Source organism: Neobacillus mesonae, assembly GCF_023715155.1.
GTDB classification, from domain to species: Bacteria; Bacillota; Bacilli; order Bacillales; family Cytobacillaceae; genus Neobacillus; species Neobacillus mesonae_A.
On the sequence record NZ_JAMBNQ010000002.1, the window covers coordinates 1 to 230,686 of the forward strand.

General features: G+C 41.4%; 222 protein-coding genes, 4 pseudogenes and 1 riboswitch (1 of these 227 cut by a window edge). Of the genes and pseudogenes, 159 read left to right on the top strand and 67 right to left on the bottom strand.

The annotated features are described in order from the left end of the window. Positions 1–551 precede the first annotated feature (551 nt). From M3183_RS02850 to M3183_RS02865, 4 genes are all read right to left on the bottom strand, one after another. On the bottom strand, positions 552–1,472 hold the full coding sequence (locus M3183_RS02850) for a Gfo/Idh/MocA family protein (RefSeq protein WP_251466288.1): 921 nt from the start codon (positions 1,470–1,472) through the stop codon (positions 552–554). A gap of 151 nt (positions 1,473–1,623) precedes the next feature. After that, the gene (locus M3183_RS02855; protein WP_251466290.1) at positions 1,624–2,346 is read right to left on the bottom strand and encodes a GntR family transcriptional regulator; all 723 of its coding nucleotides are present in this window, start codon (positions 2,344–2,346) and stop codon (positions 1,624–1,626) included. A gap of 408 nt (positions 2,347–2,754) precedes the next feature. Beyond that, on the bottom strand, positions 2,755–2,961 hold the full coding sequence (locus M3183_RS02860) for a sugar phosphate isomerase family (RefSeq protein WP_251466292.1): 207 nt from the start codon (positions 2,959–2,961) through the stop codon (positions 2,755–2,757). A gap of 57 nt (positions 2,962–3,018) precedes the next feature. Next, entirely contained in the window at positions 3,019–3,204 is a 186-nt protein-coding gene (locus M3183_RS02865; protein WP_251466293.1) for a hypothetical protein, read from the bottom strand. A gap of 99 nt (positions 3,205–3,303) precedes the next feature. Here M3183_RS02865 and M3183_RS02870 point away from each other — a divergent pair, with 99 nt between their 5' ends. The 7 genes and pseudogenes from M3183_RS02870 (at position 3,304) to M3183_RS02900 (ending at position 9,205) form a co-directional block, all read left to right on the top strand. Further along, entirely contained in the window at positions 3,304–3,675 is a 372-nt protein-coding gene (locus M3183_RS02870) for a DUF956 family protein (RefSeq protein ID WP_251466295.1), read from the top strand. Positions 3,676–3,754: 79 nt separating this feature from the next. Next, a pseudogene (locus M3183_RS02875) lies at positions 3,755–3,884 on the top strand (PRD domain-containing protein); the annotation flags it as partial. 244 nt (positions 3,885–4,128) lie between these two features. Then, a complete protein-coding gene (locus M3183_RS02880; protein ID WP_251466297.1) occupies positions 4,129–5,100 on the top strand; it encodes a mannose/fructose/sorbose PTS transporter subunit IIA in 972 nt (323 codons plus the stop codon). Between the two features lie 42 nt (positions 5,101–5,142). Further along, complete coding sequence (locus M3183_RS02885) at positions 5,143–5,946, top strand: PTS mannose/fructose/sorbose transporter subunit IIC (RefSeq protein WP_311315346.1); 804 nt, start codon at positions 5,143–5,145, stop codon at positions 5,944–5,946. Between the two features lie 19 nt (positions 5,947–5,965). Next, on the top strand, positions 5,966–6,877 hold the full coding sequence (locus M3183_RS02890) for a PTS system mannose/fructose/sorbose family transporter subunit IID (protein WP_251466301.1): 912 nt from the start codon (positions 5,966–5,968) through the stop codon (positions 6,875–6,877). 245 nt (positions 6,878–7,122) lie between these two features. Next, positions 7,123–8,067 carry a mannose-6-phosphate isomerase, class I gene (manA, locus tag M3183_RS02895; RefSeq protein WP_251466303.1) on the top strand — a complete coding sequence of 315 codons (945 nt, stop codon included), beginning with the start codon at positions 7,123–7,125 and terminating at the stop codon, positions 8,065–8,067. Positions 8,068–8,188: 121 nt separating this feature from the next. After that, positions 8,189–9,205, top strand: coding sequence for an oxidoreductase (locus tag M3183_RS02900; protein ID WP_251466304.1), 1,017 nt, complete (start codon positions 8,189–8,191; stop codon positions 9,203–9,205). 236 nt (positions 9,206–9,441) lie between these two features. On the opposite strand, the gene M3183_RS02905 is transcribed toward M3183_RS02900, so the two are convergent. Beyond that, the gene (locus tag M3183_RS02905) at positions 9,442–10,299 is read right to left on the bottom strand and encodes a dimethylarginine dimethylaminohydrolase family protein (RefSeq protein ID WP_251466306.1); all 858 of its coding nucleotides are present in this window, start codon (positions 10,297–10,299) and stop codon (positions 9,442–9,444) included. A gap of 1,028 nt (positions 10,300–11,327) precedes the next feature. After that, positions 11,328–11,741: pseudogene (locus M3183_RS02910) on the bottom strand (PTS sugar transporter subunit IIA); the annotation flags it as partial. A gap of 349 nt (positions 11,742–12,090) precedes the next feature. Between M3183_RS02910 and M3183_RS02915 the strand changes: the two are divergent. The 6 genes from M3183_RS02915 (at position 12,091) to M3183_RS02940 (ending at position 20,218) form a co-directional block, all read left to right on the top strand. Further along, positions 12,091–13,080: a LacI family DNA-binding transcriptional regulator gene (locus tag M3183_RS02915; protein WP_251466308.1), complete on the top strand. Its 990-nt coding sequence runs from the start codon at positions 12,091–12,093 to the stop codon at positions 13,078–13,080. Between the two features lie 307 nt (positions 13,081–13,387). After that, entirely contained in the window at positions 13,388–14,791 is a 1,404-nt protein-coding gene (locus M3183_RS02920) for a sucrose-specific PTS transporter subunit IIBC (protein ID WP_251466310.1), read from the top strand. Between the two features lie 71 nt (positions 14,792–14,862). Further along, entirely contained in the window at positions 14,863–16,308 is a 1,446-nt protein-coding gene (locus M3183_RS02925) for a glycoside hydrolase family 32 protein (protein WP_251466312.1), read from the top strand. Positions 16,309–16,344: 36 nt separating this feature from the next. Continuing rightward, positions 16,345–17,295: an aminoimidazole riboside kinase gene (locus M3183_RS02930; protein WP_251466314.1), complete on the top strand. Its 951-nt coding sequence runs from the start codon at positions 16,345–16,347 to the stop codon at positions 17,293–17,295. Between the two features lie 359 nt (positions 17,296–17,654). After that, positions 17,655–18,896: a TerD family protein gene (locus M3183_RS02935; protein WP_251466316.1), complete on the top strand. Its 1,242-nt coding sequence runs from the start codon at positions 17,655–17,657 to the stop codon at positions 18,894–18,896. Positions 18,897–19,402: 506 nt separating this feature from the next. After that, positions 19,403–20,218: an alpha/beta fold hydrolase gene (locus M3183_RS02940; protein ID WP_251466318.1), complete on the top strand. Its 816-nt coding sequence runs from the start codon at positions 19,403–19,405 to the stop codon at positions 20,216–20,218. A 321-nt stretch (positions 20,219–20,539) separates the two neighbouring features. Here M3183_RS02940 and M3183_RS02945 read toward each other — a convergent pair whose 3' ends face one another. Then, complete coding sequence (locus M3183_RS02945) at positions 20,540–22,039, bottom strand: aldehyde dehydrogenase family protein (RefSeq protein WP_251466320.1); 1,500 nt, start codon at positions 22,037–22,039, stop codon at positions 20,540–20,542. 172 nt (positions 22,040–22,211) lie between these two features. On the opposite strand from M3183_RS02945, the gene M3183_RS02950 reads away from it, so the two are divergent. Then, complete coding sequence (locus M3183_RS02950; RefSeq protein ID WP_251466322.1) at positions 22,212–22,907, top strand: response regulator transcription factor; 696 nt, start codon at positions 22,212–22,214, stop codon at positions 22,905–22,907. 416 nt (positions 22,908–23,323) lie between these two features. Next, entirely contained in the window at positions 23,324–23,875 is a 552-nt protein-coding gene (locus tag M3183_RS02955) for a hypothetical protein (protein WP_251466324.1), read from the top strand. A gap of 298 nt (positions 23,876–24,173) precedes the next feature. On the opposite strand, the gene M3183_RS02960 is transcribed toward M3183_RS02955, so the two are convergent. Then, the gene (locus M3183_RS02960) at positions 24,174–24,626 is read right to left on the bottom strand and encodes a staygreen family protein (protein ID WP_251466326.1); all 453 of its coding nucleotides are present in this window, start codon (positions 24,624–24,626) and stop codon (positions 24,174–24,176) included. Positions 24,627–24,972: 346 nt separating this feature from the next. On the opposite strand from M3183_RS02960, the gene M3183_RS02965 reads away from it, so the two are divergent. Next, positions 24,973–25,194, top strand: a complete 222-nt coding sequence (locus M3183_RS02965; protein ID WP_251466328.1) for a hypothetical protein — start codon at positions 24,973–24,975, stop codon at positions 25,192–25,194. Between the two features lie 106 nt (positions 25,195–25,300). Here M3183_RS02965 and M3183_RS02970 read toward each other — a convergent pair whose 3' ends face one another. The 7 genes from M3183_RS02970 to panD all read right to left on the bottom strand — a co-directional run bounded on the left by M3183_RS02970 (position 25,301) and on the right by panD (position 31,607). After that, positions 25,301–26,647, bottom strand: a complete 1,347-nt coding sequence (locus M3183_RS02970; RefSeq protein WP_251466330.1) for a GntP family permease — start codon at positions 26,645–26,647, stop codon at positions 25,301–25,303. A gap of 12 nt (positions 26,648–26,659) precedes the next feature. After that, entirely contained in the window at positions 26,660–28,201 is a 1,542-nt protein-coding gene (gene gntK / locus M3183_RS02975; protein ID WP_251466332.1) for a gluconokinase, read from the bottom strand. Then, positions 28,194–28,925, bottom strand: coding sequence for a GntR family transcriptional regulator (locus tag M3183_RS02980; RefSeq protein ID WP_251466334.1), 732 nt, complete (start codon positions 28,923–28,925; stop codon positions 28,194–28,196). The genes gntK and M3183_RS02980 overlap by 8 nt, the downstream gene beginning before the upstream one ends. A gap of 238 nt (positions 28,926–29,163) precedes the next feature. Next, on the bottom strand, positions 29,164–29,856 hold the full coding sequence (locus M3183_RS02985; RefSeq protein ID WP_251466336.1) for an LrgB family protein: 693 nt from the start codon (positions 29,854–29,856) through the stop codon (positions 29,164–29,166). Continuing rightward, positions 29,826–30,230 carry a CidA/LrgA family protein gene (locus M3183_RS02990; protein WP_251466338.1) on the bottom strand — a complete coding sequence of 135 codons (405 nt, stop codon included), beginning with the start codon at positions 30,228–30,230 and terminating at the stop codon, positions 29,826–29,828. The genes M3183_RS02985 and M3183_RS02990 overlap by 31 nt, the downstream gene beginning before the upstream one ends. Before the next feature lie 89 nt (positions 30,231–30,319). Next, positions 30,320–30,994, bottom strand: a complete 675-nt coding sequence (locus M3183_RS02995; RefSeq protein WP_251466340.1) for a GntR family transcriptional regulator — start codon at positions 30,992–30,994, stop codon at positions 30,320–30,322. 208 nt (positions 30,995–31,202) lie between these two features. Then, entirely contained in the window at positions 31,203–31,607 is a 405-nt protein-coding gene (panD, locus tag M3183_RS03000) for an aspartate 1-decarboxylase (RefSeq protein ID WP_251466342.1), read from the bottom strand. A gap of 182 nt (positions 31,608–31,789) precedes the next feature. On the opposite strand from panD, the gene M3183_RS03005 reads away from it, so the two are divergent. The 3 genes from M3183_RS03005 to M3183_RS03015 all read left to right on the top strand — a co-directional run bounded on the left by M3183_RS03005 (position 31,790) and on the right by M3183_RS03015 (position 34,240). Beyond that, entirely contained in the window at positions 31,790–32,992 is a 1,203-nt protein-coding gene (locus M3183_RS03005; RefSeq protein WP_251466344.1) for a threonine synthase, read from the top strand. 333 nt (positions 32,993–33,325) lie between these two features. Then, positions 33,326–33,844: an acyl-CoA thioesterase gene (locus tag M3183_RS03010; RefSeq protein ID WP_251466346.1), complete on the top strand. Its 519-nt coding sequence runs from the start codon at positions 33,326–33,328 to the stop codon at positions 33,842–33,844. A gap of 24 nt (positions 33,845–33,868) precedes the next feature. Then, a complete protein-coding gene (locus M3183_RS03015) occupies positions 33,869–34,240 on the top strand; it encodes a hypothetical protein (protein ID WP_251466349.1) in 372 nt (123 codons plus the stop codon). Positions 34,241–34,366: 126 nt separating this feature from the next. Here M3183_RS03015 and M3183_RS03020 read toward each other — a convergent pair whose 3' ends face one another. Then, positions 34,367–35,209 (bottom strand): aldo/keto reductase, encoded by an 843-nt coding sequence (locus tag M3183_RS03020; protein ID WP_251466351.1) that lies wholly within the window; start codon positions 35,207–35,209, stop codon positions 34,367–34,369. A gap of 213 nt (positions 35,210–35,422) precedes the next feature. On the opposite strand from M3183_RS03020, the gene M3183_RS03025 reads away from it, so the two are divergent. Next, positions 35,423–36,592 (top strand): cadherin-like beta sandwich domain-containing protein, encoded by a 1,170-nt coding sequence (locus M3183_RS03025; RefSeq protein ID WP_251466353.1) that lies wholly within the window; start codon positions 35,423–35,425, stop codon positions 36,590–36,592. An 88-nt stretch (positions 36,593–36,680) separates the two neighbouring features. Here M3183_RS03025 and M3183_RS03030 read toward each other — a convergent pair whose 3' ends face one another. Beyond that, complete coding sequence (locus M3183_RS03030; RefSeq protein ID WP_251466355.1) at positions 36,681–37,175, bottom strand: hemerythrin domain-containing protein; 495 nt, start codon at positions 37,173–37,175, stop codon at positions 36,681–36,683. A gap of 202 nt (positions 37,176–37,377) precedes the next feature. Continuing rightward, positions 37,378–37,533 (bottom strand): hypothetical protein, encoded by a 156-nt coding sequence (locus M3183_RS03035; RefSeq protein ID WP_251466357.1) that lies wholly within the window; start codon positions 37,531–37,533, stop codon positions 37,378–37,380. 244 nt (positions 37,534–37,777) lie between these two features. Here M3183_RS03035 and M3183_RS03040 point away from each other — a divergent pair, with 244 nt between their 5' ends. From M3183_RS03040 to M3183_RS03055, 4 genes are all read left to right on the top strand, one after another. After that, positions 37,778–38,665, top strand: coding sequence for a LysR family transcriptional regulator (locus M3183_RS03040; RefSeq protein WP_251466359.1), 888 nt, complete (start codon positions 37,778–37,780; stop codon positions 38,663–38,665). A 768-nt stretch (positions 38,666–39,433) separates the two neighbouring features. Further along, positions 39,434–40,891 (top strand): aldehyde dehydrogenase family protein, encoded by a 1,458-nt coding sequence (locus tag M3183_RS03045; protein WP_251466361.1) that lies wholly within the window; start codon positions 39,434–39,436, stop codon positions 40,889–40,891. Positions 40,892–41,182: 291 nt separating this feature from the next. Beyond that, on the top strand, positions 41,183–42,799 hold the full coding sequence (locus M3183_RS03050) for a lactate permease LctP family transporter (protein WP_251466363.1): 1,617 nt from the start codon (positions 41,183–41,185) through the stop codon (positions 42,797–42,799). A 28-nt stretch (positions 42,800–42,827) separates the two neighbouring features. After that, positions 42,828–43,784, top strand: a complete 957-nt coding sequence (locus M3183_RS03055) for an L-lactate dehydrogenase (RefSeq protein WP_251466365.1) — start codon at positions 42,828–42,830, stop codon at positions 43,782–43,784. A 76-nt stretch (positions 43,785–43,860) separates the two neighbouring features. Here M3183_RS03055 and M3183_RS03060 read toward each other — a convergent pair whose 3' ends face one another. Together M3183_RS03060 and yedE are read right to left on the bottom strand one after the other, a co-directional pair. After that, positions 43,861–44,040 carry a sulfurtransferase TusA family protein gene (locus M3183_RS03060; RefSeq protein WP_311315347.1) on the bottom strand — a complete coding sequence of 60 codons (180 nt, stop codon included), beginning with the start codon at positions 44,038–44,040 and terminating at the stop codon, positions 43,861–43,863. A gap of 69 nt (positions 44,041–44,109) precedes the next feature. Next, the gene (yedE, locus tag M3183_RS03065; RefSeq protein WP_285878578.1) at positions 44,110–45,408 is read right to left on the bottom strand and encodes a selenium metabolism membrane protein YedE/FdhT; all 1,299 of its coding nucleotides are present in this window, start codon (positions 45,406–45,408) and stop codon (positions 44,110–44,112) included. Positions 45,409–45,745: 337 nt separating this feature from the next. Between yedE and M3183_RS03070 the strand changes: the two genes are divergently transcribed. Both M3183_RS03070 and M3183_RS03075 read left to right on the top strand, forming a co-directional pair. Beyond that, positions 45,746–46,420, top strand: a complete 675-nt coding sequence (locus tag M3183_RS03070; RefSeq protein ID WP_251466371.1) for a uracil-DNA glycosylase — start codon at positions 45,746–45,748, stop codon at positions 46,418–46,420. 211 nt (positions 46,421–46,631) lie between these two features. Next, on the top strand, positions 46,632–47,360 hold the full coding sequence (locus tag M3183_RS03075; protein ID WP_251466373.1) for an SGNH/GDSL hydrolase family protein: 729 nt from the start codon (positions 46,632–46,634) through the stop codon (positions 47,358–47,360). 88 nt (positions 47,361–47,448) lie between these two features. Here M3183_RS03075 and M3183_RS03080 read toward each other — a convergent pair whose 3' ends face one another. The 5 genes from M3183_RS03080 to M3183_RS03100 all read right to left on the bottom strand — a co-directional run bounded on the left by M3183_RS03080 (position 47,449) and on the right by M3183_RS03100 (position 51,542). Then, the gene (locus M3183_RS03080; RefSeq protein WP_251466375.1) at positions 47,449–47,853 is read right to left on the bottom strand and encodes a cytochrome c oxidase subunit II; all 405 of its coding nucleotides are present in this window, start codon (positions 47,851–47,853) and stop codon (positions 47,449–47,451) included. Positions 47,854–48,042: 189 nt separating this feature from the next. Next, positions 48,043–48,504 (bottom strand): CoxG family protein, encoded by a 462-nt coding sequence (locus M3183_RS03085; protein ID WP_251466377.1) that lies wholly within the window; start codon positions 48,502–48,504, stop codon positions 48,043–48,045. Positions 48,505–48,965: 461 nt separating this feature from the next. Beyond that, positions 48,966–50,495: an alkyl hydroperoxide reductase subunit F gene (ahpF, locus tag M3183_RS03090; RefSeq protein ID WP_251466379.1), complete on the bottom strand. Its 1,530-nt coding sequence runs from the start codon at positions 50,493–50,495 to the stop codon at positions 48,966–48,968. Positions 50,496–50,507: 12 nt separating this feature from the next. Continuing rightward, positions 50,508–51,071, bottom strand: coding sequence for an alkyl hydroperoxide reductase subunit C (gene ahpC / locus M3183_RS03095; protein ID WP_251466381.1), 564 nt, complete (start codon positions 51,069–51,071; stop codon positions 50,508–50,510). 303 nt (positions 51,072–51,374) lie between these two features. Next, positions 51,375–51,542, bottom strand: coding sequence for a hypothetical protein (locus M3183_RS03100; protein ID WP_251466383.1), 168 nt, complete (start codon positions 51,540–51,542; stop codon positions 51,375–51,377). Positions 51,543–51,775: 233 nt separating this feature from the next. Between M3183_RS03100 and M3183_RS03105 the strand changes: the two genes are divergently transcribed. Both M3183_RS03105 and M3183_RS03110 read left to right on the top strand, forming a co-directional pair. Further along, a complete protein-coding gene (locus M3183_RS03105; RefSeq protein WP_251466385.1) occupies positions 51,776–52,498 on the top strand; it encodes a CBS domain-containing protein in 723 nt (240 codons plus the stop codon). Positions 52,499–52,739: 241 nt separating this feature from the next. After that, on the top strand, positions 52,740–54,221 hold the full coding sequence (locus tag M3183_RS03110; RefSeq protein WP_251466387.1) for a multicopper oxidase family protein: 1,482 nt from the start codon (positions 52,740–52,742) through the stop codon (positions 54,219–54,221). A gap of 142 nt (positions 54,222–54,363) precedes the next feature. Here the strand turns inward: M3183_RS03110 and M3183_RS03115 are convergent, their stop codons facing one another. Continuing rightward, positions 54,364–54,903 carry a transcription repressor NadR gene (locus M3183_RS03115; RefSeq protein WP_251466389.1) on the bottom strand — a complete coding sequence of 180 codons (540 nt, stop codon included), beginning with the start codon at positions 54,901–54,903 and terminating at the stop codon, positions 54,364–54,366. Positions 54,904–55,075: 172 nt separating this feature from the next. Here M3183_RS03115 and nadB point away from each other — a divergent pair, with 172 nt between their 5' ends. The 4 genes from nadB (at position 55,076) to M3183_RS03135 (ending at position 58,726) form a co-directional block, all read left to right on the top strand. Beyond that, complete coding sequence (nadB, locus tag M3183_RS03120; RefSeq protein ID WP_251466390.1) at positions 55,076–56,653, top strand: L-aspartate oxidase; 1,578 nt, start codon at positions 55,076–55,078, stop codon at positions 56,651–56,653. Further along, complete coding sequence (nadC, locus tag M3183_RS03125) at positions 56,622–57,458, top strand: carboxylating nicotinate-nucleotide diphosphorylase (RefSeq protein ID WP_251466391.1); 837 nt, start codon at positions 56,622–56,624, stop codon at positions 57,456–57,458. Before nadB ends, nadC begins: the two co-directional genes overlap by 32 nt. Before the next feature lie 100 nt (positions 57,459–57,558). Then, entirely contained in the window at positions 57,559–58,518 is a 960-nt protein-coding gene (nadA, locus tag M3183_RS03130) for a quinolinate synthase NadA (protein ID WP_251466392.1), read from the top strand. Positions 58,519–58,537: 19 nt separating this feature from the next. Further along, complete coding sequence (locus M3183_RS03135; RefSeq protein WP_311315343.1) at positions 58,538–58,726, top strand: hypothetical protein; 189 nt, start codon at positions 58,538–58,540, stop codon at positions 58,724–58,726. A 160-nt stretch (positions 58,727–58,886) separates the two neighbouring features. On the opposite strand, the gene nspC is transcribed toward M3183_RS03135, so the two are convergent. Then, complete coding sequence (nspC, locus tag M3183_RS03140; RefSeq protein WP_251466393.1) at positions 58,887–60,014, bottom strand: carboxynorspermidine decarboxylase; 1,128 nt, start codon at positions 60,012–60,014, stop codon at positions 58,887–58,889. Position 60,015: 1 nt separating this feature from the next. Continuing rightward, positions 60,016–61,254 carry a saccharopine dehydrogenase family protein gene (locus M3183_RS03145; RefSeq protein ID WP_251466394.1) on the bottom strand — a complete coding sequence of 413 codons (1,239 nt, stop codon included), beginning with the start codon at positions 61,252–61,254 and terminating at the stop codon, positions 60,016–60,018. A 670-nt stretch (positions 61,255–61,924) separates the two neighbouring features. Here M3183_RS03145 and M3183_RS03150 point away from each other — a divergent pair. Further along, complete coding sequence (locus M3183_RS03150; protein WP_251466395.1) at positions 61,925–62,977, top strand: glycosyltransferase; 1,053 nt, start codon at positions 61,925–61,927, stop codon at positions 62,975–62,977. Positions 62,978–63,011: 34 nt separating this feature from the next. On the opposite strand, the gene M3183_RS03155 is transcribed toward M3183_RS03150, so the two are convergent. From M3183_RS03155 to M3183_RS03165, 3 genes are all read right to left on the bottom strand, one after another. Beyond that, entirely contained in the window at positions 63,012–64,331 is a 1,320-nt protein-coding gene (locus tag M3183_RS03155; RefSeq protein WP_251466396.1) for a short-chain fatty acid transporter, read from the bottom strand. A 164-nt stretch (positions 64,332–64,495) separates the two neighbouring features. Continuing rightward, positions 64,496–65,227, bottom strand: coding sequence for a LysM peptidoglycan-binding domain-containing protein (locus M3183_RS03160; RefSeq protein WP_251466397.1), 732 nt, complete (start codon positions 65,225–65,227; stop codon positions 64,496–64,498). 350 nt (positions 65,228–65,577) lie between these two features. After that, on the bottom strand, positions 65,578–66,300 hold the full coding sequence (locus M3183_RS03165; RefSeq protein ID WP_251466398.1) for a LysM peptidoglycan-binding and 3D domain-containing protein: 723 nt from the start codon (positions 66,298–66,300) through the stop codon (positions 65,578–65,580). A gap of 228 nt (positions 66,301–66,528) precedes the next feature. After that, positions 66,529–66,610, top strand: a riboswitch (ZMP/ZTP riboswitch). 85 nt (positions 66,611–66,695) lie between these two features. On the opposite strand from M3183_RS03165, the gene M3183_RS03170 reads away from it, so the two are divergent. The 5 genes from M3183_RS03170 to M3183_RS03190 all read left to right on the top strand — a co-directional run bounded on the left by M3183_RS03170 (position 66,696) and on the right by M3183_RS03190 (position 74,407). Next, a complete protein-coding gene (locus M3183_RS03170; RefSeq protein WP_251466400.1) occupies positions 66,696–67,898 on the top strand; it encodes a phosphoglycerate dehydrogenase in 1,203 nt (400 codons plus the stop codon). Between the two features lie 218 nt (positions 67,899–68,116). Continuing rightward, complete coding sequence (locus tag M3183_RS03175; protein ID WP_251466402.1) at positions 68,117–69,340, top strand: L,D-transpeptidase family protein; 1,224 nt, start codon at positions 68,117–68,119, stop codon at positions 69,338–69,340. Positions 69,341–69,555: 215 nt separating this feature from the next. Beyond that, a complete protein-coding gene (locus M3183_RS03180; protein WP_251466404.1) occupies positions 69,556–71,082 on the top strand; it encodes a L,D-transpeptidase family protein in 1,527 nt (508 codons plus the stop codon). Positions 71,083–72,641: 1,559 nt separating this feature from the next. Then, positions 72,642–73,808 (top strand): ParM/StbA family protein, encoded by a 1,167-nt coding sequence (locus tag M3183_RS03185; protein ID WP_251466406.1) that lies wholly within the window; start codon positions 72,642–72,644, stop codon positions 73,806–73,808. 14 nt (positions 73,809–73,822) lie between these two features. After that, positions 73,823–74,407 carry a hypothetical protein gene (locus M3183_RS03190; RefSeq protein WP_251466408.1) on the top strand — a complete coding sequence of 195 codons (585 nt, stop codon included), beginning with the start codon at positions 73,823–73,825 and terminating at the stop codon, positions 74,405–74,407. A gap of 42 nt (positions 74,408–74,449) precedes the next feature. Here M3183_RS03190 and M3183_RS03195 read toward each other — a convergent pair whose 3' ends face one another. Together M3183_RS03195 and gdhA are read right to left on the bottom strand one after the other, a co-directional pair. Beyond that, positions 74,450–74,575 carry a DUF4023 domain-containing protein gene (locus M3183_RS03195; protein WP_251466410.1) on the bottom strand — a complete coding sequence of 42 codons (126 nt, stop codon included), beginning with the start codon at positions 74,573–74,575 and terminating at the stop codon, positions 74,450–74,452. A 180-nt stretch (positions 74,576–74,755) separates the two neighbouring features. Beyond that, on the bottom strand, positions 74,756–76,138 hold the full coding sequence (gene gdhA / locus M3183_RS03200) for an NADP-specific glutamate dehydrogenase (RefSeq protein WP_251466412.1): 1,383 nt from the start codon (positions 76,136–76,138) through the stop codon (positions 74,756–74,758). A gap of 183 nt (positions 76,139–76,321) precedes the next feature. On the opposite strand from gdhA, the gene M3183_RS03205 reads away from it, so the two are divergent. The 3 genes from M3183_RS03205 to M3183_RS03215 all read left to right on the top strand — a co-directional run bounded on the left by M3183_RS03205 (position 76,322) and on the right by M3183_RS03215 (position 79,866). Continuing rightward, the gene (locus M3183_RS03205) at positions 76,322–77,227 is read left to right on the top strand and encodes a LysR substrate-binding domain-containing protein (protein WP_251466414.1); all 906 of its coding nucleotides are present in this window, start codon (positions 76,322–76,324) and stop codon (positions 77,225–77,227) included. A gap of 112 nt (positions 77,228–77,339) precedes the next feature. Further along, positions 77,340–78,920, top strand: coding sequence for an FMN-binding glutamate synthase family protein (locus M3183_RS03210; protein WP_251466416.1), 1,581 nt, complete (start codon positions 77,340–77,342; stop codon positions 78,918–78,920). 28 nt (positions 78,921–78,948) lie between these two features. Beyond that, entirely contained in the window at positions 78,949–79,866 is a 918-nt protein-coding gene (locus M3183_RS03215) for an aminoglycoside phosphotransferase family protein (RefSeq protein WP_251466418.1), read from the top strand. Between the two features lie 27 nt (positions 79,867–79,893). Here the strand turns inward: M3183_RS03215 and pepT are convergent, their stop codons facing one another. Beyond that, the gene (pepT, locus tag M3183_RS03220) at positions 79,894–81,126 is read right to left on the bottom strand and encodes a peptidase T (RefSeq protein ID WP_251466420.1); all 1,233 of its coding nucleotides are present in this window, start codon (positions 81,124–81,126) and stop codon (positions 79,894–79,896) included. Positions 81,127–81,792: 666 nt separating this feature from the next. Then, positions 81,793–82,806 carry a nuclease-related domain-containing protein gene (locus M3183_RS03225; protein ID WP_251466422.1) on the bottom strand — a complete coding sequence of 338 codons (1,014 nt, stop codon included), beginning with the start codon at positions 82,804–82,806 and terminating at the stop codon, positions 81,793–81,795. A 150-nt stretch (positions 82,807–82,956) separates the two neighbouring features. On the opposite strand from M3183_RS03225, the gene M3183_RS03230 reads away from it, so the two are divergent. Genes M3183_RS03230 through M3183_RS03245 form a run of 4 tightly spaced genes read left to right on the top strand, consistent with a single transcriptional unit; the run spans position 82,957 to position 86,086 of the window. Then, positions 82,957–83,580 carry a TetR/AcrR family transcriptional regulator gene (locus M3183_RS03230; protein WP_251466424.1) on the top strand — a complete coding sequence of 208 codons (624 nt, stop codon included), beginning with the start codon at positions 82,957–82,959 and terminating at the stop codon, positions 83,578–83,580. 15 nt (positions 83,581–83,595) lie between these two features. Beyond that, positions 83,596–84,501, top strand: a complete 906-nt coding sequence (locus tag M3183_RS03235) for an ABC transporter ATP-binding protein (protein ID WP_251466426.1) — start codon at positions 83,596–83,598, stop codon at positions 84,499–84,501. Next, on the top strand, positions 84,482–85,276 hold the full coding sequence (locus M3183_RS03240; RefSeq protein WP_251466429.1) for an ABC transporter permease subunit: 795 nt from the start codon (positions 84,482–84,484) through the stop codon (positions 85,274–85,276). Before M3183_RS03235 ends, M3183_RS03240 begins: the two co-directional genes overlap by 20 nt. Before the next feature lie 12 nt (positions 85,277–85,288). Then, positions 85,289–86,086: an ABC transporter permease subunit gene (locus tag M3183_RS03245; RefSeq protein WP_251466430.1), complete on the top strand. Its 798-nt coding sequence runs from the start codon at positions 85,289–85,291 to the stop codon at positions 86,084–86,086. 96 nt (positions 86,087–86,182) lie between these two features. On the opposite strand, the gene M3183_RS03250 is transcribed toward M3183_RS03245, so the two are convergent. From M3183_RS03250 to M3183_RS03260, 3 genes are all read right to left on the bottom strand, one after another. Beyond that, positions 86,183–87,109 (bottom strand): ArsA family ATPase, encoded by a 927-nt coding sequence (locus M3183_RS03250; protein WP_251466432.1) that lies wholly within the window; start codon positions 87,107–87,109, stop codon positions 86,183–86,185. 13 nt (positions 87,110–87,122) lie between these two features. Continuing rightward, the gene (locus M3183_RS03255; RefSeq protein WP_251466434.1) at positions 87,123–87,389 is read right to left on the bottom strand and encodes a cory-CC-star protein; all 267 of its coding nucleotides are present in this window, start codon (positions 87,387–87,389) and stop codon (positions 87,123–87,125) included. Positions 87,390–87,481: 92 nt separating this feature from the next. Then, positions 87,482–89,227: a carbon starvation CstA family protein gene (locus M3183_RS03260; protein WP_251466436.1), complete on the bottom strand. Its 1,746-nt coding sequence runs from the start codon at positions 89,225–89,227 to the stop codon at positions 87,482–87,484. A 200-nt stretch (positions 89,228–89,427) separates the two neighbouring features. On the opposite strand from M3183_RS03260, the gene M3183_RS03265 reads away from it, so the two are divergent. The 11 genes from M3183_RS03265 to M3183_RS03315 all read left to right on the top strand — a co-directional run bounded on the left by M3183_RS03265 (position 89,428) and on the right by M3183_RS03315 (position 102,305). Beyond that, a complete protein-coding gene (locus M3183_RS03265; RefSeq protein WP_251466440.1) occupies positions 89,428–89,772 on the top strand; it encodes an ASCH domain-containing protein in 345 nt (114 codons plus the stop codon). A 380-nt stretch (positions 89,773–90,152) separates the two neighbouring features. Then, positions 90,153–91,910, top strand: coding sequence for an ABC transporter ATP-binding protein (locus tag M3183_RS03270; protein ID WP_251466443.1), 1,758 nt, complete (start codon positions 90,153–90,155; stop codon positions 91,908–91,910). Then, positions 91,882–93,732, top strand: coding sequence for an ABC transporter ATP-binding protein (locus M3183_RS03275; RefSeq protein WP_251466445.1), 1,851 nt, complete (start codon positions 91,882–91,884; stop codon positions 93,730–93,732). Before M3183_RS03270 ends, M3183_RS03275 begins: the two co-directional genes overlap by 29 nt. A 150-nt stretch (positions 93,733–93,882) precedes the next feature. Next, entirely contained in the window at positions 93,883–95,130 is a 1,248-nt protein-coding gene (locus M3183_RS03280) for an MFS transporter (RefSeq protein ID WP_251466447.1), read from the top strand. 315 nt (positions 95,131–95,445) lie between these two features. Further along, the gene (locus M3183_RS03285) at positions 95,446–96,630 is read left to right on the top strand and encodes an ABC transporter substrate-binding protein (RefSeq protein ID WP_251466449.1); all 1,185 of its coding nucleotides are present in this window, start codon (positions 95,446–95,448) and stop codon (positions 96,628–96,630) included. A gap of 118 nt (positions 96,631–96,748) precedes the next feature. Next, complete coding sequence (locus tag M3183_RS03290) at positions 96,749–97,630, top strand: branched-chain amino acid ABC transporter permease (RefSeq protein WP_251466451.1); 882 nt, start codon at positions 96,749–96,751, stop codon at positions 97,628–97,630. Positions 97,631–97,645: 15 nt separating this feature from the next. Further along, on the top strand, positions 97,646–98,620 hold the full coding sequence (locus M3183_RS03295; RefSeq protein ID WP_251466453.1) for a branched-chain amino acid ABC transporter permease: 975 nt from the start codon (positions 97,646–97,648) through the stop codon (positions 98,618–98,620). Beyond that, entirely contained in the window at positions 98,595–99,374 is a 780-nt protein-coding gene (locus M3183_RS03300) for an ABC transporter ATP-binding protein (protein ID WP_251466455.1), read from the top strand. Before M3183_RS03295 ends, M3183_RS03300 begins: the two co-directional genes overlap by 26 nt. After that, the gene (locus M3183_RS03305; protein ID WP_251466457.1) at positions 99,374–100,081 is read left to right on the top strand and encodes an ABC transporter ATP-binding protein; all 708 of its coding nucleotides are present in this window, start codon (positions 99,374–99,376) and stop codon (positions 100,079–100,081) included. Before M3183_RS03300 ends, M3183_RS03305 begins: the two co-directional genes overlap by 1 nt. Positions 100,082–100,578: 497 nt before the next feature. Then, positions 100,579–101,055, top strand: coding sequence for a Cys-tRNA(Pro) deacylase (ybaK, locus tag M3183_RS03310; protein WP_251466459.1), 477 nt, complete (start codon positions 100,579–100,581; stop codon positions 101,053–101,055). Between the two features lie 155 nt (positions 101,056–101,210). Then, complete coding sequence (locus M3183_RS03315; protein WP_251466461.1) at positions 101,211–102,305, top strand: PRK06851 family protein; 1,095 nt, start codon at positions 101,211–101,213, stop codon at positions 102,303–102,305. Between the two features lie 48 nt (positions 102,306–102,353). Here M3183_RS03315 and M3183_RS03320 read toward each other — a convergent pair whose 3' ends face one another. Then, complete coding sequence (locus M3183_RS03320; RefSeq protein WP_251466462.1) at positions 102,354–102,509, bottom strand: hypothetical protein; 156 nt, start codon at positions 102,507–102,509, stop codon at positions 102,354–102,356. Positions 102,510–102,701: 192 nt separating this feature from the next. Here M3183_RS03320 and M3183_RS03325 point away from each other — a divergent pair, with 192 nt between their 5' ends. From M3183_RS03325 to M3183_RS03335, 3 genes are all read left to right on the top strand, one after another. Continuing rightward, positions 102,702–103,364: a DNA alkylation repair protein gene (locus M3183_RS03325; RefSeq protein ID WP_251466464.1), complete on the top strand. Its 663-nt coding sequence runs from the start codon at positions 102,702–102,704 to the stop codon at positions 103,362–103,364. Positions 103,365–103,440: 76 nt separating this feature from the next. After that, positions 103,441–104,298: a Cof-type HAD-IIB family hydrolase gene (locus M3183_RS03330; protein ID WP_251466466.1), complete on the top strand. Its 858-nt coding sequence runs from the start codon at positions 103,441–103,443 to the stop codon at positions 104,296–104,298. An 841-nt stretch (positions 104,299–105,139) separates the two neighbouring features. Continuing rightward, positions 105,140–106,213 (top strand): PQQ-dependent sugar dehydrogenase, encoded by a 1,074-nt coding sequence (locus tag M3183_RS03335; protein ID WP_251466468.1) that lies wholly within the window; start codon positions 105,140–105,142, stop codon positions 106,211–106,213. Between the two features lie 241 nt (positions 106,214–106,454). On the opposite strand, the gene M3183_RS03340 is transcribed toward M3183_RS03335, so the two are convergent. The 7 genes from M3183_RS03340 to M3183_RS03370 all read right to left on the bottom strand — a co-directional run bounded on the left by M3183_RS03340 (position 106,455) and on the right by M3183_RS03370 (position 113,359). After that, positions 106,455–107,354, bottom strand: a complete 900-nt coding sequence (locus M3183_RS03340) for a FixH family protein (RefSeq protein ID WP_251466470.1) — start codon at positions 107,352–107,354, stop codon at positions 106,455–106,457. Beyond that, positions 107,351–108,028 carry an ABC transporter ATP-binding protein gene (locus tag M3183_RS03345; protein ID WP_251466472.1) on the bottom strand — a complete coding sequence of 226 codons (678 nt, stop codon included), beginning with the start codon at positions 108,026–108,028 and terminating at the stop codon, positions 107,351–107,353. The genes M3183_RS03340 and M3183_RS03345 overlap by 4 nt, the downstream gene beginning before the upstream one ends. Then, positions 108,025–108,822: an ABC transporter permease gene (locus M3183_RS03350; RefSeq protein WP_251466474.1), complete on the bottom strand. Its 798-nt coding sequence runs from the start codon at positions 108,820–108,822 to the stop codon at positions 108,025–108,027. Before M3183_RS03350 ends, M3183_RS03345 begins: the two co-directional genes overlap by 4 nt. Then, on the bottom strand, positions 108,786–110,129 hold the full coding sequence (gene nosD, locus M3183_RS03355) for a nitrous oxide reductase family maturation protein NosD (protein ID WP_251466476.1): 1,344 nt from the start codon (positions 110,127–110,129) through the stop codon (positions 108,786–108,788). The genes M3183_RS03350 and nosD overlap by 37 nt, the downstream gene beginning before the upstream one ends. After that, the gene (locus M3183_RS03360) at positions 110,126–110,695 is read right to left on the bottom strand and encodes a hypothetical protein (RefSeq protein WP_251466478.1); all 570 of its coding nucleotides are present in this window, start codon (positions 110,693–110,695) and stop codon (positions 110,126–110,128) included. The genes nosD and M3183_RS03360 overlap by 4 nt, the downstream gene beginning before the upstream one ends. A gap of 78 nt (positions 110,696–110,773) precedes the next feature. Then, positions 110,774–112,642, bottom strand: a complete 1,869-nt coding sequence (gene nosZ, locus M3183_RS03365; RefSeq protein ID WP_251466481.1) for a Sec-dependent nitrous-oxide reductase — start codon at positions 112,640–112,642, stop codon at positions 110,774–110,776. Positions 112,643–112,909: 267 nt separating this feature from the next. Further along, positions 112,910–113,359, bottom strand: a complete 450-nt coding sequence (locus M3183_RS03370; RefSeq protein WP_251466483.1) for a cytochrome C — start codon at positions 113,357–113,359, stop codon at positions 112,910–112,912. 291 nt (positions 113,360–113,650) lie between these two features. On the opposite strand from M3183_RS03370, the gene M3183_RS03375 reads away from it, so the two are divergent. Then, the gene (locus M3183_RS03375) at positions 113,651–114,394 is read left to right on the top strand and encodes a Crp/Fnr family transcriptional regulator (protein WP_251466485.1); all 744 of its coding nucleotides are present in this window, start codon (positions 113,651–113,653) and stop codon (positions 114,392–114,394) included. A 53-nt stretch (positions 114,395–114,447) separates the two neighbouring features. Here the strand turns inward: M3183_RS03375 and bshB2 are convergent, their stop codons facing one another. Continuing rightward, complete coding sequence (gene bshB2, locus M3183_RS03380; protein ID WP_251466486.1) at positions 114,448–115,116, bottom strand: bacillithiol biosynthesis deacetylase BshB2; 669 nt, start codon at positions 115,114–115,116, stop codon at positions 114,448–114,450. A 19-nt stretch (positions 115,117–115,135) separates the two neighbouring features. Next, positions 115,136–115,483, bottom strand: coding sequence for a YojF family protein (locus M3183_RS03385; RefSeq protein WP_251466489.1), 348 nt, complete (start codon positions 115,481–115,483; stop codon positions 115,136–115,138). A gap of 217 nt (positions 115,484–115,700) precedes the next feature. Here M3183_RS03385 and M3183_RS03390 point away from each other — a divergent pair, with 217 nt between their 5' ends. From M3183_RS03390 to M3183_RS03400, 3 genes and pseudogenes are all read left to right on the top strand, one after another. Beyond that, positions 115,701–117,191: a spore germination protein gene (locus tag M3183_RS03390; protein WP_251466491.1), complete on the top strand. Its 1,491-nt coding sequence runs from the start codon at positions 115,701–115,703 to the stop codon at positions 117,189–117,191. Positions 117,192–117,264: 73 nt separating this feature from the next. Beyond that, positions 117,265–118,299 (top strand): annotated as a pseudogene (locus tag M3183_RS03395) (GerAB/ArcD/ProY family transporter); the annotation flags it as partial. Next, a complete protein-coding gene (locus tag M3183_RS03400) occupies positions 118,296–119,372 on the top strand; it encodes a Ger(x)C family spore germination protein (RefSeq protein WP_251466496.1) in 1,077 nt (358 codons plus the stop codon). The pseudogene M3183_RS03395 and the gene M3183_RS03400, both read left to right, overlap by 4 nt. A 148-nt stretch (positions 119,373–119,520) precedes the next feature. On the opposite strand, the gene pdxK is transcribed toward M3183_RS03400, so the two are convergent. After that, on the bottom strand, positions 119,521–120,330 hold the full coding sequence (gene pdxK, locus M3183_RS03405) for a pyridoxine/pyridoxal/pyridoxamine kinase (protein WP_251466501.1): 810 nt from the start codon (positions 120,328–120,330) through the stop codon (positions 119,521–119,523). Positions 120,331–120,527: 197 nt separating this feature from the next. Between pdxK and mobA the strand changes: the two genes are divergently transcribed. The 7 genes from mobA (at position 120,528) to M3183_RS03440 (ending at position 124,391) form a co-directional block, all read left to right on the top strand. After that, complete coding sequence (mobA, locus tag M3183_RS03410; RefSeq protein ID WP_251466503.1) at positions 120,528–121,139, top strand: molybdenum cofactor guanylyltransferase; 612 nt, start codon at positions 120,528–120,530, stop codon at positions 121,137–121,139. Positions 121,140–121,166: 27 nt separating this feature from the next. Next, on the top strand, positions 121,167–121,634 hold the full coding sequence (locus tag M3183_RS03415; protein ID WP_251466504.1) for a molybdenum cofactor biosynthesis protein MoaE: 468 nt from the start codon (positions 121,167–121,169) through the stop codon (positions 121,632–121,634). Continuing rightward, positions 121,627–121,860, top strand: a complete 234-nt coding sequence (gene moaD / locus M3183_RS03420) for a molybdopterin converting factor subunit 1 (protein ID WP_251466506.1) — start codon at positions 121,627–121,629, stop codon at positions 121,858–121,860. Before M3183_RS03415 ends, moaD begins: the two co-directional genes overlap by 8 nt. Before the next feature lie 187 nt (positions 121,861–122,047). Further along, positions 122,048–122,194, top strand: coding sequence for a hypothetical protein (locus M3183_RS03425; RefSeq protein ID WP_251466508.1), 147 nt, complete (start codon positions 122,048–122,050; stop codon positions 122,192–122,194). 273 nt (positions 122,195–122,467) lie between these two features. Continuing rightward, positions 122,468–123,487, top strand: coding sequence for a thiazole biosynthesis adenylyltransferase ThiF (locus M3183_RS03430; protein WP_251466510.1), 1,020 nt, complete (start codon positions 122,468–122,470; stop codon positions 123,485–123,487). Between the two features lie 198 nt (positions 123,488–123,685). Then, a complete protein-coding gene (locus M3183_RS03435) occupies positions 123,686–123,961 on the top strand; it encodes a YwdI family protein (protein WP_251466513.1) in 276 nt (91 codons plus the stop codon). Positions 123,962–124,019: 58 nt separating this feature from the next. Then, entirely contained in the window at positions 124,020–124,391 is a 372-nt protein-coding gene (locus M3183_RS03440; protein ID WP_251466516.1) for a DUF423 domain-containing protein, read from the top strand. 281 nt (positions 124,392–124,672) lie between these two features. Here M3183_RS03440 and gerQ read toward each other — a convergent pair whose 3' ends face one another. Next, a complete protein-coding gene (gene gerQ, locus M3183_RS03445; protein WP_396953693.1) occupies positions 124,673–125,137 on the bottom strand; it encodes a spore coat protein GerQ in 465 nt (154 codons plus the stop codon). A 254-nt stretch (positions 125,138–125,391) separates the two neighbouring features. Then, positions 125,392–126,138 (bottom strand): hydrogen peroxide-dependent heme synthase, encoded by a 747-nt coding sequence (hemQ, locus tag M3183_RS03450; RefSeq protein WP_251466892.1) that lies wholly within the window; start codon positions 126,136–126,138, stop codon positions 125,392–125,394. A 260-nt stretch (positions 126,139–126,398) separates the two neighbouring features. Here hemQ and pta point away from each other — a divergent pair, with 260 nt between their 5' ends. The 4 genes from pta (at position 126,399) to lipL (ending at position 129,527) form a co-directional block, all read left to right on the top strand. Further along, entirely contained in the window at positions 126,399–127,370 is a 972-nt protein-coding gene (gene pta / locus M3183_RS03455) for a phosphate acetyltransferase (protein WP_251466518.1), read from the top strand. A gap of 898 nt (positions 127,371–128,268) precedes the next feature. Then, positions 128,269–128,409, top strand: a complete 141-nt coding sequence (locus tag M3183_RS03460; RefSeq protein WP_251466521.1) for a hypothetical protein — start codon at positions 128,269–128,271, stop codon at positions 128,407–128,409. Positions 128,410–128,424: 15 nt separating this feature from the next. Then, positions 128,425–128,616, top strand: a complete 192-nt coding sequence (locus tag M3183_RS03465) for a hypothetical protein (RefSeq protein WP_251466523.1) — start codon at positions 128,425–128,427, stop codon at positions 128,614–128,616. A gap of 62 nt (positions 128,617–128,678) precedes the next feature. Beyond that, complete coding sequence (lipL, locus tag M3183_RS03470) at positions 128,679–129,527, top strand: octanoyl-[GcvH]:protein N-octanoyltransferase (protein WP_251466526.1); 849 nt, start codon at positions 128,679–128,681, stop codon at positions 129,525–129,527. A gap of 87 nt (positions 129,528–129,614) precedes the next feature. Here lipL and M3183_RS03475 read toward each other — a convergent pair whose 3' ends face one another. Then, entirely contained in the window at positions 129,615–130,376 is a 762-nt protein-coding gene (locus M3183_RS03475) for an RsfA family transcriptional regulator (RefSeq protein ID WP_251466527.1), read from the bottom strand. 365 nt (positions 130,377–130,741) lie between these two features. Here M3183_RS03475 and M3183_RS03480 point away from each other — a divergent pair, with 365 nt between their 5' ends. The 4 genes from M3183_RS03480 to M3183_RS03495 all read left to right on the top strand — a co-directional run bounded on the left by M3183_RS03480 (position 130,742) and on the right by M3183_RS03495 (position 133,718). Next, positions 130,742–130,963: a YuzB family protein gene (locus M3183_RS03480; RefSeq protein WP_251466529.1), complete on the top strand. Its 222-nt coding sequence runs from the start codon at positions 130,742–130,744 to the stop codon at positions 130,961–130,963. A gap of 398 nt (positions 130,964–131,361) precedes the next feature. Continuing rightward, positions 131,362–132,657, top strand: coding sequence for an HD domain-containing protein (locus tag M3183_RS03485; RefSeq protein ID WP_251466532.1), 1,296 nt, complete (start codon positions 131,362–131,364; stop codon positions 132,655–132,657). Between the two features lie 218 nt (positions 132,658–132,875). After that, positions 132,876–133,379 carry a YwgA family protein gene (locus M3183_RS03490; protein ID WP_251466533.1) on the top strand — a complete coding sequence of 168 codons (504 nt, stop codon included), beginning with the start codon at positions 132,876–132,878 and terminating at the stop codon, positions 133,377–133,379. Positions 133,380–133,487: 108 nt separating this feature from the next. Next, on the top strand, positions 133,488–133,718 hold the full coding sequence (locus M3183_RS03495; protein ID WP_251466534.1) for a hypothetical protein: 231 nt from the start codon (positions 133,488–133,490) through the stop codon (positions 133,716–133,718). A gap of 337 nt (positions 133,719–134,055) precedes the next feature. On the opposite strand, the gene M3183_RS03500 is transcribed toward M3183_RS03495, so the two are convergent. Beyond that, positions 134,056–134,241: a 2-hydroxymuconate tautomerase gene (locus M3183_RS03500; RefSeq protein ID WP_251466536.1), complete on the bottom strand. Its 186-nt coding sequence runs from the start codon at positions 134,239–134,241 to the stop codon at positions 134,056–134,058. Positions 134,242–134,414: 173 nt separating this feature from the next. Here M3183_RS03500 and M3183_RS03505 point away from each other — a divergent pair, with 173 nt between their 5' ends. Both M3183_RS03505 and M3183_RS03510 read left to right on the top strand, forming a co-directional pair. Next, the gene (locus M3183_RS03505; protein WP_251466538.1) at positions 134,415–135,068 is read left to right on the top strand and encodes a site-2 protease family protein; all 654 of its coding nucleotides are present in this window, start codon (positions 134,415–134,417) and stop codon (positions 135,066–135,068) included. Between the two features lie 18 nt (positions 135,069–135,086). After that, on the top strand, positions 135,087–135,596 hold the full coding sequence (locus M3183_RS03510; protein ID WP_251466541.1) for a YwhD family protein: 510 nt from the start codon (positions 135,087–135,089) through the stop codon (positions 135,594–135,596). A gap of 266 nt (positions 135,597–135,862) precedes the next feature. Here the strand turns inward: M3183_RS03510 and M3183_RS03515 are convergent, their stop codons facing one another. Beyond that, complete coding sequence (locus M3183_RS03515; RefSeq protein ID WP_251466544.1) at positions 135,863–137,929, bottom strand: transglycosylase domain-containing protein; 2,067 nt, start codon at positions 137,927–137,929, stop codon at positions 135,863–135,865. A 242-nt stretch (positions 137,930–138,171) separates the two neighbouring features. Here M3183_RS03515 and speE point away from each other — a divergent pair, with 242 nt between their 5' ends. The 4 genes from speE to M3183_RS03535 all read left to right on the top strand — a co-directional run bounded on the left by speE (position 138,172) and on the right by M3183_RS03535 (position 141,133). Continuing rightward, the gene (speE, locus tag M3183_RS03520) at positions 138,172–139,002 is read left to right on the top strand and encodes a spermidine synthase (protein ID WP_251466546.1); all 831 of its coding nucleotides are present in this window, start codon (positions 138,172–138,174) and stop codon (positions 139,000–139,002) included. A gap of 422 nt (positions 139,003–139,424) precedes the next feature. After that, complete coding sequence (gene speB / locus M3183_RS03525) at positions 139,425–140,297, top strand: agmatinase (protein ID WP_251466549.1); 873 nt, start codon at positions 139,425–139,427, stop codon at positions 140,295–140,297. A gap of 160 nt (positions 140,298–140,457) precedes the next feature. Further along, the gene (locus M3183_RS03530) at positions 140,458–140,898 is read left to right on the top strand and encodes a YwiB family protein (RefSeq protein ID WP_251466551.1); all 441 of its coding nucleotides are present in this window, start codon (positions 140,458–140,460) and stop codon (positions 140,896–140,898) included. A gap of 55 nt (positions 140,899–140,953) precedes the next feature. Beyond that, the gene (locus M3183_RS03535) at positions 140,954–141,133 is read left to right on the top strand and encodes an H-type small acid-soluble spore protein (protein WP_251466553.1); all 180 of its coding nucleotides are present in this window, start codon (positions 140,954–140,956) and stop codon (positions 141,131–141,133) included. A gap of 48 nt (positions 141,134–141,181) precedes the next feature. Here the strand turns inward: M3183_RS03535 and cls are convergent, their stop codons facing one another. Beyond that, entirely contained in the window at positions 141,182–142,444 is a 1,263-nt protein-coding gene (gene cls, locus M3183_RS03540) for a cardiolipin synthase (RefSeq protein WP_251466556.1), read from the bottom strand. 314 nt (positions 142,445–142,758) lie between these two features. Between cls and M3183_RS03545 the strand changes: the two genes are divergently transcribed. From M3183_RS03545 to M3183_RS03600, 12 genes are all read left to right on the top strand, one after another. Beyond that, positions 142,759–144,873, top strand: coding sequence for a (Fe-S)-binding protein (locus M3183_RS03545; protein WP_251466558.1), 2,115 nt, complete (start codon positions 142,759–142,761; stop codon positions 144,871–144,873). A gap of 544 nt (positions 144,874–145,417) precedes the next feature. Further along, complete coding sequence (locus M3183_RS03550; RefSeq protein WP_251466560.1) at positions 145,418–146,605, top strand: acetyl-CoA C-acetyltransferase; 1,188 nt, start codon at positions 145,418–145,420, stop codon at positions 146,603–146,605. 198 nt (positions 146,606–146,803) lie between these two features. Then, positions 146,804–147,655, top strand: coding sequence for a 3-hydroxybutyryl-CoA dehydrogenase (locus tag M3183_RS03555; RefSeq protein ID WP_251466562.1), 852 nt, complete (start codon positions 146,804–146,806; stop codon positions 147,653–147,655). A gap of 53 nt (positions 147,656–147,708) precedes the next feature. Then, complete coding sequence (locus M3183_RS03560; RefSeq protein ID WP_251466565.1) at positions 147,709–147,870, top strand: hypothetical protein; 162 nt, start codon at positions 147,709–147,711, stop codon at positions 147,868–147,870. A gap of 14 nt (positions 147,871–147,884) precedes the next feature. Beyond that, a complete protein-coding gene (locus M3183_RS03565; protein WP_251466567.1) occupies positions 147,885–149,015 on the top strand; it encodes an acyl-CoA dehydrogenase in 1,131 nt (376 codons plus the stop codon). A gap of 248 nt (positions 149,016–149,263) precedes the next feature. After that, entirely contained in the window at positions 149,264–150,403 is a 1,140-nt protein-coding gene (locus M3183_RS03570; protein WP_251466570.1) for an acyl-CoA dehydrogenase, read from the top strand. Positions 150,404–150,472: 69 nt separating this feature from the next. Further along, positions 150,473–151,123 carry a TetR/AcrR family transcriptional regulator gene (locus M3183_RS03575; protein WP_251466573.1) on the top strand — a complete coding sequence of 217 codons (651 nt, stop codon included), beginning with the start codon at positions 150,473–150,475 and terminating at the stop codon, positions 151,121–151,123. After that, positions 151,116–154,367 (top strand): fused isobutyryl-CoA mutase/GTPase IcmF, encoded by a 3,252-nt coding sequence (gene icmF, locus M3183_RS03580; RefSeq protein ID WP_251466575.1) that lies wholly within the window; start codon positions 151,116–151,118, stop codon positions 154,365–154,367. The genes M3183_RS03575 and icmF overlap by 8 nt, the downstream gene beginning before the upstream one ends. A 103-nt stretch (positions 154,368–154,470) precedes the next feature. Beyond that, on the top strand, positions 154,471–154,647 hold the full coding sequence (locus M3183_RS03585) for a hypothetical protein (RefSeq protein WP_251466578.1): 177 nt from the start codon (positions 154,471–154,473) through the stop codon (positions 154,645–154,647). 118 nt (positions 154,648–154,765) lie between these two features. Further along, on the top strand, positions 154,766–155,338 hold the full coding sequence (gene rpoE / locus M3183_RS03590; RefSeq protein WP_251466579.1) for a DNA-directed RNA polymerase subunit delta: 573 nt from the start codon (positions 154,766–154,768) through the stop codon (positions 155,336–155,338). 247 nt (positions 155,339–155,585) lie between these two features. Continuing rightward, a complete protein-coding gene (locus tag M3183_RS03595) occupies positions 155,586–156,161 on the top strand; it encodes an ABC transporter permease (RefSeq protein WP_251466581.1) in 576 nt (191 codons plus the stop codon). A 298-nt stretch (positions 156,162–156,459) separates the two neighbouring features. Next, entirely contained in the window at positions 156,460–158,058 is a 1,599-nt protein-coding gene (locus M3183_RS03600; RefSeq protein ID WP_251466582.1) for a CTP synthase, read from the top strand. A 798-nt stretch (positions 158,059–158,856) separates the two neighbouring features. On the opposite strand, the gene M3183_RS03605 is transcribed toward M3183_RS03600, so the two are convergent. Continuing rightward, positions 158,857–159,390, bottom strand: coding sequence for a DUF2529 domain-containing protein (locus tag M3183_RS03605; protein WP_251466583.1), 534 nt, complete (start codon positions 159,388–159,390; stop codon positions 158,857–158,859). A 249-nt stretch (positions 159,391–159,639) separates the two neighbouring features. On the opposite strand from M3183_RS03605, the gene M3183_RS03610 reads away from it, so the two are divergent. From M3183_RS03610 to prmC, 11 genes are all read left to right on the top strand, one after another. Beyond that, the gene (locus M3183_RS03610; protein WP_251466584.1) at positions 159,640–160,011 is read left to right on the top strand and encodes a response regulator; all 372 of its coding nucleotides are present in this window, start codon (positions 159,640–159,642) and stop codon (positions 160,009–160,011) included. Between the two features lie 212 nt (positions 160,012–160,223). Beyond that, positions 160,224–161,081 carry a class II fructose-bisphosphate aldolase gene (locus M3183_RS03615; protein WP_251466585.1) on the top strand — a complete coding sequence of 286 codons (858 nt, stop codon included), beginning with the start codon at positions 160,224–160,226 and terminating at the stop codon, positions 161,079–161,081. 94 nt (positions 161,082–161,175) lie between these two features. Continuing rightward, positions 161,176–161,826 (top strand): fructose-6-phosphate aldolase, encoded by a 651-nt coding sequence (fsa, locus tag M3183_RS03620; RefSeq protein ID WP_251466587.1) that lies wholly within the window; start codon positions 161,176–161,178, stop codon positions 161,824–161,826. Between the two features lie 227 nt (positions 161,827–162,053). Then, positions 162,054–163,340: a UDP-N-acetylglucosamine 1-carboxyvinyltransferase gene (locus M3183_RS03625; protein WP_251466589.1), complete on the top strand. Its 1,287-nt coding sequence runs from the start codon at positions 162,054–162,056 to the stop codon at positions 163,338–163,340. A 103-nt stretch (positions 163,341–163,443) separates the two neighbouring features. Continuing rightward, positions 163,444–164,406 (top strand): class II fructose-bisphosphatase, encoded by a 963-nt coding sequence (gene glpX / locus M3183_RS03630; RefSeq protein ID WP_251466592.1) that lies wholly within the window; start codon positions 163,444–163,446, stop codon positions 164,404–164,406. Positions 164,407–164,973: 567 nt separating this feature from the next. Beyond that, positions 164,974–166,239 carry a transcription termination factor Rho gene (gene rho / locus M3183_RS03635; RefSeq protein ID WP_251466593.1) on the top strand — a complete coding sequence of 422 codons (1,266 nt, stop codon included), beginning with the start codon at positions 164,974–164,976 and terminating at the stop codon, positions 166,237–166,239. Positions 166,240–166,407: 168 nt separating this feature from the next. After that, the gene (gene rpmE / locus M3183_RS03640; protein ID WP_251466594.1) at positions 166,408–166,614 is read left to right on the top strand and encodes a 50S ribosomal protein L31; all 207 of its coding nucleotides are present in this window, start codon (positions 166,408–166,410) and stop codon (positions 166,612–166,614) included. Between the two features lie 227 nt (positions 166,615–166,841). Next, positions 166,842–167,450, top strand: coding sequence for a thymidine kinase (locus tag M3183_RS03645; protein WP_251466595.1), 609 nt, complete (start codon positions 166,842–166,844; stop codon positions 167,448–167,450). Between the two features lie 524 nt (positions 167,451–167,974). Further along, positions 167,975–168,484 carry a hypothetical protein gene (locus tag M3183_RS03650; protein ID WP_251466596.1) on the top strand — a complete coding sequence of 170 codons (510 nt, stop codon included), beginning with the start codon at positions 167,975–167,977 and terminating at the stop codon, positions 168,482–168,484. Between the two features lie 333 nt (positions 168,485–168,817). Then, positions 168,818–169,891 carry a peptide chain release factor 1 gene (gene prfA, locus M3183_RS03655; protein ID WP_251466597.1) on the top strand — a complete coding sequence of 358 codons (1,074 nt, stop codon included), beginning with the start codon at positions 168,818–168,820 and terminating at the stop codon, positions 169,889–169,891. Continuing rightward, a complete protein-coding gene (gene prmC, locus M3183_RS03660; RefSeq protein ID WP_251466598.1) occupies positions 169,884–170,777 on the top strand; it encodes a peptide chain release factor N(5)-glutamine methyltransferase in 894 nt (297 codons plus the stop codon). The genes prfA and prmC overlap by 8 nt, the downstream gene beginning before the upstream one ends. Before the next feature lie 11 nt (positions 170,778–170,788). Here prmC and M3183_RS03665 read toward each other — a convergent pair whose 3' ends face one another. Then, complete coding sequence (locus M3183_RS03665) at positions 170,789–171,259, bottom strand: CBO0543 family protein (protein WP_251466599.1); 471 nt, start codon at positions 171,257–171,259, stop codon at positions 170,789–170,791. Positions 171,260–171,412: 153 nt separating this feature from the next. Between M3183_RS03665 and spoIIR the strand changes: the two genes are divergently transcribed. Then, complete coding sequence (spoIIR, locus tag M3183_RS03670; RefSeq protein ID WP_251466601.1) at positions 171,413–172,471, top strand: stage II sporulation protein R; 1,059 nt, start codon at positions 171,413–171,415, stop codon at positions 172,469–172,471. A 225-nt stretch (positions 172,472–172,696) separates the two neighbouring features. On the opposite strand, the gene M3183_RS03675 is transcribed toward spoIIR, so the two are convergent. The 3 genes from M3183_RS03675 to M3183_RS03685 all read right to left on the bottom strand — a co-directional run bounded on the left by M3183_RS03675 (position 172,697) and on the right by M3183_RS03685 (position 175,903). Then, positions 172,697–173,167, bottom strand: a complete 471-nt coding sequence (locus M3183_RS03675) for a DUF4179 domain-containing protein (RefSeq protein WP_251466603.1) — start codon at positions 173,165–173,167, stop codon at positions 172,697–172,699. A gap of 145 nt (positions 173,168–173,312) precedes the next feature. Beyond that, positions 173,313–175,241, bottom strand: a complete 1,929-nt coding sequence (locus M3183_RS03680) for an outer membrane protein assembly factor BamB family protein (RefSeq protein ID WP_251466605.1) — start codon at positions 175,239–175,241, stop codon at positions 173,313–173,315. A 221-nt stretch (positions 175,242–175,462) separates the two neighbouring features. Further along, positions 175,463–175,903, bottom strand: coding sequence for a hypothetical protein (locus M3183_RS03685; RefSeq protein ID WP_251466607.1), 441 nt, complete (start codon positions 175,901–175,903; stop codon positions 175,463–175,465). A 312-nt stretch (positions 175,904–176,215) separates the two neighbouring features. Between M3183_RS03685 and M3183_RS03690 the strand changes: the two genes are divergently transcribed. The 6 genes from M3183_RS03690 (at position 176,216) to pqqE (ending at position 181,964) form a co-directional block, all read left to right on the top strand. Continuing rightward, the gene (locus tag M3183_RS03690; protein WP_251466610.1) at positions 176,216–178,192 is read left to right on the top strand and encodes an outer membrane protein assembly factor BamB family protein; all 1,977 of its coding nucleotides are present in this window, start codon (positions 176,216–176,218) and stop codon (positions 178,190–178,192) included. 392 nt (positions 178,193–178,584) lie between these two features. Further along, positions 178,585–178,836, top strand: coding sequence for a hypothetical protein (locus M3183_RS03695; RefSeq protein ID WP_251466612.1), 252 nt, complete (start codon positions 178,585–178,587; stop codon positions 178,834–178,836). Continuing rightward, a complete protein-coding gene (gene pqqB / locus M3183_RS03700; protein WP_251466895.1) occupies positions 178,824–179,741 on the top strand; it encodes a pyrroloquinoline quinone biosynthesis protein PqqB in 918 nt (305 codons plus the stop codon). The genes M3183_RS03695 and pqqB overlap by 13 nt, the downstream gene beginning before the upstream one ends. Further along, entirely contained in the window at positions 179,741–180,472 is a 732-nt protein-coding gene (pqqC, locus tag M3183_RS03705; RefSeq protein WP_251466614.1) for a pyrroloquinoline-quinone synthase PqqC, read from the top strand. The genes pqqB and pqqC overlap by 1 nt, the downstream gene beginning before the upstream one ends. 33 nt (positions 180,473–180,505) lie before the next feature. Continuing rightward, entirely contained in the window at positions 180,506–180,850 is a 345-nt protein-coding gene (gene pqqD, locus M3183_RS03710) for a pyrroloquinoline quinone biosynthesis peptide chaperone PqqD (RefSeq protein WP_251466617.1), read from the top strand. Further along, entirely contained in the window at positions 180,822–181,964 is a 1,143-nt protein-coding gene (pqqE, locus tag M3183_RS03715; RefSeq protein ID WP_251466620.1) for a pyrroloquinoline quinone biosynthesis protein PqqE, read from the top strand. The genes pqqD and pqqE overlap by 29 nt, the downstream gene beginning before the upstream one ends. An 87-nt stretch (positions 181,965–182,051) precedes the next feature. On the opposite strand, the gene M3183_RS03720 is transcribed toward pqqE, so the two are convergent. Continuing rightward, complete coding sequence (locus tag M3183_RS03720; protein WP_251466623.1) at positions 182,052–182,468, bottom strand: YkvA family protein; 417 nt, start codon at positions 182,466–182,468, stop codon at positions 182,052–182,054. Positions 182,469–182,707: 239 nt separating this feature from the next. On the opposite strand from M3183_RS03720, the gene M3183_RS03725 reads away from it, so the two are divergent. The 35 genes from M3183_RS03725 to M3183_RS03895 all read left to right on the top strand — a co-directional run bounded on the left by M3183_RS03725 (position 182,708) and on the right by M3183_RS03895 (position 215,919). Beyond that, positions 182,708–183,949 carry an MFS transporter gene (locus M3183_RS03725; protein WP_251466626.1) on the top strand — a complete coding sequence of 414 codons (1,242 nt, stop codon included), beginning with the start codon at positions 182,708–182,710 and terminating at the stop codon, positions 183,947–183,949. A gap of 151 nt (positions 183,950–184,100) precedes the next feature. Continuing rightward, positions 184,101–184,547: a GNAT family N-acetyltransferase gene (locus M3183_RS03730; protein WP_251466628.1), complete on the top strand. Its 447-nt coding sequence runs from the start codon at positions 184,101–184,103 to the stop codon at positions 184,545–184,547. Between the two features lie 187 nt (positions 184,548–184,734). Beyond that, positions 184,735–185,784 (top strand): L-threonylcarbamoyladenylate synthase, encoded by a 1,050-nt coding sequence (locus M3183_RS03735; RefSeq protein ID WP_251466630.1) that lies wholly within the window; start codon positions 184,735–184,737, stop codon positions 185,782–185,784. 141 nt (positions 185,785–185,925) lie between these two features. Then, positions 185,926–186,483: a manganese efflux pump MntP gene (locus M3183_RS03740; RefSeq protein ID WP_251466632.1), complete on the top strand. Its 558-nt coding sequence runs from the start codon at positions 185,926–185,928 to the stop codon at positions 186,481–186,483. A 62-nt stretch (positions 186,484–186,545) separates the two neighbouring features. After that, complete coding sequence (locus tag M3183_RS03745; protein ID WP_251466634.1) at positions 186,546–186,986, top strand: low molecular weight protein arginine phosphatase; 441 nt, start codon at positions 186,546–186,548, stop codon at positions 186,984–186,986. A 115-nt stretch (positions 186,987–187,101) separates the two neighbouring features. Then, positions 187,102–187,548, top strand: a complete 447-nt coding sequence (gene rpiB / locus M3183_RS03750; protein WP_251466636.1) for a ribose 5-phosphate isomerase B — start codon at positions 187,102–187,104, stop codon at positions 187,546–187,548. Between the two features lie 173 nt (positions 187,549–187,721). Then, positions 187,722–187,931 (top strand): hypothetical protein, encoded by a 210-nt coding sequence (locus tag M3183_RS03755; RefSeq protein WP_251466638.1) that lies wholly within the window; start codon positions 187,722–187,724, stop codon positions 187,929–187,931. A gap of 32 nt (positions 187,932–187,963) precedes the next feature. Next, positions 187,964–188,422: a hypothetical protein gene (locus tag M3183_RS03760; RefSeq protein WP_251466640.1), complete on the top strand. Its 459-nt coding sequence runs from the start codon at positions 187,964–187,966 to the stop codon at positions 188,420–188,422. 344 nt (positions 188,423–188,766) lie between these two features. Further along, positions 188,767–189,330, top strand: a complete 564-nt coding sequence (locus tag M3183_RS03765; RefSeq protein WP_251466898.1) for a TIGR01440 family protein — start codon at positions 188,767–188,769, stop codon at positions 189,328–189,330. A 173-nt stretch (positions 189,331–189,503) separates the two neighbouring features. Next, positions 189,504–190,745: a serine hydroxymethyltransferase gene (gene glyA, locus M3183_RS03770; protein WP_251466642.1), complete on the top strand. Its 1,242-nt coding sequence runs from the start codon at positions 189,504–189,506 to the stop codon at positions 190,743–190,745. Positions 190,746–190,880: 135 nt separating this feature from the next. Then, positions 190,881–191,510: a uracil phosphoribosyltransferase gene (upp, locus tag M3183_RS03775; RefSeq protein WP_251466644.1), complete on the top strand. Its 630-nt coding sequence runs from the start codon at positions 190,881–190,883 to the stop codon at positions 191,508–191,510. A gap of 578 nt (positions 191,511–192,088) precedes the next feature. Beyond that, entirely contained in the window at positions 192,089–194,350 is a 2,262-nt protein-coding gene (locus M3183_RS03780; protein WP_251466646.1) for a S8 family serine peptidase, read from the top strand. Between the two features lie 326 nt (positions 194,351–194,676). Beyond that, complete coding sequence (locus M3183_RS03785; protein WP_251466648.1) at positions 194,677–194,898, top strand: AtpZ/AtpI family protein; 222 nt, start codon at positions 194,677–194,679, stop codon at positions 194,896–194,898. Positions 194,899–194,900: 2 nt separating this feature from the next. Continuing rightward, on the top strand, positions 194,901–195,275 hold the full coding sequence (locus M3183_RS03790) for an ATP synthase subunit I (protein ID WP_251466650.1): 375 nt from the start codon (positions 194,901–194,903) through the stop codon (positions 195,273–195,275). A 27-nt stretch (positions 195,276–195,302) separates the two neighbouring features. Beyond that, entirely contained in the window at positions 195,303–196,016 is a 714-nt protein-coding gene (atpB, locus tag M3183_RS03795; RefSeq protein WP_251466652.1) for a F0F1 ATP synthase subunit A, read from the top strand. A gap of 82 nt (positions 196,017–196,098) precedes the next feature. Then, positions 196,099–196,311 carry a F0F1 ATP synthase subunit C gene (atpE, locus tag M3183_RS03800; RefSeq protein WP_277613938.1) on the top strand — a complete coding sequence of 71 codons (213 nt, stop codon included), beginning with the start codon at positions 196,099–196,101 and terminating at the stop codon, positions 196,309–196,311. 348 nt (positions 196,312–196,659) lie between these two features. Continuing rightward, positions 196,660–197,190: a F0F1 ATP synthase subunit B gene (locus M3183_RS03805; protein WP_251466656.1), complete on the top strand. Its 531-nt coding sequence runs from the start codon at positions 196,660–196,662 to the stop codon at positions 197,188–197,190. After that, positions 197,187–197,726 carry a F0F1 ATP synthase subunit delta gene (locus tag M3183_RS03810; protein ID WP_251466658.1) on the top strand — a complete coding sequence of 180 codons (540 nt, stop codon included), beginning with the start codon at positions 197,187–197,189 and terminating at the stop codon, positions 197,724–197,726. The genes M3183_RS03805 and M3183_RS03810 overlap by 4 nt, the downstream gene beginning before the upstream one ends. Positions 197,727–197,750: 24 nt before the next feature. Next, positions 197,751–199,262, top strand: a complete 1,512-nt coding sequence (gene atpA / locus M3183_RS03815; protein WP_251466660.1) for a F0F1 ATP synthase subunit alpha — start codon at positions 197,751–197,753, stop codon at positions 199,260–199,262. Positions 199,263–199,346: 84 nt separating this feature from the next. Further along, positions 199,347–200,207, top strand: coding sequence for an ATP synthase F1 subunit gamma (gene atpG / locus M3183_RS03820; protein WP_251466662.1), 861 nt, complete (start codon positions 199,347–199,349; stop codon positions 200,205–200,207). Between the two features lie 99 nt (positions 200,208–200,306). Further along, positions 200,307–201,728 carry a F0F1 ATP synthase subunit beta gene (gene atpD / locus M3183_RS03825; protein ID WP_251466899.1) on the top strand — a complete coding sequence of 474 codons (1,422 nt, stop codon included), beginning with the start codon at positions 200,307–200,309 and terminating at the stop codon, positions 201,726–201,728. A 21-nt stretch (positions 201,729–201,749) separates the two neighbouring features. Continuing rightward, a complete protein-coding gene (locus M3183_RS03830) occupies positions 201,750–202,157 on the top strand; it encodes a F0F1 ATP synthase subunit epsilon (RefSeq protein WP_251466664.1) in 408 nt (135 codons plus the stop codon). Between the two features lie 866 nt (positions 202,158–203,023). After that, positions 203,024–203,398 (top strand): NADH-quinone oxidoreductase subunit A, encoded by a 375-nt coding sequence (locus tag M3183_RS03835; RefSeq protein WP_251466666.1) that lies wholly within the window; start codon positions 203,024–203,026, stop codon positions 203,396–203,398. Beyond that, complete coding sequence (locus M3183_RS03840; RefSeq protein WP_251466668.1) at positions 203,389–203,901, top strand: NuoB/complex I 20 kDa subunit family protein; 513 nt, start codon at positions 203,389–203,391, stop codon at positions 203,899–203,901. Before M3183_RS03835 ends, M3183_RS03840 begins: the two co-directional genes overlap by 10 nt. Before the next feature lie 3 nt (positions 203,902–203,904). After that, positions 203,905–205,398 carry an NADH-quinone oxidoreductase subunit C gene (locus M3183_RS03845; protein ID WP_251466670.1) on the top strand — a complete coding sequence of 498 codons (1,494 nt, stop codon included), beginning with the start codon at positions 203,905–203,907 and terminating at the stop codon, positions 205,396–205,398. 3 nt (positions 205,399–205,401) lie between these two features. Further along, on the top strand, positions 205,402–206,502 hold the full coding sequence (locus M3183_RS03850; RefSeq protein WP_251466672.1) for an NADH-quinone oxidoreductase subunit D: 1,101 nt from the start codon (positions 205,402–205,404) through the stop codon (positions 206,500–206,502). After that, complete coding sequence (gene nuoH / locus M3183_RS03855) at positions 206,502–207,506, top strand: NADH-quinone oxidoreductase subunit NuoH (RefSeq protein ID WP_251466675.1); 1,005 nt, start codon at positions 206,502–206,504, stop codon at positions 207,504–207,506. Before M3183_RS03850 ends, nuoH begins: the two co-directional genes overlap by 1 nt. A 180-nt stretch (positions 207,507–207,686) precedes the next feature. Next, a complete protein-coding gene (nuoI, locus tag M3183_RS03860) occupies positions 207,687–208,112 on the top strand; it encodes an NADH-quinone oxidoreductase subunit NuoI (protein WP_251466678.1) in 426 nt (141 codons plus the stop codon). Next, entirely contained in the window at positions 208,109–208,627 is a 519-nt protein-coding gene (locus tag M3183_RS03865; RefSeq protein WP_251466680.1) for an NADH-quinone oxidoreductase subunit J, read from the top strand. Before nuoI ends, M3183_RS03865 begins: the two co-directional genes overlap by 4 nt. Further along, complete coding sequence (nuoK, locus tag M3183_RS03870) at positions 208,624–208,938, top strand: NADH-quinone oxidoreductase subunit NuoK (protein WP_251466683.1); 315 nt, start codon at positions 208,624–208,626, stop codon at positions 208,936–208,938. The genes M3183_RS03865 and nuoK overlap by 4 nt, the downstream gene beginning before the upstream one ends. A gap of 146 nt (positions 208,939–209,084) precedes the next feature. Further along, positions 209,085–210,950: an NADH-quinone oxidoreductase subunit L gene (nuoL, locus tag M3183_RS03875; RefSeq protein WP_251466685.1), complete on the top strand. Its 1,866-nt coding sequence runs from the start codon at positions 209,085–209,087 to the stop codon at positions 210,948–210,950. Beyond that, entirely contained in the window at positions 210,947–212,455 is a 1,509-nt protein-coding gene (locus M3183_RS03880; protein WP_251466687.1) for an NADH-quinone oxidoreductase subunit M, read from the top strand. The genes nuoL and M3183_RS03880 overlap by 4 nt, the downstream gene beginning before the upstream one ends. A gap of 5 nt (positions 212,456–212,460) precedes the next feature. Continuing rightward, positions 212,461–213,975, top strand: coding sequence for an NADH-quinone oxidoreductase subunit NuoN (gene nuoN, locus M3183_RS03885; protein WP_251466689.1), 1,515 nt, complete (start codon positions 212,461–212,463; stop codon positions 213,973–213,975). A 257-nt stretch (positions 213,976–214,232) separates the two neighbouring features. Continuing rightward, the gene (gene spoIIP / locus M3183_RS03890) at positions 214,233–215,381 is read left to right on the top strand and encodes a stage II sporulation protein P (RefSeq protein WP_251466691.1); all 1,149 of its coding nucleotides are present in this window, start codon (positions 214,233–214,235) and stop codon (positions 215,379–215,381) included. A 382-nt stretch (positions 215,382–215,763) separates the two neighbouring features. Then, on the top strand, positions 215,764–215,919 hold the full coding sequence (locus M3183_RS03895; RefSeq protein WP_251466693.1) for a Fur-regulated basic protein FbpA: 156 nt from the start codon (positions 215,764–215,766) through the stop codon (positions 215,917–215,919). Between the two features lie 194 nt (positions 215,920–216,113). Here M3183_RS03895 and M3183_RS03900 read toward each other — a convergent pair whose 3' ends face one another. Beyond that, a complete protein-coding gene (locus tag M3183_RS03900) occupies positions 216,114–216,881 on the bottom strand; it encodes a SurA N-terminal domain-containing protein (RefSeq protein WP_251466694.1) in 768 nt (255 codons plus the stop codon). A gap of 542 nt (positions 216,882–217,423) precedes the next feature. Between M3183_RS03900 and M3183_RS03905 the strand changes: the two genes are divergently transcribed. Continuing rightward, complete coding sequence (locus M3183_RS03905; RefSeq protein WP_251466695.1) at positions 217,424–217,984, top strand: GNAT family N-acetyltransferase; 561 nt, start codon at positions 217,424–217,426, stop codon at positions 217,982–217,984. Between the two features lie 197 nt (positions 217,985–218,181). On the opposite strand, the gene M3183_RS03910 is transcribed toward M3183_RS03905, so the two are convergent. The 3 genes from M3183_RS03910 to M3183_RS03920 all read right to left on the bottom strand — a co-directional run bounded on the left by M3183_RS03910 (position 218,182) and on the right by M3183_RS03920 (position 221,464). Then, complete coding sequence (locus tag M3183_RS03910; RefSeq protein WP_251466696.1) at positions 218,182–219,705, bottom strand: AbgT family transporter; 1,524 nt, start codon at positions 219,703–219,705, stop codon at positions 218,182–218,184. Positions 219,706–219,889: 184 nt separating this feature from the next. Then, complete coding sequence (locus tag M3183_RS03915; RefSeq protein ID WP_251466697.1) at positions 219,890–220,867, bottom strand: glutathione S-transferase family protein; 978 nt, start codon at positions 220,865–220,867, stop codon at positions 219,890–219,892. A 297-nt stretch (positions 220,868–221,164) separates the two neighbouring features. Then, positions 221,165–221,464, bottom strand: a complete 300-nt coding sequence (locus M3183_RS03920; RefSeq protein WP_251466698.1) for a hypothetical protein — start codon at positions 221,462–221,464, stop codon at positions 221,165–221,167. Between the two features lie 405 nt (positions 221,465–221,869). Here M3183_RS03920 and M3183_RS03925 point away from each other — a divergent pair, with 405 nt between their 5' ends. The 7 genes and pseudogenes from M3183_RS03925 to M3183_RS03955 all read left to right on the top strand — a co-directional run bounded on the left by M3183_RS03925 (position 221,870) and on the right by M3183_RS03955 (position 226,367). Further along, positions 221,870–222,892, top strand: coding sequence for a DUF3231 family protein (locus M3183_RS03925; protein WP_251466699.1), 1,023 nt, complete (start codon positions 221,870–221,872; stop codon positions 222,890–222,892). A gap of 303 nt (positions 222,893–223,195) precedes the next feature. Continuing rightward, complete coding sequence (locus M3183_RS03930) at positions 223,196–223,549, top strand: hypothetical protein (RefSeq protein ID WP_251466700.1); 354 nt, start codon at positions 223,196–223,198, stop codon at positions 223,547–223,549. 39 nt (positions 223,550–223,588) lie between these two features. Next, a pseudogene (locus M3183_RS03935) lies at positions 223,589–223,693 on the top strand (GNAT family N-acetyltransferase); the annotation flags it as partial. Positions 223,694–224,009: 316 nt separating this feature from the next. Then, positions 224,010–224,609 carry a TetR/AcrR family transcriptional regulator gene (locus M3183_RS03940; protein ID WP_251466701.1) on the top strand — a complete coding sequence of 200 codons (600 nt, stop codon included), beginning with the start codon at positions 224,010–224,012 and terminating at the stop codon, positions 224,607–224,609. 160 nt (positions 224,610–224,769) lie between these two features. Further along, on the top strand, positions 224,770–224,919 hold the full coding sequence (locus M3183_RS03945) for an anti-repressor SinI family protein (RefSeq protein WP_251466702.1): 150 nt from the start codon (positions 224,770–224,772) through the stop codon (positions 224,917–224,919). 386 nt (positions 224,920–225,305) lie between these two features. Next, positions 225,306–225,575, top strand: a complete 270-nt coding sequence (locus M3183_RS03950; RefSeq protein ID WP_251466703.1) for a CD3324 family protein — start codon at positions 225,306–225,308, stop codon at positions 225,573–225,575. 141 nt (positions 225,576–225,716) lie between these two features. Continuing rightward, positions 225,717–226,367, top strand: coding sequence for a FusB/FusC family EF-G-binding protein (locus tag M3183_RS03955; RefSeq protein ID WP_251466704.1), 651 nt, complete (start codon positions 225,717–225,719; stop codon positions 226,365–226,367). Between the two features lie 141 nt (positions 226,368–226,508). Here the strand turns inward: M3183_RS03955 and M3183_RS03960 are convergent, their stop codons facing one another. Both M3183_RS03960 and M3183_RS03965 read right to left on the bottom strand, forming a co-directional pair. After that, positions 226,509–227,354, bottom strand: coding sequence for an alpha/beta fold hydrolase (locus M3183_RS03960; protein WP_251466705.1), 846 nt, complete (start codon positions 227,352–227,354; stop codon positions 226,509–226,511). Positions 227,355–227,955: 601 nt separating this feature from the next. Then, positions 227,956–229,320, bottom strand: coding sequence for a sigma-54 interaction domain-containing protein (locus M3183_RS03965; RefSeq protein ID WP_251466707.1), 1,365 nt, complete (start codon positions 229,318–229,320; stop codon positions 227,956–227,958). A 240-nt stretch (positions 229,321–229,560) separates the two neighbouring features. Here M3183_RS03965 and ahlS point away from each other — a divergent pair, with 240 nt between their 5' ends. Both ahlS and M3183_RS03975 read left to right on the top strand, forming a co-directional pair. Continuing rightward, complete coding sequence (ahlS, locus tag M3183_RS03970; RefSeq protein ID WP_251466709.1) at positions 229,561–230,409, top strand: AhlS family quorum-quenching N-acyl homoserine lactonase; 849 nt, start codon at positions 229,561–229,563, stop codon at positions 230,407–230,409. Positions 230,410–230,424: 15 nt separating this feature from the next. Then, on the top strand, positions 230,425–230,686 hold the beginning of the coding sequence (locus tag M3183_RS03975) for a zinc-dependent alcohol dehydrogenase family protein (RefSeq protein WP_251466711.1). 863 nt of this gene lie beyond the right edge of the window; only the first 262 of its 1,125 coding nucleotides appear in the window; the start codon lies at positions 230,425–230,427; the stop codon falls past the right edge of the window.

A 230,686-nucleotide genomic window follows, 5' to 3' on the forward strand; every position in this document is an offset into this window, starting at 1 on the left:
TTCCTACAATAAGATGTTTGATCGAAATTCTTTCAATTAGTTGATTTTGTTTGTCTTGCATTTTAAACTTCATAATAGAGCTTCCTCCTAAGATTGATTTTGTGTTGTGTGTGTATAATCATCTTACTGAGGGGCTCTATTTTTATCAAACGGTAAAAAGAGCTATCTACAGGAATTCTTAATTTTGCAAATAACGGGAAAACTTCCGCTTATTTTTTACTTCCAAGGGGGCTATCCTGTAATCCAGCTTTTTCGCAGAGTCCGCTTATTCCTAAATTGAATAAACTACCGCTTTTCTTGGCATAACAACATAGTTTACGAAAACAGCCTTTAATAAAAAACTGCGGTTAAATTAGTGCGGGAATCATCCCATAGGTAAATGAGGTTTCTGAAGCATCGTGATCCAGTTAAATGGTAAAGGATTGTGGCTTTCATAGCGGGAATGAAAGCCACATTTCCGATTGGGGCAAAGTCCTCCCGAACCCTAAACAGGTGAATGTAATATCTTTTCAACTGTTAAGAGGGTGCAGGACATAACTTATTCTATAAAATTATTGGGCTTGTTCTATAATGGTCTGCACTAACTTTTGACTTTTTAATCCTTCTAAACCATCAACAATGGGAGCAGTATCTCCCAGTATAGAAAAAATAAAATGATTAATGGCCCCTTCAAAACCTTTTTCTTTTAAGATTGTTTCCCATGAACCGGTTTCTGTTATTTTTAATTCGCCCTTTTCTTCAACCTCAAAGGTATGGAGGTTTTTCACTCTAATAACTTTTCCCATATTAACGATTTCCAAGAGTTCTAATCCTGTACCAGCATTTCGATGAAACCCTGTGAGTACTTGCATTCCATTTTGTGCTTGAAAACTATGATGGGAATATATTAAATTGTTATTTTCATTTTGGTGGATATGCCCGCCTTTTAAGGTAATTTGACCTTCACTAATCCATCTTGCTAAATCAATGAGGTGGATATAACTGTCCAAAAGTGAATCTGCATAAAAATGATTATTAATATTATTTTTCCTGTACTTATCTATCCTGACCCAGGCCATATCATGACAGGCTTCCTTCGCTTTTACATACATTGGTGCAAATCTTCTATTAAAGCCAACCATTAACTTTCTGTTATACTTTTGACTTAAATCCACTAAAATTTCAGCTTGTCCCACTTTTTCTGTAAGAGGTTTGTCAACATAGACATCTTTCCCCCTATTCAAAAGATAATGGATAATCTCAAAGTGTGATGAAGTTGAACTATGAACAAATACTGCATCACTATGGTCACACAAGCTTTCTAAGCTTTGAAAGGGGTTGATTCTATATTGAGAACATATTATTTCCCTTTTCTTTGCATTTGGAGTAAATGCTCCAGACAGCTTCCAATCCTGTTCTTTTGTGAGAATGGGTAAATAAGCCTTTTGAGCTATATCCCCTAATCCTACCATACCAATCCTCAGTTTTTTCATGACTCATTCCTCCAAAAAATTATAGTCCACTCATAATAAGGGGGATTAAATAAACTAAGAAGTCATTTATGGGGAGATCAAACGGAGCAGCTGCATGATACTTTAAGAAAAATATAAGGGGAATGTTAATGAAAAACTTATCCCCTCAATCTCATCGTTTCATGTTAATCATAAATTTATACCGGTCGGCTCGATAAGAGGACCTAACATATTCAACAGGAGTGCCATCCTTTAAAAAAGTTTGCTGCTGAATAAGCATGATGGGGGAACCTTTTTTAATTTTTAAAAACTCCGCTTCAACTTGAGTGGCAATTGATGATTCAATTACTTGTGAAGCTTGGTCAATTTCAAGGTTCAGTTGGTCTTCGATGTATGAATAAACCGATTCTTTAACAATCTGTTCTGTCAGGCCTTTCACAAGGTTTGCCGGGATGTAATTGAATTCCAAAGCCATTGGGACGTCATCCGCTAAACGAATCCGTTTCATTTCATAGACGGGTCCATATTCCTGAATGCCGAGCTGTGCAGCAATTTGGCTGGTCGCGGGAATAATTTCAAACGAAATTAATTGGCTGCCGGGTGTAAGACCTCTGGCCTCCATATCTTCGGTAAAGCTTCTTAGCCGGTGGAGAGGCTGTTCAATTTTTCGCTCAGAAACAAATGTTCCTTTTCCTTGAATTCGATGTAAATATCCTTCATTGACAAGCTGGGTTAAAGCTTGTCTTACAGTCATTCGGCTGATATGGAATTTTTCAGCATATTCTCTTTCAGCAGGGATAGCATCACCGGGCTTTAATTCACCCTTATCAATCAAATCCTTTAAAAGCTCCTGAAGTTGATAATAAATCGGGATGGGGGAATCCTTTTTAATCATTCTCCTCTCAACGGCATCCTTTCTATTTAAAGTAAACGGCCATCCTTCACAAAACAATATTTCGCTTTTTATGAAAAGGTCCTGTTAAATATGCCTGTCCGATTGGAACGATAGGTACTTAGTGCTCTCCGCAGTTGTGCATGAGAGCCCGCTTGGCACTTTTGGCGCCTGAAGGGTCTCTCATGTCCCGTACTGCCAGTGCCTTCTTTTTTCCGTGCCAATCAACAGGCTTAAAAAAATCAACTGTATCCATTAGCAGAGCCTAAAGACGGCACAGAGAGGAAGAACCTCAATCGTGAACTTTTCACCCTGCAATAATGGCCTTATCTGCAATAATTGTAACATATGGATGGTTATTCGGCACTGATACAGGAAACCGCTCTTCTATATTTCCATTCAAAATCCTTTTCAAAGCTTCTTTTCTTTGTTCTCCGGAAATGAGTAATCTCTGCTTTTCATGATTGAAGAAATCCCCATTGTAATTGCTTTTGCTGGAGCCTCTTCCATACTGTTGAAAAATCTTGCATCCGATTTTCTTGTGGAAGTTGTTCGTTCAACAACATGTTTTTCAGATTGGAAAGATACTGCGGGCTTAATTAAATCGGATAGGTCCATTCTTGCCAATCTCAAGAGTCGGTCAATCAATTCCTTTATGTCTTTTAAATTAGATTCTCATAAACAGCACATTCCTTGTATATCGTCCAAGGTTCCACGTGAAACAAATGTGTTACTTTTTTGTATATGAATATGGTCGAATAGATTATGTTTCATATCATAACGATAACTGATTGGTTTCAGCGTGAATGTCATCAGTTTTTCTACTCCCAAGTGAATTTCACTTAAACAATCTATTATCATGTTGAAGATCATCCTGGAACTTGTCCCAATTATTTTTTGCTTAAAGTGATAAAATGCGTATAATGATTTTTATTAAAAGAATGAAATGGAGTAGATTAAATGGTCCAATCAATCAATACAAAAGTCGATTTAGTTATGGATGCAACTTCACATATGGGGATGTCAGATTATGGCAAGATTATGATTGGAGACAAAGGATTTGAATTCTTCAACAATCGTGATGCGCGTAAGTTTATTCAAATTCCTTGGGAAGAGGTTGATTACGTGATTGCTTCAGTCATGTTCAAAGGGAAATGGATTCCACGCTATGCTATCCAAACTAAGCGAAATGGTACCTATTCATTTTCTTCTAAAGAGCCGAAAAAGGTTTTGCGGGCAATTCGTGAATACGTTGATCCGAATCATTTGGTACAATCATTAAGTTTTTTTGATGTGATAAAACGCGGTTTGAAGAGTGTAATTAAAAAGTAATCGTTGTACATACAAGGCAGGTTGGACCTTGTTTTTTTTTGTTGGGACAAATTCAAAATGACTAACTGATAAATTGTTAATCACTTTTTTATTGAAAGAGGAATACCCGGTGTGCTATAATCTCTCTTGGATACTCATTAAAGTGATGCAGCAAATATTAAAAGAATCTATTTGATGCAGAAGCTGTTTATTTAGCAATTCATTTATAGCGTTTGCAAAATAAATTTAAATAGCCATCGTCATTATTTTTTACGTGTTACTGATTCGATCAGGCATGAGTGAAAAGTATTGATTAAAATGAAGACTCAGGGGGATTCTATACCCATACCTTTATTTTAATCGACTTTTTGCTCATGCCTTTTTTATTGTTTTTATTGAAATTGTAACCGCTTAGGTGAGCTGATAAATACTTTAGGAGATTAAGCTGTAACAATAATAATAGGAGGTAAAAAGATGGTAGGAATTATTATTGCTAGTCACGGTGAATTTGCCACTGGTATCTTGCAATCTGGATCGATGATCTTTGGGGAACAAGAAAATGTAAAAGCTGTTACGTTGATGCCGAGCGAAGGACCTGATGATGTAAAGGCAAAAATGAAAGAAGCAATCGCCTCTTTTGACAACCAAGACGAAGTATTATTCTTAGTCGATCTTTGGGGTGGAACTCCTTTCAACCAAGCCAACAGCTTGTTTGAAGAACATAAAGACAAATGGGCAATCGTTGCCGGCATGAACTTACCAATGTTGATTGAAGCTTTTGCATCCCGCTTCTCAATGAACACAGCGCATGAAATTGCTGCAAATATTTTGGGTACGTCTAAAGAAGGGGTTAAAGTAAGACCCGAAGAATTAGAACCAGCAGCACCATCTGCTGCTGTTGCAGCTAAACCTTCAAATGCAGGAGCCCCTGGTAAATTTGAATATGTGTTAGCACGTATTGATTCTCGCTTACTTCACGGACAAGTAGCGACTGCTTGGACAAAAACGACACAGCCTACACGTATCATCGTTGTATCTGATACAGTAGCTAAGGATGAACTCCGTAAGAAATTGATTCAACAGGCTGCTCCTCCAGGTGTAAAGGCACATGTAGTTCCCGTCCATAAAATGATTGAACTTGCAAAAGATGATCAACACTTTGGCGGCCAGCGCGCATTACTTCTTTTCGAAAACCCGCAAGATGCGCTTAGAGCAGTTGAAGGCGGCGTCCCATTGAAGACAATCAACGTTGGTTCAATGGCACACTCACCTGGTAAAGTTCAACCGAATAAGGTACTGGCCTTTAGTCAAGATGATATTGATACGTTCGCTAAGTTAAAGGAACTTGGTTTGAACTTCGATGTACGTAAAGTTCCGAATGATTCAAAAGGCAGCATGGAAGAAATTATTAAGAAGGCTCAAGAGGAGCTAAATAAACAAAAATAATCCTAATTATCAGAGAAAATGGAGGGATTAATAATTATGGATTTGAATGTGATTCAAATAATATTAGTCATTATCGTAGCATTTTTAGCTGGCATAGAAGGAATCTTGGATGAATTCCAATTCCATCAACCAATCGTGGCTTGTACGTTAATCGGCTTAGTGACAGGAAACTTAGTACCAGCACTTATCTTAGGCGGTACCCTTCAGCTAATTGCTTTAGGATGGGCAAACATCGGAGCTGCCGTAGCACCGGATGCTGCGTTAGCATCAGTTGCATCTGCCATTATATTAGTTTTAAGCGGGCAGGGTGAAGCTGGTGTAGCTTCTTCAATCGCCATTGCTGTTCCGCTTGCAGTTGCAGGTTTATTATTAACAATCATCGTCCGTACAATTGCAACAGGATTAGTACATTTAATGGATGCTGCAGCAAATGAAGGAAACATCAGAAAAGTTGAATTCTGGCAAATCGTCGCTATCTGCTTGCAGGGGCTGCGTATTGCAATCCCGGCTGCATTGATTTTAGCGATTGGTGCAGGTCCGGTTAGAGACTTACTTACAGCCATGCCATCTTGGTTGACAGACGGTTTAGCAATTGGCGGGGGAATGGTCGTAGCTGTTGGTTATGCAATGGTTATTAACATGATGGCTACAAAAGAAGTTTGGCCATTCTTCGCAATTGGTTTCGTATTAGCGACGATTTCACAAATCACACTTATCGGTCTTGGAGCTATCGGTGTGGCTCTTGCACTTATCTATTTAGCCTTATCTAAACAAGGCGGTTCAGGTCATGGAGGAGGAAATTCAAACTCTGGTGATCCGCTAGGCGATATTATTGATAATTACTAAGAAGGAGGCGGAGATAAAAATGGCTAATGAATTGAGATTATCAAAAAAGGATCGTATTTCTGTTTGGTGGCGTTCCACTTTCATTCAAGGCTCTTGGAACTATGAACGTATGCAAAATGGCGGCTGGGTTTATTCAATGATTCCCGCAATCAAAAAATTATATAAAACAAAAGAAGAGCAATCTGCTGCACTAAAACGTCACTTAGAGTTCTTTAATACTCACCCATATGTAGCTTCACCTGTTCTTGGTGTAACCTTAGCACTTGAAGAAGAACGTGCAAATGGTGCTCCGGTTGACGATACAGCTATTCAAGGGGTTAAAGTCGGAATGATGGGGCCTTTAGCAGGTATCGGGGATCCGGTTTTCTGGTTCACTGTTAGACCAATCCTTGGTGCGTTAGCGGCTTCTCTTGCTTTGACGGGTAACATCCTTGGGCCGATTCTTTTCTTCGTTTTATGGAATCTCATTCGAATGGGATTCACGTGGTATACGCAGGAATTCGGTTACAAAGCTGGTTCTAAAATTACTGACGACTTATCAGGCGGATTACTTCAAGATATTACTAAAGGTGCATCCATCCTGGGTATGTTCATCCTTGGTTCATTAGTAAACCGTTGGGTATCTGTGCAATTTACGCCAATTGTATCCTCGGTTAAACTTTCCAAAGGTGCTTATATTGACTGGGATAAACTACCGGCTGGATCTGAAGGGATTAAAACTGCGTTAGAACAACAGGCGGCTGGTCTTTCATTAAATCCTGTTAAAGTAACGACTTTACAAAATAACTTGGATAGTTTAATTCCTGGTTTAGCAGGATTAGCCATCACACTTCTTTGCATGTGGCTGCTTAAGAAGAAAGTTTCTCCAATCGTTATGATTCTTGGATTGTTCGTGGTTGGAGTGGTCTTCCACTTAATACATTTAATGTAGTAAATTGGAGGCTTTTGCCTGGTCTTTTTTCAAAAATTAAAGGTAGGCCTGTATTCAACAAATTATGCATACAAATAGAGCAGCACCTCCTGGGATGAAAAACCTATCTATGCTAGGAGGTGCTTTTTTTCATATGCCAAAACAAATGTATCAATTACATACCGAAAACAAGGAATTACCGTTGCACTGCTGCTGGCGCGGCAGGCTGCTCATAAGAGTTAGTACATTTTATTGGAGGTAAGAAAATGCAGCCATTGTTTTTACACCCAGTATTTAAAGAACGAATATGGGGTGGGACCACATTACAAACAGAATTTGGATATGATATTCCTTCCAATTATACAGGGGAATGCTGGGCCATTTCTGCTCACCCGAATGGTCCGTCTTTAATTAAAAATGGTCCATATGAGGGAATGGGTTTAGACGAATTGTGGAACAAGCATCCTGAACTATTTGGGAATCCTAAGGAAAAGGTCTTTCCGTTGTTAACCAAAATTTTAGATGCCAACCAAGATTTATCTGTTCAAGTTCACCCGGATGATACCTATGCACAGGTTCACGAAAATGGCGAACTAGGCAAGACAGAATGCTGGTATATCATAGACTGTAAAGAAGATGCCTACATCATTTTCGGTCATAACGCAAAAACAAAAGAAGAATTAAGGAAGCAAATCGAGGATGGAAAATGGGAAGAGCTGCTTCGAAAAGTAAAAATAAAACCCGGTGACTTTTTCTATGTGCCAAGCGGAACGATTCATGCCTTATGTGAAGGAACACTGGTATTGGAAACCCAGCAAAGTTCCGACAGCACTTATCGGGTGTATGATTACAACCGCAGAGATGCAGCCGGAAACTTGCGCGAGCTTCATTTAGAAAAGGCAATTGATGTAACCACTGTGCCGTATCAGGATCAATTGAGTGTCCCTTCTGTGGAAAAATGCAAAAATGTCACGATAACCACCTATGTGAATTCTGGCTTTTTTTCTGTCTATAAATGGGATGTCAATGGAAAAACTTCATTTTCATTTGATGACTGCTATTTGCTGCTAAGTGTTATTAAGGGTGAAGGACGTCTTCTTCATAATGGAGAGAAATATGATCTAAAAAAAGGGTCACATCTGATTATTCCTTTTGGCTTTGGTAGTTTTGAACTGGAAGGAAATTGTGAATTAATCGTTTCACACACTTAACTTTACAGCCATTTTTGGCTGCCAGCTGCTATTTCATCACCTTATGGAAAGCAAGAGGACCTGCTTCCTGTTTTCCAAAGCTTTACGGGTATTAACGATAAATATATTTTAGGGGGCCGCTATGCTTACTATTGGTTATATTGGAAATGGGAAAAGCACGAACAGATATCATCTGCCGTTCGTACTGCAAAGAGAGAATATAAAGGTAAAAACAATTTATCAAAGAAATCCTGCGCATGAAAGCTGGGATAGGATTGCAGGAGTCCATTATACCTCTGATTTAGATGAATTATTATATGACAAGGACATTCAACTAATTGTGGTTTGCACAAGAATTGACAGTCATTATGAGTACACAAAGTTAGTATTAGAACATAATAAAAACTGTTTGGTTGAAAAGCCTTTTATGGAAACCTCAGAACAGGCAAAAGAAATATTTTCATTGGCAAAAGAAAAGGGATTAATTGTTCAGACATATCAAAACAGGCGCTTTGATAGTGATTTTTTAACCGTTCAAAAGGTCATTAATGAAGGAAAATTAGGAGACTTGCTGGAAGTGGAAATGCATTATGACTATTACCGTCCCGAAGTACCAGAGTCTGCTCATTCTTTTAATCCTGTTGAGTCATTTTTATATGGACATGGCTGTCATACACTCGATCAGGTCATCAGCTGCTTTGGCAAGCCGGATCAAATACATTATGATGTAAGGCAATTATTAGGGCAAGGAAGAATGAATGATTATTTTGATTTGGATTTATATTATGGCAGGTTAAAGGTATCTGTAAAATCCAGTTATTTTCGACTTAAAGAAAGACCAAGCTTTGTCGTTTATGGTAAAAAGGGATGCTTTGTGAAAGAAACGAAAGATCGTCAGGAAGAACATTTAAAGTTATTTTACATGCCTGATCACAAAGATTTTGGTATAGATACAATAAAACATTATGGTGTACTGACATATATGGATGAAGAAGGTATAATCCACGAAGAAAAAGTGAAATCCGTAAAAGGTGATTATGGAAGAGTATATGATGATTTATATGAAGCTATCGTAAATGGTAAAGATAAAACCATTACAGACGAACAGACACTGCTGCAAATGGAAATATTAGAAACTGGAGTTAAAAACTTAAAGTAAATGAAAGGCTGACAGGATAAAAATTTTTAAAGATGTCGATAGCAATCCTTAAAGGGGTTGGGTTTTTTGTATAAAAGACGCTATTTAGATGTGTTACGTGGAGCCGTACCAAAGAGGTGCGGTTTTTATTTATTCTGGGTTAGAACGAATATAAATTTTGTATCCCTTACCATATAAACAACCTTACCTTGCAGGGGATTATTGGTTGTTTATATGGCCATTATGATATTTTCATTTTACGTTTCCCGTAAAATAGGAAGAGTGCAACATCGAAAGGATCCACCTGATTTAATGATTTCTGTGATATCCACTTCAATAACTTGAAAGCCTCGGGTACGGAGCTGTTTGTTTACATTCTTATTGACTGGCAAACTTAATACCCGTTTATTTCCTAAACTGAGAACGTTTGTGCCTAATTGAAATTGTTCTTCTTCCGAAACTTCAATTAAATCATAGCGGGAAGCAAAAAAATCGATGCTTTTTTTCGTTAAGGCATTTGGGTAGATAAGGGCCGTTTCAGATGAAACGACATTAAATACACAATCTAAATGCAAGTATTTTTCTTTAAATGGGATGGGAATCACATTGAATTGATTTAAAAGACATTGTAATTGTTCAGCAGCTTTCTGGTCCGTCCGATTACTCAACCCCACGTAAATGGTTTCCCGATCAATCACAACATCTCCGCCTTCAATTCGTTCCTCAGCTAAATTATAATAAGAGATTTCCTCATCTTCGAGCCATTGTTTTAAAACATTTTCTTCTCCTGCTCGAACATCTGTTGCCATCTTTGCAACAAAGATTGTTTGTCCTAAGGTAAAACCAATATCCCTGGTAAAGACCTGTTCAGGATATTTTTTATGATAAGGTAATAAAATAACTTCGATGTCATTTTCCTTTAGCGTTTTGACAAATTCACCATGCTGCTCTAACGCACGCTCAATATGGATTCCTTCATTTTTAAAATGCTCTTGCGTTTCATTAATAACTTCCCGAATTGACATATATTGAGGCTGACAAAGAATAACTCGTTTTAAACCATCGTATTCACTCATACAAAAAGTCTTATTGTTTGCCTTTGGAGTTTCTGCCATTTTGTCCTCCTATCTTCTCTCTTTAAAGTTAGGTTTTCCTAAACAGCCGTGATTATTTACAAACTAATATTAGGAAATCTAATTGCACTTGAGGATATTAAAACAAGAAGAATAGGAATAATAAAAAACGCAAGTTTAATAGTAATTAGTTCAGATAATGTGGAGAATATCTAAAACCACAACACAAATAACATAAGAATTCGTTGCATGAATAACAAGTAATTAACAATATAACTAGCACACAAAAAAGCTCTTTAATATGGAGAAGTTGTACAAGTCGTTAACGCTAAGGCAAGTTTGATAAATAGGCGGAGAAATTTCCCTTAAGTAACAAAAGACACTGAAAATAGCTAAAATAGACGGAGGGTTTCCGCCTATTGACTCGAAAAATGTGAAAATAGGTAATTTTGCTTTGGATAAGCGGAAATCCTCCCCTTATATTCCACGAAACGAGCTCTATTCTGCATATAGCGGAAAAAACTCCGCTTATTTTACCTTCGCCGGTTACCCAATTATGGATTAGACTACTTATGTTTCAAAAAAACCAAGTGAACCTCAGTAAAAAACAACCTAGCCAATTGCATAGGAATTAACAAGTAATTAGCACAGCACATTGAAAACAACTATTGTCAATATGTTTTTTAGGCTGCGATTTTGCTGGCTAATTAAAGTGGTTATAGCTCTTGGTCGTTGATATATAAGAGGAAAATAGGAGACAAAATCGTATGCGATTTTGTCTCCTATTTAACATGCTGTGTGGTATGTTTCTCCACCGAAACGGAACTACTTAGTTTAATAGGTGAGGTTTTTGTAGAAAAAGTAACAGTACCAATTCGTACATGGTCACCACCGATGTTTTGCCGAACTGTTAAAAAATTCGGTGGTGATAGGAAGTTCTTACTCTAAAAGGCTTGCTGGAGTAAAGGCAGGCAGCAGTTTATTCAATTCCTATCTTCTCCGGAAAGGCTAAAAATTGACGATAAAGAATACACATCAACACTACTATTTGTGCTGTTAGTAAAGCTTAACTATTTATTTATAATTCCTACTCCCTGTTCATTAATAGTAAGTTGTTCATTTTCACTTAGGTTAGTAAATACAACTGGCGTTATGATAGAAGGAACTTTGTTCTTAATCGTATTAAAATCTGCTTCAAGGAGCTTTTGTCCCTTTTTTACCTTTTGCCCGTCTTTTACAAAAGTGGTGAATCCTTCCCCATTCAGGCTAACTGTTTCGAGCCCAACATGGATTAAAATTTCCCTCCCAGTGTTATCCACTAAGCTGACCGCATGTTTTGTTGGAAATACGCTTATTACCTTTCCATCAACTGGTGATATTACTGTTCCATTTGCAGGTTGTATGGCAAACCCGTCACCCATCATTTTTTGGGAAAATACAGGGTCAGGAACCATTTCTATTGAGACAATTTCCCCGTCTAAAGGCATTACACTAAAAAAATTACTCTCGTCCTTATTCTTTTTAAATAAACCTTTTAGCATATAAAAAGCCCCTTTTATCTATTATTTTAATTGTGGAATCGATTCCACACTATAACAAAAAAAGTAAAGTGCAAGTAATACTTTAAAACCATTTTAATAATTTGAAATAAAAAAATCAATGGCAGTAAATTTGATTAATACACCAATTTAGGTTTTAATAATTGGAAAAAGGTATTTAAATTGGACTTTTGAACCTTATTATTTAATTGGTTTAACAATAAGAACCTTTTTCATTTTATTTAATTTGTGTAGAATAAGGGTAGTTTATTTATTTGCCCAGGAGGACCTATTTATGTCAACCATAAAAGAAATTGCTGAAAGGGCGAATGTTTCCCGGACAACTGTTTCGAGAGTATTAAATAATTCTGGTTACGTCAGTGAGGAGGTAAAAAAAAGAGTTTTAAAGGTCATTGAAGAGACAGGTTATGTCCCAAGTGAAAATGCCAAATCATTACGGACAAAAAAAACAAAAGTAATTGGCGTTATTCTTCCTAAAATAAGCACTGAAACATCAAGCCGCCTTGTTAATGGTATAGACGAAGTTTTAGCAGAAAAGGGCTATCAAATCCTTCTTACCAATACCAATCTTATACCTGAAAAGGAAATAGAATTTTTAAGGCTTTTGAAAAGCCGGCATGTTGATGGCGTTATTCTATCTGCAACGAATATCAACGAGCAATTAGTTGATGAGATTTATAGATTAAAAATTCCTTTTGTCATGGTGGGACAACGTATTTCCGGATTACCCAATGTAGTTTTTGATGATTATCAGGCTACCAGAGACATAGTGAACCTTCTAATAAAAAAGGGGCATAAAAAAATTGCCTTTATAGGGGTAGACGAAAAAGACCATGCCGTTGGGTATTTACGAAAACTTGGTTTTATAGAATCCATGAAAGAAAGCCATTTGCCGATCGAGAAAAGCTGGATCCAAAAAGGAATATTTGATATGAAATCGGGTTATAATTGCATGAAATTGATCCTGGATTCTTCACAAAATAAACCGACTGCCGTGGTAGCAGTAACGGACAGGCTTGCCATTGGTGCTATGCAGTATATTAAAGAAATCGGGTTATCAATTCCGGGGGATATCGCTATTGCAGGTATGGGAGCTTCAGAACTATCTAAGTTTATTAGCCCTCCCTTAACGACCATTGATTTTTCATTTGAAGACGCGGGACGTGAAGCTGCTTCTTTATTATTGGAGAAAATTAATGGACATGATTACCATGAAACAATCCGGACAATAAAGTATAGACTTTTAGAAAGAGACAGTATATAATGAGTGTGTAATCGATTCCATAGCGGTTACACATTATTTTTCTCATGTAGGGAATCGATTCCACATAAGCCGGCTTAATGGAAACCTTTTGTTAACAGAACTAATGTTTTTATTTTTCTGTAATATGGAATCGATTCCATAATAATGAATAAAACATCTTATGTATTTCAAACTATTAAAGCAATCATTTAATTTTTTTAGTAAAAAATGTAATCGATTCCATAAGAGCAGTTTACGACTGTCTTTGATGAAAATAATTTAGCATCTTTTCCTAAATTACTTTCCACACAAAAAAGGGGTGAAAAAAATGACGGAAAATCACAAAATAGCTGAAGAAGTGATTGATGCTGTCGGGGGAAGAGAAAATATTCAGTCAGTAGCCCATTGTGCTACAAGACTTCGAATTATGGTCATTAATAAGGAAAAAATTAATCAGGAGGAAGTAGAACAAATCAATAAGGTAAAGGGAGCTTTCTTTAATTCTGGTCAATACCAAATTATCTTTGGTACAGGCACTGTTAATAGAATTTATGAAGAAGTTGCGAACCTTGGTCTTGCTACTATGACAGCCTCCGATCAGAAGAAAGAAGCTGTCAAAAGCGGCTCCAAATTTCAACGGGCAGTGCGGACATTTGGGGATGTTTTTGTTCCAATTATTCCGGTCCTTGTGGCAACAGGTTTGTTTATGGGTCTTCGCGGTCTAGTGATGCAGGACCAAGTGTTATCCTTATTTGGGATGAAAACAAGTGATGTTTCGGAAAACTTCATATTATTTACGCAGGTTTTAACAGATACAGCCTTTATTTTTCTGCCAGCACTTGTGGCGTGGTCAACATTTCGTGTATTTGGCGGAACGCCCATTATCGGTTTGATTTTAGGGTTGATGCTTGTTTCACCTTCACTGCCAAACGCATGGTCCGTGGCCGGCGGGGATGTAACACCGCTTCACTTTTTCGGTTTTATTCCTGTAGTGGGTTATCAAGCTTCTGTGCTGCCAGCCTTTATTGCCGGTATTATGGGGGCTAAACTTGAAAGGGCGATTCGAAAACGAGTACCCGAATCCTTGGATTTAATTCTTACTCCTTTCCTGACGCTGCTTTTCATGATTATATTATCACTGTTAGTCATTGGACCGGTTTTTCACACCGTGGAAAAAGGCATTTTAACGGCAGCTACATCCGTGCTTTCCCTGCCATTCGGAATTGCCGGTATTATTCTGGGCGGCCTTAATCAGGTCATTGTCATAACTGGTGTTCATCATATCTTTAATATGCTGGAAATTCAATTGTTGGCTCAGTATCACAGCAATCCATACAATGCGATTGTTACTTGTGCTGGTGCCGCACAGGGCGGGGCGACTTTAGCAGTCGCATTAAAAACAAAATCGAAAAAATTAAAGGCGCTGTCCTTTCCGTCTGCATTATCCGCTTTCCTAGGTATTACGGAACCAGCCATTTTCGGAGTTAATTTACGTTATGGAAAACCATTTATCATGGCTCTGATTGGCGGCGCATGCGGCGGTTTCGTGGCTTCCCTGCTTAAGTTGAAAGCAACGGGGATGGCTTTAACGGTTATCCCAGGAACCCTGCTTTACTTAAACGGGCAAGTTATACAATATATCCTAGTAAATTTACTTGCCATTGCTGTTGCTTTCGTTTTAACCTGGATGTTCGGTTATTCAGATAAGATCAAGGATGAGATTGAAAAATAGTCACTGGAGGGGAAGGCAAGAACAGAGAACTTGCCTTTTCTCATGATAAAAATCATAAGGATGGTTTTGTAATGACAGAAAATGAACGACATCTTATGCAAAGGGCATACGAAGAGGTCAAAAAAAATCATGATATTGTGCAGCATGATCCATACCGCTTAGATTATCACTTGATGCCTCCAGTTGGCTTATTAAATGATCCGAATGGTTTAATTCAATATAAAGGTGTTTATCATGTATTTTATCAGTGGAATCCGTTTAATACCTCACACGGGGCAAAATTTTGGGGGCATTATACTTCTGCGGATCTGGCTCATTGGCGTGAAGAGCCTATTGCCCTGGCACCGAGTGAATGGTATGAAAAAAATGGCTGTTATTCCGGATGTGCGGTGGAATCAGAAGGAAAGCTATATTTGTTTTATACAGGGAATGTAAAACAGGAGGATGGAACACGTGACACGTATCAATGTCTGGCCGTTTCTTCTGATGGAATTCACTTTGAAAAGCATGGACCAATCCTGAATCTTCCGGAAGGATATACCGCTCATTTTCGCGATCCCAAGGTTTGGAAAGAAAATAACCGCTGGTATATGATTTTGGGGGCTCAAACAAAGGATGAAAAGGGAACAGTCGTCTTGTTTACCTCCATCGATCTTTTTCATTGGAAAGAAGCCGGCAGGATTGCTGGAGCAGGAATGAATGGTCTTGGGGATTTTGGTTATATGTGGGAATGCCCGGATCTCTTGCAATTAAACGGGAAAGATATTTTAATGGTATCACCCCAAGGGTTAGAGTCTAACGGTCATTTATATAATAACTTGTTTCAATCAGGATATTTTGTTGGTGAATTTGATTATGAAAAGAATAAGTACCAGCCTGGACCATTTGTCGAGCTTGATTGCGGGTTTGACTTCTATGCCCCGCAAACCTTTAAGGATGAAACAGGGAGGACGATACTCTATGGATGGATGGGGATGACAGATGAGAATGAGCAGTATCAGCCAACCATATCCAGAAATTGGGTCCATGCTTTAACAATACCAAGAGAGTTAGAGTATAAAAACGGGAAAATTTATCAAAGGCCAGTTATGGAGTTAGTAAAACTTCGAAAGGATAAGGGGATAGTCCATCACGTAAAAATTCATGGACAACCAGCGCAATTTGATGGAGTGGAAGGAAAAACTGTAGAGCTGGTTCTGGAAGCATTGAACGTAAATGAAGGGAATTTTCAAATCTCCTTTAGAAATGAGGCATCCTTAATCTACGACTCAAGTAAAAAGGAAATCAGTTTGCAAAGAAAAAACTTTCGAACTTGTTTGCAAGAAACAAGAACTTGTTCGATAGCTTCACTTTCGATGCTTCATATTTTTATGGATCAATCCTCGTTAGAAATTTTCATTAATGATGGTGAAGAGGTATTTACAGCACGCTATTTCCCCAATCCTAAAGATGAAACGATTACTTTTCAAGGAAATGCTTCCTTTAGTCTGACAAAGTGGGGGCTTGGGAAACTATAAGAGAATGTTATTTCATATTTTAATTTGAGGTGTAATATGAACGGTGTATTATGTTTAGGGGAAGCTCTGATTGATTTTATTCCATTAGATCCTGACAATTTAACATATCAAAAATCTCCTGGCGGTGCGCCGGCTAATGTTTCAGTTGGTATTGCAAAGCTTGGAGGAACTGCTGCTTTCCTGGGGAAGGCAGGCAATGATGTGTTAGGGCAATTTCTCCATGACACATTAAAAGGATACGGAGTCAATACCTGTTCCATGATTTTTACAGAAGAGGCGAGGACTGGTGTCACATTTGTTACCTTAGAGCCTTCTGGGGAACGGCACTTCAGCTTTTATATTAATCCAAGTGCAGACAGCTTTTTACAGAAGGAAGAAATAAATTTATCTTTATTTGAGGAATATAAAATTTTCCACTTTGGGTCAATTTCATTGATTCGAGATCCTGCAAAAAAAGCGACATTGCATGCATTAGAGATTGCAAAAGAAAAAGGACTGCTTATTTCCTATGATCCTAATCTTCGCCTGGGCTTGTGGGATTCAGAAAAAAGGGCAAAAGAAACCATCCTGGCTGCTATTCCCTATGCAGATATCTTAAAAGTTTCCGATGAGGAGCTCACCTTTTTAACAGGCTGTACGAACATAGAGGAAGGTATCGCTAAATTACCTAACAACCTTCTTACATTGGTTACTTTGGGCAGTGAAGGATGCATCTATTGTTTTAAAGGACAGGCAGGGAAGGTACCGGCACTAAAGTGTTCTGCGGTAGATACCACCGGTGCTGGAGATGCGTTTGTATCAGGAATTCTTTATTCAATTAATAAATCTCAGATACCATTAGGGGAACTTTCTGAATCTGCAATCGTGGAAATGATTCGCTTTGCTAATATTTCTGGAGGATTGGCTACAACCAAAAAAGGGGCAATGTCTGGTTTGCCGACCATGCAGGAAATACAAAAACTGTTAAAAATAAATCAGGACAATTGACCAATGAAAGGATACTCTATAAAGGAGTATTCTTTTTTTAATTGGGATGTCCAATCTATTTTAACCCTTATCAATGAAGAGACTTATTTAGATGTGTTACAGGGAACCGCCCCAAAAGTAAAGGAGGCTTTTTTGAAAAAAAGCAGCACCATTCCATTATCATTCTCCTTGGGAGGTTATGTTGATTTTTTCAAATTGGCTAAAGATATCACAATTTCTATATAATAAACATAAATAGATCTGTAAATAGAATCGACGTTTCAATAACATATTCCTGGTGTTTTTTACAAACGGAAATAAGAGGATTTTCTAGTTATTTAAAAAATGGTTATGTGATAAATGAATAGGAAGTGGTTTAAATGAATCAATTTCTTCAGATGGGAGCAAATACAGTTTTAAGTTCCCCAAAAGGTACTATTACTGTTAGCTATGAAATTTCTAATTCAATAGATATTTCCTTAACAGCTTTCCTTTTGACTGATTCAGACAAGGTACAAGGAGATAGCGGGATTATATTTTATAATCAACCAAAGAGCACTTCTGGTGCTGCTGCCCTTTTACCATCTGAGGAAGCAGGTAATACAAAAGTACATAAAATTAATTTTGACATGAGTAAAGTCCCTGAAGGTATTACTAAAATAGCTATAACTCTTACAGAGGATAATAACACGGGATTTTCAAATGTAAAGAATTTAAAGGCAGAGGTATGTACCGATCATACGATTATCCAGTTAACACCATCCAGTTTTACAAAAGAAAATGGAATCGTAGTATTAGAATTATATCTAAGAAATGGTCAGACAAAGGTAAAATCAATCTGGCGCGGATTTGATTCCGGTCTTGAAGGATTATGTAAAAATTATGGTGTTGAGGTTGAATCTGATGAGCAAAACAAGCCTTCTGAACCTAAAACGATTCAAAAACAAACACCAAAAGAACCTGATAATAAGCAAACTGTTTCTGAAAATAGTCAAAATACGTTGTCATCGATCAGCCTTGAAAAGGTAAAGGGTAAGATAAGTCTCGACAAAGGTCATAAGCCAGTGATCATTGATAAAACACCAGAAATTACGGCTACGGTATCTTGGGAGACTGGAACAGATTATGATATATATGCTTTAGTCTATACAAAGGATGGCAGGCAGGTAGATGTAGCTATGTTTGGGGCAGATGGAACACCCCCCCTCAGGAGTTACGGCAACGGAGCACTGGAACATATGGGGGATGTTGGGAGAAATAATCAATCGACTAAGAAGGAAATTATTAAATTAAGGTTAAATGATGATATTCTCGCAGTTGTTCCTGTGGTGTATTCTGCTCAGTCAAATGGAACAGGGTCATTTTACAGATACAAGGTGTCTATGAGTATAGATAATCATAATGGAACCTCCGTTACGATATTCGCCAAGAATGCAAATAATAATGATAGAATTTATTCCTGTGTGCCTGGAATACTTCATAATACGCGAGATGGAGTTATTATAAATCCATTGGAGCTTTATAGTAAACCGAAGTCAGAGCGTAGGCCTAAACTTAGAATGGGCTCTTCAAATATGGTAGAAGTTATAATGGATAAAGGACCAATAAATGATTACAAGTAGACAAGAAATATTAATATGAAAAGTGCGGAGGCTGTTGTGGAAACGGTAATTTTTTCTCAATAGCCTTTTTTTCCTGCCGTAAATAGGTTTTGAAAAAATGTTTTGTTCGAATAGATCATTTCGATTTCTAATCTTCTCATTTTGTATATGCAGGTTATAAAAGAAAAGAAGTCGTTTGTGCAGTAGAATGGCCGGAAAAATTTACAGAAATGATGGAGTTAGATTATTTAGGGTTATCCTTATTGATAATCCGATGCAATAACGTGGAAATGAAAATAGCCACGCGGGTCCTGTGTGGCCAGGAATGAGAAGGACAAAATGATTATCTTACATTAACTATTGTAGAGTTACGTTTATTTTCGGCTCAATTAGTTTTGTTGGTCTGTTTCACGTGAAACAAATAGGTCGAACGATAACCTAAAAAAGAAAATCTTCTTCCATTCATACATGTTGGAACCATAATATACACAAAATATCTCTAACACACAATGTTGGAGATGTGAAGGATGCAATTAAATCAAACGTATATCAAACTTTGCAATGTGAAAATCTATTGTGAATATGGGATAAATGAAAAGCCTCCCCTTCTTTTAATTCATGGATTTGCTTCTTCTATTTATACATTTAATCTTCTAATCCCTTTATTAAAAGAATATTTCTCCATCATCGCTATTGATTTACCTGGATTTGGAAGAAGTGAAAAATCGGCTTCCTTTGTGTATTCTTTTCAAAATTATGCCAAGATCGTTGCCGATTGTATGGACTATTTTAAATTAAAAGAGGTGAATATTGCAGGTCACTCGATGGGCGGCCAAATTGCATTATATACAGCGAAAGTTATTCCTGAAAAAATTAAGAACTTGGTGCTATTATCGAGTTCCGGCTATTTAAAAAGAGCAAATAGAGCGTTAATTTTCTGTACCTATCTCCCCTTCTTTCACTATTTCATAAGAAGAAAGGTCCAAAGTAAGGAAGTACGGGAACATTTGAAAAACGTATTTTATCAGCAATCCCTCATAACAGAAGATTATATTGAGGAATATGGAAAACCATTGCAGGAAGAGGGCTTTTATATCTCCTTGATGAGATTACTTAGATATCGTGAAGGTGATTTATCAAGTATGGAATTAAAGAATATTACGATTCCAACTTTATTACTTTGGGGAGAAGAGGATCAAGTCGTTCCAGTTCATATTGGTCATCGATTAGCCAATGACTTGCCTAATGCTAAACTCATTACATATGAAAAAACAGGCCATTTAATTACGGAAGAACGCTCGAATGAAGTTTTTAAAGAAATCTTAAACCATATATTAATATAGAAAAATCCAGTTAACTAAACTTCATCCTTACATGGGCCATCGAAATTGCTATCTCACTAATGAAGTCAACTTTTCGAGGCTCTTATGAAAAAATATACCCTCAAAAACGTCCATACCTATTTCATGTGGGCAAAAATTGGCTGACGAATTATTCCTTCTCACCGAATCATAAAATAGCTATTTTTTCAATTAGTACTCCTTTCATCCTTCATTTACCAATACTTGGGCCCTTTTAGTATTAAGAATACATTTTTCGTAAAATCGGAACCCAAAACAAGTGGAGAAAATAGCTTCTCCACTTGTTTTACTTATTCATAAAAGTTAATCTAAATCAATGACGACAGCCTTTGTTTTCGTATAGATTTCAATACCGGGATAGCCATGTTCAGCGCCAACTCCACTTTGCTTAAATCCTGCAAGCGGAACTGCTGAGTCGCTATTATAGTAAGCATTTACCCAAACGGTCCCAGCGTCAAGCGCATTGATCACTTTATGAGCTTTATTGATATCTCTTGTATGGACGCCGGAGGCTAATCCATACTCAGTTAAATTGCCGCGTTCGATAACTTCATCAACATCATCAAATGGAAGGATGCATAGAACAGGACCAAAAATCTCTTCCTTCACAGCTCGGCAGTTTTCGTTCAAGTCGGCAATAATGGTTGGTTCTAGGTAATAACCATCAGCAAGACTGCTGTCTGCCGGGGCATTGCCGCCAGCTAAAATCTTCCCGCCTTCTTGTTTTGCAATCTCAATATAGTTCGTTACACGCTCATATTGTTCTTTTGAAACAAGCGGCCCCATTTCTGAAGTTGGGTCAAACGGATCACCAACTTTTAAGTTCTTCGCCATTTCCACTAATTTATCGGTAACTTCCTTGTATACAGGTCTTTCCACATAAACGCGTGAACCAGCAGCACAGACCTGGCCTTGATTCATCGTAAAACCAAGAAATGCATTTTGAACCGCCTTTTCAATATCTGCATCTGCAAAAATGATATGCGGCGATTTTCCTCCCAATTCTAATGTCACTTTTTTCAAGGTATCGGCTGCTTTGCGCATAATTCTTTTACCAACAGAAGTTGAACCGGTGAAGGCAACTTTATCGACATCAGGGTGGCTTGTAATGGCTTCACCTGTCGTACTCCCAGGGCCGGTAACAATATTGACGACCCCATCCGGGAAGCCTGCTTCTTTAATTAGTTGGGCTAAGTATAAAGTCGTTAAGGATGTAAATTGGGATGGTTTTAAGACCGATGTATTTCCAGCTGCTAATGCCGGAGCCAATTTCCAAGCAGCGCCTAAGATAGGAAAATTCCATGAGGTAATTTGGCCGCAAACGCCAATTGGCTGTCTGATGGTGTATGCGTGTTTATTACCGCCTGACGTTAACGTCATTGTTTCCCCATTTAATTTTGTAGCCCAGCCTGCATAATAACGAAAATGATCCGCAGCCCCTAATACCCAGCCATGACGGGAGAGGCTTTCAATACTGCCAAAATCAATTGTTTCTAAGTACGTTAATTCTTCTACATGTTCTTCAATTAAATCTGCCAGCTTATGAATTAACCGCGTACGTTCTGCAGGAGAATACTTTGACCATGGACCCTTGAAAGCTGTTTTTGCTGCGGCAACAGCCTTATCCACATCTTCATCACCAGCTTCGTATACTGTTGCGATCACTTGACCGTTTGCAGGATTAATCGATTGAAATGTCTTACCTGATACGGAGGCTGTAAACTCGCCATTAATAAACATTTTTTTGGGCTCTGATAAAAATGTTTTGATTCTTTCTTGTACAGAATCTAATACTTTTTCCATTTGTTCATCTCCTTTAAATAAGAATAATAGTTGATCTAGCGTAATGGTGGGTTGTTGTGAACGTTTCCAGTTTAACAGTGGAAACCTTTTCCTATCATTATAGTAAATTTTCCTATACAATTAAAATATTCCCAATTTTCTGAGTAGCATATCCCTAAAAAGGAGTGATAGGATGACTTTTTCTCAGACTCTTAAACATCAAATTCAAAAACTAGAGGAAATTACCAGCCATGAAGAACAATTGTATACTATTCTTAAGTTGTATATGGAACTTTTTCCTGTCTTGGATTCCTATTTATTTCGCTATTCTTCTTTGGGCTATTTAGCAGAGGGAATAATTGCGATTGTTCCTAGTGGATTTATACATATTCGTGATATGAGGGATGATGTCAGGTCGCTTCCAATTATTCACTCGGCCATTCATGAAAGAAAGGCCAAGTATTCTTACGGTATTGACTTTTTCAAGCAGACAAATTGCAAATATATGGTTACTCCTAAAAACAATTCAATCGCAGTTACGCCAATATGTGTTGATTCTGTTGTCATCGGATATATTTGTACGACTGAATTTAAACAAACTGGAAATATCAATAAAGAAATGCTGTCTTATTTGACACACTTTGGAAAATTGATAGGAAAGGTATTTGTTCGGTCCGCTAAACCTCAGCCGTCACAGCTCTTAAGCAGACGAGAATTGGAAGTAATGAGAAGGATTTCTTGGGGAGAAACAACAAAGGAAATAGCGAGTGTATTGGGAATCAGTGAACTTACCATCCAACAATACGTTCAATCTGCTGTCAAAAAACTAGGAGTGCAAAATCGTGTACATGCGGCAGCTGAACTAATTAGAAAAGGAATTCTTCAATAAATAAGTTTTCTCACCCAATTCTATTCTTAAATCGAAATTCAATGCAGGTTGTAAATTTTTGTAATAAAACTGCCGGTTAAATCGTGCAGTGAACTGTACCATAAATAGTGGTATTTTTATTTTCGTGTATTTGAGACGATATGGTGATAATAGAACACATATCGTCTCTTTAAATTTTAAAAAGCAATTGTCCCAAATACCTTTTTGATTCAAATAAAGAGAGCCATACTGCTCCCTTATAGTCGTCTGCTAAATATAAATCTATGGGTGAAGGTATTTCATATAAATTTTATCAGTTACCTGCTAAATTCACCCACACAAGGGTTGTCTCTCTAGAATATATATAGGATTGACTCTATTATTTAAGCAATAAATTTTAAGAGTTGATGATGTGAATTTAAAAGGGAGATGAATTTATGGGATTAAGACCAGGTTGTGAGTTTCAAACGGAAACATTCACCAACCATGATCTGATTACAATAAATGACGGAAGTCAGGCTTCACCTTATCCATCCCCTATCGTCGTTTCAGGAATGACAGGCAATATTATTAAGGTGACAGTAAAACTTATTGATATCAGCCATAATGAAACAAATGATATTGATATTATGCTCGTTGGTCCGGATGGACAAACAAATGCTATCATCATGTCGGACGTTGGGTTCACCAATGCTATTAGTAATGTGACGCTTACTCTTGATGACCAAGCGCCAACCGCACTGCCAGATACACAGGATACACCAGTTTCTTCTGGTACATTCAAGCCCACCAATGCAGGGACTGTTTTGGATCCCTTCCCAGGGGGGGCACCTCAACCATCAGGAGGCGATATGCTGAGCAGTTTTAACTTTACAAATCCAAATGGTACATGGAATCTTTATGTCGTTGACAGCCAGGGACAAGGAGATGCAGGTATGATTGCGGGTGGATGGGAATTAACGATTGTTACAAGCACCTGTACTCCATAAGAGGAACAATACTTTGACAAGGGTTTGTCCCTTGTCAAAGGTGAAGCATACGGGAGCCGTATTATTCTTGAAATGACTTTAGTGATGTCTGTTTTCGTAAATATGGTTGTTATGACGTAACTTTTAACTTAAAATATCCTGATTCTAGTAAAAACTTATACGCTATTAGCGGATTTCGTTGTTCTATTTGCGAAATCTTATATTAACCTATATTGGTGTTCTATTAGAGACATTTTGTGGCGATCCTTAAGGGAATTCCCCAGCCTCCAATTCAAATTATTACGAATTAGGTTTTATTTTAGATGATAATTATTTGGAAAGTCCCCCAATTTTCCTGACGTGCAAACTGAGGATAAACGGATGTAAAGTGAATGATGATAGAAGCTTGATCTAAATGAGGGTATGTGTTGAAAAACAACCGGTCGCCGTATCTAATGGCCGTTAAGGCGAGAGGTAATTCACGTCTGAATATTTCATTGCGTTTGGCTGAAACTGACAGGTTAGGTGGTTCTTGATCTATAGATAAATATACACAAAAATAAAAGGAGTTTCCATGTTGTTTCCATTCAGCCAAGACTTCATCTCTCAAAGAAGTGATTTTGTCCCAGGCATAATTCCTTCCAATGTTTAAAAATAGTTCTCCAGTTAAATCAGAGTGAGTTAGTGTGTAGCGTCTTGGAATAACGGCTTTTGCAGCACCAGCACCGTCCATGTATTCCACAGATAATTTTTCTGGATAAAAAGTGCTCAAGTAATCAACTCCCATCCGTTTTTTATCAATATGCAGATGGTGATTTGTTTATGTGTAAATTTACATGCGAAATATATCATTCTTATAAAAAAAGGAAGGATTAAAAATCCCTTATCAAATTTAGATATGGAGTATTTAAGTTACCGTTAGTGTAAGTGTTTCAGCCTTAGGTCCCAGTAGTATTCCCATCCATGTTGATCAAGAAAAATTATTTTATTTAGCGGGTCAATGATAATATAAGTTTAAGAAACAGGAAGAAACCAATTGAACTTTACCTTTTAGAGGTAAAATGTTTATGAATTATAAAAGCTGACAGGGGCTGCAAGTTAGAGATGGGGGGTGAAAGGTGAATTCATGGTTTTATTACATAAAACAATATTTACGTTTTAAGTCATGGTTTTGGTTTATTTTGTTTTTAGCTTTTGAAGCTGGAGCAATATCTAAATACTTCCACCTATTTGGGTCTTTCACATCTTATAATGCTCCATTGTGGCAGGTGATCTTTAACGCAGTCTTAGGATTGGTTTGTTTAGGGATATTCTTTCAATTACAATTTCGAAAAAGCTGAAACCGCAGAATGGAATGTTTCAGGAAGTAAAAAAGCCAGCCAAGGACATTATGCGGCATACCTTGGCTGGCTTAGCTATTCTTCTAGAATAAGTAATTGGAAGTGTTTACACAAATAAGCTTAATAATAAAATTACTGCAAGACCGGCAACAGATATAATGGTTTCAAGTAAGGTCCATGTGGCAAATGTTTCTTTCATGCTTAACCCAAAATATTCTTTGAACATCCAGAAACCAGCATCGTTAACGTGAGATGCAATGACACTGCCAGCGCCTGTTGCCAGTACAACTAGAGCAAGGTTAGCGTCAGTTTGTCCTAACATTGGAATGACCAGCCCAGATGTTGTTAGTGCAGCCACTGTTGCTGAACCTAAAGAAATACGTAAGATTGCAGCAATGATCCAAGCTAACAGGATGGGTGATAATGAACTTCCTTTGAATAATTCGGCAACAAAGTCACCAACACCACCGTCAATTAAGACTTGTTTAAAGGCACCGCCGCCGCCAATAATTAAGAGCATCATTCCAATCTGTGAGATAGCGGTTGTACAAGATTCCATTACATTTTTAATTGGAATTTTTCTTGCTAATCCCATTGTATAGACGGCAACTAATAAGGAAATCAGCATAGCAGTACCAGCTTCACCAATAAAACGAATAAATGCTAGGAAACTATTATCTTCAAATCCAATCAATTTCTGAAGAAGAGTAATAATGGTAGCAATCGACATTAAAATAACAGGCAGTAAGGCAGTAAATACACTGATTCCAAATCCAGGTGTATCCTCTAACTTAAATTCTTTTTGTTTCCCTAAAGAAGCGATATCACCAGACTTTGTGAATGAATCCGGTACCAATTTTTTAGCAAGTCTTGTGAATACAGGACCAGCTAAAATAACTGTAGGAACAGCAGCAATAATGCCGTAAAGTAATACTTCACCAATGTTTGCACCAAACTCGCCCGCAATAGCCGTAGGCCCTGGATGCGGCGGCAAAAATCCATGAGTGACAGATAAAGCTGCTACCATTGGAATTCCCAGAAATAATATAGAGACCTTCAGCTGTCTCGAAATGGCAAAGACAATTGGAATTAATAATACTAATCCTACTTCAAAGAATAGTGCAACCCCAATAATAAAGGAGGCAAGCACGACAGCCCATTGAATATTTTTTTCGCCAAATTTGTTAACAAGGGTCATCGCAATTCGCTGCGCGCCCCCTGAATCTGCGATCAGCTTCCCTAACATGGCTCCAAGTCCGAAAATTAACGCCAGGTGGCCAAGTGTTCCGCCTAATCCTGTTTCAATGGTTTTAACAATGGTATCTAACGGCATTCCGAGTGCTAAAGCAACCCCAAATGATACAATGATTAATGAGATAAAAGTGTTAAGTTTAAAGCCCATTATTAAAATTAATAATGCGACAATTCCAATTGCGACAATAACTAATGGCATTGTTAGTTCCTCCTAGTAGTGTTTTGCTAAACTTCTTTGATAATCGGCAATACGTGTATAATCTTCTTCTAATGCTCTGGATAAATGAATAAAAATCGGAAGCAATTGCCTGTACTCTTTTGTTGCATCTTCTTTAGGCGTATGTTTGAAGGTGCTGCCAACCATTTCAGAAACGATCTCAAATGAGTCAATTTTGCCGGCGGCATATAAGCCTAAAATACATGCACCCAAACATGAACTTTCATAGCTTTCCGGTACGACGACGTCTGAGGCGAAAATGTCTGACATCATTTGCCTCCAAACCTCTGATCTTGCAAATCCTCCTGTTGCTTGAATGCGTGTTACAGGACCATCCATGCATTCAGTCAGGGCTAAAAATACGGTATATAAATTGAAAATAACACCTTCTAAGGCGGCTCGAATCATGTGTTCTTTTTTATGTGACATGGTTAAACCAAAGAATGATCCGCGCACGTCAGGATTCCATAATGGTGCACGTTCCCCTGCAAGGTATGGGTGAAATAATAATCCACCTGCACCTGGTTTTACACGTTCAGCAATCTTGGTTAAGACTTCGTAAGGGTCAATTCCAAGTCTTTTCGCTGTTTCTACTTCTGATGATGCGAGCTCATCCCGGATCCAGCGAAGGACCATCCCCCCATTATTTACCGGTCCGCCTATGACCCAATGGTTTTCTGTTAAGGCATAACAGAAGATTCTTCCTTTTTCGTCTGTCTGCGGTTTGTCAATAATGGTTCGAATGGCACCGCTTGTCCCAATGGTTACCGCAATTTCACCTTTTCGAATAGCGTTGACACCTAGATTTGACAGCACTCCATCACTTGCACCGATAACAAATGGGGTTTGTGGATCAATCCCTATTTGTTTTGCTAAATCTGGATTGCAATTGCTGAAAATCTTTGTTGTTGGTACAAGCTTAGATAGTTGATCAGGTATAACACCTGCAATCTTTAATGCCTCTTCGTCCCAATCTAATTTTTCAAGATTCATCATTCCCATGCAGGAAGCAAGGGAATAATCAACAACATATTGACCAAAGAATCTTTTAAAAATAAACTCTTTGATGCCGATATATTTTTTCGCTTTATCAGCTATTTCTGGACGTTCATGCACAATCCAGGCAATCTTGCTTAATGGTGACATAGGGTGAATCGGTGTTCCTGTTCGTTTATAGACCTCATGACCATTTAACTCTTGTTTGATTTTATGTGCCCATGCTTCACTGCGGTTATCCGCCCAAGTGATGACAGGGGTAAGCGGCTGATCGTTTTCATCTATAGCTATAACACTGTGCATTGCACTGCTAAAAGAAATAAACGACGGTTTTTTATCTGAATGGGCTTTCATAATATTCGAAATAACTTCCAGTACCGCTTGGAAAATCTCTTCTGGATTCTGTTCAGCCGTAGAGATATCCGGTGTGTACAGGGGGTAGCCTATATTTTCATATTGAATGACTTTCCCCTTGTCACTAAATAACACGGCTTTGGTGCTCGTGGTACCGATATCAATACCTAACATATAGCTAGTCATCTTGCTGTTCCGCTCCTTTAGATAGCATTTGCTGTGACCTCCATAAGTCCTCTACCTTTCCTTGAACATCATCAAAGTTTTCATGCAGAGACTTAATCATGAGGTTCCTATCCTTTGTTTTTATTGCATCAATATATAGTTCATGATTTTTTACAATCCGGGTAAAGTCATCATACTTTTCCTTGAACCGTACACGCATGGATAAGAGAATGAAACTTTCCATCACGGGTTTTAAATTATTCCAAATCATCAGGATGTAGGAATGATCAACAGAACGAATGATCGTTTCGTGGAACAAGACATCTTGATAGGAAAATTCATCAGCATCTTGATACTTCACGGCAACCTTCATCATTTCTACTATTTTGCTAAGTTCCATTGTTAATTCACTCGTGTCCATTTTTACAAGACGTTCAAACACAAACGTTTCTATCAGCAGACGAACATCATATATTTCTTCTATTTCCTTTTCTGTTAAACCAATTACAATAGCACCCATTTTTTCTAATCGGATGATATTTTCAGATGATAGCGTTTTTAACGCTTCACGAATGGGAGAACGGCTCACTTCAAACTCTGCAGCTAATTTATTTTCTGATAAGGTGGTATCGCTTTCAATCAAGCCGGAAATAATACGCATCCTAAGTTCATGAGCTACACGGTCTCCAGTTGAAGCTTTGGAAAGCCATTTTTGAGGATAAAGAAATTCCTTAGATTTATTCAAAAAATTCACCTTCTAAAAAATTCATGTATACCTGTATACAAGTATTATAAATGAAATTGACTATAATGCAAGCGTTTTATTAAACTGCAGTTCTTGTAAATATTTCCCGCAGTCCTAAAATTATATGAGAGAAAGGCGGTCATAAAAAAAGACTCTAGCATTGAAAGTGTGATGCCAGAGCCTTTTCTATGAAATTTAATATAGTAAAACCGTTAATTTTAAATGAGCAGAGGGTTTTTCAAATTTGAATCAGCCATACGACAATTGGGCCTAAAAAGGAGCCGATGATGGCACACAAAGTCATCGTAACAGAACTCATCGAAAAGGTCAGTTCACTGTACTCGGCAGCTTTAGAAGTTCCAATAGCATGAGATGCACTGCCTAGAGCAATCCCTCTGCCAATCGGGCTATGCACACGCAGAAATTTAAAAATAGAAGGTGCTGCTATTGACCCGAAAATCCCCGCAATCATTACACCAACAATTGTCATGGAAGCATTTCCTCCCAATTCTCCAGCTACTTCAATTGCAACAGGAGTCGTAAGGGATTTAGGAATGATAGAAAGAATTAATGTATGATTGATATCGAGTAACTTAGCCAGAAGACCGACACTGACCATTCCAGATACAGCTGCAATTAAAACCCCTCCTAATATGGGGACTAAATGATTCATTAAAAAATGACGCTGCTTATACAATGGATAAGCAAGTGCCACAACGGACGGTCCTAAAAGCGAATTAATCCATTGTCCGCCCATCATATAGCTGTTATAAGGAATATGGAACACTAAAAGGAACACGATAATAAGAGTGGTTGCAGTTAAAATGGGTATTAAAAAGGGATAAGAAAAACGTTTATATAATTTAGTCATTAAAAAATAAGCAGCCACGGTTAATAAAATCATGCTGAATGGGAAGAGAATCTGCTGCATTCCTTATCATCCCCTCCTTTTTGTCCCCTTTTCTCCAGAAACTGACCCGCTATTCCCGCTATGGCAATGGTAATAATGGTACTTAAAAGTACAGCTGCAACGAACAGCACTCCATGAATAGAAAGCAAGGAAGGATAGTTCATGATCCCAACTGTTTTCGGGATAAAAAATAGCATTAGTATGCTTAACAGAAAACCTGCCCCATTCTCTATATACTTAACTGGGATTATTTTTAAACATAAACAAATAAATAATAATAAGAGACCAATTATACTGCCTGGAATAATCAGGTGGAAATAGGTGTGAATAACAGTTCCAATAAAAGTAAAAATATATAAAATACATATTTGTAATATGATAATAAGAGCTTTCATGCTTGTGTCCCCTCTTTTTGGGGGGAAATTTCCCTTCTTCCTATTAATGATTGATATAAAAAAGACACTTAATTCAAGTTAAAAGTGAATCAATGAGTCATAGGGTTTTCTTCATTATCTATAAGATTGGCTATTATGGTTTGTGCATGATCAATATGGTTCAAGACAGCCTCTGTTGTTTGGCGTACATTCCTTGTTTTTAGCCCCTCAATCATTAATTTATGTTCGTAATAAATCTCATCTACGCTTTGTCCAGCCTTTAAAGCAGCGAATCTAAACCAATTAAACTGGTCAGTGAGGTTATGGATTAACTGATACAATCGATGATTTTGGCTTAACTCTGCCAGGAGCAGGTGAAAGGAAGAATCATAATAGACAAACTTTAAAGGATCTTCCCTAAAGTCATATAGCTGCTCGTCTGCCTTCTCAATCTTATCGATTGTTTCATGATTAAGAAGAGGAATCAGCAGTTCAATGGCCAATACTTCGTTTGCTTTTCGCAGTTGAAAAACTTCATCAACATCCTGTTTATTAATCGTTTTGACCGAAATGCCTTTTCTTGGTACAGATAGAATCCATCCTTCTAATTCCAGCTGCTGCAAAGCTAATTTTAATGGGGTGCGGCTGATCCCAAGACTTTCACTGAGTGACCGTTCATATAACATCGATCCGGGTTCAATTTGGTGTTGTATAATGGCTTTCTTAATTTCTTTATAGGCATGATCTTTAAATAGTTGGGGCTGTTCCGCTTTTAAGAAGGTCATCAATTTTCGTCCTTTATCTAATAGTTGTTATATCGTATGAGATTATCAGTACAGTGTATAAATCTATGGAAAAGAATATGGCATCTGGTATACCAGATGCCAATGGAAAAAGTATATCACTTGTTTCGCCTTTTTACAACCTCCCGATAAGGGTCTATTCACAAATGCCTTGTGGCTTTGTTAGTTATTTTGTATCTTTACTGATTGACTATAAGCTATCCCAGTTCATTTTTCCGGCATCATTGAATAGAGGGTGATCCTCATAACGTGTAATTTGATTCATGTCATCAACAAAAACCACTCTGGGAATAAGTTTTTTTACTTCATCCTCATCCAAGAGTCCCAAACTCAAAATAATCACCAGATCTCCTGGTTTAAATAAATGTGCCGGAGGGCCGTTAAGGCAAATTTTACCCGAGCCTTCAGGGGCTGGCAGGGCATAGGTTTTCCAGCGTGTCGCATTACGAAGACTGGTAACCTGCACCATTTCATATGGATAGATATTCGCCATTTTCATAAGTTGAGCATCGATTGTAATGCTTCCTACATAATTAAGGTCTGCTTCCGTTACGACGGCACGGTGAATTTTCCCTTTACACATAAGTCTTTTCATTGTGAAGTATACCCTCTGCTTTCTGTTTATGAAGTCACAAATACTGTAACAGCTTATGTCATAACAGATTTAATGGTGAGTAAGACATCTTTAAAAAGAAACCCAGTATTTATCCGCCCTTACAATCTCGACATCCTCACATAATCTGGTACAAGTAAGAGCTGGATAGGGGGAAATAATCTATGCGTTATGGATTAAGTTGTAAAAAATGCGGGAAACAGATGGCGTTTAAAATAAGAGAAACGAAATGCAGCTGCGGCGGAACATTATTAGTGGAATACGATCTGGAAGAAGCGGGCTGGACACTCACAAAGGAAAACCTAAAAGAACGTGACACTGCCATGTGGAGATACAGAGAGCTTCTTCCTATTCATAAAAAGGAGAATATCATTTCATTAGGAGAAGGATGGACCCCGTTAGTTCGGCTTCATCGTGCTGAACGAACCCTTCCGCTTCAAAAACTTTGGGTAAAAAGAGAAGAACAAAACCCGACGGGCAGCTTTAAATCACGGGGCTTTTCAGCGGCTGTATCCATCGCAAAGGAGCACAATATCCAAAAGGTAACAGTAAATTCAAATGGAAATGCCGGCTCAGCTTTAGCAGCCTATGCTGGTCATGCAGGGATGGAAGCCTTCATCTTTCTGCCTCAAGATTGCCCTGGAATCATTGTAGAAGAATGTAAACATTATGGTGCCCATACATTCTTGGTGGATGGACTCATCCATGATGCTGGGAAAATTATAGTGGATGGCGAAAAGGAACAGGGATGGTACAATGTCGGGACACTCAAGGAACCAGGAAGAGTGGAAGGAAAAAAGACAATGGGGCTGGAGTTAGCGGAACAGCTTAATTGGAAATTTCCCGATGTGATCATTTATCCGACAGGAGGAGGCTCAGGAATCATAGGAATGTGGAATGCATTTCAACAGTTAAAACAATTGGGATTCATTCATGGGGACTTTCCGCGTATGGTAAGCATACAGGAGAAGGGGTGCCAGCCGATTGTCAATGCTCTAGAAAGCAAAGAGGCTTTCAAGCCGCGGACTCATGGTGTTCGTTCAAGTCCAACAGGCATGCGCGTGCCAAGCCCGCCAGATGGTGATTTGATTGTTTCCATTCTTCGTCAGTCAGGCGGAACAGCCATTGCGGTCACAAAAGATGAGATTCAACAAGGCAAGGCTGCCCTGGGCTCATATGGTATTTCTTCATCTCCTGAGGGAGCAGCGACATGGGCAGGGCTCATTCACCTTATTGATCAGGGCTGGATACGTCCCACAGATGAAGTAGTATTATTTAACACCTCACATGCACTAAAATACCTGCCTTGGAATCAGCATCATTTACCCGTAATCAGGGATTATCAAGAATGGGTTAAATTAACGTAAGCAAAATTAAATCGCCGGCGTTAGATAGTAAGATATCGAGCGGCAGGTGGTTGAATTCACAAGCTGTGCAAATTGTACGCAGGCAACAAGTAATATCAAAATATTTATACGAAGGAATATGTTTAAAAATACAGGCAGTTGAAAGAATGTAAAGCTTTGAACTAAATCATTTCTGTCATGAATTCGATAGTATTCGAAGCGGCCCTGCTCTGGACTTTGGATAATAATGGTTTGGCAGTATTACATTTTTAAATCTGCTTTGGATATATTATAAATGCCCTTGTGATTATTTTTGTGATGAGGAAAATGCTTAATATATAAAGGTGATAATAAATGGAAGCAAATAAAGTTAGCGAAACCCGTATTGTTCATACTGATCAAGTGCTCATTAATGATTTGAACAATTATCATACATTATTTGGCGGAGTTTTAATGAAAAAGATGGATGCTTGTGCAACACTTTCTGCCCGCAGGCATACACGGGTAAAGCAATGTGTTACAGCATCAACAGACTCTGTTAATTTCATTGAGCCGATTATGGTAAGTGATTCTGTTTGTATTGAATCGTTTGTCTGCTATACCGGAAGAAAGTCCATGGAGATTTTTTGTAAAGTGATTGCTGAAGACCTTGAATCTGGACACCGTAGAATTGCAGCTACTGCATTTTTAACATTTGTTCCGCTTGATGAAAATAAGAAACCGCTGAAAGTGCCGCCGGTTATTCCGGTAACAGAGGAAGAAAAGTATTTATTTGAAATGGGAAAAGAACGTGAAAAAATCCGCAAGTTAAAGAGGGATCAAAATAAAGACCTTGTGTCCAAACTTACGATAGACAAACCCTGGAATTATTAATTTAAACGAATGGAGTTTGATTGTGTGTTAGTATCATCTGGTTACGAGGAATTAAAAGATGCACAAATGGCTATCGCTAATTTAAATGCTGAAGAACCAACGATTTATCAAAAATTTTTAAATGTCATTCATCTGACCCACCAATTGCAGTATGGGTTTCAATATATGGGTGCATTATTAATGGATGAAGACCCAAGTAAATACGTTCCCGAGTTCCAAAATGAATACGTATTGTCTATCTATCAACAGGAAATTGATAAATTAAAAACAGATAAAAGATTCCCTGAATTAAAACACCTGCTAAACTCATATAAACAAATCAGCTATGCCAATATTAGCAAGTTAGCATTAGGGGAAAAACCGAGAGAATTAGTGGGTCCGAAAATCATCCATTAAAAGCTTCCTATTGGTTAAATATTCTTATCCATGCCTCGGACAGGCATAGAAATTTTATGAGCAGCAAAGCATTTATAATAAAGTTAAAAATGGACGCCTTTTTTAGGAGCGTCCATTTTTTTAAGCCTAAAAGTCAATATGATCAGGGTCTGGTCCGACTCGATGGTTTTGATTCAGTTGATCAATTCGATTCATTTCATCCATTGTTAGTTCAAAATCAAATACGCTTGCATTTTCAACGATTCGCTGCTCTTTTGTTGATTTAGGAATCGTGATAACTTCATTTTGTAAATCCCAGCGGATTATAATCTGAGCCGTTGTTTTATTATGAGCATGTGCAATTTCTTGGAGCACTGGGTTATCTAACAATTGACCTTGCATAAGCGGAGACCAGGCTTCTAATTGAATTTCATGTTCACGGCAAAAGGCCTGAATTTCCTTTTGCGATAAGCGTGGATGGTATTCCACTTGATTCACCATTGGAATAATTTCTGCATCTTTCATTAAGTCTTCTAAATGATGAACTTTGAAATTGCTTACCCCAATTGCTCTTACCTTTCCTTGGTTATAAAGCGTTTCTAATGCACGCCACGCTTCTTTGTATTTCCCTTCTACAGGCCAGTGGATCAGATATAAATCTAAATAATCTAAACCAAGTTTCTTTAAACTCAAGTCAAAGGCAGCAATCGTTGAGTCATAACCTAAATCAGAATTCCAAACTTTTGAAGTGACAAATAAGTCTTCCCTGGAGATGCCTGTTTCTTCAAGTCCTTCACGGATTGCCTGCCCAACCCCTTCTTCATTTTTATAAATGGCTGCTGTATCAATGCTTCGATAGCCATGTTTAATAGCGAACTTTAAAGCATGTACTAATTCAGGTCCTTCTTTAACTTTAAATACTCCAATACCAAGCCAAGGCATTTTGACGCCGTTTTTTAATATAGTTGTTTCCTTTATACTCTTCACCATTTTATCTGCACCTCCGGTTAGTTCAATTAAAATAATTTTTCGGTGAACTGATTTTTTGATTGTATCACCACTTAAAACAATTACCTAAAAATGGAACAAAAGTCAACTTATCTACTTAACAGAGTCAATAAATTAAGAAAAACTTAAGCTTTAATTGGTACCGTTAATCCAAGATGCACTAATTATAAAAATCGTTGATGGGAGGATTGGCTGATGGTAAACCCAAGGAAATTAAAAATCTTACTTGCAGCCTCGATCATGGGATTAGGAACGGTCAGTTACATACCACATGCATATGCGGAAAATGCAGCAGAGGCCGAAACAGCACAGGAGTCAAACCAGCTGTTAAAATTAGAAATTCAGGGGCTGAAGCTTGACCAGTCATTCTCACCTGATGTAAAGACATACTCTGGTACAGTGGAAAATGAGATTCAAGAAATTCATTTACTTTTAGAAGGAAGCACGCCGGATTCTTCCATTACAGTTAATGGAGAAGCTGCAGGAAATGGTTCTCCCAAGATTTATTCACTAAAGACGGGGGAAAATGTTTTCATCATTACAGTTCATAACAGAACGAGTGAACCCCGTACGTATCAGCTTACCATTACCAGAAAGCAAAATGCGAATAATTCACTGAAAGACATTCAATTATCAAGCGGCGTGTTGTCCCCAGTTTTTTCTTCAGCGATTACCAGTTATCATATTAAAGGGCTAAATGCCAAAGAGAGGATCAAAGTTGTTCCAGCTGCCGCCGCAGAAACATCCACTGTAAAAGTTAATAATAAATTGGCTGCAAAAGAGGGTGCTGACGTGGATGTTCCAATCGGGGAAAGCGATATTCGCATTACTGTAACGGCAGAAAATGGAGAATCAAAAACGTATAACCTGCATGTAAAACGATTAGAGAGTAAGGATAGGGAGCTGGATATGTTAAACGCGGAATCGGCTGTTCGTCCGCAGCCGGCAGCCAGTTCATCGTCCAGTACAAATCGGAAAGCAAACCTGAAGCAAAACAATCAACATAACGTTCCAGCGGTTAAAGTGCAAGAAATGGCTGCAACAGGAAGGTCCCAGCAGACAGCCGGTTCAGAACAAAAAACAAGTAAGGCCATGCTTTCGTCTCTTACCGTTTCTACAGGCACGTGGGACAGTTCTTTTGTTAAGGATGAATTTACTTACCATATCGCAGTAGAAAAAGGAACAAAGAATGTCACCATTTCGCCTGCAGCGGCATACAGCAGTTCAACAATCAAAATAGAAGGCGGCACTACAAAGACAATTCAATTAGAAGATGATAATAAAACCATTATTTCTGTCGTAGTCAACTATGATTACGATGATCGAAAGACCTATGTTCTTGTGTTTGATAGAAAATCATCATAAGGCAGCGGGCGCTATGTGATTTTACATGGTGCCCGCTGCCTCACTATTTTGGATGTGCACTCCAGGTGACTTTCTCTTTGGATGTTCTCTATAAAATTTGAAGCAGCCGTCCAAGCTCATTCTTCTCGTCAACGGACAGTATTTGCTCTGCTAACGGAAACAGCATTTTCTCCTCCTTAGCGAAGTGTTGGATTAAGGTAGCATGGGCCTGGACAGCATATACTGTCATCGTTTCGGCATCATCTTCATCAATGGCGGGTCCCAGCTCGTCAGCCTCTGCTAAAAAATCTTTTAAATGCTGTTCCGCTTTCTCATGTTCCGCTTCCATCGTTTCAATCGTTCTGTCATTTTCTCCGAGGCGGCGGACCATCATGGGGAACAGCCCATCTTCCTCTCGTTTGGAATGTGCCTTTAGCTTTCCATTGAAGGCCGAAATTTGCTTGTATAATTTCGCAAACAGTTGAACCACACCGGGTCCTGAATTGAATTCTATCTCTTCTGTCATATCATAGAATAGGTCCATATCTGCCCGGAGTGATACATGTTCGTCTCTTAATTGCTGCAGAGGAGCACTTAATATCATCTTTGAATCCTCCCCAACTTTTATTCATTCCTCTTAAAGCATAAGGCAAAAATGGCTGTAATTTAGTGACCGTCATCACACTATTGCATGGATACCTAACAGATTAAATACAAATGCGGACCAACCGTCTGATCGGCTGGCCCGCATTTAATGAAAATCATAGAATCTATATTTTTTAATTATTGATTAGATTGAAGTGATTTTAGGCTGTCTTCTGAAAACAAGGGTCATTGAAGTAAATAACTTCGGAAAGAATTTTGCAGCCCTTCATGTCTTTAAGAGCCTCTTTTGCTTCTTGTTCTGTTTTGAATTCGAACATCGTAATAGTTGAATCTAAATAACGAGTGATAACCCACATGGAAATTTCCTCCTAAATGAAAGTTTTTTCTTTCCTAAAGACAGGGCCTCTATAATGAATGGCTAAGAAAACATGATGTTAAATCCTTAGCCTAATGAAGTCTCAATCCTGGTCATAAAAGAATGTTTTATTCTTTATTCATTGCTACAGACCAATCATAATGCAATAATGGAAATAAATAAAATGCTAAAAAATTATGGTATGATATAAGTAAATATTATATGGCAAATATTGGAGGTAAATAGTGGATTACCGTGATTGGGAAATTCTTAAGATCCTCTATAGTCAAAAAAATATAACGAAAGCAGCGAGGCTTTTGTTCATTACACAGCCTGCATTAACTAACCGTTTAAAGCATATGCAGGAGGAATTAGGCGTTCAAATTGTCACTCGTGAAAGCAGAGGCGTTCATTTTACCCCGCAGGGAGAATATCTTGTTCATTGTGCGGATGATATCCTAGCTCAATTTAATAAAATTAAAGAGCATGTACGGAATATGAGTAATGATGAAGAAAATAATGTTGCAGGAACATTGAAATTAGGTGTATCAAACTTTTTCGCTAATTACGAGCTGCCCCATATTCTGAAATTATTTAAAGGTAAATATCCTCATGTGGAATTTAAAGTGATGACGGGCTGGAGTAAAGATGTCACACAGCTTATACACAATAAAGATGTTCATATTGGCTTTGTCCGAGGAGATTACAGCGGCAGGGGACTGAAGAAACATTTATTATTTGAAGAAGCCGTTTCAATTGCCTCTCAGAAGGCAATTGATTTAGCGGACTTGCCTAATCTCCCAAGAATTGATTATAGCGGTGATTACTTATTAAAGTTATTAATTGATAATTGGTGGGCAAAAAATTATACCCAGCCTCCATTCATTAGTATTGAAGTGGATCAGGTTGATACCTGTAAGGAAATGGTTAAAAATGGACTTGGCTACGGCATCTTATCCAGCAGGGTGTTAAAGGATACGGAAGGGTTATATAAAATGGATTTGACAGATTCCAACGGAGAGCCTTTATTACGCAGAACATGGATGTATTATCATAAGGAATCGCTGGAGTGGAATGTTGCAAGGGCTTTTGTAAACTTTATAAAGACAATGGGGGTAGAGGAACACCCCTGAAAACATTTAATTTAGGGAAGGAATGCATTTTTCCTCTTGGGAAAGATGCATTCCTTCCTTTTTTACTTGATAGTAATGTTGATTTAGTGATATTTGGTTCATTATAAGGTAATTTCAACCATTCTTACTTAAACAAGGCTCTTTTCTAAAAGATTGTTGCTTTTTGCTCCCTTTTTAAGATTCGTTCAAAAAATAGAGGTAGAAATTCCCCTTATTTAGGAAATTGGTTGTTAATTAGCTGAAATAGACGGAGGAATTTCCCTTATTTGATTTTAAACTGCTAAAATCGGGTGCTTTTCATTGAATAACGGAAAAAACTCCGCTTATTTTTTACTATTTAAGCTTAAATTTGCAAATAACGGGAAAACTTCCGCTTATTTTTTACTTCCAAGTGGCTGTAATCCAGCTTTTTCGAAGAGTCGGCTTATTCCTAAATAGAATAAACCACCGCTTTTCTTGGCATAACAACATAGTTTACGAAAACAGCCTAAAACAAATAACCCATTCATAAATAACTTCTACAATGATTTCTCTCTAATAAAGTTTAAGGTGTAAAGGCGCCATCTAAGAAGTATAAAAAATGAATAAATGTTATATCAAGAAAATTAAAATAGAAACAGGTAATCAGTTTAACAGTACTAAAATGTTGCGAATTTATAAATCGAGGTTCATTATAAATGATAGTAATTGTTATTTTAGTATTATTAAAAATAGCACAGGATACTAATAGATTTTTATATTTCCAACTTTACTTTAGGAGGATTTTCTATGACTCAATATTTTTCATTAACTAAAAGTTATATGAATGGTGAATGGGTTGAAGGAGAAACTGGTCGTACGTATAATGATTTAAACCCATTTGATGATAGTGTAGCAGCTAAAATTTCTATCGCCTCTAAGGCTCAATTAGAATCTGCATTTGAAGCAGCAAATAAAGCACAAAAGGAATGGGCGAAAGATCCCGGGTTAAGAAAATCCGTCATTGAAAAAGTTATCGCCTATTTCAAAGAACACCAACAAGAAATTGTTGAGGTATTAGTTACAGAATCCGGAAGCAGTGTATTAAAAAGTAATGTAGAAGTCAGCTTTTCTATCGCAGATTTAGAAGAATCACTAAAAATGATTGATCAAGTTGGCAAATCAGCCACAGTTGACTCTGTCATCCCTGGAAAAGTAAACAAAGTTTATCGCTTGCCGCTTGGCGTCATTTCGTCTATTTCTCCGTTTAACTTCCCTTTATATCTATCCATGCGTACCATTGCTCCTGCATTAGCGTTAGGGAACGCAGTTGTTCATAAAGCCGATATTCAGACAGGTATTTCAGGCGGCTCTATTATTGCTAAAGCATTTGAAGAAGCAGGTGTTCCTGCAGGTGTGTTCAATTCGATTCTTACTGATATTTCGGAAATCGGAGATACGATGATTACAAACCCGTATTCAAAATTAATCAGCTTTACAGGTTCAACTGGTGTGGGTAAACATATTGGAGAGGCTGCAGGCGGCTTGTTGAAACGCACTGCATTAGAACTTGGCGGAAATAATCCATTCGTTGTTTTAAAAGATGCAGATGTTGACCAAGCAGTTAAAGCAGCTATTATGGGGAAATACTTACACCAAGGTCAAATTTGTATGAGCATTAACCGAATCATCGTACATGAAGATCTATATGATGAGTTCGCACGTAAGTTTGTTGAACAAGCAAAACAAATTCCATATGGAAATCCAAAGGATCCTTCCACAGTCATTGGACCGCTTATTAATCATGTCCAAATGGATAAAGCATTAAGCTATATCGGAAAAGCGAAAGAGGCCGGTAATGAATTATTACTAGAAGGTAAACGTGAAGGAAACGTTCTTACACCATACATTTTTGGTAATGTTAAAAACAATAGCAGCTTAGCACAAACGGAATTATTCTCTCCTGTTGTGTCGCTGATTAAGGCACCTTCCGATCAAGAGGCGATTGAAATGGCTAATGACACTTCCTATGGTTTAAGTTCTGCCGTGTTCACCAGTGATTTAGCCCGCGGCGAGGAAGCTGCTGTACAGATTGAAGCCGGCATGACACATGTGAACGACCAAACCGTTAACTGTTTATCAAATACCCCTTTTGGCGGTATGAAAGGCAGCGGTATAGGCCGATTTGGTAATCCATGGATTGTCGATGAATTTACACAAGCAAAATGGGTATCCGTGCAGGAAAAACCAATGGACTATCCGTTCTAAAGCATCTTGATAAATGACTTTACTATAATATAAAGCACCTCCAATTTCGCTTCTCCTTCTTTTGGAGAAGCTTTTGAAAAAGGACCAAAAACTGGTCCTTTTTTTATTGAAATAGAGGATCTACGTGCATGTTCATTGTTTGTTCAAAAGTATTGTGAAAAACTTCATAAATGCATGCTATACTATCCCTGTTAACAGAAAAGAGTAGTACTATTCTCTTGTATGTGAAATGTTTCACATAATTATTGTATTCTTTAAAACCATAAGGTCTACACCTGGGAGTTGAACAACATGAATGTATGGGAGCAAGTTTATAATCCTTTGGGTAACATATGGATGTCCGCTTTAATTGCTGCCATTCCCATCATCCTTTTTATTATAATGTTGACAGTTTTTAAATTAAAAGGCTATATGGCTGGGTTCCTCAGCATCATTACGGCAGGAATTTTTGCTGTCCTTATTTATAAGATGCCGGCTGTTTTCGTCTTGATGTCAGCTGGATATGGAGTCTTAGCTGGCATATGGCCGGCAGCCTCCATCGTATTTGCTGCTATTTTCTTATATAAAATGACCGTAAAAACAGGGAAATTTAAAGTCATTGAAAATAGTATCTCGTTTATTACGGCAGATCAGAGACTGCAGGTTCTTATTGTGGCCTTTTCATTTGGCGCCTTTTTAGAAGGAGCTGCAGGATTTGGGGCACCTGTCGCTATAACGGCAGCCATATTAGTAGGACTTGGATTTCAGCCATTACAAGCAGCCAGCCTTTGTTTGATTGCCAACATTGCCGGCGGGGCATATGGGGCAATGGGGATTCCAGTAACGGTCCCCGCACTGCTTACCGGTTTGGATGGTCTTGAGATTGGGAGATATACAGCATTGGTTCTTCCAATCATAAGTATTATCATTGCCTTTTTACTCATATTTATTGTTGACGGGGTAAGGGGGATAAAGCAGACTTTCCCTGCTATCTTGGTCAGCGGTGCTTCCTTTGGACTTACACAGGCACTTGTTTTAACTTTCTTAGGTCCAGAGCTGGCAGATATTTTTGCTGCCATTGTCAGCTTAATAGCACTAGCTTTATTTTCACAAGTATGGAAACCAAAGGAGGTCTACCGTGTAAATAAAGAAAAAACAATAGAAAGACAGGCTGCCTATTCTTTGGGAAAAATTGCTTTTGCTTGGCTGCCATTTGCCTTTCTAACGATAAGTGTTACATTGTTTAATCTATCTTTTTTCAAAAATTTATTTTCGACTGGCGGGCCTTTAGAAAAATTAGTGTTCATGTTTCCCATTTCAGGGTTAAACAATTTGGTGATTAAGCACGCACCCATTGCACCGGAACAAACACCAATGGCTGCTGTATTTAAATTAGACCTATTTTCATCTACGACAACAGCCATTGTGATTACCATTATTGTTGCTGGTATTCTTTATCACTGTAATGGAAAAATGATGCGGGATATTGCAAAAGAAACGGCTAAAGAATTAATTTCACCTGTTTTAACCATTTGCAGTGTTCTTGCGTTTGCTTATATTTGCACCTATTCTGGTATGTCATCAACACTTGGTTTGGCATTTGCTTCAACAGGTGAAGTTTTTCCTGTATTCTCACCAGTATTAGGCTGGTTAGGTGTCTTTTTAACGGGTTCTGTTGTGAATAGTGGGTCTTTATTTGCTCCACTTCAATCAGTCACTGCTTCACAAATTGGCATCGCACCTGAAACCATGGTTGCTGTCAATGTAATGGGCGGGACAATGGCAAAAATGATCTCGCCGCAATCCATTGCTGTTGCTGCCGCAGCAGTGGGACTGGCTGGTAAAGATAGTGATTTATTTAAGGTAACCATTAAATATAGTTTAGGATTACTAATTGTTATTGGACTCATTAGCTGGATCATATTTTAATTTTTTAAATGAATGGAGAGTGATCATCATGGATAACGAAAAAGTAAATCGTGTTGTATTAATTGGAACAGGTGCTGTTGGCTGCAGTTATGCCTATTCACTTATTAACCAGGGAGGAGTTACGGAGGAACTAGTGTTAATTGATGTAAATGAAGCAAGGGCTGAGGGTGAAGCCATGGACCTTAACCATGGAGTGCCGTTTGCCCCTTCACCAATGAAGGTTTGGAGCGGAACTTATCAAGATTGTGCCAGCGCTGACTTAGTAGTAATTACAGCAGGGCTGCCGCAGAAACCAGGCGAAACCCGTTTGCAATTAGTAGAAAAGAATACAAAGATCCTTAAACAAATTGTAAGAAGTATTATGGAAACAGGCTTTAATGGAATATTCTTAGTGGCGTCCAATCCAGTGGATATCTTGACCTATGTAACTTGGAAGGAATCAGGGCTGCCAAGGGAGCGTGTCATTGGTTCTGGAACCGTATTAGACTCTGCACGTTTAAGATTTGCCTTAGGGAAGTATGTTAATGTCGATCCGAGAAATGTCCATGCAGTGATTATGGGAGAGCATGGAGATACCGAATTTCCTGTTTGGAGCCATGCCATGATTGGTATCGAACATCTCGGTGCAGTATTGGAACGGAAGGGTGATGTGAAAAAGGAATGTTTAGAAGAAATTTTTGTAAATGTCCGTGATGCTGCCTACCATATCATCGAGAGAAAAGGAGCAACCTATTATGGAATAGGAATGTCTCTGGTACGAATTACAAAGGCAATTCTTAATAATGAAAACAGTATTCTGACTGTATCTGCTTATTTAAATGGTGAATATGGGCAAAATGATGTGTTTATTGGGGTGCCGGCTAAAATTAACCGTTCTGGTATTCAAGAAATCATTGAAGTTGAACTTAGTGAAAAGGAACGGGAACAATTTAATTATTCTGTTTCCGTGCTAAGAGAAACGATGAAACCTGTAATGGATATCTGAGGCTGGATTGAAAGAAAGACCCTGGAAGCTGCACTCTTCCAGGGTCTTCATTGTAAAAGTATCTTTTTAACGTCGTCTATTTCACTACTTTAATATAAAAATAAATATCCTGCCCAACCTTTTTCGGCTCTGCTAGAAGCTGATAGCCATGTTTAACGGCTTCTTCCGGAACACTTCGAAAGGATTGCGGACAGTCTGCGATAACTTGTAGAATTTCTCCGATTTTCATATTCTTTAGCGCATCCAGCGCATAAATGACAGGGTATGGTCATGGCTCACCGCGAATGTCTAAGGTGTAGTTGACATCCATTATTTGGGACATGCATTATACCTCCTTTGTAACGTGAGTAATTTGTTCCATTTTTTGATGTTGAATCCCCGTACCATAACGGAACCGTTTTTCCCACCAATTTGATAGTAATAGCAAGGCAGCAAGCATAGCCAGTGTTCCAAACAGGGCTCCCATAGGTCCCCATTGTTCCATTAAGTTCACTTTTGGCCAATTTTCCACAAGAGCATGATAGATGCCGAGGTGATCCCAGCTATAAGCAAGTACAGTAGCTCCGATGATATTACCGGCACCTACCACCCAGAATAATAATTGGCCTTCCATTGCGCGATACATCATGCCAGTCTCACAGCCGCCGGCAAGAACAATGCCAAACCCAAAAAGAAGGCCGCCTATTGCCGTGTTAGGAGCAGCTACTTTAATAAGAGCAATAGAGCCGTTTTGGATATAGAAAAATGTTACTACCACACTGATAATCATTCCAACCGCAATGGCTTTGGACATGACAGCGCGGCCGCTGACCCATAAATCACGGAATGCAGAGGTAAAACAAATCTGTCCGCGTTCAATAAGGATTCCAAATAACGCTCCGGCTATACAGGCCACTCCAAGCAGTGATTTACCTGCAGCGAAAAAGTAAACAATAATAGCAAGATATAGGCAGGCAAAAATGAGTCCTAGGATTGGCTGAATATTTCTTTTTTGCGCATGCTGGGTGACAACCGGGTTCATGGAACCTTTCGTTAAGGCCGGCTTGCCCCGCCACCATTTGGTATTCACGACCTTAACACCGAAGTAAGTACCGACAGCAGTGGTTACCATAAAGATCCAAGAGTGAAATGAAAACTGAGGCACCCCTGTAAAAAAGGCCGCCAAATTACATCCAAGGGCAAGGCGCGCACCAAAACCTGCGATAATTCCGCCAATAAAACCTTGAATTAGCCGGCGCTTTTGTTTCGGTACCCGGATTTTAAAGCTATTGCTCAGTAAAATCGTAATGAGTGCGCCAGCCAGCATTCCAATGACAATCCAGCCATCTGTCCGGCTGATAGGAGACCCCTCAAGACCCACCAGCTTAAAATAAGCCCATTGGGATACATCGACTCCAAACCATTCTAGTATGTGTCCGCCTAATCTGGTGAATTCACCGGTAACTGCCCAAACCGTACCAGTGATTCCGAAGTATAAGGCACTGACAAGTCCTGCAATCCCAACTGCCACATAGGGATTCCAATATTCCTTGAAGACTTTTTGATATAGATTCATTTTAACTCCCCCTTTGTTTTTACAAAACGGATCGGAACGGATTTTTAGAGTGTTGATGATAAGAGCCATCCCGATAGATTTGTCCAAAGATACGTAAAAACACAAAAAATGCCCAGAGTGTCCCAGGCATTTAAAAAGTTCAATTTACTTACTAATGTAACGCTTATACAACCTTATAGCAATTTGAATTATCGATAAGTTGGATTAAAATCCATCGTTATATCAAATGAATACGGGTTCATAAAGAAATAATAAATCGGAAAACGAGATAATAGTTTGTAGTTTGTAAGGCTTCTCTATTTCCATTCCGTGTGAAACAGAAAGGCGTCTCACTTCATTGATACTTAAAAGGTTCAATTTTATAATAAAAGTGGTTGATTAATATAGAATCGGGTGTGGAATGAGTATGGAAATTTTAAAAAATGACTGGGCTCCATTACTTGAGGGGGAGTTCAATAAACCGTATTATCAACATTTGAGGAAGTTTTTAGCACAGGAATATCAATCAAGAACAGTTTATCCTGATATGTATGATATATATAATGCCCTGCATTTTACTTCCTTTACTGATACGAAGGTGGTTATTATTGGCCAAGATCCTTATCATGGTCCAGGGCAGGCTCACGGATTAAGTTTTTCAGTTCAGCCGGGGGTAAGAATTCCTCCATCATTGCAAAATATCTATAAGGAACTTCAAACTGATTTGGGCTGTTTCATTCCCAATAATGGCTGCCTTGTTAAGTGGGCAAAGCAGGGAGTATTAATGCTAAATGCAGTCTTAACCGTGCGGGCAGGGACTCCGAATTCACATAAGGGACTTGGCTGGGAGCAATTTACGGATAAGGTAATCGAAACATTAAATCAAAGGGAGAAACCGGTTGTGTTTATCCTGTGGGGGAATTTCGCGCAGCAAAAGCAGCAATTCATTACCTCATCGCGGCATTTTATTATAAAGTCCCCTCACCCTAGTCCATTTTCGGCTAATAGAGGTTTCTTTGGGAGCAGGCCGTTTTCAAGGACAAATGCCATTTTGCGGGAAAATGGGATGCAGGAGATTGATTGGCAAATACCTAATCTCTAGTTGCGATGCTTATTGAAGGATAGGAAGGTATGTTTTTCTATCATTCAACTAAGATGAATTTTTAATAGAAATATAGCGTTGTTTCGGTCAATTAGTCGCTTTTTAGTAGAAAATAAATACTATTCTACTGTTCATTTCGACAACCTCCTTCTTTATACCTAAATATAATGAATGGTAGTTAAAAATATTTATTTATGAGGGAGAGAACAAGTTGAAAAGGATTATAAAACTGCTGCCGTTACTAGTAATTATCAGTTTATTCTTTGCAACATCAGGATTTGCTAAGAGTGAGAATGCTCAAAAGTCACTCGTTTCATTGGGAGACTCTATCCCATTTGGGTATGGTCTTTTTAAAAACACCAGTGCACCATCAAAAGAGGCCTTTCCGTATTTAATGGGGGAAGCGGCCGATTTGCGTGTTCGGAACCTTGCTGTACCAGGATGGAAAACATCTGACTTGGTAAATGCCTTGAAAAATGATCAAAAGTTCAGACAAGCAGTAAACAAGGCAGATTATATTACATTGAATATTGGGAGCAATGATTTGCTGAAGCCTTTAAGTGATGCTATGAATAGCGGGGTAGACCTGTCAGACCCGCAGGCATTAATGAATTTACTGGGGCCGTCTATTAAAAGTCTTCAGAATAATATTCCTATCATCATCCAAGAAATATATTCGCTAAATCCAGATGTAAAAGTAGTGGTATACAATTTATATAATCCATTTCCCAACCTGTCAGCCGGCACCCAGCTCCTTCAGGGGATCATCAATCCAAACTTGGAGCTATTACAACTGCATTTTCCGAATTTAGTCATTGCTCATGCATACGTAATTGGATTGGACCCTGTGACGAACCTTATACCAGGAGATGTTCATCCATCTATTACCGGTCAAAAACTTCTGGCTGAGATAGGTTTGAAGTCTTTAGGGTTAAATTAAATATAAGCTTTCAAGGCTGTTGTATATACTCAACAGCCTTGAATCATGCTATACATTAGAAAGATTGCTGCGGCTTTATTTATCCAGCTTAGTCTACTACCTTTAATGAAATTTTCATTCCTTCGTGATCCTCTGCGGCACCACAAACGGTAGAGCATTTTAATACATATTCTCCCGTTTTATCTGCTGTAAATTCAGCGGGTTTGTCGGTTGTCAGGTCAATTCCCAGTTCATCATTATGAATGGTATGAACGCCTTCTTTGTTTACTAAATTCAGTTTAACTTTCTCTCCTTTTTTCACAACCATCTCTTTATCTGAAGAGAAATTCCAGTTCTTCGCAGTGATCGTGAACTCTTGAGCACCTGCATTTGTATCAGTTGAAGTTTCAACAGCCTGATCCTGTTTGGCAGATGTTTGTTCATCCCCTCCGCCGCATGCGGCAAGGCCCAGTGCTAAGGCACCTGTTAATAAAAATAGTCCAATCATCCTCATGTTATGTACTCCCCTTTATATGGAATATAACTAAACAACGGTGGGGGGTTAAAGTCCACCCTGTTTAGCCAATTTAATTTTAAGGGGCTGATTCATTTATTTCCTTGATTTAAATCAATTTAATGTAAAACAAGGAGAAAGCCGTACGAATTGGATGAGTCCCCAAGCCATGCAGGGTCTATCTTCGCTTTAGACAAGAAATTGCGTTCTATTCAGCTCTTCTAATTTCGCAGCGATGGCAGTTACCATCTCTTTCGTTACTGTAGTAAGGTAAGACTTTAAAACGGTATTAATCAGCGGTCCTGCTGCACCTCCTGCAGTAAGCTCAAGAGATCCTGTTATTCTTGTTTTATTTTGATCGATTGATTCTGCAAGGAAATAACCCCTGCCAAAAAGTTTTTCATTGACCCCTTTTAAGTCAAAAGTAATCTTTGTCGGTTCAACCCACTCCTTAATGTTGACCATCAGACTGATTTTTTTCTTTATAAATCCGATGCTGCTATAAAACTCCCAGATAGACTGCCGGTTGGTAAACTTCCGGTGTTGAATATAACCAGGAATAAGCGGAGCCCAGTTATCCATATTTTTAACAAAGTCCCAAACCTGTTGGATGGGTAAATCGACTTCAACTTGATACATAGCGCTTGGCATTTATTACCCTTCTTTCTGCTGCAATAGTTTAACTGTCATACATGTATATGTTGAAAAAGCCAAATGGAGATTTGTCCTTGAGCACGGGTGAGGGATTACGATTGTTTTGAATGTGATCTGATTTTAATAGGATACGGAAAAAATGGGTGGAGAGAAGCCAGGCAGAACATTTTAATTTATGACGTGCTCTTCCCGGCTAACTTTTTTAATCCTGAAGAGGGGTGTCTGTCTTAAAAGGGAAGACCTTGACCAAAGTCAAGGTTTATTTTTAGTAAATTTAGCCAAGCCCATTTTCTAGAAATGGTTTAGATGATTTGTTTGAGGAAATGCCATACTTATAGATGTATAAAAAATACGCTAGGATAAAAAGGAAAACCGCTTTGCCAGAATGCAAAGCGGTTTTAATATGAAAATCCTATGGTAATGAGTTACCATAGGATGGGTTTTCAATTGATAGATTATTAATTTCTAATGAGATAGTCAAATGCACCTAATGATGCAGTTGCTCCGGATCCCATTGAAATGATGATCTGATTATAGGCACTGTCCGTACAATCGCCTGCAGCAAATACACCAGGGATGCTGGTTGCACCACGCTTATCAACGATAATCTCGCCGATACGGTTGCGCTCAAGTGTTCCTTCGAGCCATTCAGTATTTGGTACAAGACCAATCTGAACAAATACACCCTGTAATTCGATATGATGTTCTTCACCTGTTGCACGGTCAATGTAGGTAATACCGTCCACTTTATCAGTACCGGTAATTTCCTTAGTCTGTGCATTTTTGATGATGGTTGTATTTGGAAGACTGTTAAGGCGGTCTTGCAGCACAGAGTCAGCTTTTAGCTCAGGTGCAAATTCAATAACCGTTACATGCTTCACAATACCTGCAAGGTCAATTGCTGCTTCAATTCCGGAGTTACCGCCGCCGATGACAGCAACGTCTTTTCCTTCAAACAATGGACCATCACAGTGAGGGCAGTAGGCTACGCCTTTATTTTTTAACTCTGCCTCACCTGGGACGTTCACATTACGCCAGCGGGCACCAGTAGAAAGAATAACTGTTTTGCTCTTTAGAACAGCGCCGTTTTCCAATTCTACTTCAATAAGGTCTTTCTTTTCCAAGCGCTTAGCACGCTGGGAATTCATAATATCTACGTTATATTGTTTGACATGTTCTTCAAGGCCTGCAGCAAGCTTAGGACCCTCTGTGTATTTCACACTGATAAAGTTTTCAATACCAAGGGTATCCATAATCTGGCCGCCAAAACGTTCAGCCACAACACCTGTACGGATACCTTTACGTGCTGCATAGATTGCTGCACTGGCTCCGGCAGGGCCGCCGCCGACTACAAGCACATCAAATGGCTCCTTATCAGAGAACTCTGAAGGATCTTGTGTGCTTCCCAATTTTGCAAGAATATCTTCAAGAGACATACGGCCGCTGCCAAAGGATTCTCCGTTTAGGAAAACTGCTGGAACCGCCATGATGCCTTTTGATTCCACTTCATCTTTGAAAGACGCACCATCAATCATCGTATGAGAGATGCCGGGATTAAGGACACTCATAATATTTAGTGCCTGTACCACATCAGGACAGTTATGACAAGTTAAGCTTACATATGTTTCAAAGTGATATTCACCCTTAATGTTTTTAACTTGATCAATGACTGCCTGGTTTACCTTTGGAGCTCTTCCGCTGACCTGCAGTAATGCTAGGACAAGGGAAGTGAACTCATGTCCAAGGGGGATACCGGAAAAAATAATTCCGGTATCTTCTCCGATGCGGTTTACACTAAAGCTGGGTGTTCTCTCCAATGTTGTTTTCTCAACTTTAATTTTAGATGACATGGCTGCAAGTTCATCAACTAAAGACAGCATATCATTTGATAATTGATCACTGTCTGCACTTACTTTAAGTACGATATCGTTTTCTAATAATTGAAGATATTGTTCGAGCTGCGCTTTAATATCCGCATCTAATATCATTTAGAACACCTCTTAAATTTTTCCGACAAGGTCAAGGCTTGGCTTAAGTGTTGCAGCGCCTTCTTTCCATTTTGCAGGACAAACTTCACCTGGGTTGTTACGCACATATTGTGCTGCTTTGATTTTATCAATTAATTGACTTGCGTCACGGCCAATACCGTCTGCATTGATTTCAACAGCTTGGATCACTCCGTCTGGATCAATGATAAATGTGCCGCGGTCAGCAGCGCCTTCGCCCTCTCTTAAAACTTCAAAGTTGCTTGAAAGAACGTGTGCAGGGTCACCGATCATGCCATAAGTAACTTTGCCAATTGCATCTGAAGTTTCGTGCCATGCTTTGTGTGTGAAGTGTGAGTCTCTAGAAACAGAGAATACTTCTACACCAAGTTCTTGAAGTTTTGGATATTGATCTTGAAGATCCTCAAGTTCTGTTGGACATACGAAAGTAAAGTCTGCTGGGTAGAAGCAAACGACAGTCCAATGACCTTTGAAATCTTGTTCTGTTACTTCGATAAATTCTCCATTTTTGAAAGCTTGCGCTGTGAATGGCAGTACTTCTTTTCCAATTAAAGACATAATAAATTCCTCCTAAAAAAATTTTTAACCATAGATAGCTTGTCCTTTTTGTTGGATTTTAACTATCTATAATTATTTCTTATTTATATTAATTATTATATAGTGATTATTATTTTTGTCAACTGAAAAGCATGAAATGCAGGAATTAATTTAATTTAAAAGTCTGCTGTTATTCTTTAATCTCTTAAGGCGGTTTCCATTTCAATATTTATTTTAACGGATTTACACTATTCTGACGGTGTAATTGAGAATAACTGTAGTAAATGAAAAGACACAGGGGGTAATGACACCCCCTCAAAATATTTAGTCAACTTTAGCGTATTCCTCTATTTGTTTCTGTAAAACTACTATATAATTCATCATTGCGATTCTTACAATAGAAGGATAGTATCGATTGTTCAGTTCTTGTTCACATTCTTCTAAATCCATCTTCTTAATGGCGATTATTTTATTTAATTCTTCTATACCCATCGATACCACCTCGGCTTTAACCTGTTCTTTTCTGCATCAATCCAACTCAATCTCTTCACTCTCCCAAGCTATCTTTTATAGATTTAGGATAGACAAAACTTCCATAGTTTATACAATCGTTTCGGCTTTGAAAAACTTTTAATATAGGAAGAAACCCATCTTATTGTGGTACAAATGGACTTCTTTTTTGGGGGGCTGTGTTAAAATATACCTATAAAAAGGAGGTAGGCAGCTTGACAGTTTTAGTAGACAAAAAGCTTTCTGAACGCTTTGAAGTGGCGTTTAACCAGATTCATAGCTGGCTGCAAAAGAATGTACGGAATGCTCGATCTGATAAATTTACGGATTTGCTTAAGATTGGCTTTCCGTCTTTTTCTATTATTCGGAAGTATTATCATGATTTAAAGATGTATGGGCGGCTGAGAAATTCCATTGTTCATGATAAGGTGGAATTGGGCTTTTATATTGCGGAGCCGCATGAAAGTGTAGTGGATAAAATTGAGAAAATTGCTGCACAGCTGACCCATCCGAAAGCAGCTGTATCCATCGCAACGAAACCGGTTATTTACTTTCATGAAAATACAAAATTAAGTGAGGTATTGACTGCTATTCAGCAGCATGCTTATTCTGTCTTTCCCATCTATGATACAGAAGGATATAAGTGGCTTTTAACATCAGAGAACATTATTCAATGGTTTGCAAAAAATATGATTGGTACCAGTATTCAGATAAATGAGGTAGAGATTAAGGATTTATTCCCTTTGGGAAAATCCTATCTAGTGGAATTTGCTCCAAAAGAGGCTGGGATGTTTGAAATCGAGGAATATTTTGAGAACTATCATTTAAAAGGGAAAAAGCTTGAAGCAGTGATTATAACTGAAACAGGCCTTAAAACGCAAAAACCAATAGGAATCGTAACCTCATGGGATCTTGTGGAAATTGATGTTCTGGACTAGCTTCTTATTCGTGGAAAATGAATAATAGAGATAAGAAACAATCATGTATGTGCAGGGTTGTTTTGATCGTGTCATGGCTGGTCTAGGTGTTTCGGCTTTCATGGGTGTTATATTGAATTTTTATTTTATCCTGTTTATCATAGGTTTGTAACATGAAATAGTTGATTAATATTCAAATATCAAGAGATCCATTATTCTTTTATAAAGTTTCTTTTGAAAGGAAAGGAAGTAAGGGGAAACGTTGAAATCATATAATAGATGGATGGGCCTTCTATTGGTGCTGCTTGTTTTTGGGCTGGCCGGCTGCGGCAAAGAAGAGACCGTAACAAATGTAGGAAAGCTGCATTTTGAAAATCCTTTAAAAATTCCACAGCTTCTGGAACCGGTCACTGCTTCAGATGGTGTAAAACACTTCAAATTAACCATGCAAACAGGAAAGACAGAGTTTTTATCTGGGAAGACGGCTGATACATGGGGGATTAATGGTTCCTATCTCGGCCCCTCCATTCGGGTCTCAAACGGGGACAAAGTGGCTTTTGATGTTGTTAATCATTTGCCTGGTATTTCCACTTTGCATTGGCATGGAATGAAGCTGCCTGCCGTTATGGACGGCGGCCCGCATCAGATGATTAAAGCGGGGGATACTTGGAAGCCGCATTGGACCATTAATCAGCCGGCTGCAACCCTATGGTACCATCCCCACATCCAGGGGAAAACCGCACAACACGTGTACCGTGGACTTGCCGGCATGATTATGATTGAGGATCAGGATTCACAGAAACTGCCTTCTAAGTATGGAGTCGACGATATCCCGCTGATTGTACAAGATAAATTGTTTACTAGTGACGGACAGCTATCGGAGAAGGATGACACAACCTTTGGTACACTTGGCAATGAAATTCTGATTAATGGAACATATGACCCCTATCTAAAGGTAACAGCCAGCCGAGTTCGTTTCAGGCTGCTAAATGCTTCAAATGCAAGAGCCTATTATTTTGGGTTTTCGGACGACAGGTCCTATAAACTGGTAGCGAATGATGCCGGACTCTTGCAAAAACCAGTTAAATTAAATAGAGTCAAGCTCAGCCCTGGAGAACGGGCGGAGATTGTGGTGGAGTTTAAGCCTGGTGAGGAGACCATTCTTCATAGTTACAGCAGCGGCTCTGGTATTGAAAATGGTGAATTTGATTTGTTAAAAATTAAAACAGCTTCAAAATTAACAGGGTCTGCCCCAATACCTGAGCAGCTTTCCTCTGTGCCTCCAATTGAAGTGCCAAAGGATGCCAGGGTCCGCCAGTTTAAAATGACGATGGAGTCTAAGATTAACGATAAAAAAATGGACATGGAGCGAATTGATGAGGTTGTTCCAGCAGGCACAAAGGAAATATGGGAAGTCGATAATTTTGGCTGGTCTCATAACTTTCATATCCATGATGCAGCTTTTCGCGTTTTGGACGTAAATGGCAAGAAACCTCCAGAATATGAAAGAGGCAGAAAAGATACTGTATTTATCCCGAATGGGTCAACGGTAAGACTAGCAGTCGAGTTTGGGGATTATCCCGATCCAGATTCCCCGTATATGTATCACTGTCATATATTAAAGCATGAAGATGACGGTATGATGGGACAGTTCTTATTAGTCAAACCTGGGACAGAATCACAGATACCTAAGAAACTTCAGAAAGACAGTAGTGAATCTCATAAACAAGCCCATCCTGAATAAAATAATTCCGGGAACCAGAGTATGTACATGAAAGGTACAAGTTCTGGTTCCTTTTCTATCCTTTTTTCCCCTCCTCCCTAATAATCTCATACGCTCAGCAGCTGGCTGCGCAAAAGGCATTCTGCTGCTAAAAGGAACCTTCCTATGTTTCATCTAAGAAACCGGCCTTTCTCAGCCTGTCTTCCACTTCTTTCAAGGCGGCTTCACTGGCAGAAGTCAGGGTATGCAGATGGCGGCCGCAGGTTAATTCAGATAAATAGGATGCCTTTGAACGGGCGATTCTTTCAATAAATTGTTTGACTTCCTTCCGGGTCGAAACCATGATGGACGCAGCCAAGTGTCCAAATACTGGATGTTCTACTTGAACGTCCCTGATGGTTACGCCATGGTCAACCATTAAATTTAATTCCCGCTCCACATCTTCTGGTAAATGGCGGCAGGCAATGGTTTTTTTGAAAATAGGGGCCGTATCTGTCTGATTTAGATAAATATAACCTTTACTCGTAGCCATAATGGGTTCATTCTTTGCTTTTAACAATGCAATATCCCCGACAATCGCTTGTCTTGAGACATTGGCCTTATCGGCTAATTCACTTCCGGTAATGGGATGGTCTGTTTCCTTTAGCATCTGTAAAAGCTGTAACCGTCTCTCTTCTCCAGTTAATTTTTTCTGTGTGATCATGGAAACACCCCTAATCAGATTCAATCAATCTCTTAAACTTTCCAAAATTGGATGTTTATTTTCATTAGTTTTTACTATACCTATGGATTTTTGTATAAAAAAGTCTTGTATTTAGTTTAATTATATGTAAATATAGGTGTCAAGACAGTTGTTAACAATGGGGGCATCTAGTATGAAAGTGAATGATGTTTTAATTATTGGCAGCGGGGTTGCCGCTTTACAACTGGCCGCTTTAATTGATCAGGACAAGAATGTGATGATTCTCACAAAGTCACAGATAAAGAATACTAATTCTTATATGGCGCAAGGTGGGATTGCGGCTTCCATTGGTGTCTGTGATCATCCTTCAAAGCATTTGGCTGATACGCTTGAAGCGGGCAGATTTCATAATAATGAAGAAGCTGTTCGTGAAATAGTAAGCGAGGCTCCATTGCTTATTCAGGACATTGTGAAACAAGGGGATATTTTTGATAAGGATCAAAAGGGGGATTTACTTCTTGGGCTTGAAGGTGCACATAGTGAGAAAAGAATTGTGCACAGCGGCGGCGATGCAACAGGAAAAAACGTGATAGAATACTTGATTAGCAAATTAACGAAAAATATAAAGCTAAAAGAGAATTATTTTGCTTATGAATTAATCATGGACCATATGGAGGAACGGTGTATTGGTGTAAAAGCAAAAGACCAAGAGGGTGCCATCCACTGCTTTTATGGTCATTATGTTATTTTAGCGACTGGCGGCTGCAATCAGCTGTACCGGTATTCCTCTGGTGCCCAGACTGTTACGGGTGATGGAATTGCTTTAGCGTATATGGCTGGTGCGGAAATTGCCGATATGGAATTTATTCAGTTTCACCCGACGCTTCTGTATAAGGATGGGGTAACGAAAGGCTTGATTTCAGAAGCGGTTAGAGGTGAAGGAGCTGTTTTGATAACGGAGGATGGGACATCGATTATGGAGGGGGTTCATCCTTTAAAGGACCTTGCCCCAAGACACGTCGTTTCCCAAACTATTTTCAGCTATCTCGAAAAGGGACAAGCTGTATTTTTAGATATTTGTTCCATTCCAGAATTTAAAAAGAGATTCCCTACCATTTCAGCTATTTGTGAAAAGAATGGCATTGATTTATCGGAAGGGAGAATTCCAGTTGTTCCGGGAAGTCATTTTTTAATGGGAGGAATTAAAACAGATTTGGTTGGACGTACTTCTATTAAGGGCCTGTTTGCCATTGGGGAGGCTGCCTGCACAGGATTTCACGGTGCGAACCGTCTGGCAAGCAATTCTCTTCTAGAAGGCCTTTATCAAGGAAAGAAATTATCTCAATTGATTCATTCAAATGAAGATTGCTTTCATATTCCAGTTTTCTCTGAACCGGTTCCGCCGGCTGCGGAAAGGAAGGCAGACCTTCCGGATATCCAAATCCTAAAGGATTTGATGATGAAAAGAGTCGGTATTGTCCGCTGTAAAGAGCTTCTAGAACAACAGAGAGATTGGCTTCTTGAATGGAATGTAACTGATTTTGCCGACCTTGATTCCTATTCCGTTGAGGACCTGACTGCCATTTTTATGTATATCAATGCCTATCTGATGACAGATTCAGCATTACGGCGGACAGAAAGCCGCGGCGGTCATTATAGAAGTGATTATCCAAATGAAAGTGACAATTGGTGCAAGAAAACAATTATTCATAAGCATAAAGGGGATGTGGTCATTCATCATGAACAAGTTGAAACTGAAATCTTTGCTTGAGCAATTTTTTATCGAGGATATTGGGGAACAGGATGTGACTACAGATTTGATTTTTCCAAAAGAGACAGAGGGAAAAATCATCTTTTTGGCAAAAGCTGACGGAGTCTTTTGCGGGGAGGATATTATAATGGCGGGATTTGAACTCTTGAATCCTCAAATAGAGGTAGAGCTTCTAGTCCGCGATGGATATCCAATTGAGTCAGGGCAGCAATTAGCAGCTGTTAAGGGCAAAATTTCGGATTTATTAAAAGGTGAAAGGGTTATTCTTAATTTGGTTCAGCGCATGAGCGGCATTGCCACATTAACCCGTACAGCAGTACAGACGCTGGAAAGTGCTCATACAAGAATTTGCGATACACGAAAAACAACACCCGGCCTTCGTATGCTTGAAAAATATGCTGTCCGCTGCGGCGGCGGTTTTAATCATCGCCTTGGGTTATATGACGGGGTAATGATTAAAGATAATCATATTTCATTTGCCGGCTCTATTAAAAGTGCCGTGGATTTAGTGCGTAAGAGCGCAGGTCATATGGTCAAAGTTGAAGTAGAAACAGAGTCTAAGGAGCAAGTGGCAGAAGCTGTTGAAGCTGGCGCTGATATTATCATGTTTGATAACCGCACTCCTGATGAGATTAGGGAACTGATCAGGCTGGTGCCAGACCATATTATTACGGAAGCATCGGGCGGGATACAATTAGACAATTTGGCAGGCTTCCGTGATACAGGTGTTGATTATATCTCTCTTGGCTTTTTAACACATTCGTACAAAGCACTTGATATAAGTGTCAAGGTGCTGCCAGATTAAATCGAACGATAAATCAAACTTTAAACAGCAGGGGACTGATTGCCTGTTCATACGGAATAAAGAATAAAGATGATGAGAATCATTGGGGGGAGTTTTTAACATGGCCGTTACTGAAATGCAAAGCCGTTTAGTCGAAGAAATTCAAGAGTGGAAGAAGAAACGCAATGCTGTTTTGCTTGCTCATAATTATGAACTGCCGGAAATACAGGATATTGCAGATGTCTTAGGAGATTCCCTTGCTCTTGCACGTGCGGCAGTGAATACGGATGCAGAGGTTATTGTATTTTGCGGGGTTCACTTCATGGCGGAAACAGCAGCTATCTTGAATCCGGAGAAAACTGTACTGCTTCCAGACCTTGAGGCCGGCTGTTCTTTAGCTGATTCCATTACGGTGGAACAGCTTCGGGAGTGGAAGGCAGAACATCCAGGGGCAGTTGTTGTTGCCTATGTCAATACAACAGCTGAGGTGAAGGCGGAAAGTGATTATTGCTGTACCTCTTCTAATGCAGTGGATATTGTCCGCTCCATTCCGGAAGAGAAAGAGGTCCTATTTTTGCCTGATATGTTCCTTGGCTCATTTGTAAAACGTGAAACAGGCCGTGAGAACATGCATATTTGGATGGGTGAGTGCCATGTCCATGCCGGGATTCAGCCATACCAGGTAGAGGATGTATTTACACAGCATCCCGATGCTGAGCTTCTTGTGCATCCAGAATGCGGCTGTTCTACTTCCAGCATGTATTTAATGTCTGAAGGAGTGCTTCCAGAGGAGAAAACCCATATTCTATCAACAGGTAACATGTTAAAGCATTCAAAAGCATCAAAGGCGGATGAATTCATTGTCGCAACAGAGGTAGGAATTATTCATCAGATGGAAAAGCAGAACCCGAAAAAACGATTTGTCGCGGCTAATCCAGATGCTGTCTGCCCATTTATGAAAATGATTACGCTTGAAAAAGTACTGGATGCTTTAAAGCAAAATAACTATGTGATTACAGTCCCGAAAGAAACAGCTGAGAAGGCTAAGCTTGCAATTGATCGTATGATTTCAGTTGGATAAAAAATAAAAACAATAAACCTTGGCGATTCTTTGGACCATCGACCGTGGGTTATATGAAAGACGTACTGGTTCTTTTAACGTCAGTATGATTTTCTTAGGCATTTGCATGGTCATCGGTGCATTGATTATTATCTTCTTAGTAAAACAATCAGGAAAGGCACTAGATAATAAGAATTCTGGAAATCGTAAAATGGATAGAGCAAGTTAAAAATTGAATTTCTATCTAACCCAGCGGTTACGTTATTCCGCTGGGTTTTTTATCCGGGTTCGGTTTTGATTTGCCACACTTTCCTGTTTAAATTGAAGGAATGAGTAATTTATATCCTAAAAAAAGGGAAGGATTCACAATGAATCCTTCCCTTTATATCTTAAGCTAGTCTCATTTTAAAATCCTGGTAGCCAAACCGGTGGACGATTTGGCAATCACCGTCTTTATCCTGTACAGCAATGGCAGGAAGCGCCATACCATTAAAAGTAGTATTTTTCACCATTGTATAGATGGCCATGTCGCCGAAGACTAACCGGTCACCGCTTTTTAGCGGCTTGTCAAAAGAATAGTCTCCAATGACATCACCGGTAAGACAGGTTTGTCCGCCAAGACGATAGGTATAAGGCTTTTCTCCGGCTTCTCCTGAATTAAAAAGAGGAGGGCGGTAAGGCATCTCTAACACGTCAGGCATATGACAAGATGCAGAAGTATCGAGAATGGCAATGTCCATGCCGTTTTGGTGAGTATCAAGCACAGTTGTCACCAAATAACCAGCATTTAGTGCAACGGCTTCACCAGGTTCAAGATAGACCTCTAAGCCGTACTTTTCCTGCATTCTCTTAATGCAGGCTTCAAGCTGCGGGATATCATAATCTTCTCTAGTAATATGATGGCCGCCGCCAAAATTAATCCATTCCATTTTCGGGAGCCATTCACCGAACTTTTCCTCCACTGCACGAAGCGTCGTTTCCAAATCATCAGAGTTTTGCTGACAAAGGGTGTGGAAATGAAGCCCTGAAACCCCTTCAAGGAGATCGGGACGGAATTGTTCTTTAATGACACCAAATCTGGATCCTGGTGTACATGGGTCATAAATGGCATGGCCGATTTGGGTTGAGCATTCAGGATTGATGCGCAAGCCAACTTTTTTGCCGGCTTGAAGTGCTTTATCCTTAAACTTTTCAAGCTGTGAAAAGGAATTAAAAATAATGTGGTCACAAATTGAAACAATCTCATCAATTTCATCTTCACGGTAAGCAGGGGAAAAGACATGATTTTCTTTTCCCATTTCCTCGTAGCCAAGGCGTGCCTCGTACAGTCCGCTTGCCGTTGTGCCGCTTAAATATTCCCCAATGAATGGGTATAGTGAATACATAGAAAATGCTTTTTGCGCTAATACAATTTTACATCCTGTACGCTGCATCACACCGTGCAGGATGTTTAAATTTTTCTCCAAAAGACCTTTATCGACAACATAACATGGCGTTGGTAATTCCTCAAACCTCATTTTATCGTACGGGCTCCGGATCTTGGACCTTTACAGGCTCAGAGTCGACAAGCTCTGGGTTGAAGCTCTCCTGCCATGGAAGTCCCCATTTGTTCAATGCTTCCATGAATGGATCTGGATCAAACTCTTCAATATTATATACGCCCGGTTTATTCCATTTACCAGTCATAATCATCATGGCACCAATCATCGCTGGAACACCTGTTGTATAAGATACCGCTTGTGACCCCACTTCTTTATAGCACTGTTCATGATCACAAACATTGTAAACATAATAAGTTTTGTCTTTTCCGTCCTTTTTACCTCTAAAGATACAGCCAATGTTTGTTTTACCCTTTGTACGTGGTCCAAGTGATGCAGGATCTGGTAAAACAGCTTTCAAGAATTGAAGCGGAATGATTTGTTTTCCTTCAAATTCAATCGGTTCAATGGAAGTCATGCCGACATTTTCAAGACATTTTAGGTGTGTAAGATAGCTTTGGCCAAATGTCATGAAGAAACGGATGCGCTTAATGCCAGGGATGTTTAAGGCAAGTGATTCGATTTCCTCATGATGCAGTAAATACATATCCTTCTCGCCGATTTCAGGGAAGTTATAGACGCGCTTGATTTCCATTGGCTCAGTTTCAACCCATTCGCCATTCTCCCAGTAGCTGCCTTTTGCTGTTACTTCGCGGATATTGATTTCAGGATTAAAGTTTGTAGCAAATGGATAGCCATGATCGCCTGCATTACAGTCAAGAATATCGATATATTCAATTTCATCAAAGTGATGTTTAAGGGCATGGGCGGAAAATACTCCAGTTACACCTGGGTCAAAGCCGCTTCCTAATAGAGCTGTTATACCGGCTTGTTCAAAGCGTTCACGGTATTCCCATTGCCATTTGTATTCAAATTTTGCTGTATCTTCCGGCTCATAATTTGCTGTATCCATATAGTGAGTCTTTGTGGCAAGACAAGCGTCCATGATGGTTAAATCTTGATATGGCAAAGCCAGGTTCATAACAATATCTGGTTTTACTTCGTTAATTAGAGCAATTAGCTCATCCACATTGTTAGCATCTACCTGTGCGGTAGTGATTTTTGTTTTGCCGCCATCAAGCTTTGCTTTTAATTCATCACATTTTGATTTCGTCCGGCTTGCAATACAAATCTCTTCGAAAACTTCACTGTTTTGAACACATTTATGAATAGCTACAGATGCTACGCCGCCGCAGCCGATAATAAGTGCTTTTCCCATGAATATTTCCCCCCAGTTCATTTTTTACAATAAATAAAAAAAGCAAGTGTAAAACGCATACTATTCGCGCACAACACTTGCTTTCGATATAATCATCAATATTAAAAAGGCATATGAATACCATCTGCCGAATAAGTGCTTTGACATTATGGCTTTGCTCTTTAATATTCAAAATATATCTTAATAGGATCATATGATCAGAGTCTATATAGCAAATAATTTACTTTTACTACTCTTATTGACCGTTTCACAAGTTGATGTGCATATGCACTGGTTGTAAAGTAACCAACTTATAAAATTTGAGCTTTTAACTCAATCAATAAGGCAACTAAAAGTTGCCAATCGGCATTTGACCCGGCACACCGTTGCCCTTGACTCCCATTTGATTTAATGGAAGTGGTCAAAATTATCTGCTTGGAAAGACTCTTCGATATATTGAATATTAGCTTTCCAATAACGCTATTCCATAGTAGCAGTATATAAACGAAATAGCAAGAGGTGAAATACAATTTTTTTAAAATGTTTAGTGGTAATAAATGTATGATGGTAAATGGTATTCTGTTATGGACTGGTAAATTATTAGTCTTAAAAAATCGATACAAAAGAATTATTATAGATGAAGAGAACTTCAAACGAAAATAACACTTCATTAATATAGGGTGATTTGTATATGAAAAAAGTAGGACTGGTTATGAGGAAAATCCAATTTATGGAGGCTCATGGACCTCTGATTTATGCGGAGCGGTTAAAAAAATTGTGCAGGGAGTTTGGGGTGGAGATTGTCTTTATTTCACCTGAGCGGCATGTCAGCGGCTATGATCATCTGCCTGGTTATGAACATGAAAAAGGTGATTTGGTTAATTATGATATTGTATTGGACAAGATTTATGCTGAAAAAATTGACCATGTCATTTATACCGTATCAGGATTTACCTTTTTAAAAATGTTTATTAAAAACAGTGTATTATTCCCACATAGTTTTCCAGATCCCGCACTAACAGGCTATGAAATGATGAAGCCGTTTTATGGGATTGTGGACAAAGCGATTGTTCAAACGGATTTTTTAAAGCACGAATTTAAAACAAAGTTTGGTGTGGAAGATGTGACCGTTATTCCCATCGGATTTGATGAACATTTAGCAGAGAAGTATTTTGACCCTTCGCAAATTGTCGAGAACCGAGTGCTGTGGATTGGCAGAGATGAAGAAAACCGGCAGCCTGGGGTTGTCTTAGAATATGCAAGGCAAAATCCTGACAAGGAAGTATTTATGGTATTCGGCGGAGAGCGTTATCGGGAAAGTATAAAGAAATATAAGATCCCGGATAATGTAAAATTAAAGTTTGCTCTCTCGCAGGAAGAAATTTTCGCTCTTATGAATACGGCAAAGGTTTATTGGAACAGCTCTAAATTTGATACGTTTGCCATGCCGTTAACAGAAGCAATGGCGATGGGAAAAATTATTGTCAAGCCGTCCCATCCCTGCTATGACCATATCAATTCCAGACATGCCTTTTCAGGCAACGAATATAACTGGTTTGAACTTGTTAATATGGCATTGGCTGCACCAGACAAGTTTTCGCTGGACAACCGTATCTTAGCTTTTGATAAGTTCTCCAGCACGGTGATGAAGCAAGGCTATAAGGACTTCTTTGACAAGTGGCTCGGCGGAATACCCGAGGAGAATGAGCAGGCGTACAGCCTTGCAGGACAAAGCTATATCTAAAAAAGCCGGCTCAGGGGCCGGCTTTTGCCTAATGCTATAAAAATAGGAACCCTAATGAAATAACGACCCCGCTGACGACCAGGACCATGACACAAAAGCCCATAATATCCTTTGCTTTCAGTCCGGCAATGGCCAATGCAGGAAGCACCCAGAACGGCTGAATCATGTTTGTCCAGGCATCCCCCCAGGCAACAGCCATCGCGGTTTTTGGCACGGAAGCACCAATAGCCTTTGCCGCGTCAAGCATGATTGGAGCTTGAACAGCCCATTGCCCGCCTCCGGAAGGGACGAAGATATTCACTAAACCAGCACTCCAGAATGTAAATAGGTAGAAGGTGAAATCATTTGCAATGGACAGGAATCCGTTTGAAATAACCGCTGCTAAGCCGGAAGACACCATCATTCCCATAATTCCTGCATAAAATGGGAACTGAATAATAATCCCGCTTGCCCCTTTTACTGCATTTACAACGGCATCAAGAAACTGCCTTGGCGTACCGTGGAATAAGATTCCTAAAAATAAGAATAGGAAGTTAACGATATCGAGATTTAGCTTAAATCCATTTGTGGCAAAATACCAAAATAAAAAGATCAGTCCTAAAATACCCGTAAGGAGAGAAAGGATTTTACTATTTTCCAGGCGTTCTGCCGGAGTGAGTTTCTCTTCAATTACTGGTTCTGCAGCATCATCATTTTTAAGCAATTTAGGGTCAATCACTACCGTCTCTTCTTTGGAAGGCATCATAAGACGGTTTAATATTGGAAGGACAACAACTAGAGCAATAACAATAATGAGGTTAAATGGTGCAAAAATGGTTTCGCTAGTAGGGATAACGCCAATCAATTTTTCTGAAAAATGCCCAGGAGTGGCAATGGTTAATGGAATGGAGCCGGAAAAACCGCCATGCCAAATAAGGAACCCAGAGTAGGCGCTCGCAATTAACAGCCGGTAATCAACATTTTGAACCTTTCTCGCTAATTCTTTGGCAAAAAGAGCACCAATGACTAACCCAAAACCCCAGTTGATCCAGGTAGCAATAAGGGAGACCAATGTGACACTGATGATGGCGTGACCGGGTGTTTTTGAAAGACCGGCAAGGGACCCTAATCCCTTTTTAAAAGGTTTGCTGCTAGCCAGAACATGCCCAGTCACAAGCACAAGGACCATTTGCATGGAGAAGGTTAAAAGACTCCAGAAGCCTGTTCCCCAATGCTGAACCATTTGATATGGCCCGCTATCTGTCAAAAGCATTCCTAGAATATAGACAACAAAAGTTAAAATGATAACAAATAGGAAGGGGTCCGGCAAATAGCGCTGCATTACCCTGTTAAAGAACGAAACAAGAGCTTTCATTGCACATCTTTCCTCCTTATATGTTTTTTTAGTTCAAGTAATTATATGCTAGGGATAGGGATTATTTTCCTACTTTAAAAATAAAGATGACAGCAAGTAAAAAGGCCGGCTCCAACGCTTTTAGCGTGGAGCCGGCCTAATATTTTTGGAAGCACGGAGTTTCCTTACTCTAGTATGGTTACTTTTACATGCTTGACGCCGTATTTGACAGCATCTTTTTCAGATGGGATAAAAATATCAATACGGTTTCCTTTGATTGCGCTGCCGGTGTCAGCAGCAACGGCGTTTCCGAAGCCCTCTACATATACTTTACTGCCAAGCGGTATGACAGATGGGTCAACGGCTATCACCTTTTTATCTGGATTTGCCTTTAAATCTACTCCAGTGGCAGTAGTGCCGGAGCAGCCTTGACAAGAAGCCGTATAGGCTGTGGCTCTAACTGTAATGACCTTTTTGTCAGATGTTTCTTTTGCCTTTTCCTTTTTTACAGGTGCAGGTTTCTTTTGCTTATCTGCATTATCCTGTTTAGGTATTTTACTATTTTTATAGATTACAAGGTCTAATCCGGGATAAATGAGATTTTTTGTAAGCAGTTCATTCCATTCCAATAGCTGCGAAACTGATACTTTGTGTTCTAAAGCAATGCTCTTTAATGTATCATCTTGTTTTACAATATAATGTTTTTCTTGCGCTATGGTCAGTTTATCACCTGGATGAATAAGATCTGTTGCAAGATGATTGACCTTTTGAATGGCTTCAACGGATGTATGATTTTCATTGGATAAATCCCAAAGTGTGTCTCCTGTTTTTACTGTTATAGTCGCAGCTTGTACATTAGCACTTACAGTTACTGAGAGTACAGCTGCTGCTAGTAAGATTTTTATTTTGTTAAGCATATCTATTACCCTCCATGTTCTTTGGATGCTAATTTTTCCTAATGGTAACATGGAAATTTTTCATACAAAGAACAAGGAGATGTTAAAAAAGTAACAGATATGGCAGCTATATTGCAATAACATTTCCAAGCTAATTGAATTATTTGAAAATGATATTCACTTAAATTATTTTAATAGCTATAATTCCTTTATACTGCCTTTTAGCGCTTAATGCCTAATTATTACATAGATGTTACAAAGGACAGCTGGGTCATCATTACTATTCCAATATTTGGTCCTAATACCATAAGCTTTTGCCTGCCTTTTAGCTGAATAGGGATTGACGAATCAGAATGCATCCCTATGCTGTCTTAATTTATTATGGTTACCTTAAGATTTTTCACGCCGAACTTCATAGCATCTTTTTCAGAAGGGATGAAAACATCAATACGGTTTCCTTTGATGGCGCCGCCGGTATCTCCAGCAATGGCTTCACCAACACCTTCTACATATACTTTACTGCCAAGCGGAATTACGTTTGGATCGACTGCAATGACTTTTTTATGCGGGTTTGCTCTAAGGTCAATACCTGTAGCCGTGGTGCCGGAGCATCCTTCACAGTATGCGGTATACGCTGTGGCTTTCACGTTAATTTCCTTTTTACTCGTATTACTGGTTGAAACAGCATTTGTATTCGCTGCCTTAACAGAAGCGTCCCTCTTTGGTGTTTCTTTATTCATTCCTTCAAATAGTACAAGATCTAGTCCAGGATGGATAAGGTCGCTGGTTAAATCATTCCAATCCTTAATTTGTGACACACGTACATGATGTTCCATCCCTATGTCCCATAAAGTGTCACCTTTTTTAACGGTATAATGTTTATCTTCTGAGACGGCCAGGACATCGCCTGGATGAATAAGGTCTGAAGTAAGTTGGTTTATCTTTTTAATATTTTCAACAGAAGTATTATTTTCACGTGAGAGATCCCAGAGTGTATCTCCTTTTTCTACTGTTATAGCTGCAGCTTGTACATTCGTACTAATCGTTACTGAGAGTACGGCAGCTGCTACGATAGTTTTTAATTTGTTTAGCATTCTATTACCCTCCATAATCTTTGGTTGCTGATTTTCCCTTATCGTAACATTGATTTTTCTGAGACAAAGAACAAAGAGATGATAAATCGGTAACATAAATGGCAGTAATATTGCATTATCATTTCTGAATTGATTGAGAAATCTAAAAAAATAGCAGCCTTTACTAGAATTCAAAGATGAATTTAGTTGAAGGTTGCTGAAAATTTTGATAAGATAGAAGCAACTTAAAAGACCATGTGTAACTGGCGAGACACGGAGTACCGTGAGGGAGCACATGGAATCGGATTTGCCGTTCGCCTGGGCAGAGGTAAGGGATTTACCCCCTTACCTCTTTGTGCTTTTAAGGGGAGTTTGGTCGAAAAATCTATGAACTTAAAAAAGAGGGAGAGATCAACATGAGCACCGTTACATTAGATAGAGTAAAAACGATTAAAACATTAAACAGCATTGCAGAAAGTGGATTGAATGTTTTTAATCATGACAAGTATACAATTGATGATAAAAGTGAAAATCCTGATGCGATTGTTGTCCGCAGCTTTAATATGCATTCCATGGAATTTGGAAGCAATTTACTTGGAATTGCCCGTGCCGGTGCAGGGGTTAATAATATCCCGGTTGAAAAGTGCACTGAACAGGGCATCGTTGTATTTAACACACCCGGTGCCAATGCAAATGCCGTAAAAGAACTTGTGTTGACTACCTTAATGGCTTCATCCCGCAACCTATTTGATGGTATCTCATGGACAAAGACTCTTGCCGGAGAAGGGGACCAGGTTCCTAAGCTTGTCGAGGCAGGCAAGAAGAAGTTTGTTGGAAAAGAAATTAAAGGGAAAACACTCGGCGTCATCGGCCTTGGTTCTGTTGGTAATCTAGTAGCAAATGATGCCCTTGATTTAGATATGGATGTTATTGGATTTGACCCATTTATTTCAGTTGATACGGCTTGGAAGCTATCCCGTAATGTTCAGCGTGCTATGACAATAGAACAGGTATATGCTGAATCGGATTATATTACAGTACACGTTCCATTAACAGATGACACCAGAGGAATGTTTAACAAAGAAACATTCAATATGATGAAGCCAGGGGTTCATATTTTGAACTTCTCACGCGGTGAACTTGTAAATGAAGCAGATATGGCTGAGGCGATTGCAAGCGGCAAGGTTGGCAAATACATTACTGACTTCCCAAATGAAAATGTCCTTCAAATGGAGAATGTTGTATGCATTCCGCATCTTGGAGCTTCAACAGAAGAATCGGAAGAGAACTGTGCCATTATGGCAGCAAGACAAGTGAAGGAACTTTTGGAAACAGGGAATGTTAAAAACTCTGTTAACTTCCCGAACGCTAATCTTCCTTATACAGGAAAAGTACGTGTGACTGTTTTCCACCAAAACATTCCACACATGGTTGGAAAAATTACATCCATTATTTCAAACTATCATTTGAATATTGCTGACATGGTGAACAGAAGCCGCGGAAATTACGCTTATACCATCATTGATATTGATAATGAAGTAAACGGTGATGTGATTCCAGGATTAGGCGAACTGCTTGATAACATTGATGGCGTTATTAGAGCGCGTATTATAAAATAATAAGATATTGTGGATATTAGTCAGCCCAATCCTCCTCTATATTGTGGAGCATTGGGCTGACTTTTTTTGTTCAGATGAAAAATGATATGGATTTGTTAATCCTGTAATAATAGGGAGATGCATTTTTCAGTGAATTTTAATTTTTTCGATAAAATATGACAAGTTCTTTCAAATCCTTATGTTACCGTAGTGATAACTATATAAACGGAGAGGGTAATATGAGGAAACTATCTGTTGTCTTTATTGTTTTGTTCGGTTTGTTTTTCACATCTGCCAGCCAATCGGAGGCTTTCGGCAGCGGGGGACAGTTGATTATTATTAATAAAAAGACTAACACTCTTGCATTCTATGATAACGGCAAATTGGTACGGAAATTTAATGTCGCTACCGGCCGTACAAGGAGTTTAACACCTGAGGGGACATTTATGATTGTAAATAAGATTGTGAATCGTCCCTATTATAAAAAGAAGATACCTGGCGGAGACCCGCGTAATCCATTAGGAAACCGATGGCTGGGAATTAATGCAAGGGGTACATATGGTACAACTTATGCCATTCATGGTAATAGCAATGAAAATTCCATCGGCCGCTATGTGAGTTCAGGATGTGTGCGGATGCATAATGCCGAGGTACGCTGGCTGTTTAGCAGGGTAAATAATCATACCCCAGTGATTATTACTTATTCAAGCAGCAGTTTTGATTCTATTGCGAGAGCACATATGGATGGATGGCAGGTATTCAGCGGGAAAAAGTACTATTATGCAAATGGTAAAGCCCAAACCGGCTGGCAGACTATTAATGGGAAAAAGTACTACTTTAACGAAAAAGGAGTGATGCAGACGGGATGGGTAACCAGCGGTAAAAATAAATATTTCCTAGACCAAAATGGTGTGATGCAGACTGGCTGGAATCAAGTGGGCGGGGAAAAATACTATTTTGATGAACCCGGTGCAGCAAAGACAGGCTGGCTGACGGATGCCGGCAAACGATATTATTTTGCAAAAGACGGTGTACTTATGACAGGCTGGATTGAGAATAACGGGCAAAAATATTATTTTGATAAAGATGGTACAATGCGGACGGGCTGGGTAGAGGACGCTGATAAATGGTATTATTTCGACCACTACGGAATGATGAAAACGGGATGGGTGAACTCTGAAGGAAAATGGTACTATTTGAATAACAGCGGTTTTATCGAGAATGCCTGGTTTGGCGAGGAAAGCAGCCCAGTGATAGCATCAGCTGCCGATTCAAATCAAAATGAATGGTTCACTATATCTGGTGAAAGGTACTATTTTAAAAGCAATCCTTCAACAGTTGCCAGCTTGTTAAAATATGAGAATACCTGGTATTACCTTTATGTGAGTGCAGATATGGCTGCCGCTTCCTCTCAAGACCAGCCAAATATGGAAACTGTTGCAACAGCTGCCGCTGAAGAATGATATGGTGAAACTTCATTTATTGGGAGTTTACAGATCCCCCTTTTATCGTTTTACTGCTCTATAATACAGGATTAATGGGAAGGACGCCCTATGTTTACGGGGCGTCTTTTTGCCTGCCTGCAATTAAAAAAATTACAAATTAATTACCAAATTGTGACAAATTGCCCTGACTTAGCATGTTATGTTAAAGATAACAACTAATTGGGGAGATCATCATGAAGAAAATCTCAGTTATTTTTGTTCTGATGCTGTCATTGTTTATGTATTCAGGTCCATCAGAGGCTGCCGGTAGTTCCCAGCTGATTATTATTAACAAACGCACCAATACTCTTGCTTTTTATGATAGCGGGAAATTAGTGAGGACCTTTAAGGTTGCAACGGGAAGAACGCGGTCATTGACACCTGAGGGGAAGTTTCAAATCGTCAATAAGATTGTCAACCGGCCTTATTATAAGCACAATATACCGGGCGGGGACCCTCGAAATCCATTAGGAAACCGCTGGCTCGGGCTGGAAGCTAGAGGTACGTATGGTACGACATATGGCATTCATGGCAATAATAATGAAAGCTCTATCGGCAAGTATGTCAGTTCAGGCTGTGTGCGGATGCATAATGTAGAAGTACGGTGGCTGTTCAGCAGGGTTAATAACTATACCCCAGTGATTATTACCTACTCCGGCAGCAGCTTTGACGCTATCGCAGCAGCAAATGGGTATAATGTAACAGTACCTGTGAGCGGAGGCGGTGAAAGTGCCCCAATTGAACTACAAAATGGCTGGGTTCAGTCAAACGGGCATAAATATTATTATGAAAATGGCAAGCCGCAGACAGGATGGCAGACAATTAACGATAAAAAATATTACTTCAATTCATCAGGTAAACTGCGTACGGGCTGGCTAAACTATGGCGGGGAGAAATACTATCTTAATAGCAATGGCATGATGGAGACGGGCTGGCTGAAGTATGACGGAAAGAAATACTATCTCAATAGCAATGGTGTGATGGAAACTGGATGGTCTGCAATTGGGGGTAAGAGATATTTCTTTAATTCATCAGGTGTGATGCAAACCGGCTGGCTGGAGACTGGCGGGAAGAAGTATTACCTCGATTCTTCCGGTGCTGTAAAAAAGGGATGGTTTGAATCAGACGGGAAAAGGTACTATTTAAACTCAGTTGGCACAGTCCAAACCAACTGGTTTGAGGTTGAGGGGAAAAAGTATTATTTCGATCAACACGGTGTGATGCAAAAGGGCTGGATAGAAAGTGACGGAAAAAGATACTATTTAGATTCTTCCGGTGTACTGCAAACCGGATGGCTTCTGGAAGAGGGGGCCAGGTATTACCTTGATGAAACCGGCGCCATGACAACCGGCTGGGTGGAGGATAATGGCAATAGGTATTATTTTGACCAAACCGGCATCATGAAGACAGGGTGGGTGGATGTCGGCAGCAATTGGTATTACTTGGGGGAAAACGGCAGGGCAGAGACCGGCTGGGTTAATGATCAAGGATATTGGTACTATCTGAATAATGATGGCGCTCTTGATATTCCATGGTCAGCAATTATCATGAAAAATAACCAGCAGCAGGGATTTAAGGATAACTGGCTGAATATAGCTGGTGGATGGTATTATTTTAATAACCTTGGAACGACTGTTGCGAACTGGATTCATTTTAAGGACCATAGATATTACCTTCAAGTAAATAAGGAAATGGCAACTATCGCCAATAGTTATGAGTGAATAAAAGAAACCTGGAACTCTAAGTTTCAGGTTTTTATTTTTTGAAATCCGTCCGTTTACTAAAATGTTTACGCGTTTACTTATTTGTAGACGTGTTTACGATTTGTATACTTTATGTTTACAATATCGTTTACATGTAAACAAACACGTGCACATGGCGGTAAATCAGCATGTATACACATTTGTATTTGTTGTTTACAAATATGTTTATTTGTATGCGAAAGTGTACGGGATTGTTTACATTTTACAGTTATAGTGTTTTTTCATATTTAGATTGATGAATCTAGTAATCTTTTGAAATCAGACTTTTGCAGTGAAAATGAATAAAAGGAACCTTGAATTGGACTGATTGCTCATTCTATGGATGCTAGTGTTTGTCGGAGAGTTGCAGCATCAATCACTCCATTTTGAAATTAAAAAGGCGCTAAAAGCTCTTTAGATTTCCTAAGGACAAGCCTTTATTATTTAAATTCTTTCCTATTGAGCGGAAGGCTGACTACACTGCCGCACTGGAAAATGTAAAAGATCTTATATTATCAGAGTCCTTCAAAATAATTCAGGTCACAGCTTTCTGTACCGCCGCAAATAGAAAAGAATCTAACGTTTGAATTCGAAACTGGTGAGATACTTAAGAGTGATAAACAGTCAAGGAGTATATCCACTGAAAAAGATGATTTAAGTTTTATCCGCTATTTTTCTGTTTCAAATGAATTTTTTTAGGGAAATAGTAATCTATCTCTTGGATAGGAATCTCGAATTATTTTTGAAATCATCACTATTCAATTTAAATGTAACTATTTTGATGAAGTACATAGTTTTTGAATTTCTAGCTGGCCCCTGGATTGAATAAAATAGGATATCCATTTTGGATGAAAGGGTGTACCAGTTAACCACTGAAATCATTCCCTTATCTGCTGAATCAATGACTTTGCTGATCGAAAAGCTGCTGTGTATTTTTCATCAAAACAAACCGTTTACTAAAAAGAGGATTCCTTGTTAAGATATGTTTTCTTTTTAGATGCTTGATAAAGCAAAAACCAAAGCATAATCAAATAAAGGTTATTGCAATCAATTTAGTGTGGCGCTGTCTGCTGACATACGTGTTTATTTTTTAACCTTTAAGAGAAACATAAGGCAATCCGCCATCACAAAAGTATTTTTACATATTGCCTATACATATTACCCATAAGAAAATATCATGATTTCTTTATATAAAGAGGTACGGGAATGTTAAGAAATCAATATTGCTGGAATTAGTCGGTCAAGTGTACGGAAATAGCAGGGGATACAAGTATACGTAATTGTTTTCATGTTTACAATTTGTATACTTTGCGTTTACAATTATGTTTTCATGTAAACAAACTCGTATACATGTTGTTGTACTTTAATGTATACAAAATTGTCATGGAAGTGTACAAATCAGTTTACATGTACACGAAAGTTTACGGAATTGTTTACATCTTTACACTTATATTATTTTTTCTTATAAAGATTGAAGAATCTAGCAATCTTTTATAATCTTAATATAGGCTATCAATTAAGTAGAAAGGATGAAATTTATGAATAAATCAAGATTAGCGGCTGTTGACGTTGGTAATGACTCTATTAAGGCCATTTTTGGAGAATTAGACTACGAATTAAATATACCTAACATTATTGCGAGAGATACAGAGGACCGGCCAATTATCGGGATTGAAGAGCTGGATAGCAAAAATCCGCTGGACGGAATACATATTAGAGTTCACTCCCCTGCTTTAAAAGAGAATAGCGTTATTTATCGTGTGGGAAATCTGGCTGCGAAAAGTGATAATGCGGCTGAGTTAGATCCAGGCAGCAGTAAGTCTGAGGAAGATCAAACATTAATTATGCTGTTTGCAACATTGGCGTTGGATGCGGTAAGACAAGACTTTCCAAAAAACAAAAATATAATTGATGCCAATTATACCCTCGGTACCGGGCTTCCTCTTCGTGAAGTAAAAGAAGGAAGAGATGCGGGATACCGTTCAAGATTACTGGGCTCTGTTCATCAGGTGGAATTTCTTGTAACACCTAAGTACCAGGGATTAAAAGTAAATATTAAATTTAATGAAGTGAAGGTCTACCCAGAGGGATTTGCTGCCTTCATTAACCTTGTCATGGATAATAATTTAAAAATCATTAACAAGGATTTAATCGATAAGCGTATCTTAATCCAAGATATTGGCGGACTTTCTACAGATATTGCTGTTATTAAAAACCGTAATGTTGATGATGACAAGGCTCAAGGCTTCAACCTTGGCGTTTCTGAATCATTAGAGGCCATTCGTGAAGAAATTAGGAAAAAGCATGGAGTTGAGCTCGACAGCCGCCGTGATGTGGTGGAGATTATTACCCGCAAAAATAACCGCAACCATATTATGGTCCACGGAAGCCGGACAAGCGTTCATGATATTACGGACCGTATTTTGATGGAATTAGCTAAAAAGGAATACCGTTTGTTACGCAATGTCTGGGCAAAAAATTCGCAGACAGAAATCTGCTATTTTGTCGGCGGCGGTTCACATGTATTAAAGGACTATATTAAAACAATCAATAACAATTTAGATGGCTTCAATATTGAATTTTTCGAAGATGATAAGGAAAGCATCTGGATGATGGCTAATGCTTATTATAAGCTCATTACTGACTTTGTTAGAAGGACGGAAAAGGAAAAGCCCGCAGAAGTTAAAGCACCAGTAAAAAGCTGATTTAGGGTGATTATATGAAAAAGGCTGGCACAAATGAAATAAAAAGAGGCCAGGCACTATCATTTCGGCTGCCATCTGATACGCCGGAACATCTTTTAAAAGAGCTTCAAAGGTTGAAGGAGACGGAAAAAAGGAACTTTTCCAGTAAAATTGCAGAGTTTGTCTTGCAGGGAGTTGGTAATTCTTATTCCAGGGAAAAGGAGACCGTCACCATCCCTCTTCCGAAGTCTTTAACAAAGATACAACGGGATTGGCTGAAGCATGAGCATTCAGAAGCTTTGCTGGGAAGTATTGTCTATCAGCTGATTGCTGACCCCATTCGTTCGACTTCATTGCTGGCATCATTAAATAGTAAGTCACTTGACCTTGATGAAGCCCTATACCTTCAGGAGGACGTGCTGGCGGATCACACGGCTGCTGCTGTCATCGACGAAGAAGAAGGTTTGCCGGATGAAACAGCTGTGAAAGCAAATGTGGAGGATGAACTGGACGCGTTTGATTGGACGCAGATGAAACAAGTGGACGAGCCGATTGCCGAGGAAGATGACGAGGACGAAGATGACCTGCTTGGCGGCTTTTTGTCAAGTATGAATAAATAAGTTAAAAAAGTAAGCCGCGATAGTTATGCGCGGCTTACTTTTTTAATGTCTTTTATTAGGTAATACTTTGCTTGGGCCATCTTCGCCGTTCTTCTCTCTGTTTTTTCGATCCTTTTCCTGTCTTTCGTGCAATTTTTCTACGAATTCATGTGTACTGCTTTGATCCATTTTAACATAACCTCCTTTAGCATTTATTAGTGTTACCATCAGGCGGCGGTTCATGTAATCTTTCGGCTGTTTTTACAATAAATCTGTGACTTTGTGGAAAATATCTTCAGGACTGACCGGTTTATCTTCAGTAGAAATGAAAAAAGCCCCTTTTTAGGGGGCTTCTGAGGAGGTTTATAATTAAATTAAACCTTGGGCAATCATGGTATCGGCTACTTTTAAGAAACCAGCGATATTAGCTCCAACAACTAGGTTGCCAGGGTAGCCGAATTCTTCAGCAGCTTTTACACTGTTACGATAAATGTTCACCATGATGTCATGAAGTTTGCTGTCAACTTCTTCAAAAGACCAAGAAAGTCTTGCACTGTTTTGTGCCATTTCAAGAGCAGATACGGCAACACCGCCGGCATTTGCAGCTTTAGCAGGACCAAATAGTACTTCTTTATTTAAGAATACATTGATTGCTTCAAGAGTAGATGGCATGTTAGCACCTTCACCAACAGCTTTCACTCCGTTTGAAACCAAGATTTTTGCAGATGTTTCATCAATTTCATTTTGAGTTGCACAAGGAAGGGCGATATCACATGGGATAGACCAAATGTTAGAGCAGCCTTCGAAATATTGTGCTTGTGGATGGAAATTGACATATTCAGAAATTCTTTTACGGTCAACTTCTTTAAGTTGTTTAACGGTTTCGACGTTAATGCCGTTTTCATCATAGATATATCCGTTAGAATCACTGCATGCAACGACTTTAGCGCCAAGCTGCTGTGCTTTTTCAATAGCGTAGATTGCTACGTTGCCTGAACCAGAAACAACAACAGTGCTGTCTTCGAAGCTAAGGCCTTTATCCTTTAACATTTCTTCTACGAAATAAACCGCACCATAACCAGTAGCTTCTGTTCTTGCTAAGCTTCCGCCGTAAGAAAGTCCTTTACCAGTAAGAACACCTGGTTCATTATTGCCGCGCAGCTTCTTGTACATTCCAAATAGGTAGCCGATTTCTCTGCCTCCTACACCGATATCCCCTGCAGGAACGTCTACATCTGGTCCGATATGACGGTAAAGCTCTTGCATGAAGGCTTGGCAGAAACGCATGATTTCGCCGTCTGATTTTCCTTTAGGATCGAAATCAGAACCGCCTTTACCACCGCCGATTGGCTGTCCTGTTAAAGAGTTTTTAAAGATTTGTTCAAATCCTAAAAACTTAATAATGCTGGCATTTACAGATGGGTGGAAACGAAGGCCGCCTTTATATGGTCCGATCGCACTGTTGTATTGAACGCGGAATCCTCGGTTAACCTGTACTTTTCCATTATCATCAACCCATGGAACGCGGAATGAAATAACTCTTTCAGGTTCAACGATTCTTTCTAAAATGCCTTCTTTCATATATTTTGGATGCTTTTCAAAAACAGGAACAAGTGAGTCAAAAATTTCCTCAACAGCCTGATGAAATTCACTTTCGGAAGGGTTGCGGCGTTTTACTGTTTCAAATACCTCACTTACATATTCTCTTGCTGCAACTGCTCCTGAATTCTTTACGTCTTCGATTGTTTGCATAGGAATCAACCCCTTTTAAAATGATATTATTGTCAAATATATTTTGAAAATTCCTTTTAATTAATCACAAAATTATTTTATAATGTATAATTAATCTAAGCAATATGAATTATAGATAGGTTTAATGCCAAAATGAGATGAATGGCATTTTGGTTCATTTATATAGAAAGGAGAGTGGATTTAGTGGAGTTAAGGCAGATCCAATATTTTATTGAAGTAGCTAGAAGAGAACATGTGACAGAGGCTGCCCATTCCCTGCATGTAGCTCAGTCAGCAGTCAGCAGGCAGATTTTTAACTTGGAAGAAGAACTTGGGGCCAATTTATTTATCCGTGAAGGCAGAAATGTGAAACTTACGCCGATTGGAGAAATGTTTTTGGCACAGATGGAAAAGGCGGTTAATCTAATTGATGATGCTGTAAGGGAAATAGAGGAACAGCTTGATCCTGAAAAAGGGACAATCCGCGTTGGATTCCCAAGCAGTCTTGCTGCCTATACACTTCCAACTGCCATCTCTGCTTTCCGCGAGCTCCATCCTGAAGTAAAATTTAAGTTAAACCAGAGTTCATATGCAAACTTAATTGAAGGTGTTAGAAAAGGCGATTTCAATTTAGCGCTTCTTGGCCCGGTGCCAAAAAGGGAAAAGAAGATCCGGGGACGAACCTTGTTTACGGAAAAAATTGTCGGCCTTCTGCCGCAGAATCACCCTCTTGCCCATAATCGTGTTATAAATTTATCTGATTTACGTGAAGATTCCTTTGTCCTGTTTCCTCAAGGATTTATTTTACGGGAAATTATTGTGGATGCCTGTGCACAGCTGGGGTTTGAGCCGCAGGTAGCCTTCGAGGGGGAAGATATTGATGCCATTAAAGGTTTGGTGTCCGCAGGTCTCGGCGTAACACTTATTCCCGAGATTACACTAATTGATGGACTCCCTCGTTCAACCGTTAAAATCCCCGTTACAGAACCTGAAGTCAGCCGTACGGTCGGCGTTATTATTCCTACAGAACGGGAACTGCTGCCGACGGAAAAACTTTTCTTTGAGTTTTTAGGGGAATTCTTCAGCATGTTGGACCGTTATAAGAATTAGAATAAAGGATTTAAACACTCCCGCCATACATATGTATTAAAGAGGGGAATCTTTTATACAGCTTAAAGCTGTTGATTCTGGCTTTAAGACCTCATGTAAGGGGGGATTTTCTATGTGGCTGACCATTCTTATCATTTTCTTAGTTGTTCTGGCAGCTGGTTTGCTAGCCTTTTTTCTATGGCTTCGGAATTTGGCCAAAAAGCCGCAGCATTCCATTATACGGTCCTATCCTTATTTTGGCTGGGTACGTTATGTATTTGAAATGATGGGGCCGAAGCTGAGGCAATATTGGTTTGATGATGACAATAGTGCCAAGCCGTTTTCGCGTACAGACTACTTGGGGATTGTTTTTTCAGCCAAATATCGTACGGACTTAATCAGCTTTGGCTCAAAACGTAATTTTGATTCAGCAGGTTATTATATTGCAAACGGATTATTTCCATTGTTAAAAGAAGAATTATACGTGGATAATCGGGAAAAGGTCAAATCAAGGAAATACCTTATTGACCATGAGGGCCTTTTTTTTCGCCGGGAGCATTTGGCAGAAGATGAGATTCCACGGTGGCTTTTTGCTGATGAAGATATGATTATTGTCGGTCCGGATCGTAATCAGCCGTGGCAGCTTTTCGGGCCGTTTGGGGCTTCTGCAACTTCTTATGGTTCTGTCGGGGAAAATTATATTTTATCAACTGGATACGGCTGTCAAATGGCAGGCGGTTCTTGGCTGAATACGGGTGAAGGCGGCATTGCTCCGGAACATTTAGAGAGCGGTGCTGATGTTGTCGCCCAGATTGGACCCGGTCTGTTTGGGTTTCGTGATCTTGACGGGGAGTTTTCCTTTGAGGAGTTTAAGCAGATTGCCGGTCATTCTGTGGTAAAGGCATTTGAATTGAAGTTCGGCCAAGGGGCGAAGATCCAGGGCGGGCATTTAGAAGGAGCAAAAGTGACAGAAAAGGTAGCTCGGATTCGGAAGGTGACCGAGGGTCAGACCATTATTTCGCCAAACCGGTTTTCTTTTTTACGAAATCCTTCTGAGGCACTTCAATTTATTAAACGTCTACAGGATGAGGGCGGCAAGCCGGTTGGAGTGAAAATTGTTGTGGGCAGCCATTTTCATTTGGATGAATTTTTTCAGACGATGAAAAGGCTGGATATTTACCCTGACTTTATTACTGTGGACGGCGGAGAAGGGGGCTCGGGGGCAACATATAAAGCAATGGCGGATACAATGGGCCTCCCCCTTTATCCTGCATTGATTGCAGTTGTGGATAAAGCGCATTTCTATGGAGTGCGTGATAAGCTGAAGATTTTTGCATCAGGGAAATTGGTTTCTGCGGATAAGATTGCGATTGCCATGGCGATTGGCGCCGATGCAGTCAACTCTGCCCGCGGCTTTATGATTGCCAATGGCTGTATTATGGCTTTGCAGTGTCATACAGGGAAATGCCCTGCCGGGGTGACCACAACAGATCCTAAGCAGCAGGAGGCATTGGTTCCCGGAGAAAAGAAATGGCGTGTGATGAACTATATCATCAGCGTCCGTCAAGGGCTGTATGCATTGGCAGCAGCATGCGGATTGGAGTCTCCTAAAAGGTTTACCAGGGAACATATTGTTTTTAAGGGGGTTGATGGCCAGGTACACAGGCTTTCAGAGCTGTTTCCTCTGCCGGAAGTTGATGGTAAGATGGAATGAGACTTTTGTAGGATAGGTGGAGTGAATAGTGCTGCCTGACAATATTGTTTTAGAAAATGGAAGACTAAACGAGCAGTTGATTGCAGGAAAAGATATTTTATATAAAGGCAATAACGGTCGGTTAGTTGAGAGAATCTACCTATTTGATGGGAAGTCGTACATCTTTAAGCCGTTAACGAATAATGCGCAATTGGGGAAGGAAATATGGGTCTATGAACAACTTCTTCCCTATTTTCCCGCGGTTTTCCCGAAGATGATTTCTTATCGAATAAGTGAAAATCCAGATTTAAGCTGGATGATTCTTGAGGATTTAGGCCCGCTTTCGCATGCATTTAGTAAAGATAGTACTTTAGCAGTTGTAAGGTTAGCCGCAGAATGGCACTCTCTTCCCTTGGAAAGGTTTGTTGGTGTGCCGCTAATTGGGATGAAGCCGCGGATAGAAGAAATGGCGGCGGAGGTACTTGCGAATAAAGATGAATTAGTACGGTATCCATTTTTGCAGCCGGTTTTAGCTGTACTGGATCAGTTTCAATTTTCACATGTTCAGGTGATTTCACATGGCGACCTCCATCAGGGAAACTTTGCATTGACCGCCAGGGGGTTAGTGGTGTTGGATTGGGAGCATGCCCATATAAATCTGCCTTATTGGGACTTGTATCATGCGCTGGATTTAGCACACCCTGATTTTCCTAGGGAAATAACGCCGAGTCTGCGTGAGGAAGCTTTGGATGCTTATCTTGCTCAAGCGGAGCGGGCGGAGGACCGGGGTTTATTTAAAAAGAAATATTACCAGTTTGCGGCCGTTTTTTCGATGTGGATGCTGCTCCTGATTGAACGCGATTTGAAGGCTGATGAGGTGAAGTGGACGAAGGTGAAGCTCAAAAGACAGCAAGTTGAGGTGCTTCAGGGGCTGGAGCAGCTGTGTGATGGGATTTTAAAAAGCTAACCTTTTAGGGTTAGCTTTTTTTAGTGGTTATGCTCTTTTTTCAAACAGTTTTACAATCTCAATAACAGTGTTGGCTGATTTTTCCATGTTTTGAACGGAAATAAATTCAAATTTTCCATGGAAATTCTCACCGCCAGTGAAGATATTTGGTGTTGGCAGCCCCATAAAAGAAAGCTGTGAGCCATCAGTGCCGCCGCGGATTGGCTGGATGATTGGCGTGATCCCAAGGCTTTCCATTGCCTCTTGTGCGATATCAACGATTTCCTTCACTGGTTTAATTTTTTCACCCATATTGTAATATTGATCTTTCAGTTCAAGCTGGATATTTTCTGCGCCATATTTTTCCTTTAACTCGTTCACGATGCTGGTCATCGTTTCTTTTCTTTTATTAAAAATGTCGCGGTCATGGTCGCGGATAATGTAATTTAGTTTGGTTTGCTCTACATCACCATTGAATGACAGCAAATGGTAGAAGCCTTCGTAGTTCTCAGTATGCTCTGGTGCCTCTTGTGGCGGCAGTTTGCTTTGCAGTTCCATCGCGATTTTCATCGAGTTCACCATTTTATCTTTGGCAGAGCCTGGGTGAATATTGTTTCCGTTGATGGTGATTTTTGCTGCTGCCGCATTAAAGCTTTCAAATTCCAGCTCTCCAAGCGGTCCGCCGTCAACCGTATAGGCGAACTTAGCATTGAACGCCGCAACGTCAAACTTATGCGGCCCTCTGCCGATTTCCTCATCCGGCGTGAACGCAACGCGGACCTTGCCATGCTTAATTTCTGGATGCTGATTAAGGTAGTTCATGGCAGTCATGATTTCCGTGACACCAGCTTTGTTGTCAGCGCCAAGCAATGTTGTACCGTCGGTGGTGATTAAGGTATGTCCGTTATAATTTTTAAGATTTGGAAAATCCTTTGGTGATAGGATAACATTTAATCCCTTGTTTAAGACTATGTCACCGCCATCGTAATTTTCATGAATTTGCGGGTTCACGTTTTTGCCTGTAAAGTCTGTTGCTGTGTCAACGTGAGCAAGGAAGCCGATGGTTGGCACGTCTTTTTCTGTATTGGAAGGCAATGTCGCCATGACGTAACCGTTATCATCAATTGTCACTTCTTCCATGCCGATTTCCTTTAACTCCTCAACCAGTTTGCGAAGGAGCGTCCACTGCCCCTCGGTTGACGGACAAGTCTCACTGCTTTCATCAGACTGCGTATCGATTTTTACATATGACGTAAATCGTTTAATCAACTCGTCTTTCAATGTGCTGCACTCCCTTACTTGAGTTATGTACATGATTATCATATCACTTTGGGGGAACGGTTACACATTTTGGGTGTGTGATTGTTTGCTTGTGTGTTGTTACTTGCGGAAAAAGCCAAAGTTAGTTGTGCCGGCAAAAATTACTTGCGGATAGCCGAGTGAAACTAGCGGATAAAGGAGCTTTACTTGCGGATAAGCCAAGATTACTTGCGCCGGTGAAAATTACTTGCGGATAGCCGCACGAAACTAGCGGATAAAGGAGCTTTACTAGCGGAAAAGCCGAAGTTAGTTGTGCCGGCAAAATTTACTTGCGGATAGCCGAGTGAAACTAGCGGATAAAGCAGCTTTACTAGCGGAAAAGCCGAAGTTAGTTGTGCTGGCAAAATTTACTTGCGGATAGCCGAGTGAAACAAGCGGATAAAGGAGCTTTACGTGCGGAAAAGCCAAGATAGTTGCGCCGGTGAAAATTACTTGCGGATAACAGCTCAAAACAAGCGGATAAAGGAGCTTTACTTGCGGAAAAGCCAAGATAGTTGCGCCGCCAAAATTTACTTGCGGATAGCGGCGCAAAACTAGTGGATAAAGCCACTTTACTTGCGGATAAGCAAAAGGCGCCGACAAACTTTACTAGTGTATGGCAGCCCGAAACTTCCAGCTATGTTTTTATTAATTGTGAAAACTATTCTTATGACTCTTATCTTTTAAAATAGCCATTAAGCTTTCCATACTAAAATCCATTATATATACCCGATCTCGATATGTTCCTTTACTTGGGAAATTCATGCTTTTTAAGATGCGATTTGCAGTATGAATATCAACATGTAAAAAATCCCGGCATTCCCGATTCGTGATGGTTCTTTTATGAATCAAAAACCATTCTAAAAGATTTCGTTGATGGGCTAAATGGTCAACGTCTTTACATGTGGGGCAGAGCCATGTTCTTGGATGCTTGACCATTCCCAGTCTGCCGCACATATAACACCTTGTCCCTGGTTGGAAATCTTCGAATGGGATTTTATAAGATTCGCTGATAGGTGCTGGAATGAACGGTTGATGGCTGCTAACGATCTCATGGGAAAGCCTTTGGAATGTGTCGGGATCTAATTTTTCCCCCTGCTGTGGAATGCTTTTGATATAAGAAGGAACCAGGTTTGGGAATAACAGTTTTGTATGGGTTGGGGCGGTTGTCACAATTTGCTTAGGATAGGCTAATATGACCGCGCGGTAAATGGGGAGTTGGATGTTGCGGCCCCAAAGCCATTCGGTCACATATTCGCAGTTCCTCTGTAATTGGGCAGCGGGGTTTTCATAGCCATATTTGTGTCCATCCTCTTTGGTGCTGACTAGTTGCGGGGGATTTTCCTTGAATTCCAAGATTCCACTAATATTTTTCACTTCTAAAACTATGCCATACCAAGGGGTTAAGCCAAAAATGTCAATTTGAACATCTGTAGAAAGGGATAAGTCATGATAAATGTGGATATCAAATGGGAAAATGCTTTTCTTGAAGATCTCAGCCACTCTGTCCTCACCGCCGATTCCTGCTTCCATTGAGGAATGCTTTGCTGATAATACAGGCAGGGCTGGATGGCCGGCTAATAATCGGCTTTGGGCAGCAGCCAACCCCTCTAACTTCAGCGGAAAGTCTCTCTCTTTTATTAGAATATCAATCACCTCCACTTTGCATCATAGCATATTGTTAAAAGACAAGCTACAAAGTTCAAAATATTGTAAAAAGTAAACTTGTACATCTATTGACCAGTGGGGTCAGCCGGAATATACTGTGATTGACTGGTATGGTCAACAACTGATAAAAGGAGGACCGGCACAGTGTTTTCAAAATTTCTCAACTTAGATAAGGAAAAACAAGACCGAATCATAAATGCCGCCATGAAGGAATATGCCGAGAAGGGATATGAAAAGGCATCAACCAATGAGATGGTAAAGGAAGCTGGAATTTCAAAAGGGCTGCTGTTTCATTATTTCGGCAGCAAAAAGCAGTTATTTTTGTTTTTATTTGACTATTGCTATGAACTCGCTGCTGAGCAGTTTTTTCAAAAGATTAACTTGGATGAGCCGGACTTTTTTACAAGAATTCGGCAGGCCATGCAGATTAAAATGGAGCTGCTTTCGATTTATCCAGCCCTTTTTAAGTTTATGGAGGGTGCTTATTTGGAGGATTCGATGGAGGTTAAGCCCGATATTGAAAAAAAGGTAAAGCAAATGACCGATGACAGTATGGGCAAGGTTTATGAGGGAATTGATTTTTCGAAATTCCGAGATGACATGGATGTCCAGATTGTTTTAAAAATTATTACCTGGACGTTTGAAAAAATGAGCGAAGCGGAGCTTGAAAAGGCAAGGCTTTCTCCAGCACATCAAATTGACTATAAGCAAGTATTTCTCGAAGCGGAGCAGTATTTTGAGGTCTTAATCAAGGCCTTTTACAAATAAAGGGGGCTCTAAACGATGAATGTGATTGAGCTGAAGAACCTGACCAAAATGTATGGCAAATCAAGAGGGATTAGAAATATCAGCTTTAATGTGGAGGAAGGCGAGATTTTTGGGTTTATTGGACCGAATGGTGCCGGTAAGTCGACGACCATCCGTACAATGTTGTCACTTATTTATCCAACAAGCGGCAGTGCGCTGATTTTTGGCAAGGATTCAGTTAAGTTTGCCCCGGAAATTAAGAGGGAAATCGGGTACCTGCCATCAGAAGTATTTTACTACGATAATATGAAGGTTAAGGATTTGCTGAAGTATTCAGCTAGTTTTTACAAAAAGGACTGCAGTCATCGGATTAGTCAGCTTTCGAAAATGCTGGATCTTGATCTTAATAAAAAAATTGATGATCTGTCTTTTGGAAATAAGAAAAAGGTGGGCATTGTTCAGGGGCTGCTGCATGAGCCAAAACTCATTATACTTGATGAGCCGACGAGCGGCCTCGACCCGTTAATGCAGCAGAAATTCTTTGATCTTTTAAAAGAAGAAAATAAGAAAGGCACAACGATTCTATTTTCTTCTCATATTCTGAGTGAAGTGCAAAAGATGTGTGACCGTGTGGCGATTATCAAGGAAGGCGAGCTAGTTAAGGTCGAAAAAATCAGCACGCTAAAGGAAAATAATCATAAACGGTTTAAGCTGGAAACGAAAATGCCCGTATCGCAGGGCTTCTTTCAGATGGATGGAGTTCAGAATTTGGAGGTAAAGGACCAGATTACAAGTTTTCTATACAGCGGCAATATCAATAGTGTATTAGAAAAATTAACCCAGTTGGAACTAACGAATCTTTGGATTGAGGAGCCGGATTTAGAGGAAATCTTTTTGCATTACTATGAAAAGGAGAATGAAGATGAATATTTTTCTCCATGAACTGAAAGTTTACCGGAAGTCCACCATTGTATGGACCTTGTCCCTGGCGGCGGTATTGGTGTTGTTTATGTCGATGTTTCCGGGTTTAACGAAGGATGCTGCTGATTTTCAAAAGCTGCTTCAAGGATACCCGGAACCTGTTCGGAAGGCATTTGGTATTTCGCTTGAAAGCATTACATCACTATTAGGGTTTTATTCCTATGTGTTTTCTTATATTGTATTATGCGGTTGCATTCAAGCTATGAATCTGGGAGTCTCGATTTTATCGAAGGAGGCGCGGGAAAAAACAGCTGATTTTTTACTGACCAAGCCGGTAACCAGGAGCCAAGTGGTGAGTGCTAAATTATTGGCCGCAATCAGCTCCTTAATCATGACGAATATCATTTTCTTGGCGGCTGCTGCCATGACGACACTTTCGGTAAGCCAAAAGCCGTTCGATATGGGCACCTTTTTAATGATTTCTTTATCGGCCTTCTTGGTGGAATGTATGTTTTTAGCTTTGGGGGTGCTCGTTGCCGCCGTGATGTCTATCAAGTCGGTTCTGCCGATTTCACTTGGGACTGTATTTGCCTTTTATATTTTAAATATGCTGGGTTCAGTGATTGGGGAGAAGGCGGTTCGTTACCTCACTCCATTTAAGTATTATGATACGGCCTATATTATTAGGCATGCATCTTATGAACCCCGTTTTATCTTCATTGAAGCATTGTTTATTGTCATTGCTGTTTCAGCCAGCTATATCATTTATTCAAAAAAAGATATTCATGCGGTATAAGGGGGTGTTGTGATGAATTTGTTTTTCCGGGAAATGAAGGCAGCGAGAAAGTCTCTTATTCTATGGTGTATTGGCAGTTTCTTAATGGCGGCCAGCGGGATGGCGAAGTTTGAGGGGTTAGACAGTACCGGTGAGTCATTGCAGCAGCTGGTTTCTACAATGCCCAGGTCGCTTCAGGCTGTCATGGGTACTGGATCTTTGGATTTATCAACCGCCGTCGGGTATTATGGTATTCTGTTTACGTACCTATTGTTAATGGCCGCCATCCATTCCTTAATGCTGGGTGCTGGTATCATCGCCAAGGAAGAACGCGGTAAAACAGCGGAATTTTTATTGTCAAAGCCGATATCGCGAAGCCGGATTATGACCGCAAAGCTTGCGGCGGCACTGGTGAATGTGTTGATTTTTAATCTAGTAACTTTTGTTTTTTCAGTGATCAGTGTGGCCAAGTTTGCGAAGACAGAGGATTCGATAAGTGACCTCTCCCTATTAATGACGGGGATGTTCTTGGTGCAGCTTATGTTTTTAGCCGCAGGATCGGGGATTGCGGCCTCAGGGAAAAAGCCGAAACGGGCTGTGTCAATGGGGACCGCGCTGTTATTGGCGGCCTATATCCTGTCAATTGCCATCGATTTGAGCCAGAAGCTGGAGTTTCTGCAATATCTCACACCGTTTAAATATTTTGAAGCAAAAAGGGTATTGATAGATGGTGGACTTGATCCGGTGTTTATCTTGCTTTCCATTGGGATTGTATTCATTTTGACCATTGTGGCCTATATTTCATTTAATAAGCGGGATATACAGGTCTAAATACTTGGGGAATATACAAATTGAGTTCTTTCCATTTGTGCTTAAGAATCTACAATAAGAAAGGGTACTCCAAATTGGAAGTACCCTAATCTTTTTCTAAAAAGCTTCTATTTTTACATGTTCTGCAAAACTAGTTAACAAAGAAATGGAATTGATATCAGTTGGAAATAGTGGAATATAGCATTTTTCCTGGTTGGGAAATTCCTGTTTAATCCACGTGAGATACTCCTTTTGATTGACCTTTCTTTTTTGTAAAAATTCTCCGTCCGCTTCTTCTCCAAGGATTTTATTGATAAGGAGCGTTTGGACTTTAAGTCCGTGTTTTTCCAGCAGTTTCAGCGCCTTGGCGGTTTCCAAAATAGGCAGACGCTCAGCATTTAGGACAAAGAGGAAGCCGGTTGACTGATTGTCCAATAAGATTCGTCTTACAGCAGCAAATCGCTGTTTCCTTCTTTGCAGCACTTTGTAAATCGGATCATCCACAGGCTCGCCGTCATTTAACAGCTGTGTGTAGTTGTCGGTTGCTTTTTTTCTTCTTTCCAGCATTCCATCAATCCATACGCCCATGATTTCAGGGAGTGTTAAAAGCCTGATGGTATGGCCGGTTGGTGCTGTATCAAAAACAATTGATTCGTACTGCTCTCCCTCATCGAGGATAATAGAAACAATGCGGTCAAATAAGGCAGCCTCCTCTGCTCCGGGGGAAGAGCCCGCAGCATCAATCTGCCGGTTAACCTCCTCCTGCATGTGGGCGCTGACAACGCCGCGAATATTTTCTTTCACGGTTTTAATATAGCTGCGGCTTTCGGCAGCAGGGTCGATTTCAATGGCATCAAGATTGGGAGCCGCTTCAACTGGCCTATTTTTCAAAGGCTTGTGGAAAATATCTCCGATGTTGTGGGCAGGGTCTGTGGATACGAGCAGGGTCTTTCTTTGCTGCTGTGATAATAAAAGAGCAAAAGCGGCAGCACTGGTGGATTTGCCCACTCCTCCTTTTCCCCCGACAAACCATGTTTTTTTCATATTATATCCCCCTTTAACAGCAGCGGAATCCGGTCAGCGGTGATTTTTCCATCCCCATCCGAAGATGCCAGTCATGAAATTTTTCAAGCATGTAAGGATACAGCTCCAAGGTGTAGTAGCTTGCTGGATTGGGGAGGCCAAGCGTTTCAGACAGGCAGAGAAATAGGAATAAATCATCCTCATCCCGAAGTTCCCGGGCAATCTCAGAGCGGTGGTTAACAGAAATGATGTCCTCGTAAAGCTGCAAAAGTTTTTTAACCCCTTCAGATAGGTTCTTCATATATGTCACCAGCTTTTTTGAAAAATGATCACTGAATTCGTGATATACGAAAATAAAAGGGAAACCCGGAGGCAGCCAGGTCCCCGTCGAGCTTACATATTTGGATCAATTTTGGCTAGGTCGCCTTTTTTTGATAATTCAATCAGTGCCGTGATGGTAATCCAAATGGCGAAGACAAGGATGATTGCGCCGAAGATAAACAGCAGCATATTGGCATCGGCTGCACCCAGCCCGGACCATTCAAACACGACCTGCTGCACCATTGCCCAGACGGTCATAAATAATAGAAAGACCATTGGAATAAAGGTGATCATATAGTTGCGTCCAAGCCGCTTCAACCAGACGGAGATGAGCAATAAACTGATGCCCGCGAGCAGCTGATTGGCTGTCCCGAATAACGGCCATAACAGATAACCGCCGGAACCAAAGCCGTTCGGCCCTTTTGGCAAGAGCACTAACGCCGCACTGGAAGCAACAGCCACAGCGGTTGCGGCATGCGTCTTTGTTAACGGCTTGAAGTTATACTCATCTGCCAATTCCGCAATAATATATCTCATTAAACGGACAGAGGAATCCAATGTAGTGGCGGCAAAGCTGACCACAATAATTGAGATAATGGTCATAGCGATATCGGCAGGTATTCCAATGCCTCCTGCGAGGTTGGCACCGCCTTGAATAAAGTTGCCTAAGCCTCCGCCGTTTGCCGCACTAAAGCTGCTATAAGCCTCTTTAAATTCCCCGGCATTCGCAAACAAGCTGACACAGGCAATAATCGAAATAAGTGCCAAAAATCCTTCGCCGATTGCGCCGAGATAACCCACAAAGCGGGCATCCATTTCATTGTTTAATTGTTTTGATGAGGTTCCAGATGATACAAGCCCATGGAAACCGGAAATCGCACCGCAGGCAATTGTGATGAATAGGAGCGGGAACCATGATTTATCTGTGGCTGCCGGGTTTGTCATCGGTGCCGTAATTTCAGGGTTTAAAAAGAATAATCCCAAGTACATGATGAAAAGCCCAACAACTAGTTGATGGGAGTTAATAAAGTCCCGCGGTTGAAGCAGCTTCCAAACTGGCAGAGTTGAGGCAAAATAACAATACACCATAAGAACAATAATCCAGATAAAGAAAGCCATGGAGACGCCGCTAAGTCCAAATAATGTCGTTGCATCCGGACCGCCTAAATATTTGACTAAATCAATCTGTAAAGCAGGAATTCTGCTCGATAAAACAGCTGTTCCATACATGATTGCCAATGCAATTAAGGATGGCACCAGCATCTTCTTTTGCTTTTTATAAACGGTGTAGCCAATCCATACGGCTAAAGGAATTTGAATAAAGACAGGCAGAACACTTGCTGGGAATTTTACAAAAAGGTTGGAGATCACCCAGGCAAAGACGGCATTTACCATTAATACGAGAATTAAAATAATAAATAAGAATAATAGTTTGGCCCGTTTGCCGATGAGCTTATTGGCCAGGGTGCCGACCGATTGACCTTTGTTGCGGACAGATAATACGAGCGTGCCAAAATCATGGACACCCGCGGCAAAGACCGTGCCAAGTACGACCCACAATAATGCAGGCAGCCAGCCCCAATACACCGCGATGGCTGGTCCGACAATAGGCGCTGCACCGGCAACCGATGTAAAATGGTGCCCCCATAAGACAATTTTCTTCGTAGGAACAAAGTCTACATCATCCCTAAATTCATGTGCAGGAGTTACAAAGTTGGGATCAAGACGATAAATCTTTTCTGCCACAAATTTTGAGTAGTAGCGATAACCAAGGATAAACACAATGGTTCCAATTACCGCTAACCAGATTGCAGACATTCCATCTCCCCCTATTTATTTTTTACAGGCAGACTTTGGAACCACCTGTATAGTACCAAGTATATGAAGGATGACAGATATTATAATCGGAATATTTAGAACTTACATTTCCACTGTGGTAAAATATATAGCGAAAACTTTTACTTCAGAATTTATCATGGTAATATAAGTAGATGAATTGGAAAAAGGAGGAATAACAGATGACGCAAAATGATCAGAACACGATGCCGCCAAAGACGGGTCCAATTGAAAAATTAGTAACAGTGGAAGAAGATGTTAAGAAGGTGCTTTCCGGGGAAAAAACAGCTACACGCCGCAACGGCCGATATGCCGACCCTGGTGAAATTATGACCCTTGAAGGAAAACAGTTTGTCGTCGATAAAGTATATTCCCAAAGCTTGGGCGAGCTGACAGATGACGATGCCCGCCGCGAAGGGTTCAAATCATTGGAAGACTATAAACAATCGATTTTATCCATACATCCTGGAATGCCGTGGCTGCCGCAGATGAGAGTCTGGGTGCATGAATTCAGCCCGGTTAAATAATAAGGTGTTCGGCCCGCAGCATTTGCTGTGGGCCGTTTTTTTCAGTGTTGGAATGCTCTTAGGGAGGTGTAATGCGCTGATTGGGGCGGGATGATTGGGTAATAAAGAGCTATTTGCTAAAGGGTTGTACGCTAATTAAGAGAGCTTATGCGCTAATTGAGGGGGCTTATCCGGTAATTATGGAGGGTTATCCGCCAATAAAAAGCCATACGCTAATTAATCAAGCTTATCCGCTAATAGCCCACCACCCGCTAATTTCCAAACTCATCCGCTAGCTGCCAGCCAAATCCTACACCGTCATCCCCCTTGAAGCTCAAATCATTGTCTATTTTTTTAAAACAAAATTATAATAGCTTTATCAAAGCTCGAGGAGCCTGTATATGAAAGCTTTTAAAAAATATATAAAGAAATATTGGCTGTCTTTTAGTGCGGCGGTTATGTTTCTTACGCTTGAAGCGATTTGTGATTTGCTGCAGCCAACGATTATCGCAAAGATTATCGATGAAGGTGTGGCAAACCGTGATATCGATTTTGTGTTAAAAAATGGCGGAGTGATGCTGCTGGTTACGGCGTGCGGGGCTGTTGCGGCATCCATGAGAAGTATTTTAGCCAGTATTACCTCCCAGCATTTTGGGGCAGAGCTGCGGTTTGATTTATTTAAAAAGATTCAATCTTTATCCTTTAAGAACCTTGATCAATTTGACCGCGCATCCCTTATTACCCGGCTGACCAATGATGTTACCCAGGTGCAAATCTTTGTGAATGGGTTGATGCGTGTGTTCGTGAAGTCACCGCTGCTTGCTATTGGCGGACTGATTATGGCAGCAAGGCTTAACCTCCACCTTGCCGTGGTCCTTGCCGTCGTGGTTCCGCTTGTTGCCATCTTCATTATGATTAACCTGCGGCTCGGTTTCCCGCTCTTTGGCAAAGTGCAAAAGGCGCTGGATGGAGTGAACAGTGTCATCAGGGAATATTTATCAGGTGTGAGGGTGGTAAAGGCGTTTAACCGCTTTGATGTGGAAATTGACAAGTTTACCAAAGTGAATAATCAGTTTAAGGACAGCTCTATCGCCGCAAGCAGGCTGATGTCGGTGTTCAGCCCTGCCATCATGCTGACGGTGAATTTAGGTATCGTGGTTGTTATTTGGCTTGGCGGGTTAGGAGTAGAGTCCGGCGATATCCAAGTAGGCCATATCATTGCTTTCATTAACTATATGACACAAATTTTATTTTCATTGATGATGATATCGATGGTGTTTAATATGTTTGTCCGGGCAAGGGCATCGGCTGGCAGAATTGGCGAGGTTTTTTCCCAGGAAAGCAGACAGAGCTGGACGAAAGAAGCTTTTACACAGAATATCCAAAAAGGAAGAATTGACTTTGAGGATGTCTCTTTTTCCTATGAAGATTCCGGAAGTGAGCAGGTGCTGCAACATATTAATCTCACCATTCTTCCAGGGGAGACAGTTGGAATCATTGGGTCCACCGGCTCTGGAAAAAGCACTTTAGTCGGCCTTATCCCCCGCTTCTATGACGCCGTTCAAGGCACAGTCAAAGTTGGTGGAGAGGACGTTACTCAAATCAACCCGAAGAATCTGCGTGAAGAAATTGCCTTTGTGCCGCAGAAAAATATCTTATTTACAGGAAGTGTGGCGGACAATATTCGCTGGGGGAAAGAGGATGCGGCAGAAAGTGACATAGAAGAAGCAGCAAAGATTGCCGGTGCACATGACTTTATCTTCACGAAGCCAGAAGGCTATGGAACGGCCATCGGCCAGGGAGGAGTTAATTTTTCCGGCGGTCAGAAGCAGCGGATTTCCATAGCCAGGGCACTGGTAAAGAAACCGGAAATCCTCATCCTTGATGACAGCACAAGCGCTGTTGATGTAACCACTGAGGCAAAAATTAAGGAAGGGTTAAGAAAGTATGCCCAAGGCCTTACATGTATTTTAATTGCACAGCGGATTACATCAATTATAGATGCAGATAAAATCGTTGTGCTTGACCAAGGCCGGATTGCCGGAGTTGGGACCCACCGGGAATTGATCAAGGATTGTCAGGTATATCAAGAGATTTACCGCTCGCAAATTGGCAAGGAGGTGTCCGTCCATGGCGAAGGGACCAGTGCAGCAGAATAACCCGGTAACACCGCCGCCGCTTCGACCAGGCGGACACCACCGCCGCGGCGGTCCGGTTGTCAAGCCGAAGAATTTCACGGGTACTCTAAAACGGTTATGGGGTTATATCGGCAAGGAACGAAGAATGCTTACGTTTATTTTTCTCTTTATTTTGATTGATTCAGTCTTAATGCTTCTAAATCCCTTTCTTATCGGGAAGGCGATTGATGCCATGAGCTTGAATCAAGGAAAAGTGAACTTTAGCTTTTTAGAAGGTATGATCGTGATTTTAACAACTGCCTATATTGCTGATGCTGTTCTGACATGGCTTCAGGGCTGGCTGATGGCCGGGGTTGGCGGCAGGATTGTGAAAAGCTTAAGGGATGCTCTGTTTAAAAAACTGCAAAAGCTTCCTGTTTCCTTTTTCGATGCACGGTCGCACGGTGAACTGATGAGCAGGCTGTCAAATGATGTAGATAATATCAGCAATACAATTTCACAATCTACCACCCAGCTAATGTCAGGAATTGTGATTCTTACTGGTTCGCTTGTGATGATGATTTTCTTAAGCCCAATTCTAACGTTAGCCAGTATGGTCACTATTCCGCTTGTGTTTTTATTAACAAAGTCCATTGCTAAAAGGACAAGCGTTTTGTTTAAAAAACAGCAAATTGAACTTGGAAAGTTAAATGGCCAGATTGAAGAAACCATTACGGGAATTGAAGTAGTAAAGGCATTTAACCATGAAGAAAAGGTAATTGAGGAATTTGGCCAAGTGAATAGGAGTCTCCGCGAGGTCGGCCTTAAGGCGCAAATTTGGTCCGGGTTTCTGATGCCGATTATGAACGTTATTAACAATCTTGGATTTGCCATTGTAGCAGTTGTCGGAGGCATCTTAGCTGTAAAGGGGCATATCACGGTGGGGGTCATCGCCAGCTTTATCACCTATTCACGGCAATTTGTCCGGCCTCTTAATGATCTGGCAAATATTTTTAACATCCTTCAATCTGGTGTTGCCGGTGCAGAGCGGGTGTTTGAGACGATTGATGAAGAGGAGGAAACGACTGATCCAAGGGATGCTGTAAAGTTAGAGCAGCCGCAGGGCCATGTTGTATTTGAAAATGTCAGCTTTGGCTACCGCCCGGATGTGCCCATTTTGAAAAACATTAGCTTTGAAGCGGAGGCTGGCACAAGCATCGCCCTTGTCGGACCGACGGGAGCCGGAAAAACGACAGTGGTGAATCTATTAACAAGATTTTACGATGTTACGAGCGGGAGAATTTTGCTGGACGGCCTTGATATTCGAGATTATACGCGGGATTCGCTGGGGCGCTGCTTTGGTTTTGTGCTTCAGGATACGTATTTATTTTCCGGGACGATTAAAGAAAACATAAAGTATGGGAAACCGGATGCGGCCGTTGAAGAAGTGGAAAGAGCGGCGCAGATGGCGGGGGCTGCAGGATTTATCAGCCGCCTTCCGAAAGGTTATGATACCGTGCTCACGGAAAACGGCGGCAATCTCAGCCAAGGGGAGCGTCAGCTTTTGGCCATTGCCAGAGTGATATTGGCAAAACCAGCCCTCCTAATTTTAGATGAAGCAACGAGCAGCATTGATACGAGGACAGAGCTTTATATTCAAAAGGCATTGCTTGCATTACTAGAAAACCGAACCAGTTTTATCATTGCCCACCGGCTCAACACCATTCGTGATGCAGATATCATTATGGTGATTGATAACGGACAAATTATTGAAAAAGGCAGCCATGATGAATTAATGAGGCAGCATGGTCGGTATTATCAGATGTTTTATAATCAGTTTAAAAATGTGGAATCAGCCACTTAACTTTAGGGGGGAGAGAAAATCTCTCCTTTTTTGTTAGTGACAAGTGTAAAGACACCTGTTAAAATACATATGTAGACAAGCAAAATAAGTATTTTGAAAACAGTTAGGGAATACTTTTACTAACTTGTTAGACAGAGGGGGGTTAAGAAAATGGAAAATACAAAGGGGATTTATAGCGGACATTTGCATGGCAAATTTGGGCATAAAGAAATATCAAGCCGGAAACTGTTAGGGATTGCAGGAACGGCCTGGATGTTTGATGCCATGGATGTCGGGATGCTGAGCTTTATCATTGCTGCATTGCAGGTGGAATGGAATTTAACCCCAGGGCAGATGGGCTGGATTGGCAGTGTCAATTCCATAGGAATGGCTGTCGGTGCGTTTGTGTTTGGATTAATGGCCGATAAAGCGGGCCGGAAGAGTGTTTTTCTGATTACATTGTTACTCTTTTCACTTGCCAGCGGGGTTTCCGCTTTTGCAAGCAGTTTAACCATCTTTTTAATCTTAAGATTTTTAATTGGGGCAGGTTTGGGAGGAGAGCTTCCGGTCGCTTCAACACTTGTTTCAGAAAGTGTGCCGGCTGAAAAGCGAGGAAGCACGGTCGTCCTTTTGGAAAGCTTTTGGGCTGTGGGCTGGCTGGTTTCAGCATTAATATCTTATTTTGTTATTCCTTCTTACGGCTGGCAGATTGCTTTAATCATTAGTGCCCTTCCAGCATTTTATGTAATTTATTTACGGATGGGGCTCCCAGATTCACCGCAGTTTACGGCTGTAAAACAAAAGGCGAAAACTTCAGTGTTTGAAAATCTTGCAAAAGTGTGGTCTCAAGAACATGCAAGACAGACAGCGATGATCTGGATTGTTTGGTTCTGTGTCGTTTTCTCTTATTATGGGATGTTTCTTTGGCTCCCAAGTGTCATGGTCATGAAAGGATTTAGTTTGATTAAAAGTTTTGAATATGTCTTAATCATGACATTGGCACAGCTTCCTGGTTATTTTACCGCAGCCTGGTGCATTGAACGGTTTGGCCGGAAGTTTGTCCTAGTGGTATACCTTATTGGTACGGCAGCCAGTGCTTATCTATTTGGAACCGCTGATTCAACGGCACTGCTCATGACAGCTGGTATTCTATTATCATTTTTTAACCTTGGTGCCTGGGGCGGCCTATATGCCTACACCCCAGAACTATACCCAACTATCATCCGCGGAACCGGCTCTGGAATGGCCGCTGCGGTTGGCCGTATTGGCGGCATTCTCGGGCCATTGTTAGTCGGTTATCTCGTTACACAAAAGTTTTCTGTTTCAACAATCTTTACGATTTTCTGTATTTCCATATTAATTGGCGCGTTAGCCGTATGGATTTTGGGAAAAGAAACGAAGCAAAAAGAGCTGGCATAAGATTTTACTTTGGAGATTCCTAAAACGGGAATCTCCTTGTTTTGATGATAACGAAAAACTATTATATTTAGACAAAATAATCGCCTGCCGTTTTTATAAAAATGGTAAAGTAAATCTTAATTACTTTGTTGGAGTAAAGCGTGACGGCATAGGAATTAAGTAGAAAAATGTCATTTTATAAATTATTTTAAAATAGTGCGTAATTAGACTAGACGAACTTAAAAATATTATGTACAATGTTTTCAGAATATTATCTTTTTTGGCAACACTTAGAATTTTATCTTGGGAAAATAAGAGAAAACAGGGGGTAAAGCCATGAGAAAGAAAAAAGCAGCAGGTATTTTGGCATCATTGTTACTTGCAGCGGGGGTAATGGCAGGCTGTAGTTCCAGCACAAGCGGGGGCGGAGACAAAGCTTCTGACAAGGGCGGCGATATTTTAATCGGTGCCAACCTTGAATTGTCAGGCGGGGTTGCGTCCTATGGTCAATCCATTAAAGAAGGGATTGATTTGGCATTTGAGGAAATCAACAAAGAAGGAATTGATGGGAAAAAGCTAAAACTTGTTCCTTTTGATAATAAGTCTGAAGCACCGGAGGCCATTAATGGTGCGACTAAATTAATCAGCCAGGACAAGGTTACGGCTATTATCGGCGCCGCCACAAGCGGAAATACAAAGGCACAAATTGAAATTGCCGGAAGCAATAAGATTCCATTATTAACACCTACCGGCACTGCTGAGGATGTTACATTTAAAGACGGCAAATTGAATGATTATGTTTTCCGTACATGTTTTATTGACCCATTCCAAGGAACAGTGGCAGCAAACTTTGCAATTAATGAACTGAAGGCTAAAAAAGCTGCAATCTTTATTGACAGTGCAAGCGACTATTCGAAAGGCCTTGCTGCGTCCTTTAAAGAATTGTTCACAAAAGAAGGCGGCCAAATTGTGAAAGAAGAGGCATATGTTGCGAAAGATACCGACTTCCATGCCCAATTAACAAATATTAAAGGGGCAGCTCCAGATTTCGTTTTTGTCCCTGGATATTATGAAGAGGTTGGTTTAATCGTAAAACAAGCCCGTGAATTAGGTATTAAGGCTCCAATGATGGGGGCTGACGGCTGGGATTCACCTAAGCTGATTGAACTAGCCGGCAAGGACGCTTTAAACAATACATTTATTACGAACCACTACTCTTCCGGAGACTCTGATCCAAAGGTACAGGAATTTGTAAAAGCCTTTAAAGCAAAATATAAGGACAAATCACCTGATGCTTTTAATGCTTTAGGTTATGACTCTGCTTACTTTATTGCGGATGCGATTAAGCGCGCCGGCAGCACAGATACAGAAAAAATTCAAAAGGCGCTTGCTGAAACTGACGGCTTAGAGCTTGTCACTGGAAAAATGAAGCTTGATGATAAACATAATCCAATCAAGTCTGCTGTTATTTTGGAATATAAAGATGGGGAGCAAGTATTTAAAACAAAAGTGAATCCATAATGTAGACTTTAGTAAATTTTATAACGCTCAAAATGAATAGGGGGCATGTACATGTTCCCTATTCCAATTTTCAAGGAGTGGGAACAATTTCCTATCCCATTTGGAAGGAGTTGCAGACATGGAACAATTCATACAGCAGCTTGTCAACGGTATTTCCTTGGGAAGTATTTATGCATTGATTGCCCTAGGGTACACAATGGTTTACGGTATCGTTAAATTAATCAATTTCGCCCATGGAGATGTTTTCATGGTCGGTGCATTTATCGGCTTCTATTCTATCACATTTTTTCATTTGGGACTTTTCCCTGCCTTATTGATTTCCATGACAGCCTGCGCCATTTTTGGTGTCTTGATTGAACGGATTGCCTACAAACCGCTTCGAAATGCTACAAGGATTGCGGCTTTAATTACAGCCATTGGCGTTTCCCTATTTATTGAATATGGCACAATCTATATTCGGGGCGCCCAGCCGGAAGCCTATCCAAGCGGGATTGCTCCACTTAAAAGCATTGAAATCTTTGGAGTAAAGATCAGCGGCCAGTCCTTGTTGATTTTAGCCGTTTCGTTCTTCCTCATGATCGTCCTGCAATTTATCGTTCATAAAACTAAAATTGGCAAAGCGATGCGGGCGGTTTCCCATGATATGGACGCGGCTAAGTTAATGGGGATTAACGTGAATAACACCATTTCTGCCACATTCGCCATTGGCTCTGCGCTTGCCGGTGCAGCAGGCGTCATTTTTGGAATGTATTATACAAAAATTGAACCATTGATGGGGATTATCCCGGGGCTTAAGGCGTTCGTTGCGGCTGTATTAGGCGGTATTGGTATTATCCCTGGTGCCATGGCGGGGGGATTGCTGCTTGGTGTCATCGAGGCGCTTGTCAGTGCGGCGGGCTTCTCTCTATGGCGTGATGGTGTGGCTTTCGTCGTATTAATTCTAATCTTGATTTTCCGTCCTGCCGGATTATTTGGTAAAAATGTCAGGGAAAAAGTCTAGGGGGTGGCTTTAGCGATGAAATCTGGTAAACACTTAAAAGGTTTTTGGCTCTCAATCGTTTTAGCCGTCATTTTTTCAGTAGTAGTGCAATTTCTTATTTCCGGGGGAACATTAAACCCTTTCTATGTTAATACACTTTTTTCAATCTGCATTAATATCATCCTGGCGGTAAGCCTTCACCTCATTATCGGGATTACCGGGCAGTTCTCCATTGGACACGCCGGCTTCCTTGCGATTGGTGCCTATGCCTCAGCTATTATGACGATGAAATTGGGGCTGCCGTTCCCAGCGGCTATTCTTGCTGCAGGGATTGCTGCAGCAGCGGCTGGGGTAATTATCGGGATTCCGACCTTAAGACTGCGCGGCGACTATTTAGCAATTGCTACACTTGGATTTGGCGAGATTATGAGAATCGTATTTTTAAATATTGAGTATGTCGGCGGTGCGAGCGGAATGACGGTTTCGCACTTGACCACATGGCCATGGGTAATTACCTGTGTTCTGATCACCATTATTGTCATTGCAAACTTCACCAATTCCACTCATGGACGTGCCTGCCTCTCCATTAGAGAGAATGAGATTGCTGCCGATGCCATGGGGATCAATACTACGTATTATAAGGTTATGGCATTTATCATCGGTGCCTTTTTTGCCGGAGTGGCTGGTGCCCTTCACGCCCATAACTTTTATATCATCCAGCCGCCGAACTTTGGATTTTTAAAGTCCTTTGATATTTTAATTTTTGTGGTAATCGGCGGGTTGGGAAGTATGTCAGGCTCCGTTATAGCTGCCATTCTCTTAACAATCATCTCTACCTTCCTTTCCAATTATCCAGAAGTGCGAATGATCATTTACAGCCTGGTACTGGTTGTCATGATGCTGTTCCGCCCGCAGGGTTTATTGGGAACAAAGGAAATAACAGCATTCTTAAAAATGGGAAAGTCTGCAAAAGGGGGGTCCAAGGATGGCGGCAAACACACCGTTGCTTAAAGTAGATCATGCAGGTATCCAATTTGGCGGACTAAAGGCTGTTTCTGATGTCAACCTTGAACTGCAAAAGGGGGAATTAGTTGGTCTGATTGGACCAAACGGTGCCGGAAAAACGACATTTTTCAATCTGCTTACAGGCGTATATGTGCCGACTGAAGGAAGTATTTCACTAGAAGGGGATAAATTAAGAGGTTTAGCTCCCCATAAAATTACCAAAAAAGGGATCAGCCGGACATTCCAAAACATTCGTTTGTTCAGTGATTTGACGGTCCTTGATAATGTAAAAATTGCGTATCATTCTCTTGCAAAGCATTCTATCTTCAGTTCGATTTTCCGCCTTCCTTCCCACTTTTCCGGTGAGCGGGAAATGGAGGAAAAGGCCATTGAATTTTTAAAAATATTTAAGCTTGATGATGTGCTGTATGAACAGGCTAGAAATCTGCCTTATGGACAGCAGCGCCGGCTTGAAATTGCCCGGGCGCTGGCAGCAAGTCCGAAGCTGCTGCTTCTCGATGAGCCGGCTGCAGGCATGAATCCTCAGGAAACAGAGGAATTGATGAATTTGATTGGCTTAATCCGTGAACAGTTTAACTTAACCATTCTATTAATCGAACATGATATGAACCTCGTAATGGGTGTTTGTGAACGTATATATGTACTGGATCATGGTCAATTAATTGCACAAGGCACTCCAGAACAAATCAGAAACAATCCAAAGGTCATCGAAGCGTATTTGGGCGAGGAGGTCTCGTAATGCTGAAAGTAAATGATATCAATGTTTATTATGGCAATATACATGCATTGAAGGGAGTTTCCCTTGATATCCGTCCTGGTGAAATCGTGACATTGATTGGGGCAAACGGTGCCGGGAAAAGTACGCTGTTAAAAACCATTTCAGGGCTTCTAAAGCCAAAGACCGGAAAGATTTTATTTGAAGATGAGCATGTAGCCGGAAAAGTGCCGCAGTTAATTGTAAAACGCGGGATTTCCCATGTTCCGGAAGGCCGCCGTGTATTTGCCAATATGTCGGTTGAGGAAAACCTGGAACTAGGCGCCTTTTTGCGTAAGGATAAGAGGGGGATACGGGAAGATTTCGAAAAGGTGTACCAGTTATTTCCCCGTCTTCATGAACGCCGCAAGCAGCTTTCTGGTACACTTTCAGGCGGTGAGCAGCAGATGCTGGCGATGGGAAGAGCGCTGATGGCCAGGCCGCGGCTCCTTCTATTAGATGAGCCTTCGATGGGGCTTGCACCGCTCTTGGTAAAAACCATCTTCCGCATCATTGAGGAGATTAACCAAACAGGAACGACGATCCTGCTGGTTGAACAGAACGCGAATATGGCACTGTCGGTTGCGAATCGCGCTTATGTGATTGAAACGGGAAAAATTGTCGCGGCAGGTACAGCCGCGGAACTGGGAGAAAGTGATCAAATCAGGAAGGCCTATCTGGGCGGGCATTGAAGCGAAATGCCCGTTCTTTTTGGTTCTTGAAGCAGTATCTCAGTTATAAATTTTTTAATAATCGAGTTAATACTTGCTTGTACTCTGCTGCCTCGAAACTATTTTTCAGAGGTTTAATTTTTTCCAATGATGAGAGCGCACTGTTCAGAATGAATTTACGAAGGTCAGTATTATTTTGCAATAATTCCTCGGAAATAAAAGTAATCAATTCTAGACATTCCTTTTGGCTGGCTTCGTCCATTACATTTTTTTTTACATAACGTTTTACATTTGTTGTTACACGGATTAATTCAGCAAGACCTAAACCTATTTGCCGATAAAGGTATTTAGGTAATGATAAGGGTATTTAAGTAATGATATAAAAGGAGATTAGGGAGACAGGTAATATTCATTTGAAAGGTAATTTGTCCCCCTTATTTAAAATAGTTTTCCCTGAAGGAATCCGTATTTGGAAACTGTTATACTGAACTCAAATAACTATAAAAGGATGAATCATTATGGCACAATCCAAGACAAATGCGATGCGGATTCTGGATACACACAAAATCCCTTATGAAATCCTTACATACGATAACAAAGATGGAAAAATTGACGGCGTGTCTGTTTCTGCGAAAATCGGCAAGGAGCTGAAAGAGGTCTATAAAACGCTTGTAGCACAAGGTGCAAGCAGGAATATTTATGTGTTCATCATTCCCGTGGCGGATGAATTGGATTTGAAAAGGGCAGCCAAGGCGGCCGGTGAGAAAAACATGGAAATGGTCCATGTCAAGGATATTCAAAAGCTGACCGGCTATATCCGCGGCGGCTGTTCTCCGATTGGAATGAAAAAACAGTATCAAACGTTTATTGACGAAAGCTGCCTGCCGCTTGAGTCAATGGTCGTCAGTGCTGGAAAAATCGGCATGCAGATTGTCATTGCTCCTAAAGATTTAAAGGAGATTACGGAGGCAGAAATTACCGCCATTACAAAGTAAAATTTTAAGCCTAAAAAATTGTTATAGGCACTCACCTATAAAAGCTGACTGCATAAGATATCGTGAAAATATTAGTTCATGTCAAAAATGAAAAAACTCGCCGGTCTTCATGGCAAATGAGGCGCAGTTGACTTGTAAAAAGGGAGTGTCGATAAATGGCAGGGAAAATTAGAAATTATTTTGCAGGCGGTAATACAGCTAAGGGTTTCCACAATCTGTATGATTCCAACCTACAAGGGCTGAACAGGTTATTTATTTTAAAAGGCGGGCCGGGTACCGGTAAATCGTCCTTAATGAAAAAGGTCGGCGAAAAATGGGTCGAAAAAGGCTTTAATATTGAATTTTTACATTGTTCATCTGATAATAATTCGATTGACGGGGTCATCATTCCCGCTTTGAAAGTGGGCATTGTTGACGGTACGGCTCCGCATGTCATTGAACCAAAGGCGCCGGGTGCAGTGGAAGAGTACATTAACTTAGGTGAAGCCTGGAATGCCAAGGCGTTAGCTGCTCAAAAGGCAGACATCGAAACACTGACTGCAAAAATTTCAGAGTCCTTCGCGAAAGCATATGATGCATTTAAAGAAGCATTAGAGATTCATGATGATTGGGAAAAAATCTATATTAACAGCATGGATTTTCAAAAAGCAGATCAATTAACAGACAAATTAATTGAGTCCTTTTTTGGAAAGATGAAACTGAATAAAAAATCGGATGTCCGCCACCGCTTTTTAGGGGCCGCTACTCCGGTTGGGGCTGTTGACTTTGTTCCAAATTTAACAGAGGAAATTCCAAAGCGTTATTTTATTAAAGGACGCCCAGGTTCCGGCAAGTCAACCATGTTGAAAAAATTGGCCGCCGCGGCTGAAACTCACGGGGTGGATGTGGAAATTTACCACTGCGGCTTTGACCCTAACAGCCTGGATATGCTGATTTTTAGAGAATTGGGAATCGCTATTTTTGACAGCACCGCTCCGCATGAATATTTTCCGAGCCGGGATGGCGATGAAATCATTGATATGTATGAAATCCTCATTGAACAGGGAACAGATGAAATCTTTGCAGAATTTATCAGCAATATCTCCACTAAGTATAAAAAGAAGATGGAAGAGGCAACCAGCTATCTAGCCAAAGCAAAAGAACTTCACGATGAACTTGAAGCTATCTACGTCGCCGCCATGGACTTCTCTGTTGTTACTAAAATCCAAAACAAAATTGAAGAGGAAATTAATGAATTAGCCGAGGTTTAAATGAACGGGGCTAGGCACTATGGGATTTTTCTCATAGTGCCTCAATTTTTATTGATGAGGATTTGTCTTGCTTTGCTGGCTTTTGTTTCGTTTATTGCCTTTGCTGTTGTCGCCGCTTGTGAATTCAGCAGCAAATTCTGCTTCAGCATGTCCAGCTTCAGGGGCATTTTGATTGCGGCTCCCTTTGTTATATTTCTTCGTCATCTGTCATCCCTCCTATCCGCTCAAGGTTAGTTTGGCATTGGAGAGTGGGTTTATACTTGTCTTAATTCTCAGATTTCCAAGCCGGCTGATTCGCAATAGCAGTAATCTATGCATGCTAATCTTTTGAAAAAGGATTTTTGGGAAAGAAATAGAATGTGGTAAAAAAGATCATTTTAGTTAGGATGTGCCTTCATGCAATCGAATATTACTATATTAACAAGGCTTTTTCAGGAGAGACAAAACCCTGTTAATGCGGATCAAATGGAAAAATATATGAAGAACCATTTCCCTTTCTTTGGAATTAAATCACCTGAAAGAAAAGAAATTGAAAAGCAATTTTTCCAAGAAACGGAAATATTAAAAGAGCCATTCAATCAAGATTTCATACTAGAGCTTTGGGAGCAGGCGGAAAGGGAATATCAATATACGGCATTGGCCTATATTGAAAAGTCATTAAAGAGGCTGGGGAAAAAAGACTTGGCACTGATGGAGACTTTGATAACCAAGAAGTCCTGGTGGGATACAGTGGATCCCCTTGCCTCAAAGCCAGTTGGAAAAATTGCTCAAGTATATCCGGAAGCGGCGTCGGAAACGATTGATGCATGGGCCGAGCATGATGATATGTGGCTGCGCAGGACGGCCATTCTTTTTCAATTAAAATATAAGCAAAAGACAAATGAGGAAAAGCTATTTCAATACATAAGGCTTAATGCCGGCAGTAAGGAATTTTTTATCCAAAAGGCAATCGGCTGGGCGTTGCGTGAGTATTCCAAGACTAATCCAATGTCTGTTAAGGCATTTATTGAAGGGAATACGTTAGCGCGATTAAGTGTCAGGGAGGGCAGCAAGTATTAGCCATAGGACTCATGACAAGACCAGTTTTCAAAAAGATGGTAAAATGTCCGTAATATTTGTGTAGAGGATGATTAGCATGATTAGATGTATTGCAACAGATATGGATGGAACCTTATTGAATTCCATGCAGGAAATTCCGGAGGAAAATAAACAGGCCATTTTAAAAGCACAAGCCCAAGGTGTTGAAGTAGTTGTCGCAACAGGCAGGTCCTATCAGGAGGCAGTCTATGTCTTAAACGCAGCTGGTTTGAGCTGTCCAGTGATTGGTGTAAATGGTGCTGAGGTACGCTCAATAGAGGGCGAGGTCATCTCTGCAAATCCAATTCCCAAGCCATTGGCACGCGAGGCAGCCGCAAGGTTAAACGCGAATGATGTCTATTTTGAGATCTACACCAATCAAGGGGCTTTTACGATTGATGCCAATAAGGCGGTTTCAACCCTTGTCGATATCGTGATGAGTGCCAATCCTGAAGCAGACCGCGGCGAAATTACCCATGCAGCAGGGGCAAGGGTGCGTGACGGGTTAATTCATATGGTAGAAGATTATGAGCAGTTGTTTGCAAATGAAGATATGATGATTTATAAGATTCTAGTTTTTTCGTTTGAGGATGGCAAATTAGAGCGGGCAAGAGAATCACTCACTGATCTTGATGAGTTAGAGGTCACGAAGTCAGGCGCTGAAAACATTGAAATAAACCATAAAAATGCCCAAAAAGGCATTGCTCTTGAGGCCTTTACGAAGTCAAAGGGAATTGATTTAGCTGATACGATGGCAATTGGCGATAATTTTAATGACATCTCCATGCTGGAAAAGGCTGGACGAGCAGTGGCCATGGGAAATGCCAGTTTTGAAATAAAGGCGTTATGTGATGTGATTACAGAAAGTAATGAAGAAAGCGGTGTGGGCAAGGCAATCCTTGAAGTGTTGCAATGAGGGACAAAATAGTCTTTTCGAGGTGAAAATGGTCTATCACAAAGGTGATGATAGACAAAACAGGCTTGTGGAGAGAAGCTGCTGTCTTTCCTTAGGATAATGAAAGACAAAATGATCTGGTGAGCTGGTGAATTAGTCTTTCATAGGGGGGATGAAAGACTGAATAGATCCTTTCGAAGCAGAAGTTGTCTTTCATAAGTGGGATGAAAGACAGAATAGATGGTATCAAGGCAGAAGTTGTCTTTCATAGGGGAGATGAAGGACAGAATAGGTACTTTCGAAGCAGAAGTTGTCTTTCATAGGGGGGATGAAGGACAGAATAGGTACTTTCGAAGCAGAAGTTGTCTTTCATAAGGGGGATGAAGGACAGAATAGGTACTTTCGAAGCAGAAGTTGTCTTTCATAGGGGGGATGAACGACAGAATAGATAGTATCGAAGCAGATGTTGTCTTTCATAAGTGGGATGAAAGACAGAATAGATGGTATCAAGGCAGAAGTTGTCTTTCATAGGGGAGATGAAGGACAGAATAGATGGTATCAAAGCAGAAGTTGTCTTTCATATTAGGGATGAAAGACAGAATAGATGGTATCAAGGCAGAAGTTGTCTTTCATAGGGGGGATGAAAGACAGAATAGATGGTATCAAGGCAGAAGTTGTCTTTCATAAGGGAGATGAAGGACAGAATAGGTACTTTCGAAGCAGAAGTTGTCTTTCATAGGGGAGATGAAAGACAAAATAAGCGAGAATCGGGATGGAACGGTCCTTCATCAAATGAATGAAGGACAGCTCTAATTAAAAAATGAGGTAATTGGTCTTTCATAAAAGGAGGAGGCCCCGTTTTATGTCTCGTATAGGATTTATTTTGTTAACGCTGGTGCTGCTTGTGTCTGGATGTTCTTTTTTCGAAAAAAAACAGGTACCGCAGGAGGAGCGTGAGGCCGCCCTCATGCAGCCGGAAGTAGAAATCATAGCGGACAACTTAGCGGTTCCTTGGTCAATAAATCGACTAGACCAAACTTTTTATATCAGCGAGAGGCCCGGCAGTATCGTTAAAATAGACGGCGGTAAAGCGGAACGGCAGCGTGTGTTATTGGAGAAACCCTTGGCGCGGGCAGCTGAGGCCGGTTTACTTGGCTTTGTACTTGATCCGGAGTTTCCTGAATCTCGAAAGGCGTATGCCTATTATACATATGGGGATGAGGCACACGGCCAGTTTAATCGGGTGGTTGTCTTAGTTTTAAATGGAAATGAGTGGAGGGAAACGGCCATTCTTTTAGATAGGATTCCCAGTGCGGCCTATCACCACGGCGGGAGGATGAAGATTGGACCTGATGGCAAGCTGTATATCACAACAGGGGACGCAACTGAGCCCGGTTTAGCGCAGAATTTGAAATCAATGAACGGGAAAATTTTGCGAATGAACCTGGATGGCACGATACCGGCTGATAATCCATTTCCAGGCTCCTATGTATACAGTTATGGGCATCGCAACCCACAGGGCTTGGTGTGGATTGGGAATACGTTATATGCAAGCGAGCATGGTCCATCAGCACATGATGAGATGAATAGGATTAAACCTGGTGCTAATTACGGCTGGCCGGTGATTCAAGGGAATGAAAAGAAGCCCGGGATGGTAACGCCAATTTTTCAATCGGGAAATGAGACATGGGCACCTTCAGGGATGGCGACGTATAATGGCCGCCTTTATGCTGCGGCATTAAGGGGCAATGCGGTTTTACTGTTTAATTTGGAATCAAAACGAATGAAGCCGGTGATTACCGGCCTTGGGAGAATCCGTGATGTGTATGCTGACGGCGAATACCTGTATTTTGTCAGCAATAACACGGATGGCCGGGGGAACCCTGATGAAAAGGACGATAAATTGTACCGGGTACGGCAGGAAAGTTTGGAATGATGGTTGCTGTTGTTCCTATGGGACAGAGCAATAAGGTATGGATGGTACGGTGTTGTCCGATAGAATGGGGTTATGGGACAAAACTAGATAAATGCATGGTGGAAGTGTCCCGTGTGAATTGTCTATGGAGAAAGTAATTATCAACCCTGTCTTTAATAAAACTCCCGCCGTAAAGCCCTTCACCCAAACAAAAATAAAAAGCAACCGCGCCATTGATGGCCGATTGCTAGATACCAAAAACCTACAGGATCTCAATTTTCAGCGAATTCACCTGGGAAACCAGCAGGTCTTCATATTTTTGCTGTGCTAAATACAGTACCTCTTGATCGCCTGCTTTTGGGTTCTCCTTTTTGACCTGGGCTAAGACGTCTTCTTGAACCTTTTTCGAGAGGACGATCATTTTGTACTGTTCCTTTTCTGCTGCCCAGAATTTCCCTTCGCAGTAGGTTTTAATTAGTTTTTGGGCTGAAGAGAACTGGTTATACTGCCCGCGGACCTTTTCAAGCTCTTGTGCGACATCGGCATCTGAGGCTTTATGTCCTTTTTCTTCCGCAAGCAATGCCATTGAGCGCAGGCGGATAATCTGCGTTAACAGCTGGTTTTGATCTTTTGCTAATGTTTCTTGTGAATCCAAGTAGGATAATTCCTCTTCTAACTGTTTGCCGCTGTATTGTTTCTTCGCTGCTTCCCGGTTAATTTCAAGCTGCAGCTGGTTAATGAATTGATAAAAGGCAATGTCATCTGTGGTAATCCATTGCCCATTAATTTTGGCTGCCCCTTTTGGTTTTTCTACAGTTAAATCAATTATTTTATCTGTCTTTTTGCCGTCCTTCTCTAGTGTAAAGGCGGCTTCATATTTCCCGGTCATTGGCAGTTTGGCTTCGCCAGCGTAGATGCCGTCCTTGCCTTCCTTTAACGTCACCTTGGCAGTTCCATGATCCATATTGGTCATGGATAATTCCGCTTTAACGGTTAATCCTTTGGCCGGTTTGTTATTCCCGGTTACCTTGATTTCAATAGGCGAGGCCTTATCCTGCTGAAAATAAAGTTCTTTCGTTAGTTTAATCGTATAATCGGGCCCGGAACTGCAGCCTGTGAGCAGTGCTGCCAAAAACAGCAAAACAGCCATTATTCCTTTCATGCTCCATACCCTCCTAATTTCTGTGTTTGTAAAAATTCCCCAACGGTATACTTCTCCATTTTTCCATCTTGTAAAAAGGCCACATGGGTACAGACCTGACGGATTTCATCAAGATGGTGGGAAGAGAGCAGAATCGTTTTATCTTGCAGTGACTTTAATATTTCCAGGATTTCTTTCCGTCCCATTGGATCGATTCCGCTTGTCGGTTCATCTAAAATTAAAATACTGGCGTCCTGGTACAGGGTAATCGCAAGTCCCAAGCGCTGAAGCATTCCTTTTGAATATCCCTTCACCGGCTCATTGCGGTCATCCCATAAACGAACTGACTGTAAAATCTGTTCCACCCGCTCAAGGTCGGCCTTACCGGATACCGCTTCAGCAAAAAACGTCATATTTTCAAGTCCTGTCAGCATGGGATAGAGCATAAATTTTTCCGGCAAATAGGCAATGGTCCGTTTCCATGCATCGCTTTTCTTCGTTACCGTCATGCCGTTAATCTCTATTTTCCCCTGTTTAACCGGCATAAGGCCTAGTAAACTATGAATAAATGTGGATTTGCCGGCGCCGTTGCGGCCGACAAGGGCACAAAATTCATTTTTGGCAATGTGAATCGAAATAGAATCGAGCACGACCTTTTTGCCGTAGGATTGGTGGAGCTGATCTACTTTTATCACTCAAATCCCTCCTTGCGGTTGAAAACGATGGCTATGCCAATGGAAGCAGCAAGCCAAACGATTAAATTTCCTAGTAAAAAAAATACTGGTTTAGTCCACATGAAAGATTGCAGGAACCGCGACATGTGGCCGAAGGAATAGACACCGATGCCGGTTTCGAGAAACATTCTGACAGCCTGAAGCGGATTTAAAAAATACCCGGCAGAAAATAATTTGACGTTTTCATAGGTGACATCCGGCAGAAAGGACAGCAGGATGAAATCATGCAAAAAGAAAAAGTAAAACCAGATAAAAATAGAATAGCCAATGATCTGCATCCGGGAGCGTGAAAAACTTCCAATCGCCGCACCCATTTGTAAAAAGATCAGAGACATACATAAAAGTGAAAGAACAAAAATGAAATAGGACTTGATATCCAGTTGGAACTGAAACTTCAAGAATAAGAGATAAACGAAAAACCATGCGATTAACGGTAAAAGAACAACCGTATAAAGACCTATGCTCTTCCTTAAAAGGAAGCTTGTGTAATTATCCTTTTTCGTCAGCAGCATAATCAGGGTCTTTTGTTCTTTCTCTTGGAAAATGGAAAAAGCACCAATGATTAAGCAGAGAATCGGGATAAAATAGATAATCGTATCAAATAAATTGACTAATAGAATATAAAAACCTTTATCAAATGAAAGGGCAGAGGAACGAAACAGAATGCTGATTGAAATCAGAACAATGATGCTTAGCGCGAGCCAAAGCCCTTTTCCCCTTAAGTTCTCTTTCCATTCCTTCCAAATGTAATGCATAATTTACGTCCCCCCTTTGTGAAGATGAACACCACTGCAAACAGCCCCATTACGATGTAGAGTATCTGCCAATGGCCGCTTGTTTTTGAGATGAGCGGGTGTGGATCTTTAAACATGACCTTTTCGTCCGCTTGCGTCGCATTTAATTTTTCATAGATGTTGATCGCTGGGCTTTTTAGAAATAGGCTTGTAAGTTCCTGGTCCTCAATCAACTGATGGAGGGTGGAATAATAGGTTATCGGAAAATCCCCGATGCCGTCCTGATTGAGATCGGTCAGCGGAAAGGAGGAGCCCCAGTCATTGCCTTTGCCTGCTTTGCTCCAGGCATTGCGCTCTCCCTTACCGCCGATGGAAACGGCGGGGATGGTATTGTCGGAAATTTGGTTTAATGTAAAGATTTGATCATTGGAACTCGACCAAAGCTCAATTCCAATTTGATTCTGAATGATACGGTTGTCTTGAATAAGATTTCGGGTTGCCTGGTCAATATACAGGCCGCGCTGGTTCATGTAAAACGTATTATGCTGAATTTGATTATCATTTGCCATCAAAAGCAATAATCCAAAAGATTGATTTCCATAGTTGACGATAAATTGATTGTCTTTTAGTTTTAATTCATTTGAGTTCATGATGGCTGCTCCGCCTGTATTCATGGCAAAACTATTTCGTTCAAAAATATTGCCGTCGGAATACATGTAATGCAAGCCATACCTTGTATTGCTGATGTTATTATCATAGCTTTTGTTGTTATTCGAATAGTCAAAGAACATGCCGTCCCGTGTGCCGACAATTGTATTATGGGACAGTAAATTATCTTCGGCATACCAAATATGAAGTCCATTGCCCTGGGCAGCGATCTTACCTTTGCCTGAACCTTTAATATGGTTGTAGCGGACAATATTATGGAATGCTTTGCTTAAATAAATGCCGTGAAAGGAATGGCGGATTGTCATATGCTCAATTACATTGTGATTCGTATAGACTTTAATGGCAGCATACTCTTCAGACGAATTCCTATTCATACTGCTATTTGTCACGGTTAAATGGCTGAGTTTTACATTTGGAGCTTTAACTGAAATGACATTGCCGGTTCCGTCTCCTTTGATCACGGTGTTTTTCGTACCTATTAGTGTCAGCGCCTTTTTGATCACAATGTTGCCTTCATATGTTTTTCCTTCCAGCTGTAATACCGCTCCCTCTTTCATGGAGTCGATCATTGCCTGCAAGTTTTCGACTGCCATATATTTCTCTGGTTTTACAAAGAAAAAGAGAGAAAAAACAAGAATCAGGAGCGTCCGTTTTTTCATTTTACTCGGTCCTTCCATAACGGAATTAGTAATAATAAAAAGGCGGCAATGACAAAATAGATACCTGTGCCTAACATGCTGTGAGTTGTAAAATTAGCGACTGTATTGTCACCGATAATCGGCGGTACAAAAGGATCCATTTTGATGGGTGCATGCGGATCCAAATTAGTTCCATATTTTTTCAAGGCTGAATAAAGGTCAACCACTCCAATCAAACCGCCGATGACTAACAAACTGATTAATCCATAGAGGATCTTTTTATTGCGAAGCAGGGCGGTGATGAGCGTCACGGCAGCTAAGCCGATAATAATGTAAATCAGGTAGGAAAGTTCCGGAAAATTTTCCGCTCCAAAATTGGACATCCCTATATAGTGGTTAAGCCCATTGATGATGTCAATTTCACCTGCCAGCTTATTCGGATACACGATGATATTTAGTCCTTCCGGATATTGTGGTGCAAAAAATAACATCTTCCACCAAGGAAAAAAGATGGAAACTATCATTAAAACGGAAGAAAGCCCGATAAGCAGTGAAGATACAAGTGATAATCTTTTCCTGTCATTCAAGTTAACCACTCCTTTTAAATTGTAAATCTATTAAGGGGAAGGGTATCAATTGGAAAATTGATACCCAGCCAACTATTATTATTTCTTCGGCTTAACAAGGAAGTAGCCGTTCATTTCCTGGTGCAGGGCAGAGCAGAAGTTTGTACAGTATAATGGGAATGTTCCGGCTTTATCAGCGGTAAATTCCATCGTATTAGTCTGTCCTGGCTGTACTTCCATGTTCAAGTTATAGTCATTAATAGCGAAACCATGGGTAATGTCTTCATCAAAGTCGATATTGGTTAAGTGGATAAAGACATGGTCGCCTTGGTTTACTTCAATTACGTCAGGGCGTTTCGATTTTGCGTCAAAAACAAATCTTGAACGCATGGCGATTCCATAAACGTGAACTTCATTGCCTTTGCGGACAATTTTTGTATCCTTTTGTTCATATACAGCATCTTTGTTTTTTGGATCTTTTGGATATACTTCAATTGTTTTAATTTTATCGGCCTTAATCATCTGTGCGTAGTGCGGCTCAGGATCAACTGGAGCGGATTGAATGACCTTCATCTTGCCGCTGATGTCAATTAACTGCATCGATTCAGGGTGAGAAGGCCCAACAGATAAGTAAGTGTCTTTCGCCAGTTTATTCAAAGCAACCAGCCATTTGCCGTCAGGTGATACAGTGTCGCCCTCAGCTGCAACAGAGTGCCCTGGTGAATATTGAACAGGGACACGGTCAAGTGTTTTGCCGGTCTTTGGATCCCATTTCACTATTTCTGAGGAAATAAACATGGTTGTATAGGCCATACCTTTATCATCAAACTGGGTATGAAGCGGTCCAAGAGCGTTTTCAGGATTCACTTCGCGTTCCATAACAGATTCATATTTTAAAATTGGAATGCCGTTTCTCTCGCCGGCAAAATCTTTATTTTGGACTGCTTTAAAAGCTTTTTCAAAAGAGAATACCGTCATCGCCGGCGCCAATTTACCTGATGCGATGAAGTATTTACCGTCTGGTGTAACGTCAACACCATGCGGCGACTTGGCAACAGGGACTAAATAAATGCCGCCTTTTTGCTTTTCAGGAAAAATCATTTTTTGACCGCCGACATTCTCGTACTTGCCTTCTTTAACCATTTTCTCAAGCTCTTTCCAGTTGAATAGCACAATATAGTCACGGTCAGCCTGTGATGCATTTACTTCCATTGTGGTGGTGGCTTCTTCCGTATTGTAAGTGGTCATCACAGCCCAGTCTTTAGATCCCTTTTTACCTGCATCAGACAGGTCATAGGACCAAGGCGGAAGGGCAACCTGATAGGCAATGTTTAGTTTTACATTTTTTTCATTAAATGTGACAGCAGACATCACGCCGCGGTATTTGCTGCTGTAGTCATCAAGTGACTCGTATTTTTGACCAAGCGGTACCGCAAACCGCGTTGGCAGAAACATGTACTCGGTATTTTCTGTAACGAATGCTGCACAGTGAGGTCCAGCCGTATTTGGCACCTTGATAATGTCCTTTGTGGTGAATGTTTTTAAGTCAACGACAGCAGCACGGCTGTTGCCGACATCTGTGGCAAACATCCATTTGCCGTTATAGTCACCGTTTGTTTCCGAGAAAGCGGGGTGGTGCAAATCTCCCCATGTATAGCCGCCCATCAGCTTTTTCGAATGTTCGTCAAAACCATATCCTGTCGCGGAGTCAGGAGAGAATACCGGGATGGTTCTGATTTTGCGCATGGATGGTACACCATAGATGAACATCTGGCCGGAATGGCCGCCAGATGCAAACATATAGTAATCGTCTTTTTGACCGAAAGGAACATACACCTTTTCAGCATCGCTTTTATTACTGGCCGAAGCCGTTTCGGATTTTGGGTTGGATGAAAAATTCGCAAAAGAAATCGTTGCCGCGATAAATCCAGCAAGAAGACCGGACGTGATTGGAACCCATTTCTTCATTTCGTTACACCTGCCTTATAATTTATCCCGCCTTAACGGGCAGAAAGACTCCCATCTCAAGATTACGAGTATACAAAGAAACAGGGTGAGAGATTAGCTGCCTGTAAAGGTCAGATTAGTGAAATACAGCGAAACATACCGATGCGTAAGCAGGGGGTTAGCCTGAGCCAATCGGATTTGTACTGACTCGTTAACGGTGCGATAGCAATGATAGCAGAGTTAGTAAAAAGTGGTTGAAGAAAACCCTCCGCTGATGGAAGTTTCACTTTATTTTTCTGATGCTTCTTTCAGTACATCCAGTACCTGCTTACGTTCGTCATCTGTTAATGGATTTTTGCCGATGACCCCTGACATAACGGCTGAAGTCGGCTGTTTTAGGAACTCTTCAATCGGCTTGCCATGTTTTCCCTCAACATTAATAAAGGCTTTGGAAAGGTCTGGCCCTACTGCACCGCCTTTTAAATTTAGAGACTCTACGGCATGGCAGCCAAGACATCCCCGTTTATTCAGGATGTTATCGTCATCCACAGAGACCGTTTTTGCTGCAGCCTCTTTTGTATCTGTGCTTTCCTCCTTTGGCTGAGCAGTTTGGCTGTTTTCTGCCTGCACCGTTTTCGGTTCGCTTCCTGATTCCCCCAGCATTACATCAAAAACAAGGTAACCAAGGCCAAACCCGATGATTAAACTAGCCACAAAACTAATGATCGCTTTTTGCACAATTGTCCCCCTCCTTCTTTTTCAAATGAACAATTTCATCCTAATCCCCGAGTGGTGTTTCAAAGTATGATATAAGTCACATTGATTAGGAGGTATTTGAACGATTTGTGAAGGGGGGCTGGAGGGCTTGATAAATAAGGGTTTTTTAAAAATGAACGTTTTGTGAAACGAAGGATTTTTACAATGTTCTGGAAGTAAGGGGGGAGTTTTGTGAAATGAATCACTACACGATGTAAAGCGGACGGTTACAATAGGTGGTAATGAATTTGTTTGTCAAAGGCGGCGACCATTGTGGAAAAGAATAACTGCTTAAAGGAGTACCATTCAGCTTCTTATCTTGAACTGACAAAGAAGGCTCTTCTTCATAAGATTGTCATTTTTAAAGATCTTCCTCCTTCTTGTTTGGAAGTGATTGAAAAGAGGATTCAAACGTTTGCAGTCAAAAAGGGAACAAAAATGATTTCTGAGCATGAAGCTGCCCAAGGCGTGTATTTTGTCTGTTCAGGCTCTGTTAAGCTGACCAAACAGGATGAGAACGGGAATGAGATCATTGTTTGTATGAAGCAGCAAGGTGATCTTTTTGCAGAGGCCTGCTTATTCTCGCAAAAGGCGGAATGTTATCCAGCAACGGCAACGATGCTTGAGGACGGAAAAATTATGTTTTTAGATAAAAATGAGCTGGAAAAAGACTTGGCTGTTTATCCGGATCTCGCCTTGGAAATGGTTCGTTATATGAGTGATGCACTGCGGGAGATGACCTCACAGTTACGGGATGTTGCCTTGCTTGATGTGTATGCGAAAACCGTAAAGACATTGGAGCGTCTGGGAAGGAAGTTTAATATGGGCAGCAATAGATGGGGAATTGAAATCCCGTTAACGGTGCAGGAATTTGCAACCGTCGTCGGAACAACGCGGGAAAGTGTCAGCCGGGTGTTTTCGAAGCTGAGAAAAGAAGAATTAATTGAGCTGAAGTACCGCAAAATCATCATTTTGGATTGGTGCAGATTATGTACCGTGCTGCACCGGGAATATTAATGCGAAAAATGACGTGTGCTTATCATGCACGCGTCATTTTTTTTAAGTGTCCGTTATTCAAACCGATATGTCCAGAACCGTTCAATATTAATCCTGGCCATAACTTCCGGCTCTTGGTTTTTCAATTGTTCTTCCATGCCGGCAAACATCTGCTCCGTTTGAGAACGGTGGGCACGGATGGAAGCGAGCTTGCGGTCATTAACCGGAGTAATATCGTGGATAATGTCAGCTTCACCCAGCTTTTCAATGCAGTCATTGGAAAAAGCTACACAGTGCAGGGTCGGCCTTGCGGCAGCGGGCATCTTTTCGACTGCACGGACGACGGCCGCACCTGTGGCATCATGATCGGGGTGAACCGCATAGCCTGGATAAAAGGTAATGATTAATGATGGATTCAGTTCCTGGATTAATGAGGTCATCAAATTGGTCATTTTGTCCTCATCTTCAAATTCAATTGTTTTATCACGGAAACCCATCATCCGAAGATCCTGAATGCCTATTGCACGGGCTGATTCTATTAATTCCCTTTTCCTGATCTTTGGCAGGTCTTCCCGGTCGGTAAACGGGGGATTCCCCATATTCCGTCCCATTTCACCCAATGTTAAGCAGGCATATGTAACCGGGGTGCCATTTTGTACATGACTGGCAAGTGTTCCCGATACTCCAAAGGCCTCATCATCCGGGTGAGGAAACACAACAAGGACTTGACGTTCTTTTTCCATAATGATTCTCCTTCCTGAATTATTCAAACGGAGTTTTGCTAATTTCTAAGGCAACAGCAAGTTTGCCATTATAATCATGGCCGGCTAGAAGCAGTCTCCCTTGCTCGTCTACTTCAAAATGGGTGATTCCCTCAGCGTAAACCCAGCCTAAATTTATCTTTAAACCAATGCGAAAGGGGCCATTGCCGGTGATTTTGCCTAATTCATAGCGGACGAGAGCATTTCGGATATAGGCTCCTGCAGAAAAAAACGTCTGATCATAGTGGGATGCATAAGCACCGTTTGTAGTTTCGAGGTGAATATAAACATCCTGGTTAGCGAATTGATTAATGATTCCTTGTACCTTTTGGACATCAACAACTTCCATTTTCCGCTCCTCCTTCCCCTTTATAACAGATGAATTTAATTTAAATTAATAATGTAATTATCATACTAAAATTAGCAAAAAAATGCGAAGTGAATGCTTGATTATAAAAATATCATAAAGTTGCATGGAAATAATTAACTCTATTAAGAATGGTTTACATGGAGATGTTATTCCTAGAAACATTTGCTTATTTTTTGCCTGTAAGGGGGCATGTACTGTGAAAAGGTGGCTTTTTAAAAAGCCTGACGAAAAGGAAATAAGTGAACATGTCAGCTTAATCGACCATTGTAAAAAGTCGGGTGATTTTGTTTATTTTTATAGCTCCCGCCCACAGCAGCCATATTGGATTGCTTATTTTAGTTCAATTGTGGATGAAGAGATATTGCATCGTGATATTCTTCCGCCCTTGCATCAAACAGCACTAACGTCATTAGCAGAGATAAAGGCCGCACTTCCAATCCAAAATGTGCAGATAACAAGTGACTGCCAAACAATAGAGAATGCTTTATTAAGGGGCTCTGTTCTGATTCAGTTTCATGAGAAGGATACCGCCTGTGTCCTGGTTCGTGCTCCAATGATTAAGGCACGTGACGTCACAATTCCCGAAGAGGAATATTCGGTAGTAGGACCAAAAGAGGCATTTGTCGAATCACTGACAACCAATCTAAATTTAATTCGCTCCCGCCTTCCCATATCTGAATTACAGGTCAAAGAGTATATTATTGGCTCGCTTTCCAAAACAAAAGTGGCCGTACTTTATATTGAGGGCATCACCAATGATGAAAATGTTCAAACGGCCTGCCAGCGCCTTGAAAGCCTGGATTACCATCAAATACTTGATAGTTCTTTTATCTCTCAATTAATAGAGGATAATAAAAATTCTATCTTTCCGCAATTCATCGATACCGAGCGGCCGGACCGGGTCGCGGGAGTTCTGGCGGAGGGAAGCGTAGTAATAATGGTGGACGGATCCTCCCATGCAATCATCGGTCCCATTTCCATTATGGAGCTTTTTAATGCATTTGAAGATTATTTTGTCAATTGGCAAATGGCTTCGGCTTTTCGGCTGATCCGGGTATTCGCCGTGGCATTTTCCATTATGGTGACTCCGGTTTATGTGGCTGTTTTAACCTATCATTATCAATTAATCCCAAAGGATTTACTCGTGACATTAGTTTCATCGCGGCGAAATATACCGCTGCCGCCGATATTAGAGGCCGTGATTCTTGAATTGACGATTGAACTTCTCCGGGAAGCAGGGGCAAGACTGCCGACAAAAGTGGGACAAACCATTGGTATCGTAGGCGGTATCGTGATTGGAACGGCTGCTGTTGATGCAGGGTTAACGAGTAATGTCCTGCTCATTCTTGTGGCACTTGCTGCCTTGGCATCCTTTACTACCCCTGTCTACCGTATGGGTAATACCATCCGCCTGCTGCGCTTTCCTTTCCTTTTAATGGCAGATTTATGGGGACTGCTTGGAATTGCCATTGCCTTTTTGTTTTTAATGACCCATTTATTAAAATTAACATCCTTGGGGCGGCCATATCTTGAGCCGATTTTTCCTCCCAATATCCGTGACTTAAAAGATGCCTTTGTTCGGCTTCCTTTTTCCACTCAATCTAAAAGGCCTGATTTTTTGCAAACAAAAAATCCTGTCCGATTCCCAGTGAAAAAGAGGGATAAAGTGAAGGATATTGATGAATGAACCGCAAAGGGGCTTAATGACCGTGCAAATTAAAAAAGAGTTTCTTATCGCGCCATAACTTGTTTTTTTCCTCGTCCATGGGATGCAGTACGGGATAGGAGTGTTAAGCTTTCAGCGGCAGCTCGCTAAAACCGCCGGTCAAGATGCATGGATGGCTGTTGTTTTATCAGGGATGATCATCCATCTCATGATTTGGATGATCTACTCTATGCTGAATAAAGACAAGGGAGACCTGATCTCAATCCATCAACAGACGTTTGGCAAATGGCCCGGCAATTTATTAAGCACTATTTATATCCTATTTATGCTCCTGCAGACCATTACGGTGCTTCGTGCCTATATTGAAATTGTCCAAGTTTGGATGTTTCCTGTATTAAAAACCTGGCCGTTAGCATTAGTCCTGCTGCTTATTGTCTACTATGTTGTTTCGAGCGGATTTCGTGTGGTGACAGGGGTCTGTTTTTTAGCTGTCGTCGTGCCTTCATACTTGATATTGACATTCTTTGTGCCCATCGAATTTTCAAATTTTCGAAATCTGCTTCCAGTCTTTGATCATTCTGTCACGCAGATGGCCCTATCTGTTAAAACGGCGAGCCTGTCGTTTTCAGGATTTGAACTTTTATTATTCTATTATCCATTTATTAAGCAGCCTGAAAAGTCTCAAAAATGGGCCCACTTAGGAAACCTTCTGACAACCTTATTGTATCTGCTGGTCGTGGTTGTCACATTGGCCTTTTTTGATCAGGAGTATTTAAAAAGGGTTATTTGGCCCACGCTGATGATGTGGAAAATTATCGAATTGCCTTTTGTAGAGCGATTTGAAATTATCGGGGTCACTTCTTGGGCGATTGTGATGATGCCGATTATCTGCTTAATGGTGTGGTCTGCCAGCCGTGGAATCAAAAAAATGTATAAGATCAAGCAAAGAAAATCACTTGTCTTCCTATTGTTTATTTGTTTTGTTATTTGCTCCTTATTATCAGAAAGGGAAATCATTCAACAATTTAATAGCTGGATTACGAACATTGGTTTCTTCATCTTTTTGTATATTCCTTTTCTTTTTGTTTGTTACCATATTCGCTTTAAGCTGAAGGGGAAGGGACAATGAAAAAGCTAAAAATCGCCATGATATGTTTTGTTATTTTTTCCGCCATTTTCTTTGGCCGCGTTACTACACAGATAGTGGATGATGTGAATATGGCATCAGCTGTTGGATATGATTATGCAGGCGGTGACCGGGTTAAACTCACGACGGTTGTTCCTGTTTTTAAACCAGATAAGAGTGTCGGCAATAAAACCTATGCCGCAAGTGATGAACTGAGTAAAGAAACATTAAGAAAACTGAATCAGAGTTCTTCCCGGAAAATGGTCAATGGCAAGTTAGAAGTTGCTGTCTACAGCAAAGAACTTGCAGAGCGCGGAATAGGGGATATAGTGGATACCCTGGAAAGGGACCCCTCTATCAGTGAAAGATTATTGGTTGCGATTGTTGATGGAGACGCAGAGCAGCTGTTGAAAGAAAAGTATGGCGACCGTGATACAGGTGTATTTTTATCCATGTTAATTGATCAAAATATAGACTCAGGTTTGGTGCCGACCTATAACTTTCATAATTTCCTGAATAACTATTATTCAAAATTAAGTGATCCGTTTTTGCCGCTCATTCAGAAAAATGGAAAGTATGTTCAGATCAAAGGAATTGCGTTATTTAAAGACGGCCGTTATATCCAAAACCTTAAGCAGGAACACCAATTTGTTTTTAAGGCCTTATTAGAGAAGCTGAAGCTTGTGACGTATAAATTAAAATTGGATGAGGATGCATTTGTGGCCATTGAAGATATTAATACAAGACACAAAGTTCGGGTAAAAAAAATCAAAGGTAAACCTGAAGTCACTGTTGAACTAACGGTAAAAGGAATTATCAGAGAGTCCAAAAAAATTAGAACGTCTGAAGCGGCTGTTGAACGTATTAGAAAAGGAATGGAAAAACAGCTGGAAGACCAGGCTGATGAAATGATTCGTACGTTTCAGAAAGCACAGATTGACCCTCTGGGATTTGGACATGAAGTGAGAAGCAGAATGAGAGGCTTTGATTACAAAAAGTGGTTGGAACAATATCCTAACTTAAAAATAAAGGTCAAGACGCAAGTGGACATTTTAGAAAAGGGCGTCATTGAATGATGACAAAAGAGCTTGGTGCTGCCAAGCTCTTTTTGTAACTTATAATATAAGAATATTTTTTGGACACAGGCTGACCGCTAGGGAAAGCTGTTAAGAATAGTCATTGCCGGAACCAGCTGAGCTTGTTCCAAAGGCGCTTATACTTTTCTTATTTAACCGTTTGGCGGTATGCACCATGCCATGTCGGCCCTACATATTCGTTTAAGCGGAAACCTTGTTGGATGGCAGCTGACACAAAGTCTTTTGACACTTGTATAGCATCGTAAACAGACTTTCCTTTAGCCAGTTCTGCGGCAATCGCTGCGGAATTCGTGCAGCCTGCTCCGTGGGTGAAAGTTGTATTGATTTTTTCTGATTCGTATACTTTGAATTCCCTTCCATCATAAAGAAGGTCAAGTGACTTTTCTTCTGTTTGAAGCTTACTGCCGCCCTTAATGAGGACATTTTTGGCCCCTAATTCATGGATCTTTGCTGCGGCCTGTTTCATTTCATCCAAGTTTTTTGGTGTTTTCATTCCAGCAAGCTGGCCTGATTCAAATAAGTTTGGTGTTACGACCAATGCACGCGGCAAAAGCAGTTCACGCATAGCGTCAGCTGTTTCCGGATTCAGCACCTCATCTTCGCCTTTACATACCATGACAGGGTCGATGACGACATGCCCAGGTTTGTATTCATCAATCTTTCTGGCAGTTAATTCGATGATATCAACGGTTCCAAGCATGCCTGTCTTCATGCCGTCAATTCCGATAGAAAGCACGGTTTCCAGCTGCTTTTCAACAAGATCTACGTCAATTGGAGCCACACTATGGTGCCAGCCGTTTGGATCCATTGTCACGATACATGTAAGAGCGGTCATTCCATAAACGCCAAGCTCTTGAAACGTTTTCAAATCTGCCTGCTGGCCGGCGCCGCCGCTTGTATCAGAACCGGCAATGGTTAAAACCTTTTTAATAGACATTATGTATCCCTCCTAAAGTGCTTTTTGACTACTTTCTTATTATAATTCATTTGTTGAAATATAACAGAAATGTGAAAAAGAATGGAAAAAAAGTTATCAGCCGGGAGATATGAACTTTTAGGCATAGGCCTTCTTTTCATTGCGTTTCAGTGTCATAGCTGGTTACAATGGGGATATAAGAAAAGAGGGTGTTGACCATGGAGGCTTCAGCGATTATTTTGGCAGGCGGAAAATCAAGCAGGATGGGGACAAATAAGTCGTTGTTGAAGATCAATGGGAAGACCAATATTGAGAGAATAAGGGACAGATTAAAAAGTTCCTTTCATGATATCATTTTAGTAACGAACAATCAGAAGGCCTTTGAGTTTTTAGAGGTAAAAATGGTTTCGGATGAATTCACTGGAATGGGCCCGCTGGCAGGGCTTCATGCTGGCCTAAAGGCGAGTCAGGATGAGCTGAATTTTGTCGCTGCCTGTGATATGCCATTTGTTTCAGCAGAACTTGCAAAGAAGATGATCAATTATGGCCCATCTGTTGATGCGGTGGTCCCTGTGATAAATGGAAAATGTCATCCCCTATTTGCTGTCTATAGAAAGGAAATCGCGGAGAAAGCAGCGAAATGTATGAAGAATGGCCATCTGAGCATGCGGCATTTACTTGATCAGATAACTGTAAAATATATAACAGAGAAAGATATAGCTGGTTTTGATGATAGTGAGCTGGAGCATATTTTTTTTAATATGAATGAACCGAAGGATTATAAAAAGGTGAAAAGACTGGTGGAGGGAAGTAGTAAAGACGGATTCTAAAGTGACTTGAATAAAGAGGTGAAGACATTGAAGTTTTATGAAATCTCAAAAGAACCGATAAATGTACAAGCTGTGATTGATAAAGTGGTTCAACGTGAAGCAGGTGCCATTACCACTTTTATCGGAACTGTCCGCGAATTGACGCATGGCAGGAAAACATTATTTTTAATATATGAGGCCTATGAGGCAATGGCGGTTAAAAAGCTGGAGCAGATTGGTGCGGAAATTGAACAGCGCTGGAAAGGTTCACGTGCCGCCATCACACATCGGGTTGGGCGGCTGGATATTACGGATGTGGCGGTTGTGATCGCAGTCTCTACACCACACCGTGCGGATGCTTATGAAGCGAACCGGTATGCGATTGAACGGATCAAGGAAATCGTCCCTATTTGGAAAAAGGAACATTGGGAGGACGGCGAAGAATGGGTCGGCAATCAATTAGAGACGGTTGCGTATCCAAACGGAAAGCCAGAGGCAGGTGATTTACATGAATAAGGTATTGTTTTTTGCCCATTTGCGTGATGCGGTTGGCGAGGAGTCCCTTGAAGTCGAGGCAGGCGGGAAAACAGTAGCTGAGCTGAAGGCGGAATTAGCTGGTAAATATGACCTGCCAAGGCTTGAGACCGTGATGACGGCGATTAATGAGGAATTTGCTGCAAATGATGAAGTCATTCAAGACGGAGATGTGATTGCCTTTATTCCGCCGGTAAGCGGAGGATGAGGTCTTAGCAGTTACGGATGTGTAAAATGACCTGCCCAATATAAGGGAAAACTACCTTTTAAAAATGGGACAGGAAACTGTTTTAAAATGGTGGATTGTGGGAAAAATAAGAGGATTTTTCTCTTATAAGCGGTCTTGAGGACAGAAGATGGTGTAAATCCAGGGAAACAGTCTTTAATGAGGCGCATTGGAGACAGAAGATGGTGTAAACCCGGGGGAACAGTCTTTAATGAGCGGTCATGGAGACAAAACATGGTGGAAACCAGAGGAAACAGTCTTTAATAAGGCTTCTTGGGGACAGAACTTAGTTGAAACCAAGAGAAATTGTCATTAATAAGGCTTCTTGGAGACTGAACTTGGCTAAAACCTGAGGAAACTGTCTTTAAAAAGGTGTCTTGAGGACAGAACATGGTGGAAACCAAGAGAAATAGTCTTTAATGAGGCGTCTTGAGGACAGAACGCGACGGAAATCAAGAGAAGTTGTCTTTAAAAAGCCGTCTTAAAGACAAAACGCAGTGAAAACTAAGTCAAACAGTCTTTGATCGTTGTAATATACTAAAAACTCGCCTTATCCGGCGAGTTTTCCTTTCAAAAGGGAGGAATGAAAATGAATGAACGATATTCAAGACAAGTCCTTTTTCCGGGGATTGGGAAGGAAGGGCAAGAGAAAATCAGCCGCAAACATGTCCTGATTATCGGCGCTGGGGCACTGGGGTCCGGGAACGCTGAAGTCCTCACGCGTGCCGGTGTTGGCAGGCTGACGATTGTCGACCGAGATTATGTCGAGGCAAGCAACCTGCAGCGCCAGCAGCTTTATACAGAAGAGGATGTTGCTGAGAGGCTTCCGAAGGCGGCGGCAGCGGAAAAACGGTTAAAGGCAATCAATTCGGATGTAGAAGTGAGGGTTATTATTGGTGACGCCACACCGGAATTGCTGGAAGAACTGATTGCTGATGTGGACATTATGATCGATGCGACTGATAATTTTGAAACCCGGATGGCTATGAATGATGCTGCACAAAAATACAATGTTCCATGGGTATACGGGGCCTGTGTCGGCAGTTTTGGAATGAGCTTTTCCATCATTCCGGGAAAAACACCGTGTTTGAACTGTTTGTTAAGAACAATTCCGCTGCAGGGGATGACCTGTGATACGGGCGGAATTATTGCGCCGACTGTGCAAATGGTGATTTCTCATCAGACAGCTGAAGCGCTAAAAATGCTGGTGGAGGATTGGGAGGCTGTCCGTACTTCTTTTGTCAGCTTTGATTTATGGCGCAACCAATATACAAGTATGAAAATGTCGAAGGCAAAATTTGCCGGCTGTTTGTCCTGTGGCGAGGAACGGACATATCCTTACCTGGACCGTGAAAATATGACAAAAACAACGGTGCTTTGCGGCCGTGATACAGTCCAAATCCGTCCCGCGGTTCAAGGCGGCATCATTTTGGAGGATCTTGCAGGGCAGCTAAAGTCTCTGGGCTATAATGTCAAGGGTAATCCGTATTTGTTGTCAGTGGAGATGGATGAAGAGCGGATGGTGATTTTCCAGGATGGGCGTGCTCTTATTCATGGCACGAAGGATTTGACGCATGCAAAGACGATTTATCAACGGATATTGGGATAAGGCGAAGCTCGTACTTGGTATATGTACGAGTTTCCCTTTTTGTGTGAGTATGGATGGATTGGAAGCTTAAGAGATATATCAAATTAGACTTCCAGAATCCGACATGTTTCACGTGAAACATGTCGATAGACTAATTTTTCGAAAAGTCGGCGATACTCATGTAGAATAGAGACAAGATTACTGGCAGAGGTGGCATTCATGAGTATATCGGTAGAAAAGCTATTAGCAAAAATGGAAGAAGAGCTGAAACAGGCGAAGAACGCTCCAAAGCAAGAAAGCTTGCGGGAAAAGGTTTACTCTATTAAAATATTATGCGAATTGATTTTGGATGAAAGCAAAGATTCGACGGCAGGGGAATGGAGTAAGGTGCAAGTAAATCAGCCGGTTGTCTTACAGCAGCCGATTTCCATCCCGCAGCCGAAAAAACTGGATGCAGATGATGATGCGAATGGTGATTCACTGTTTGATTTTTAACCATCAGGCTGAAACGGGTAAAGCTGCTGCATTCTTCTTGTATGGGAGGAAAATAAAGATGAAGACATTTATTGTGATTGGTGCACTAAACGCCTTTTTGGCGGTGGCACTTGGGGCCTTTGGGGCACATGGCTTGAAGGATAAGCTGGATGCTCATTATTTGGACATTTGGAAGACTGGGGTACAGTATCAAATGTTTCATGCAGGAGGTCTTTTGGTTATTGCTTTGCTGCTTGGAAAGGCTGCGTCAAGCTCCTTATTTACTTGGTCTGGCTGGTTAATGTTGATTGGGATTATTTTGTTCAGCGGAAGCTTATATGTATTAAGTCTGACGAAAATCGGGCCGCTTGGTGCAATTACACCAATTGGCGGTGTTTGTTTTTTGGCAGCATGGATTTTGATGATTATTGGAGCAGTGAAAAATTTTTAAATTAGAAAAGCGTAAGCGCCATGGGCAGCCTCAAGGCATAGCAAATGTTCTTTGGTTTTGAAAGTCGTATTTTTGAGGTTATTTGATTCAAGCTGTTCGAATTGGCCTATTCGAAGATGGAAGCTGGCTGGGTGCTCTTTGAAAAAGGCTAACGCTTTTCCTTCGTGCGGTGCTAATGCTGTTGCAGCTTTTTTGCGAGGCTGGATCATTCTGGAAAGATGAAACTTATACATTATATTGCAAGTAAAAAAGGCATTGGGGGGCTCCAATGCCTTTTTAAATTAACGTGGAGTATAAGTCCCTAGTCCAGCGCCAAATGGGTATTCATATTCGACTTCCTCAGCAAAAGTGATGTAGTCCACTGATACCATTGGAATGAGGTAGCGTGTTCCTGACTGAGGGTCGCTTAAAATGAGATGGTCTCTTCCGGCAGCTTCGATGATACCTTGAAACTCTTTGGCATTCCATTGTGAATTTCCTTCAAAGGTGGCAAACACATTGACTAATTTGCCTTTGTTTAAACGTAAAATATTTTCAATGTATGACTGTTCAATAGGAAGCATACCAGGGACTGCAGGTGTTGCAGACGGCGGTTTTGGCATTGCTCCTGTGCCTGGCGGCGGAAATTGCTGCTGCTGGGTTGGGTAAAATGTCTGACCTGCGCCTCCGCCCATCGGCTGTGCACCTTGTTGTCCAGCTGAACCTGTGTAGGGTTGAAATCCTTGAGGATTGTAATATTGGCTCATCTTTTTCCCTCCTAAACTAAAATAAAACAATGGCCCAACAATTCTATTCATACTCCGTAAACCCCAAATTGGTACCTAAAAGGGCAGGAATTCATCTTTTTACTAGGATTTTGTGGCTGTTCGGGGCTTTGTAAAACCGTGCTGCCGCATTTCCTTCTCACTGTTTAATAGTATGAGGAGAAGTGAGGATATATGACTTGGAGATGTCGAGGAAAAATAAAAAGCCCCCTTAGCAGTAAGGGAGCCCTAGTTATTTATACATGAAGAAAGCTTGCGATACGTTCTTCTTCTAAAATATTCCCAACAAAGAAAGCGCCGAATTCGCCGTAGCGTGCGCTGACTTCATCAAAGCGCATTTCATAAACTAGCTTTTTAAATTGGAGCACATCTTCTGCAAATAAAGTGACGCCCCACTCATAGTCATCGAAGCCGACAGAACCGGTAATAATTTGCTTTACCTTGCCTGCATATTGGCGGCCAATCATGCCGTGGCTCTTCATTAATTCGCGGCGGTCTTCCATGGAAAGCATGTACCAGTTGTCATTGCCTTGGCGGCGCTTGTCCATTGGATAGAAGCAGACATGCTTTGTTTTAGGAAGAATTGGATAAAGGCGTCCGCGCACATATGGATTTTGGTATGGATCACCATCGTCAGACCCCATGTAGTTGCTGAGCTCGACTACTGATACATAAGAAAATGCAGGGACAGTGAACTCTGCTAATTTAGTTTTATTGAATTCAGTTTCAATTTGATTGAGTTCTTCCATGGTAGGACGGAGAATCATCATCATAAAGTCAGCCTTTTGACCAACAATTGTATATAATGCATGACTGCCTTCTTTTTGTTCTTGTGTTTTATTCCATTTTTCAATTAGACTTGAAAACTCGTGGATGGCTGTTTCACGCTCATCGTTTGAAAGCATTTTCCATGTGGTCCAGTCGATGGTACGGAAATCATGAAGACAATACCAGCCGTCAAGCGTTTTTGCTGCTTCATTCATTAATATCACTCCTACATCATCATTGTTCATCAAACATCATTACTATAACATAGTTTGACCATGACATCCCCATATAAAACCCTAAATCCACTGTGATGGATATTTTTATAAAAGGAAGTAAATAGTAAATGGCAGGTGCAATATTTTAAAAATATAAACTTTTACTTGAAAACGTTATTTTGTGATATACATAACTTTGAAAAAATGTTCTGGTAACGTATGCTAAAGGTAGTTAAGTTTGCAAATAGGAGGTTTATCGAATGAGTGATTTATTTACAGGATTGAAAAATAAAATTTCCGGCCGCGATTTGAAAATTGTTTTTCCAGAAAGCCTGGATGAACGGATTTTAAGAGCTGCCGGCCGTTTAGCGGAAGAAAAACTGTTAACCCCAATTTTACTAGGCAAAATAGAGGATATCCAAGCAAGGGCAAAGGAGCTTGGGGTTTCATTGGATGCCGCTGAAATCTATGATCCTGAGAATTATGCAGGAATGGACGAGTTAGTAGCAGCTTTTGTGGAACGCCGCAAAGGGAAAGCAACGGAAGAAGAGGCACGCAAGATTTTATTAGATGTAAACTATTTTGGCACGATGCTTGTTTATATGAATAAAGCAAATGGCCTTGTCAGCGGGGCAACCCATTCTACGGCTGATACGGTACGTCCTGCCTTGCAGATTATCAAAACCAAGGAAGGCGTCAAGAAAACATCGGGTGTGTTCATTATGGTGCGCGATGATGAGAAATATGTATTTGCGGATTGTGCGATTAATATTTCCCCGGACAGCGATGATTTAGCAGAAATTGCTTTGGAGAGTGCGAAAACGGCTGAGATGTTTGATATCGAGCCGCGTGTGGCAATGTTAAGTTTTTCAACAAAAGGATCAGCAAAATCAGAAGAAACGGAGCGTGTTGTGGCAGCTGTTGCTGAAGCTAAACGCCGCGACCCATCTGTGGTGCTTGACGGCGAATTCCAATTCGATGCAGCCTTTGTTCCATCTGTTGCAGCGAGCAAGGCACCGGATTCTGTGATTAAAGGTGATGCGAACGTATTTATCTTCCCAAGTTTAGAAGCGGGCAACATCGGCTATAAAATTGCCCAGCGGTTAGGCGGATTTGAGGCAGTCGGTCCGATTTTACAAGGTTTGAACCGCCCGGTAAACGACCTTTCCCGCGGCTGTAATGAAGAGGATGTTTACAAACTTGCACTTATTACTGCAGGACAAGGGTTATAATTTTGGAGACTGAAGCTGGTCCTTTTCTTTTGTTGGAGGGCTGGCTTTTTTTTATTTTATGAACCGGTGCAGGTAATCCGAAAACAGTCTTTCATAAAGGTGATGAAGAACAAAATCGGTGGAGATAATCCAGAAACAGTCCTTCATAAAGGCGATGAAGGACAAAACCGGGTCCAAGAAACCAGAAATAGTCTTTCATAGAGGCGATGAAGGACAAAACCGGGAACAAGAAACCAGAAACAGTCTTTCATAAAGGCGATGAAGGACAAAACCAGGTCCAAGAATCCGAAAACAGTCTTTCATCCAAGCGATGAAGGACAAAACCCGGTTCAAGAATCCAAAAACAGTCTTTCATCCAGGTGATGAAGGACAAAACCGGGAACAAGAATCTGAAAACAGTCTTTCATCCAAGCGATGAAGGACAAAACCGGGTCCAAGAATCCAGAAATAGTCTTTCATGGAGGTGATGAAGGACAAAACCGGGAACAAGAATCCGAAAACAGTCTTTCATAGAGGCGATGAAGGACAAAACTGGGTCCAAGAATCCGAAAACAGTCTTTCATCCAAGCGATGAAGGACAAAACCGGGAACAAGAATCCGAAAACAGTCTTTCATAAAGGCGATGAAGGACAAAACCAGGTCCAAGAATCCGAAAACAGTCTTTCATCCAAGCGATGAAGGACAAAACCGGGTCCAAGAATCCAGAAATAGTCTTTCATGGAGGTGATGAAGGACAAAACCGGGTCCAAGAATCCGAAAACAGTCTTTCATCCAAGTGATGAAGGACAAAACCGGGTCCAAGAATCCGAAAACAGTCTTTCATCCAAGCGATGAAGGACAAAACCGGGTCCAAGAAACCAGAAATAGTCTTTCATAGAGGCGATGAAGGACAAAATCGGTGGAGGTAATCCAGAAACAGTCCTTCATAGAGGCGATGAAGGACAAAACTGGGTCCAAGAATCCAAAAACAGTCTTTCATCCAGGTGATGAAGGACAAAACCGGGAACAAGAATCTGAAAACAGTCTTTCATCCAGGTGATGAAGGACAAAATCGGTGGAGGTAATCCAGAAACAGTTCTTCATAAAGGCGATGAAGGACAAAACCGGGTCCAAGAATCCGAAAACAGTCTTTCATCCAGGCGATGAAGGACAAAACCTGACCCGGAATCCAAAAACTGTCTTTCAACAGGAAAATGAAAGACAAAACAAGTCCCGAAGATTAAGAACAATCCTTCATAATGTTTAAAACGGCATTTTCTTCGTAGTTTTGGTAAAATAATCACTATAAACATACAAGGAGTAACAATGATGGAAGGTTTATTGCGACAGCCTGAGTGGCGGATTATTGACCAGTCTTCTATTGGTCCGCATTATGGTGCGGTGGAGTCATTTGGTTATGATGATACATTGTGTGCTTCAGTTGGAGCGGGAAAAGCACCGGCGACAGCCCGGACTTGGGTTCACCAACATACGATTGTCTTGGGAATTCAGGATACCAAGCTGCCGTTTTTGCAGGATGGAATCCAATTTTTAAATGAACAGGGGTATCAGGCGGTGGTGCGGAATTCCGGCGGTTTGGCTGTTGTTCTGGACGCCGGTGTCCTCAATATTTCGCTTATTTTGCCAGAGGCGGAAAAAGGAATTGATATCAATCGCGGTTATGACACGATGTGGGAACTGATTCAAAGCATGTTTGCTGACTTTCCGCAAACCATCGAGGCAAGGGAGATTGTTGGCTCCTATTGCCCTGGAAGCTATGATCTTAGCATTAATGGAAAGAAATTTGCCGGCATCTCGCAAAGACGGCTGCGTAAAGGGGTTGCGGTGCAAATTTATCTATGTGTCAGCGGCAGCGGAGCAAAGCGGGCTGAGTTGGTGCATGAGTTTTACGAGAGGGCAAAAAGGAATGCACAGACTAAATTCATCTATCCGGAAGTGGTGCCGGACGTGATGGCTTCTTTGTCAGAATTGTATGGCCGGGAATTTTCAATCAGCGATATTATGGTCCGACTGCTAACCCAGCTCAAGCAATATGGTGAAAAACTATATGCTGGACAGTTAAATGAATATGAACTTGAGCTTTTACCTGGTTATGTTCAGCGGATTGTCGAACGGAACGAACCGTTTAAAAAAATGCAAAAAGAGGCTGGCTCTTAAGAGGAGATTTCTCTCCTCCTTGAGCCTGGCCTCTCTTTTTAAATCGAGATGCTGCACATGTTCTCTTCTCCCCAAATGCCGGGAACCTTATTCCGCTACTTTTTCTAAATTTCCGTTACGGTCCATTTTGAATGTGGTGGCGGGTCTTTCTTCTTCTTCAAATAATACAAGTTTACGGGCGCGGTTCATGATTTTCATCAGTGTTTCGTAGTCTTCCTGCATAGTTTCGGAATTTTCTTCGAGTCCTTTCACCTTTGCAGATAATTCTTCGTTTTGTTTCTTTAATTCCGCAATTTCCCGCTTTAATCTTTCATTCTCTATTTTTAATGCTTCATTTTGCAGATTGGAATGTTTAAAGTTTTGCAAGAAAGCGATAACGGACTCCATTGTCATTCTAGCGGCCGGCTGGGTATGAATTTGTGCCTGCGGTGTTACTACATAGGACTCCATCGCCATTTCTGCTGTCATATTTTCGACGTCCGCTGCTGGTACATCATTTACAGGCATTTCTGGTGCTGCAGGTATCTCTACATCTGCTGTTAATGAATCTAGTTCATTAGGTGATGCCACTGGTGGATTGTAAAGCAGTTTTTTCTTGCCGCCTTGCTCTTTACCTAAAATTCGCTGTCTTTGTTTACGCTGCTTTTTTGCCAGAGCCAATGCTTTTTCATAGCGGTGGCGGACAACGGCATTCCATCTAAAGCCGCAAGCTGCTGATGTCCGGTTTAATTTGTCACCTACTTCTTCAAAAGCGTTCAGCTGTGTGCTTCCTTCCCTAACATGCCTAAGCACTGTTTCAGCCAAAAGCAAGTCGTTTTCATCTGTCCATGCGTCTTGACGAACTTTCATCTGTTTCAACTCCCTAAATAATATTTTTTCAATGAATGATCAGCCTAATTTGGGCTATAGTTTAAAAGTTCTAGTCTTATGATGGACAAGTTTTTTCAGGTTTATACCAAAATGGTTAAAAGGATAATAGATTTTTTAAATACATATATTTATTTTTTGGAAAAAGTAATTCCGCTTAGGCTGTATATCAGCTTTTAGACAAATTTGGATACAGAATGCAGCTTGCATTGACCGTTTAGAAACTGTAAAATACCTTAGGAGTTAAATAGATGTCCGATATATTTTTTACTATTTCCAATTGATGTGGTGCAAAACCATCTATTGGGTAAACTATAGAGTGTATTTTTTAGAAAGGGTTGTCGGAAATGGCTAATGAATTTCGTGTTTGTGATGATTGCCAAGCCGTGAATTTGAAGACATTAATCCCTCATTTAAAAGAATTGGATCCGGATGCCGAAATCAAAATTGGCTGCCAATCTTATTGCGGACCAGGACGAAAAAAGACCTTTACCTTCGTTAACAACCGTCCAGTCGCAGCATTGACAGAAGAGGAATTAATGGAAAAAGTGCAAAAGAAAATTAAATAAATCACCTTTGGCATTCGACAAAGGTGTTTTTTCTTTTTTATGGAAAGGGATTTTGACTTTGAGAAATATCCAGTGCAAGCGGCCAAGCCAGTTTTCATCCCCATATAAACTTCTTAAGAATCTTGCGCAAAGCGATAGCTTTAAGGAGCTCGAGGTCACAAGCCAATCCGTCCAAAAGGTTAAATAGCAGCCGTTCTGCCGGCTCCTCTTGTGCTATTCCTGAGGCAGACCGCTAAGGAAGGCTTCCAAAAGAATAAGCTTGGCAGGAGCAGGCTATGCTTGTTCCAAAGGTGTTATACTTTTCGATTTGTCGAAAAATCCTGCGGAATTTTGTGCTTTTTTGGTATATAATAGAAATTAATAAAGTTCGGGTAATTGGAAAGGGGGCAGGGAAGCGGATGACTTATTCGATGGAAAAGTTGAGCGAAGAGAAAGTGTTTAAGGATCCAGTCCACCGCTATGTGCATGTGCAGGACCGGGCGATTTGGGATTTAGTCGGGACAAAGGAGTTCCAGCGCCTGCGTCGGATTAAGCAGCTTGGAACCACTTTTTTAACCTTTCACGGGGCAGAGCACAGCCGCTTTAACCATTCCTTGGGCGTTTATGAAATTGTCCGCCGGATGATTGATGATGTCTTTGACGGCAGAGAGGAATGGAATGCTGGCGACCGCCTCCTCACCTTATGTGCTGCCCTTCTCCATGATCTTGGCCATGGGCCATTTTCCCACGCATTTGAAAAGGTTTTTGATTTCGATCATGAGGATTTTACAAGAGCCATTATTTTAGGAGATACAGAAGTCAACAAAGTGCTGAACCATGTCGGACCAGGTTTTCCAGAGAAAGTGGCGGAAGTGATTGCGAAGACGTCTGAGAAAAAACTGGTTGTCAGTATGATTTCAAGCCAGATTGATGCCGACCGGATGGATTATTTACAGCGGGACGCTTATTTTACCGGGGTCAGCTATGGCCAATTTGACATGGAACGGATTTTGCGTGTCATGCGCCCCCGGGAAGAACAGGTTGTTATAAAAAAGAGCGGCATGCATGCGGTTGAAGACTATATCATGAGCCGCTACCAAATGTATTGGCAGGTATACTTCCACCCGGTGTCCCGCAGCGCTGAGGTGATTTTAACGAAAATTCTCCACAGGGCGAAGCAGTTATTTAAAGAAAACTATGCATTTAAACATGAGCCGCACCATTTTGTATCTTTTTTCTGTGAAAACGTGACATTAGAAGACTACTTAAAATTAGATGAGGCTGTCATTTTGTATTACTTTCAGATTTGGCAGGAAGAGGATGATTCCATCCTGAGGGATTTATGCTGCCGTTTTGTCAATCGGAATTTGTTTAAGTATGCAGAGTTTGACCCAGCGAAGGAATATAAAAAGCTGGCACAGCTGAATACGTTGTTTATCAAGGCTGGCATTGACCCGGATTATTATTTAGTAGTAGATTCCTCCTCAGATTTGCCGTATGACTTTTATCGTCCTGGTGAAGAGGAAGAACGGCTCCCCATTCATTTATTAATGGAAAACGGAGAACTAAGGGAGCTTTCCAGAGAGTCGGAGATCGTGGATGCCATTTCGGGAAAAAGAAGAACCGACCATAAACTCTACTATCCTGCTGATTTACTTGCCGATGAATCGACAGGGGCAGATATTAAAAGTCAAATACGTGACCTTTTAGAATAGAGAGGCTGTGGCGGGAAAGGGACGGAGCGCCGCCAAATGGAATAAGTATAATCAATGGCGGTACGGGATATACATTTTTCACTGCGGATGAAGTGATGTATAGCTTTGCTCTGACCGTCTTTATTAGATGACTTAGTCTAGTTTCTCTGAATGTATTTCTATTGAAAATAGTCGAATAGAACGCCATACAGTTTTAAATGGAGTAGGAGATGACGAATGTGTTAAAAGATCATGCCAAGCTGATGCAGGCGATTATGGCGGCTGGTGAAGTTGTCGGGCGGAAAAAGCTGCAAAAAATGATATATATAGCAAAAAAGATTCATTTTCCTTTTAATGATAGATTCCAGTTTCATTTTTATGGTCCATATTCTGAGGAATTGACAACAAGAGTGGAAGAGCTTTGCAATATGGGCTTTTTGAATGAGGTCAAGGAAAAGAAAGGCGGGTATTACCAATACCGCTATACTCTGACAGAGCCGGGAAAAGAGTTTTTAACCCTGAATGAAGTGGACATGCCGTTTTTGGAGAACTTTTTCCTGGATATGAATGAACAGAATGCAAGATTTTTAGAGCTTGTCTCGACCGTATTGTTTTTTGATGAACTTGAAAAAGAGGAAGTCATGAATAAGGTGTTTACGTTGAAAAAGAGTCAGCGTTATACGGAAGCGGAAATTGATGAGGCCTATCAATATATTGAAAGTTTAAAAACAAAAATTCAATAAAAGTTGGAAATTGCTTGGATAAAATCCAGGCATTTTTTTATGGAAACAATTTGAATTTTCTTGAAAATTTGCTATGATTTGTCTAATGGAGGATAGGGAGGCGGGCACATGGATGATTTTATTGGATTGGTTGCCATTGTAATGACTTTTGGGATTCCCATTGTGGCAATTTTAGGCGGGTTTTCATTAAAAAAGACGAAATTAAAAGCGGAAATGCTGAAAAATCAGCTGGAACTGGAAAAGGTAAAACACGAAAATTATTTAATAGAGACAGAAAAAATGCGGCTTGAACTGGAAAAAATGAAAATTGAAAGCCCAAAGGACCCGTTGCAATTTTAAAACTTTGGCTCTGTTAAAGAGTGGTGTTGTTTTTTTTAACCCTGTTGATGCAGCGGCAGGCACGAAAAGTCATGGTAAACGTTAACGCATTTTCTTCGTGCATGGGCCTATTTAATGTCCTGCGGGATTATGTGCCAGGGGCCCCCGCGGGCGTTAGTGGCGAGGAGGATCCGCGGAACGCCTGCGAACTGCTTGTGCCTCCTTCGAAGAGCTTTCGCTTTTAGTGGTACAATACCTTCTGTCCTTATGGAGCGGAAATCAACAGCCTAATTTAACACGTAAAAAAAGAGTGTGAATGAATGAAATCGGACTTCACACTCTTTTTACGGATGGACTCTTATTTGTCGCTCTCGCGTACGCCTGCAACGGCATAATTTTTTTTAGACATTTCCTCAATGAAGATGGTGACTTTTTCCTTCGAAGCGCCTGTCGTTTCACTGACAGCGGCTGTTACTTTTTCAACTAAAGCCTTCTTTTGTTCGTCTGTGCGTCCTTCAAGCATTTTAACTGTGACGTATGGCATGTTCATTCCTCCTAAATAAGTTCCTACGCTAGTAGTGTTCCACAATTGGTGGAAAAGTGCAAATATAAAGAGCACGTTACATTTTCTTTTTTAAAGAGCTTTCATGTATACTATAAGGAATATAGAAATGTTCGGTTTATGTGACCGCTGATTAGTGAGGAGGAGAGACATTTTTGGAAGGATTTCTGGCATACCCGATAAAGTGGATTCCGTATGTGGCCATTACTCTTGTGTTTGCCTTTACATTGCATGAATTTGCCCATGCCTATACAGCCTATAAATTTGGCGATGAAACAGCGAAAAGACAGGGAAGGCTTACTTTAAATCCGCTGCAGCATCTTGATCCGTTTGGCACAATCTTGATTTTGATTGCCGGATTTGGCTGGGCCCGCCCGGTGCCGGTGAACCGCTACTTTTTTAAAAAGCCCCGCTTGGCTGGCATCCTTGTTTCGGCTGCAGGTCCGCTGTCAAACTTGCTTTTGGCCTGCGTTGGTTTTATTATTGGCTATGGTTTATCCAGAATGGGTATTATTTTGAACGATAATTTTAATGATTTTCTCAATATTTTTATCCAGTTGAATATCGTTTTGTTCATTTTTAATTTGCTGCCGCTGCCTCCGCTTGACGGCTATCGGATTGTTGAGGATCTGGTACCAACTGATGTGCGGGCTAAAATGACACAATATGAACAATATGGTGTGCTGATTTTTCTCATCTTAGTGCTGATTCCGCCGCTTAACAATATGACGATTCAGCCCCTTTTTAACATAATCATCCCATGGGTGGCAGGTACGTTGAGTAATTTCTTTTATGGCGTATTTTTTTAAAGGAGGTTTTAAGCCGTAATGGAAGAAAATAAGAAAAAAATGGGCTTTAATATTATAAAAAATGATCCTACAGATGGGCATAAGGGCTTTGGAAAAGGTGCCCTTAGTCTAAATAATGTATCGCCGGTTATAATCAATGTTGAGGCTGGAGAGGCGGAAATCGATATCGGTGCCATGCATGCCCGCAGTGCGGTGGAAAAGGGAATAAAATTTTTACCGAATCAAGAAGAGGTTCCGAATGGCAAGCCATATTGGCTCGTATGGGTGACCATTGACCGCAATGTCGAAGGACCGTACTATGCCGGAGTGACAGCCTGCTATATGACAGTTGACCGGGAAATCCGCCGCGGCTACAAGTCACTGCCAGAACATGTAAACCGCATGGATAAATCTATTAAACGCCATATTATTGTAGATGACATGGATGCTAAATCAAAGAAAGTGCTGGTTGATTTCCTCCGCAGCCACAATGAAACATTGTGGAATAATTCTTCTGATGAGCTGAAAACAGCTCTCGCAGCAGAATAAGGCGAAGGTTCAACCAGCGGGAGATTTTATTGGCTCGCTACGCCAGAAAAATAAATTGTGGAATTACTTGTAGTTTTTTTAAAAAATGGGTAGTATTATAGGAAGTGTGAAAGCACTGTAAGACTAGGACAGGAAAAAGCTCCGGATAATTCCGGAGCTTTTTCCGTTTTATGAAGCAGTTATCTGGATTCCAGATGCAGCGCCCAGCCAGTTTTCATCCTCGAACATTTGCTTTACTTGAGGCTGAGCGAGGCCGCTTTTTATTTTTAACTCCACGGCAGGATCCTCTTGTACCATGGTTTCTTAACTTTTTTCTCCTCTTTTACTGGTCCACTCTCACCTTTTTTCAAATGCTCGGTACAGTATTCAGTCGGCTCCGTTCCCGCAACATAATAGGTGAACCGGCGGACAGGGCAGTTGTCTGTAGCGAGTTTTCCATTTTCTGGGTTCACATAAACTCCGACAACTCCGTCTTTTGGCGGCTTAAAGGCCTTTACGGGCCTTCCATCCAAGGCTTCTTCCATGAAGCCGGCCCAGACCTTTTTCGCATATGATTTTTCAGGGCGGAGCTCAATCGGCTGGCCGACATCATATCCAGCCCAGACGGCGGTAACGAGCTGCGGTGTGAAGCCAATCATCCAGCTGTCGGTTTCCGTTGAGCCGGATTTGCCCGCATACGGTCTTGTTAATTCGTCCGCAATCGTGCTTCCAGTTACTTTGGCATAGCCATTCAGCTTATTGTCAAATACCCCTGCCATCATCTGGGTCATGACATAAGCTTTGGCTGGGTCGAGTGCTTTTTCTGTCTCTGTTTTTCTTTCAAAAATAACCTTGCCATTGTAGTCTTCTACTCTTGTAACCAAGATCGGATGGACGCTTTTGCCGCCATTGGCAAACATGCTATAGGCATTGGCCATTTCAATCACCCTGACGCCTGAGGTTCCAAGGGCGAGAGACGGTACCTGTGCCATTTTGGTCGATAATCCAAACTTCTTTGCCGTATCTGCCAAAACTTCTTCACCTAAAAATAGATGAGTTTTTACAGCATAAATATTGTCAGAGACAGCGAGCGCCTGGGCAAGGGTAATTTCACCATTTGCATAATGGTTGTTAAAATTATGCGGTGTATACTCCGGTCTGCCGTCATCGAAGTGAAAGGTGGTTGATTCACTCCGCATGGTGGAAGACGGGGTAAAACCGTGGCCTAGGGCAGCGTAATATAACAGCGGCTTGATAGTTGAACCTGGCTGCCGAATAGCCTGAACCGCCCGGTTAAATGGGCTTTTCTCGTAATCCCTGCCGCCGACCATTGCTTTCACATAGCCGTTCTTCGGATCCATGGCGACTAATGCCATTTGAATCTTGGACGAACTGTCTATTTTGTTTTGGATCTGCTCCTCCGCTGCCTTCTGCTGCTTAAGGTTAAGAGTGGTGTACACCTTTAATCCCCCAAGAGCAATCGTGCGCTCATCCAAATGGAGCTGATTTTTCAGCGCATTTTTCACAGCATCCTGGAAATAGGGAGCTGTATTTACTTTTTGCGTATTGTGGGCGCCGGTGAATACCAGCTTCTCTTCTACAGCGGCTTTCGCCTGTTTTTTTGTAATGTATCCGTTTTGGACCATGCTGGCTAAAATCAATTTTTGCCGCCGCTTGGCATTTTCCATGGAACTAAGCGGTGAATAATGGCTCGGTCCTTTCGGAATACCGGCAAGCATGCTTGCTTCTGCCAGACTGAGTTCAGAGGCTTTTTTTCCATAATAAAACTGGCTTGCGGCCTCAGCGCCATAAGCACCGTTTCCATAGTAAATAGTATTTAAATAGCCTTCCAAAATATCTTTTTTCGAATAATTCATTTCAAGGCGGATCGTGTACAGCGCCTCGTTGATTTTCCGTGACCAGGTTTTGTCGTGCTCAAGGAAAAGGTTCCGGGCATATTGCTGGGTAATGGTGCTCGCCCCTTGTACCTTGGCAAACGCCTTGACATCGGCAATCATGGCCCCGGCAATTCGTTTATAATCAAACCCGTGGTGGTTGTAAAAGTTCTTATCCTCAATCGAAATGGTGGCATTCACTAAATCGGGTGAAATCTTATTAAGGTTCGCCCAGTAGCGTTTTTGGCCGCTGTTGCTTTCGCCAATCAATGTCCCGTCATCAGAGAAGTACAATGTTGATTGCGGCACTGCAAGCGCAGGCGGGCCAAGCACCTTGGCATAGGTTAAAATGCCAATCAGGACAATAGCCATACAAACCATGCCAATCAAACTGATGAAAAATAATGCACGTAAATATTTAATCGTCTTGCGAAACCCGTGATCCGTCATGATTTCCACATTGGCCACCACCTTTTATTTAAGTCTGTTATTGGTAAAAAATCAGATAGTAATAGTATTGAAAAAATATTGGTTTTTTAAACATTTATTGGCAGGATTTTTAATTTTGCTAGACATTTTGGCGTGATTGTAATTCAATAGTTTGGGTAGGATAAAAATTGAATGGATTTGAGGTACGTTTTCGGGCGTATTTCAGCCAAATATAGGAGTGGCTGCTAGAAAAATTGGAAGGATGATTGACTTTGGCTGGACTTTGGTTTACGGAAAAGCAGACCGAGAACTTTGGCATCACCATGAAAGTGAATAAAACCTTACATACAGAAAAAACCAATTTTCAAATGCTGGAGATGGTGGAAACGGCTGAGTGGGGAAATATGCTGCTGCTAGACGGCATGGTCATGACGTCGGTGAGAGACGAATTTGTGTATCATGAAATGGTCGCACATGTTCCATTATTTACGCATCCGAATCCAGAAAATGTGCTGGTGGTTGGGGGCGGCGACGGCGGTGTAATCCGCGAGGTATTAAAGCACCCAAGTGTGAAAAAGGCAACACTTGTGGATATTGATGGAAAAGTGATTGAGTACTCGAAAAAGTTTTTACCGGAGATTGCCGGCTGGCTGGATGATCCGCGGGTAGAGGTACGGGTGGATGACGGCTTCATGCATATTGCGAACAGTGATCATGAATATGACGTCATCATGGTGGACTCCACTGAACCGGTAGGCCCTGCAGTTAATCTGTTTACAAAAGGTTTTTATGCCGGAATTTCGAAGGCGTTGAAGGAGGATGGCATCTTTGTTGCCCAATCGGACAACCCATGGTTTAAAGGAGACTTAATCCGTCAAGTTCAGCGCGATGTCCGCGAGATTTTTCCCATTACCCATCTATATGTCGCAAACATCCCGACCTATCCGAGCGGCTTATGGGCCTTTACCATAGGTTCGAAAAAATACGACCCGCTCAAAGTACCAGATGAAAGGTTCCATGATATAGAAACCAAATACTATACAAAAGAACTGCACAAAGCAGCATTTGTCCTCCCAAAATTTGTGGGAGATTTGGTGAAATAAAGGTTAGGCAGGCTATTTAGCCGAGAATTCCTTTTGAAGGGAAATTTGTATTTGAGAACGGGGCAATGGGATCTGCCCTCTGAAGGGTGGAAAAATGGCTATTAGATAGGAAGCGTCTATGCGTATGTGCCGTGCCCTCTGAGAAGAGAAAAAGGCAATTAGAGGGAAGATAGAGAATGCGTATGCGCCCTCTGAGACGGGAAAAAGGTATTTAGGGGAAAGATAGGAAGCGTCTATGTTCCATCTGAGAAGAGAAAATGGCAATTAGAGAGAAGATACCAACTGTTTACGTACCCTAAGGGCCCAAAAATAGTTCCTGTCAGGAATCAAAACAATGCCTGTATGATAAATTTGTCCGCCCCAGGTGGACAAAATCCATGGGAAGCGCCTGATACCAATACATAGAAAGAGAGGAATGCCTGATGCGTTTTGATGAGGCTTATTCAGGGAATGTGTTTATTAAGAGTTATCCGAATTACGAGGAGAGCCGGGTAGTACTTTATGGGATGCCGATGGATTGGACCGTGAGTTTTCGTCCAGGATCCAGATTTGGCCCTGCGAGAATTCGGGAGGTGTCTGTCGGTCTTGAGGAGTACAGCCCATATCTTGACCGCGAGCTTGAGGAAATTAAATATTTTGATGCCGGGGATATTCCGCTTCCGTTTGGCAATCCGCAGCGAAGCCTTGATTTGATTGAGGAATTTGTGAAAAAAGTGCTGGATGATGGCAAGTTTCCGCTGGGAATGGGCGGAGAGCACCTTGTGTCATGGCCGGTTATGCGCGCCGTTTATAAAAAACATCCAGATCTTGCGATTATTCATATGGATGCCCATACAGACCTCCGCGAAAATTACGAGGGCGAAGAACTGTCACACTCGACGCCGATTCGAAAAATTGCAGAGCTGGTTGGACCGTCCAATGTGTATTCATTCGGAATCCGTTCGGGGATGAAGGAAGAATTTGAGTGGGCAAAACAAAATGGCATGCATCTTTCAAAATTTGAAGTACTGGAGCCGTTAAAAAAGGTGCTGCCGAAACTTGCAGGCCGTCCGGTATATGTGACGATTGATATTGATGTGCTGGATCCGGCTCATGCTCCTGGGACAGGAACGGTGGATGCAGGCGGAATTACATCAAAAGAACTTCTTGCTTCAATTCATGAAATCGCCCGCTCCGAGGTTAATGTCGTCGGCGGAGACCTCGTGGAAGTGGCGCCGATTTATGACCCTTCCGAGCAAACTGCGAACACTGCCAGCAAATTGATCCGGGAAATGCTGCTTGGCTGGGTAAAATAAGTTAAAAAAAGCAGGTGTCTGCCTTTTATATGGGCAGGCATCTTTGTTTTGAAACAAGTAAAATAGACGTATATGAGCGGATTGAAGTGTTTTATCGGCGGATTTGGCACATATATCAGCGAATGGGCGGCGGTTATCCGCGAATCAAAAGTTAAGGGAAGTGCAATTTTTGACAAAAAACGAGATACCTGTACAAGTTTCTGTGAAAACCACCATTAATGGGGCGGATCCAATGGAATTGATTGTTTTTGGCCGCTATTACCAGAAGGAAAAGGCAGTGTACCTGCAATATGAGGAAGTATTAGAAGAGGTGGGCACGGTCCGGACGACGGTAAAAGTATCGAAAGAGGACATGCTGATTTTACGGACCGGTGCCATAAAAATGAGGCTTCCATTCCGGCTGCAGGAAACATTAAAAGGCAGTTATGAGCTGCCGCTTGGGGCATTTGAAACCACAACAACGGCGCGAAAGATGGATTATACTGATCATGGAAATAACAGCGGCCGCATTGAGATTGTTTATGATTTTGAAATGCAGGGATCGCCGGCAGGTACATTTCACTTAGAAATTCTTTTTCACCCCGATCATTCAGATGAATAATATCCAAAAAAATGCAAATAGTAGTAATGTATTTTTTTCAAGGAGTGAATCAGGAATGAATGTGGGAAGAGCAAAAGAGATTCTCGACTCTGCTGATATGATTCATGTCAGTTATGAAGGAACACCGGTAATTATCCAACATGTGGATGAAGCAACAAAAATGGCGCGTATCTATTCCAGAAAAGACCCGGATAATGAACGTGATGTTCCGGTTCTTAACCTAATAGAAGAGTAGAAAAGAGTCTCCGATTGTACATTCGGGGACTCTTTTCATTAAAAAATATTATAAAAAATAAGAAATACAATAGGCAGCACCTTCTTTAACCAATCGTACCGGGTTCATCTTGTCTAAAGAATCAAGTGTCAGCATTTCAGAATTCTTAATATCTTTTTCCAAGATGTTTTTAAAACGGGCAATAAATTGAGAATCATAAATATAGCAGTTAATTTCTTTGTTCAAATAAAGACTGCGTTTGTCGAAATTGGCGGTGCCAATGTCGCAAATTTTGTCATCAATCACAATAGTTTTAGCATGATAAAACCCATTTTTATATTGATAAACGAAGGCGCCTTCACGTAGCAGCTTTCGAAAATAACGATAAGAGGCCTCCTGTACGAGTACATGGTCGGATGTATACGGAACAATGACAGTAAGCTTCACACCGCGTTTTAATGCTGCCAGGAGTTCATCCAAAATCCGCCGGCTGGGAATAAAGTAGGGAGTGCCAATGATCATTTCCTTTTCCGCCATTTGAATCAGCTTTCTAAACCACTCCTCAAGCTGATCAGCCTCCGTAGGAACCAATTGATGAGGAATTCCGTCCGGCTTCCGTTTCACAGGGTAAGTCAATTCAGCCGACGTTTCCATATCAGCCATTATCGGTGCAGGAATTCTCCCCATTGGAATCTTGCTGTACAAAACCTTTCGTCCTTTTTTCGCCGCTCTCTCCCAATCTGCCTGAAAGGTATTCTGTAATAAATGCACTCCTTCTCCGGTCATTTTTAAATGATAATCCCGCCACGGATTCAAGGGCTGAGGGCCCTCGTCAATATATTCCTGTCCAATGTTATAGCCGCCAAGATAACCAATTTTACCGTCAATGACAGAGATTTTCCGATGATTCCTGACATTGGCGGAATAAAACAGAAAGGGAAATTCAATCCGGTCACTGAAGGCAACCTGGACACCAGCCTGGCTCAATTCATCTCCAATGTCCTTTTTTACTTTCAAGCTGCCAAGCCGGTCAATCAAAAGCCGCACTTCAATTCCCTCGCAGGCTTTTGCTTTTAAGATGGAAAGAAATTCTTTACTAAACACATCATCTTTTACGATATAAAACATGACATGAATTTCCTTTTCTGCATTGTAAAGGCTGTTGAAAAAGTCATTGAACAGCTCTTTCCCATGCCCAAACACCTCAAAATGGCTATAAAGCATGGAGGATTCCACTTGCCGAACAAGTGAGAGATGGTACTTTCGCCCTAATCTAAAATCCAAAACAAGCCATATAATGATGAATAATATACTTATGCCCAAAACATACATTGGAATTCCTCCAATCAGTGAGATTAGTTTTTCCAGAGCAGCTGTCTTCTATTAATGAATGTAAAAATTACTCTATGTGTAAATGCCAGAAGATGGCTGAAATTTTAAAAAGGGGGTTGACCGAGCGATTGTTCATATTATAATTAAGTTAAGTATTTTCTGAAAAATTTATTAATTCACCCTTGGATAATAAAAAATAAACTTGTAAAATGGATTGACTGAATGCTCATTCATAATATAATAGAATTAAGTTAGTCAGAAAATTATCTATTTTCTACAAAAAACAGGGGAGAAACACGGAAAGGAGCGTTTGTATGAATGGTCTGTTATGGGTAAACCTCATTGCATTTTTAGCTGTAACCGCTTACGGCATCAGTTTGTTTACCTATGTTGTCAAAACACGCATTGAATATATTAAGCTCGGTAAAAAAACGGAGTTTGACAACAATGTGAAGGAACGGCTTAACAAGATCTGGGTTATGGTTTTTGGACAAAAGAAGCTGCTGAAAGATAAAAAGAGCGGCGCTATCCATGTTATGTTCTTTTACGGCTTCCTGTTAGTTCAATTTGGGGCGATTGATTTTATTTGGAAGGGAATTAAACCGGGATCCCATTTACCTCTTGGCCCGCTTTATCCGGCTTTTACCTTCTTCCAGGAAATTGTCACTCTGATGATTTTAATTGCAACTGTCTGGGCTTTTTACCGCCGCTACATTGAAAAATTAGTCCGTTTAAAACGCGGCTTTAAATCAGGACTAGTATTAATCTTTATTGGCGGCTTGATGCTTTCCGTTCTTATTGGAAACGGAATGGGCATCATCTGGCATGGTGAAGACCCATCATGGTCTGAGCCGGTTGCATCCCTTATTGGAATGGCTCTATCGGGAATCGGGGAAACGGCCTCTATCGTCATTTTCTATATTGCATGGTGGTCCCACCTGATGTTTCTGCTTTCTTTCTTAGTATATGTTCCGCAGGGCAAGCATGCTCACTTGATTGCCGGTCCAGCCAACGTTTACTTAAACCGTTTGGAGAAGCCTGGCAAATTAACGAAGATTGATTTTGAAGATGAAACACAGGAATCCTTCGGGGTTGGAAAAATTGAAGACTTTACCCAATTGCAAATGGTCGACTTCTATGCCTGTGTCGAGTGCGGCCGTTGTACGAATATGTGCCCGGCAACAGGAACAGGAAAAATGCTGTCGCCAATGGATTTAATTGTGAAAATGCGTGATCATCTTACAAATTACGGTGCGGCGGTTACGTCAAAAAAGCCGTGGGTGCCGTCATTTGCCTTCAATAATACAAAAGGAAATCAGCTGGCCCTAGCAGCCGGCGGTCAAGGAGCTCAGGAATCCGCCGCTTCTGCTGTTTACAGTCCAAATCTGATTGGCGATGTTATCACGGAAGAAGAAATCTGGGCATGTACTACCTGCCGTAACTGTGAAGACCAATGTCCGGTGATGAACGAGCATGTGGAAAAAATCATTGATCTGCGGCGTTTCTTGGTTTTAACGGAAGGAAAAATGAATCCGGATGCACAGCGCGCGATGACCAACATCGAACGCCAGGGCAATCCTTGGGGATTAAACCGTAAAGAGCGCGAAAACTGGCGCGAGCTCCGCGAGGATGTTCACGTCCCAACAGTTAAAGAAATGAATAAGGCCGGGGAGGAGTTTGAATATCTTTTCTGGGTTGGATCTATGGGATCTTACGATAACCGCAGCCAAAAGATTGCTTTATCATTTGCTAAACTATTGAACGAAGCAGGCGTGAAATTTGCCATCCTTGGAAACAAAGAAAAGAACTCCGGCGATACAGCGCGGCGCCTGGGCAACGAGTTCTTGTTCCAGGAGTTAGCAGCGAAGAACATTGAGGAGTTTGAAAAAGCGGGTGTAAAGAAAATCATTACAACTGACCCGCATGCTTATAATATTTTCAAAAATGAATACCCTGATTTTGGCTTAGAGGATGTAGAGGTTTACCATCACACAGAGATTCTATATGAGCTTGTGCGTGACGGCAGACTCGTGCCGAAACATGCAGTGAACGAAACGATTACGTTCCACGATTCCTGCTACCTGGGCCGTTACAACGATGTGTACGACCCGCCGCGTGAAATTTTGAAAACCATTCCAGGTGTGAAGCTGGTGGAAATGGAGCGCAGCCGCGACAGGGCCATGTGCTGCGGTGCCGGCGGCGGATTGATGTGGATGGAGGAAGACACCGGCCAGCGCATTAACGTAGCGCGTACCGAGCAGGCGCTTGAAACCCATTCAAGCATGATCAGTTCTGCATGCCCATATTGCTTAACCATGCTGTCTGACGGTACAAAGGCGAAAGAAGTGGAAGACCAAATCAGCACTTACGATGTCGCAGAAATTTTGGAAAAAGCAGTATGCGGTGAGCCTGTAGCTGTTGGGGCGTAATCTTCTGGCGGCTGGCTCGAGATTAGGGATGGAAGGCTGGCAGCTTCAATTGGCGGAAGGCCTTCGTAATTAGCTGATAAGCGGCTGCAATTGGCGGATAGGGGTCTGCAATTAGCGGAAGGCCTTTGTAATTAGCGGATAAACGGCTTCAATCAGCGGAAAGCTTTCATAATTCGCAGATAGGGGTCTGCAATCAGTGGAAAGGCTTCGCCAATTAGCGATCATCATCTGCAATTAGCAGACAGCATTTCATCAATTATCAGATAACCTGCTCCAATTAGCAGAATGACTTATGGTTTCCCAAATAGCAGAGGTTGAAAACAAAATTTTAGGAATTTTGTGTAAAACAATTCAACTTCTGCTATTTTTTATGTAAAATAAAGGTATGTATAAAACGCTTTCAATTATGATTCAAGCTGCGCGGGCTGATACCTCTTAGTCTGCGTGCGTTTTTGTTTTTAGTTTATCGAGCGAGCGTTCAGTCGCTCAGGATCTTTTTTAGCATAACATGACTGAATATTGGAAAAAGGGGGAGTGTTTTGAAATGAGCAGGACAGTTATTTTAAGCGGCGTTCGAACACCATTTGGAAAATTTGGCGGCGGCCTAAGCGGTCTTTCTGCTGCAAAACTTGGAGGCATTGTCATTAAGGAAGCGCTGAAGCGGGCGGAAGTGGCACCGGAAGAGGTTCAGGAGGTTGTTTTTGGGACGGTTTTACAAGGCGGGCAAGGACAGATTCCGTCACGCCAGGCGTCAAGAAATGCTGGGCTTCCATGGGAAGTGAAGACGGAAACCATCAACAAAGTTTGTGCATCCGGTCTTAGAAGTGTTACATTAGCTGATCAAATCATCCGTCTTGGGGACGAAGAAGTCATTGTCGCCGGCGGTATGGAATCCATGAGCAATGCTCCATATATATTGCCAAAGGCACGCTGGGGCTTGAGGATGGGAGATGCCGGAGTTCAAGATTTGATGATTCATGATGGCTTAAGCTGCAGCTTCACCGGCGTCCATATGGGCACTTACGGAAATTCAACGGCTAGCGACTTGGAACTCACCCGTGAAGCCCAGGATGAGTGGGCATTACGAAGCCATCAGCGGGCTGTTGCGGCTATCGAAAGCGGCAAATTTGCAGAGGAAATCATCCCTGTGGAAGTTCCGCAGCGAAAAGGAGCACCAGTAATCGTTGAACATGATGAGGCTCCGCGTAAGGATACATCCATAGAAAAACTGGCTAAACTGGGGCCGGCTTTTAATGGAGAAGGGACCATTACGGCAGGAAACGCACCTGGTGTGAATGACGGTGCCGGCGCACTAGTCCTAATGAGTGAAGAGAGAGCACTGCGTGAAGGCCGGCAGGTGGAAGCGGTCATTATCGGGCAGGCGGCGATTGCTGTAGAAGCAAAGGACTTTCCAAAGACGCCAGGCCTCGTGATTAATGAAATTTTACGTAAAACCGGAAAAAGCTTAGCAGATATCGATTTGTTTGAAATTAACGAAGCATTTGCAGCCGTTACGCTGGCAAGCGGGCAAATTGCCGGACTTGATTTGGAAAAGGTGAATGTGAACGGCGGAGCGGTTGCGCTGGGACATCCAATTGGAGCGAGCGGCGCACGGATTATTATTACGTTGCTGCATGAATTGAAACGGCGCGGCGGCGGTATTGGTATTGCAGCCATTTGCTCCGGCGGCGGCCAGGGCGATGCCGTGATGATCGAGGTGCCTAAGAAGTAATCTTTTTGACCGAGGACACAGGGGGTTGCTGTTGGCCGGAGCATTTTTACAGCAGGATAAGATGCTGTAACTATCGGTTGACACCATTTGACTGCGTATGAAGCGGTATTTCTGCCGCATAAGCATCTGTTACTGTCTAATGACGCCAGGTAACGATCGAAGGAGTCTATTTTAAATAGAGAAAGCGGAGGGAAGAACATGAAGGTTGAAAAAGTAATGGTTGTGGGAGCAGGACAAATGGGTTCGGGGATTGCCCAGGTTTGTGCACAGGCAGGATACAAGGTGCTGCTAAATGATTTGAAACCTGAATTCGTGGAACGCGGGCTTGGAATCATTAACAAAAACCTCTCCCGTAATGTGGATAAAGGAAGGATTACAGAGGAAAAGAAGCAGGAAATCTTAAATAACCTTACTGTTTCTACAAATTTACAGGATGCCGGTGATGTGGACTTGATCATTGAGGCAGCGGTTGAAAATATGGATATTAAAGCGAAAATTTTCGTCCAGCTTGATGAAATTGCACCAGCGAACGCCATCTTGGCGAGCAATACCTCCTCCCTGCCAATCACGGAGATTGCGGCAGTTACAAAGCGTCCGGAAAAAGTAATCGGGATGCATTTTATGAATCCGGTTCCGGTCATGAATCTGGTGGAAATTATCCGCGGCTTGGGTACGGCTGATGAAGTATACCAAGTTATTGAAGATATGACCAAAACCTTGAGCAAGGTGCCGGTTGAGGTAAATGACTTTCCTGGATTTGTATCGAACCGTATATTGCTGCCGATGATCAATGAAGCTATTTATACCTTGTATGAGGGCGTTGCCACGAAAGAAGCCATTGATGAAGTGATGAAGCTTGGCATGAATCATCCAATGGGACCGCTCACACTAGCTGATTTTATTGGTCTTGATACCTGCTTGTATATTATGGAAACCCTCCATGAAGGCTTTGGTGACGATAAGTACCGTCCATGTCCGCTCCTGCGCAAATATGTGAAAGCAGGCTGGCTCGGCAAGAAAACGGGCCGTGGATTTTATGTATATGAATAGGTTTGCCGGTTAAAATTTGGGAGCATCAGCAAAAAGGGGATATCTTTCTGCCGTTGGCGGCTGCTAACGCTGGCCCTGGAGCTATTCGCGGGGCTTGGAAGTTTATCCGCAGCTTATTGGCAAATATCCGCGGATGTGAACCAGTTATCCGCTATTTTTGGGGACTTATCCGCGAATCTAGGCAGGTAATCCGCGAATCCAAAATAATCCTCTGAAAGGGGAGGACAGCATGAATCTTTATTTTACAGAAGAAAAAGAGATGATGCGTAAAATGGTGCGTGATTTTGCTCAGACAGAAATAGCACCATTTATTGAAAAGATGGAAAAGGGTGAATTCCCGCGCGAGATTCTCAGCAAAATGGGGGAGCTTGGCCTGATGGGCATTCCGATTCCGGAAAATTATGGCGGTGCCGCAATGGATTTTACTTCCTATATCATCGCCATTCATGAGCTATCCAAGGTAAGCGCGACATTAGGTGTCATTCTTTCGGTGCACACTTCGGTTGGTACGAACCCAATCGTGTATTTTGGGACGGAGGAACAAAAGCAAAAGTACGTGCCGAAGCTTGCTTCAGGTGAATATCTGGGAGCCTTTTGTCTGACCGAGCCTGGTGCCGGGTCGGATGCGGGCAGCCTTAAAACCCGAGCAGTCCGTGATGGTGGGGAGTACGTCATTAACGGGTCTAAGGTATTTATCACGAACGGCGGTGAGGCAGATGTCTATATCGTTTTTGCTGCCACCGATGCGAGCCTTGGTACTAAGGGAATTGCTGCCTTTATTGTGGAAAAAAATACTCCCGGCCTTGTCATTGGTAAGGATGAAAAGAAAATGGGTCTGCACGGGTCACGAACGGTTCAGTTAATATTTGATCATATGCGGGTTCCGGCTGCAAACCTTCTTGGCAAAGAGGGAGAGGGCTTTAAAATTGCGATGGCAAACCTTGATGCCGGACGCATTGGAATTTCTGCCCAGGCGCTTGGCATTGCTGAAGCTGCCCTTGAGGCTGCAACGGCCTATGCTAAACAACGGCACCAGTTTGGCAAACCAATCGCTGCCCAGCAAGGGATTGCCTTTAAACTTGCCGACATGGCGACGAATGTAGAGGCTGCAAAACTATTAGTCTATCGTGCGGCCCAGCTTTACTCTCAAGGGGTAAAGTGTGGGAAGGAGGCTTCAATGGCAAAGCTGTTTGCTTCAAGAACGGCTGTAGAAGCCGCCACGGAAGCGGTTCAGGTGTTCGGCGGTTATGGCTATACAAAGGATTATCCGGTTGAACGCTATTTCCGGGATGCCAAAGTAACGGAAATTTACGAGGGCACAAGCGAGATTCAGAGGATTGTGATAAGTAAACATTTGTAAGCTCGTTCTAAAAGGACGTTTAATGATTATATAAAAATTTCGTTTTTGCTGCAGATGACAGGATGTTGTTCATTTTATCCAAATCTTGTAGAAAAGAAGCGCTGTATTGTAGAATACAATCTAATTTTTGTAGAAAAGCAAAAGTAACGTGCAGCAAAGCAGCATTTCTTTGTAAAAATCCTAATTTGCTGCATCAACCATAAAATTTAGCAAACAACCTAAAACATATACCCAGGAGGCTCTCTAACATGAATTTTAAACTATCAGAAGAACATGAAATGATTCGTAAAATGGTGCGTGATTTCGCTAGGAATGAGGTAGCCCCGACAGCTGCGGAGCGTGATGAGGAGTCACGTTTTGACAGAGAGATTTTCGATAAGATGGCGGAGCTTGGTTTAACAGGGATTCCTTGGCCGGAAGAGTATGGCGGCATCGGCAGTGATTATCTTGCTTATTGTATTGCCATTGAGGAGCTGTCCCGCGTGGATTCTTCTATCGGCGTTACCCTTTCTGCCCACACTTCACTTGCCGGCTGGCCGATTTTTAAATTTGGCAATGAGGAGCAAAAGCAAAAATATCTTCGTCCGATGGCAGAGGGTTCTAAGATTGGTGCATATGGATTAACGGAGCCAGGAAGCGGTTCAGATGCAGGCGCAATGAGGACAACGGCAAAGTTTGAGGGTGACCATTATGTTCTGAATGGATCAAAAATCTTCATCACAAACGGCGGTGTAGCAGACATTTATGTTGTATTTGCACTAACAGATCCGTCCAGCAGGCAGAAAGGGACCACCGCTTTCATTATTGAAAAAGATTACCCTGGCTTCTCTGTTGGCAAAAAGGAAGATAAACTTGGCATTCGTTCATCTACTACGACAGAAATTATTTTTGAAGATTGCAAGGTTCCGCTGGAGAACCGTCTGGGTGAAGAAGGGGAAGGTTTTAAAATTGCGATGATGACGCTTGATGGCGGCAGGAATGGGATTGCTGCACAAGCAGTAGGAATTGCTCAAGGGGCACTCGATGCAGCAGTGGATTATGCTAAGGAACGCCACCAATTTGGCAAGCCTATTGCTGCGAACCAAGGCATCAGCTTTAAACTTGCTGATATGGCCACCAATATTGAAGCAGCAAGACTATTAACCTACCAAGCAGCATGGCTTGAATCCAATGGGCTTCCATATGGAAAAGAGTCGGCGATGTCGAAATTATTTGCCGGTGACACAGCGATGAAAGTAACAACAGAAGCGGTTCAAGTCTTCGGCGGTTATGGTTATACAAAAGATTATCCTGTTGAGCGTTTCATGCGTGATGCGAAAATTACCCAAATTTATGAAGGCACCCAGGAAATCCAGCGCCTCGTCATTTCAAGGATGTTAACGAAGTAACGAGTACCGGATCAAATCTGTGAAAGGCGAAATCAGTGTTTGCTTAATTTGAACAAAGGCGGTTTGAAAATGGCAAAACGGGAAGTTCAGGCATCGGTTAAAGATGAACGTCTTGTACAAAAAAGGCGTGACCAAATGATTAAAGGGGCGGTACAGCTTTTTAAAGAAAAGGGGTTTCACCGGACAACGACAAGGGAGATTGCCAAGGCGGCGGGATTCAGCATCGGGACATTGTATGAATACATCCGCACCAAGGAGGACGTTCTCTATCTTGTCTGCGACAGTATTTATGACCATGTCAGCGAACGCCTGCAGCAAAACCTCGAACTAAAAAAGGGAACATTGGAAAGCTTGAAGCTTGGAGTGGCCAGTTTTTTTCAAGTCATGGATGAAATGCAGGCCGAGGTGCTGGTCATGTATCAGGAAGTGAAATCCCTGACGAAGGATGCCCTGCCCTACGTATTGCAAAAGGAAATGGAAATGGTCGGCATGTTTGAAACCATCCTCCGCAAATGTGTGGAGAATGGCGAGTTGGTTTTATCTGAAAAACAGGTCCAGCTGCTTGCCCACGATATTTTCGTGCAAGGGCAAATGTGGGGTTTCCGCCGCTGGGCCCTGCGGAAATTATATACGCTGGATGAATACATTGAACTGCAGACAGAGTTTTTACTGGCAGGTTTAAGCAAGTTTCAACCAAAAAAGGGGGAGCAGGATGAGTAAAAAATATCAGCCTAAACATCATATTCGTTTTGTGACGGCATCCAGTCTGTTTGACGGCCACGATGCCTCCATCAATATCATGAGGCGTATCCTTCAGGCGAGCGGGGCTGAGGTGATTCACCTTGGACATAACCGTTCGGTGGAAGAAGTCGTAAATGCTGCAATTCAAGAGGATGTTCAGGGAATTGCTATCTCCTCTTATCAGGGCGGACATGTCGAATATTTTAAATATATGTATGATCTTCTAAAGGAAAAAGGAGCCCCGCATATCCGCATTTACGGCGGCGGCGGGGGTGTCATCATTCCAAGAGAAATTAAAGAACTGCATGACTACGGGATTGCCGGGATTTTTTCACCAGATGACGGCCGCGAGCTCGGACTGCAGGGGATGATTGACCAGATGATGGAGGAGTGTGATTTTTCCACTATCAGCGGTGATACAGCCGAGCAGATTGAAAAACTGCCAACGGGGGATGTCAATGCCATTGCGAAACTCATTACCCTGGCAGAGCTGCATGTTGATCAAAAAAGGGAAGCGGCAGCAACGGCCGAATTGGTTCTTGAAAAAGTAAAACAGCTTGAGAAGGAAATTCCAGTTGTGGGGATTACCGGTACAGGCGGAGCTGGAAAAAGTTCGCTGACGGATGAGTTAATCCGCCGGTTTATCAACGAATTCTCGGATAAAAAGGTGGCCATTCTTTCGGTTGACCCGACAAAGCAAAAGACAGGCGGGGCCCTATTGGGTGACCGGATCCGTATGAATGCTATTTTCTCGCCAAATGTCTATATGAGAAGCCTTGCGACAAGGGCATCAAAAAGCGAACTGTCACTGGCAATTCATGACGCAGTTGCGGTAACGAAAGCAGCCGGCTTTGACCTTGTGATTGTGGAAACAAGCGGAATTGGCCAGGGAGACGCCGAAATTACGGAGATTTGTGATGTTTCCATGTATGTGATGACAAGCGAGTTCGGAGCCCCGACCCAGCTGGAAAAAATAGATATGATTGACTTTGCAGACCTTATTGTCATCAATAAATTTGAGCGCAAGGGTTCTGAAGATGCGAAGCGCCAGGTGCAAAAGCAGTATCAGAGGAGTCATATGCTGTTTGAAAAGGATATTTCTGAAATGCCTGTGTACGGAACCATTGCCAGCCAGTTCAATGACCAGGGCACAAACGCTTTATTTGCCGCACTGATTGAGGAAATTAACCAAAAGGCTGGAACCGAATGGAAAACGACCTATAGCAAAATCGCTGAGGTGGAAAAACAAAATGTCATTATTCCGACAGACCGGCGTTATTATCTAAGGGAAATTACCGAAACGGTCCGCACTTATCATAAAAAGGCTGAAGAGCAGGCAGACCTTGCCCGGAAATTGTTCCAGCTGGAAGGGGCTGTCCAAGCGGTGAAAGACCAGCCGGAAGTGGTCGCCGCCTTAGAAGCTGTTAAGACAAAGACCGAGGAGCAGCTGACACCAGAGTCGAAGCGTATTCTTGCTAACTGGGAAAAAACAAAGGCCGCCTATTCTGCAGAACAATTTGTAACAAGAATCCGTGATAAAGAGATTATCACGGTATTAAAAACAAAAAGTTTATCAGGGCTTGATATTCCTAAAGTGGCCCTGCCAAAATATAAGGATTATGGTGAAATCCTCCGCTGGGTATACCGGGAAAATGTACCAGGATCTTTCCCATTCACGGCAGGGGTATTCCCGTTCAAACGTGAGGGGGAAGATCCGAAACGGCAATTTGCCGGGGAAGGAACACCGGAGCGAACGAACCGCCGCTTCCATTATTTATCAAAGGATGATCCCGCAAAACGTCTAAGTACGGCATTCGATTCCGTTACTTTATATGGCGAAGACCCGGATTACCGCCCGGATATTTACGGGAAAGTCGGTGAGAGCGGGGTTAGTGTTTGTACATTGGACGATATGAAAAAATTGTATGACGGCTTTGATTTATGCCATCCATCCACCTCTGTTTCGATGACGATTAATGGACCAGCGCCGATTATTTTAGCCATGTTTATGAATACGGCGATTGACCAGCAGATAAAAAAGAAAGAAGCGGAGCTTGGCCGTACGTTAACCGTGGAAGAGTTTGCGGAAGTAAAGGCCTATACATTACAGACTGTCCGCGGGACCGTCCAGGCGGATATTTTAAAAGAAGACCAAGGCCAAAACACCTGTATTTTTTCAACAGAATTTGCGCTTAGGATGATGGGAGATATTCAGCAGTATTTTATCGACCATCAAGTGCGCAATTATTATTCGGTATCGATTTCCGGCTATCATATTGCGGAAGCAGGGGCGAATCCGATTTCGCAGCTGGCGTTTACGCTTGCTAACGGCTTTACGTATGTTGAGTACTACTTAAGCCGCGGCATGAATATTGATGACTTTGCACCAAACTTGTCATTCTTTTTCTCCAACGGTTTGGATCCGGAGTATACCGTTATTGGCCGGGTAGCACGCCGGATATGGTCAACCGTTATGAGGGAAAAATATGGCGCCAATGAGCGGAGTCAGAAACTAAAATATCATGTGCAAACATCGGGACGCTCACTGCACGCACAGGAGATTGACTTTAACGATATCCGAACGACCTTACAGGCATTGATGGCCTTGCATGATAACTGTAACTCGCTTCATACGAATGCTTATGATGAGGCAATTACCACGCCGACTGAGGAATCGGTAAGACGGGCGATGGCGATCCAGATGATCATCACCAAAGAGCACGGATTAACCAAAAATGAAAATCCGCTGCAGGGTGCATTTATTGTTGAGGAGTTAACAGATCTAGTAGAGCAGGCGGTGCTTGAGGAATTTGACCGCTTGAATGACCGCGGCGGCGTGCTTGGGGCAATGGAAACCCAGTATCAGCGCGGTAAGATTCAAGAAGAGTCGATGTATTATGAAATGAAAAAGCATTCCGGTGAACTGCCGATTATCGGTGTAAATACGTATTTGAACCCGAATCCGCCTTCTGCAGAAGAGGTTGATAATATGGAATTAGCCCGGGCAACGAAGGAAGAGAAGGAACTGCAAATTCATAATTTACGCGCCTTCCAAGAGGCTCACGGAGATCAAGCAGCTGTTTCTCTAAAACAGCTGAAGGAAACAGCCGTAAGCGGCGGCAATATTTTTGAAGCATTAATGGAAACTGTTCAAGTCGCAAGCCTCGGGCAGATTTCACGGGCGCTTTACGAAGTCGGCGGTCAATACCGTAGAAATATGTAATAGGCAGACATTCTAATAAAATACAATGGCGAATTTTATGCCATTGTATTTTTATGTTAAAATCTCATATATAATAAGTCATTGATATGGGCAGGTGTTCTCCATGAAGCTAGGGACGATGATGATTATTTTACTGATATTTGCCTGGCCATTGTATTATTTATATGAACGGCAATTGGGGGCTGTTTCCTTCCTGCTTTTGGCCATCTTCTTTCTTGTCATCTCGATAAAAGAATATAAAAAGCTTCGCAGCCAAGAAGAAAAGGATGACGAGCAATAATTTTCAGGAAACCATGGCAGGAACTAGCATAAACAGGGGGAATTTGTTTATAATGGAGAATATGCATTTACATGTATCCATAAATTGCCGTGTTAAATAGAGAAAGGAAGTGCCCGTAATGAGTCTAGCACAATACTCAAAAGAGGAGTTACTAGAGTTATCCCTCATTGAAATGGCGTATGAATATTTAAAAGACAGCAAGCAGCCGATTTCTTTTAATGATTTGGTAAAGGAGATTTGCGCCGCTGCTGATATTTCTGAAAAAGAAATGCGATCTCGTCTGGCACAATTTTATACAGATATTAATGTCGATGGACGGTTTCTATCATTAGGTGAGAACCGTTGGGGACTCCGCGTTTGGTATCCGGTTGATACGCAGGAGGAAGAAGTCATAACCCCTGTGAAGCCGAAGAAGAAGAAGGCGAAAAAAGTTGTCGAGGAAGAAGAGCATGATGCATATGATGAACTCGATGAGGAAGATTATGATGACACCGATGATTTCGAGGAAGATGATATTCTTGATGAAGATGAAGACTTGGAAGATCTCGATGACGTCGATGAATTTGACGATGATGATGATGTGTTAGAGGAAGACGATGATTTCGAGCTTGACGAGGAAGAAGAGCTCGATGAAGAACTTGACCTCGAAGACGAAGAGTTAGAGGACGAAGAAGAAGAGGAAGACCTGTAAAGCAGAGTCTTTTATATCATTTTTTAAAAAAAATGGCTGTTCACAAATGTGGACGGCTATTTTTTTTGAATTTGCCTGGGCTGAACACTAAGAATAATCACGCAGGAACAAGCTTTGCTTTGTCCTGAAGGCACGTGTCTTAGGGGTATGAACTAATTTTCCGCTTTTGATATGGTTGTCCAATCATTTTAAACAAAACACAATAAAATAATAAAAGCAAAGCAAAGAAGAAAGGAAGTGTTAAGTATTGGGTTTAAAACCAATGTCATCAGGCTTTAGAGCGTTTAGTACAGCTGATCAACCAAACGATGGAGCATTGCTGTATTTTGTTCACTTTCAAGATGATTTTACACCGCCATTTGGTTTTGATGTTATGGGTGAATATGATCCAGCAACGTCCCACTTTACGGCTAAACAGGATGGAGTTTATTCTGTATTAGCACAAATTGCCTTTTCTCCAGATCAAACACTGAACCCGACAAATTATGTTGCCATAGTTTTTATTTTTTTAAATGATGAGTTCCTAATAGCAATTGATTTGGAGGATGTACCAGCAGCATTATATAATGTTACGGCTTTCGTAAGTGCTTCTGCGATTGTCCAACTAAATGCTGGAGATTCACTATCGGTTCGGTTCGGTACTGCTGCGCAAGACACATTCGAGGGTGTAGAAGGTATGATTATTGGAGATCCTTCCTTTACTCATTTTGAAGCAGCAAGATTCCCCTCTCCATTAATGAATGATAGGCCGGCAAGTCCGATTGCCCCAGCAGTCAAAGGAACATTTTCGGAAACAGTTCTCAAAAAGATCCTTAAAAGGTAATCCTTCGTGATATTCATTTTTTAGCTTGAGAAGTGCTTGACTTTTCCCTCGCTGCCTTGTAATATCTTGTTTGGGCTCCTTAAAAAGGACAATTCGTATTTACAAAATATGCGCTCCCTTACTATACGTGAAGTGGAGCGCTTTTTTATTGATTATCTCCCCTTAATGGGGTTTTTTCATTTCCAGCTCCAGCGCCTGAAATGGGTGCTTGTGCTTTTTTATTTTTAAGAATCATTTTTCAAAAAAGCCCTTTAACATTCTAAATAATGCACAAACTGTAACCTAAGGGGGAATTTTAATGACAAAGTATATTTTTGTAACGGGCGGCGTAGTGTCATCACTTGGAAAGGGGATTACCGCTGCTTCACTTGGAAGATTATTAAAAAACCGCGGCTTGAGTGTCACGATTCAAAAGTTTGACCCATATATTAACGTGGACCCTGGGACAATGAGCCCCTACCAGCATGGTGAGGTGTTCGTCACCGATGACGGTGCGGAAACAGATTTGGACTTAGGCCACTATGAGCGTTTCATTGACATTAATTTAAACAAATACAGCAATGTCACAACTGGTAAAATTTACTCTACAGTACTGCGCAAAGAACGCCGCGGTGATTATTTAGGGGGAACCGTTCAGGTTATTCCGCATATTACAAACGAAATTAAAGACCGCGTGTTCCGCGCCGGCAAGGAAACCAATGCAGATGTCGTCATTACAGAAATAGGCGGAACCGTTGGTGATATTGAGTCGCTTCCATTCTTAGAGGCAATCCGCCAAATTAAGAGCGATATCGGCCGTGATAATGTCATGTACATTCACTGTACCCTTGTACCGTATATCAAAGCTGCCGGGGAAATGAAGACAAAGCCAACCCAGCATAGTGTAAAAGAGCTGAGAAGCCTTGGCATACAGCCAAATATTATCGTGGTACGTACGGAAATGCCAATTTCACAGGATATGAAGGACAAAATTGCCTTATTCTGTGACATCGATAATAAAGCAGTGATTGAATGTCAGGATGCTGACACACTTTACTCCATCCCGCTTGCACTTCAGGAACAGAATATGGATCAAATCGTCTGCGATCATCTGAAATTAGTGACGCAAGATCCTGATATGACTGAATGGAAAGCTTTAGTGGAAAAAGTATTAAACTTGTCTGGCAAAACCCGCATCGGACTTGTCGGAAAATATGTGGAGCTTCAAGATGCTTATATTTCTGTTGTTGAAGCATTAAAGCATGCCGGCTATGCATTTGATACAGACGTGGAAGTAAAATGGATCAATTCTGATTGTGTTACTCGTGAAAATGTTGCCGAGCTATTGGATGATGTCGATGGAGTTCTTGTACCTGGAGGCTTCGGCGACCGCGGAATTGAAGGGAAAATTGAGGCAACCCGCTATGCCCGCGAACAAAAGAAACCATTCCTTGGTATTTGCTTAGGCATGCAGCTGGCAACCATTGAATTTGCCCGCAATGTATTAGGGTATGCTGATGCCCATTCTTCTGAATTTGCACCAGACACCAAGCATCCAATGATTGACTTGCTGCCAGAGCAAAAAGATATTGAAGATTTAGGCGGAACATTGCGTTTAGGATTATTCCCTTGCCGCTTGAAGGAAGGCACAAAGGCATTTGAAGCTTATGAAGGGGAAACAGTGGTTTATGAGCGTCACCGCCATCGTTATGAATTTAACAATCATTATCGTCAGGAAATGGAAGAGGCTGGTTTTGTGTTCTCTGGGACAAGCCCGGACGGCCGCTTAGTGGAAATCATCGAGCTTCCTGACCACCCATGGTTCGTTGCATCCCAGTTCCATCCGGAATTCGTCTCAAGACCACAGCGTCCACAGCCGCTATTCCGTGATTTTGTAAAGGCATCACTTAATAAATAAGATATTGAATGGTTAGGGCCAGTTTCCTTGAAAGGGACTGGTCTTTTTGTTGGACTTATGTTTACGAAAAATGTCTACATGATTTCTAAAAAAGGGAAGAGGCTGGTATGTTAAAAACAACTCGCTTCTAGTTATTCTGGAAAGTGAATTTCTTAATGATTGTGCTTGATTACAAGAGAATCCTGCAGGGGTTTGGATTATCCCGCGGGTTTAACTCAGCATTCCGCCGGTTTTTAGAATTATTCCGCGGGTTTGCGCAAAAATCCCGCCACTTAACTTCTACATTCCGCGGAATGAGCTGTTATTTCCGCCGAGGTAAGTCTAACGCGCAGAGAAAGTCCTATTGAATTATAAGAAGAGGAGCTTTCGAGAGAATCCCGCGGGTTTAACTCAGAATTCCGCCGGTTTTTAGAATTATTCCGCGGGTTTGCGCGAAAATCCCGCCGCTATACTTCTGCATTCCGCGGAATGAGCTGTTATTTCCGCCGAGGTAAGTCTAACGCGCAGAGAAAGTCCTATTGAATTATAAGAAGAGAAGCTTTCGAGAGAATCCCGCGGGTTTAACTCAGAATTCCGCCTGTTTTTAGAATTATTCCGCGGGTTTGCGCGAAAATTCCGCCGCTTTACTTCTACATTCCGCTCATTAACCTGTTATTTCCGCCAAGAATGTCATTACAACAATCGTGAACCGCCTGTGCCTTTAGTAAAAAGCAAAGGACATATTTCAAAGAACCGAAACCAAAAAGGGGGTGTCCCTAAAATGAAACTTTTAGGACATCCCCGTCATCAATATGAATGTTATAACTCGTATTCTGATAAAATCTCATCAATCGTAAATTTTAAGCCATAATAGACAAATAAGGCTGCCATGGAAGAGGGATAGCCGGTTCGGCCGCCGAAATCGTCTGGAATTAAGGCTTTTTTTAACCTTAAATCAATGTGGACATCGGCACATTCATTAAGGCCGCCGCTTGCTTCTGTATCCATCACCGTTGAAACTGCCACAAATGGAATTTCTTTTTCCTGAAGTACGCCGGCCATTTTAACAGCAGCTTCGTGATCGGCCTTTCTTGCAAAAAGAATAACCCGGTCTGCCTCTGTTAAGCCTGAAACAGCAGAAACATCCAGGCATTTTGCCCATTTAAGAGGTTCTGCCCCTTCTAATGCTTCCAACTCAACAGCCTTCATTTCATCAAAGCCTATAATGTAAATGCTTCCGTTGCCGGCAGGTGCCTGTGCAAGCAGCCGTGCTCCATCTTCAAATGAATACTCCTCATTTTCCTCTATTTTTTTAAATAAACCAGTCAACTGGGTGGTAAACATTTTTAACATCAAAAAATCCTCCTTCCTTCGCACCACCATACCTATTTTTTGGATAGTGCAAGGTTTTACATCCATTTAGTTTAAGTGAAAAAATCAAAATTTACCACTTAAGAGAGGCGGCTCTACACCATTTTAAATTAAATTTCAATAATATAATGTGATTTAGCAGGACATTTCATTGTCAAGATAGAATTATATCAAGGGTAAAAAAGGTGAAATATAAAATAAATACTAAGTAAATTGGGAAGAGGTGGAAGGATGAAAGAGAAAATTTTAATCGTTGACGATCAATTTGGTATTCGAATTTTGCTGAATGAGGTTTTCCAAAAAGAAGGATATAAAACATTTCAAGCAGCAAACGGAGTTCAAGCACTGGATATTGTAACAAAGCATAGTCCGGATTTAGTTCTCTTAGACATGAAAATACCAGGTATGGACGGGATTGAAATTTTAAAACGGATGAAGGTAATTGATCCGGATATCCGTGTCATCATTATGACCGCTTATGGTGAGCTGGATATGATACAGGAAGCGAAAGACCTCGGTGCCATTACCCATTTTGCCAAGCCGTTTGACATCGATGATATCCGCGCAGCAGTGAAAAAACATATCCCGCAAAAAGCCAATTAGGGTGCGTTTTTCAATGGGTCCGCTTACATTTTAACACTTTAAAAATTGCGCTTGAATTAATGGTATTTCAGTGTTTATTTTGATATGATTACATAGGACTTTTATTTCGGCGATGTGCTTTTTCAATACATAATTGCGAAAATTGAGGGAAACTATTAATATGAAGTACCTTGCTTGAGACAGCCATTGACCTAAATTAAGGAGGAATAGAAATGCCATTAGTTTCAATGACAGAAATGTTAAAAAAGGCAAAAGCGGAACATTACGCTGTTGGGCAGTTTAACATTAACAACCTAGAATATACACAAGGAATTCTGCAGGCAGCACAAGAAGAAAATTCACCTGTTATTCTTGGCGTATCTGAAGGAGCAGGACGTTATATCGGCGGATTTAAAACCGTTGTAAAAATGGTTGAAGGATTAATGGAAGATTATAATATCACAGTTCCTGTAGCTATCCATCTTGACCATGGTTCAAGCCTTGATAAATGTAAAGAAGCAGTTGATGCCGGATTTACATCTGTAATGATCGATGCTTCCCACCATCCATTCGAAGAGAACGTAGAAACGACTAAAAAAGTGGTTGAATACGCTCATTCAAAAGGTGTTTCGGTTGAAGCAGAACTTGGTACTGTCGGCGGACAGGAAGACGATGTTGTCGGCAAAGGCATCATCTATGCTGACCCTAACGAATGTAAAGAGCTTGTTGACCGCACAGGCATTGACTGCCTTGCACCAGCATTAGGCTCTGTTCACGGTCCTTACAAAGGGGAACCAAAACTTGGTTACAAGGAAATGGAAGAAATTGGAAAACTAACTGGTATGCCACTAGTTCTTCACGGCGGAACAGGTATCCCAACAAAAGATATCCAAAAAGCCATTTCACTTGGAACAGCAAAAATCAATGTTAATACTGAAAACCAAATCTCTTCAACGAAGACGGTTCGTGAAGTATTAGCAGCTAACCCTGATATGTATGATCCACGTAAATTCTTAGGACCGCTTCGCGATACTGTTAAAGCAACTGTTATCGGCAAAATGCGCGAATTCGGTTCATCTCAAAAAGCGTAATGACACAGATTAAATAAAAGAGGCAACCGCCCTATCATTGGGGCGGTTTCCGTCTGTAAATTGACAGAGTCTTTAAAAAATGGAGGGGAAAAACATGAAATTCTTTATAGATACAGCTAATTTAGATGAAATTCGTGAAGCGTATGATCTTGGTTTATTAGCAGGTGTAACCACAAACCCAACACTAGTAGCAAAAGAAAAAGGTGTTTCTTTCCACGAACGATTAAAGGAAATTACGAGCCTCGTACCTGGTTCTGTCAGTGCAGAAGTAATCGCTCTTGATGCAGAAGGTATGATTAAAGAAGGAAGAGAACTTGCTGCCATTGCTTCAAACATTACAGTAAAAGTTCCAATGACTCCAGACGGTTTAAAAGCGGTTCATGCTTTTTCAAAAGAAGGCATTAAAACAAATGTTACGTTAATTTTCAACGCGAATCAGGCATTGCTTGCGGCAAGAGCAGGCGCAACCTACGTATCACCATTTCTCGGCAGATTAGATGATATCGGCCAAAATGGTTTAGACCTAATCTCCACTATCTCCGAAATATTTAACATCCATGGTATTGAAACAGAAATTATTGCAGCATCAATCCGCCACCCAATGCATGTAACGGAAGCTGCATTAAGGGGAGCCCATATTGCTACCATCCCTTACAAAGTATTAATGGGTTTAACTAAACACCCTTTAACAGATAAAGGAATTGAAGCATTCTTAAAAGACTGGAATTCCCGTACAGAAGCATAATTTGGCTGCATTTTTCCATTTTCGTGTAAATTTTTTTAATTTCCATACATGAAATTTCATTTTTCGTGTAAACTATAAGTTAGACAAACTGTCCGATTTTAGTTATTATGGTTGGAAAAATATGCCTTAGGCTCATGCCGGGTCCGAGTTAAGCGTTTCCGTCTTGACTCGGACTAAGCCAGACTAGCGAATCTTGATTTTACATAAGGCTTAGAAGGGAGTCGAAAATGGAAAAACTCAAAATTGCGGGCGGATATCCGTTAAAGGGTACTGTACGTGTAAGCGGTGCTAAAAATAGTGCTGTTGCACTGATTCCTGCTACTATTTTAGCCGAATCTCCAGTAACAATTGAAGGTCTGCCGCATATATCTGATGTCGACATCTTGAAGGATCTCCTTGAGGAAATTGGCGGGAAGGTACATATTACTGAAGACGAAATGACGGTTGATCCGTCAAGTATGATATCGATGCCTCTGCCAAATGGCAAGGTGAAAAAACTGCGTGCATCTTATTACCTGATGGGGGCTATGCTGGGCCGCTTTAAAAAGGCTGTTATTGGCCTGCCGGGAGGCTGTCATTTAGGACCGCGTCCAATAGATCAGCATATCAAAGGTTTTGAAGCACTCGGCGCTCAAATAACCAATGAGCAGGGAGCCATTTATTTAAGAGCCGATGAACTGCGCGGTGCTAGAATTTATCTTGACGTAGTCAGTGTTGGTGCCACTATTAATATTATGCTTGCCGCTGTTCGGGCAAAAGGACGGACAATTATCGAAAATGCTGCAAAAGAGCCGGAAATTATCGATGTTGCCACACTTTTGACGAACATGGGGGCAAAAATTAAAGGTGCTGGAACAGACGTCATTCGTATTGAAGGAGTCGACACATTAAATGGGTGCCGCCACACCATCATTCCTGACCGGATTGAAGCGGGCACATATATGATTCTTGGAGCAGCAATGGGGGAAGGCGTATTAATTGATAATGTCATTCCGCTTCATTTGGAATCAGTAATTGCCAAGCTTCGTGAAATGGGTGTTCATATTGAAACAGGCGATGATCAAATTTTTGTTAAAACGGCGCCCGATTTAAAAACGGTCGATATTAAAACACTGGTTTATCCAGGATTTCCAACAGATCTGCAGCAGCCGTTTACGACGCTGTTGACAAGGGCCGCGGGATCAAGTGTTGTAACCGATACCATTTATGGAGCCCGGTTTAAACATATTGATGAATTAAGAAGAATGAATGCTAATATTAAGGTGGAAGGGCGTTCTGCTATTATCAATGGTCCTGTAAAGCTGCAGGGAGCGAAAGTAAAGGCAAGCGATCTTCGGGCAGGTGCGGCATTGTTCATTGCCGGTCTTATGGCAGAAGGGATTACTGAAGTGACCGGACTTGAGCATATTGACCGCGGCTACAGTGACTTGGTTGAAAAGTTAAACGGCCTCGGTGCTACTGTATGGCGTGAAGCATTGACAAAAGAAGAACTAGAACATATGAAAAATATTTGATGAATCTGGTAAGCACATGATAAACGGTTTCGCTAACGGGATTAGATACATCAACTTACAACCCCGTTTATATAATAAAGAGCAAATGGGAGATGGAGAAGAGATGGAAAGAAGTTTATCGATGGAGCTCGTCCGAGTAACAGAAGGGGCAGCACTTGCCTGCGCACGCTGGATGGGACGCGGAAAGAAAGATGAAGCGGATGATGCAGCAACCACGGCAATGCGCAATGTGTTTGATACTGTACCAATGAAAGGAACAGTTGTCATTGGTGAAGGGGAAATGGATGAAGCGCCGATGCTTTATATCGGCGAGAAACTTGGGACAGGCTATGGTCCGCGTGTTGATGTTGCCGTGGATCCGCTGGAAGGCACTAATATTTTAGCATCTGGCGGCTGGAATGCATTAGCTGTTCTAGCGATTGCAGACCACGGCAATCTTTTGCATGCACCAGATATGTATATGGAAAAAATTGCTGTTGGACCAGAAGCAGTCGGCCTCATTGATATCAATGCACCTGTCATTGATAACTTAAGGGCAGTGGCAAAGGCAAAAAATAAAGATATCGAGGATGTCGTTGCGACTGTACTGAACCGTCCCCGTCATGAACATATTATTTCTCAGCTTCGTGAGGCTGGTGCCAGAATCAAATTAATTAATGACGGCGATGTCGCGGGCGCCATTAATACGGCATTCGATAACACTGGTGTCGATATTTTATTCGGCTCTGGCGGTGCTCCAGAAGGCGTACTTTCTGCGGTGGCCTTAAAGTGTCTTGGAGGAGAGATTATGGGAAAACTCCTGCCGCAGAATGATGAAGAAGTGGAACGCTGTAAAGAGATGGGCTTAGACATCCATAAAGTATTGCGCATGGAAGACCTTGTCAAAGGCGATGATGCCATTTTTGCAGCAACAGGTGTAACTGATGGCGAGCTAATGCGCGGTGTTCAATTTAAAGGATCCCACGCATCTACCCATTCGCTCGTTATGCGTGCCAAATCCGGAACGGTCCGCTTTGTTGAAGGACGCCACAGCTTAAACAAAAAGCCTAATTTGGTGCTGAGATAGAAGAAGACTTTAGATAATTGAAGTTGATTTTAACATAATGCCGGGCGCCGTTTATTCGGTGCCTGGCAGAAGTATACAGAGAGAAAAACTCCGATATCTCCAAGGGGAATTCCTTCCAGATAGAAAGTTTCCAAATCACTAAAGAAAAATTCACCGGCAATGCGGACTTAAATATCAGTTTCCCGCAAGGCTGATAAAGTGAAACTTCAATCAGCGGGGCTCTTTCCATCCCACATTGATTGTTAGTTGAACCAATCGGGCTATTACGGGCAGTTATTCTCCACTTAAATATCATGCTAACGCTAAGCCTTGAAGGGGAGGACTTACTCCCGATAAGCAGGGATAAGTCCATAAATGTCCAGAAAGTCCCATTTGCCAGAAAAATGTAGTTGATTAATTTTCAGCTGTGAGGGTACAATAGAAATTGTTTTATATTATGCTATTTTCTGCATTTCTATTCATTTCAATATAAACTTCTATTCCTTCCTCAAAAATGTATGATTCGAAATACCATCTCCCGCTAATCAAAGCGGCAAGGACGGAAAAATATAAAAGAGTGGTGTACAAATGGAATTAACAATATCAATTTTAGAAAATATGAAGCTGAAGGAGCTTTATGAACTTGCCCGCGAGTATAAAGTGACTTATTACAGCAAATTAACAAAAAAGGAATTAATTTTTGCTATTTTAAAATCCCGCGCGGAACAGCAAGGTTATTTTTTCATGGAAGGCGTTTTGGAAATCATCCAATCGGAGGGATTTGGTTTCTTACGTCCTATTAATTATTCGCCAAGCTCAGAGGATATTTATATTTCCGCCTCGCAGATCCGCCGTTTTGATTTACGCAACGGAGATAAAGTTTCAGGTAAAGTCCGCCCGCCAAAGGAAAACGAGCGTTACTTTGGTTTATTACATGTGGAAGCAGTTAACGGCGAGGATCCGGAGTCTGCAAAGGAACGTGTTTATTTTCCTGCATTAACACCTTTATATCCAAATAGAATGATGCAGCTTGAAACGACACAAAAGCATCTTTCTACACGAATTATGGATTTAGTGGCGCCGGTCGGCTTTGGCCAGCGCGGTCTGATCGTTGCTCCGCCAAAAGCAGGTAAAACAATGCTGTTAAAAGAAATTGCCAACAGCGTCACAACAAATCATCCTGATGTAGAGCTAATCGTCCTGTTGATTGACGAGCGTCCAGAGGAAGTAACCGATATTGAACGATCAGTTGCTGGCGACGTTGTAAGCTCAACATTTGATGAAGTACCGGAAAACCATATTAAAGTAGCTGAATTGGTGCTTGACCGTGCCATGCGTTTAGTGGAACATAAGCGTGATGTGGTCATCTTAATGGATAGTATTACCCGTTTGGCACGTGCATACAACCTGGTTATTCCGCCAAGCGGCCGTACACTTTCTGGCGGTATTGATCCGGCAGCCTTCCATCGTCCGAAGCGCTTTTTCGGAGCTGCTCGTAATATTGAAGAGGGCGGCAGCTTAACCATCTTAGCAACGGCATTAGTTGATACTGGTTCACGTATGGATGACGTCATTTATGAGGAATTTAAAGGGACAGGCAATATGGAACTGCATCTTGACCGGCAGCTTGCTGAACGCCGTATCTTCCCGGCTCTTGATATCCGCCGTTCCGGAACACGTAAGGAAGAATTGCTTATTCCGAAGGATCATCTGGATAAATTATGGGCAATTCGCAAATCGATGTCAGATTCACCAGATTTTGCAGAACGCTTCTTGAAGAAATTAAGGCATACGAAGTCTAATCAGGAATTTTTTGACCAATTGGATATGGAACTGAGGACGCGCAGATCGTAATTAGCACCTCGACTTTTAAAATATTCCTGAAAATCCCAACTTGCAAAAGCAGGCTGGCGTTGTTATAATACTTACAGTGTGTTTTTAGTAATTTGAGTGCCTGTTTTAGACAAGCACTTTATGATAACTCTGTTTCGTAATGATTCAGGGCGGAAGGAGATGAAAAGAATGAAAGCAGGAATTCATCCTAATTATAAGAAAGTTGTGGTGACTTGCGCTTGTGGCAATACTTTCGAAAGCGGATCAGTAAAAGAAGAAATCCGTGTTGAAACTTGCTCAGAATGTCATCCATTCTATACAGGTCGTCAAAAATTCGCTGAAGCTGGCGGACGTGTTGACCGTTTCAACAAAAGATATGGCCTTACGCAAAAGTAATGAATTACTCAACAGGCAAGAAGAAATCCGACTTGCCTGTTTTTTATTGGATAAGATAGATGTAAAAGCAGCTTGTTAACTGCTTATTTTTTAACATAGATGAAAAACAACTGTGGAGGGGACCTTTAGTCTTGCGTCCACTGTTTTTATTGATATTATAAAAGGCCGGGTGAACCGGCTATATACTTAGGCAAAAAAGGGTTCGTATGAGGAAGGAGACACCGTTTATGTATGTGATGAAGCAAAGCGGATGGGTTGAGGTTATCTGTGGCAGCATGTTTTCCGGGAAGTCAGAGGAATTAATCCGCCGGGTTCGCCGTGCACAATTTGCCAAACAAAAAATTGCTGTTTTTAAACCAAAAATTGATAATCGTTACAGCGAACAGTCTGTAGTATCTCATAATGGGTCTTCTATTCAAGCGAAGCCAATTTCTCATTCAATTGAAGTTTTACATCATATCGAGGCAGATATGGATGTTATTGCCATCGATGAGATTCAGTTCTTTGATGAAGGTATTGTCCGCGTGGTGCAGCAGCTGGCAGACCAAGGCCACCGGGTGATTGTGGCAGGCCTTGACCAAGATTTCCGCGGCGAACCGTTCGGCTCTATGCCTATGCTGATGGCTATTGCAGAATCTGTTACAAAGCTGCAGGCGGTCTGTTCCGTTTGCGGATCACCGGCAAGCCGTACTCAGCGCTTGATTGACGGCCGCCCGGCATCCTACCATGATCCAGTTATTTTGGTGGGCGCAGCTGAAAAATATGAACCGCGATGCCGTCATCATCATGAAGTACCCAAAACGGCTGCATACAAAGCGGCGTTGGAAGAAATATAGAGATTAGAGAAACTGCCCGAGTATAGGGCGGTTTTTTTTTTATTTAGGCAATTTATCCGGAATCATAAGACTGTAAAGTTGTTGCTGAGTGTGGATTTAACTGGCTGTGACAGTGAGGAGATTGGCTGCTGGATAAAATGGAGTCTGGGTTACTGAAACGATGAAGAAAAGGCATTATGGTCACTTAGAAGGTGTCTATGTGCCCAAATGGTGAAGAATATGGCCGCATGGTAATGTAGAATGGTCTTACGTGCCCAAAACCATATAGAACAAGGCTGCAAGGTCACGTAGGAGGTGCTGCGTGCCTGAGACCATTTAGAAAAAGTCGTCAAAAGGGAGACGCAGCACAGCTCGATGTGAATGAGTAATCAGATCTTCGCGACCAAGTAAGCCTAAAGAAACCGCAGCGCGGCCACTGAGAGCAATACATTTTTTCAAAAGACTAAAAACCTCGTTGGAAACAATTCACTTGTACACTTCCCCCCTCATGCAGGGCAATATAATTGGTAATGGGAGGTGTACTAATGAAAAAATGGTTGTTTCCCTCATTGATGGCGCTGACGATGCTGGCAGCTGGGTGTCAGAACAAGGACAACGTGGCGGAAAATACGTCTTATGATTTGCAAAACGACAAGAGCGCGCCGAATTATATGTCAAACCAGACTGAAAACCGGAATAATAACCCGGATTTCATGACAAATCGCGGTAAAGATGAACAACATTATGTGGAAAACGATATAACCAATCAAAATCCAAATTTCCTTGACCTGGATCGGACAGGCAGCGGCGGTGAAGCTGGAGCATCCAACGAAGGCAACGATATTAAAAAAGCAAAGGATGTCGTGGCTGCAACGAATGAGTTTGTGACCGATTCCGTTTGGATTAACGGCGACCGGATGTGGGTTTCTGTTTATAAAAAAGGAATGCTTTCCGACCGTGAAAAAATTGCAGCAGAGTCCCGCTTGCATAAAAAGCTGGTAACAGCCCTGCCAAGATACAATATTGAAGTCCGTGTAAAAGAAGATAGAAGATAGCATGCTCTGATTTCAGGGCATGTTTTTTGCTTTTAAAAATTTCTCTTTAGAAAATGGTTTTGACCTTCGTTTTTACCTATACTATAATTAGAATGTTATGGACTCGAAAGGTGAAAGCAGAAAGCACCCTGGTCAGCAGCGTATGGCCTGGAGGTCTCCAACTGAGATAAAGGAAACACGAAGAGCAGGAGGCGCATTCGTGCTTGACTTATCGCAGGGCGGAGTACGAAGGCGTCTCGCTGCTAGGGCACTGGAGCTGGACAACAAAAAAAGAACAGGCAGTTTTGCCTTTTTTTTATAAAAAGTTACTGAAAAAATAGAGGTGAATGGACTGTGTTTGATCGTCTGCAATCCGTTGAAGATCGTTACGAGAAGTTAAATGAGCTGTTGAGCGATCCGGAAATTATCAATGATTCAAAAAAGCTGAGAGAATATTCAAAAGAGCAGTCTGATATCCAGGAAACGGTACAAACTTATCGTCAATATAAAGATGCCAAATCCCAGCTGCAGGACGCGAAGGCGATGCTGGAGGAGAAACTGGATGCAGAAATGCGTGAAATGGTAAAAGAGGAATTACATGATTTGGAATCGCAAATAGAGCAGATAGAAGAGCAGCTTAAGGTTCTGCTTATTCCAAAAGACCCGAACGATGACAAGAACGTAATTATGGAAATCCGCGGCGCTGCCGGCGGGGAAGAGGCTGCATTGTTTGCCGGTACACTTTACCGGATGTACAGCCGGTATGCCGAATCACAAGGCTGGAAGACAGAGGTTGTCGAAGCCAATGAAACAGGCCTTGGCGGCTTTAAAGAGATTATTTTTATGGTCAATGGAACCGGGGCGTATTCCCACTTAAAATATGAAAACGGGGCCCACCGTGTACAGCGTGTGCCGGAAACGGAATCTGGCGGCCGGATTCATACATCCACCGCAACCGTGGCCTGTCTGCCGGAAGCGGAAGAGTTCGATATCGAAATTAATGATAAGGATATTCGTTTTGATACGTTTGCATCGAGCGGTGCCGGCGGACAGAGTGTTAACACCACCATGTCAGCCGTGCGTTTAACCCACATCCCGACTGGACTCGTAGCAACCAGCCAGGACGAACGTTCTCAGCATAAAAATAAAGATAAAGCGATGAAAATCTTACGGGCACGGATTTACGATAAATTCCAGCAGGAAGCACAGGCGGAATATGACCAAGTGCGGAAATCAGCCGTTGGTTCCGGGGACCGTTCGGAGCGGATTCGTACGTACAATTATCCGCAAAACCGGGTAACTGACCACCGTATTGGTTTAACAATTCAAAAGCTTGATCAAATCATTGAAGGCAAGCTGGATGAGATTATTGAAGCCTTAATTCTTGAGGACCAAGCCAAACGATTGGAAAATGCGGCAAATGAGTAAAAAGGTATTTGAAGCTCTGAAATGGGCTTCTTCTTTTTTATCGGATGCCGGCCGTGACCAGAATGCGGGAGAACTTTTGCTTAAGGCGTTCACCGGGTTTTCAAGGACACAATTATTTGCCAATATGAAGGATGATTTAACGGAAGATGTTTGGATTCGTTTTGAAAAGGCGGTTCATGAACATGTCTCCGGAGTTCCGGTACAGTATATTATCGGCTCAGAGGAATTTTACGGCCGAACCTTTCTCGTCAATCCGGCCGTCCTAATCCCAAGGCCGGAAACCGAAGAACTTGTCCATGGTGCACTTCAAAGAATCGACAGGCTGTTTGCCGCAAAGCCTCAAATCAAACTGGCTGACATCGGCACAGGCTCCGGCGCCATTGCCATCACGATGAAGCTTGAATGTAATTGTTCACGCAGGGCGGAATCGTGTAATTTTATAGTCTCAGGCACCGATATCTCTGGAGAATCATTGGATGTTGCACGGGAGAATGCTTCACGGCTGGGGGCAGATGTGGAGTTCATCGAGGGAGATTTACTTCAGCCTTTTATCGAGCGCGGGACCATGCTTGATGTGGTGATGTCAAATCCGCCGTATATTCCAACCGGGGATCAGGAGTGGATGTCAGAAGTAGTGACAGAGCATGAGCCGCATCGGGCATTGTTTGCGGGGGAAGACGGGCTTGATTTCTACCGCCGTTTTATGATTGAACTGCCGCAGGTGCTGGCTCCTCAGGCACTTGTCTGTTTTGAGATAGGAGCTGGACAGGGTGAGGCAGTTGCCGCGCTTTTCAAAAAGACGTTCCCTGGTGTGAAGGTTGACGTTGTGAATGATATCAATGGCAAGGACCGGATGGTATTTGCTGAAATTGGCTTCGGAGAATAGGCTCTGAAGTCTTATTTTTTTAAAAAAAGTTTGCGGCCGTTGGATAAATTCCTTGTCACCTTTACATTCAGCAGAATAAGGGCGTTAATGACTGGGTAACAGATGATAGAATACCAAAACTTCCAGGCATTATAATAAAATATATTTGTAAATAGGGAAGCGTATTCGAAAACAAGGGTGACGGCACACCAGATTAAAAGATACCTCACTTTTCGGTATATCGGCTTGTTATAGGGGTAAAAATTTACAATAAGCAAACTATAGGCAGGATAAATAATAACGAAAATAGGGATATATTCTAGATCCACACCTTTTCCGAAAAAACCGTAAAGATTATACTTGGCGTCCAAATAGACATCAGACATGGTGGCTAAAAAGGCTGTGAAAAAGTATGTTGTGTACATTTCCAAATAGGGAATCTTTTTTGGCATCCACATTACTGCCAGAAATAATACAATCGAAATCACAGTTAATAGAATCACGTTTTTCCTCCTGGATATGAAGGTTTACGGGAATAGTTTTTCCTAACGTAAATATCTCATGCATCCCCAAATTTACTAGATTTTTTTAAATTTACTAGTTTAAGATACTGGCATTTTGTCCACACTGTTGATAGTGAAGGGATGGTGCCGGAAATGAGGAGTAAATTATTAGTATGGGGATATTTATGTGTATTATCGTTAGCCACGATGCTAAATTTATATATGCCAAAAAATGAAGCAGTCGCAAAGGAATCAATTGTCATTCCTGGGGAAGCAATACGCCTTAGGATTCTAGCAAATAGTGATTTTGAAGAGGATCAAAGAATCAAACGGAAAGTGCGCGATGCCGTCAATGCCAAAATAGAGCTTTGGGTCAAGGACCTGACTTCAATGGAAAAGGCAAGAGAGGTCATCAAGGCAAAGCTTCCGGAAATTCAAGCAATTGCTGAAAAAACAGTTCAAGAACAGGGTTCGGATCAATCGGTAAAAGTAGAATTTCGCAAGGTACAGTTTCCAACGAAATTATATGGGCAATTTTTATATCCAGCAGGAAAGTATCAGGCAATCCTCATTACTTTAGGGAAGGGCGAGGGAGCCAATTGGTGGTGTGTTCTTTACCCGCCATTATGTTTTCTTGATTTTTCAAATGGTGTAGCGGTGACAAGTGAAGGGTTTGAAGAGACGGCAGCAGCAAAAGAAAATGTAACGGGGTTGCCTGTGGAAACAAAAAATGAAACGGCAGAAGACGAGCAGCCGGTAACAGAAAAGAAAGAATCAGTGAGCGAAAAGGAAAATGATGTAGCGGTAAGCGAAAAAACGGCAGAAGAAAAGGCTCCTAAAACAGAAGAATCAGTGCAGCAGGAAAAAGAAGAAGCTCCAAAGGCAGCAGAACCAGTGCAGCAGAAAAAAGAAGTGGTGAAAGAGCAAGTCCAAGAAGAACCGGTACAAAAAACAGTATCTAAAGAGCAGCCTGAAAACGAACAGCCTTTGGAAAAAGCAGAGAAAAATGAACAGACAGTGGAAGAGCCAGTAGAAAAAGCAGAAGAAAACGAAAAACCGGAAGTCAATCAAGAGTCATCTAAAGAAAAGGCAGATACTGTGAAAGTGGAAAAGAAAGAAGTGGAAACAGCACCTGTGTACACGAAAGAAGATGAGCAGCCGGTAAAGGTGAAATTCTTTGTAGTAGAATTATGGGATAAGCTTTTTCATTAAAGCAGCCAGTCCGAATCAGGGCTGGTTTTTCTTTTTATGAAGGTGAAAAATTCCAACTTGGCCATTGTCCAGTTTCAGTTATTTAGTAAGGCCGTCACTTTACTTTGACATAATCAAATTTTTGGATTGTTTTAATTTATGTTGTTTGTTCTTAATGAAAGATCAAATCAAAAATGAAATCCCGTACCATTTTAAAGAATGATACGGGGTGCTTCTATGCTTATATTAGAATTCAGCATTATTAAGGACAAATCGAATAGTCCATTCGCCCTTTCGATTCAAAATCCCATTCGTTTTAAATGTCATATGAGGATTTTCAGGTCTGTAGTGATGCAGCTGTGCTTCTATTGTTCCTTTATATTCGTTTTTTCCTACTTTTTTAAACGTATCGGAGTTTTCACGAACTAATGTGTGTTCAATCCAAAGATGCGGACTGTCCATCAGGCTCGCGGCCTGCGGATTTACTTCAATGTCCGTATTGGATTTTATCGTATAATGCAGCCTAATATTTTGACCATGGTTTACGATGGAATAGCCATCTAATGTCAGTTTGATTCCGTTATCCTCAACTGAGCCTAAGCCCTGATTTGGCATGGATTGGGCACTGGTCAATGCAGGGGAGGCTAAGCCGATGAGTAAGCAAATGAATAGGGCGACTCCGCTGAAACGCATGGTATGTTTCCATAAGTTCCTCATTTTACCACCATCCTTATATTTCGTTTATAGGTTTCGCCGCTTCTTTTTAAATGAAACAATCTGAGTCCGAAGGAAGAATCGGACCCGGATTGCTTTTGAAAAAACGGGCCAACTGGTTTTTAAAACCTGGATCCTTACATATCTATTATTTCTTTTTGGACAGCCAGTCTGCTAGTGCTTCAGCTTCAGCACCTTTAGCCAGGCCTGCCGGCATCCGGTCGCCGCCATTTAAGATTTGATTCAATATTTCTTCTTTGGACATAGTTTTACCTATGTGTTGAAGACTTGGAGCTGTTGCGCCCTGAAGATTATCGCCGTGACAAGAAATACAACTTTTTTGGTAAACCTTTTCTGGATCAATCACGACGTCTGCCTGCCCTTGTAATTTAGCATTTTTATCAGGGGCTGCGACAGACTGCTTACCGCCGAGTCCATAAACCACAACTCTCGTTCCGCCAGTAATCACTGCGACATATTGTTTGCCGTCAACCATATAAATGGAAGGCGCCATTTTAATTTGTTTTCCGCCGCTTTTCATGTTCCATAAGATTTTCCCTTTTTTAATATCAAGTGCATTCACCGTACCATCCAATTCTCCGTAAAAGGCTAGACCGCTGGCAGTACTTGTGAATCCACCATACATTGGATCATCGGTTTCGATTTGATAAACTTTTTTCCCTGTATTAATGTCAATCGCTGTAATCGTACCAGAAGGATCTACACCTTCAGGTAAAGGAAGTATCTTTGTACCAGGGAAGGTATTGTTGTCTTTTGCAATCTCTGCTCGGTCTTTTGCGGCTAACATTAAATTCGGGGAATTTATACCCGGAATAAGCACATAGTTTGTCTCTGGATCATACGTCTCTGGAGCATAGCTTTCACCGCCTGGCGTACCCGGCCATTGCAGTTTCACTTTACTCTTATCGCTTGGTGGTGTTGAATGTTCAATTTTGACAAACGGTACACCATCATAAATGGTTTTTCCAGTTTTGGCATCCCATGCATACCATTTTCCATTTTTTCCGCCTTCAACTACAATCTTCTGCTTTTTCCCGCCGACTTTTGCATTGAGGACCATTGGTGTCGCGGCAGCATCATAATCCCATACATCGTGATCAACTTGGGAGGATGCCCACTTAAATTTTCCTGTTTTACTGTCTAAAGCAACGATGGAATCTGTATATGGATTTTTCCCTTTCCTGCCTTCATCGTAAAAGTCAGGGGCTGGATTCCCTACTGCAAAATACATCATATCAGTATCTGGATCGAATGACATTGGTGTCCAAACGGAGCCTCCGCCCGTATATTTTCCCTTTGCCCAGCCCTTTCCTCTTTCAGGAACGGTCCAAAATGGTTCTTTCCAAAGCGGTTCAAGGGTGTCTGCTTTAAATGCCCAAACGAAGCCGCGTGTACCATTGTCACCACCGCTGCTTCCAACGTAAACATTGCCATCATAATACATTGGGGCCGAAGATTCATAATATCGGTTTTCTAACTTAATGGTGGGTTCATAATCCCAAAAGTTAACCATTTTTATCAACTTTCCTGTTTTCGCATCAAGCTTGGCCAGCCGATTATCGATCATCAAGACAAAGACATTTCCATTGGCCACAGCGACACCTCTGCTTGCTACATTGGATTGCCACGGCAAACTATTAAGATGGTCAAGTACCTCCTTAGGAGGTGTCCATGCCCAAAGTTTCTTTCCGCTTGCGGCATCGATGGCGAAGACGTGATTTTTTGCACTAGTTACATACATGACCCCGTTTTCTACAACAGGGAAATCTTCTTGTAAATTAGGAATATCCTTATTCCATTCCATGATATCCTGCTGCCAGACTATCCCCATCTTTTTTACATTATCTTTTGTTATTTCTTTATAGGGAACATGCCGGGTATGCTGCAGGTCATACCCCCAATATGGGAATCCTGTCTCTTTTCCCTGATCTGCCTGGTTGGATTCTTTGGTTTCTTCCTTTTTATTTGCATTGTTCTGCTTATTATTCGTTTGACAGCCAATAAGGACCATACTGGCCAGCAAAACTGACCCAGTTGCTTTTAAATAACGCCTCATGAAAATACCTCCTCACATGGTGAAATAATGACTATGTAGTGAATCTCTAATCATGAAATGTTTCAGCTTGCTCCCTCCTTAAAGGATCTAATATTATAAGAACAATGTTATGGTGCCCTATGGGATTCCTAAATTATGCAAATCGTGGGAAATTTACTTCCTTTTTTAAAATCATGAAAAAGACTGCTTCCGAAAGTATGGAGGCAGTCTTATATGTACGATCATTTTTTTATTTGGAAGTTAATGGTCCATTGGCCTTTTTGATTCAAAACCGTGTCTGAATCAAATGATACATTGGAAGTTGCGGGAATATATTGTGGCAGGTGCACTGTAATGGCGCCTTGGTATTGTTGATTGCTCACTTTTTTATGCCAAGTATCGTTTCCTTGAACAAACTTATTGCCGATCATAAAACCAGGCTTTTGGATTAGGCTTTTCCCATCTATTTGCTGTCCTGAGGTGGATTGAACGGTATAATGCACCACCATCTCTTGACCATAGTTCTTTATGGTATAGTCATTGATTGTAAGTTTAATTCCGTTATTTTCAGCAGAACCAATTGTTTTTTCCGCAGCCAGAGTGCTTATGGAAGAAACCAATACAATGCTTAAAGAAAGAAATAAGGCAAATCCAACCTTTATAACATTTGAAAAAACCCTCATAAATCGGCCTCCTAAATTATGTTTTTAAGAATGTCAAAAGTTTTAAACATCCTCGTTTATAGATTGTCTCCATTTTTAGTAAATATTCTTAAGAAAACCCAAACCCAAGGTAAAACATAATTTAATTTTTAAGTCTATTCTGCTTCTTTCATTTGCATAATAAAGGCAGGTTTTACTCATTATAGAAAAAGTGGCGGGTCTTTATAATGTAAGTACCTTCCTTATAGGGAGAACTTGAAAACATCCTAATACACGAGGCAATTAGGGAAATGATTTGACCACTAAGGAAATTATAGTATAGGAGGTATTCTCTTGAAGTTGAAGCGTTATATTAAAACGTTCAGCATTTCTTTTCTGGCTGTCATGTTAATTGTCGGCTGTCAAACAAACAACAAGGAAAAGCAAGACACGGCCGAAAAGAAAACAACCGAAGTGAAAAAAGATACCGGCTTTCCAATTTGGGGATATGATTACCAACAAACCAGGCATGTCCCTTATAAAGAAATTACAAAAGATAATGTGAAGGATTTAGGTATTGTCTGGCAATCAGATTTAGCAACCTGGGGTAAAAAAGTCCAAAATGCCTCTGAGGATTATCCAGTTGTGAAGGATGGGGTTATGTATGTAACGACTTCCTTTAACCGAGTGTTTGCCATCAATGCTTCAAATGGAAAAAAGATTTGGGATTGGCAGCCTCCTAAAGAGGTACAAGACCATCTCGATAATGCAGACCTAAGCCTGTTAGAAGTTGTTGCCAGCCGAGGGGTGGCAGTGGCGGAAGGAAATGTTTTTGTACTTATTGCAGATAATCGACTAGCTAAGCTCGATGCGAAAACTGGAAAATTAGTTAAAATGATTAATTTCTGGGACGTAGACAGTATGAAAGGGGTCACACTTGAAAACAGGTATTATGAAACATCTGCCCCTATGTACTACAAAGGTAATGTCTATGTTGGAAGCAGCGGCGGTGATAATGGAATCCGCGGCTTTGTTATGGCCTTTAAAGCAAGTGATTTAAGTCCTGCTTGGGATCAGCCTTTCTGGACGGTTCCTGAGCAAGGAAAAGACTGGGTGAAGGGTAAATTTATCGGAGGCGGTGCTGTCTGGAATCCAATGTCATTTGATCCGGATACCGATATGATGTATTTCGGCGTTGGAAATCCTGCCCCTGACTTCTTTATAAAAGCCCGCCCAGGTAAAAATCCTTATACGGATTCAGTGGTTGCTTTAGATAGTAAAACCGGTAAATTAATTTGGGCAAAATCAGAAGTTGAAAATGACGAGTGGGATTATGATGCTGCCGCGACGCCAATGGTTCTGAATGCTAATGTTGGCGGAAGTAAAAGAAAAATCGTTGTTCATGGCGGTAAAAACGGAAAATGGTTTGCTTGGGATGCGAAAACAGGTGAAACCATTTATGATGGTGTTCCATTTGTGAAAATCAAGCATTCACCTCTGACAACGGATGAGAAGACATCAGTGCCGCAATGGCCTGGAGTGGAAGGCGGGGAAAACTACGCCCCTGAAACCTATGATCCAACCACCAATTATGTCCTAATTCCGGGAATTAATGCACCGTCCATAGGGGTTGCAGCAAAAGACGAAAAAGAGTTAGAAGAAAAAAATGGGCTATTCCCGGGTACTGCCGTTGTCATCACCCCGAAAGGTGAGGAGATAAACGGCACCATCACTGCTATTGATGTGAATACCGGTAAAAAGGTCTATCAGAACAAGACGAAACAACCGATGCGCGGCGGTTTTACTAGTACAGCATCAGGGCTTGCCTTTTACGGTGAACTGGACGGAACCGTCAACGCCATGGATGTAAAAACCGGAAAAGTTTTATGGAATGCAAAAAGCGGCGGCGAACAAATTATGATGGCTCCATCGATTTACGTAGAAAACGGGAAACAATATGTGGTGTTCGTAACCGGAACGAAGGTGGTTGCCTTTGGTCTTGGCGGTAAACTGTCAGCCACACCTGAAAAGAGTCCTCAAGGTTCAGGCAAAAACGATGATTCGAATGAAGGCAGCCATGGAAATAAAGAAAAACCTAAAAAGCAGACTGCTAATATAAACGCAGAAGCTGTTTACAATAAGAGCTGTATATCCTGCCATGGTCAAAATCTTGAAGGAGGAGCCGGCCCTAGTCTAAAACATGTCGGTTCTTCCATGTCTCAGGAGGAGATTGAAAAGCAAATTATTAACGGAGGCGGGCGGATGCCGGGTGGCCTTGTTGATGCTGATCAAGCAAAAGCGCTAGCAAAATGGCTGGCTAATAAAAAGTAAAATATCTCTACTGAGAGAAAAACAAGTAAAAGGCCTGAGTCCGATTTGAATGGACTCAGGCCTTTTTCATTTTTCATCAACAGTTCTTGTCCCTTTTTGCACTATATTGCAAAACTTCGTAAGCTTTTGGACAACTATAAGTCGAAATTCTAGTTATTTTGGGATATCTGTCTACATAAGATGAAGATGACAAGGAAAAATTTGAACTCCTTGATAGCAGACAGTGTTCGGAGATTTATGAAAGGGGGAGACAACATGTGGATAAAGCCTGAGTATAAAGTGATTAACACTGCTTCTGAAGTGACCATGTATAGCTATATCGGCTAGCACAGAATCTGCTTGCCTCATTAGAAATTTTTCATGCTACAACAAATTGAACGGAGGTAGTGTAAATGAAAAAGAACCGCCTGCTGGCGCTGATTGGTGCGCTGATTGGATGTACTACAGCTGGAGGCTGGCTGATTGTAGATCTCCTGCTCCCTGATCCGCTTGGAGATTATATATTATTCCCGTTGATGGGGTTGACCAATGCGGCGATTGGGTGGCAAGTGGCAAGGCGATTGGGAAAACGGCAGGAAATGGGTAACAATGATACTCAAATGGCAAACGAAAGGACTGAAGGCAAATTCGAATTAGAGTCTTAGGAACGGCGGCAGGAGGGGGCTTTCCTCAGTGGAACTGCGCATGCTCAAATTGCCGTGATGCCCGCGAAGGAAACAAAGCACTCAAACCGTTATTACAATCATCCCTTGCCATTACTGCCAATGATAAGGATTGGTACCTTATTAATGCCGGCCCGGATGTTCACAGACAAATGGAATCATTTGCTGCACTCCATCCGGGCCCTGGAATAAGGGAGACACCGCTGGCAGGGGTTATTTTAACTGACGCCGAGCTCGACCATACGATTGGATTATTGTCATTAAGGGAAGGTTCTTGTTTAACTATTTTCGGTACTGAGACCGTAAAAGAGTGTCTTCAGGAAGACTTTCCGGTGATTCGTATGTTAAAAAACTATTGCTCATGGGAATGGCAATCTCTCCATCCTGATTTCATGAAGCAGGTGGGGGATTTAGGTGAAGGAACGATCATCGTGGAGACGGTCCCTGTTTCAAGGAAACCGCCGCTTTATGCCAAGCTGGATAAGGAAGACAAATCTTTAGATGATTTATGGGAGGTCGGATTGGTTCTGCATAATGAGATTTCCGGCAGAAGTCTTGCTTTTTTCCCTACGTTAGTAAACATTACTCCAGAGATAGAAGCATGTTTGCAGAAAGCAGATATCTTGATGGTTGACGGAACCTTTTGGTCGGAAGACGAGTTGGTCAAGATGGGGGCAGCAAAACGCGATGCCGGAAGTATGGGCCATTTACCGATTAGCGGCCCATCAGGTATTGCGGAAAAATTGGCATCTTATCCTGCTGAGCGGAAAATTCTGATTCATATTAACAATAGTAATCCTATATTAAGAAAGGATTCTTTAGAAAGAGAAATATTGGAGCGCCTTGGAATTGAAATTGCCTATGACGGGATGGAAGTGGAGGTGTAATGATGCTTGGACAAAGCAAGGTCGCAAGCAGGGAGAAGCCTTTGACAAAGGGTGAATTGACAGAGCGGTTAAAGGATGTCGGACGTTCGTTTTATCATGACAAGCATCCGTTTCATATAGCCATGCACCAAGGAAAATTAACCCGGGAACAGATTCAAGGCTGGGTCGCCAATCGATACTACTATCAGAAATCCGTTCCGATTAAAGATGCAGCTATTCTTTCGAATCTGCCTTCAAGGGAGTTAAGGAGGGAATGGATTCAGCGGATTCTTGACCATGATGGCACGCATGAAGAAAAGGGAGGGATTGAAGCATGGCTGCGGCTGGGTGAAGCGGTAGGGTTGACCCGGGAAGAAATATTACGGGAAGACCATGTAGTGCCGGGCGTCCGCTTTTCTGTTGATGCCTATGTTCATTTCGCCCGGACAAAACCGTGGATTGAAGCAGTAGCCTCGTCCTTAACTGAATTATTTTCACCAGATCTCATCTCAAAGAGAATGAAAGTACTTGAACGATTGTATCCATGGATAGACAGCAGAGGTTTTGAATATTTTCAAAATCGTCTAACGCAAGCGCCGCGTGATTCAGATTGCGCTCTTAGGCTTGTTTTAACTTATTGTCAATCACCTGAAGAACAGCAGCGGGCAGTTGATGCTTTGAAATTTAAGTGTGATGTATTATGGGCGCAGCTTGATGCCATTGAAAAGGCATATCCTGCAAAAATAGAATAGAAGGTTTTCACTCTCAAAGATAAAGGATGGGTGGTGGAGTCCATTTTAACTAGCAGCTTTCCAAAGCTCGCGGCAAAGGCGCGGCTGAAATTTGATAAGGTGAGAGAAAAACATCTTCTTTTATTACCGGAAAGGGTTGTCGTTTTAAATGAAACAGCAGCAGCTATTCTTACTTTATGTGACGGGAGGCAGACGGTGCCTGCTATAACCGAAAAGATGAGGGCTTCTCTGCTGACAGATACTAAAGCAGCTGATGCAGGTGAATTACCAGATTTAACAACCATGGAGGCGGATATTTCCAAATTTCTTCAGGAAATGGAGGATCAAGGATGGGTGGTGGTTCAAAGACATGCAACAGAAAATAACCAAACGTCATAACGGGGTCCAGCCCCCTTTTTCACTGCTTGCAGAGCTGACCCATCGGTGCCCTTTACATTGCCCATATTGTTCGAATCCTTTAAACCTGACCTCAAAGGCATTGGAACTTACAACAGAGGAATGGTGCCGTGTTCTCTCAGAGGCAGCTGATCTAGGTGTCGTTGAGGTCCATTTTTCAGGCGGGGAGCCGCTTTTACGAGACGACTTGGAGGTTCTGATCCGCCATGCACATGAATTAGAAATGTACCCCAATCTCATTACAAGCGGCATTGGATTATCAGCAGAAAAGATTTCAAGGCTTAAGGAGGCTGGTCTGGCAAATGTGCAGGTAAGCTTTCAGGCGGGTGAAGCAACGCTTTCCAACCGCATTGGCGGATATAAAGCCTTTGAGAAAAAACGGGAAGCAGCCATGTCGGTAAAAAAGGCCGGACTGCATTTGTCCTTAAATGTGGTGCTGCACCGGATGAATCTTGATCATTTGGATGAAATCATTCAGCTTGCCGAGGAATTGGGGGCTGAACGGCTGGAGCTGGCGAATACCCAATATTATAACTGGGCTTTACTTAACAGGGAGCGGCTTCTTCCAAGTATGGAACAGATTGAGCGGGCCAGGGAGATCTATGAAGCTGCAAAAGCAAGGCTTGGGAATAGAATGGAAATTATTTGGGTTATTCCTGATTATTATGCATCGTCACCCAAGCCATGTATGGGGGGCTGGGGGGCAATTGCACTTACGGCAGCACCTGATGGGTCTGTCCTTCCATGCCCGACGGCCGGGATGATGAAAGAATTATCGTTTGAAAATGTCCGTGAATCCTCTTTAAAACATATCTGGTATGAATCAAAATCCTTTAACCATTTTCGCGGGGATGCATGGATGCCTGAGCCATGCCAATCATGCAAATTCCGCCATGAGGACGGCGGCGGGTGCCGTTGTCAGGCTTATGCGTTGACTGGGGATGCACATGCAGCCGATCCAGTCTGCCAATTGGCGCCGGACCATCATTTGATAAAAATGGCCATTCGGGAGGCTGATGAGGGGAATACTGTAAAATCATCAGCCTTAATCTATCGAGGGCATCACGCCCGAAAAACGATTGCCCCAAGTAAATAATCAGTATTTCATTTTTTAGTGCTATAGGGGACTTGTACATACCCCTTGGCACTTTTTTGATGGATCATATTCCCCCGATTACAAAACCTATATAACCCATCTAAATAGAATTGATGTGGCAAGGCTGATCCAAATCAGCATGATAATAATTGCACCCGCCCATTTTTTTTGCAGTTTTTTCGGCGTTTGGCTCGCTTGCACGCGGCATTCATTCAATACTTCCTTCGGTATTAAGCTAAAGGCTCCTAAAATTCCCAGGGGCAGAAGAATGGCTTCATCTAAATAACCTAATACCGGTATCACGTCTGGAATCAAATCAATCGGGCTTAATGCATAGGCAACAATCAATAAGGATAAAGCTTTTGCATACCACGGTGTGTTCGGATGACGGCAGGCCAAATACAGGATATAAATATTATTTTTTATATTTCGGATGAATTCTTTCCATTTAAGTTTCTTCACCATATTACTTACTTCCTTTTTAAACAAATCCTTATTTTCCATCAGGCAGTCTGCCCCCTGTTATCTTGCTTCACCTGCCAGATTTTTAAACATCTTATGTGGCAGTATCCTATAGTGTGTTTTGATGTATAAAAAACACGATATTTTGGCACTCTTTTAGTTAGAATCTTATAAGCGCCTTGGTCCGCCCAGCGAACTGGACAAGTTTCAAAGCTGAAAATATATAAATACTGAAATGATAAAAAGTACATAAAGAAACTCATAAAAAAGTGGTGGTAAAAGTGAAGACATCAGATGGATCCATCCATCTTGAGGCGAAAAAGCTCATGCTGGTCAATGCAGTAAGAAGTATTGGACAAGGCATGCTGGTGGTAGATTTGACATTATATCTTCATTCGTTAGGGTGGAGCACGGCGGCGATTGGAAGTGTCATTGCAGCCGGCGGCCTGCTAAGTGTCGGACTTGCCCCTGTGATCGGCATCTATAGCGACCTTTACGGCAGAAAACCGTTTATCTTTTTTTCAGAGTTACTAACCGCCGGATGTGCGTTAATAGGGGTATTATCGACGAACCCTATCTTGCTGTTCATAGCTATTACCCTTACCGGCTTTGGGAAAGCGGAGGCTGGGTCACCCAGTCCGTGCGCCCCGGCGGAGCAGGCTTGGCTCGCTCATTTTATCCCGGCAGCTGAACGCGGAAAGGTATATAGTCTAAATAATGCTCTCAGCTTTTTCGGAATGGCGGCGGGTGCCATGCTGGCAGGGGCATTGACGTTATGGGAAAAGTATCTGCCGGCAGAATCCTACCGTCTTGTATTTTGTTTTATCAATGTCTTATCGCTTGTTACGGCGTCCATTATTTTAACCGTTCAGGATGGGAAGGCGGACCGGAAGCAGGAATCTAAATCAGGAAAACAGGAGATGAAGATTTTACAGGAAGAAAACCGTTCTGTTTTAAAATTGGCTGCGATCAACATTTTGAATGGAATTGCTATTGGACTGACAGGACCGATGATGTCGTACTGGTTTGCGGCTAAATTTGGGGCCAGTACAACACAAATTGGCAGCACGCTGGCGATTACCTTTTTTGTGACGGGCATGACCTCTATTTTACAAGCAAGATTATCTGAAAAACATGGTACTATCCAATCGATTGTGTTGGTTCGTTTCGCAGCAAGCCTGCTTCTGATTTTGATGCCTATTCTTTCATCTTATGCACTTGTTTCAGCCGTGTATATCATACGAACGGCTTTAAACCGGGGAACACAAGGGGCACAGCAGGCGCTGAGTGTAAGCTTGACCCGGGACATGCGCCGCGGCTTTGCATCAAGCATTAACCTCTTTTCAATGAGATTGCCAATGTCAATCGGACCGTATTTATCAGGTTATCTATTTGGATTAGGCTCACTCTCTCTGCCTTTCTATATTGCGTCTGCTTTACAAATGAGTTTTGCCTGTTTATATGGCAGAATCTTTAGCGGCTATGAAATTCGCATGAAATCGCCGGTATCGTCCGGACGATAAATGAATAAAAGAAGGTCTATTCCACGGATTGAATAAACCTTCTCTTATTCGTTGATATTGCCGCTAACAAAAAATTACTAGATTCCCTGTTCTATTTCTTCTATTTTTTCCATATTCATAGAATAGAATTTAAAAAATGAGGTGGAAAAGGATGCAGGGATTGATCCGGAAGGCTGATATCAACGATTTGGAGCCATTAAAGGATTTTCTAGTGAAGGCGGACCTTGGGACAGATGGGCTGACAGATGAAACGGTTAGTTCCTTTTTAATATTGGAGAATGAAAACTCCGAGATTAAGGGCACACTTGGTATGGAAGTATTTCAAAAGGATGGGTTGCTGCGTTCACTGGTCCTGTCTCCTGGACAAGCTGAACAGGAAATCTTCGTTCTGTTCGATCAAATGGTGAAGTTTGCGAAGGGACAAGGAATGGATCGTTTATTTTTAGCGACAAATAAAGCAGTGACGGTGCCATTTTTTGAATTAATGGGCTTCAAGAAAATGGAACCAAGTGAATTACCAGATGAATTTTACGATTCAGAACATATTCAGCATATCCTAAATGTGGATAACTCTCTATTTTTAGTGATTTCCTTATAATATTGTGGATATATCGCCAAAGTTATCCACTTTTTTAAGGAACTTATGCACAATTTGTGGATAAGACTTGTATTTATAACCTCCTTCTTTTATACTTTCAGACGTATTAAGTGAAAAATATGTGTAAAAGCGCCTGATTTCGCCAAAATTCGATAAAGACTTTGCAAAGTATAAAGGTGGATAACTTATGAATACAAATGTTTGGAAAGTGGATAAATATGTGGATAAATTAGAAAGTAATCCACATATTGTGGATGCAGCTCATTTTTTACGGGATAACGAAGTGATTGCTCTGCCAACCGAGACCGTTTATGGACTTGGCGGCAATGCTGAAAGTGATGAGGCGGTCACGAAAATTTTTGAGGCAAAAGGCCGTCCAGTGGATAATCCGTTAATTATTCACATCGCGGACATTGCTCAGCTTGAACAATTCACAGCAGAAATACCGGCAAAGGCTGAGGTCTTAATGGACCAGTTCTGGCCGGGCCCGTTGACCATTATTTTTAAAAAGAAACAGGGCGCCTTGTCTGAAAAAGCAACGGCGGGTTTGGATACAGTCGGGGTTCGAATGCCGGACCATCCTGTGGCATTGGCATTGTTCAGACAATGCGGACTCCCGATTGCCGCACCAAGTGCCAACAGCTCAGGCAAACCAAGTCCAACCACAGCGCAGCATGTCATGGATGACTTGAATGGAAAGATCGCCGGTGTACTGGATGCGGGACCAACTGGAGTTGGCGTGGAGTCCACTGTGGTTGACTGCACAGAGGAAATCCCTGTGATCTTGAGACCGGGCGGCATTACAAAAGAACAGCTTGAAGCAGCTGTTGGACAAGTCCGGATCGATCCTGCTTTAACAAATACTGAAGGAACGGCCCGTCCAAAAGCGCCGGGAATGAAATACCGCCACTATGCCCCCAATGCACCATTGTATTTGGTATCAGGCACCAGAGTCTTTTTGCAGCAATTAGTAGAGGAAAAAAAGCAGGAAGGACTGCGGGTTGGGGTGCTGACAACTGAAGAGCATACGGGTGAGTTTGATGCGGATGTTGTGTTTGCATGCGGCAGGCGCGCTGAATTGGAGACAGTGGCCGCCATGCTCTATGATACACTGCGCAAATTTAATCAAAGTGAAGTGGATGTTATTTTCAGTGAAATGTTCCCAACCACAGGTGTCGGCTTGGCTATCATGAACCGTCTGCAAAAGGCAGCAGGAAATAAAATGATTTCCGAATAACTTAGAAGCATCAGTATTCCTTTTTAGCATGGGAACTGGTGCTTTTTTTACAGGCAAAAGCACTCATTTCTCAATATGAATTCTAAAACCCTTTGGACGTGCATAAGTTGAAATAGTTAGTCCAAGGGGGGCGTAAGCGTAATGACAGATATCGTCGGTGAAATTATTACATTAGTGATCATGGCAGCAGCACTTGGCATGGATGCCTTCTCAGTTGGACTGGGGATGGGTATGTATAAACTGCGCCTAAGGAAAATTTTTGAAATCGGCCTTACAATTGGCTTATTCCATGTCATCATGCCGTTAGCCGGTATTCTTGCCGGAAAACTTTTATCAGATAAATTTGGTGATCTCGCATCCTGGGTTGGAGGATTGTTATTAATTGTATTAGGAATGCAAATGATTTGGTCAAGCTTAAAAAAAGAAGCCGAAAGCGTCATTACCCCAATCGGCTTTGGCTTATTGGCATTTGCCCTAAGTGTGAGTCTGGACAGCTTCTCTGTCGGGCTGACATTGGGGATTTACGGAGCTAAGACGGCATTTGTCCTCTTGTGCTTTGGTATTGTGGCGACGGTTCAGACATGGGCCGGTTTGCTATTAGGAAGAAAAGTAAGAGGCTGGCTCGGGGCATACAGTGAAGCACTTGGCGGAGCCATTCTTCTGGCATTTGGAATCAAGATGCTAAGCACGTTCTTTTAGGTCTAATGGAAGTTTTTTATCAAACAGCCTATAATAATAATGAGGGAAAGGGGGGAAAATCATTGAAGCACATTTTGTTTGTCTGTACCGGCAATACGTGCAGAAGTCCAATGGCGGCTGCCATTTTAAAAAGCAAAGAAGTGGATGGCATTGAAGTAAAGTCGGCAGGGATCTTTGCGGCAAGCGGCAGTGATGCATCGCCGCATGCCAAGCACGTGTTGGAGAACAATCAAATCTCCTACAGCCATCAATCACAGCCGCTAACCGATAGGGAAGTGGAATGGGCGGATTTCATTTTAACCATGACGGGTTCCCATAAAGCGGCTATCCAGCAGCAATATCCAAAGGCGTCTGAAAAAGTGTTCACCTTAAAGGAATTTAGCGGGGAATCTGCGGATCTTGATGTCATTGACCCCTATGGCGGCAGCCTGAAGGATTATGAGGACACCTTCCAGGAACTCAAAAAACTGATTGACGAAGTCATTCGTAAAATTAATTCCTAACAGACTCTCTATAAAAAATAGAGGGTTTTTATTTTTTTTAAGGATATCCAATACTTTATATTTTTTAAACTGTGTGTCAAAATGAAGACAGATTTAATTTTAGGAGGAATTTGAAATGAGAGTAGCTATCGCATCTGATCACGGCGGTATTCATATTCGCCAGGAGATTGCCAATTTACTTGATGAACTAAAGATTGAATACGTAGATTTTGGCTGTGACTGTGAGACATCTGTTGATTATCCGGACTATGCTCTTCCGGTGGCAGAAAAAGTAGCCAGCGGTGAATTTGACCGCGGTATTTTAATTTGTGGGACAGGCATCGGTATGAGCATCGCTGCCAACAAAGTAAAAGGAATCCGTTGTGCCCTTTGCCATGACACATTCAGTGCCAAAGCCACACGTAATCATAATGACAGCAACATGCTTGCCATGGGTGAGCGTGTTATCGGCCCTGGCCTTGCAAGAGAAATTGCCCAAATCTGGCTGACTGGCGAATATGAAGGCGGACGCCATGCCAACCGTATTGGAAAAATTACGGAGTATGAAGAAAAACATATGTAAAACGCCTTGTCAGCAATGACTAGGTTATAGATTGATCATGAGGGAAGAGGTCCACTTTGGCTAATGCAGATGGTCTGGATTGCCCGAAAAGCGGGGAAAATCCCTTTGCTGGTCCATGCAGATGAGCTGGATTACCCGAAAGGCGGGGAAAATCCCTTTGCTGGTCCATGCAGATGAGCTGGATTACCCGAAAAGCGGGAAAAATCGTTTTGGCGGTCCATGCAGGCGAGCTGGATTACCCGAAAAGCAGGGAAAATCGTTTTGGCGGTCCATGCAGGCGAGCGGATTGCCCGAAAGGCGGGGAAAATCCCTTTGGCGGTCCATGCAGGCAGCTGGATTGCCCGAAAAGTGTGAAAAATCGTTTTGCCGGTCCATGCAGGTGAGTTGGATTACCCGAAAGGCGTGAAAAATCGTTTTGGCGGTCCATGCAGGCGAGCTGGATTACCCGAAAAGCAGGGAAAATCGTTTTGGCGGTCCATGCAGGCGAGCTGGATTACCCGAAAGGCGGGAAAAATCCCTTTGCCGGTCCATGCAGATGAGCTGGATTACCCGAAAAGCAGGGAAAATCGTTTTGGCGGTCCATGCAGGCGAGCTGGATTACCCGAAAGGCGGGGAAAATCGTTTAGCCGGTCCATGCAGGCGAGCTGGATTACCCGAAAGGCGTGAAAAATCCCTTTGCCGGTCCATGCAGATGAGCTGGATTACCCGAAAAGCAGGGAAAATCGTTTTGGCGGTCCATGCAGGCGAGCTGGATTACCCGAAAGGCGTGAAAAATCCCTTTGCCGGTCCATGCAGGCGAGCTGGATTGCCCGAAAGGCGTGAAAAATCCCTTTGCCGGTCCATGCAGGCGAGCTGGATTGCCCGAAAGGCGTGAAAAATCCCTTTGCCGGTCCATGCAGGCAGCTGGATTGCCCGAAAAGCGTGAAAAATCGTTTAGCCGGTCCATGCAGGTGAGTTGGATTACCCGAAAGGCGTGAAAAATCCCTTTGCCGGTCCATGCAGGCGAGCTGGATTACCCGAAAAGCGGGAAAAATCGTTTTGGCGGTCCATGCAGGCGAGCTGGATTACCCGAAAGGCGTGAAAAATCCCTTTGCCGGTCCATGCAGGCGAGCTGGATTACCCGAAAAGAAAGCCCCTACCCCGGTCAATCAAAGGCCCCTTGTTTTACCTAAAAATAAGCAAATTGTTCATAAATCTATTTTGAAAGGACGACCATGTATGATTCACGAATGGGAAAAACAGCTTGAAACCATATTAACCGAATTCAACGAACAGGTGGCGCTGGAACCCGGTGAGCTTTTGGTCGTGGGCTGCAGCACCAGCGAGGTGGCCGGTGAACGAATCGGTACAGCCGGCACTTTTGAGGTGGCAGAAATGATTTTTCATGCATTGAAAACACTGCAGGCGAAAACAGGGATTGCGCTTGCATTTCAATGCTGTGAACACTTGAACCGGGCAGTGGTTGTCGAACGATCTGTCGCGCTTGAGCGCAGGTTGGAGGAAGTATCTGTGATACCTGTCCGAAAAGCTGGCGGGGCAATGGCAACATATGCCTTTGAACATTTGGATGATGCGGTTGTCGTGGAATTTATCAAGGCAGAAGCGGGAATTGATATCGGCCAAACATTAATCGGCATGCATTTAAAACATGTCGCCGTACCGGTTCGCGTATCACAGAAGACAGTTGGCAATGCCCTTGTGACACTGGCAAAAACAAGACCAAAACTAATTGGCGGCGTTAGAGCAGTTTATGAGAAAAAAGACGAAAATTACAAGTGTTAGTTAACCTTTTTGTCCGGAATTTGTTAAAAAACATATAAATTTACTAGTATAAAAAATATACCATTTAACAAAAACCGAAAAATAGGTGTCTTTTATAAGTACTTATGCTACAATGTAGATGCAATTTTCAAACGGTTTAGTTTTCACATATATTTCAAGGGGGACTCTCGAATATGAAGCATTTGTCTCAATCGGACGAGCAAGTTTTTAAAGCCATTCAACAGGAACTTGGCCGCCAGCGTGCAAAGATTGAATTGATCGCCTCAGAAAACTTTGTCAGCGAGGCTGTAATGGAGGCACAAGGCTCTGTTTTAACAAATAAATATGCAGAAGGCTACCCAGGACGCCGTTATTATGGCGGCTGTGAATATGTTGATATTGTTGAAAATTTAGCCCGCGACCGTGCGAAGGAAATCTTCGGGGCGGAGTATGTGAATGTTCAGCCGCACTCTGGTGCACAAGCCAATATGGCAGTTTACTTCACAGTTCTTGAGCCAGGCGATACGGTTCTTGGTATGAACCTCTCACATGGCGGTCACTTAACACACGGCAGCCCAGTTAACTTCAGCGGTATTCAATATAATTTCGTAGAATATGGTGTAGATGAAGTAACACACCGCATTAATTATGATGATGTCCGTTCAAAAGCACTTGAGCATAAGCCAAAATTAATCGTAGCAGGAGCCAGCGCTTACCCGCGTGAGATTGATTTTGCTAAATTCCGTGAGATTGCGGATGAAGTTGGTGCTTACTTAATGGTCGATATGGCTCACATTGCCGGCCTTGTTGCTGCAGGCTTGCATCCAAATCCAGTGCCATACGCTCAATTTGTAACCACAACCACTCATAAAACTCTTCGCGGACCACGAGGCGGGATGATTTTAACAACTGAAGAATTCGGTAAAAAAATTGATAAATCTATCTTCCCTGGTATCCAAGGCGGTCCATTAATGCATGTCATCGCAGCTAAAGCAGTTGCTTTTGGGGAAGCATTACAGGACAGCTTTAAAGATTATGCGAAAAACATTATTGCCAATGCCAAGCGGCTTGCAGAAGGACTACAAAAAGAAGGCATAACCATTGTTTCCGGCGGTACAGACAATCACTTGCTGCTGCTCGATGTTTCCAAAATTGGCTTAACAGGTAAAGTGGCTGAACACGTACTGGATGAAGTTGGCATCACTGTTAATAAAAACACGATTCCATTTGACACACAAAGCCCGTTTGTTACAAGCGGTATCCGTATTGGAACAGCTGCTGTTACTTCACGCGGCTTTGGCTTAGAAGAAATGGATGAAATTGCATCGATTATTGCCATCACATTGAAAAATCATGAAGATGCGGCAAAACTTGAGGAAGCTCGTGAAAGAGTAAGTGCTTTATCAAGCAAATTTACCCTCTATCCTGAATATTAAGAGTAAAAATCGGCCTAACTAGTAATAGCGGGCCGATTTTTTTTCGTTAAAGGCCCCTCGCTTGAGTTGCTCATTCGACAGTTTTTCTGTAAAATTAGTCGAAGTGTGAAAAATTTATTAAAAGGGGCGATTATTGTGGCAAAGGTTTACGTATTCGACCACCCACTAATTCAACATAAGCTGACATACATACGTGATAAAAATACAGGAACAAAAGAATTCCGTGAACTTGTAGATGAAGTGGCTACATTGATGGCGTTCGAAATCACAAGGGATATGCCGCTTGAAGATATCGAAATCGAGACACCGGTATGCAAGACACAATCAAAGGTTTTGTCTGGGAAAAAGATTGGATTGGTGCCAATTTTACGTGCAGGAATTGGAATGGTTGATGGAGTTTTAAAACTGATCCCAGCTGCGAAAGTTGGACACGTGGGTCTATACCGCGATCCAGAAACATTGAAACCGGTGGAATACTATGTGAAGCTGCCAAATGACGTGGAAGAGCGCGATTTCATCGTGGTTGACCCAATGCTCGCAACAGGCGGATCTGCTATTGATGCCATCCATGCCTTAAAAAAACGCGGCGCTAAACATATCAAATTTATGTGCCTGATTGCCGCACCTGAAGGCGTCGAAGCTGTGAAGAATGAGCACCCTGATGTTGACATTTATATCGCCGCACTAGATGAGAAATTGAACGACCACGGATACATCGTACCAGGACTTGGCGATGCCGGTGACCGATTGTTCGGAACGAAATAAGAAAGTAAGAAGATACCTTAGCCAGGCTTTTAATACAGCCTGGCTTTTTGGTGTTCCTTAGAAATGTATAATTAGTAATCTTTTTATCAAAAGATCATTGGTTTTTTCTCTTAGAAAGAGGGGTGGCTTCAGTAATTGTCTGATCAGCCAAAACAGGTTGAAAAATAGCGAAACCCATTGGAAAACGGCCAAAACATATAAAAGGACAGCCAAAACCCCCAGAAAACAGCCAAAACTATAAAAACTCAAATTCGAAATGGTGTGCAATGTCCAAGGTGTTATCAATTTTCAATGGTTTATCAATCGGCCAACTGGCAATGCCCGAATTGTTCCTTTATTTCAAAGGACGCCTATATAAAGAGTGTGGATGACTTTTTTATACTCATAAGTCCAATGATGACGAGAAAGCAATTTAAGGAATTTTTGCTTATTCCGAAAGACTCTTCGGCAAAAACCCAATTAAAAGTGCTAAACCTTCCTTCAGTTGGATTGAAACGAGGAACAAAATATTACCTCCCCAATAACTGCATACTTTCCCCGTCGAATGAAAACGATATGAAAAAAGGGGATTTCTTCAAATGAAACTTCTATTATCTTTGCTTCTGGCATTTCAGATACAAGCAATACCGGCCCTGACCCCAGTGCCAGCCAGCACCCATTCGCAACCATTAATCCACCCGCCCATTCCTAAACAAACGAAAGACACCGTCGCCGTCGTGGTACTGAACAAACCACATACTGAAAACGAAATCAGACAGCTCATAAAACCTTTTAAGGGCATCAAGTTAAGGCGGATTTTTCAAGAAGCATTGTATGGCTTTTCAGTTATAGGCTCCCCAGATTCTATCGCCCGGCTCAAACAGAAACATCAAAATCAAATCATTCATATTTCACCCGTAAGCCAGTATCAGGTTCAGACAGAAGAAAGCGTTGATATTATCGGCGGTGATGAGGTCCGCAGCTTTTATGACCTAAACGACAACCGCATTACAGGGAAAGGCATTACCGTTGGCGTTATTGATACCGGCATTGACTACAACCATCCTGACTTAAGGAGAAACTATTCCGGCGGCCATGATCTAGTTGACAATGACAATGATCCAATGGAGACCTTGACTCCCGGGCAGGCAACGCTCCACGGCACCCATGTTGCAGGCGTCATTGCGGCCAATGGAAAAATCCAGGGAGTTGCGCCCGAAGCCAAAATTATTGCGTACCGGGCGCTCGGTCCTGGCGGCGGGGGAACGACGGAGCAGGTGCTGGCAGCGATTGATCAGGCGATCAAAGACAAAGTGGATGTTATGAACTTGTCGTTAGGCAACAGCATTAATGGGCCGGACCTTCCCATCAGCCTTGCGCTTGACCGTGCCGTCGATAAAGGGATTGTTGCAGTGGCTGCAGCTGGCAACTCCGGACCGAATGTCTGGACAGTCGGATCACCTGGTACCTCATCAAAGGCTATTTCCGTTGGAGCATCCACACCGACAATGGAAATACCCTATTTATTAATAGAAGGAATGCGTGGAAAATATAGGATACAGCCGATGGAGGGATCGGCAAAATGGGAGCTTGACCGGACCTATGAAATTGTAGACGGCGGTCTCGGGCGTAAACAGGACCTCCAGAATGTTCAAGGGAAAATAGTTCTCATCAAGCGGGGGAAGTTTACTTTTTCTGAAAAAGCTAAAAATGCAGAGGAAGCAGGAGCAAAGGCCGTACTAATATATAACAACATTAAAGGCAGCTTTTTGGGCAACTTAGAGTCGGAAATTTCTATCCCGGTTGGAAGCTTGACAAAGAAAGATGGGGAGGCTTTAAAAAAACAGCAGCTGTCCGCTAGGCTTTATGTCAGAAAGGAAAAAGATCAGCTGGCAGATTTTAGCTCAAGGGGCCCGGTAACAGGGTCATGGGATATTAAACCAGATATTCTAGCACCTGGTGTGGCGATTAACTCGACGGTTCCAGGAGGATATATGTCACTTCAGGGAACCAGCATGGCTGCACCGCATGTTGCGGGGGCGTGTGCACTGATCAAGCAGGCACATCCCGATTGGTCACCGCAGCAAATTAAGTCGGCTTTAATGAATACAGCCCTGCCGCTGGGGGAAACCGCAGCAGAAAACAGAGCAAAGCCGCGCATTCCTTCCGCAGGTCATAATGCTTTGGCCCACTACCACACCTATGAGCAGGGGGCCGGCAGGATTCAGGCTGCCGAGGCAATTCAAACAGAGTCGCTTGTCACGCCAGGAAGCTTAAAGTTCGGTAAGTTTACGAAGAAACGAAATGTTCATGAAGCCCAGTTGACCGTTGAAAATGTCAGCGGCAAAAAACAGCGGTATTCCTTTTCTATCCCCTATCATGAAGACGGACTTGATTGGTGGCTCCCATTATCCTTTGTATTGGAGCCGAAGCAGAAGAAGAGTATTACCGTTCAGTTAAGGATTGACCCAGCTATTTTTAAAAAGAAAATCCATGACGGTTATTTAAAATTGAAAGCTGGAAACAAAGTCATCAACATTCCTTATTTGTATGTACTAGAGGAGCCTGGCTATCCAAGGGTGATGGGATTTGATTTTGCAGAAGGGGACAAACCGGGACAGTACCATTACGAAGTATATCTGCCGGGAGGAGCGGAGGAATTCGGAATTGCCCTGTTTAACCCGGAAAGCTATCATTTTGTTAAATTTCTGGATGCACGCATGAACGTAAAGAACGGACTTTTAAAGAAGGATTTCACCGCTGAAGAACTTCCGCCGGAGGGAGCATACCTGGCAAAAGTCTTTGCCAAAAAGGCGGGAAAGGAAGACTATATTGAAACGATTATTACGATAATGAAATAACTTCCAAAGAAAGGCATCATATGGTTGTGATGCCTTTTTTTGAGTGTTCATTTACATTCCCTTAACAAAACGTTCACAATTTGTTCACATTTAAGACAAAAATAATGTTACGAAATACAATACAATTATAGTGTTTACTGTCATAGACAATTGGACAAAATTTTGATAATGCGATTGTGGAATTATTCACGATAATTCATTGACTTTGATAGGTGCCTATTGTATGCTAACAAAGGGTGTAAATGGGAGGGGTTTCATAATAATGTCATATCTCTCCAGATGAAATTAATCCGCTGTTCATTCTCGTAAAATGGGATGATTTTTATATGAAAAATGACCACAATCCATTTAAAGCGATGGGGTTGATGTCTGCCATTCTATCGGCTCTTGCAGGGTCTGTCTTAATAGGGGTCTTTGGAGGGAAATGGCTGGATCAATATTGGGGTACGGAACCTGTATTTCTCATCATTGGGTTGTTTGTTGGACTAGGAGCGGGCATCTATTCTATGGTAGTCTCAATCCGCCATTTTTATTCAGGAGATTCATAATTATGCCAGATTTTAGACAGATGTACAACAGGCAGAGAAAATGGATTTTTTACTTGTTGTCCATTTATGTTCTTGGCTGGGGGTTTACTTCTTACCAAACCATATTTCTTGGTCTCATTCTTGGTACATGCTTTAGTTACGTAAATCTTTGGTTTTTAGTGAAGAAAACGGAAGACTTCGAGAAGAAAGTATCGCAGGGAAAAAAAGTCCGATCCTTAGGATCCCTTTCCAGAATGGCTGTTGCTGGAATTGCTGCGCTGATTGCTCTTAGATTTCCTGATTACTTCAATATGATTAGCTTAGTGGCGGGACTAATGACATCCTATATTGTCATTATGATAGATTACTTTTATCATGCATTGCATGCACACAAATAAGATAAAACGGGAAGCGAGGTGAGTTACATGCATCATGAAAATCCTGAATTTCAGTTTCTGGGTCTATGGTTTAACGGAGCTAATATGCTCATGATTACAGTTGCAAGTATAATTGTATTCCTAATTGCAGTTCTTTCTACACGCACGCTGGCCATGAAACCAACCGGGATGCAAAACTTCTTTGAATGGGTAATGGACTTTGTAAAAGGCATCATCAATAGTACAATGGATTGGAAAGAAGGCGGCAGATTTCAAATTCTGGGCATTACATTAATTATGTATGTGTTTGTTTCCAATATGTTAGGTCTTCCCTTCGCGGTCGTAGTAAATGATCAATTATGGTGGAAATCACCGACTGCCGACCCAATGATTACCTTAACTTTGGCTGTGATGGTTGTAGGGTTATCTCACTATTACGGTGTAAAGCTGGGAGGAGCAAAAGGGTATGGAGCAACATTTTTTAGCCCGATGAAGTTCTTATTTCCGCTGAAAATTATTGAAGAATTTGCGAACACATTAACTCTTGGTTTGCGTCTTTACGGTAACATTTATGCAGGTGAATTATTGCTTTCATTATTGGCAGCAGGACTAGCGCATCAAGGCATTGCCGGTCTAATTGCTGCAGTACCGCTGACATTCTTATGGCAGGCATTCTCTGTCTTTGTCGGCACTATCCAAGCTTATATCTTTACCATGTTAACGATGGTCTATATGTCTCATAAAGTGAGCCACGACCATTAAAATAAATCGTTCATTTCTATGAACAAAATTATTAACTAATATATATACATTTCTAAGGAGGACATTTAAAATGACAGGATCTATTGGTATTTTAGCAGCAGCAATCGCTATTGGTTTAGCTGCAGTTGGTGCAGGTATTGGTAACGGACTTATCGTAGGCCGTACAGTTGAAGGTATTGCCCGTCAACCTGAAGCACGTGGTTTATTGCAAACAACTATGTTTATCGGGGTTGCGTTGGTTGAAGCATTACCAATCATCGGTGTAGTTATTGCATTCATGGTATTAAACCGATAATTTTAATGAAACTCGCCGGCTGGCATGGTCTGTTAGGAAGATTCATGAGGCGTAGTTAGAGTTCAAAATTTATAAATGTAAATTTTGATTAGCTGAAAAGATTTCAAATGGCGAAGTGACTATGATGGATGGAGAATTCCCGACTGGCGAGCCGGCTAGGCTGGTTTGTTAGGCTTAGCTGCACTTTTGCTGCAGGGAAGTGTAGACTTTCGTAATGAAGTTTATGTTTCCCATCAGGCTAATAGAACCTTCGCCATTTATTTTTGTGTGTATAAAAAAAGGGGCAGAACACTGCAACGTTTTTATAGGTTTTGCATAGTGAGAGACTCTTGAAAGGAGTGAACCCGGGTGTTAATAAACAGTTTTGTACTGGGTACTGCGGCTGAGAGCGGTTCCCATGTTAACTTTGGAGATGTTTTCTTCCAGCTGATTGTGTTTATTATCTTAATGGCGCTGCTTAAAAAGTTTGCTTGGGGACCATTAATGGGCATCATGAAGCAGCGTGAAGATCATATATCAAATGAAATTAACGGGGCTGAACAGAGCCATTTAGAAGCAAAAAAACTTTTAGAAGAACAAAGAAACCTTTTAAAAGAAGCGCGTACCGAAGCACAAGCCTTGATTGAAAGTGCGAAAAAACAAGGTGATATCCAGCGTGATGAAATTATTGCTGCTGCAAGAGCAGAGGCTGAACGTGTGAAAGAAACAGCCAAACTTGAAATTGACCAGCAAAAAGAAAAGGCGGTTGCCGCTATCCGTGAGCAGGTGGCTTCATTATCCGTTCTTATTGCTTCTAAAGTTATTGAGAAAGAATTGTCTCAAGCAGATCAAGATCAGCTGATTGATCAATATATTAAAGAGGCAGGAGAAGAGCGATGAGTAATTCACTAGTAGCAAAGCGCTACGCTTCAGCTCTTTTTCAAATTGCAAAAGAACAGCAAATCATTGACTCTGTTGAAGAGGAACTTCGGGTTGTGAAGGAAGTTTTAGAAACGACAACTGGTCTAAAAGATGTTCTTCACTCTTCAAAGTTAACGATTGAACAGAAAAAAATGATTTTAAAAAATGCATTTTCAAATAAGATAAACCCAAATGTTTTGAATTTGTTACTGCTTTTAATTGACCGGCACCGTGAAGGTGAAATCAATGATGTCGTTGATCAATTCACCGTGCTTGCAAATGATGAAATGGGAGTTGCGAAAGCAAAAGTATATACGATCCGTCCGCTTTCGGACAAGGAACGGGATGCTATTTCTGCTGCATTTGCTGCTAAAGCAGGCAAGAAATCACTTCAAATTGAAAATATCGTAGATACCGATCTGCTTGGAGGCGTTTTGCTCCGCATTGGTAATCGTATATATGATGGAAGCTTGATTGGCAAGCTGAATCGTCTGGAAAGTAAATTGTTAGGCTAAGATTTGTAGATAGGGGTGAAACTCATGAGCATCAAAGCTGAAGAAATCAGTGCCCTGATAAAACAACAGATTGAAAACTATCAGGCAGAAATTCAAGTGACAGATGTAGGTACTGTTATCTCCGTTGGTGACGGTATCGCACGTGTCCACGGCCTTGACAACTGTATGGCCGGAGAACTTGTTGAGTTCTCAAACGGCGTTATGGGTATGGCACAAAACCTTGAAGAAAATAACGTCGGTATCATTATTCTTGGACCTTTCATCGACATTAAAGAAGGTGATGAGGTTCGCCGCACAGGACGCATCATGGAGGTTCCGGTTGGCGAGGAACTGATTGGTCGTGTTGTTAACTCTTTAGGACAACCAATCGATGGCATGGGTCCAATCAATGCAAAGAAAACCCGTCCTGTTGAGCATGTTGCAACAGGCGTTATGGCTCGTAAATCGGTTCATGAGCCGCTTCAAACAGGTATTAAAGCGATTGACGCACTTGTGCCAATCGGACGCGGACAACGTGAGTTAATCATCGGTGACCGTCAAACAGGTAAAACATCTGTAGCAATCGATACAATCATCAACCAAAAAGGACAGGACATGATTTGTATCTATGTTGCAATCGGACAAAAAGAATCAACTGTACGTAACGCGGTTGAAACACTTCGTAAACACGGAGCATTAGAATATTCTATCGTTGTGTCTGCATCTGCATCACAGCCTGCTCCAATGCTATTCTTAGCACCGTATGCCGGGGTTGCAATGGGTGAAGAATTTATGTTCAACGGTAAACACGTATTAATCGTGTATGATGACTTATCAAAACAAGCATCAGCATACCGTGAACTTTCCTTGTTACTTCGCCGTCCTCCAGGCCGTGAAGCATATCCAGGGGATGTATTCTACTTACACTCACGCCTTCTCGAGCGTGCAGCAAAATTAAATGATGAACTTGGTGCTGGATCTATCACAGCATTACCATTTATCGAAACACAAGCAGGTGACGTTTCTGCTTATATTCCAACAAACGTTATCTCCATCACAGATGGACAGATCTTCTTACAATCAGACCTATTCTTCTCCGGTGTTCGTCCGGCGATCAACGCAGGTCTTTCCGTTTCCCGTGTAGGTGGTTCTGCGCAAATCAAGGCAATGAAGAAAGTTGCCGGTACCTTGCGTCTTGACCTTGCATCCTACCGTGAATTAGAGGCATTTGCTCAGTTCGGTTCTGACCTTGATAAGGCAACCCAAGCAAAACTTGCCCGTGGTGCACGTACTGTTGAGGTTCTAAAACAAGACCTTAACAAACCGATTCCTGTTGAAAAACAAGTTATGATTCTTTATGCATTAACACGCGGTTTCCTTGATGATATTCCGGTTCATGATATCAGCCGTTTTGAAGGAGAATTCTATAGCTGGTTAGACCACAACCGTAAAGACCTGTTGGATCATATCACCAAAACAAAAGAACTTCCTAAAGATGATGATATGGCTGAAGGAATCAACGCTTTCAAAAAGACGTTTGCTACTTCAGAACAATAAGGTCGGATATTTAACGGCGGCGATGGTGCAGGGCTGACCCTAGCCATCGCCTGACATTCTTTGAATGAGGGTGGTGAGAACCTAATGGCTTCATTGCGCGATATTAAAACGCGGATAAATTCAACAAAAAAGACCAGTCAAATTACAAAGGCAATGGAAATGACTTCAGCCGCAAAGTGGAACCGCGGTGTTATGAACGCGAAATCATTCGTGCCTTATATGGAAAAAATCCAGGAAGTAACGGCATCAATTGCCCTTGGTGCTGGCGGCGTGAGTCATCCGATGTTGACCCACCGTCCTATAAAGAAAACAGGATATATTGTCATTACATCTGACCGCGGTCTCGCTGGTGCATTCAACAGTAACGTTATCCGCAACGTCCATCAAGCAATTCAAAGCCGTCATAAATCGAATGACGAGTTTGCGATTATTGCGATTGGCCGTGTGGGGCGTGACTTTTTTGTGAAGCGCGGTTACAACGTAGTCCTTGATATCGTTGGGATTAACGACCAGCCAAGCTTTCAGGATATAAATCATATTACAAAAACAACTGTCAACATGTTCTCAGATGGAACATTTGATGAATTATATGTTTACTACAGCCACTATATTAGTGCCATTTCACAGGAAGTGACTGAGAAGAAACTGCTGCCATTAACAGATTTGGCAGGAGGATCACATAAACTTACTTCCTATGAATTCGAGCCAAATGCAGAAGAAATTTTAGAAGTGCTTCTTCCACAATATGCAGAAAGCTTGATTTATGGTGCACTGCTGGATAGTAAAGCAAGTGAGCACGCTGCCCGGATGACCGCAATGCGCAATGCAACAGACAATGCGCACGAGCTTATCCGCAACTTGACACTTAGTTATAACCGTGCCCGCCAAGCAGCGATTACACAGGAAATCACCGAAATCGTCGGCGGCGCTGCAGCTTTGGAATAGTAATATCATTTCTGGTGAAGGCGCCGTTTTGGTGCCTGAGGCCATTTTTTAATAAGTTCGGTTATTTTTTAGCAAAGAGTATGTTAGGAGGGAATAATGATGAGCAAAGGACATGTTCTTCAGGTTATGGGTCCAGTTGTTGACGTTAAGTTCGATGACGGTCATCTTCCTGCGATCTATAATGCGTTGAGAATTGAACAAAAAGCGCAAAACGGATCTGAAGTTGATCTTCACCTAACCCTTGAAGTTGCCCTTCATTTAGGTGATGATACAGTTCGTGCCATCGCGATGGCATCTACAGATGGATTAACTCGTGGTATAGAAGTAGAAGATACAGGTGCACCAATTTCCGTGCCGGTTGGCCAGCCAACACTAGGCCGTGTATTTAACGTATTAGGTGAGGCAATTGACTTAAAGGGTGAAATCCCTGCAAGCGAACGCCGTGACCCAATTCACCGTGAAGCACCTTTATATGAAGATCTTTCAACTGAGGTTGAAATTCTTGAAACTGGTATTAAGGTTGTAGACCTTCTTGCTCCATATATTAAGGGTGGTAAGATCGGTCTATTCGGTGGTGCCGGTGTAGGTAAAACCGTATTAATCCAGGAATTAATTAACAACATTGCCCAAGAGCACAGCGGTATTTCTGTTTTCGCTGGTGTTGGTGAGCGTACCCGTGAAGGTAACGACCTTTACCACGAAATGACAGACTCTGGCGTTATTAAACAAACAGCAATGGTATTCGGACAAATGAACGAGCCTCCTGGTGCACGTATGCGTGTTGCCTTGACAGGTTTAACAATGGCTGAATATTTCCGTGATGAACAAGGACAAGACGTGCTATTGTTCATCGATAACATCTTCCGTTTCACGCAAGCAGGTTCTGAGGTATCTGCCCTTTTAGGCCGTATGCCATCTGCCGTTGGTTACCAGCCAACACTTGCAACTGAAATGGGTAAATTACAAGAACGTATTACCTCAACAAATAAAGGTTCTGTTACATCAATCCAAGCGATTTACGTACCAGCCGATGACTATACTGACCCGGCTCCGGCAACAACTTTCGCTCACTTAGATGCAACAACAAACCTTGAGCGTAAACTTTCTGAAATGGGTATCTACCCTGCGGTGGACCCTCTTGCTTCAACTTCTCGTGCATTGTCACCTGAAATTGTCGGCGAAGAGCATTACAATGTTGCTCGTCAAGTACAGCAAACATTACAAAAATATCGTGAATTACAGGATATCATCGCAATCTTAGGTATGGACGAACTTTCTGATGAAGATAAGTTAGTCGTTGCCCGTGCGCGCCGTATCCAGTTCTTCCTATCACAAAACTTCCACGTTGCTGAACAGTTCACTGGTCAGCCAGGATCATACGTACCGGTTAAAGAAACTGTTAAAGGATTCAAAGAAATCCTTGAAGGTAAATATGACCATCTTCCAGAAGATGCATTCCGTCTTGTCGGTCGCATTGAAGATGTGGTTGAAGCCGCAAAACGCATGGGCGTAGAGGTTTAATCCAGCCGGGGAGGGTAAAAAATGAAGACGATTAAAGTCAGTGTTGTGACTCCCGATGGTCCGGTATATGAATCCGATGTGGAAATGGTGAGCACAAAGGCGAAAACAGGTGAGCTTGGTATTTTGCCTGGGCACGTGCCATTGGTTGCTCCGCTCGAAATTGGTACTGTACGTCTGAAGAAGGATGGAAAAACTGAATTTGTCGCTGTCAGCGGCGGATTTTTGGAAGTTCGTTCTAGCGAGGTTACCGTATTAGCCCAATCTGCAGAGAAATCTGAAGAGATTGATGTGGAACGTGCATTAAAGGCGAAAGAACGTGCGGAACAGCGGTTGAACGAACAGAAGTCAGAGCATGTAGACTTCAAACGTGCTGAACTGGCATTACGCCGAGCAGTAAACCGCATTAATACAGCGGAGGAACGTAAGTAAATTAAATGATTTAAAAATGTAAGGCCCCTCTGGACGGCATTTGGCACCGCCTCAGAGGGGCCTTTTACTATGATGTCGGCTTTTTAAGATTCCATTTGGTGCCTAAGAACAAGTCGCAATGGAACAAGGGTGAAGCTGTCTTTAAAAAGGCGTCTTTAAGATAGAATGTGGTTGGAAGAGTGAGAACCAATCTTTAAAAAGGGGTCTTAAAGACAGAAAGCGGTTGGAAGTGCTAGAACGTGTCTTTAATAAGGTGTCTTAAAGACAAAAAGTGGTTGAAACGGCAAGAATTTGTATTTAATAATGTCTATAAAGGGCAAAAAGAAGTTAAAAAGTCTAAACTTGTCTTTAATCAATGCGGTTATAAAGAGAAACCTATACATAAAAGAAAAGAATTTTTTAAAATTACATAAAGGATAGATTGACTGTTTGAAAACCTTTTTTATGACAGCAGTTTTACTAACTTCAATTGCTGGTTAAGATGTACTAGTTTTATTAATTTCCGAATGAAAATAAACCTTTAGAATATGATGTTAGAGGAAACCGTTTATGACGCCATTATAATAGAAGTAAAGTGGTTGGTTTTTAAATTTTAAAAAGAATTCGGCAAGTTTGTAAAAGTTGATAAACCTCACTGACAGGGAGTGACTTTTGTTGTTTAATAGGTGTTGTTGTCGAATTTGAATATAGCATTTTAAGCTTTTGATGAGCTCGTTTTCAATGCAAAAAATCCAAATATTCCACGGCTGGCAGAATTTGAATTTTTATACAATAAGGCTTGTCGACATGGGTATATTTCAATGCTATAATGAATTCGGTTACAATATTCGTAAGTATGAAAATATTCAACATTGGAGGGGATAGACATGGAACTTTTAAATGTATATCAGAATAATTATCTGATAGTTTTTGTGTTCCTATGTCTCGGGATTTTGCTGCCAGTGGTAGCGTTGACTTTGGGTAAGCTTCTGCGCCCGTATAAGCCGAGTGCAGAGAAGTATACCACATATGAGAGCGGAATTGATCCGGTTCACGATTCTCGTGTACAGTTCAATGTCCGCTATTATATTTTTGCCCTGATGTTTGTTATTTTTGATGTGGAGACAGTGTTTTTATATCCATGGGCAGTTGCTTATGATAGACTGGGGATTTTTGCATTGATTGAAATGACGCTGTTTGTCATCATGCTATTAATCGGCCTGGTATATGCTTGGAAAAAGAAGGTGCTGAGATGGATTTAAAAGTAAACGGCATTACAGATTTGGATTTAAAAGAAGTCGAAAGAAATGTATTTATGACTACGCTGGAGCAAGTGAAGGGCTGGGCGCGAAGCAGTTCCCTCTACCCTGTAACATTTGGTCTGGCTTGTTGTGCGATTGAAATGATGGGTGTTGGTGCAGCCCACTATGACCTAGACCGATTCGGGTCCTTCTTCCGTCCATCACCAAGACAGTCGGACTGCATGATTGTATCGGGTACCGTCACGAAAAAAATGGCACCGATTTTACGCCGTCTTTACGATCAGATGCCTGAACCAAAATGGGTCATCGCTATGGGTTCCTGTGCAACTGCAGGCGGTCCTTATATTAAATCGTACTCTGTTGTAAAAGGTGTGGACCAAGTCGTCCCTGTTGATGTATACATTCCGGGCTGCCCTCCAAACCCAGCAGCATTAATTTATGGAATTAATAAATTGAAAGAAAAGATTAAATATGAAGCGAAGACTGGGAAGAAGGTGATCTAGTCGATGAGCGGAGAAAAGGATCTCGAGCAATTAAAGCGGGAGGCTGCTGAAAAGGCGAAAGCGGCAGCACTGGCGAAGCGCCAGGCTAAGGCCGCAGCTGAAGCAGGACAGAAGTCATCTGAGGAAAAAACGGTAACATCTGAACAACCGCCGGCTGAGCCTGAAAAAGCAGCATCGGCTGGGGATGCCGATGATCTTGCAAAGAAAAAAGCCGCAGCGGCAGCAAAGGCAAAAGCGGCGGCATTAGCAAAAAAGAAACGCGAAGGTATAGAGGATGAGGAACCGGCGGCGGAAACGAGTGCCGGGGAAGCCGATGACTTGGCGAAAAAGAAAGCGGCAGCGGCAGCAAAGGCAAAAGCGGCGGCATTAGCAAAAAAGAAACGCGAAGGCATAGAGGATGAGGAACCGGCGGCGGAAACGAGTGCCGGAGAATCGGATGACTTGGCGAAGAAGAAAGCGGCAGCGGCAGCAAAGGCAAAAGCGGCGGCATTAGCAAAAAAGAAACGCGAAGGTATAGAGGATGAGGAACCGGCGGCGGAAACGAGTGCCGGGGAAGCCGATGACTTGGCGAAAAAGAAAGCGGCAGCGGCAGCAAAGGCAAAAGCGGCGGCATTAGCGAAAAAGAAACGCGAAGGCATAGAGGATGAGGAACCGGCGGCGGAAACGAGTGCCGGAGAATCGGATGACTTGGCAAAGAAAAAGGCCGCAGCAGTAGCAAAGGCAAAGGCAGCCGCGGCAGCGAAGCGTAAAGCAATGGAGCAAGCAAGCGCTGATGGGGCCCCTGCAGATGCGGACGCAAAGGCGAAAGCAGCCGCAGCAGCCAAAGCGAAAGCAGCGGCGGCCGCAAAGGCAAAGGCAGCTGCAGGCGGGGATGCTTCAGCTGGTGATGATGAAAAGGCGAAAGCCATTGCAGCCGCAAAGGCAAAGGCGAAAGCGGCCGCAGCCGCAAAAGCAAAAGCCGCGGCAGCAGCAAAAGGCGGAGCAGCAGCGGATACAGATGAAGCGGATGCAAAACCATCACCAAACCAGCCATACTTAGACAAGTATGTGAAGGTTATTGAAGAAAATATGGGATCAAATATTTTAGAAGACTTTTATATCAATAAACTCTCAAAAGACGTCCCAACATTAGTTGTGAAAAGAGAATCCTATTTCAAACTGGCACAATTTCTTAAGTTTAATGAGCTCTTAGGGTTTGATTATCTGTCAGAGCTGCACGGGACTGATTATGAAACATACATGGAAGTATATGTTCACTTATACTCATACAAAAACCGCCAATCCGTCGCAGTGAAAGTGAAGCTTGACCGGGATGAACCGGTTATTGAATCGGTACAGCCGATTTGGGCGGGCGCAGAATGGCCTGAATGTGAAGCCTATGATTTATTAGGCATCAAGTTCACCGGGCATCCGAATTTGCGCAGGATTTTCCTTGGAGAGGAATGGATTGGCTATCCACTGAGAAAAGACTATGAGCCGTATGATGTGGAGGTGTAGCCAATGATTAGAACAGAAGAAATGGTCCTGAACGTAGGCCCGCAGCACCCAAGTACACACGGAGTATTCCGGCTGGTGGTACACCTTGACGGGGAGCTAATCACCGAAGCAGAGCCTGTGATTGGGTACCTGCACCGAGGAACGGAAAAAATTGCAGAAGACCTGCAATACACTCAAATTATTCCCTATACGGACCGGATGGACTACTTATCATCGATGACCAATAACTATGTGCTTTGCCATGCGGTGGAAACGATGATGGGGATTCAAGTGCCGGAGAGGGCAGAATACCTAAGAATTATCGCAATGGAATTAAACCGTATTGCCAGCCACCTTGTTTGGTGGGGCACCTATTTGCTTGACCTTGGGGCAACAAGCCCATTCATCTATATGTTCCGTGAACGGGAAATGATTATTAACATGCTGAATGAACTCTCGGGCGGACGCTTAACCTTCAACTATATGCGTGTTGGCGGTGTGAAGTGGGATGCGCCGGAGGGATGGATTGAAAAAGTAAAAGAGTTTATTCCTTATATGAGGGAACAGGTAAAAGGTTATCATGCACTGGTAACCGGAAATGAAATTTTCGTCAATCGTGTAACAGGAATCGGTAAGTATACAAAAGAAGATGCATTTAACTATTCTCTTAGCGGGGCAAATCTCCGCTGTACCGGCGTGAAGTGGGATCTCCGTAAAGATGAACCGTACTCCATCTATGATCGTTTCGATTTCAATGTGATTACAGAGGAGGGCGGTGATGCTTTAGCACGCTACCATGTCCGTACAAAGGAAATTGAAGAATCATTGAAAATTTTAGAGCAGGCCTGTGAACAATTCCCTGAAGAGGGCCCGATTTTAGCAAAAGTGCCAAAGATTATTAAAGCACCAAAAGGGGAAGCATTTGTCAGAATTGAGTCGCCAAGGGGAGAAATTGGCTGCTATATTTCCAGTGATGGAAAAAAAGAACCGTACCGCTTAAAATTTAGAAGACCATCATTCTATAATCTGCAAATTCTCCCTAAACTGTTAAAAGGGGAAAACATTGCAAACATGATTGCTATTTTAGGAGCTATTGATATTGTACTTGGAGAGGTGGACGGCTAATGGTTGAAAATATGCTTAAGTCTAGTCCCGGCCTGTACAACTTTGCCATCTTCTTTCTGTTTGGCGTCATTTTATTGTTCATTGTACTAGGCTTTGTAACCTACTCTATTTTGGCGGAACGGAAGGTTATGGGTTATATGCAAAACCGGCACGGTCCTAACCAAGTCGGCGGCCGTTTTGGTCTCCTGCAAACAGTTGCAGACGTTTTGAAGCTTTTATTAAAAGAAGATATTATTCCTAAAGTATCAGATAAACCATTGTTTATCATTGCACCGGTAATTGCGTTTGCTCCATCCTTTATGGTGCTGGCAACGATTCCGTTTACGGATAAGTTCCAATTTGCCGACCTGAATGTAGGACTTCTGTATTATGTGGCGGTTTCCGGAATGACTGTATTCGGCGTACTGCTTGGCGGGTGGGCCTCAAACAACAAATACTCTCTGTTAGGGGGGGCACGGGCAACAGCACAAATGATTTCGTATGAAATTCCGCTGGTTATGTCAGTTTTAGGTGTCATTTTACTATCAGGCAGTTTGAACTTAAATGATATCGTGCATGCCCAACAGCATGGCTGGTTTATTTTACTACAGCCAATCGGATTTCTAATTTTTTTGACCGCTTCCGTTGCGGAATTAAGCCGGACACCTTTTGACCTGCCGGAATCAGAATCAGAACTGGTTGCTGGATATCATGTTGAATATTCAGGTTTCCGCTGGGCATTCTTTATGCTAGCGGAGTATGTCTATTTATTTGCCATGACGGCATTGGTTACAATACTATTTTTTGGAGGATGGCTTGCACCATTCAGTTTCCTCAGCTTTATCCCGGCATCTGTCTGGTTCGCACTTAAATTCTGTGCTGTCCTGTTCGTTTACCTATGGTTCCGAAGCACCTTCCCGCGGATGCGTGCCGACAAACTGATGGAATTCGCCTGGAAAGTGCTTATGCCAATCGCACTTGCAAATATTTTCTTAACGGCATTGATTAAGTCATTATTTTTTTAAACCGCTAATTGGGAGCTGTTATCCGCTAATTGGAAAGAGTTAAGCGCTGATAAAGAAGGCTTATCCGCCAATTGAAGTGTTAAGCGCTAATAAAAATGGCTTAACCGCTAATTGGCCTCTGGCAACCGCCAATTGATTTTAAAAAAAGCGATAAATTGATTATTTAAAGGGGTGAACAACGTGCTTGGTACTGGATTAGCAAAAGGCTTGAAGTATACCCTAAAACAGTTAACGCGTGAAAAGGTGACATATGATTATCCAAATGAACCGCTGCCGCTTCCGGACCGGTTCCGCGGGATTCAGAAGTTCTACCCGGAAAAATGTATTGTCTGTAACCAGTGTGCCAATATATGTCCGACAGACTGCATTCAATTAACCGGTAAGAAGCATCCGGATCCAAAGAAAAAAGGGAAAATCATTGATACGTATGATATTAACTTTGAAATCTGCATCCTTTGCGACTTATGTACTGAGGTATGTCCAACCGAGGCCATTATCATGACGAACAACTTTGAGCTTGCTGAATACAGCCGTGATATGTTATTTAAAAACTTGGAATGGCTTGATGAAAACGATGAAAATATACGGCAGGTGAACAAACCATGACCTTTACAGGTGAATTTATCGCATTCATGGCCCTCGCACTTGTGGCGATCATCGGAGGCGTGCTTTTATTGAACCTGAATAAAGTCGTACATATGGTCGTGGCCCTTATTTTCACCTTCGTCAGCATTGCCGGAATCTATATTCTCTTGTCAGCGGAGTTCGTGGCTGCTGTGCAGGTGCTCATCTATTCTGGTGCCATCACTATCATCATGTTGTTTGGCATTATGTTAACGAAGCCATATGACGATAGTGAAGCGAAAACAGGAAAATGGAGAAAGATTCTCGTGTTTCTAGGGGTTGTCGGGTTTGCGATTGCTGTGTATCTTGGAATTTACAATTTCGATATCAAGCAGCAGCCATCAACCTTGCATGAAGACAATACGATGCAAATTGGAAAGGCCTTGTACACGCAATACATTATTCCATTTGAGTTCGTATCTGTGTTACTTTTAGCAGCCTTAATCGGGGCGATTATTTTAGCAAAACGAGAGGATAAGGAGGCGGATAAGGAATGAGTCAGGTCCCCGCTTCAGCCTTTTTGGCACTGGCACTCATTTTATTCTGCATTGGTCTGTATGGTGCCCTTACAAAAAGAAATACAGTAATTGTGTTAATTTCAATTGAGTTGATGCTCAATGCCGTGAATATCAATCTTGTAACCTTTAGTAAATACGGCTTGTACCCATCAATTAACGGACAGGTATTTGCTCTCTTCGCCATGGCCGTCGCTGCTGCTGAGGCTGCTGTCGGACTCGCAATCCTAATGGCGCTGTACCGCAATAAGAAAACCGTCCACATTGACGAAATGAACGAAATGAAAAACTAGAAAACCTTTACGGTGTCAGAAACCCGGCTGCAAGTCCGGTGAAATAAAAAGTTAGTTTTTACCAAACTGTCCGCCTCAGATGGACAAATTGGGAGATTTGTTCACGATTGGTGTCTGACACCCATTTGAAAAGGGGATTTGATAAGATGGAAAATGCATGGCTGATACCGCTTTTCCCGCTTTTATCGTTTTTGCTCCTTCTCCTGATCGGTAAGCGAATGAAGGAGGCAAGCGCATATGTGGGGATTCTCATGACGCTGGCGTCGCTTGTTTTCTCAATTCTAGTATTATTTGAACGCTTCCAAGAGCCGAGCTACCTTGTAAAATTTAACTGGCTCACGATAGGAGATATGCATCTTACAGCGGGCTTTGAAGTGAACCAATTAAATGCATTAATGCTGTTTATTGTTTCGCTCGTGAGTTTCTTGGTACATACCTATTCCAAGGGCTATATGCACGGAGATGAGCGGTTCCATATTTTTTACGCCTATTTAGGACTATTCACCTTTGCAATGCTGGGCCTCGTCATCTCGCCTAACATTCTGCAAACCTATATTTTCTGGGAACTGGTTGGTGTTGGTTCCTTCTTGCTAATTGGTTTCTACTATTATAAAGAAGAAGCGAAGGCCGCTGCGAAAAAGGCTTTTATCATGACCCGGATTGGTGACGTGGGTCTCTTGATCGGGATGATTCTTCTTTTCTGGCAAACCAAAAGCTTTGAATATAGTGAAATTTTTAAAGCAGTAGAAGCTGGTTCGGTATCCAATACGATGATTACCTTAACGGCCATTCTGATTTTTATCGGAGCCATCGGAAAATCAGGTCAGTTTCCGCTCCATACATGGCTTCCGGATGCGATGGAAGGTCCGACGCCAGTATCAGCATTGATCCATGCCGCAACAATGGTTGCTGCCGGGGTATACTTGGTGGCTGCATTATTCCCAGTGTTCTCGGCTAGTAAAACAGCACTGCTTACTGTTGCAGTCATTGGCGGCTTTACAGCGATCTTCGCTGCCAGCATCGGTATTGTTCAGACAGATATTAAACGCGTGCTTGCCTATTCGACTGTTTCACAGCTGGGCTACATGATGCTTGCACTCGGTTCTGCCGGATATGTTGCCGGTGTGTTCCACTTAATGACACACGCCTTTTTTAAGGCATTATTATTCCTTGCAGCCGGATCGGTTATCCATGCTGTCCATACGCAAAACATTGAGGAGATGGGCGGACTTTGGAAAAAGCTGAAATGGACTGCACCGTTATTCTTGATCGGAACACTTGCCATCAGCGGGGTACCGGGATTATCAGGTTTCTTCAGTAAAGATGAAATTTTAGCTGCTGCATGGGAAGGGGGACATCCTGTTCTCTTCATACTGGCATTAATTGCTGCTTTCATGACGGCATTTTATATGTTCCGCTTGTTCTTCATGGTATTTACCGGTGAAAACCGCGGAAATCAAAAAGAGGTGCATGAATCGCCCTCTGTGATGACCTTGCCTATGTTGGTCCTAGGCATTCTGGCAATTGTCGGCGGTTATGTCAATACACCATGGTTTGGCTCATTCCTTGGCGACTGGCTCGTAGACGGCAATACAGCACTTGGGCACGCCCATATTGAAGGACCGGCCTGGATTATGTTTGCTGCTACCATTGTTTCGCTGGCAGGTATTCTGCTTGCTTACTTAATTTACGGCAAGCGCTCCATTGCCCCTGACTGGCTCAGCGGCAAAGGCGGTATTCTGCACACGATTTTATATAACAAATTCTACATCGATGAGTTTTATCAGATCACAATTGTAGCCATTACAAAAGGTATAAGCTACTTCCTGCGCTTCATTGATGTCTTTATTGTAGAAGGTCTTGTCAAAGCGGTGACCGGAATGGTTCAAGGACTTGGAAATATCGGTTCAAAACTACAATCCGGGCAGGTACAGACATATGGTGCTGTGGCATTCCTGGGTCTCGCCGTTCTCGTTGTCATTTATGCACTAACAGGGGGGTACTTACGATGAATTTACAATCCATTCTTTCAATCCTAGTATTCTCCCCTTTACTAGGTATCATTGTTCTGGCACTATTGCCAAAGACGCAAGAAAAGGCAGTCAAGGCAATCGGCATTCTTGCCACACTGCCGGCACTGATTCTATCACTTGCGGTCTATGCTCATTTTCTTGCCGGCAAAAACCTTTCTGATTTTTCAATATCGGTTCCGTGGATTAAGTTCCGCGGTATCAATGCCCAGGAGCCGTTTTTCACCGTATCATATGAACTGGCTGTCAGCGGATTTCAGCTGGTGCTTGTCGTATTGACGGCGATTGTCTCAACCTTAGCGGCCATCGGAGCTGCCAAGTTTATCAAAAAGGAATGGAAAGGCTACTATATGCTGTTCCTTCTTTTACTAACAGGTATGCTTGGAGTTTTTACAGCAGAAAACTTAATTCTGTTCTTCATTTTCTTTGAGATCACCTTGATTCCAACATTCTTCCTTATTGGAAAATGGGGTTATTTTGAAAAAGAAAAAGCAGCATACAGCTTCTTACTTTATAACGGGTTAGGCTCTGCTGTATTGCTGATCGTGATTATGATTTTGTTTGCGAAAACAGGTACATCCAATATCGAGATTTTGCGGCAAATGATGGCCGATCCGTCCGGCCCATTGAAAGACGGCTTTAAGCTCGGACTGTTCATTGCTTTGTTAATAGCATTCGGGGTTAAACTGCCGATTTTTCCATTGCATACCTGGATGCTCAGGGTGCATGTTCAAGCACCGCCATCTGTTGTTATGATTCACTCTGGTATTCTCTTAAAAATCGGCGCCTACGGATTAATCCGCTTTGGGATGGGGATCTTTCCAAAACAATTTGAATCGCTTGCCACACTGATTGCTATTCTGGGCGTCATCAACCTGCTTTACGGAGCGTTTCTGGCGTTCATTCAAACAGACTTTAAAATGGTGCTGGCCTATTCCTCGATTTCACATATGGGAATCGTTTTAATCGGACTTGCTGCCATGAATGAAGCAGGGATTCAAGGGGCCATTTTCCAAGTGGTATCACACGGCTTGATTTCAGCGCTGTTGTTCTTCCTTGTCGGTGTGATCTACGAACGGACCGAAACATCGTTTATTGACAAATTAGGCGGTTTGGCAAAAGGCATGCCGCTTGCCGCAGGCTTCTTGCTGGCTGCGGCAATGGCGTCACTTGGTCTGCCGGGCATGTCTGGTTTCGTCAGTGAATTTATGGCATTCTTAGGTCTATTTAAAGTGGAGCCATGGATTGCCGCAGTCGGAACCATCGGGATTATCATGACGGCAGCTTATCTGCTTCGTGCCGTACTTGGTATGACCTACGGCAAAGCCCGCCGCGAATTTGACGGGGGCCTTGATCTGAAGGGTGCGGAATTGGTGCCGGTGTTTGTTCTTATGCTTCTGATTGTTTTAATTGGTGTTTATCCAAGTGTCCTAAGTTCACCGCTTCAAGCCACACTTGAGACTATCTTGCTTGGGTTAGGAGGGTAACTAGGATGAGTTATGAGACATTTTCACAAATAAATTGGAGCATCATGACACCGGAATTCATCATCCTGGGTGTGATTGCCATCCTTATATTAATGGATTTATTTATGCCAAAAACATTGGACCGGAAAATTCTCGGCTGGATTGGCATTACCGCAACTTTTGCTGCTATGGTGTATACGGCAGCGATGGCGGGAGGGCCGGTTCAATCAATTTTACATGATACCTTCCGGATTGACAGTTTTGCCATTGCCTTTAAACTGCTGATTCTTGTCGGTGGTGCACTGGTATTGTTTTTGGCTGTCAGCTATGAACCAAAAGATGGTGTGGAACGCTATCAGGCTGAATTTTACTATCTGTTGTTAACGGCCATGCTTGGCGGTATGCTGATGACTTCAAGCGGCGACTTAGTCACGCTTTATATTGGACTTGAGCTGCTTTCCATCACTTCTTATATTTTGGCAGGCATACGCAAGTTTCATCCCCAGTCCAATGAATCTGCCATGAAATATGTCATAAACGGCAGTATTTCAAGTGCGATTGTCTTGTTCGGGATGAGCTATGTATATGGTTTGACGGGCACCACCAATTTGCTAAATATCGCAAATGAACTTGCGGCACTGGCAAACAGCAACCATGTCTACCTGCTTACGATTGCATTCCTGATGATTGTCATCGGGTTAGCCTTTAAAATTTCTGCTGTACCGTTTCATATGTGGGCACCGGACGTGTACCAAGGTGCACCAACACCGGTTACGGCATTTTTAAGTGTTGTTTCAAAAATTGCCGGCTTTGTCATCGTGATTCGCATTCTGCTGACGGTGTTCGGCTTTGCGGCTACCAAAGGACCGGGTTCGCCTCCGATTTTATATGACATGCAGAACTACCTTGCTGTGATCGCTGGTGCAACGATGATTGTCGGTAACGTTGTCGCTATAAAGCAGACGGATATTAAACGGATGTTTGCGTATTCCAGTATTGCCCATGCAGGTTACTTGATAGTGGCATTTACATCATTGACAACCAATATGTTTCAGGCTATCTGGTTCTATCTCCTTGCCTATCTGTTAATGAACCTTGGGGCATTTGCCGTCATCCAAGTGATAACAGAAAAAGCAGGGTCCACGAAGATTGCTGAATTTGCCGGTTTATACCGCCGTGCCCCGGTATTGGCCGTATCGATGGGAATTCTATTAATTTCTCTTGCCGGCTTTCCGGGAACAGCGGGCTTTATTGGTAAATTAAATATTTTCCTTGGCACGTTTTATGCAGAGCCAAGTCATTATGTGCTCGCATCCATCATGATTGCGACCACGGTGGTGTCATACTTCTATTATTTCCGGGTAATGACACAAATGTTCTTCCGCCCCGCAGCGGACGAAAGTAAATTTTCAATTCCATTCGGCATTCTTGTCGTCCTGATTGTGGCAGTGGCTGGATCGGTGTTATTCGGCATTATGCCAAACTTTGCTTTTGACTTCTTGCAAAACAACTTGGATATTTTGGGCGACTTCTTTAAATAAAAAGTGAAAACGGAAGCCGGCCGCATCCCTTAGTGTGAAGGGATGCGGCCGGCCTTTTTTATAATAGATATTTAAATTCGCAAGTTATTTTACTTCATTAAAGGACCATATTTTAAAGCTTTGTAACATAATAAAATCATGTTATTAACACATTTTATAACCGTAAAAAGAGTAACAGTTTTGTAAAGACAAAATAACCTATTTTTTCACCTGAACTCCTTATTCACTCATATATATGAGATAAGGAGGTATGTCCATTGAATCCGTTAAAAAGTATCCCGCTAAAATTGATTTACCGTTCTGTACTAATTGTTCTATTAACGTTTTTCATAATTTCATTAGTTGTTGCGTTAAAAATAAATATTTCCTCCCTAAAAATGAGTACTTCTATTGGAATATTAAATGAAGAAAAACTCCTCGTTCAATTTTTCAAATTCGAGAATCATACCTTTTTCCCAAAATTGAAACCACGTGTTTTTACTGTACCCAAAATAACGAATGTCATATTCCAAATAGCCACAACCATTAAACCAACAGATGCGAGAACATTTTTAGGCAATGAAATACCTGGATTAAGAATGAATAACACAGAGATTGCAGTAGCAGGAGAAGGGACAAACCTGAGGAATCTTCCAAACGAATCCGCTCCTCCAGATAAGGTCTTACAAAATGCGAGGAAAGCTTCAGAAGAATTATTAAAAGGAATCCAGCAAAAGGATGACGATGCCCCTAAAAATCCAGCTGCTAAATCCGTATTTATTTATCATTCTCATAGTTGGGAGTCATTCCTTCCAGTCTTAGAAAATGCTTCAAATCCTGACGATGCCATAAGTTCTGATGAAAGGGTCAATGTCATTGGCTTAGGTAATCGTTTGGCAAAAGATTTAATGAGTAAAGGAATCGGCGTTGAACACGATAAGACCAATATGACGCAAGAATTAGTGAAAAAAGGATGGCCATCAACGAAAGCATATACAGAATCCCGAGAAATTGTCGAAGCAGCAGCCAATCATGATCAATTAAAGTTTTTTATTGACATTCACCGTGATTCTCTGGGAAAACAAATTACGACTAAAACGATTAATGGTACAAGCTATGCGAGGCTTTATTTTGTAGTAGGGAAAGAAAACAAAAATTACCTGGAAAACCTAGAATTAGCCAAGGAGCTGAACGGGGAGTTAGAAAAAAAGTATCCTGGCATTAGCAGAGGGGTCTTTCTAAAAACGTACAAGGAAGGGGACGGAGTATACAATCAAGATTTATCAAATAATGCCATGCTGCTGGAAATTGGCGGTGTGGATAATAGCTTGAGTGAACTTCATAACACAATTGATGTATTTTCGGATATATTTGCAGATTATTATTGGAAATCAAATGAATCAAAAGAGGTAAATGGGAGGGGCTGAGTCATTTTCGGCTCTCTGAATGAAATCAAATATTCAAGCTTGGTTAAAATTACCATCTAATTACAATTTTGTCTCATATTATAGGAAGTTAACAATTTATTTAAGGATTGTAAATTTCAGATAAACCGACAATTTTTTGAAAGGAGCTTATTTTATACTGACCATAGCTTTAAGGAAAGGAGTGAAGAGGTCTTTTATTGCAGATTTTTTAAAAGGCTTACAAAGATTTTGTACCCTAGACAGCAGCCAATGACAGAGTACTTCATATACTTAATCTAATGGCTGTGTTAAAGGATATTGTTGATTTTATAGTCTTGTTGATTTGAGCGGAAATCAACAGCCATATTTAAGAGCCAATCTAATAAAAAAGGAATTGGTAATCATGGAAAATAAACTTCGATATGCTGTTCAGTTAAAAAGGCAAAATTTAATTAAGAAGTTAATTAAATCAGGTGTTTATAAAAAAAATAGCAGTCATCTTTATGAATTAACATTAAGTGACCTTGAAAGGGAGTACCAATATATTGTGAAAAAATAATCTCTTTTTAAATTTTTGCAAAAGAAATATTGAATAAAAAAAAAAGATAGATCAAAAGGGGCCGTTAACAAGCTAAAGATCCCCATAAATAAAGTGAATAAAAAAGAAGATGAACACTGTGATTCATCTTCTTTTTTATTCAAAGGAGTATTTTTCATCAGCCCTTTAAGCTGTCCAATTTTGTGTGTAACATTTTAAATTTTAATATCTATTTTCGCATTTTTCTTTAACTCTTCAACCTGCTGTGCGAGTTTTTTCTGCTGTTCTTGCTGTTGAAGAGATTGTTTGATTTGCGGTTTTACTTCTTCAAGCTTTGGAATTTCTTGTCCAGTGCTCTTCCCTTGTTCCGCATATTGATCATACGTTTTTTGAATTTCTTCATCGGTTATTTCACCGGCTGGTACTTCCTTCTCCATATACTCTTTAAATTTAATATCGTCAGCTATTTGCGTTTCAAGTGTCTTCATATCCATACCGGATTGTTTAAGAGCCGCTTCGAAATCTTTTTCCGTTTTAAACTGTTTTTTCATTTCGTCCAGCTGCTTTTTAATATCTGCATCTGAAGCTTTATAGCCTTTCTTATCTGCCTCTTGAAGTAGGAGAGTTTGTCCGACTAAGCTGTCAATGGTCTGTTTTTTTAATTGCTCTGCCGCTTCTTTTGAAGTCGGGTCTTGTCCCATTTGCTGCATTTGTCCTTGTATCGATGCTAGAGCGCTGTTATAATCGCTTCCTAAGATTTCTTTATTATTCACGATGGCAACCGTTTTCTTATCATCAATTTGCTGTGCTTCTAATTTCTTTTGCATTTCTTCCATTTGCTTCTGCTGATCCTTCTGCTGATCGGTTTGTGCTGTTTTTGCTTTATCATCATTTTTGGCTTCTTTACTTTGTTCATTTCCTCCGCATGCTGCTAAAACAATGACCATTAGACCGGCTATTAGTGTAAACATTAGTTTATTCATAATCGATCTCCTTCCATAAGGTATAAGTAAATTTTTTCCTAAAAAATCATCTAGTGCGCATTATAAAGTAAATTCAGTGAAAAAGAAACAATATACGCTCATTTTTAATATTTATTACAGGATTGAAACATAGTGATAATCGATATTTGGAAGTCAGCTCAATGAATTATTTGAAAACTAACTATCTTGATGTTCAGAACGCGGTTAAAATTTTTTTATTCTTTTCAGAAGGATTTCATTCTTAATAGGTATGATAAAACCATCAAGTCATAAAGGTGGTATGAAAATGGAAAGAATGAAATTTATTTTTACGGCTATTAGTCTATCTTTTGGTTTTGTGTTGATGGTAGTTTTACCAGGGGGGATATTCAAATGAATTGTTTTGGTCCTTTACATCTAGAATGCATAAATTCTCCCTCTATACTGGAGGGAGGAATTTTTGTATTGAGGGTAATGTACTTAAACTGAAGGGATATTCATTGAACGAAATAACATCTTTTTTATGGTAAAATTCAAAATAAACCCATTTCGGAGGGGAAAGTATGTTTATACATAAAATAGATGAGGAGATATCTTTAAAATTAATAGAATTAAAAGAAGGGGAAAAGGTATTTGAATTAACGGATCATTCAAGAGAATATCTTAGAGAATGGCTTCCATGGCTTGATACTACAACAAAACGTGAAGATACCATAGAGTTTATCAAAACATGTTTAACAGGCTTTGCGGAAAATAAGAGTTTAACTACAGTTATTTTATATAAAGGAGAAATCGTGGGAGCTGCCGGCTTTAATAGTATAAACTGGTCAAACAAAACAGCCTATATTGGTTATTGGCTTGCAGAAGAATATCAGGGAAAGGGGATTATGACCAAGGCTGCTAAGGCATTGACTGAATATGCTTTTAAAGAGTTAAACCTTAATAAGGTTGAGATTAGGGCTGCGGCAGGTAATAAGAAAAGCAGGAGTATTCCCGAAAGATTAAACTTTGTAAACGAGGGATGTATTAGAAAAGCAGAATGGCTGTATGACCATTATGTTGATCACGTTATTTATGGAATTCTGGCAGAGGAATGGAATAAAAATGAGATAAACTCTTATTAAATGAACGGGAGATTTGGCAGTAAAGTCACCTCTGTCAATAAAGAGGACCATTTTTTCTATAAGAGCCGTGAAGCACATCTAACCTTCACAAATAATGAACCCATTTTGATTAAAATGGGTTCATTATTATTTTTTATAAAATGTGTATTGATATTCCGGTCAATAATCCTGGATTCAGTAGTCCAAGTAATGCAGACCTAATAATGGACGCCAATTCCAGGTCCGAATGGAATTCCTAAGAATACAAAGAGCAGCAATAATATGATCCATACCACAAGGAAGATCAGATTGTATGGCAGCATAAGTGAAATTAAGGTTCCCAGGCCTGCCTTTTTATCATATTCCCTCATGAACCCTAACACTACAACGAAATATGGATTCATCGGTGTAAGGGTATTGGTGGATGATTCCGCAATCCGATAAGCTGCTTGTATGAATGCTGGATGATAGCCTAATAAATAGAACATTTTCAAGAATACAGGAGCTTCAAGCGCCCACAAGGCTGAGCCGCTAAAAACAACCAGGTTCAACAAAGCGGTAAGCAATGTAAAGGCAACTACCACGATAATTCCAGTAACTCCAATTGATTTTAAGAAATCGGCGCCGCTGACCGCTAACCATGAACCAATATTAGACCACTCGAAATAGGCAATAAACTGTGCTGCGGCAAATATAAGGACGATGAAGCCAGACATGTCCTTCATCGCTTCGCCCATATACCTCGCAATAGCCTTAGAGTTATCAATTTTTTTGACTGTTACTCCGTACGCAACCGCAACGGCAATGAAGAAAAGCGTGACAATGGGTACAATCCCAGCAAGTAATGGCGACGGGATGAGACCGCCCTTCTCATTTCGAAGGGGTGAATCAGGTATAAAGATTAAAACCAATAGTAATCCAACATAAATGACCGTTGTGATACCGGCATTACGCAGCCCTTTTTTCTCAAGAGGTGTCGTTTCATGAAATTCCTTTTTCACATCTCCATCATATGCCCCAAGTCTTGGTTCTACGATTTTCTCGGTAATCCAGGCACCAATAAAAGAGAGTACAAGTGTCGATGCAATCATGAAATACCAGTTATCAACCGGCGTAACCGTAACAGCGGCATCTACCTTTTCCATTACTTCAGCTGAGATCCCTGACATGACGGCATCGGTATTTGTTACCAGAATGTTAGCCGTAAAACCTGACCCTACACCGGCAAAACCTGCAGCAAGACCAGCTAATGGATGTCTTCCCAGGTTATAAAAAACCATTGCTGCAAGCGGCGGGATGATGACAAATGAAGCATCTCCAGCTATATTACCAATGATTCCTGTAAAAACAACCGCATATGTAATGATCGCCTTTGGTGCCCGCAGGATGGTGTTTTTAATAAATGTTTCCAAAAGGCCTACCTTATCGGCCAGCCCAATTCCAAGCATCATCGTTAAGACAATCCCGAGCGGTTTAAACCCGACAAAATTATCCAGCATGGAAGTAAGCATAAACTGAAAACCTTCTTTGGTTAACAGGCTTTTTATCGCAACTACTTTTTCGCTTCCAGGCTGTTTAAATGTCACATCAAATAAAGAGATCAGCCATGATAAAATGATGACGATTACGGCAAGTGAAACGAAAAGAATAAACGGGTCAGGCAGCTTGTTGCCTATCCGCTCAATGCCATTTAAAAAACGAACAAATCTTGTATTTGCTTTTTTATCAACTTGTGTTGCCATTTTTTCCACCCCAAATCAATTTTTCCCGGTAGTAATGTCATCTACTATAATTTATTAATTAGATATAAATACTGGGGAATAAAAATATAAAATCCTATTTAAAGAGCCATCATGGACTCCTCCAACAGGTAATTCCGGCTTATTATGGATACCGAAAGCTTTGACGCTATTGTTTTCAACAACTTTACTTACTTAATCTTTCACGATGATGAGGAGTGCTCCACCCCGAAAGATCAGGTCCCTTTGGTATAATGTTTAGCGGGTTATTGCCAGAAGCATACTGGGCCTTTTTCATCGCTTCAAAATCAGTCGTGTCACCGAAACCAGGTGTTTGATATAAATCGCGGGCGTATCCCCACAAATTTGGAAAGTCAATAAGGCGGTTTCGATTTGCTTTATATTCTGTGTAATAGATCACATCAAAGCGGGCTAAGGAAACATAAAGCCTTACATCAGAATCTGAAATAAAATCGCCAAATAAGTACCGCTGTGAAGCCAGACGCTGTTCTAATTCATCCAATCTTGCAAATAAGGCATCATACGCTTTCTCGTAATCTTCTTGTGAATCTGCAGAGCCGCATTTATATACACCCTTATTGATATCATGGTAAATAACGTCATTTAGTTCATCAATATCCTTTCGTAAGTGTTCAGGGTATAAATCTGGTGCTCCTTTTTTATGAAAAGGGGCCCAGGCAGTCTCAAAGATGTTTGTCAATGTAAGATAATCATTATAAACGACCTTTTTGGTTTGAATATCTGCTACGGCAGGAACAGAAGCCCGTCCGCTATATTCTGGATCTGAATGAAAATACGCTTCACTTAAATAACGAATACCTAAAACAGGATCGACTCCTGCATCATCAAGTGAAAATTCCCATCCTTGTTCTGATCGTATTGGATTGACCGTCCCTAAACTAATCACATCTTCTAATCCAAGAAGCTTCCGGACAATGACAGACCGATGTGCCCAAGGACAATGAGGAGACCATAATAAACGATACCTTCCAGCTTCAATTGAAAGTTCACCGGGATTATGACCAAACGGTGCAGTAAATCTATTATTTGGGCGGTTTACTTGTTCCGTTTCAGCAGCACCTGTTTTATTTTTAATTTTACTAAAATCAAGCTGGCAAAATGTTTGTTCTTCAATTCCTGACATTGAATACAGCCTCTCATGATATTTTTTTATTAAAATAGTAAATTGTTTTTTAATTCCGAGTTTTTTTATATGATTTATTATTTTAATATTATCCTATTTATATGTCAATGTTTAAATGATCTTCCTTTATTCGGCAGGCTGATAGAAGGAAACAGTCTATATTAGGTAAAAGTAAGAAAAGATCATGAACTATTCTGAAAGCAATTTGGCCGATTCATTCAATAAAAAAATTACTCATAATCAAGAATGGGCTTTAATTGCGATGTAAGAATATGGCTTTATAAATAAAAAATCCAGTTATTCACTGGATTTAGGGTTAGTTGATTCTGAGGTATTTGGTTTTTCGATGAATTTTTGAAAAGCATAGTTCAAGAGAGCCAGCGAGTAAGATATGAAAAAGATTATTTTAGAGTTAAACTTTTTTAATTGATAATGACCCATTTTTTGAAAAAGTGCACTTAAGGGATAGGCAAAAACTAAATCCATTATTAAATTACAAAATGCATATAAAAAAAACTTTCCATATGTAAAACGAAACACCCACAAATTAGTTGTAAAAAATGGTCCAAATATAAAGGATAAAGCATCAAATATCATGTATTTGGTACCTCCTTTTACCTTCCACCATTTAAAAATGGGATTTAGGAGTGTTTGTATTAACAAAATACATGAGCAAAATAATGTAACTGGCAAATATCTTTTAAAGGATTGTTTTGGATAAAAGAATATAACAATTGCCCATAACACTATTGCGTTTGCTATTCTAAAAAAATTTACTAGCAAAATGATCACCCTAAGTTTTTTTGTTAGGATGTGTTAATTAACTGATTTTATTCTATTGTTCAGCCCTTCATATTTAACTAAACGTTTAGATAAACAAGAAAATATAGTATGAGCTTTTGTGATTACTGGGCTCACTTTTTCAGAGTATATACAGCCAATACATACTATAGGTAATTTATGGGGAAGGTACATATAGTATTTCTATTTTGGAGGTTACTTATGGAGGAAAAGGAAACCCAGATAAGGTTAACAGCAGGTGAGATTGCTCAGCTTTGGCTTCAATATTTAAATGACAGCTCAAGCATATGTATCCTTTCGTATTTTTTAGAAAAAGCGGAGGATGAGGAAATTAAGCCTATCATTCAATATGCATTAGAGTTATCTAAGACACATATTGAAAAAATTACAGCCATTTTAACGGAGGAAAAAAATGTAGTTCCATATGGTTTTAGTATAAAGGAGGATGTAGACCTGGCTGCTCCTAGACTTTATTCTGACAGTTTTGTACTTAATTTTATAAACCAAATGTCTAAGGTTGGCCTTACAGCATATGCAGGCAGTGTAGCAGCATCTGTAAGAGACGACATAAAAACCTATTATATGGACTGCCTTACCGAAACAATGCATTTATACAAAAAATCGACCGATTTATTATTGTCGAAGGGATTGTTTATCAGGTCTCCCAGTCTGCCTGATTTAGAAAAGGTTGAATTCGTAAAAAAACAATGGTTTATGTTAGATGTGTTTGGCGAGAAAAGGCCATTAACAGCATCTGAAGTAGATAATTTATTTGCGAATCTCCAAAGAAATGCATTGGGAGTAACGGCCCTTACCGGATTTAGTCAGGTTGCACAAGAAAAGAATGTAAAACAATTCTTTTTAAAAGGATTAGAAATTGGGAATAAACATATTCAATTATTTAGAGGTAAGTTAGAGGAAAGTAAACTCCCTGCCCCAATGGGGTGGGATTCAGAAATAACAAATAGTACAACATATACGTTTTCTGATAAGCTTATGATGTTCTTCACATCTGGTTTGATTTCTTTGAGCATTGGGTATTACGGTACAGCCATCAGTCAAAGTCCTAGAGCTGATATTAGTGCAATGTATAACAGGCTGTCCTTAGAAATACAGTTGTATTCCGAGGATGGAGCAAATATTATGATAAAAAATGGGTGGTTAGAGCAGCCTCCTATGGCAGCCGATAGAGATAAATTAATAAGGAAAAAGAATCAATTGTAATTCCTATTCAAGTCCTTCTGCATATAAACAGGAAGGGCTTTTTTTATTACCAATTAGGAATTGTGCAAATTCCTTTATAGATTATAGATATTTTGTGAAGGAATTTACTTACTAATGGGTTCGTTTGTTAAAGATCAAGATACATGCGGCGGTCTTTTTCTTGTTTAGTTATCGGGGCAGGTTGGCTTAAATAATTACCCTATCCGCATTTGTCATATAATGTTTTAAGAATCAGGGCGAATACCCAGGAATTTATCCCCAAAATGCATATGCTCTAATATAAATTAAATGAGGAGGATGAACGTGATTCTTAATTATCATGCTTGTAGTCCAACATACGAGAGGATTGGTCCAGGTCATGGTCATGGTTTTGGTAGTCCAGGTATAGGTGCACCTGGTTCTGGTGTAGGTTTTTCCCCAGGACTTGGCTTAGGCGGGCCAGGCTCTGGAGCTGGTTTTGGCCCTGGAATTGGTCTAGGTGGACCAGGTATAGGTGCACCAGGCTCTGGCGTAGGTTTTTCTCCAGGACTTGGTTTAGGCGGACCAGGCTCTGGACTTGGTTATTATCCAGGACTTGGTTTAGGTGGACCAGGCATTGGCGGCTACCCTCACCCATACTATTATCCTTATCCATATTCATCGTACCCGTACTATTAATCGATAAATTTAGAGATTTGCCTGGCTGCGTTTCTACAATATAAAAAGTTTGGTTTTAAAACAGAAGGCATTTTAAAGAATGACAAAGTTCTTTCTGACGGTAAATACTATAACACCGTTGTTATGGGGAGATTTAAGGAATGATGGCAGTTCAATAGTGGTCTAATTATGATACGGTCAATAATATAATTAAAAGGATTTATATCAAGTGCAGTGGTAATCATTTTAAAAATTTGTTAATGTTCAGATGAGTTTCTTTGGAAACTCTTTTTTTATGAATCCTAAAATATAAATAATTATTTTAGTTTTCAATAAATAACTTTAAGGGCCAAATTCCTGAAAAAAGAAAGGGATCTTAAATGTTTTCTGAAAATTTACAAATTAATATTGACTCCAAGTGAATTTTTATAAGATAATACTAACGAGTAATATATGGTTTATATTTTGAAGGAGATGTCAAATGGGCAAAAGGGGCAGGAAAAAAGGGGCTAGCGGTGAACAGAGCAGAGCTCTATTGCTTTCGATTGCTGCAGAAGAGTTTGCGAACAAGGGTTATTATCAAACAAAGGTTAGCACAATCGTTCAAAGGGCAGGCGTAACGCAGCCAACCTTTTACCTTTACTTTAAAAGTAAAGAGGCAATATATCAGGAATTAATGGATTCGTTTAGCAAAGGGCTGTTTGATCTTACTAGTAAGAGTAGATTAGAACCCGGAATTGATTTCAACTCCTTACCATTGAGAATTACAAAAGGATTAACGGGAATCTTTACTTTTTTTTCTGAGAATCAAAATGTAACGCGCATTGGATTTTTTAATTCATTAGAGGCTGAAGTGATTAAAAAACAGTTAGCCCTGCAAATAAGAGACAACTTAATTTCTGAAGTGAAGAATGGTTATTTTCAAACGGATATGGATATGGGCTTGATAGCTGAGATTTTAGTTGGCACCATTGAGCGTCTCACCCTTACCAAATTATTTCCGGGTATAAAAGAACCCGAAGAAATTGCATCAGAGATTGTTCATCTTTTTCTAAACGGAATGTTATCAAAAAGGGAATAGTTTTTTACTGTTATTGGACTGGATTTTCATTTTGGTCTAAGTACATCAAAAAACGACCACAGGCTATTATTCTATTAGCATTAGAGGATGCAAAATTTTGGATTCACATAAAGCCAGCATTATAAGGACAAGGCTTATTATGAGGTAAGGAGAAATGGTAATGGAGAGAAAGCTAGATAATGAATGGGTGGACTTGATTATTCAGGCTAAACAAGTGGGGATTCCTATAGAGGAGATTCGCAGGTTTCTTAGAGAGGGAACTTTAGCTAAGGCAGCACATCTTGAAAACAAAAATGTGGTGAATGAATAAAGTTTCGTTTTTTAAAAAGCAAAAGTAAGAGCAGTGGTGAAAAATGTAAACCACTGCTCTTATTGCCTATTCTGATAAAATTTTTGTGCGTTTTTTTCATTTTGTTTCACTAACAAATGTAGAGCCCAAAAGGAGTGCTCCACCCAGCATAAAAAACGATTCATTCGGAAAGTAAAATTCGTTATAATAATACACTAAAGGGGGTGCTTACAGATGGAGAATCACTTAAGATTGTCAGGTACTTCTTACACTCATGCAAAGCCTATTATTGGAAAGGCGATACTTTGCATGGGGCGAAAAAGTTAATTTTATCGCTGAACAAGCTTTTCTAATATTTTGGCTTTGCACCTTATTTTTTTCAAAATCAAAATAAGGGGCGGGCAAATTTGAAATATATGAATGCAAACAAAGTTTTACCTGAAAAGCTAATCATGGAAATCCAAAAGTATGTCCAAGGGGAAACCCTTTATATTCCTAAGCAGGAAGCGGAGTATCAGAAATGGGGAACATCAAGCGGCGGAAGACAGCTGCTTGACCACCGTAATGCTGCCATTAGAAAATCCTTTTCGAACGGCTGCAGTATCCAGCAGCTGGCTGAGGAATATTATCTTTCAACGGAAACGATTAAGAAGATTGTCTATTCACATAAAAAGTAGGCGAACAGCACTGGTGAACATCCTTCATCCGTGCTGTTCTTATGTAAAAAACGTTTCTAAGTCATTTTCTCCATTTTAAAGGCGTGGTGCAGTATTTAAAATAGGATTAAGTATGAATGAAAATGATGGGAGATTTTCGTGATGGACCAAAAGTTTATGAAAAATGAACAATTGAATTTTATAAAAAAACAAATTGCTTTCATTAAAGACAGCACCAAAAAGAACGTACCCCAAAACGTATTGGCGGCTGTGGTTGATTTAGCCAATGCCAAAATCCTGGCTCTCTTTCCAAATGCATCACCGGAACAACAGGAAATGCTGGACCTATCCAAACTGAAAACAGATAAAGAGTATGAGCAATATATTCAGCATCTTTCGGACTATTTACGGCCGTTTCCAAAAATCACCGAGCAGCAGCTGAAAAAAATGTTTCCGAAACATAAAAAATTAAAGCTGCCGGATTTATCAACTATAGACCACAGCCAGCTGACCTATTTAAGCTGGAATGACCTAAGATCCAATAAAAAATTTATAGTATATGAGCTGGAGGGGAAAATGGCCGGTATTGAATGTGAATTTGCACCAACTAGTAAAAAAAATCTTTGTTCCATCTGTAACAGTTTTGGCGAGGTTGTCTATTTTTCCACCGTAACGAAAGCGAAAAAACCGAAAAACCCGGATTATTACAGGGCTATCGGCAATCTTATTTGTGCTGACAGCAGTGAATGCAATAAAAAAATAACAAATGTCGAATATTTGACCACTTTCCTGAAAGACTCATTAGGAATATGAAAGCTTTACATGGTGGTGGACACCATTTTGGGTTTTACCCCTTTTTCAGCAGGTATATAATACCTCGAAATAGCAAAGTCTGGGGGCGGTTCGTGATCTCAGTATAAGGGCAAAAAAAGAACCGTTCCCCTCTATCTGCTGCTATTCTAATAAATAGTTAAGTGCAGGTGATAATCCATGGATGGTTGTTGTGAGATGATCTAATCCTTCCAATCTTGTAAGACCAGCATGCGGTATTTTAGAGGATAGATATTCAGCATGGGACATTGGAACGTTTACATCTTGATCACCGTGCCAAAAATGGATAGGGACTTTTATCTTTTCAAATGGTATATTCCATGGCGTTCCGAAAATTTTCCCATCATCAATCATTCCATAAGGGGTTTTAGAACTTTCAATGGCTAAATTTGTGTAACCGTTGATCACTGCAGGTGTTAATTTTTGCTGGCTTTCTTTTGGCATCTTTTCTACCAGACTATTGACGTATTGAACAGGATTTTCCTTTACTTTGGCAACAAATGCCTCAAGCAGTTCTGGCTGGTATAACGCAGCCTTTATCGAACTTTTCTCCTCCTCCCCCATTTCTTCTAACAGCTCCGGTATATATACCGGTCCAACCCCGCATAAAATAGCTGTCTTTTCTACTTTCTCAGGCATAAAATAACTGATGGAAATAGCATAAGGTGTCCCGCCGGAAGGTGCTATGATGGAAAAGGACGAGAGATTTAGATGCTCAAGTAATTCCGAGAAATCCAAATTCCAATCTTGAAGAGTTCTGCCTTTTTGGGGATCGGATAATCCATAACCAGGGCGATCTACCACAAAAAGACGGACAAACGGAACAGCCGACTCAATGATTTGGGCAGCTGGATGATTTCTAGCCCCAGGTGTACCGTGGAAGAAGAAAATAGGCTTCCCCTTGGCATTTCCATACTCAGAATAGCCTAGCTTTCTCCCATCTCTTAAGACGATTGTTTGATCTTTCATATTCCACTACCTCCTTGATTAGATATTCTAACTTTAATGGATATTCATGAATTCGGGAGGAAATGCCTATTTTTGAAGATGGGGGTGCTATAAGGTGTTTTTAGTGAAGGTAAAGCAGATATCAATGTTGGAAACTTGAAACTGTAGGATCGTGAAGTTGTTGAAGGCATCTGTACCCTTTGAATGAAATAACATACATTCGGAAAAAAGTGATGTTTGTACATAAAATGGATGAGGTGTTTTCTTTAAAACGAATAAAGACCGGGGGAAGAGGTTTCTGAATCAGCCAATTATTTAAGAGGACCTTGTACAGAATAGGCAGTTTCTTCACTAATCGGGTACTATTGTAAGAAGGATATATAAAAAAGTCGATTTCTGATTTGCTCTAGGAAATCGGCCTTTTTATGTTAGTGAAATCTTTTTAGAGATTTCTTCAAAAGGGGGGCGTCAAGAATTCGTTCTTTCAGAAGGAGCTAATATATAAGGAAATTTTTAAAAAGATCTTGATTACAAAACGGCGGCAAATAGCTCGCCATCATCCGTCTTTGTCTTAGTAATAGCGGAGCTGAGCCTGCTGAAGCTGATACTGCAGCCTGAATTCCTATTGTCTATTCAAAGGCTGTCTCCACTTTTGCAGTTTTTTCACTAATGTACTATGATCAATTCCCAGTGATTTAGCGGCTTGGCGTATGGATGGATGGCTGATAACCGCCTCATTAACGATTCGTTTTTCCAGCTGTTCCAATCTGCTTTTCAAATCTGACGTTGATTCATTGGCTGTCTGCTGAAACTGATAGGGAAGGTGATAAGGTTCAATTCTTGGATCAGATATCGAAGTAACAAGGTTCTCCATGATGTTTTTCAGCTCCCGTACATTTCCTGGCCATTGATAGTGAATGAGATAGCGCTTGGCCTCAGGTGTCATGACTTTTTGAATTTTATACCGCTGGCAATAGTATTCAAAATAATGATCTACGAGCAGCTCGATATCTTCCCTGCGCTCGCATAAAGGCGGAATCTGCAGTTCGATAACGGCGATCCTGTAGTAAAGGTCTTCCCTAAACTTTCCTTGTTTGATTAAATTTTTAATATCCTGGTTGGTTGCACTGATCAAGCGGATATCTACCGAAATGTCCTCTGTTCCTCCAACTCTTCGAATCTTCTTTTCTTGCAGAGCACGCAAAAGCTTAACTTGCAGCTGAATCGGCATCTCCCCAATTTCATCAAGCATAATGGTCCCATTATTAGCTAATTCTAATAATCCGATTTTTCCTTCCCGGCGGGCTCCTGTAAAGGCTCCGGAAGCATAACCAAAGAATTCAGATTCTAACAGGGTCTCAGGGATCGCACCACAGTTTACTTTTATAAATGGTTTATCTTTCCGGTCGCTGAACTCATGAATGAGGTTGGCAATTACCTCCTTCCCCGCACCTGATGGGCCGGTTAACAAAACACTTGTTGGGAATGGAGCAATTTGCGTTGCTTTTACATAGATTTTTTTCATTTGGATATCGCGGAAGAGAAATTTATTTCCTTCCTCATCAGTGGTTAAAGTAAATCGATAGTTTTGCATTTTTGAAAAAGTTTGGGCTTTACTCAGGTCCTTTTGTAATGAATTTAGTCTGGTAACATCTCTAACACTGGTAACAACCATTTCTATGGTTCCATCCTCAGCAAAAACGGGATTTCCCGTAACGATTACCTCTTTTTTATGGGCAATGGTTTGCAATAAAGAGACTTCTTTCTTTTCCTCTAGGACTAGAAGGGAGGCAGATTGATCGATAAATTCATCTTGAATTAAATCCATCATATGTCGTCCGACTAGTTGTTCCCGTGAGAATCCAGTGATCTGTTCATAAGCACGATTGACGAACATAGTAACTCCATGACGATCGACAACATAAATTCCATCTGTTGTGAATTCAAGAATGGCTAACATTTGTTTATTATTCAACACTTGAGCCATAAGCTTCACCCTTATCAAAATATAGGTGGTGAATTTTTTCAGAATTGCTGAATTTTTTCACCATATGTCTAGTATGAAGTTTTAAAGCCTATTTGTAAACCCTTTCTTAACTGGATGGTGAAATTATTCACCATTCTTATGAGTGTTAAAACGATGAATGACTGCAAGAATAGTACTTTGAAAGTTTGGCATGTTTCTTGCATTAAATTTAGTTGAATTAAAAAAACGAGGAGGCTTAACATGGCAAATATTATCACACCTAAACCGAAGCTATATGTATTGGACAATGGAAGAATGAGAATGGATAAAAACTGGATGATTGCGATGCATAATCCAGCGACAACTGACAACCCGGCAATGCCTTCTGAAATGGTGAAATTCCCAATTTATACAGTTCTAATTGATCACCCGGAAGGTAAAATTTTATTTGATACCTCCTGTAACCCAAATTCTATGGGGGCAGAAGGCCGTTGGACAGAAGCAACGCAAAAAGCATTCCCGTGGGAGGCTGGCGAGGAGTGCTACCTTCATAACCGTTTGGAACAGCTTAAGGTTCGTCCGGAAGATATTAAATATGTAATTGCTTCCCATCTGCATTTAGATCATGCCGGCTGTTTAGAAATGTTTACAAACGCAACCATCATTGTACATGAAGATGAATTCAATGGTACGCTTCAAAGCTATGCCCGCCATCAAAAGGAAGGCGCTTATATATGGGGTGATATTGATGCCTGGATTAAAAATCAGCTGCACTGGCAGACCATCAAGCGGGATGAGGATTTCCTTGAGCTAGCTTCCGGGATTCGGATTTTAAACTTTGGAAGCGGACATGCCTGGGGAATGCTTGGACTACACGTAGAGATGCCTGAGAAAGGCGGGATTATCTTAGCTTCAGATGCGATCTATACGGCAGAAAGCTTTGGGCCGCCAATTAAGCCGCCAGGAATTATCTATGATTCTGTTGGTTATGCAAAAGCCGTTGAAAAAATCCGCCGCCTGGCAAAAGAAACGAATTCAGAGGTCTGGTTTGGCCACGATTCTAATCAATTTGCCAAGTTTATTAAATCTACCGAGGGATATTACGAATAAAAAGGAGAATGAGTGATGAAAATACGTGCAGCAGTACTTCATGAATTGGGACTTCCTGCCCCTTATGCCAAAAGTAAACCTATCAAGATTGAAACACTGGAGCTGGATCCTCCTGGACGTGGAGAAGTGTTGGTACAAATTAAGGCTGCTGGTCTGTGCCATTCGGATCTTTCCGTTATTAACGGAAGCCGCCCCCGCCCGATGCCAATGGCGCTGGGGCATGAAGCAGCGGGAGTCGTTGTTGAAGTCGGAGAAGGCGTTACCGACCTGGTACCAG

Bases quoted from the DNA above. Each gene is read 5' to 3' on its own strand.
- M3183_RS02850 (WP_251466288.1), bottom strand. From the start codon at position 1,472: ATGAAAAAACTGAGGATTGGTATGGTAGGATTAGGGGATATAGCTCAA.
- M3183_RS02855 (WP_251466290.1), bottom strand. From the start codon at position 2,346: ATGATTAAAAAGGATTCCCCCATCCCGATTTATTATCAACTTCAGGAG.
- M3183_RS02860 (WP_251466292.1), bottom strand. From the start codon at position 2,961: ATGGACCTATCCGATTTAATTAAGCCCGCAGTATCTTTCCAATCTGAA.
- M3183_RS02865 (WP_251466293.1), bottom strand. From the start codon at position 3,204: ATGATAATAGATTGTTTAAGTGAAATTCACTTGGGAGTAGAAAAACTG.
- M3183_RS02870 (WP_251466295.1), top strand. From the start codon at position 3,304: ATGGTCCAATCAATCAATACAAAAGTCGATTTAGTTATGGATGCAACT.
- M3183_RS02880 (WP_251466297.1), top strand. From the start codon at position 4,129: ATGGTAGGAATTATTATTGCTAGTCACGGTGAATTTGCCACTGGTATC.
- M3183_RS02890 (WP_251466301.1), top strand. From the start codon at position 5,966: ATGGCTAATGAATTGAGATTATCAAAAAAGGATCGTATTTCTGTTTGG.
- manA (WP_251466303.1), top strand. From the start codon at position 7,123: ATGCAGCCATTGTTTTTACACCCAGTATTTAAAGAACGAATATGGGGT.
- M3183_RS02900 (WP_251466304.1), top strand. From the start codon at position 8,189: ATGCTTACTATTGGTTATATTGGAAATGGGAAAAGCACGAACAGATAT.
- M3183_RS02905 (WP_251466306.1), bottom strand. From the start codon at position 10,299: ATGGCAGAAACTCCAAAGGCAAACAATAAGACTTTTTGTATGAGTGAA.
- M3183_RS02915 (WP_251466308.1), top strand. From the start codon at position 12,091: ATGTCAACCATAAAAGAAATTGCTGAAAGGGCGAATGTTTCCCGGACA.
- M3183_RS02920 (WP_251466310.1), top strand. From the start codon at position 13,388: ATGACGGAAAATCACAAAATAGCTGAAGAAGTGATTGATGCTGTCGGG.
- M3183_RS02925 (WP_251466312.1), top strand. From the start codon at position 14,863: ATGACAGAAAATGAACGACATCTTATGCAAAGGGCATACGAAGAGGTC.
- M3183_RS02930 (WP_251466314.1), top strand. From the start codon at position 16,345: ATGAACGGTGTATTATGTTTAGGGGAAGCTCTGATTGATTTTATTCCA.
- M3183_RS02935 (WP_251466316.1), top strand. From the start codon at position 17,655: ATGAATCAATTTCTTCAGATGGGAGCAAATACAGTTTTAAGTTCCCCA.
- M3183_RS02940 (WP_251466318.1), top strand. From the start codon at position 19,403: ATGCAATTAAATCAAACGTATATCAAACTTTGCAATGTGAAAATCTAT.
- M3183_RS02945 (WP_251466320.1), bottom strand. From the start codon at position 22,039: ATGGAAAAAGTATTAGATTCTGTACAAGAAAGAATCAAAACATTTTTA.
- M3183_RS02950 (WP_251466322.1), top strand. From the start codon at position 22,212: ATGACTTTTTCTCAGACTCTTAAACATCAAATTCAAAAACTAGAGGAA.
- M3183_RS02955 (WP_251466324.1), top strand. From the start codon at position 23,324: ATGGGATTAAGACCAGGTTGTGAGTTTCAAACGGAAACATTCACCAAC.
- M3183_RS02970 (WP_251466330.1), bottom strand. From the start codon at position 26,647: ATGCCATTAGTTATTGTCGCAATTGGAATTGTCGCATTATTAATTTTA.
- gntK (WP_251466332.1), bottom strand. From the start codon at position 28,201: ATGACTAGCTATATGTTAGGTATTGATATCGGTACCACGAGCACCAAA.
- M3183_RS02985 (WP_251466336.1), bottom strand. From the start codon at position 29,856: ATGCAGCAGATTCTCTTCCCATTCAGCATGATTTTATTAACCGTGGCT.
- M3183_RS02990 (WP_251466338.1), bottom strand. From the start codon at position 30,230: ATGAAAGCTCTTATTATCATATTACAAATATGTATTTTATATATTTTT.
- M3183_RS02995 (WP_251466340.1), bottom strand. From the start codon at position 30,994: ATGACCTTCTTAAAAGCGGAACAGCCCCAACTATTTAAAGATCATGCC.
- panD (WP_251466342.1), bottom strand. From the start codon at position 31,607: ATGAAAAGACTTATGTGTAAAGGGAAAATTCACCGTGCCGTCGTAACG.
- M3183_RS03005 (WP_251466344.1), top strand. From the start codon at position 31,790: ATGCGTTATGGATTAAGTTGTAAAAAATGCGGGAAACAGATGGCGTTT.
- M3183_RS03010 (WP_251466346.1), top strand. From the start codon at position 33,326: ATGGAAGCAAATAAAGTTAGCGAAACCCGTATTGTTCATACTGATCAA.
- M3183_RS03020 (WP_251466351.1), bottom strand. From the start codon at position 35,209: ATGGTGAAGAGTATAAAGGAAACAACTATATTAAAAAACGGCGTCAAA.
- M3183_RS03025 (WP_251466353.1), top strand. From the start codon at position 35,423: ATGGTAAACCCAAGGAAATTAAAAATCTTACTTGCAGCCTCGATCATG.
- M3183_RS03030 (WP_251466355.1), bottom strand. From the start codon at position 37,175: ATGATATTAAGTGCTCCTCTGCAGCAATTAAGAGACGAACATGTATCA.
- M3183_RS03035 (WP_251466357.1), bottom strand. From the start codon at position 37,533: ATGTGGGTTATCACTCGTTATTTAGATTCAACTATTACGATGTTCGAA.
- M3183_RS03045 (WP_251466361.1), top strand. From the start codon at position 39,434: ATGACTCAATATTTTTCATTAACTAAAAGTTATATGAATGGTGAATGG.
- M3183_RS03050 (WP_251466363.1), top strand. From the start codon at position 41,183: ATGAATGTATGGGAGCAAGTTTATAATCCTTTGGGTAACATATGGATG.
- M3183_RS03055 (WP_251466365.1), top strand. From the start codon at position 42,828: ATGGATAACGAAAAAGTAAATCGTGTTGTATTAATTGGAACAGGTGCT.
- yedE (WP_285878578.1), bottom strand. From the start codon at position 45,408: ATGGCTCTTATCATCAACACTCTAAAAATCCGTTCCGATCCGTTTTGT.
- M3183_RS03070 (WP_251466371.1), top strand. From the start codon at position 45,746: ATGGAAATTTTAAAAAATGACTGGGCTCCATTACTTGAGGGGGAGTTC.
- M3183_RS03080 (WP_251466375.1), bottom strand. From the start codon at position 47,853: ATGAGGATGATTGGACTATTTTTATTAACAGGTGCCTTAGCACTGGGC.
- M3183_RS03085 (WP_251466377.1), bottom strand. From the start codon at position 48,504: ATGCCAAGCGCTATGTATCAAGTTGAAGTCGATTTACCCATCCAACAG.
- ahpF (WP_251466379.1), bottom strand. From the start codon at position 50,495: ATGATATTAGATGCGGATATTAAAGCGCAGCTCGAACAATATCTTCAA.
- ahpC (WP_251466381.1), bottom strand. From the start codon at position 51,071: ATGTCTTTAATTGGAAAAGAAGTACTGCCATTCACAGCGCAAGCTTTC.
- M3183_RS03100 (WP_251466383.1), bottom strand. From the start codon at position 51,542: ATGGGTATAGAAGAATTAAATAAAATAATCGCCATTAAGAAGATGGAT.
- M3183_RS03115 (WP_251466389.1), bottom strand. From the start codon at position 54,903: ATGATCACACAGAAAAAATTAACTGGAGAAGAGAGACGGTTACAGCTT.
- nadB (WP_251466390.1), top strand. From the start codon at position 55,076: ATGAAAGTGAATGATGTTTTAATTATTGGCAGCGGGGTTGCCGCTTTA.
- nadC (WP_251466391.1), top strand. From the start codon at position 56,622: ATGAACAAGTTGAAACTGAAATCTTTGCTTGAGCAATTTTTTATCGAG.
- nadA (WP_251466392.1), top strand. From the start codon at position 57,559: ATGGCCGTTACTGAAATGCAAAGCCGTTTAGTCGAAGAAATTCAAGAG.
- nspC (WP_251466393.1), bottom strand. From the start codon at position 60,014: ATGAGGTTTGAGGAATTACCAACGCCATGTTATGTTGTCGATAAAGGT.
- M3183_RS03145 (WP_251466394.1), bottom strand. From the start codon at position 61,254: ATGGGAAAAGCACTTATTATCGGCTGCGGCGGCGTAGCATCTGTAGCT.
- M3183_RS03150 (WP_251466395.1), top strand. From the start codon at position 61,925: ATGAAAAAAGTAGGACTGGTTATGAGGAAAATCCAATTTATGGAGGCT.
- M3183_RS03155 (WP_251466396.1), bottom strand. From the start codon at position 64,331: ATGAAAGCTCTTGTTTCGTTCTTTAACAGGGTAATGCAGCGCTATTTG.
- M3183_RS03160 (WP_251466397.1), bottom strand. From the start codon at position 65,227: ATGCTTAACAAAATAAAAATCTTACTAGCAGCAGCTGTACTCTCAGTA.
- M3183_RS03165 (WP_251466398.1), bottom strand. From the start codon at position 66,300: ATGCTAAACAAATTAAAAACTATCGTAGCAGCTGCCGTACTCTCAGTA.
- M3183_RS03170 (WP_251466400.1), top strand. From the start codon at position 66,696: ATGAGCACCGTTACATTAGATAGAGTAAAAACGATTAAAACATTAAAC.
- M3183_RS03175 (WP_251466402.1), top strand. From the start codon at position 68,117: ATGAGGAAACTATCTGTTGTCTTTATTGTTTTGTTCGGTTTGTTTTTC.
- M3183_RS03180 (WP_251466404.1), top strand. From the start codon at position 69,556: ATGAAGAAAATCTCAGTTATTTTTGTTCTGATGCTGTCATTGTTTATG.
- M3183_RS03185 (WP_251466406.1), top strand. From the start codon at position 72,642: ATGAATAAATCAAGATTAGCGGCTGTTGACGTTGGTAATGACTCTATT.
- M3183_RS03190 (WP_251466408.1), top strand. From the start codon at position 73,823: ATGAAAAAGGCTGGCACAAATGAAATAAAAAGAGGCCAGGCACTATCA.
- M3183_RS03195 (WP_251466410.1), bottom strand. From the start codon at position 74,575: ATGGATCAAAGCAGTACACATGAATTCGTAGAAAAATTGCACGAAAGA.
- gdhA (WP_251466412.1), bottom strand. From the start codon at position 76,138: ATGCAAACAATCGAAGACGTAAAGAATTCAGGAGCAGTTGCAGCAAGA.
- M3183_RS03210 (WP_251466416.1), top strand. From the start codon at position 77,340: ATGTGGCTGACCATTCTTATCATTTTCTTAGTTGTTCTGGCAGCTGGT.
- M3183_RS03235 (WP_251466426.1), top strand. From the start codon at position 83,596: ATGAATGTGATTGAGCTGAAGAACCTGACCAAAATGTATGGCAAATCA.
- M3183_RS03240 (WP_251466429.1), top strand. From the start codon at position 84,482: ATGAATATTTTTCTCCATGAACTGAAAGTTTACCGGAAGTCCACCATT.
- M3183_RS03245 (WP_251466430.1), top strand. From the start codon at position 85,289: ATGAATTTGTTTTTCCGGGAAATGAAGGCAGCGAGAAAGTCTCTTATT.
- M3183_RS03250 (WP_251466432.1), bottom strand. From the start codon at position 87,109: ATGAAAAAAACATGGTTTGTCGGGGGAAAAGGAGGAGTGGGCAAATCC.
- M3183_RS03255 (WP_251466434.1), bottom strand. From the start codon at position 87,389: ATGAAGAACCTATCTGAAGGGGTTAAAAAACTTTTGCAGCTTTACGAG.
- M3183_RS03260 (WP_251466436.1), bottom strand. From the start codon at position 89,227: ATGTCTGCAATCTGGTTAGCGGTAATTGGAACCATTGTGTTTATCCTT.
- M3183_RS03265 (WP_251466440.1), top strand. From the start codon at position 89,428: ATGACGCAAAATGATCAGAACACGATGCCGCCAAAGACGGGTCCAATT.
- M3183_RS03270 (WP_251466443.1), top strand. From the start codon at position 90,153: ATGAAAGCTTTTAAAAAATATATAAAGAAATATTGGCTGTCTTTTAGT.
- M3183_RS03275 (WP_251466445.1), top strand. From the start codon at position 91,882: ATGGCGAAGGGACCAGTGCAGCAGAATAACCCGGTAACACCGCCGCCG.
- M3183_RS03280 (WP_251466447.1), top strand. From the start codon at position 93,883: ATGGAAAATACAAAGGGGATTTATAGCGGACATTTGCATGGCAAATTT.
- M3183_RS03285 (WP_251466449.1), top strand. From the start codon at position 95,446: ATGAGAAAGAAAAAAGCAGCAGGTATTTTGGCATCATTGTTACTTGCA.
- M3183_RS03290 (WP_251466451.1), top strand. From the start codon at position 96,749: ATGGAACAATTCATACAGCAGCTTGTCAACGGTATTTCCTTGGGAAGT.
- M3183_RS03295 (WP_251466453.1), top strand. From the start codon at position 97,646: ATGAAATCTGGTAAACACTTAAAAGGTTTTTGGCTCTCAATCGTTTTA.
- M3183_RS03300 (WP_251466455.1), top strand. From the start codon at position 98,595: ATGGCGGCAAACACACCGTTGCTTAAAGTAGATCATGCAGGTATCCAA.
- M3183_RS03305 (WP_251466457.1), top strand. From the start codon at position 99,374: ATGCTGAAAGTAAATGATATCAATGTTTATTATGGCAATATACATGCA.
- ybaK (WP_251466459.1), top strand. From the start codon at position 100,579: ATGGCACAATCCAAGACAAATGCGATGCGGATTCTGGATACACACAAA.
- M3183_RS03315 (WP_251466461.1), top strand. From the start codon at position 101,211: ATGGCAGGGAAAATTAGAAATTATTTTGCAGGCGGTAATACAGCTAAG.
- M3183_RS03320 (WP_251466462.1), bottom strand. From the start codon at position 102,509: ATGACGAAGAAATATAACAAAGGGAGCCGCAATCAAAATGCCCCTGAA.
- M3183_RS03325 (WP_251466464.1), top strand. From the start codon at position 102,702: ATGCAATCGAATATTACTATATTAACAAGGCTTTTTCAGGAGAGACAA.
- M3183_RS03330 (WP_251466466.1), top strand. From the start codon at position 103,441: ATGATTAGATGTATTGCAACAGATATGGATGGAACCTTATTGAATTCC.
- M3183_RS03335 (WP_251466468.1), top strand. From the start codon at position 105,140: ATGTCTCGTATAGGATTTATTTTGTTAACGCTGGTGCTGCTTGTGTCT.
- M3183_RS03340 (WP_251466470.1), bottom strand. From the start codon at position 107,354: ATGAAAGGAATAATGGCTGTTTTGCTGTTTTTGGCAGCACTGCTCACA.
- M3183_RS03350 (WP_251466474.1), bottom strand. From the start codon at position 108,822: ATGCATTACATTTGGAAGGAATGGAAAGAGAACTTAAGGGGAAAAGGG.
- nosD (WP_251466476.1), bottom strand. From the start codon at position 110,129: ATGAAAAAACGGACGCTCCTGATTCTTGTTTTTTCTCTCTTTTTCTTT.
- nosZ (WP_251466481.1), bottom strand. From the start codon at position 112,642: ATGAAGAAATGGGTTCCAATCACGTCCGGTCTTCTTGCTGGATTTATC.
- bshB2 (WP_251466486.1), bottom strand. From the start codon at position 115,116: ATGGAAAAAGAACGTCAAGTCCTTGTTGTGTTTCCTCACCCGGATGAT.
- M3183_RS03385 (WP_251466489.1), bottom strand. From the start codon at position 115,483: ATGGAAGTTGTTGATGTCCAAAAGGTACAAGGAATCATTAATCAATTC.
- M3183_RS03400 (WP_251466496.1), top strand. From the start codon at position 118,296: ATGAAAAAGCTAAAAATCGCCATGATATGTTTTGTTATTTTTTCCGCC.
- pdxK (WP_251466501.1), bottom strand. From the start codon at position 120,330: ATGTCTATTAAAAAGGTTTTAACCATTGCCGGTTCTGATACAAGCGGC.
- mobA (WP_251466503.1), top strand. From the start codon at position 120,528: ATGGAGGCTTCAGCGATTATTTTGGCAGGCGGAAAATCAAGCAGGATG.
- moaD (WP_251466506.1), top strand. From the start codon at position 121,627: ATGAATAAGGTATTGTTTTTTGCCCATTTGCGTGATGCGGTTGGCGAG.
- M3183_RS03430 (WP_251466510.1), top strand. From the start codon at position 122,468: ATGAATGAACGATATTCAAGACAAGTCCTTTTTCCGGGGATTGGGAAG.
- M3183_RS03435 (WP_251466513.1), top strand. From the start codon at position 123,686: ATGAGTATATCGGTAGAAAAGCTATTAGCAAAAATGGAAGAAGAGCTG.
- M3183_RS03440 (WP_251466516.1), top strand. From the start codon at position 124,020: ATGAAGACATTTATTGTGATTGGTGCACTAAACGCCTTTTTGGCGGTG.
- gerQ (WP_396953693.1), bottom strand. From the start codon at position 125,137: ATGAGCCAATATTACAATCCTCAAGGATTTCAACCCTACACAGGTTCA.
- hemQ (WP_251466892.1), bottom strand. From the start codon at position 126,138: ATGAATGAAGCAGCAAAAACGCTTGACGGCTGGTATTGTCTTCATGAT.
- pta (WP_251466518.1), top strand. From the start codon at position 126,399: ATGAGTGATTTATTTACAGGATTGAAAAATAAAATTTCCGGCCGCGAT.
- lipL (WP_251466526.1), top strand. From the start codon at position 128,679: ATGGAAGGTTTATTGCGACAGCCTGAGTGGCGGATTATTGACCAGTCT.
- M3183_RS03475 (WP_251466527.1), bottom strand. From the start codon at position 130,376: ATGAAAGTTCGTCAAGACGCATGGACAGATGAAAACGACTTGCTTTTG.
- M3183_RS03480 (WP_251466529.1), top strand. From the start codon at position 130,742: ATGGCTAATGAATTTCGTGTTTGTGATGATTGCCAAGCCGTGAATTTG.
- M3183_RS03485 (WP_251466532.1), top strand. From the start codon at position 131,362: ATGACTTATTCGATGGAAAAGTTGAGCGAAGAGAAAGTGTTTAAGGAT.
- M3183_RS03495 (WP_251466534.1), top strand. From the start codon at position 133,488: ATGGATGATTTTATTGGATTGGTTGCCATTGTAATGACTTTTGGGATT.
- M3183_RS03500 (WP_251466536.1), bottom strand. From the start codon at position 134,241: ATGCCATACGTCACAGTTAAAATGCTTGAAGGACGCACAGACGAACAA.
- M3183_RS03510 (WP_251466541.1), top strand. From the start codon at position 135,087: ATGGAAGAAAATAAGAAAAAAATGGGCTTTAATATTATAAAAAATGAT.
- speB (WP_251466549.1), top strand. From the start codon at position 139,425: ATGCGTTTTGATGAGGCTTATTCAGGGAATGTGTTTATTAAGAGTTAT.
- M3183_RS03535 (WP_251466553.1), top strand. From the start codon at position 140,954: ATGAATGTGGGAAGAGCAAAAGAGATTCTCGACTCTGCTGATATGATT.
- cls (WP_251466556.1), bottom strand. From the start codon at position 142,444: ATGTATGTTTTGGGCATAAGTATATTATTCATCATTATATGGCTTGTT.
- M3183_RS03545 (WP_251466558.1), top strand. From the start codon at position 142,759: ATGAATGGTCTGTTATGGGTAAACCTCATTGCATTTTTAGCTGTAACC.
- M3183_RS03550 (WP_251466560.1), top strand. From the start codon at position 145,418: ATGAGCAGGACAGTTATTTTAAGCGGCGTTCGAACACCATTTGGAAAA.
- M3183_RS03555 (WP_251466562.1), top strand. From the start codon at position 146,804: ATGAAGGTTGAAAAAGTAATGGTTGTGGGAGCAGGACAAATGGGTTCG.
- M3183_RS03565 (WP_251466567.1), top strand. From the start codon at position 147,885: ATGAATCTTTATTTTACAGAAGAAAAAGAGATGATGCGTAAAATGGTG.
- M3183_RS03570 (WP_251466570.1), top strand. From the start codon at position 149,264: ATGAATTTTAAACTATCAGAAGAACATGAAATGATTCGTAAAATGGTG.
- M3183_RS03575 (WP_251466573.1), top strand. From the start codon at position 150,473: ATGGCAAAACGGGAAGTTCAGGCATCGGTTAAAGATGAACGTCTTGTA.
- icmF (WP_251466575.1), top strand. From the start codon at position 151,116: ATGAGTAAAAAATATCAGCCTAAACATCATATTCGTTTTGTGACGGCA.
- M3183_RS03585 (WP_251466578.1), top strand. From the start codon at position 154,471: ATGAAGCTAGGGACGATGATGATTATTTTACTGATATTTGCCTGGCCA.
- rpoE (WP_251466579.1), top strand. From the start codon at position 154,766: ATGAGTCTAGCACAATACTCAAAAGAGGAGTTACTAGAGTTATCCCTC.
- M3183_RS03600 (WP_251466582.1), top strand. From the start codon at position 156,460: ATGACAAAGTATATTTTTGTAACGGGCGGCGTAGTGTCATCACTTGGA.
- M3183_RS03605 (WP_251466583.1), bottom strand. From the start codon at position 159,390: ATGTTAAAAATGTTTACCACCCAGTTGACTGGTTTATTTAAAAAAATA.
- M3183_RS03610 (WP_251466584.1), top strand. From the start codon at position 159,640: ATGAAAGAGAAAATTTTAATCGTTGACGATCAATTTGGTATTCGAATT.
- M3183_RS03615 (WP_251466585.1), top strand. From the start codon at position 160,224: ATGCCATTAGTTTCAATGACAGAAATGTTAAAAAAGGCAAAAGCGGAA.
- fsa (WP_251466587.1), top strand. From the start codon at position 161,176: ATGAAATTCTTTATAGATACAGCTAATTTAGATGAAATTCGTGAAGCG.
- M3183_RS03625 (WP_251466589.1), top strand. From the start codon at position 162,054: ATGGAAAAACTCAAAATTGCGGGCGGATATCCGTTAAAGGGTACTGTA.
- glpX (WP_251466592.1), top strand. From the start codon at position 163,444: ATGGAAAGAAGTTTATCGATGGAGCTCGTCCGAGTAACAGAAGGGGCA.
- rho (WP_251466593.1), top strand. From the start codon at position 164,974: ATGGAATTAACAATATCAATTTTAGAAAATATGAAGCTGAAGGAGCTT.
- rpmE (WP_251466594.1), top strand. From the start codon at position 166,408: ATGAAAGCAGGAATTCATCCTAATTATAAGAAAGTTGTGGTGACTTGC.
- M3183_RS03645 (WP_251466595.1), top strand. From the start codon at position 166,842: ATGTATGTGATGAAGCAAAGCGGATGGGTTGAGGTTATCTGTGGCAGC.
- M3183_RS03650 (WP_251466596.1), top strand. From the start codon at position 167,975: ATGAAAAAATGGTTGTTTCCCTCATTGATGGCGCTGACGATGCTGGCA.
- prmC (WP_251466598.1), top strand. From the start codon at position 169,884: ATGAGTAAAAAGGTATTTGAAGCTCTGAAATGGGCTTCTTCTTTTTTA.
- spoIIR (WP_251466601.1), top strand. From the start codon at position 171,413: ATGAGGAGTAAATTATTAGTATGGGGATATTTATGTGTATTATCGTTA.
- M3183_RS03675 (WP_251466603.1), bottom strand. From the start codon at position 173,167: ATGAGGAACTTATGGAAACATACCATGCGTTTCAGCGGAGTCGCCCTA.
- M3183_RS03680 (WP_251466605.1), bottom strand. From the start codon at position 175,241: ATGAGGCGTTATTTAAAAGCAACTGGGTCAGTTTTGCTGGCCAGTATG.
- M3183_RS03685 (WP_251466607.1), bottom strand. From the start codon at position 175,903: ATGAGGGTTTTTTCAAATGTTATAAAGGTTGGATTTGCCTTATTTCTT.
- M3183_RS03695 (WP_251466612.1), top strand. From the start codon at position 178,585: ATGAAAAAGAACCGCCTGCTGGCGCTGATTGGTGCGCTGATTGGATGT.
- pqqC (WP_251466614.1), top strand. From the start codon at position 179,741: ATGATGCTTGGACAAAGCAAGGTCGCAAGCAGGGAGAAGCCTTTGACA.
- pqqE (WP_251466620.1), top strand. From the start codon at position 180,822: ATGCAACAGAAAATAACCAAACGTCATAACGGGGTCCAGCCCCCTTTT.
- M3183_RS03720 (WP_251466623.1), bottom strand. From the start codon at position 182,468: ATGGAAAATAAGGATTTGTTTAAAAAGGAAGTAAGTAATATGGTGAAG.
- M3183_RS03730 (WP_251466628.1), top strand. From the start codon at position 184,101: ATGCAGGGATTGATCCGGAAGGCTGATATCAACGATTTGGAGCCATTA.
- M3183_RS03735 (WP_251466630.1), top strand. From the start codon at position 184,735: ATGAATACAAATGTTTGGAAAGTGGATAAATATGTGGATAAATTAGAA.
- M3183_RS03740 (WP_251466632.1), top strand. From the start codon at position 185,926: ATGACAGATATCGTCGGTGAAATTATTACATTAGTGATCATGGCAGCA.
- rpiB (WP_251466636.1), top strand. From the start codon at position 187,102: ATGAGAGTAGCTATCGCATCTGATCACGGCGGTATTCATATTCGCCAG.
- M3183_RS03755 (WP_251466638.1), top strand. From the start codon at position 187,722: ATGAGCTGGATTACCCGAAAAGCGGGAAAAATCGTTTTGGCGGTCCAT.
- M3183_RS03765 (WP_251466898.1), top strand. From the start codon at position 188,767: ATGATTCACGAATGGGAAAAACAGCTTGAAACCATATTAACCGAATTC.
- glyA (WP_251466642.1), top strand. From the start codon at position 189,504: ATGAAGCATTTGTCTCAATCGGACGAGCAAGTTTTTAAAGCCATTCAA.
- M3183_RS03780 (WP_251466646.1), top strand. From the start codon at position 192,089: ATGAAACTTCTATTATCTTTGCTTCTGGCATTTCAGATACAAGCAATA.
- M3183_RS03785 (WP_251466648.1), top strand. From the start codon at position 194,677: ATGAAAAATGACCACAATCCATTTAAAGCGATGGGGTTGATGTCTGCC.
- M3183_RS03790 (WP_251466650.1), top strand. From the start codon at position 194,901: ATGCCAGATTTTAGACAGATGTACAACAGGCAGAGAAAATGGATTTTT.
- atpB (WP_251466652.1), top strand. From the start codon at position 195,303: ATGCATCATGAAAATCCTGAATTTCAGTTTCTGGGTCTATGGTTTAAC.
- M3183_RS03810 (WP_251466658.1), top strand. From the start codon at position 197,187: ATGAGTAATTCACTAGTAGCAAAGCGCTACGCTTCAGCTCTTTTTCAA.
- atpA (WP_251466660.1), top strand. From the start codon at position 197,751: ATGAGCATCAAAGCTGAAGAAATCAGTGCCCTGATAAAACAACAGATT.
- atpG (WP_251466662.1), top strand. From the start codon at position 199,347: ATGGCTTCATTGCGCGATATTAAAACGCGGATAAATTCAACAAAAAAG.
- atpD (WP_251466899.1), top strand. From the start codon at position 200,307: ATGAGCAAAGGACATGTTCTTCAGGTTATGGGTCCAGTTGTTGACGTT.
- M3183_RS03830 (WP_251466664.1), top strand. From the start codon at position 201,750: ATGAAGACGATTAAAGTCAGTGTTGTGACTCCCGATGGTCCGGTATAT.
- M3183_RS03835 (WP_251466666.1), top strand. From the start codon at position 203,024: ATGGAACTTTTAAATGTATATCAGAATAATTATCTGATAGTTTTTGTG.
- M3183_RS03840 (WP_251466668.1), top strand. From the start codon at position 203,389: ATGGATTTAAAAGTAAACGGCATTACAGATTTGGATTTAAAAGAAGTC.
- M3183_RS03845 (WP_251466670.1), top strand. From the start codon at position 203,905: ATGAGCGGAGAAAAGGATCTCGAGCAATTAAAGCGGGAGGCTGCTGAA.
- M3183_RS03850 (WP_251466672.1), top strand. From the start codon at position 205,402: ATGATTAGAACAGAAGAAATGGTCCTGAACGTAGGCCCGCAGCACCCA.
- nuoH (WP_251466675.1), top strand. From the start codon at position 206,502: ATGGTTGAAAATATGCTTAAGTCTAGTCCCGGCCTGTACAACTTTGCC.
- M3183_RS03865 (WP_251466680.1), top strand. From the start codon at position 208,109: ATGACCTTTACAGGTGAATTTATCGCATTCATGGCCCTCGCACTTGTG.
- nuoK (WP_251466683.1), top strand. From the start codon at position 208,624: ATGAGTCAGGTCCCCGCTTCAGCCTTTTTGGCACTGGCACTCATTTTA.
- nuoL (WP_251466685.1), top strand. From the start codon at position 209,085: ATGGAAAATGCATGGCTGATACCGCTTTTCCCGCTTTTATCGTTTTTG.
- M3183_RS03880 (WP_251466687.1), top strand. From the start codon at position 210,947: ATGAATTTACAATCCATTCTTTCAATCCTAGTATTCTCCCCTTTACTA.
- nuoN (WP_251466689.1), top strand. From the start codon at position 212,461: ATGAGTTATGAGACATTTTCACAAATAAATTGGAGCATCATGACACCG.
- M3183_RS03895 (WP_251466693.1), top strand. From the start codon at position 215,764: ATGGAAAATAAACTTCGATATGCTGTTCAGTTAAAAAGGCAAAATTTA.
- M3183_RS03900 (WP_251466694.1), bottom strand. From the start codon at position 216,881: ATGAATAAACTAATGTTTACACTAATAGCCGGTCTAATGGTCATTGTT.
- M3183_RS03905 (WP_251466695.1), top strand. From the start codon at position 217,424: ATGTTTATACATAAAATAGATGAGGAGATATCTTTAAAATTAATAGAA.
- M3183_RS03910 (WP_251466696.1), bottom strand. From the start codon at position 219,705: ATGGCAACACAAGTTGATAAAAAAGCAAATACAAGATTTGTTCGTTTT.
- M3183_RS03915 (WP_251466697.1), bottom strand. From the start codon at position 220,867: ATGTCAGGAATTGAAGAACAAACATTTTGCCAGCTTGATTTTAGTAAA.
- M3183_RS03920 (WP_251466698.1), bottom strand. From the start codon at position 221,464: ATGATATTTGATGCTTTATCCTTTATATTTGGACCATTTTTTACAACT.
- M3183_RS03925 (WP_251466699.1), top strand. From the start codon at position 221,870: ATGGAGGAAAAGGAAACCCAGATAAGGTTAACAGCAGGTGAGATTGCT.
- M3183_RS03940 (WP_251466701.1), top strand. From the start codon at position 224,010: ATGGGCAAAAGGGGCAGGAAAAAAGGGGCTAGCGGTGAACAGAGCAGA.
- M3183_RS03945 (WP_251466702.1), top strand. From the start codon at position 224,770: ATGGAGAGAAAGCTAGATAATGAATGGGTGGACTTGATTATTCAGGCT.
- M3183_RS03955 (WP_251466704.1), top strand. From the start codon at position 225,717: ATGGACCAAAAGTTTATGAAAAATGAACAATTGAATTTTATAAAAAAA.
- M3183_RS03960 (WP_251466705.1), bottom strand. From the start codon at position 227,354: ATGAAAGATCAAACAATCGTCTTAAGAGATGGGAGAAAGCTAGGCTAT.
- M3183_RS03965 (WP_251466707.1), bottom strand. From the start codon at position 229,320: ATGGCTCAAGTGTTGAATAATAAACAAATGTTAGCCATTCTTGAATTC.
- ahlS (WP_251466709.1), top strand. From the start codon at position 229,561: ATGGCAAATATTATCACACCTAAACCGAAGCTATATGTATTGGACAAT.